This window comes from Mucilaginibacter sp. (assembly GCF_965277465.1).
Taxonomy (GTDB): Bacteria; Bacteroidota; Bacteroidia; order Sphingobacteriales; family Sphingobacteriaceae; genus Mucilaginibacter.
On record NZ_CBDICW010000001.1, the window covers coordinates 1,669,159 to 1,899,844 of the forward strand.

General features: G+C 41.0%; 213 protein-coding genes, 3 pseudogenes and 1 riboswitch. Of the genes and pseudogenes, 97 read left to right on the forward strand and 119 right to left on the reverse strand.

Annotation, left to right across the window (positions count from 1 at the left end; all coding sequences use genetic code 11):
• The first annotated feature begins 13 nt into the window (after nucleotides 1-13).
• Nucleotides 14-193, forward strand: coding sequence for a histone H1 (locus ACQY4U_RS07565; protein ID WP_428328785.1), 180 nt, complete (start codon nucleotides 14-16; stop codon nucleotides 191-193).
• A gap of 90 nt (nucleotides 194-283) precedes the next feature.
• Here the strand turns inward: ACQY4U_RS07565 and dapA are convergent, their stop codons facing one another.
• A complete protein-coding gene (gene dapA / locus ACQY4U_RS07570) occupies nucleotides 284-1,165 on the reverse strand; it encodes a 4-hydroxy-tetrahydrodipicolinate synthase (protein ID WP_428328786.1) in 882 nt (293 codons plus the stop codon).
• Nucleotides 1,166-1,316: 151 nt separating this feature from the next.
• Nucleotides 1,317-3,770 carry a DUF5686 and carboxypeptidase regulatory-like domain-containing protein gene (locus ACQY4U_RS07575; protein ID WP_428328787.1) on the reverse strand — a complete coding sequence of 818 codons (2,454 nt, stop codon included), beginning with the start codon at nucleotides 3,768-3,770 and terminating at the stop codon, nucleotides 1,317-1,319.
• A 201-nt stretch (nucleotides 3,771-3,971) separates the two neighbouring features.
• Between ACQY4U_RS07575 and ACQY4U_RS07580 the strand changes: the two genes are divergently transcribed.
• A complete protein-coding gene (locus tag ACQY4U_RS07580; protein WP_428328788.1) occupies nucleotides 3,972-4,202 on the forward strand; it encodes a hypothetical protein in 231 nt (76 codons plus the stop codon).
• A gap of 407 nt (nucleotides 4,203-4,609) precedes the next feature.
• Here ACQY4U_RS07580 and ACQY4U_RS07585 read toward each other — a convergent pair whose 3' ends face one another.
• Both ACQY4U_RS07585 and ligA read right to left on the reverse strand, forming a co-directional pair.
• Nucleotides 4,610-4,816, reverse strand: coding sequence for a hypothetical protein (locus ACQY4U_RS07585; protein WP_428328789.1), 207 nt, complete (start codon nucleotides 4,814-4,816; stop codon nucleotides 4,610-4,612).
• A 255-nt stretch (nucleotides 4,817-5,071) separates the two neighbouring features.
• A complete protein-coding gene (gene ligA, locus ACQY4U_RS07590; RefSeq protein WP_428328790.1) occupies nucleotides 5,072-7,087 on the reverse strand; it encodes an NAD-dependent DNA ligase LigA in 2,016 nt (671 codons plus the stop codon).
• A gap of 162 nt (nucleotides 7,088-7,249) precedes the next feature.
• Between ligA and ACQY4U_RS07595 the strand changes: the two genes are divergently transcribed.
• Nucleotides 7,250-7,555 (forward strand): hypothetical protein, encoded by a 306-nt coding sequence (locus tag ACQY4U_RS07595; RefSeq protein WP_428328791.1) that lies wholly within the window; start codon nucleotides 7,250-7,252, stop codon nucleotides 7,553-7,555.
• Between the two features lie 61 nt (nucleotides 7,556-7,616).
• Here ACQY4U_RS07595 and ACQY4U_RS07600 read toward each other — a convergent pair whose 3' ends face one another.
• From ACQY4U_RS07600 to ACQY4U_RS07610, 3 genes are all read right to left on the reverse strand, one after another.
• Nucleotides 7,617-8,537 carry a DUF6263 family protein gene (locus ACQY4U_RS07600; RefSeq protein ID WP_428328792.1) on the reverse strand — a complete coding sequence of 307 codons (921 nt, stop codon included), beginning with the start codon at nucleotides 8,535-8,537 and terminating at the stop codon, nucleotides 7,617-7,619.
• A 751-nt stretch (nucleotides 8,538-9,288) separates the two neighbouring features.
• Complete coding sequence (locus ACQY4U_RS07605) at nucleotides 9,289-10,218, reverse strand: DUF6263 family protein (RefSeq protein WP_428328793.1); 930 nt, start codon at nucleotides 10,216-10,218, stop codon at nucleotides 9,289-9,291.
• Nucleotides 10,219-10,235: 17 nt separating this feature from the next.
• Complete coding sequence (locus tag ACQY4U_RS07610) at nucleotides 10,236-12,005, reverse strand: DUF885 domain-containing protein (protein ID WP_428328794.1); 1,770 nt, start codon at nucleotides 12,003-12,005, stop codon at nucleotides 10,236-10,238.
• A 180-nt stretch (nucleotides 12,006-12,185) separates the two neighbouring features.
• Between ACQY4U_RS07610 and ACQY4U_RS07615 the strand changes: the two genes are divergently transcribed.
• Complete coding sequence (locus ACQY4U_RS07615) at nucleotides 12,186-12,659, forward strand: DinB family protein (protein ID WP_428328795.1); 474 nt, start codon at nucleotides 12,186-12,188, stop codon at nucleotides 12,657-12,659.
• Between the two features lie 49 nt (nucleotides 12,660-12,708).
• Here the strand turns inward: ACQY4U_RS07615 and ACQY4U_RS07620 are convergent, their stop codons facing one another.
• Nucleotides 12,709-13,998, reverse strand: a complete 1,290-nt coding sequence (locus ACQY4U_RS07620; RefSeq protein WP_428328796.1) for a serine aminopeptidase domain-containing protein — start codon at nucleotides 13,996-13,998, stop codon at nucleotides 12,709-12,711.
• 279 nt (nucleotides 13,999-14,277) lie between these two features.
• Between ACQY4U_RS07620 and ACQY4U_RS07625 the strand changes: the two genes are divergently transcribed.
• The 4 genes from ACQY4U_RS07625 (at nucleotide 14,278) to ACQY4U_RS07640 (ending at nucleotide 17,997) form a co-directional block, all read left to right on the forward strand.
• Nucleotides 14,278-15,303, forward strand: coding sequence for a hypothetical protein (locus ACQY4U_RS07625; RefSeq protein ID WP_428328797.1), 1,026 nt, complete (start codon nucleotides 14,278-14,280; stop codon nucleotides 15,301-15,303).
• 39 nt (nucleotides 15,304-15,342) lie between these two features.
• Nucleotides 15,343-15,720 (forward strand): hypothetical protein, encoded by a 378-nt coding sequence (locus tag ACQY4U_RS07630; RefSeq protein WP_428328798.1) that lies wholly within the window; start codon nucleotides 15,343-15,345, stop codon nucleotides 15,718-15,720.
• A 120-nt stretch (nucleotides 15,721-15,840) separates the two neighbouring features.
• Nucleotides 15,841-16,653, forward strand: coding sequence for an oxidoreductase (locus ACQY4U_RS07635; protein WP_428328799.1), 813 nt, complete (start codon nucleotides 15,841-15,843; stop codon nucleotides 16,651-16,653).
• Between the two features lie 156 nt (nucleotides 16,654-16,809).
• Nucleotides 16,810-17,997, forward strand: coding sequence for a GAF domain-containing sensor histidine kinase (locus tag ACQY4U_RS07640; RefSeq protein WP_428328800.1), 1,188 nt, complete (start codon nucleotides 16,810-16,812; stop codon nucleotides 17,995-17,997).
• Between the two features lie 12 nt (nucleotides 17,998-18,009).
• On the opposite strand, the gene ACQY4U_RS07645 is transcribed toward ACQY4U_RS07640, so the two are convergent.
• Both ACQY4U_RS07645 and ACQY4U_RS07650 read right to left on the reverse strand, forming a co-directional pair.
• Nucleotides 18,010-18,396 carry a DUF3037 domain-containing protein gene (locus tag ACQY4U_RS07645; protein WP_428328801.1) on the reverse strand — a complete coding sequence of 129 codons (387 nt, stop codon included), beginning with the start codon at nucleotides 18,394-18,396 and terminating at the stop codon, nucleotides 18,010-18,012.
• Complete coding sequence (locus ACQY4U_RS07650; RefSeq protein WP_428328802.1) at nucleotides 18,374-19,171, reverse strand: HipA family kinase; 798 nt, start codon at nucleotides 19,169-19,171, stop codon at nucleotides 18,374-18,376. Before ACQY4U_RS07650 ends, ACQY4U_RS07645 begins: the two co-directional genes overlap by 23 nt.
• A gap of 345 nt (nucleotides 19,172-19,516) precedes the next feature.
• Here ACQY4U_RS07650 and ACQY4U_RS07655 point away from each other — a divergent pair, with 345 nt between their 5' ends.
• Nucleotides 19,517-21,946, forward strand: coding sequence for a TonB-dependent receptor domain-containing protein (locus tag ACQY4U_RS07655; RefSeq protein WP_428328803.1), 2,430 nt, complete (start codon nucleotides 19,517-19,519; stop codon nucleotides 21,944-21,946).
• An 89-nt stretch (nucleotides 21,947-22,035) separates the two neighbouring features.
• Here the strand turns inward: ACQY4U_RS07655 and ACQY4U_RS07660 are convergent, their stop codons facing one another.
• Nucleotides 22,036-22,416, reverse strand: a complete 381-nt coding sequence (locus ACQY4U_RS07660) for a DUF1634 domain-containing protein (protein ID WP_428328804.1) — start codon at nucleotides 22,414-22,416, stop codon at nucleotides 22,036-22,038.
• A gap of 10 nt (nucleotides 22,417-22,426) precedes the next feature.
• The gene (locus ACQY4U_RS07665; protein ID WP_428328805.1) at nucleotides 22,427-23,263 is read right to left on the reverse strand and encodes a sulfite exporter TauE/SafE family protein; all 837 of its coding nucleotides are present in this window, start codon (nucleotides 23,261-23,263) and stop codon (nucleotides 22,427-22,429) included.
• A 168-nt stretch (nucleotides 23,264-23,431) separates the two neighbouring features.
• Here ACQY4U_RS07665 and ACQY4U_RS07670 point away from each other — a divergent pair, with 168 nt between their 5' ends.
• Both ACQY4U_RS07670 and ACQY4U_RS07675 read left to right on the forward strand, forming a co-directional pair.
• On the forward strand, nucleotides 23,432-25,273 hold the full coding sequence (locus ACQY4U_RS07670) for a UbiD family decarboxylase (protein ID WP_428328806.1): 1,842 nt from the start codon (nucleotides 23,432-23,434) through the stop codon (nucleotides 25,271-25,273).
• A 53-nt stretch (nucleotides 25,274-25,326) separates the two neighbouring features.
• Nucleotides 25,327-26,037 carry a hypothetical protein gene (locus ACQY4U_RS07675; protein WP_428328807.1) on the forward strand — a complete coding sequence of 237 codons (711 nt, stop codon included), beginning with the start codon at nucleotides 25,327-25,329 and terminating at the stop codon, nucleotides 26,035-26,037.
• Between the two features lie 130 nt (nucleotides 26,038-26,167).
• On the opposite strand, the gene dacB is transcribed toward ACQY4U_RS07675, so the two are convergent.
• On the reverse strand, nucleotides 26,168-27,580 hold the full coding sequence (gene dacB, locus ACQY4U_RS07680; protein ID WP_428328808.1) for a D-alanyl-D-alanine carboxypeptidase/D-alanyl-D-alanine endopeptidase: 1,413 nt from the start codon (nucleotides 27,578-27,580) through the stop codon (nucleotides 26,168-26,170).
• The gene (locus ACQY4U_RS07685; RefSeq protein ID WP_428328809.1) at nucleotides 27,552-29,000 is read right to left on the reverse strand and encodes an APC family permease; all 1,449 of its coding nucleotides are present in this window, start codon (nucleotides 28,998-29,000) and stop codon (nucleotides 27,552-27,554) included. Before ACQY4U_RS07685 ends, dacB begins: the two co-directional genes overlap by 29 nt.
• 153 nt (nucleotides 29,001-29,153) lie before the next feature.
• Between ACQY4U_RS07685 and ACQY4U_RS07690 the strand changes: the two genes are divergently transcribed.
• From ACQY4U_RS07690 to ACQY4U_RS07710, 5 genes are all read left to right on the forward strand, one after another.
• Nucleotides 29,154-31,403: a sodium-translocating pyrophosphatase gene (locus ACQY4U_RS07690; protein WP_428328810.1), complete on the forward strand. Its 2,250-nt coding sequence runs from the start codon at nucleotides 29,154-29,156 to the stop codon at nucleotides 31,401-31,403.
• Between the two features lie 175 nt (nucleotides 31,404-31,578).
• Nucleotides 31,579-32,466 carry a hypothetical protein gene (locus ACQY4U_RS07695; protein ID WP_428328811.1) on the forward strand — a complete coding sequence of 296 codons (888 nt, stop codon included), beginning with the start codon at nucleotides 31,579-31,581 and terminating at the stop codon, nucleotides 32,464-32,466.
• A 296-nt stretch (nucleotides 32,467-32,762) separates the two neighbouring features.
• On the forward strand, nucleotides 32,763-34,319 hold the full coding sequence (locus ACQY4U_RS07700) for an amino acid permease (protein ID WP_428328812.1): 1,557 nt from the start codon (nucleotides 32,763-32,765) through the stop codon (nucleotides 34,317-34,319).
• Between the two features lie 93 nt (nucleotides 34,320-34,412).
• Nucleotides 34,413-35,576 carry an MFS transporter gene (locus ACQY4U_RS07705; protein ID WP_428328813.1) on the forward strand — a complete coding sequence of 388 codons (1,164 nt, stop codon included), beginning with the start codon at nucleotides 34,413-34,415 and terminating at the stop codon, nucleotides 35,574-35,576.
• A gap of 14 nt (nucleotides 35,577-35,590) precedes the next feature.
• On the forward strand, nucleotides 35,591-36,160 hold the full coding sequence (locus ACQY4U_RS07710; protein WP_428328814.1) for a MarC family protein: 570 nt from the start codon (nucleotides 35,591-35,593) through the stop codon (nucleotides 36,158-36,160).
• A 42-nt stretch (nucleotides 36,161-36,202) separates the two neighbouring features.
• Here the strand turns inward: ACQY4U_RS07710 and ACQY4U_RS07715 are convergent, their stop codons facing one another.
• Genes ACQY4U_RS07715 through guaA form a run of 3 tightly spaced genes read right to left on the reverse strand, consistent with a single transcriptional unit; the run spans nucleotide 36,203 to nucleotide 40,099 of the window.
• On the reverse strand, nucleotides 36,203-37,366 hold the full coding sequence (locus ACQY4U_RS07715) for an RsmB/NOP family class I SAM-dependent RNA methyltransferase (protein WP_428328815.1): 1,164 nt from the start codon (nucleotides 37,364-37,366) through the stop codon (nucleotides 36,203-36,205).
• Nucleotides 37,363-38,613: an ABC transporter substrate-binding protein gene (locus ACQY4U_RS07720; RefSeq protein WP_428328816.1), complete on the reverse strand. Its 1,251-nt coding sequence runs from the start codon at nucleotides 38,611-38,613 to the stop codon at nucleotides 37,363-37,365. Before ACQY4U_RS07720 ends, ACQY4U_RS07715 begins: the two co-directional genes overlap by 4 nt.
• A complete protein-coding gene (gene guaA, locus ACQY4U_RS07725) occupies nucleotides 38,570-40,099 on the reverse strand; it encodes a glutamine-hydrolyzing GMP synthase (protein WP_428328817.1) in 1,530 nt (509 codons plus the stop codon). The genes ACQY4U_RS07720 and guaA overlap by 44 nt, the downstream gene beginning before the upstream one ends.
• A 226-nt stretch (nucleotides 40,100-40,325) precedes the next feature.
• Between guaA and ACQY4U_RS07730 the strand changes: the two genes are divergently transcribed.
• From ACQY4U_RS07730 to ACQY4U_RS07760, 7 genes are all read left to right on the forward strand, one after another.
• Entirely contained in the window at nucleotides 40,326-40,718 is a 393-nt protein-coding gene (locus ACQY4U_RS07730; RefSeq protein ID WP_428328818.1) for a toxin-antitoxin system YwqK family antitoxin, read from the forward strand.
• Nucleotides 40,715-41,098 (forward strand): VOC family protein, encoded by a 384-nt coding sequence (locus ACQY4U_RS07735; RefSeq protein ID WP_428328819.1) that lies wholly within the window; start codon nucleotides 40,715-40,717, stop codon nucleotides 41,096-41,098. The genes ACQY4U_RS07730 and ACQY4U_RS07735 overlap by 4 nt, the downstream gene beginning before the upstream one ends.
• A 7-nt stretch (nucleotides 41,099-41,105) precedes the next feature.
• Nucleotides 41,106-41,639 (forward strand): GNAT family N-acetyltransferase, encoded by a 534-nt coding sequence (locus ACQY4U_RS07740; protein WP_428328820.1) that lies wholly within the window; start codon nucleotides 41,106-41,108, stop codon nucleotides 41,637-41,639.
• Nucleotides 41,640-41,744: 105 nt separating this feature from the next.
• Nucleotides 41,745-42,587, forward strand: a complete 843-nt coding sequence (locus ACQY4U_RS07745) for a bifunctional helix-turn-helix domain-containing protein/methylated-DNA--[protein]-cysteine S-methyltransferase (protein WP_428328821.1) — start codon at nucleotides 41,745-41,747, stop codon at nucleotides 42,585-42,587.
• A gap of 41 nt (nucleotides 42,588-42,628) precedes the next feature.
• Nucleotides 42,629-43,339 (forward strand): 2OG-Fe(II) oxygenase, encoded by a 711-nt coding sequence (locus ACQY4U_RS07750; RefSeq protein WP_428328822.1) that lies wholly within the window; start codon nucleotides 42,629-42,631, stop codon nucleotides 43,337-43,339.
• On the forward strand, nucleotides 43,336-43,599 hold the full coding sequence (locus ACQY4U_RS07755) for an Ada metal-binding domain-containing protein (protein ID WP_428328823.1): 264 nt from the start codon (nucleotides 43,336-43,338) through the stop codon (nucleotides 43,597-43,599). Before ACQY4U_RS07750 ends, ACQY4U_RS07755 begins: the two co-directional genes overlap by 4 nt.
• 44 nt (nucleotides 43,600-43,643) lie before the next feature.
• On the forward strand, nucleotides 43,644-44,243 hold the full coding sequence (locus ACQY4U_RS07760) for a tetratricopeptide repeat protein (RefSeq protein WP_428328824.1): 600 nt from the start codon (nucleotides 43,644-43,646) through the stop codon (nucleotides 44,241-44,243).
• Nucleotides 44,244-44,262: 19 nt separating this feature from the next.
• On the opposite strand, the gene ACQY4U_RS07765 is transcribed toward ACQY4U_RS07760, so the two are convergent.
• Nucleotides 44,263-45,372 (reverse strand): AI-2E family transporter, encoded by a 1,110-nt coding sequence (locus tag ACQY4U_RS07765; RefSeq protein WP_428328825.1) that lies wholly within the window; start codon nucleotides 45,370-45,372, stop codon nucleotides 44,263-44,265.
• 183 nt (nucleotides 45,373-45,555) lie between these two features.
• Between ACQY4U_RS07765 and ACQY4U_RS07770 the strand changes: the two genes are divergently transcribed.
• The gene (locus tag ACQY4U_RS07770) at nucleotides 45,556-45,729 is read left to right on the forward strand and encodes a DUF6496 domain-containing protein (RefSeq protein WP_428328826.1); all 174 of its coding nucleotides are present in this window, start codon (nucleotides 45,556-45,558) and stop codon (nucleotides 45,727-45,729) included.
• A gap of 10 nt (nucleotides 45,730-45,739) precedes the next feature.
• Here ACQY4U_RS07770 and ACQY4U_RS07775 read toward each other — a convergent pair whose 3' ends face one another.
• From ACQY4U_RS07775 to ACQY4U_RS07880, 22 genes are all read right to left on the reverse strand, one after another.
• Complete coding sequence (locus ACQY4U_RS07775) at nucleotides 45,740-46,723, reverse strand: Gfo/Idh/MocA family protein (RefSeq protein WP_428328827.1); 984 nt, start codon at nucleotides 46,721-46,723, stop codon at nucleotides 45,740-45,742.
• A 97-nt stretch (nucleotides 46,724-46,820) separates the two neighbouring features.
• Nucleotides 46,821-47,810 carry an L-glyceraldehyde 3-phosphate reductase gene (mgrA, locus tag ACQY4U_RS07780; RefSeq protein WP_428328828.1) on the reverse strand — a complete coding sequence of 330 codons (990 nt, stop codon included), beginning with the start codon at nucleotides 47,808-47,810 and terminating at the stop codon, nucleotides 46,821-46,823.
• A 161-nt stretch (nucleotides 47,811-47,971) separates the two neighbouring features.
• Entirely contained in the window at nucleotides 47,972-49,279 is a 1,308-nt protein-coding gene (locus tag ACQY4U_RS07785; RefSeq protein WP_428328829.1) for a bifunctional folylpolyglutamate synthase/dihydrofolate synthase, read from the reverse strand.
• 98 nt (nucleotides 49,280-49,377) lie between these two features.
• Nucleotides 49,378-51,408 (reverse strand): putative porin, encoded by a 2,031-nt coding sequence (locus ACQY4U_RS07790; RefSeq protein WP_428328830.1) that lies wholly within the window; start codon nucleotides 51,406-51,408, stop codon nucleotides 49,378-49,380.
• A 53-nt stretch (nucleotides 51,409-51,461) separates the two neighbouring features.
• Nucleotides 51,462-52,277 (reverse strand): purine-nucleoside phosphorylase, encoded by an 816-nt coding sequence (locus ACQY4U_RS07795; RefSeq protein WP_428328831.1) that lies wholly within the window; start codon nucleotides 52,275-52,277, stop codon nucleotides 51,462-51,464.
• Nucleotides 52,240-53,322 carry a tetraacyldisaccharide 4'-kinase gene (lpxK, locus tag ACQY4U_RS07800; RefSeq protein WP_428328832.1) on the reverse strand — a complete coding sequence of 361 codons (1,083 nt, stop codon included), beginning with the start codon at nucleotides 53,320-53,322 and terminating at the stop codon, nucleotides 52,240-52,242. Before lpxK ends, ACQY4U_RS07795 begins: the two co-directional genes overlap by 38 nt.
• A 78-nt stretch (nucleotides 53,323-53,400) precedes the next feature.
• Nucleotides 53,401-54,171, reverse strand: coding sequence for a Type 1 glutamine amidotransferase-like domain-containing protein (locus ACQY4U_RS07805; RefSeq protein WP_428328833.1), 771 nt, complete (start codon nucleotides 54,169-54,171; stop codon nucleotides 53,401-53,403).
• A gap of 138 nt (nucleotides 54,172-54,309) precedes the next feature.
• A complete protein-coding gene (locus ACQY4U_RS07810) occupies nucleotides 54,310-56,739 on the reverse strand; it encodes an ABC transporter permease (RefSeq protein ID WP_428328834.1) in 2,430 nt (809 codons plus the stop codon).
• Between the two features lie 322 nt (nucleotides 56,740-57,061).
• On the reverse strand, nucleotides 57,062-57,868 hold the full coding sequence (locus ACQY4U_RS07815) for an energy transducer TonB (protein ID WP_428328835.1): 807 nt from the start codon (nucleotides 57,866-57,868) through the stop codon (nucleotides 57,062-57,064).
• Nucleotides 57,869-57,921: 53 nt separating this feature from the next.
• Nucleotides 57,922-58,320, reverse strand: coding sequence for an ExbD/TolR family protein (locus ACQY4U_RS07820; RefSeq protein ID WP_428328836.1), 399 nt, complete (start codon nucleotides 58,318-58,320; stop codon nucleotides 57,922-57,924).
• Nucleotides 58,317-59,030 carry a MotA/TolQ/ExbB proton channel family protein gene (locus ACQY4U_RS07825; protein ID WP_428328837.1) on the reverse strand — a complete coding sequence of 238 codons (714 nt, stop codon included), beginning with the start codon at nucleotides 59,028-59,030 and terminating at the stop codon, nucleotides 58,317-58,319. Before ACQY4U_RS07825 ends, ACQY4U_RS07820 begins: the two co-directional genes overlap by 4 nt.
• Nucleotides 59,027-60,052 (reverse strand): hypothetical protein, encoded by a 1,026-nt coding sequence (locus ACQY4U_RS07830; RefSeq protein ID WP_428328838.1) that lies wholly within the window; start codon nucleotides 60,050-60,052, stop codon nucleotides 59,027-59,029. The genes ACQY4U_RS07825 and ACQY4U_RS07830 overlap by 4 nt, the downstream gene beginning before the upstream one ends.
• A gap of 39 nt (nucleotides 60,053-60,091) precedes the next feature.
• Nucleotides 60,092-61,921 carry a hypothetical protein gene (locus tag ACQY4U_RS07835; RefSeq protein ID WP_428328839.1) on the reverse strand — a complete coding sequence of 610 codons (1,830 nt, stop codon included), beginning with the start codon at nucleotides 61,919-61,921 and terminating at the stop codon, nucleotides 60,092-60,094.
• 14 nt (nucleotides 61,922-61,935) lie between these two features.
• Nucleotides 61,936-65,028 (reverse strand): tetratricopeptide repeat protein, encoded by a 3,093-nt coding sequence (locus ACQY4U_RS07840; protein ID WP_428328840.1) that lies wholly within the window; start codon nucleotides 65,026-65,028, stop codon nucleotides 61,936-61,938.
• A 241-nt stretch (nucleotides 65,029-65,269) separates the two neighbouring features.
• Complete coding sequence (locus tag ACQY4U_RS07845; RefSeq protein WP_428328841.1) at nucleotides 65,270-65,635, reverse strand: response regulator; 366 nt, start codon at nucleotides 65,633-65,635, stop codon at nucleotides 65,270-65,272.
• Between the two features lie 1,085 nt (nucleotides 65,636-66,720).
• On the reverse strand, nucleotides 66,721-67,077 hold the full coding sequence (locus tag ACQY4U_RS07850) for a response regulator transcription factor (protein WP_428328842.1): 357 nt from the start codon (nucleotides 67,075-67,077) through the stop codon (nucleotides 66,721-66,723).
• 170 nt (nucleotides 67,078-67,247) lie between these two features.
• Nucleotides 67,248-68,474, reverse strand: coding sequence for a BamA/TamA family outer membrane protein (locus ACQY4U_RS07855; protein ID WP_428328843.1), 1,227 nt, complete (start codon nucleotides 68,472-68,474; stop codon nucleotides 67,248-67,250).
• A gap of 105 nt (nucleotides 68,475-68,579) precedes the next feature.
• A complete protein-coding gene (locus ACQY4U_RS07860; protein ID WP_428328844.1) occupies nucleotides 68,580-69,791 on the reverse strand; it encodes a hypothetical protein in 1,212 nt (403 codons plus the stop codon).
• A 235-nt stretch (nucleotides 69,792-70,026) separates the two neighbouring features.
• Nucleotides 70,027-70,338, reverse strand: coding sequence for a YMGG-like glycine zipper-containing protein (locus tag ACQY4U_RS07865; RefSeq protein ID WP_428328845.1), 312 nt, complete (start codon nucleotides 70,336-70,338; stop codon nucleotides 70,027-70,029).
• An 83-nt stretch (nucleotides 70,339-70,421) separates the two neighbouring features.
• Nucleotides 70,422-71,225, reverse strand: coding sequence for an alpha/beta fold hydrolase (locus ACQY4U_RS07870; protein WP_428328846.1), 804 nt, complete (start codon nucleotides 71,223-71,225; stop codon nucleotides 70,422-70,424).
• Between the two features lie 51 nt (nucleotides 71,226-71,276).
• A complete protein-coding gene (locus ACQY4U_RS07875) occupies nucleotides 71,277-72,185 on the reverse strand; it encodes a serine hydrolase (protein WP_428328847.1) in 909 nt (302 codons plus the stop codon).
• A gap of 205 nt (nucleotides 72,186-72,390) precedes the next feature.
• Nucleotides 72,391-73,572, reverse strand: coding sequence for an asparagine synthetase B (locus ACQY4U_RS07880; RefSeq protein WP_428329735.1), 1,182 nt, complete (start codon nucleotides 73,570-73,572; stop codon nucleotides 72,391-72,393).
• A 243-nt stretch (nucleotides 73,573-73,815) separates the two neighbouring features.
• On the opposite strand from ACQY4U_RS07880, the gene ACQY4U_RS07885 reads away from it, so the two are divergent.
• Entirely contained in the window at nucleotides 73,816-74,253 is a 438-nt protein-coding gene (locus ACQY4U_RS07885) for a peptidylprolyl isomerase (protein WP_428328848.1), read from the forward strand.
• A gap of 82 nt (nucleotides 74,254-74,335) precedes the next feature.
• On the forward strand, nucleotides 74,336-74,848 hold the full coding sequence (locus tag ACQY4U_RS07890; RefSeq protein WP_428328849.1) for a DUF5606 domain-containing protein: 513 nt from the start codon (nucleotides 74,336-74,338) through the stop codon (nucleotides 74,846-74,848).
• A 131-nt stretch (nucleotides 74,849-74,979) separates the two neighbouring features.
• Here ACQY4U_RS07890 and ACQY4U_RS07895 read toward each other — a convergent pair whose 3' ends face one another.
• The 3 genes from ACQY4U_RS07895 to rlmH all read right to left on the reverse strand — a co-directional run bounded on the left by ACQY4U_RS07895 (nucleotide 74,980) and on the right by rlmH (nucleotide 77,511).
• Nucleotides 74,980-75,903 (reverse strand): cation diffusion facilitator family transporter, encoded by a 924-nt coding sequence (locus tag ACQY4U_RS07895; RefSeq protein WP_428328850.1) that lies wholly within the window; start codon nucleotides 75,901-75,903, stop codon nucleotides 74,980-74,982.
• A gap of 45 nt (nucleotides 75,904-75,948) precedes the next feature.
• The gene (locus ACQY4U_RS07900; RefSeq protein ID WP_428328851.1) at nucleotides 75,949-76,875 is read right to left on the reverse strand and encodes an aspartyl/asparaginyl beta-hydroxylase domain-containing protein; all 927 of its coding nucleotides are present in this window, start codon (nucleotides 76,873-76,875) and stop codon (nucleotides 75,949-75,951) included.
• 162 nt (nucleotides 76,876-77,037) lie between these two features.
• Nucleotides 77,038-77,511 carry a 23S rRNA (pseudouridine(1915)-N(3))-methyltransferase RlmH gene (gene rlmH, locus ACQY4U_RS07905; protein WP_428328852.1) on the reverse strand — a complete coding sequence of 158 codons (474 nt, stop codon included), beginning with the start codon at nucleotides 77,509-77,511 and terminating at the stop codon, nucleotides 77,038-77,040.
• An 82-nt stretch (nucleotides 77,512-77,593) separates the two neighbouring features.
• Here rlmH and ACQY4U_RS07910 point away from each other — a divergent pair, with 82 nt between their 5' ends.
• Nucleotides 77,594-79,411: a MutS-related protein gene (locus ACQY4U_RS07910; RefSeq protein WP_428328853.1), complete on the forward strand. Its 1,818-nt coding sequence runs from the start codon at nucleotides 77,594-77,596 to the stop codon at nucleotides 79,409-79,411.
• A gap of 375 nt (nucleotides 79,412-79,786) precedes the next feature.
• Here ACQY4U_RS07910 and ACQY4U_RS07915 read toward each other — a convergent pair whose 3' ends face one another.
• Nucleotides 79,787-82,282: a TonB-dependent receptor domain-containing protein gene (locus ACQY4U_RS07915; protein WP_428328854.1), complete on the reverse strand. Its 2,496-nt coding sequence runs from the start codon at nucleotides 82,280-82,282 to the stop codon at nucleotides 79,787-79,789.
• Nucleotides 82,283-82,392: 110 nt separating this feature from the next.
• Nucleotides 82,393-85,287 (reverse strand): leucine--tRNA ligase, encoded by a 2,895-nt coding sequence (gene leuS / locus ACQY4U_RS07920; RefSeq protein WP_428328855.1) that lies wholly within the window; start codon nucleotides 85,285-85,287, stop codon nucleotides 82,393-82,395.
• Between the two features lie 244 nt (nucleotides 85,288-85,531).
• Here leuS and ACQY4U_RS07925 point away from each other — a divergent pair, with 244 nt between their 5' ends.
• The 7 genes from ACQY4U_RS07925 to ACQY4U_RS07955 all read left to right on the forward strand — a co-directional run bounded on the left by ACQY4U_RS07925 (nucleotide 85,532) and on the right by ACQY4U_RS07955 (nucleotide 93,251).
• Nucleotides 85,532-85,681, forward strand: coding sequence for a hypothetical protein (locus ACQY4U_RS07925; protein ID WP_428328856.1), 150 nt, complete (start codon nucleotides 85,532-85,534; stop codon nucleotides 85,679-85,681).
• Nucleotides 85,682-86,162: 481 nt separating this feature from the next.
• Nucleotides 86,163-87,395: a C4-dicarboxylate transporter DctA gene (dctA, locus tag ACQY4U_RS07930; RefSeq protein WP_428328857.1), complete on the forward strand. Its 1,233-nt coding sequence runs from the start codon at nucleotides 86,163-86,165 to the stop codon at nucleotides 87,393-87,395.
• Between the two features lie 99 nt (nucleotides 87,396-87,494).
• Complete coding sequence (gene sucD / locus ACQY4U_RS07935) at nucleotides 87,495-88,373, forward strand: succinate--CoA ligase subunit alpha (protein ID WP_428328858.1); 879 nt, start codon at nucleotides 87,495-87,497, stop codon at nucleotides 88,371-88,373.
• 271 nt (nucleotides 88,374-88,644) lie between these two features.
• Nucleotides 88,645-89,010, forward strand: a complete 366-nt coding sequence (locus ACQY4U_RS07940) for a methionine-R-sulfoxide reductase (protein ID WP_428328859.1) — start codon at nucleotides 88,645-88,647, stop codon at nucleotides 89,008-89,010.
• Between the two features lie 458 nt (nucleotides 89,011-89,468).
• On the forward strand, nucleotides 89,469-90,440 hold the full coding sequence (locus ACQY4U_RS07945) for a ribonucleoside-diphosphate reductase small subunit (protein ID WP_428328860.1): 972 nt from the start codon (nucleotides 89,469-89,471) through the stop codon (nucleotides 90,438-90,440).
• 119 nt (nucleotides 90,441-90,559) lie between these two features.
• A complete protein-coding gene (locus ACQY4U_RS07950) occupies nucleotides 90,560-92,932 on the forward strand; it encodes a ribonucleoside-diphosphate reductase subunit alpha (protein ID WP_428328861.1) in 2,373 nt (790 codons plus the stop codon).
• 106 nt (nucleotides 92,933-93,038) lie between these two features.
• Nucleotides 93,039-93,251 (forward strand): cysteine-rich CWC family protein, encoded by a 213-nt coding sequence (locus tag ACQY4U_RS07955; protein ID WP_428328862.1) that lies wholly within the window; start codon nucleotides 93,039-93,041, stop codon nucleotides 93,249-93,251.
• A 34-nt stretch (nucleotides 93,252-93,285) separates the two neighbouring features.
• On the opposite strand, the gene ACQY4U_RS07960 is transcribed toward ACQY4U_RS07955, so the two are convergent.
• Entirely contained in the window at nucleotides 93,286-93,672 is a 387-nt protein-coding gene (locus ACQY4U_RS07960; protein WP_428328863.1) for an acyl-CoA thioesterase, read from the reverse strand.
• A gap of 46 nt (nucleotides 93,673-93,718) precedes the next feature.
• A complete protein-coding gene (gene metE / locus ACQY4U_RS07965; RefSeq protein ID WP_428329736.1) occupies nucleotides 93,719-96,025 on the reverse strand; it encodes a 5-methyltetrahydropteroyltriglutamate--homocysteine S-methyltransferase in 2,307 nt (768 codons plus the stop codon).
• A 164-nt stretch (nucleotides 96,026-96,189) separates the two neighbouring features.
• Nucleotides 96,190-96,390, reverse strand: a riboswitch (cobalamin riboswitch).
• Between the two features lie 208 nt (nucleotides 96,391-96,598).
• Here metE and ACQY4U_RS07970 point away from each other — a divergent pair.
• Nucleotides 96,599-97,006 carry a hypothetical protein gene (locus ACQY4U_RS07970; protein WP_428328864.1) on the forward strand — a complete coding sequence of 136 codons (408 nt, stop codon included), beginning with the start codon at nucleotides 96,599-96,601 and terminating at the stop codon, nucleotides 97,004-97,006.
• A 91-nt stretch (nucleotides 97,007-97,097) separates the two neighbouring features.
• On the opposite strand, the gene ACQY4U_RS07975 is transcribed toward ACQY4U_RS07970, so the two are convergent.
• On the reverse strand, nucleotides 97,098-97,466 hold the full coding sequence (locus tag ACQY4U_RS07975) for a hypothetical protein (protein ID WP_428328865.1): 369 nt from the start codon (nucleotides 97,464-97,466) through the stop codon (nucleotides 97,098-97,100).
• Between the two features lie 174 nt (nucleotides 97,467-97,640).
• Between ACQY4U_RS07975 and fabG the strand changes: the two genes are divergently transcribed.
• The gene (gene fabG / locus ACQY4U_RS07980) at nucleotides 97,641-98,384 is read left to right on the forward strand and encodes a 3-oxoacyl-[acyl-carrier-protein] reductase (protein ID WP_428328866.1); all 744 of its coding nucleotides are present in this window, start codon (nucleotides 97,641-97,643) and stop codon (nucleotides 98,382-98,384) included.
• An 81-nt stretch (nucleotides 98,385-98,465) separates the two neighbouring features.
• A complete protein-coding gene (locus ACQY4U_RS07985) occupies nucleotides 98,466-100,553 on the forward strand; it encodes a hypothetical protein (RefSeq protein ID WP_428328867.1) in 2,088 nt (695 codons plus the stop codon).
• A gap of 65 nt (nucleotides 100,554-100,618) precedes the next feature.
• Here the strand turns inward: ACQY4U_RS07985 and ACQY4U_RS07990 are convergent, their stop codons facing one another.
• The 7 genes from ACQY4U_RS07990 to ACQY4U_RS08020 all read right to left on the reverse strand — a co-directional run bounded on the left by ACQY4U_RS07990 (nucleotide 100,619) and on the right by ACQY4U_RS08020 (nucleotide 106,933).
• Nucleotides 100,619-100,918, reverse strand: coding sequence for an FtsB family cell division protein (locus tag ACQY4U_RS07990; RefSeq protein ID WP_428328868.1), 300 nt, complete (start codon nucleotides 100,916-100,918; stop codon nucleotides 100,619-100,621).
• 146 nt (nucleotides 100,919-101,064) lie between these two features.
• Complete coding sequence (locus ACQY4U_RS07995) at nucleotides 101,065-102,387, reverse strand: DEAD/DEAH box helicase (RefSeq protein ID WP_428328869.1); 1,323 nt, start codon at nucleotides 102,385-102,387, stop codon at nucleotides 101,065-101,067.
• Nucleotides 102,388-102,547: 160 nt separating this feature from the next.
• Nucleotides 102,548-103,069: a signal peptidase II gene (gene lspA, locus ACQY4U_RS08000; protein ID WP_428328870.1), complete on the reverse strand. Its 522-nt coding sequence runs from the start codon at nucleotides 103,067-103,069 to the stop codon at nucleotides 102,548-102,550.
• A 107-nt stretch (nucleotides 103,070-103,176) separates the two neighbouring features.
• The gene (gene eno, locus ACQY4U_RS08005) at nucleotides 103,177-104,472 is read right to left on the reverse strand and encodes a phosphopyruvate hydratase (RefSeq protein ID WP_428328871.1); all 1,296 of its coding nucleotides are present in this window, start codon (nucleotides 104,470-104,472) and stop codon (nucleotides 103,177-103,179) included.
• A 226-nt stretch (nucleotides 104,473-104,698) separates the two neighbouring features.
• Nucleotides 104,699-105,793 (reverse strand): ABC transporter permease, encoded by a 1,095-nt coding sequence (locus ACQY4U_RS08010; RefSeq protein ID WP_428328872.1) that lies wholly within the window; start codon nucleotides 105,791-105,793, stop codon nucleotides 104,699-104,701.
• A gap of 66 nt (nucleotides 105,794-105,859) precedes the next feature.
• Nucleotides 105,860-106,624, reverse strand: a complete 765-nt coding sequence (locus ACQY4U_RS08015; RefSeq protein WP_428328873.1) for an ABC transporter ATP-binding protein — start codon at nucleotides 106,622-106,624, stop codon at nucleotides 105,860-105,862.
• Nucleotides 106,625-106,717: 93 nt separating this feature from the next.
• The gene (locus ACQY4U_RS08020) at nucleotides 106,718-106,933 is read right to left on the reverse strand and encodes a DUF2945 domain-containing protein (protein WP_428328874.1); all 216 of its coding nucleotides are present in this window, start codon (nucleotides 106,931-106,933) and stop codon (nucleotides 106,718-106,720) included.
• A gap of 374 nt (nucleotides 106,934-107,307) precedes the next feature.
• On the opposite strand from ACQY4U_RS08020, the gene ACQY4U_RS08025 reads away from it, so the two are divergent.
• Entirely contained in the window at nucleotides 107,308-107,853 is a 546-nt protein-coding gene (locus ACQY4U_RS08025) for a hypothetical protein (protein WP_428328875.1), read from the forward strand.
• A gap of 127 nt (nucleotides 107,854-107,980) precedes the next feature.
• Here the strand turns inward: ACQY4U_RS08025 and ACQY4U_RS08030 are convergent, their stop codons facing one another.
• Together ACQY4U_RS08030 and carA are read right to left on the reverse strand one after the other, a co-directional pair.
• On the reverse strand, nucleotides 107,981-108,637 hold the full coding sequence (locus ACQY4U_RS08030) for a tetratricopeptide repeat protein (protein WP_428328876.1): 657 nt from the start codon (nucleotides 108,635-108,637) through the stop codon (nucleotides 107,981-107,983).
• Between the two features lie 109 nt (nucleotides 108,638-108,746).
• Entirely contained in the window at nucleotides 108,747-109,850 is a 1,104-nt protein-coding gene (carA, locus tag ACQY4U_RS08035) for a glutamine-hydrolyzing carbamoyl-phosphate synthase small subunit (protein WP_428328877.1), read from the reverse strand.
• 244 nt (nucleotides 109,851-110,094) lie between these two features.
• On the opposite strand from carA, the gene panB reads away from it, so the two are divergent.
• The gene (gene panB, locus ACQY4U_RS08040; RefSeq protein WP_428328878.1) at nucleotides 110,095-110,910 is read left to right on the forward strand and encodes a 3-methyl-2-oxobutanoate hydroxymethyltransferase; all 816 of its coding nucleotides are present in this window, start codon (nucleotides 110,095-110,097) and stop codon (nucleotides 110,908-110,910) included.
• 47 nt (nucleotides 110,911-110,957) lie between these two features.
• Nucleotides 110,958-111,680: an RluA family pseudouridine synthase gene (locus ACQY4U_RS08045; RefSeq protein ID WP_428328879.1), complete on the forward strand. Its 723-nt coding sequence runs from the start codon at nucleotides 110,958-110,960 to the stop codon at nucleotides 111,678-111,680.
• A gap of 45 nt (nucleotides 111,681-111,725) precedes the next feature.
• Here the strand turns inward: ACQY4U_RS08045 and yiaK are convergent, their stop codons facing one another.
• Nucleotides 111,726-112,715 (reverse strand): 3-dehydro-L-gulonate 2-dehydrogenase, encoded by a 990-nt coding sequence (gene yiaK / locus ACQY4U_RS08050; protein ID WP_428328880.1) that lies wholly within the window; start codon nucleotides 112,713-112,715, stop codon nucleotides 111,726-111,728.
• A 172-nt stretch (nucleotides 112,716-112,887) separates the two neighbouring features.
• Between yiaK and ACQY4U_RS08055 the strand changes: the two genes are divergently transcribed.
• A complete protein-coding gene (locus ACQY4U_RS08055) occupies nucleotides 112,888-113,385 on the forward strand; it encodes a DUF5004 domain-containing protein (protein ID WP_428328881.1) in 498 nt (165 codons plus the stop codon).
• 178 nt (nucleotides 113,386-113,563) lie between these two features.
• Nucleotides 113,564-114,142 (forward strand): phosphoribosylglycinamide formyltransferase, encoded by a 579-nt coding sequence (gene purN, locus ACQY4U_RS08060; protein WP_428328882.1) that lies wholly within the window; start codon nucleotides 113,564-113,566, stop codon nucleotides 114,140-114,142.
• A 15-nt stretch (nucleotides 114,143-114,157) separates the two neighbouring features.
• Here purN and ACQY4U_RS08065 read toward each other — a convergent pair whose 3' ends face one another.
• Complete coding sequence (locus ACQY4U_RS08065; RefSeq protein ID WP_428328883.1) at nucleotides 114,158-115,378, reverse strand: TlpA family protein disulfide reductase; 1,221 nt, start codon at nucleotides 115,376-115,378, stop codon at nucleotides 114,158-114,160.
• Between the two features lie 181 nt (nucleotides 115,379-115,559).
• Between ACQY4U_RS08065 and purH the strand changes: the two genes are divergently transcribed.
• From purH to rodA, 6 genes are all read left to right on the forward strand, one after another.
• Nucleotides 115,560-117,086 carry a bifunctional phosphoribosylaminoimidazolecarboxamide formyltransferase/IMP cyclohydrolase gene (gene purH, locus ACQY4U_RS08070; RefSeq protein ID WP_428328884.1) on the forward strand — a complete coding sequence of 509 codons (1,527 nt, stop codon included), beginning with the start codon at nucleotides 115,560-115,562 and terminating at the stop codon, nucleotides 117,084-117,086.
• Nucleotides 117,087-117,246: 160 nt separating this feature from the next.
• A complete protein-coding gene (locus tag ACQY4U_RS08075) occupies nucleotides 117,247-118,269 on the forward strand; it encodes a rod shape-determining protein (RefSeq protein ID WP_073405201.1) in 1,023 nt (340 codons plus the stop codon).
• An 87-nt stretch (nucleotides 118,270-118,356) separates the two neighbouring features.
• A complete protein-coding gene (mreC, locus tag ACQY4U_RS08080; RefSeq protein ID WP_428328885.1) occupies nucleotides 118,357-119,190 on the forward strand; it encodes a rod shape-determining protein MreC in 834 nt (277 codons plus the stop codon).
• Nucleotides 119,183-119,701 (forward strand): rod shape-determining protein MreD, encoded by a 519-nt coding sequence (locus ACQY4U_RS08085; RefSeq protein ID WP_428328886.1) that lies wholly within the window; start codon nucleotides 119,183-119,185, stop codon nucleotides 119,699-119,701. The genes mreC and ACQY4U_RS08085 overlap by 8 nt, the downstream gene beginning before the upstream one ends.
• The gene (mrdA, locus tag ACQY4U_RS08090; RefSeq protein ID WP_428328887.1) at nucleotides 119,698-121,707 is read left to right on the forward strand and encodes a penicillin-binding protein 2; all 2,010 of its coding nucleotides are present in this window, start codon (nucleotides 119,698-119,700) and stop codon (nucleotides 121,705-121,707) included. Before ACQY4U_RS08085 ends, mrdA begins: the two co-directional genes overlap by 4 nt.
• Nucleotides 121,700-122,962, forward strand: a complete 1,263-nt coding sequence (gene rodA, locus ACQY4U_RS08095) for a rod shape-determining protein RodA (protein WP_428329737.1) — start codon at nucleotides 121,700-121,702, stop codon at nucleotides 122,960-122,962. Before mrdA ends, rodA begins: the two co-directional genes overlap by 8 nt.
• 39 nt (nucleotides 122,963-123,001) lie before the next feature.
• On the opposite strand, the gene ACQY4U_RS08100 is transcribed toward rodA, so the two are convergent.
• On the reverse strand, nucleotides 123,002-123,994 hold the full coding sequence (locus tag ACQY4U_RS08100; protein WP_428328888.1) for a hypothetical protein: 993 nt from the start codon (nucleotides 123,992-123,994) through the stop codon (nucleotides 123,002-123,004).
• 193 nt (nucleotides 123,995-124,187) lie between these two features.
• Here ACQY4U_RS08100 and ACQY4U_RS08105 point away from each other — a divergent pair, with 193 nt between their 5' ends.
• The 4 genes from ACQY4U_RS08105 to ACQY4U_RS08120 all read left to right on the forward strand — a co-directional run bounded on the left by ACQY4U_RS08105 (nucleotide 124,188) and on the right by ACQY4U_RS08120 (nucleotide 130,199).
• A complete protein-coding gene (locus ACQY4U_RS08105; RefSeq protein WP_428328889.1) occupies nucleotides 124,188-124,775 on the forward strand; it encodes a thymidine kinase in 588 nt (195 codons plus the stop codon).
• 174 nt (nucleotides 124,776-124,949) lie between these two features.
• Nucleotides 124,950-125,318, forward strand: coding sequence for a response regulator transcription factor (locus ACQY4U_RS08110; protein ID WP_428328890.1), 369 nt, complete (start codon nucleotides 124,950-124,952; stop codon nucleotides 125,316-125,318).
• Nucleotides 125,319-125,540: 222 nt separating this feature from the next.
• Nucleotides 125,541-127,466 carry an alpha-amylase family glycosyl hydrolase gene (locus tag ACQY4U_RS08115; RefSeq protein ID WP_428328891.1) on the forward strand — a complete coding sequence of 642 codons (1,926 nt, stop codon included), beginning with the start codon at nucleotides 125,541-125,543 and terminating at the stop codon, nucleotides 127,464-127,466.
• A gap of 315 nt (nucleotides 127,467-127,781) precedes the next feature.
• Nucleotides 127,782-130,199 carry a glycoside hydrolase family 127 protein gene (locus ACQY4U_RS08120; protein ID WP_428328892.1) on the forward strand — a complete coding sequence of 806 codons (2,418 nt, stop codon included), beginning with the start codon at nucleotides 127,782-127,784 and terminating at the stop codon, nucleotides 130,197-130,199.
• Nucleotides 130,200-130,477: 278 nt separating this feature from the next.
• Here the strand turns inward: ACQY4U_RS08120 and ACQY4U_RS08125 are convergent, their stop codons facing one another.
• Nucleotides 130,478-132,268 (reverse strand): DUF885 family protein, encoded by a 1,791-nt coding sequence (locus ACQY4U_RS08125; RefSeq protein WP_428328893.1) that lies wholly within the window; start codon nucleotides 132,266-132,268, stop codon nucleotides 130,478-130,480.
• Between the two features lie 210 nt (nucleotides 132,269-132,478).
• On the opposite strand from ACQY4U_RS08125, the gene ACQY4U_RS08130 reads away from it, so the two are divergent.
• Nucleotides 132,479-133,345: a glycoside hydrolase family 16 protein gene (locus tag ACQY4U_RS08130; RefSeq protein ID WP_428328894.1), complete on the forward strand. Its 867-nt coding sequence runs from the start codon at nucleotides 132,479-132,481 to the stop codon at nucleotides 133,343-133,345.
• 66 nt (nucleotides 133,346-133,411) lie between these two features.
• Here ACQY4U_RS08130 and ACQY4U_RS08135 read toward each other — a convergent pair whose 3' ends face one another.
• On the reverse strand, nucleotides 133,412-133,561 hold the full coding sequence (locus ACQY4U_RS08135) for a hypothetical protein (protein WP_428328895.1): 150 nt from the start codon (nucleotides 133,559-133,561) through the stop codon (nucleotides 133,412-133,414).
• A gap of 124 nt (nucleotides 133,562-133,685) precedes the next feature.
• Nucleotides 133,686-134,351, reverse strand: coding sequence for a Pr6Pr family membrane protein (locus tag ACQY4U_RS08140; RefSeq protein ID WP_428328896.1), 666 nt, complete (start codon nucleotides 134,349-134,351; stop codon nucleotides 133,686-133,688).
• A 142-nt stretch (nucleotides 134,352-134,493) separates the two neighbouring features.
• Here ACQY4U_RS08140 and ACQY4U_RS08145 point away from each other — a divergent pair.
• From ACQY4U_RS08145 to ACQY4U_RS08175, 7 genes and pseudogenes are all read left to right on the forward strand, one after another.
• Nucleotides 134,494-134,586: pseudogene (locus ACQY4U_RS08145) on the forward strand (hypothetical protein); the annotation flags it as partial.
• Between the two features lie 106 nt (nucleotides 134,587-134,692).
• Nucleotides 134,693-134,926, forward strand: coding sequence for a hypothetical protein (locus tag ACQY4U_RS08150; protein ID WP_428328897.1), 234 nt, complete (start codon nucleotides 134,693-134,695; stop codon nucleotides 134,924-134,926).
• Between the two features lie 111 nt (nucleotides 134,927-135,037).
• On the forward strand, nucleotides 135,038-135,526 hold the full coding sequence (locus tag ACQY4U_RS08155) for a VOC family protein (RefSeq protein WP_428328898.1): 489 nt from the start codon (nucleotides 135,038-135,040) through the stop codon (nucleotides 135,524-135,526).
• Nucleotides 135,527-135,553: 27 nt separating this feature from the next.
• Nucleotides 135,554-137,353, forward strand: a complete 1,800-nt coding sequence (locus tag ACQY4U_RS08160) for an ATP-binding protein (RefSeq protein ID WP_428328899.1) — start codon at nucleotides 135,554-135,556, stop codon at nucleotides 137,351-137,353.
• Nucleotides 137,354-137,421: 68 nt separating this feature from the next.
• Nucleotides 137,422-138,309 carry an AraC family transcriptional regulator gene (locus tag ACQY4U_RS08165; RefSeq protein ID WP_428328900.1) on the forward strand — a complete coding sequence of 296 codons (888 nt, stop codon included), beginning with the start codon at nucleotides 137,422-137,424 and terminating at the stop codon, nucleotides 138,307-138,309.
• The gene (locus tag ACQY4U_RS08170; protein ID WP_428328901.1) at nucleotides 138,302-138,727 is read left to right on the forward strand and encodes a DUF983 domain-containing protein; all 426 of its coding nucleotides are present in this window, start codon (nucleotides 138,302-138,304) and stop codon (nucleotides 138,725-138,727) included. Before ACQY4U_RS08165 ends, ACQY4U_RS08170 begins: the two co-directional genes overlap by 8 nt.
• A 288-nt stretch (nucleotides 138,728-139,015) precedes the next feature.
• Nucleotides 139,016-139,171: a hypothetical protein gene (locus ACQY4U_RS08175; RefSeq protein WP_428328902.1), complete on the forward strand. Its 156-nt coding sequence runs from the start codon at nucleotides 139,016-139,018 to the stop codon at nucleotides 139,169-139,171.
• Nucleotides 139,172-139,523: 352 nt separating this feature from the next.
• Here ACQY4U_RS08175 and ACQY4U_RS08180 read toward each other — a convergent pair whose 3' ends face one another.
• Together ACQY4U_RS08180 and ACQY4U_RS08185 are read right to left on the reverse strand one after the other, a co-directional pair.
• Nucleotides 139,524-139,877: a hypothetical protein gene (locus tag ACQY4U_RS08180; RefSeq protein WP_428328903.1), complete on the reverse strand. Its 354-nt coding sequence runs from the start codon at nucleotides 139,875-139,877 to the stop codon at nucleotides 139,524-139,526.
• 214 nt (nucleotides 139,878-140,091) lie between these two features.
• Nucleotides 140,092-141,930: an ABC transporter ATP-binding protein gene (locus ACQY4U_RS08185; protein WP_428328904.1), complete on the reverse strand. Its 1,839-nt coding sequence runs from the start codon at nucleotides 141,928-141,930 to the stop codon at nucleotides 140,092-140,094.
• Nucleotides 141,931-142,090: 160 nt separating this feature from the next.
• Here ACQY4U_RS08185 and ACQY4U_RS08190 point away from each other — a divergent pair, with 160 nt between their 5' ends.
• Entirely contained in the window at nucleotides 142,091-142,399 is a 309-nt protein-coding gene (locus ACQY4U_RS08190; protein ID WP_428328905.1) for a DUF3784 domain-containing protein, read from the forward strand.
• 23 nt (nucleotides 142,400-142,422) lie between these two features.
• Here the strand turns inward: ACQY4U_RS08190 and ACQY4U_RS08195 are convergent, their stop codons facing one another.
• Nucleotides 142,423-142,719 carry a type II toxin-antitoxin system RelE/ParE family toxin gene (locus tag ACQY4U_RS08195; RefSeq protein WP_428328906.1) on the reverse strand — a complete coding sequence of 99 codons (297 nt, stop codon included), beginning with the start codon at nucleotides 142,717-142,719 and terminating at the stop codon, nucleotides 142,423-142,425.
• A complete protein-coding gene (locus tag ACQY4U_RS08200) occupies nucleotides 142,719-142,955 on the reverse strand; it encodes a hypothetical protein (RefSeq protein WP_428328907.1) in 237 nt (78 codons plus the stop codon). The genes ACQY4U_RS08195 and ACQY4U_RS08200 overlap by 1 nt, the downstream gene beginning before the upstream one ends.
• A 147-nt stretch (nucleotides 142,956-143,102) precedes the next feature.
• On the opposite strand from ACQY4U_RS08200, the gene ACQY4U_RS08205 reads away from it, so the two are divergent.
• The 4 genes from ACQY4U_RS08205 (at nucleotide 143,103) to ACQY4U_RS08220 (ending at nucleotide 146,691) form a co-directional block, all read left to right on the forward strand.
• Entirely contained in the window at nucleotides 143,103-143,747 is a 645-nt protein-coding gene (locus tag ACQY4U_RS08205; protein WP_428328908.1) for an HAD family hydrolase, read from the forward strand.
• A gap of 121 nt (nucleotides 143,748-143,868) precedes the next feature.
• Nucleotides 143,869-144,975, forward strand: coding sequence for a Gfo/Idh/MocA family protein (locus tag ACQY4U_RS08210; protein ID WP_428328909.1), 1,107 nt, complete (start codon nucleotides 143,869-143,871; stop codon nucleotides 144,973-144,975).
• Nucleotides 144,976-145,181: 206 nt separating this feature from the next.
• Nucleotides 145,182-146,468, forward strand: a complete 1,287-nt coding sequence (locus tag ACQY4U_RS08215; RefSeq protein ID WP_428328910.1) for a DUF2851 family protein — start codon at nucleotides 145,182-145,184, stop codon at nucleotides 146,466-146,468.
• Nucleotide 146,469: 1 nt separating this feature from the next.
• Entirely contained in the window at nucleotides 146,470-146,691 is a 222-nt protein-coding gene (locus ACQY4U_RS08220; RefSeq protein WP_428328911.1) for a PspC domain-containing protein, read from the forward strand.
• Between the two features lie 81 nt (nucleotides 146,692-146,772).
• On the opposite strand, the gene ACQY4U_RS08225 is transcribed toward ACQY4U_RS08220, so the two are convergent.
• The 3 genes from ACQY4U_RS08225 to ACQY4U_RS08235 form a co-directional block, all read right to left on the reverse strand.
• On the reverse strand, nucleotides 146,773-148,758 hold the full coding sequence (locus ACQY4U_RS08225) for a glycoside hydrolase family 97 protein (protein WP_428328912.1): 1,986 nt from the start codon (nucleotides 148,756-148,758) through the stop codon (nucleotides 146,773-146,775).
• 219 nt (nucleotides 148,759-148,977) lie between these two features.
• A complete protein-coding gene (locus ACQY4U_RS08230) occupies nucleotides 148,978-149,361 on the reverse strand; it encodes a DUF1493 family protein (RefSeq protein ID WP_428328913.1) in 384 nt (127 codons plus the stop codon).
• Between the two features lie 74 nt (nucleotides 149,362-149,435).
• Nucleotides 149,436-149,945: a GNAT family N-acetyltransferase gene (locus tag ACQY4U_RS08235; protein ID WP_428328914.1), complete on the reverse strand. Its 510-nt coding sequence runs from the start codon at nucleotides 149,943-149,945 to the stop codon at nucleotides 149,436-149,438.
• 156 nt (nucleotides 149,946-150,101) lie between these two features.
• Here ACQY4U_RS08235 and ACQY4U_RS08240 point away from each other — a divergent pair, with 156 nt between their 5' ends.
• Nucleotides 150,102-150,290, forward strand: coding sequence for a hypothetical protein (locus ACQY4U_RS08240; RefSeq protein WP_428328915.1), 189 nt, complete (start codon nucleotides 150,102-150,104; stop codon nucleotides 150,288-150,290).
• Between the two features lie 55 nt (nucleotides 150,291-150,345).
• Here the strand turns inward: ACQY4U_RS08240 and ACQY4U_RS08245 are convergent, their stop codons facing one another.
• Nucleotides 150,346-150,684 carry a cupin domain-containing protein gene (locus tag ACQY4U_RS08245; RefSeq protein ID WP_428328916.1) on the reverse strand — a complete coding sequence of 113 codons (339 nt, stop codon included), beginning with the start codon at nucleotides 150,682-150,684 and terminating at the stop codon, nucleotides 150,346-150,348.
• Entirely contained in the window at nucleotides 150,684-151,859 is a 1,176-nt protein-coding gene (locus ACQY4U_RS08250; RefSeq protein WP_428328917.1) for a GAF domain-containing sensor histidine kinase, read from the reverse strand. The genes ACQY4U_RS08245 and ACQY4U_RS08250 overlap by 1 nt, the downstream gene beginning before the upstream one ends.
• Nucleotides 151,860-152,052: 193 nt before the next feature.
• Between ACQY4U_RS08250 and ACQY4U_RS08255 the strand changes: the two genes are divergently transcribed.
• The 3 genes from ACQY4U_RS08255 (at nucleotide 152,053) to ACQY4U_RS08265 (ending at nucleotide 153,983) form a co-directional block, all read left to right on the forward strand.
• Nucleotides 152,053-152,595: a hypothetical protein gene (locus ACQY4U_RS08255; RefSeq protein ID WP_428328918.1), complete on the forward strand. Its 543-nt coding sequence runs from the start codon at nucleotides 152,053-152,055 to the stop codon at nucleotides 152,593-152,595.
• A 109-nt stretch (nucleotides 152,596-152,704) separates the two neighbouring features.
• Nucleotides 152,705-153,619 carry a DnaJ C-terminal domain-containing protein gene (locus ACQY4U_RS08260; protein ID WP_428328919.1) on the forward strand — a complete coding sequence of 305 codons (915 nt, stop codon included), beginning with the start codon at nucleotides 152,705-152,707 and terminating at the stop codon, nucleotides 153,617-153,619.
• A 79-nt stretch (nucleotides 153,620-153,698) separates the two neighbouring features.
• Nucleotides 153,699-153,983 (forward strand): chaperone modulator CbpM, encoded by a 285-nt coding sequence (locus ACQY4U_RS08265; protein ID WP_428328920.1) that lies wholly within the window; start codon nucleotides 153,699-153,701, stop codon nucleotides 153,981-153,983.
• A gap of 19 nt (nucleotides 153,984-154,002) precedes the next feature.
• Here ACQY4U_RS08265 and ACQY4U_RS08270 read toward each other — a convergent pair whose 3' ends face one another.
• Both ACQY4U_RS08270 and ACQY4U_RS08275 read right to left on the reverse strand, forming a co-directional pair.
• A complete protein-coding gene (locus ACQY4U_RS08270) occupies nucleotides 154,003-155,685 on the reverse strand; it encodes a MutS-related protein (RefSeq protein ID WP_428328921.1) in 1,683 nt (560 codons plus the stop codon).
• Between the two features lie 284 nt (nucleotides 155,686-155,969).
• Entirely contained in the window at nucleotides 155,970-156,740 is a 771-nt protein-coding gene (locus ACQY4U_RS08275; protein ID WP_428328922.1) for an enoyl-CoA hydratase/isomerase family protein, read from the reverse strand.
• A gap of 256 nt (nucleotides 156,741-156,996) precedes the next feature.
• Here ACQY4U_RS08275 and ACQY4U_RS08280 point away from each other — a divergent pair, with 256 nt between their 5' ends.
• Nucleotides 156,997-159,351, forward strand: a complete 2,355-nt coding sequence (locus ACQY4U_RS08280; RefSeq protein ID WP_428328923.1) for an ABC transporter permease — start codon at nucleotides 156,997-156,999, stop codon at nucleotides 159,349-159,351.
• Between the two features lie 53 nt (nucleotides 159,352-159,404).
• Here ACQY4U_RS08280 and mgtE read toward each other — a convergent pair whose 3' ends face one another.
• The 8 genes from mgtE to ACQY4U_RS08320 all read right to left on the reverse strand — a co-directional run bounded on the left by mgtE (nucleotide 159,405) and on the right by ACQY4U_RS08320 (nucleotide 168,876).
• The gene (gene mgtE / locus ACQY4U_RS08285; protein WP_428328924.1) at nucleotides 159,405-160,793 is read right to left on the reverse strand and encodes a magnesium transporter; all 1,389 of its coding nucleotides are present in this window, start codon (nucleotides 160,791-160,793) and stop codon (nucleotides 159,405-159,407) included.
• A gap of 87 nt (nucleotides 160,794-160,880) precedes the next feature.
• Nucleotides 160,881-162,542: a PAS domain-containing sensor histidine kinase gene (locus tag ACQY4U_RS08290; RefSeq protein ID WP_428328925.1), complete on the reverse strand. Its 1,662-nt coding sequence runs from the start codon at nucleotides 162,540-162,542 to the stop codon at nucleotides 160,881-160,883.
• A gap of 3 nt (nucleotides 162,543-162,545) precedes the next feature.
• Nucleotides 162,546-162,869, reverse strand: coding sequence for a circadian clock KaiB family protein (locus ACQY4U_RS08295; protein ID WP_428328926.1), 324 nt, complete (start codon nucleotides 162,867-162,869; stop codon nucleotides 162,546-162,548).
• Nucleotides 162,869-163,168, reverse strand: coding sequence for a circadian clock KaiB family protein (locus ACQY4U_RS08300; protein ID WP_428328927.1), 300 nt, complete (start codon nucleotides 163,166-163,168; stop codon nucleotides 162,869-162,871). Before ACQY4U_RS08300 ends, ACQY4U_RS08295 begins: the two co-directional genes overlap by 1 nt.
• Nucleotides 163,168-164,910, reverse strand: coding sequence for a circadian clock protein KaiC (gene kaiC, locus ACQY4U_RS08305; protein WP_428328928.1), 1,743 nt, complete (start codon nucleotides 164,908-164,910; stop codon nucleotides 163,168-163,170). Before kaiC ends, ACQY4U_RS08300 begins: the two co-directional genes overlap by 1 nt.
• Nucleotides 164,911-165,252: 342 nt before the next feature.
• Nucleotides 165,253-166,143: a DUF3078 domain-containing protein gene (locus ACQY4U_RS08310; protein ID WP_428328929.1), complete on the reverse strand. Its 891-nt coding sequence runs from the start codon at nucleotides 166,141-166,143 to the stop codon at nucleotides 165,253-165,255.
• 112 nt (nucleotides 166,144-166,255) lie between these two features.
• Nucleotides 166,256-167,554 carry an NRAMP family divalent metal transporter gene (locus tag ACQY4U_RS08315; protein ID WP_428328930.1) on the reverse strand — a complete coding sequence of 433 codons (1,299 nt, stop codon included), beginning with the start codon at nucleotides 167,552-167,554 and terminating at the stop codon, nucleotides 166,256-166,258.
• 50 nt (nucleotides 167,555-167,604) lie between these two features.
• Nucleotides 167,605-168,876 carry a TolC family protein gene (locus ACQY4U_RS08320; protein WP_428328931.1) on the reverse strand — a complete coding sequence of 424 codons (1,272 nt, stop codon included), beginning with the start codon at nucleotides 168,874-168,876 and terminating at the stop codon, nucleotides 167,605-167,607.
• Nucleotides 168,877-169,060: 184 nt separating this feature from the next.
• Between ACQY4U_RS08320 and ACQY4U_RS08325 the strand changes: the two genes are divergently transcribed.
• Complete coding sequence (locus ACQY4U_RS08325; protein ID WP_428328932.1) at nucleotides 169,061-170,557, forward strand: ATP-binding protein; 1,497 nt, start codon at nucleotides 169,061-169,063, stop codon at nucleotides 170,555-170,557.
• A 205-nt stretch (nucleotides 170,558-170,762) separates the two neighbouring features.
• Here ACQY4U_RS08325 and ACQY4U_RS08330 read toward each other — a convergent pair whose 3' ends face one another.
• The 7 genes from ACQY4U_RS08330 to ACQY4U_RS08360 all read right to left on the reverse strand — a co-directional run bounded on the left by ACQY4U_RS08330 (nucleotide 170,763) and on the right by ACQY4U_RS08360 (nucleotide 175,144).
• Nucleotides 170,763-171,263: a DinB family protein gene (locus tag ACQY4U_RS08330; protein WP_428328933.1), complete on the reverse strand. Its 501-nt coding sequence runs from the start codon at nucleotides 171,261-171,263 to the stop codon at nucleotides 170,763-170,765.
• Between the two features lie 148 nt (nucleotides 171,264-171,411).
• Entirely contained in the window at nucleotides 171,412-172,044 is a 633-nt protein-coding gene (locus ACQY4U_RS08335) for an HAD family hydrolase (RefSeq protein WP_428328934.1), read from the reverse strand.
• A 26-nt stretch (nucleotides 172,045-172,070) separates the two neighbouring features.
• Nucleotides 172,071-172,538, reverse strand: coding sequence for a GNAT family N-acetyltransferase (locus tag ACQY4U_RS08340; RefSeq protein WP_428328935.1), 468 nt, complete (start codon nucleotides 172,536-172,538; stop codon nucleotides 172,071-172,073).
• A 12-nt stretch (nucleotides 172,539-172,550) separates the two neighbouring features.
• Nucleotides 172,551-172,907: a DUF1801 domain-containing protein gene (locus ACQY4U_RS08345; RefSeq protein WP_428328936.1), complete on the reverse strand. Its 357-nt coding sequence runs from the start codon at nucleotides 172,905-172,907 to the stop codon at nucleotides 172,551-172,553.
• A gap of 17 nt (nucleotides 172,908-172,924) precedes the next feature.
• The gene (locus tag ACQY4U_RS08350; protein ID WP_428328937.1) at nucleotides 172,925-174,139 is read right to left on the reverse strand and encodes an ROK family protein; all 1,215 of its coding nucleotides are present in this window, start codon (nucleotides 174,137-174,139) and stop codon (nucleotides 172,925-172,927) included.
• Nucleotides 174,140-174,355: 216 nt separating this feature from the next.
• Nucleotides 174,356-174,883 (reverse strand): hypothetical protein, encoded by a 528-nt coding sequence (locus ACQY4U_RS08355; RefSeq protein ID WP_428328938.1) that lies wholly within the window; start codon nucleotides 174,881-174,883, stop codon nucleotides 174,356-174,358.
• A 57-nt stretch (nucleotides 174,884-174,940) separates the two neighbouring features.
• A complete protein-coding gene (locus ACQY4U_RS08360; RefSeq protein WP_428328939.1) occupies nucleotides 174,941-175,144 on the reverse strand; it encodes a fibronectin type III-like domain-contianing protein in 204 nt (67 codons plus the stop codon).
• On the opposite strand from ACQY4U_RS08360, the gene ACQY4U_RS08365 reads away from it, so the two are divergent.
• Nucleotides 175,050-175,310 (forward strand): hypothetical protein, encoded by a 261-nt coding sequence (locus ACQY4U_RS08365; RefSeq protein WP_428329745.1) that lies wholly within the window; start codon nucleotides 175,050-175,052, stop codon nucleotides 175,308-175,310. The genes ACQY4U_RS08360 and ACQY4U_RS08365 overlap by 95 nt on opposite strands.
• Before the next feature lie 51 nt (nucleotides 175,311-175,361).
• Here the strand turns inward: ACQY4U_RS08365 and ACQY4U_RS08370 are convergent.
• The 4 genes and pseudogenes from ACQY4U_RS08370 to ACQY4U_RS08385 all read right to left on the reverse strand — a co-directional run.
• Nucleotides 175,362-175,654: pseudogene (locus ACQY4U_RS08370) on the reverse strand (glycoside hydrolase family 3 C-terminal domain-containing protein); the annotation flags it as partial.
• Between the two features lie 313 nt (nucleotides 175,655-175,967).
• On the reverse strand, nucleotides 175,968-176,186 hold the full coding sequence (locus tag ACQY4U_RS08375; RefSeq protein ID WP_428328940.1) for a hypothetical protein: 219 nt from the start codon (nucleotides 176,184-176,186) through the stop codon (nucleotides 175,968-175,970).
• A pseudogene (locus tag ACQY4U_RS08380) lies at nucleotides 176,183-176,806 on the reverse strand (glycoside hydrolase family 3 N-terminal domain-containing protein). The gene ACQY4U_RS08375 and the pseudogene ACQY4U_RS08380 overlap by 4 nt, the downstream one beginning before the upstream one ends.
• A 7-nt stretch (nucleotides 176,807-176,813) precedes the next feature.
• Nucleotides 176,814-177,341, reverse strand: a complete 528-nt coding sequence (locus tag ACQY4U_RS08385) for a hypothetical protein (RefSeq protein WP_428328941.1) — start codon at nucleotides 177,339-177,341, stop codon at nucleotides 176,814-176,816.
• 154 nt (nucleotides 177,342-177,495) lie between these two features.
• Here ACQY4U_RS08385 and ACQY4U_RS08390 point away from each other — a divergent pair, with 154 nt between their 5' ends.
• The gene (locus ACQY4U_RS08390; RefSeq protein ID WP_428328942.1) at nucleotides 177,496-177,978 is read left to right on the forward strand and encodes a DUF2147 domain-containing protein; all 483 of its coding nucleotides are present in this window, start codon (nucleotides 177,496-177,498) and stop codon (nucleotides 177,976-177,978) included.
• Nucleotides 177,979-178,087: 109 nt separating this feature from the next.
• Here ACQY4U_RS08390 and ACQY4U_RS08395 read toward each other — a convergent pair whose 3' ends face one another.
• On the reverse strand, nucleotides 178,088-178,663 hold the full coding sequence (locus ACQY4U_RS08395) for a YceI family protein (RefSeq protein ID WP_428328943.1): 576 nt from the start codon (nucleotides 178,661-178,663) through the stop codon (nucleotides 178,088-178,090).
• Between the two features lie 319 nt (nucleotides 178,664-178,982).
• On the opposite strand from ACQY4U_RS08395, the gene ACQY4U_RS08400 reads away from it, so the two are divergent.
• Nucleotides 178,983-179,984 (forward strand): aldo/keto reductase, encoded by a 1,002-nt coding sequence (locus tag ACQY4U_RS08400; RefSeq protein WP_428328944.1) that lies wholly within the window; start codon nucleotides 178,983-178,985, stop codon nucleotides 179,982-179,984.
• Between the two features lie 162 nt (nucleotides 179,985-180,146).
• Nucleotides 180,147-180,380 carry a hypothetical protein gene (locus ACQY4U_RS08405; RefSeq protein ID WP_428328945.1) on the forward strand — a complete coding sequence of 78 codons (234 nt, stop codon included), beginning with the start codon at nucleotides 180,147-180,149 and terminating at the stop codon, nucleotides 180,378-180,380.
• A gap of 29 nt (nucleotides 180,381-180,409) precedes the next feature.
• Here ACQY4U_RS08405 and ACQY4U_RS08410 read toward each other — a convergent pair whose 3' ends face one another.
• Nucleotides 180,410-181,222, reverse strand: coding sequence for an alpha/beta fold hydrolase (locus ACQY4U_RS08410; protein ID WP_428328946.1), 813 nt, complete (start codon nucleotides 181,220-181,222; stop codon nucleotides 180,410-180,412).
• An 18-nt stretch (nucleotides 181,223-181,240) separates the two neighbouring features.
• A complete protein-coding gene (locus ACQY4U_RS08415) occupies nucleotides 181,241-181,873 on the reverse strand; it encodes a hypothetical protein (RefSeq protein ID WP_428328947.1) in 633 nt (210 codons plus the stop codon).
• Between the two features lie 157 nt (nucleotides 181,874-182,030).
• Between ACQY4U_RS08415 and ACQY4U_RS08420 the strand changes: the two genes are divergently transcribed.
• On the forward strand, nucleotides 182,031-183,329 hold the full coding sequence (locus ACQY4U_RS08420; protein ID WP_428328948.1) for an MFS transporter: 1,299 nt from the start codon (nucleotides 182,031-182,033) through the stop codon (nucleotides 183,327-183,329).
• Here the strand turns inward: ACQY4U_RS08420 and ACQY4U_RS08425 are convergent.
• Nucleotides 183,326-184,012 (reverse strand): basic secretory protein-like protein, encoded by a 687-nt coding sequence (locus ACQY4U_RS08425; protein WP_428328949.1) that lies wholly within the window; start codon nucleotides 184,010-184,012, stop codon nucleotides 183,326-183,328. The genes ACQY4U_RS08420 and ACQY4U_RS08425 overlap by 4 nt on opposite strands.
• A 347-nt stretch (nucleotides 184,013-184,359) precedes the next feature.
• Between ACQY4U_RS08425 and ACQY4U_RS08430 the strand changes: the two genes are divergently transcribed.
• The 4 genes from ACQY4U_RS08430 (at nucleotide 184,360) to ACQY4U_RS08445 (ending at nucleotide 187,885) form a co-directional block, all read left to right on the forward strand.
• Complete coding sequence (locus tag ACQY4U_RS08430) at nucleotides 184,360-185,424, forward strand: M20 family metallo-hydrolase (protein ID WP_428329738.1); 1,065 nt, start codon at nucleotides 184,360-184,362, stop codon at nucleotides 185,422-185,424.
• Between the two features lie 143 nt (nucleotides 185,425-185,567).
• Entirely contained in the window at nucleotides 185,568-186,941 is a 1,374-nt protein-coding gene (argH, locus tag ACQY4U_RS08435; protein ID WP_428328950.1) for an argininosuccinate lyase, read from the forward strand.
• A 5-nt stretch (nucleotides 186,942-186,946) separates the two neighbouring features.
• Nucleotides 186,947-187,144, forward strand: a complete 198-nt coding sequence (locus tag ACQY4U_RS08440) for a YwbE family protein (RefSeq protein WP_428328951.1) — start codon at nucleotides 186,947-186,949, stop codon at nucleotides 187,142-187,144.
• A 48-nt stretch (nucleotides 187,145-187,192) separates the two neighbouring features.
• Nucleotides 187,193-187,885, forward strand: a complete 693-nt coding sequence (locus tag ACQY4U_RS08445; protein WP_428328952.1) for a DUF1345 domain-containing protein — start codon at nucleotides 187,193-187,195, stop codon at nucleotides 187,883-187,885.
• Between the two features lie 9 nt (nucleotides 187,886-187,894).
• On the opposite strand, the gene ACQY4U_RS08450 is transcribed toward ACQY4U_RS08445, so the two are convergent.
• Both ACQY4U_RS08450 and ACQY4U_RS08455 read right to left on the reverse strand, forming a co-directional pair.
• Complete coding sequence (locus ACQY4U_RS08450; protein ID WP_428328953.1) at nucleotides 187,895-188,812, reverse strand: DUF72 domain-containing protein; 918 nt, start codon at nucleotides 188,810-188,812, stop codon at nucleotides 187,895-187,897.
• Between the two features lie 63 nt (nucleotides 188,813-188,875).
• Nucleotides 188,876-190,501: an amidase gene (locus ACQY4U_RS08455; RefSeq protein ID WP_428328954.1), complete on the reverse strand. Its 1,626-nt coding sequence runs from the start codon at nucleotides 190,499-190,501 to the stop codon at nucleotides 188,876-188,878.
• Nucleotides 190,502-190,678: 177 nt separating this feature from the next.
• Between ACQY4U_RS08455 and ACQY4U_RS08460 the strand changes: the two genes are divergently transcribed.
• From ACQY4U_RS08460 to ACQY4U_RS08505, 10 genes are all read left to right on the forward strand, one after another.
• Nucleotides 190,679-190,942, forward strand: a complete 264-nt coding sequence (locus tag ACQY4U_RS08460) for an autorepressor SdpR family transcription factor (protein ID WP_428328955.1) — start codon at nucleotides 190,679-190,681, stop codon at nucleotides 190,940-190,942.
• Nucleotides 190,943-190,952: 10 nt separating this feature from the next.
• Nucleotides 190,953-191,615 carry an SdpI family protein gene (locus tag ACQY4U_RS08465; RefSeq protein ID WP_428328956.1) on the forward strand — a complete coding sequence of 221 codons (663 nt, stop codon included), beginning with the start codon at nucleotides 190,953-190,955 and terminating at the stop codon, nucleotides 191,613-191,615.
• A complete protein-coding gene (locus tag ACQY4U_RS08470; RefSeq protein ID WP_428328957.1) occupies nucleotides 191,616-193,052 on the forward strand; it encodes an alpha/beta hydrolase family protein in 1,437 nt (478 codons plus the stop codon).
• Nucleotides 193,053-193,069: 17 nt separating this feature from the next.
• Nucleotides 193,070-193,960, forward strand: coding sequence for a class A beta-lactamase, subclass A2 (bla, locus tag ACQY4U_RS08475; protein WP_428328958.1), 891 nt, complete (start codon nucleotides 193,070-193,072; stop codon nucleotides 193,958-193,960).
• A 182-nt stretch (nucleotides 193,961-194,142) separates the two neighbouring features.
• Nucleotides 194,143-194,904, forward strand: coding sequence for a glycoside hydrolase family 5 protein (locus ACQY4U_RS08480; protein ID WP_428328959.1), 762 nt, complete (start codon nucleotides 194,143-194,145; stop codon nucleotides 194,902-194,904).
• A 33-nt stretch (nucleotides 194,905-194,937) separates the two neighbouring features.
• Complete coding sequence (locus tag ACQY4U_RS08485; RefSeq protein ID WP_428328960.1) at nucleotides 194,938-195,123, forward strand: hypothetical protein; 186 nt, start codon at nucleotides 194,938-194,940, stop codon at nucleotides 195,121-195,123.
• 195 nt (nucleotides 195,124-195,318) lie between these two features.
• Nucleotides 195,319-197,169 carry a CocE/NonD family hydrolase gene (locus ACQY4U_RS08490; protein WP_428328961.1) on the forward strand — a complete coding sequence of 617 codons (1,851 nt, stop codon included), beginning with the start codon at nucleotides 195,319-195,321 and terminating at the stop codon, nucleotides 197,167-197,169.
• Nucleotides 197,170-197,213: 44 nt separating this feature from the next.
• Nucleotides 197,214-199,094 carry a CocE/NonD family hydrolase gene (locus tag ACQY4U_RS08495; protein WP_428328962.1) on the forward strand — a complete coding sequence of 627 codons (1,881 nt, stop codon included), beginning with the start codon at nucleotides 197,214-197,216 and terminating at the stop codon, nucleotides 199,092-199,094.
• A gap of 567 nt (nucleotides 199,095-199,661) precedes the next feature.
• A complete protein-coding gene (locus ACQY4U_RS08500) occupies nucleotides 199,662-202,151 on the forward strand; it encodes a TonB-dependent siderophore receptor (RefSeq protein WP_428328963.1) in 2,490 nt (829 codons plus the stop codon).
• A gap of 5 nt (nucleotides 202,152-202,156) precedes the next feature.
• A complete protein-coding gene (locus tag ACQY4U_RS08505; protein ID WP_428328964.1) occupies nucleotides 202,157-203,341 on the forward strand; it encodes a PepSY-associated TM helix domain-containing protein in 1,185 nt (394 codons plus the stop codon).
• A gap of 33 nt (nucleotides 203,342-203,374) precedes the next feature.
• Here ACQY4U_RS08505 and ACQY4U_RS08510 read toward each other — a convergent pair whose 3' ends face one another.
• Nucleotides 203,375-204,064 (reverse strand): SGNH/GDSL hydrolase family protein, encoded by a 690-nt coding sequence (locus tag ACQY4U_RS08510; RefSeq protein ID WP_428328965.1) that lies wholly within the window; start codon nucleotides 204,062-204,064, stop codon nucleotides 203,375-203,377.
• 200 nt (nucleotides 204,065-204,264) lie between these two features.
• Here ACQY4U_RS08510 and ACQY4U_RS08515 point away from each other — a divergent pair, with 200 nt between their 5' ends.
• Entirely contained in the window at nucleotides 204,265-204,750 is a 486-nt protein-coding gene (locus tag ACQY4U_RS08515) for a hypothetical protein (protein WP_428328966.1), read from the forward strand.
• Here the strand turns inward: ACQY4U_RS08515 and ACQY4U_RS08520 are convergent, their stop codons facing one another.
• The 3 genes from ACQY4U_RS08520 to ACQY4U_RS08530 form a co-directional block, all read right to left on the reverse strand.
• Complete coding sequence (locus ACQY4U_RS08520) at nucleotides 204,751-205,173, reverse strand: BLUF domain-containing protein (RefSeq protein ID WP_428328967.1); 423 nt, start codon at nucleotides 205,171-205,173, stop codon at nucleotides 204,751-204,753.
• 87 nt (nucleotides 205,174-205,260) lie between these two features.
• Nucleotides 205,261-206,028 carry an MBL fold metallo-hydrolase gene (locus ACQY4U_RS08525; protein ID WP_428328968.1) on the reverse strand — a complete coding sequence of 256 codons (768 nt, stop codon included), beginning with the start codon at nucleotides 206,026-206,028 and terminating at the stop codon, nucleotides 205,261-205,263.
• Nucleotides 206,025-206,297, reverse strand: a complete 273-nt coding sequence (locus ACQY4U_RS08530; RefSeq protein WP_428328969.1) for a hypothetical protein — start codon at nucleotides 206,295-206,297, stop codon at nucleotides 206,025-206,027. Before ACQY4U_RS08530 ends, ACQY4U_RS08525 begins: the two co-directional genes overlap by 4 nt.
• Nucleotides 206,298-206,509: 212 nt before the next feature.
• Between ACQY4U_RS08530 and ACQY4U_RS08535 the strand changes: the two genes are divergently transcribed.
• Together ACQY4U_RS08535 and ACQY4U_RS08540 are read left to right on the forward strand one after the other, a co-directional pair.
• The gene (locus tag ACQY4U_RS08535; protein ID WP_428328970.1) at nucleotides 206,510-207,646 is read left to right on the forward strand and encodes an acyltransferase family protein; all 1,137 of its coding nucleotides are present in this window, start codon (nucleotides 206,510-206,512) and stop codon (nucleotides 207,644-207,646) included.
• A gap of 98 nt (nucleotides 207,647-207,744) precedes the next feature.
• Nucleotides 207,745-208,809: a polysaccharide deacetylase family protein gene (locus ACQY4U_RS08540; protein ID WP_428328971.1), complete on the forward strand. Its 1,065-nt coding sequence runs from the start codon at nucleotides 207,745-207,747 to the stop codon at nucleotides 208,807-208,809.
• A 106-nt stretch (nucleotides 208,810-208,915) separates the two neighbouring features.
• Here the strand turns inward: ACQY4U_RS08540 and ACQY4U_RS08545 are convergent, their stop codons facing one another.
• The gene (locus ACQY4U_RS08545; RefSeq protein WP_428328972.1) at nucleotides 208,916-209,590 is read right to left on the reverse strand and encodes a LolA family protein; all 675 of its coding nucleotides are present in this window, start codon (nucleotides 209,588-209,590) and stop codon (nucleotides 208,916-208,918) included.
• Between the two features lie 73 nt (nucleotides 209,591-209,663).
• Nucleotides 209,664-212,237 (reverse strand): DNA translocase FtsK 4TM domain-containing protein, encoded by a 2,574-nt coding sequence (locus tag ACQY4U_RS08550; RefSeq protein WP_428328973.1) that lies wholly within the window; start codon nucleotides 212,235-212,237, stop codon nucleotides 209,664-209,666.
• Between the two features lie 178 nt (nucleotides 212,238-212,415).
• Here ACQY4U_RS08550 and ACQY4U_RS08555 point away from each other — a divergent pair, with 178 nt between their 5' ends.
• Complete coding sequence (locus ACQY4U_RS08555) at nucleotides 212,416-213,063, forward strand: ankyrin repeat domain-containing protein (RefSeq protein ID WP_428328974.1); 648 nt, start codon at nucleotides 212,416-212,418, stop codon at nucleotides 213,061-213,063.
• Between the two features lie 540 nt (nucleotides 213,064-213,603).
• On the opposite strand, the gene ACQY4U_RS08560 is transcribed toward ACQY4U_RS08555, so the two are convergent.
• Together ACQY4U_RS08560 and ACQY4U_RS08565 are read right to left on the reverse strand one after the other, a co-directional pair.
• Nucleotides 213,604-214,359, reverse strand: coding sequence for a DNA-formamidopyrimidine glycosylase family protein (locus tag ACQY4U_RS08560; RefSeq protein ID WP_428328975.1), 756 nt, complete (start codon nucleotides 214,357-214,359; stop codon nucleotides 213,604-213,606).
• 59 nt (nucleotides 214,360-214,418) lie between these two features.
• Nucleotides 214,419-214,604, reverse strand: a complete 186-nt coding sequence (locus ACQY4U_RS08565; RefSeq protein WP_428328976.1) for a hypothetical protein — start codon at nucleotides 214,602-214,604, stop codon at nucleotides 214,419-214,421.
• Nucleotides 214,605-215,101: 497 nt separating this feature from the next.
• On the opposite strand from ACQY4U_RS08565, the gene ACQY4U_RS08570 reads away from it, so the two are divergent.
• Complete coding sequence (locus ACQY4U_RS08570; protein WP_428328977.1) at nucleotides 215,102-215,572, forward strand: hypothetical protein; 471 nt, start codon at nucleotides 215,102-215,104, stop codon at nucleotides 215,570-215,572.
• Nucleotides 215,573-215,623: 51 nt separating this feature from the next.
• Here ACQY4U_RS08570 and ACQY4U_RS08575 read toward each other — a convergent pair whose 3' ends face one another.
• The 7 genes from ACQY4U_RS08575 to ACQY4U_RS08605 all read right to left on the reverse strand — a co-directional run bounded on the left by ACQY4U_RS08575 (nucleotide 215,624) and on the right by ACQY4U_RS08605 (nucleotide 223,310).
• Nucleotides 215,624-216,448: an aminotransferase class IV gene (locus tag ACQY4U_RS08575; RefSeq protein ID WP_428328978.1), complete on the reverse strand. Its 825-nt coding sequence runs from the start codon at nucleotides 216,446-216,448 to the stop codon at nucleotides 215,624-215,626.
• An 11-nt stretch (nucleotides 216,449-216,459) separates the two neighbouring features.
• On the reverse strand, nucleotides 216,460-217,632 hold the full coding sequence (locus ACQY4U_RS08580; RefSeq protein WP_428328979.1) for a D-alanine--D-alanine ligase family protein: 1,173 nt from the start codon (nucleotides 217,630-217,632) through the stop codon (nucleotides 216,460-216,462).
• 21 nt (nucleotides 217,633-217,653) lie between these two features.
• Nucleotides 217,654-219,228, reverse strand: coding sequence for a Mur ligase family protein (locus ACQY4U_RS08585; protein WP_428328980.1), 1,575 nt, complete (start codon nucleotides 219,226-219,228; stop codon nucleotides 217,654-217,656).
• Nucleotides 219,228-220,004 (reverse strand): alpha/beta fold hydrolase, encoded by a 777-nt coding sequence (locus ACQY4U_RS08590; protein ID WP_428328981.1) that lies wholly within the window; start codon nucleotides 220,002-220,004, stop codon nucleotides 219,228-219,230. The genes ACQY4U_RS08585 and ACQY4U_RS08590 overlap by 1 nt, the downstream gene beginning before the upstream one ends.
• A 146-nt stretch (nucleotides 220,005-220,150) precedes the next feature.
• Entirely contained in the window at nucleotides 220,151-221,071 is a 921-nt protein-coding gene (locus ACQY4U_RS08595; RefSeq protein WP_428328982.1) for a helix-turn-helix domain-containing protein, read from the reverse strand.
• 69 nt (nucleotides 221,072-221,140) lie between these two features.
• On the reverse strand, nucleotides 221,141-222,151 hold the full coding sequence (locus ACQY4U_RS08600) for an aldo/keto reductase (protein WP_428328983.1): 1,011 nt from the start codon (nucleotides 222,149-222,151) through the stop codon (nucleotides 221,141-221,143).
• A 151-nt stretch (nucleotides 222,152-222,302) separates the two neighbouring features.
• Nucleotides 222,303-223,310, reverse strand: coding sequence for an SDR family oxidoreductase (locus ACQY4U_RS08605; protein WP_428328984.1), 1,008 nt, complete (start codon nucleotides 223,308-223,310; stop codon nucleotides 222,303-222,305).
• A 236-nt stretch (nucleotides 223,311-223,546) separates the two neighbouring features.
• Between ACQY4U_RS08605 and ACQY4U_RS08610 the strand changes: the two genes are divergently transcribed.
• Nucleotides 223,547-224,083 (forward strand): lipocalin family protein, encoded by a 537-nt coding sequence (locus tag ACQY4U_RS08610; protein WP_428328985.1) that lies wholly within the window; start codon nucleotides 223,547-223,549, stop codon nucleotides 224,081-224,083.
• An 87-nt stretch (nucleotides 224,084-224,170) separates the two neighbouring features.
• Here ACQY4U_RS08610 and ACQY4U_RS08615 read toward each other — a convergent pair whose 3' ends face one another.
• Both ACQY4U_RS08615 and ACQY4U_RS08620 read right to left on the reverse strand, forming a co-directional pair.
• Nucleotides 224,171-224,911: an SDR family oxidoreductase gene (locus ACQY4U_RS08615; RefSeq protein ID WP_428328986.1), complete on the reverse strand. Its 741-nt coding sequence runs from the start codon at nucleotides 224,909-224,911 to the stop codon at nucleotides 224,171-224,173.
• A 121-nt stretch (nucleotides 224,912-225,032) separates the two neighbouring features.
• Nucleotides 225,033-225,992 (reverse strand): alpha/beta fold hydrolase, encoded by a 960-nt coding sequence (locus ACQY4U_RS08620; RefSeq protein ID WP_428328987.1) that lies wholly within the window; start codon nucleotides 225,990-225,992, stop codon nucleotides 225,033-225,035.
• 221 nt (nucleotides 225,993-226,213) lie between these two features.
• On the opposite strand from ACQY4U_RS08620, the gene ACQY4U_RS08625 reads away from it, so the two are divergent.
• Nucleotides 226,214-227,578, forward strand: coding sequence for a BamA/TamA family outer membrane protein (locus ACQY4U_RS08625; RefSeq protein ID WP_428328988.1), 1,365 nt, complete (start codon nucleotides 226,214-226,216; stop codon nucleotides 227,576-227,578).
• Between the two features lie 48 nt (nucleotides 227,579-227,626).
• Here the strand turns inward: ACQY4U_RS08625 and ACQY4U_RS08630 are convergent, their stop codons facing one another.
• The 3 genes from ACQY4U_RS08630 to ACQY4U_RS08640 all read right to left on the reverse strand — a co-directional run bounded on the left by ACQY4U_RS08630 (nucleotide 227,627) and on the right by ACQY4U_RS08640 (nucleotide 230,288).
• Complete coding sequence (locus ACQY4U_RS08630; protein ID WP_428328989.1) at nucleotides 227,627-228,307, reverse strand: hypothetical protein; 681 nt, start codon at nucleotides 228,305-228,307, stop codon at nucleotides 227,627-227,629.
• A 78-nt stretch (nucleotides 228,308-228,385) separates the two neighbouring features.
• Complete coding sequence (locus ACQY4U_RS08635; RefSeq protein ID WP_428328990.1) at nucleotides 228,386-228,967, reverse strand: Crp/Fnr family transcriptional regulator; 582 nt, start codon at nucleotides 228,965-228,967, stop codon at nucleotides 228,386-228,388.
• Nucleotides 228,968-229,154: 187 nt separating this feature from the next.
• Nucleotides 229,155-230,288 (reverse strand): acyltransferase family protein, encoded by a 1,134-nt coding sequence (locus ACQY4U_RS08640; protein ID WP_428328991.1) that lies wholly within the window; start codon nucleotides 230,286-230,288, stop codon nucleotides 229,155-229,157.
• Between the last annotated feature and the right edge of the window lie 398 nt (nucleotides 230,289-230,686).

A 230,686-nucleotide genomic window follows, 5' to 3' on the forward strand; every position in this document is an offset into this window, starting at 1 on the left:
AGGAGTAACTGAAATGAAAAAATTTACTGAAGTAAAAGAATTAGTAGCGTCGTTGGAAGCGGATGCTGACAAATTTTACAACAAGGGAAACAGCGCTGCTGGTACCCGTGTTCGTAAAGGTATGCAGGACCTTAAAAATTTAGCCCAGGCTATCCGTTTGGAAGTTCAGGAATCTAAAAACAAAGAAGCATAAGTAAACCCTCAAAAAGGAACCTTGCTTTATTTCAATAAAAAACCCGCTGGTAAATCCGGCGGGTTTTTTATTGCTTGTTATTGAAGTTTTTTATTGGGTGATCTTATCTGTTTCCTTTATGATCTTATCAGCAATAGCATGGCTTACCTGTACCAATGGCAGGCGCAGGGTGTCCTCACAAATACCTATATGTTTTAAGGCTGTTTTTACGCCGGCAGGGCTGCCTTCAACAAACATCAGCCTGGTAAAATCAACTAACTGTGCATTTGCTTTCTGTGCCGATTTAAAATCACCTGCAAGGCAGCTGCGCACCATATCAGCTGTTTGGCGCGGTAATGCATTTCCAATAACTGATATTACCCCTACAGCGCCCAATGCTATCATTGGTAAAGTAACCGGATCATCGCCCGATATAAGCATAAACTCTTCCGGCTTATCGCGCATGATCTGGTTAAACTGATCAAAAACTCCCGATGCCTCCTTAATGGCTATGATGTTTTTAAAATCATGGGCTAACCTTACCACGGTATCAGCAGCTATGTTGCTGCCGGTACGGCTGGGTACGTTATATAAAATAACAGGCAGGGGGGCAGCCTCGGCAATTGCTTTGTAATGCTGGTAAATACCCTCCTGGGTTGGTTTATTATAATGCGGGCTTGCCGATAATATGGCATCGTAACCGGTAGTATCAAATTGCTTTATCTGCTCAACAACTTCAAGTGTGTTGTTACCACCAATGCCTGCTACCAAATGTACACGGCCATTAACAGCCTTTGCAGTAAACTCCCAAACTTGCTTTCGTTCTTCATGGCTTAAGGTAGCACTTTCACCGGTTGTACCTAATGATACAAGGTATTCAAGGCTCCCATCTATTAAATAATCAATGAGCTTTTGTAAAGCATCATAATCAACCTGCCCGTTTGTTTGAAAAGGTGTTATGATAGCAACACCCGTTCCGTGGAATTTATTCATCTTAATTATTAAAGGGTGCTAATATAGCAATTTGTGATTAGTTAGTGGGCGATGCCCGGCTGTTCAGCATGTTTTTTACATAGCTCCATAAAAAAGCGCCATCGCCTCAATACAGGCAATGGCGCGAAGTTTCCTTATAGCTTAAATCCAATTAAAAATTAACCCCAAACCTGATGGCCGATTTAATATTGCTGCTGGTATTGTACGATGTGCCATACATCAGCCTGAAGTTGAGATATTGCACGCCAACACCCAACTCGGTATAGTTTTTAAGTGATGGGGTAGAAAGGTAATTAACATCCAGTATCTCCTGCAACTTCAGCTTCCTGATCAGCGGGATCTTGTTGAGGAAAAAGCCCGAAAAATTCTGCTCAAAATGGCCTTCAATATATTTGGTATAGGTACTAAACTGGTAATAATCTAACAGTAAAAAACTATTGATAGTGCCTTTATAAGCCAATACCTCGTTACCTATAAATTGTTTATAGTCCGGGTAAAACAATGATTTGTTATTTAAAAATTTGCCAGCCCCGATATAAAAAGATGACTGCCCGAAAACGCCCGCATTGATGTTTGATTTGGTAACATCGGCACTTAAAAGATCATAATCCACATCCGAACCAAAAATATTCTTTACGCCTTTAATATAGCTTAAGCCAATTGTAGGGTATGGCGATGGCAGGTATCTTTTACCTGTCGGGAAGGTTTCGTACTTGTCGCTAAAATCATACGTGGTACGAAGGGCAATTTTAAACGCTTGGTTTTGCTGAAAAAGTAAACCATCCTGGTTGGGTGTAAAAGGATTGTTGGAGGTATACTCCCTGTCGCCCGGTTTAAAAAAGCTGTAGGTTGATGAGTTGTTAAGCGCACGTCTATCCGCATATTCAACCATAGCGCTCGCCAGCCAGCCGCCTGTTATGCGTTTGCTGATGTTGGCCGACAGGTATTGCTTTTGGTAAAGCTTCTCTAAGTTTTTCCGCCTGAATAAGCTGTAGATGGTGTTGATACCTGGCGAAAGGGTACTACGATTATTCAGGTCGATAATATCGGAGCCTGCGTTAAGGCCTAAATTGTAGGTGCCTAAGGGGATATTGGCAAAAGCGCTTCCGGTAAAGGTTCTATCGGCAAAGCCATAGCCAGCCTTTCCGCCTAATAAAAAGTAACGGTTATTAACCGTGTCAATCATTTTAGTGTAGGTAGCACCATAGTTAAGTGAAAAGCCCTGCACCGTATTAAACCTGATAGAGGGGATTAGCGCATCAAGGGTATAATATTCATGCTCGTACCGGTTGCGGTGATTGTAGCTGTTAAAAAGCAGGTGCTGGAGGCTGAATTTATTGTTCACCTTATCCAACGAATCAAGATAAGGCCTGGACTCGCGCTTTTTGGCCAGTACGGCTTTGTTCTTATAATCTGTTTTTTCTTCTTCTGTAAGCGGGATAGGGCGCTCATTCTCCCAAAATAACGAATCCTTTTTATTTACACCCTTGGTGATCTTTAATACCTCGCTAAATTCATTTTTGGTGAATACCGGGGCAAGGTCATAATCTTTATAAATAGAAATAAAATAACCGCCTACCTTAAACCCAAACAGGCCGGCAGTAAATTCAAACTTAATTGACGATGGCATCCAGGCCTGCTGGCTAACAGGTAAAAACTGCTGGTTTACCCGAAGGGTATCCACAAAATTGATATTTTGTTTTTTGGTGATGAAAAGATCGAGCCCGTAAATGCGCCAGCTATCGTCCATTATATAAATGTATCCCTGGAAACAGGCATCATAACCGCGTTTAGGGATCACCTGGATCTTGTTAATGGTTTCGCCGTTCTCGGTAGAAAAACCTATGTATTTGTAGTTATAATAAAATAAGGCATTATCAGCAATGGGAGATATAAGCGGGCGCAGGCTCAGGCCTTCCCAGCGTTGTGTGTTTTGATAAAAGTTTACATTCACATCCGATGCCCTGTTATAGCTGAATGCCTTGTTGCTGCCCGATACTTTGGACGAGATCAGCTCCTCATGTACTTTATTAGGCCGCATAAAGCTATATTTTGATTCGGATTCTGACAGGTAAATTATTCCGCGGCGGTTAGAGTCGAGGCCCATTTCGCGGGTGGCTTTCTGCACATCGTAACCCATGAATTTTTTAGGGGCGGCAAGCAGCTTTTGCAGGCCCTTTATATAAACCTCGCAGGTGTAGGCATTCACCTCGTTAAGGTGTGCCTTGCGTTTCTTTATAGCCTTGCGGATCATGGCATATGCCGCATCTTCGCCGCCCGATTTAACTACTACCTCATTGAGCTGGAAGGTTTCGGGGCTTAATGTCATATCAACCGTTTGGTTGCTGCTGAGCTCGAGCTTGCGGCTTTCCTGCTTATAGCCCACGGCTTTGTATTGAACATTGTAGGTTCCTGGTTTTAGTTGCAGGGTATATTGTCCCTCGCTATTGGCTGATGTGCCCTTAGTTGTGTTTTTTATGTAAACCGATGCAAACGGGATGGCTTTTTTTTGCTCATCGGTAATTTTGCCGCTAAGGGTAACCTGTTGCGAAAACGCATTAATGGTCAGTAGTAAAAATAAGGTGACAGGTAAGGTAATTTTCATTAAAAATAATGTTTATGCTAAGATGAAGGTTATTAATTAAACGTGCCGTTATATTTTGTTAATTATTGTTAAAGGGATGCTTTAAATACAAAAACTGCGTTGTTACAGCAGGTTAAATTAACCATGTTAAAAACTATTGTATGATAAATAAAACCACGGTAGGGATAAGAAAACCTATCTTTACCCGCGAGGACTGAGATTATGGGCTTGCCATTGAGGATAACATTTAAGGATAAGGATTACGTTTACCAGATTGTAAACAGCAAGCTAATAGATCAATACACTACTGAGCTTGATATATTATTGAACGAAGAGGAGGTGGCATTAATTAAGGACGCAAGGAACGCCTGGGTACAAAAAGGCGGACAAATAATTGACCCGGAGCTTGCACAGGCGCTTGGCCGGTCTGTTAGTTTGCGTTTAAGGATGTGATATTAGCCCTGGCTAACGGTTTATAATATAAAAGCCTCCTCACACTCGCTGTTTGGAGGCTTTAACCTAAACCTTATCACAATGGGCAGGTAAGGATACCTGCCATATGAAGCCACAAATATAAGTCGAACTTATTATATATTGCAATTTTTGTTTGTGAAAGCATATTGTAGTAAAATATTGTATACTAACAGTATAGAATATTAACTTAGGGCTAAACCACGAAATTTTAAAAGCCTGTTAAACCTGATTTTAAGGATTTTGTCAATGTAGCAGGCTGCGGGAATTGCAGCATTTTGGGCCAGCCGCGAGATTTTATAACAGCCACCATTAAATATTAAAAACTTAATGTAGTTGAAAGGATAGTTTGACAATTAACCGATTGCCAAACTATCCTGATCAGCTGATTAGCAGTTAACGCAAGGGCAAACGCTTGCAGGATCGGTACTCGGGTTCCAGCAGTTGCCTGTTGATGAACAGATGTACAACCCGGTGCAGCATGAGTTAGTGTAAGCAACTGCTTTTTGGCCTTCACCGGCGCATCCTGGTAGTTTTCCACCCTGAATTGATTTCATTTCCTGCTTGGTTAGCGGAGATCCTAAATTGGCTTTCATAAAATAGTTTTGAATTTTTTTGCGGTTTTACTGTCGGTACGCAAAAGTTTAACCTTTATTTAAGTTTTAATTTTATACTAAAAAACAATTAATCGGCAAGTAAATCAACCCGTGTTTTAACGGTATCTTTTTGCTGAAAACACGGGGTGCTGGCGTGGAATACCTACATAACCAGTAAATTATGCTGCCTGTAAATTAAAAAAGGCAAGCCTTATGGCCTGCCTTTCTGTAATTCAGTTTCAAAATATTTATTAATTAGCCAATCATCGCTAATAGTTCATCATCACTAATAATGGGGATGTTTAGTTTTTGCGCTTTTTCTAATTTTGCAGGGCCCATGTTATCGCCTGCTACCAGGTAATTTAATTTGGCCGAGATGCTGCTTACTATTTTACCGCCGTTTTGCTCAATAATATCCTTCAACTCATCGCGCGAGAATTTTTCGAACACACCTGATATAATGAATGTTTTACCAACCAGTGTTTCGCTGGCAAGGTTTACTTCTTTTTCAACAATTACAAATTGCAGGCCCCGGGCTTTTAGTTTTTCAATCTCGGCCTTATGCTCTTCATCGCTAAAGTAGGCGGTAATACTTTGGGCAATACGCTCGCCAATTTCTTCGGCAACAACTAATTCCTCAAGGCTAGCGGCAGCAAGCTTATCAATGTTTTTAAAGTGGATAGCCAGCTTTTTGGCAACGGTTTCGCCCACGTAGCGGATACCCAGGCCAAACAGCACTTTTTCAAAAGGCATTTGCTTTGATTGCTCGATACCATCCAGCATGTTGTTGATTGATTTTTCGCCAAAGCGACCCAATTGTTTCAACTGATCGCTATGGCTATGCAACTCATAAATATCACTTATATGGGTAATAAATCCTTTTTGATAAAGGGTTTCAATGGTTTCATTGCCCAGTCCATCAATATTCATGGCTTTGCGGCCTATAAAATGCTGCATTTTGCCAACTATCTGAGGCGGGCAACCATCTTCATTAGGGCAATAAAAGGCGGCTTCGCCCTCTTTGCGCTCTAATATAGTGCCGCAGGCAGGGCAGGTGCTGCGGTATAAAATGGGTTGTGCACCCGGCTTACGCTTATCTAAATTTACACTGATGATCTTCGGGATAATCTCGCCGCCTTTTTCAACATACACCCAGTCGCCCTCGTGCAGTTTAAGGCGTTTTTCAATTTCGTCGGCATTGTGCAGGGTAGCGCGCTTTACGGTTGTACCGGCAAGCTGTGCGGGCCTTAAATTAGCTACCGGGGTTACGGCACCTGTGCGCCCCACCTGGTAGGTTACTTCAAGCAGTTCGGTTTCGGCTTGTTCGGCCTGGTATTTATAGGCAATGGCCCAGCGTGGCGATTTTGCTGTAAAGCCCAGTTCCTGCTGCTGTGCATAGCTATTAACTTTTATTACTATACCATCAATATCGTAACCTAAGTCAAACCGTTTTTTGTCCCAGTGCTTAATAAATTCAAATACCTGTTCAATACCGCTGCAAAGGCGGCTATGTTCGTTGGTATGAAAACCCCAGCTTTTAACAGCCTGTAAACTTTCCCAATGGGTTTTAAAAAGTGTTTTTTCGGTATAAAGAAAATACAGAAAACAATCCAGCGGGCGGCGGGCCACCTCGCTTGAATCCTGCATTTTTATAGTACCCGATGCAAAGTTGCGTGGATTGGCATAAGGTACTTCGCCATTTTCCACACGTTCGTTATTTAAGCGCTCAAAAGCTTTCAGGTGCATAAAAACCTCGCCCCTTATCTCAAATTCGTCAGGGTAATCACCGGCGTGCAGCTTTTTAGGAATAGTATTTATAGTGCGTACGTTGGTGGTAACATCATCGCCCTGTATGCCATCGCCACGGGTAACGGCACGTACCAAATGGCCGTTTTGGTAAGTAAGGCTCATGGATAAACCATCAAACTTAAGCTCACATACATATTCAAAATTATCGCCGATAGCTTTGCGGATACGCTGATCAAAATCAACCAATTCCTGCTCATTATAAGTGTTGCCTAAAGATAGCATGGGCCAGCGGTGCCTTACGGTAATAAACTCCTTGGTAATATCACCACCTACTTTTTGTGTAGGCGAATTCGGGTCTGCAAACTCAGGGAACTGTTTTTCAAGCGCGCCTAATTCTTCTAATTTTTTGTCGAAATCAAAGTCGGCAATGGTAGGCATTGCCAGCACATAATAGTTATAATTATGCTGTTTTAATTCTGACGAAAGGGATTCAATTTGGGTTTTTGCTTCTGCCGGTGACATAGAAGCGAAGATAATAAATTTATCAGGCCTCACCTAAATCCCCTCAAAGGAAAGGCCTTTTGATTTGCCGTTTGGTAACAACTTTTTTATAATATACTTCAATTATATTTTAAACTCTTTCGGGCTTGTATTGTCATAAAGTAAAAACAAATAAAATTTACCATGAAAAAGTACACCAGATTTTTAATGTTATTTACAGTGATGTCGTTGTTTGCTGTTGCAAGCAGCCATGCACAAATTGTTGTAAGGGCTCGTTTAGTACGCCCCGGTACTGTGGTTGTAGCACGCCCTATGCGCCCTTCGCCGCGCCATGTTTGGGTGGCTGAAGAGTGGACACCCGGAGGCGGTACTTATGCTTACCGTGCAGGTTACTGGGCAGTGCCACCACGCCCGCATGCTATTTGGATAGCTGGCCGCTGGAGGCATACACACAGGGGTTATATCTGGATACCAGGCCGCTGGAGATAATAGTATAACAAAAAAGCTACCTGCTAATCAGCAGGGAGCTTTTTTGTTTAGATAAACAATTTTATTTATCGGTTATGGTTTGATCGTTATTAACCGTCATGGGGATGCTCATGCCGCCCGGAACTGAGGGGTTGTCTAATATGTCAACAGTGCCTTGCATTGCCTGTTTTAGTTTAAAGTTAGTTATCCAGCCGGTTTTTTTATCAAGCACTATGTCTGTAATAACAGTTCCGTTTATATTGTATTTAACCGGCATGCCGTTTATGGTAGCTGGTGGAGCGGTTAAGTCGGTATTAACTTTACCATCGCCCATTATGCGATAGGAGTTATCCACAATGGTAATAAGCTGAAAAGTAGTTTGCACGTTGGCAACAATTACGGCATCAAGCTTGGTATTTACTATCCATTTATCATCAACGGCTACTGCCTTTGATGGGAAAACTGCTGTTCCCATCTCAATGCTCCCTTTAAAAGCCTTTGCGCCAAATGATGATAAAAATTGCTGCTTGATCTGTTCTTTTTTAGCAGTATTTACACCTTTAAATTTGCTGAACACGCCGTTTATCATGTTCTCAATGTTTTCAACCGAATAAACCTTCCCGCTTTTAGACATGGAGATATTAAAGGGTTGGTTCATCATACCGCCAATAATTGATGAGGGAATATCGCTGGTGTCCTTCTTTTTCGAATCCATATCAATAGTAGCCGTGCCCGCCTGTATTTTCATACTCAGGGTTTGGTAGTTTACTTCCATTTTGTAAATGGTATCAACTACATCAGTAACTTTAAAGGCCATTTTAAAAGCCATTGTTACATTGATGGTATTTTGCTGGCCATTTATGGTTTGTAAAACTGATGATGTTGCTGTGCTTACCATGTAATAAGTATTGCCTTTGGTAAGGTTAAGTGCGGGTTTTACTTTTTGCGCCTGGCAAAAACTACATATGGAAGATAAGAGTATAAGGTTTAAGAGGTATTTCATGCTTTATATTTAATGCTTTAAAGATAAATAAAGAAAGGAACTAAGCAGGGTAGTTTAAAAAACATTTGAAAATGCAGGAAGCATTGGTTGAAAAGCAGAAAGCTTAAAAAGAAAATAGCCAGGCTCTCATCCCCGGCTATTTTTCAAATTTGTATTATCATTAATTTTCACTCGCTGTTTATACGCCGGATGGAGCATATAGGTTACAAATAAAAATCTCCTGTCTTGTTTAGGCAGGAGATTAACCGTGGCATTTTACCACTACATATAAAACAATATAGCTCAACATTTACTATTAAAAGCTATGGCGTTTTATCATGTAAATACTTGTTTTAACCATAAAAAATACGGGGATTGCCTGAATAGCAATGCCTAAAATTGCAAGTGTGCTCATGATAATACAAATTTGAGAGTGAATAGATATTATGTAATAAATGAGGCAAAAACCGTACCTAATCAAGCAATATAGCCCCTGTAATGTTGGTTAGCATTATTGTTTTTTTAAGATAATATATTGCTAAAATCAACCGGGATATTTGTAGAAATATTTCTACATTTTGGGGAAATTATTACCCGAATCGGGAATTGCTTTTGTTCCCTTTTTGATTGTTCGGATCTGCAAATTACGTATAGGTAATGCCGTAATTGGACTGCAATATAGTAAAAATTAATTATTTAGTATTAATTACTGCAAAGTTAATTTTTAGTTGATGAAGTTGATTTTTCAATTTTGATGCCAGTTGCACTTTGTTTATTTTCCGTTAACAGTTAGCTCGCTGGTAATTGTCATGGGGTAGGTCATCCCGCCGGGTATTTTGGGGCTATCTTTAATTACTGCATCGGCTTTTATAGTTCTGCTGCTTTTTGATTCAATTACCCAGCCTGTAGCCTTATCAATCTTAATATTACTTGCGCCGGTTCCCGATACATTTTTAAGTCTTATCTGAAAGCCATTTGCTTCTTTATACTCACCATTGCCGCTATCATCTGAACCGAATATTGAATTTCCATGTATAATTAGTGCATTGTCGGTTATGTCTGTAAGGGTAAAAGTGGTACTCATTTTTGCAGATATTGCCGCCGACATGGTAATAGTTTTGAGCCAGGTATCATTTTTTTCTATATTATGATCCGGGAAAATAGCAAAGGCTTCTTCAAAGTTTGTTTTAAAAGATCGGGCGCCAAATGATTTTTGCATTTGTGCTTTCAATTGGTTTTTTTTCTCTTCTGTAAGATTAGGTAAGCCATCAAACATGTGGATATATAGATTTTCTATATGATCAACAGATAATATTTTACCGGTTTTAGTAAGTACAATATTAAAAGGTTGATCAAGCATTCCCGACATGATAATAGATGAAACGTCCTTTGCATCTTTTTTGTCGGAGTCAAAATCAATATTCCGGTCTGCAACGGTCATCTGCATCTTCATCCGGTCGTACTTTACTTCCATCACATAAGCACTATCCTTAACCTCAATAACCTTGTGCGATACAGTGCAGGTTATAGTAGTTATGAGGTTTACATCCTGCCCGCTGATGTTTTGATAAAGCGCCAAATTTGCCGCTGATGTAAGGTAATACGTACTGCCTTTTGTTAAATTTAAGGCAATATTTATTTTTTGTGCCTTACAGGCAATACTTAGAGCAATTAAGGTGATAAAGGTTAGGCTTATTTTCATTTAATTAAGATGGATGATTATTGGCTGCTGCTGCCTTTAGCCAGCATTGCATCCTTTATAGATTTAACCGGTGCACTGCCGTAGCTTAAAAATTTCTCGTTGAACTCTTTTAGTTTATACTTATCACCCATTTTCTTTTTGTAGGCGTCGCGCAGGTCCATTATTTCTTTATAGCCAGTAAAATAGCTGTCTAACTGCACACTGCTTACGGTAACCCTTTTCCATTTGCCTTCGGCTTCGGCTTGTTGTTGAAAAGCTTCGCGGGTAAGCAGGTTAAGGGCTGTTTGTCTTGGCATGTTTTCGGCGTGTACGCCATAATCCAGTATGGTATTACAAACCGAACGCAGGTGCCATTTATACCACATCAGGCGCATTTCGGGCTCATCGCCGCCAAAGCCTGCATCCAGCATCATTTCTTCGCTGTAAACAGCCCAGCCTTCAACCATAGCGCCGTTTCCAAAAACTGATTTTATTAAACTTGGCGATTTATTGGCATATACCAACTGTACATAATGACCGGGGATAGCTTCGTGGATACACAAGATCTGCAAGGTATAATTGTTGTATTCGCGCAAATAGCTTTCGGCTTTTGCTGCCGACCAGCCTGCCATGCTGCCCACATTGAAGTAGGAGTTACCATCCTTATCATACGGCCCCGGCGAACTCATGGATGCTCCTGCAACCCCGGCCATATAAGCAGGCTCGCGGCGTACTTTTAAGGGTTTCGACGGATCAAGTGTTACCAGATCCTTTGAGCGTACGAAGGCTGTAAGTATAGGAATCTGTTTTTCAATAGTTGCCTGGAACTCATCGGGCTGGGTATGTTTGGCCGAAATGGTATCAATCAGCTTTGCAATCAACTCTAACGAATCTGAAGGCATCGCTTTAGATCCAAAGTATTTAGGCCACAGCTTTTTGCTGATCTTAGCCATTTCGCGGTGGATGTATTTTTTGCGCTCAACAGCCGCATTATAAATTTGCTGTGCGGTAGATGCTGATTGTATGTCAAACTTAAATTTAGACTCGTAAAGCTCTTTACCCAGGCGGAAGCTTCTTGGCTTGTCGTTTTTTAAAGCTTTTAACCATGCTGCATAGCCCTTTATCGCATCGGCCGATATTTTGGCGCGGTCAAGCATTTGTTTCTGCTCGGCTGCCGGTATGTTTGTTTTCTTTAGTGAATCTGCAAAGTCTTTTTCTATTACGTCGACCCCGCCGGTATGTTGGTCAATGGCAAGGTTTGTTAATTCGGTAACCGGGTTTTTGATCTGTTTTTCGGCCTCTTTATAATAAGCCGGAATGTTGGCCATTTTTTGGTAAAAGTTACGCAGCCTTTTGGTGAGCGGAGCGTAATGCTCGTTCAAAATATAAGCAAATGTGCCTATTACATTGTAGGATGATGGATCCCACTGGTAGGCCTTTTGCTGCTGGATGTTCCATTGGATGGATTCCATTTGATTTTGCATCAAATGGTAATCAATTTTATTGGCTTCGTTTAATGTGTTTACATCAAAACGGCTTAACGAATCAATATTGATTTTTGTAAAGGTGATTAGTTTATCCCTGCTTTGATCATTAGGTACCACCAAAAGGCTGTCGTATTTATGGTAACCTACAGATGTTGCCCAATCGGGGTTCAGTTTCCAAAAAGCATCAAGAAAAGAGTTTTCATAAACGGAAAATGCGGCATCATCTTTACCCTGCAAAGGGCCTATGGATGAACCATCTTTTTTACAACCGATAAGTACGGTATACAAAACAACAAGGGTATATAATGATTTTTTGATCACGGGGTTATGACTTTGTCTTTGGATGGATAAACTTAAAACTTTTAACTGAAAATAATAAGCACAATAAAAAACACTTCTGTAAAAATTAAGGGATACAGCTTTACTGCAAAGGCTTAACAATTAGTTTACTGCTTTTGGAACCAAATTGAATGATATTTGTTGGTATATAAAAGTTTAACAATGGATAATCAGCATAAAATAATAGTAGCCGAAATTACCAAATTGCTGCTGGGCGGCAGTGCACATGCATCATTTCACGATGCTATAAAAGATCTTGACCCCAAATTGCGCGGCGTACAGCCGCAAAATATGCCTTACAGCATTTGGCAGTTGGTTGATCATATCAGGATAGCGCAATGGGACATGCTGCAGTTTAGCAAGGATGCTGACCATAAATCACCAAAATGGCCCGATGAATACTGGCCAAAAGAAAGCGCCCCTGCACATGAAAATGACTGGACCGGTGCTATCAAACAAATAGACAGCGATATGGATGAATTTATTGAGTTGTTAGAACACAGCGATATTTACCAGCCGCTTGAACATGGCGACGGGCAAACAATTTTACGCGAAGCCCTGCAAATAGCTGATCATAATTCATACCACATTGGCGAAATTATTGCTATCAGGCGGATCTTGAACGATTGGAAATAATGGCTTGAACCAATCCTCTCTGTTGGGGAGGGTTGGTTAACTACAGCTATTACCTAACCTTACTGATAAAATCAACAATGGCTGGTATCAGCTCTGCTTTCAGGGGTAGGTCGGGTTTGCTGTAAGTGGCAATGTTTTGTTCCTCATCTGCCGGGGCTTCCTTTAGTATGTGGTTCATATTGCTTACCATAAATAATTTAGCATCTGATTTTGCCTTTTTTAAACGTTCGGCATTTTCGGCAGCAACTACCTTATCGGTATTCCCCTGTATCAGCAGTATCGGCATTTTGACCCTCTTTATCCCGCGCAGCGGATCATACCTGCACCACGACATAATAAAGGGCTGTATGCTTGGGCGGGCTATATAATAAAGGGATGGATCAACATTATCGGTTATCTTTCCTTTTCTAAGGCTGTCTAATATGTTTTTAAACTTATCAATCAAAAACTGGGGCTTTGCCTTCATTTGGTTGGTCAGTATTTTCTCAGCCGGGTCAGCAGCCCATTCGGCGCTTATAAATGCTTTAACAGGTTGTTCCGGAATTGCTAATGTACCTACCAGCGCGCCCTCGCCATGCCCAAATACAATGATCTTTGAAAACCGCTGATCATCATTTAAAAGGCCTATCAATGCTACAGCATCATCGCTGTAATCCTCAATATGCAGCTCTTTTTCTTTAGTGCTGCTTACGCTTTCGCCAACCAGGCGTTTATCATAACGCAGGGTAGCAATGCCATTTTTACCCAGATCGTAAGCCAGCATTTTATAGGTGTTGGAGTTGATCCCTGTTTTAGGATTGTTGCCATCCCTGTCGGTAGCACCGGCATCGGCAATAATCAAAACTACCGGAATTTTACCCGTTAAGTTTTTAGGTGTTACTAATGAACCCGAGATACTGCCTGACAAGGTCTTTACTAATATGGGCGATTCCGTTAATGCCGGATCAAGCGTTACGCCGCCAGCTGCACTTTCCTTGTAAGGGCTTAATAGCAGGCCGGTTATCTTGTTTTGCGAATTAAGGGCAAGGTTCAATAAAAAAGTATTGTTTTGAAATGTTGCCTTATAAACCGCTAACGATTGTCCGTATTTAACAAAACCGGCATTTATCAGGTTACCGTATTGTGATTTTAGCTGCCCGGTTGTAGTTTTAAAATTATCGAGCGGCAGGGCAGCTTTCATTTCAGGGCTAAACATGCTAAAAATGCTGTCTATCTGGTCGTGGTTATAATACTGTTTAAATTTATTTATAGCAGTGGTATAAGTGGCTGGTTCGGCAGCCTGCGCAATAACTCTTACAGCAAGTAAAAGGGTTACGATAAAAAAAGCAACTTTCTTCATTTATGTATGATCAGAAGGGGGTAATTTTCAACTTCGAAATTAGTAAAAATCAAACAGCTTTTAATCATCGCAATTCAAATAGCGGTTAGGTGCTTGTTTTAAAGGTGTTTTGTTAATACTCGTTGTAAGGTAAAGGCATGGTAGATGAGCATAATGGGTAGCATACCTATGGTGCGTTTTTTTTAAACGATAAAGAGCGAGTAACACAACCTGATTTTTTAGAGAAATTATTTTGTATAAATTTCCTAAATTGTTCACGCTAAACTTAATACACTGCTAATGCCAAAACGATCAGGTGCTCCGCCGATAACTCCCGAAGACGAAAAGCCGCTTGTTACTACAACCAATGGGCCGCCTGTGGTAAAAAAGAAATCGCCCAGGTCGCGGAAACCAAAAGCTCATCCTGATGATGCCGCAGTTGCCGGCTCAGCCTCTTATACAGAAACAATACAAGTGCAAGCCCCAATAAATAATAATTCAACCACTCCTGATAATACACCCTCAATAAAGCCAATGGAAGTACACCACCATCCCGACGTTGAAGTAAAAGGCCTTAAAGAATATATACTGGAGGGCCTGATGATATTTGTTGCCGTTACTATGGGTTTTTTTGCCGAAAGCCTGCGGGAGCACCTAAATGAACGCACCAAAGAGCACGAATATGTGATCAACATAAAAAAAGACCTGAAAGCGGATGTTTCCCATTTAAATATATGGATCCCGGGGATGTATAAACGAATGGGTGATTTTGATACGCTGATCACTTTTCTTGAAAAACCGGGCTTTACCAAAAGGGGCAGCGAAATGTATTATTATGCCAAGGTTGCTACGCGTGCAGGCTCATTCGGCCCTAACGAAAATACCATTCAGGAGTTAAAAAGCTCGGGCAATTTCAGGCTGATCCAAAACAGGGCTTTGGTAAATGGGATCTTAGATCTGGAAAAGATCATCGGTAACTATACGGCACTGTACCTTATCGAGCAAAAAGAGAACGATGGCTTATACCCGCTGATAGGTAAACTGTTTGATGCTTCGGTATTTAATAAAATGCTGCGTACCCCCAATATTACAGCTTATGCGGATAGTGATTTTGCCACAGGCTCAAAAAGTTATTTGCTAAGGCCGCCCGGCAATCCGCAATTGCGAAGCAATGATAAGGATGCTATCAATATGCTCATCTATTACCTGCATCAGCGTAAATCAAGCATTTTTGGCGAGATGCGCCAGCTAAACGAACAGCGCAAGGAGGCCGAAACATTGATAAAACTGATTGATACGGCTTATAAGCTGCAAAATGACGAATAGCATTTAAAACTTTTTGGTGCAATTAAGTATTTGTAGGTTATGGAATTAAGCACGCAAATTACCTGGTTGTTCATTATGGCTATCCCGATAGCCTGTATAGCATGGACGGTTACGCACGAAGAGGTTTTTCGCGAGCCGCGCGAATACTGTTTAAACCGCTGCCACAATGGTAAAACCATTGCCGAACGCAAATTTTTTTATCTTTTTACCTGCGAATATTGCTTTAGCCATTACGTAACCGCCATAATGCTATTTATTACCCGTTACCAGCTGCTGTTTACCGACTGGCGCGGGTACCTCATAGCAGGCTTTGCGCTGGTATTTGTAGCCAATGTATACATGAGCCTCTTCGCCCTCATCCGCATCGACCTTAAAAAGGTGCGTTTAGAAGCCGAAAATGAGGAAAAGAAGAAGTAGGGAAGTTTATTATTCTCAAAACTTCATCAATTTATACCACCCTTATCTTTAATCAATAAATCAAACAAAAACAGAGCTCACTTACAGCCCACCTTTGCATTTGTAAAACAATCAGTAAAAATGAAAAAAGTAGCATTAATAACCGGGGCATCAGCCGGTATAGGTAAGGCAACCGCAAAACAGTTATTGCAGGATGGCTATATAGTTTACGGTGCCGCCCGTCGGCTTGATAAAATGGACGATATTGTATCTTTAGGCGCCAGGGCGCTTAAAATGGATGTAGCCGATGATGCCGACATGGTTAGCGGTATAGATAAAATAATAAAGGCCGAGGGCAGGATTGATGTGTTGGTAAACAATGCAGGTTTCGGCTCGTACGGGGCGGTGGAGGATGTAGCCATAGCCGATGCCAAATACCAGCTGGAGGTAAATGTATTTGGCCTTGCCCGTTTATCACAATTAGTATTGCCGCACATGCGGGCACAGCATTCCGGTAAAATAATTAATGTAACTTCTATTGGCGGTAAAATGGCTACCCCGATGGGCGGCTGGTACCATGCCAGTAAATTTGCTGTTGAAGGTTTGAGCGATAGCCTGCGTTTAGAAGTAAAACAGTTTGGTATTGATGTAATTTTGATTGAACCGGGCGGTATTAAAACAGAATGGGGCGATATTGCTTTCAACAGCATGAAAAAGGTGTCGGGCAAAACGGCTTATAAGCACCTTGTTGCCAAAACGTCGGCGATAGTTGGCAAAGCCGAAAAAAATGCATCAGACCCATCAGTTATTGCCGACCTTATAAAAAAAGCCATCAATGCTAAAAAGCCAAAAGCAAGGTATTCGGCGGGGTATATGTCTGGCCCGGTACTGTTTTTAAAAAAATGGTTAAGCGATGGTTTGTTCGATAAAATGTTAATGAGTCAGCTTAAGTAATCAAATCAGCAAAAAATAATTTTTGGGCATATTTAACGATGCGCATGAAAACTATCTGCCGGTAAATTGGTTAACAGGGTAGGTTTGATTTTGGTGAATTTATTTTTAGTTTTAAATAACTAAAATTGATTTAGCCATAGCGTAATTAATAATCAATTGACGAATTTAGAAGCAGGCATCCAGGCAGATATTGATGCCATAAGTAGTATTTCAATAATCCCCAAATTATTGGAGGTAATTTGCCGCTCTACCGGTATGGGGTTTGCAGCCATTGCACGCGTTACCGACGAAAAATGGGTGGTTTGCAGTGTGAGGGACGAGATCGAATTCGGGCTTAAACCCGGTGGCGAACTGAAGTTAGAAACTACCATCTGCCATGAGATCAGGCAGAGTGGTAACAGGGTTATTATTGATAACGTGGCAGAGGATGAAAACTTTTTCAATCATCATACGCCTGCCATGTATGGCTTCCAGAGCTATATTTCTATACCTATTATCCGTAAGGACGGCTCTTTTTTTGGTACCCTGTGTGCTATTGATCCCAAACCCGCGCACCTTAACCGGGTTGAGATTGTGGAGATGTTTAACCTGTTCACTGAACTGATCTCATTTCATCTCAATGCAGTTGAAGAGCTGGCTAAAACAGCCTCAATACTTAAAGAAGAACGCAAAACCGCCGAGCTGCGCGAACAGTTTATAGCCATATTGGGCCATGATCTGCTTAACCCGGTTGCTGCCGTTATGAATGTAGCGCAGTTAATGCTACGAATGCCGCTTGATGACAGGATGACCCGCCTGGCCAACATAGTTCAGGATTCATCCTACCGTATGCGGGCGCTGATTGAAAATATTCTTGATTTTGCACGTGGTCGTTTAGGCGAGGGGATAACCCTTAACTGTAATGATGATGAACCGATAGAAAAGATACTGAACCAGGTTATCACCGAGTTGCGCGTTGTATGGCCCGACTGTATTATTGAAACTGCGTTTGATTTGGACGCTCCTGTTTATGGCGATGGTAAGCGGATAGCGCAGTTATTCTCAAACTTATTGGGCAATGCCATTACTCATGGTGAAAAAAATACGCCGATAATAGTTAATGCATCAAGCAGTGATGATGCTTTTAAATTATCGGTAACTAATTTTGGCAGCCAGATTCCTGCCGAGGCAATGTCGCGGCTTTTTCAACCATTCTCACGGGGCGAGGTTAAACCAGGCCAGCAGGGTTTAGGCCTGGGCTTGTTTATCGCTTCAGAAATTGCAACAGCGCATGGCGGATCTTTAGAAGTAGTATCTACCGCTAAAGAAACCTGCTTTACCTTCACAATGCCAGTAAGGAAATAGCAATATTTTATATCAAAGTACCAGCTGATCAAACAACCTGTTTAAAGTTTCTACCGCATCGGCCCCGCACATGCCCGGGTGTACTTTTGATGTTTGCAATATAGTGCTGCGGGTTGCTGTAAGCCACCTGAAGCGCGATGCCATATCTAATTTACCTATTGGCCCAGCATCTTTGTCTCCATTACATATGCGCTCAAAAGAGTTGAGGTGTATTTTTAGCTCATCAATATCCAGACCTGTATAAAAGGCACTAAGTCGTGCTTTATCAAGTGCATACCTGGTTTGCAGAAACTTTTGTTTTGAACAAAAAAGGATCACCCCGATATTCAGAAATTCCTCGCGCTCAACCCTGGGCACCACGCGGATAACGGCATACTCAAATAAGTGTTTCTGCTGCATTTTGTGCTTCTTTTACAAAAATATGTGAGTGTGCTATCCTTGTTGTTAAAAAATGTATGTAGGCTTTCCGGTATTCGGCAGGCGTTTCAAAGTACGATATATCCGTGAGCCATTCGTCGGGTATCAGCCCGACAATCGAGCTGATCACTTCATCAGTAAGTATCGGTTTAAATAAAGCATCCGCTTCATCAAGTTCGGTAGCGCGGGGCAGCAGTACATGGTCCTTTATCTGTAAAAAGGGCCGTTTGGCCTGCTCTTCCCAGTTGGTCCACGAGTGGTGAAAATATAGCGCCGCTCCATGATCTATCAGCCATAATTCCTTATGCCATATCAGCATATTGGTGTTACGGGGGGTACGGTCAACATTAGTGAGCAGGCAATCGAGCCAAACAATTTGTGAGGCTAATTTGGGGTCGATGTTTAAAGTGGTAGGGTCAAAAGTAATAGCACCCGAAAGATAATGCAAGGCTAAATTTAGGCCTACACTTGCCTTTAAAAGATCTTGAATTTCTTCATCGGGTTCTGTACGGCCAAAGGCTTCATCTAAGTTGGCAAAAACCAGTTCAGGTATTTTTAAGCCCAGGGCACGGGCTATTTCGCCGCCAATCAATTCGGCAATGAGGGCTTTTGAACCCTGGCCAGCCCCCCTGAATTTCAGTACATACAAAAATCCGTCATCAGCCTCGGCAATGGCGGGCAGGGAGCCACCTTCGCGCAGGGGCGTTACATAACGTGTTACATTTACGGTGCGTAACTGGGGTGTATTAAAATTCATAAGCGTTAAGCCCTTTTTTGATGGTTGTAAATTTACCTGAATAAAGAAAGCAATCAAATGATATATAATAATAATGGCTGCTAAAGTATTGTCTAAATTATAAAGCAATATCCTTATAAATTAATATACTGGTTGCCAGTTAATTTTAAACTATTTTTTTAATATACATTATTAACTTATTGTGAATATTATAGTGTATGATTGCAATATATTATTTGCTTTAACAATAATTATTATTAATAAATCGTATAATGATTATTATGTGTCAAGTAAATTTTTGTTACTATATTGTGGCGAATTTAATTAAAAGGTAAGTTTATAGTAAAAATTCTACAATATCTATTAATGAGGGTTATAACTGGGTGCTTATTAACAGCGTTATTTGCTGTTGTATTTACGAATCTGTATGCGCAGGAAATACCTTCATCCATCCAGGGTAAAGTGCTGACAGATAAGTATTCAGCTGCCGAATCATCAACAATTGTTTTACTCAGATCAAACGACTCATCAGTAGTAAGCTCTGCCATTGCAGGTAAAACCGGTGCATTCCTTTTTAATAATTTAAAACCTGGCAGCTACCTGTTAAGGGTAACATTGGTGGGCTATAATAAATCATATACAGGTCCTTACACTGTTTTAGCCGGCAAAGTCTTACAGGTTGCAGAAATTACCTTATCGCCATCAGCTAAACAGTTAGGTGAGGTAACGGTGGTGAGTAATAAGCCCGATATTGAGGTAAAGCCCGGCAGGGTAATTCTGAATGTTCAAAACAGCTTAACGGCGGCGGGTAATTCGGCATTTGATATTTTAAGGCAATCTCCGGGGGTACGTATTGATAATGCAAACAACATCAGTATAGTGGGTAAACAAAATGCACTGATCACTATTGATGGTAAACCCACTAACTTAACTGGCGATGACCTGGTAGGTGTACTGCGCGGTATGCAATCAAACGTAATTGAGCGTATAGAGCTGATCACCAGCGGATCAGCTAAGTACGATGCTTCGGCAGGCGGGATCATCAATATCATATTAAAAAAAGGATCAAATATTGGTACAAATATTACGGTAACCGGTACTGCCGGATATGGTAAATATTATAAAAGTAATGCCGGGGTGGTATTTAACAGCCGCACAGCAAAGTTCAATGTTTTTGGTAATTATAACTTTACTGATGATAAAACCTTTCATGATTTTGTAACAGACCGGGGCGTTACCTATAACGATGTAACCAGCGATTATCATGTGGATTACAATAGCATCCAAAAATCATATAATCACTCATTTAGTATAGGTGCTGATTATTCGCTGTCGCCAACGCAAACTATTGGTTTTTTGGTTAACGGCTTTGTCAGGCAAGAAAATTATTTGAAGGATAACAGCCTTAAAATATCCAACCAGGGTGTTATGGACTCGGTTATTACGGCAAATTCTATGCTTAACAGGCATGTAAGCCGCATAAACTATAACCTGAATTATAATGCTAAGCTGGGTAAATCAGGCAAAACACTATCTGCCGATGCTAACTACACTACTTACGACCGTAACTCGGCCGAGTATATTACCAATGAGTTTTATAACTCAACGTACCTGGTGTACCGTTATCCCGAATGGCTGCAAAATCTTTCGCCCTCAACAATTCATATCTGGTTGTCGAAAGTTGATTTTTATGATCCTATTTCAAAAACATCAAAGCTGGAAGCAGGTATTAAATATAATAATACCTGGAGCAATAACGATTTAATATTCGGTCCGTTTGAGAACGGACAATATCAGGTAAACTCTGCATTGAGCAGCCATTTTGTTTATACCGAAAACGTTACCAGTGGTTATGTGAACTATGAGAACAAGTTTAACAAGTTTGATTTAACAGCCGGTTTACGGGCTGAGCAAACTTCGGCCAAAGGATCAGGTAATACGGTTAACAATAATTATTTTGAGCTTTTTCCGCAGGTGCAATTATCCTATAAGCAGGATGATAAAAATGATTTTACGCTGAGCTATAACCGTGGTATACACAGGCCGGCGTACGAGGACCTGAACCCATTTTTATATTATGTTGACCTTTACGATTACGGAGCCGGAAACCCAAACCTGAAACCAGAGTTTTCAAATCTGGTGCAGTTTACCTATAGCTATAATAAAACCTTCCAGGCTACTTTATACACTAATATTATAAACGATGCTTATGAGTTTCCGTTTTATGAGCAAAATGATACCTCAAAAGTTAATATCACCACGCATAAAAATTTAGGTAAGGTTTATAATTATGGTTTAAGGATCAATGTACCGGTAATATTCACCAACTGGTGGAACGCTACCTTTAATGCCGATGTTGCTTACCAGCGTTATGTGGCCTATCCTTTTAATGGTAACCTAAATAAGGGAACGCAGGATGTTATTTTATCGAGTGCGCAACACTTTATTTTAAGCAAAACACTGAATGCTGAAGTTTCAGGATCCTATGAATCACCTACTTTTTATGGCATAAACCATATTAAGGCTTATTACTTTGTTAATGCAGGCATTGGAAAGCAATTGTTTAATAAGCGGGGCAGCATTAAGCTAAGTGTAAACGACGTATTCAATACCCTGCGCGACAGGATCTACACCAATTATCAAAATCTTAATTTATCATTAACTGATAAAAAGGAAAGCCAGATTGGGCGTTTAACTTTCACTTACCGTTTTGGAAAAGCATCGGTAAAATCAAATGTTACCCATAATACGGGTAATGAGGAAGAGCAAAAAAGAACCAGATCAACGGTTAACTAATATTATATTACGGGGGTACCTTAGTTTCGTTTTGAACGCATTTCGGGGATTGATCCGTATCTTATATATTTAATTTGGCACGGGTAATATTATCCGGCGTGGCCGCTTAGCATGCTGGCGAAAATTATCAGCAAAACCAGTGCGCTGATGCCTACATACATATAATCTTTTTCCATCACAAAGCCTATCCCCGAAAATATGACCCTCATAATCGGGGTTGCAATTAACAGGATTATACCTATCTGGATAATGGCCTGCCCCCTAAATGTAAGGGCTCCGTGTATAAGGCTGCCGGCATGCTGCACAAAAGGCGGGATGCCTTTAAATACCTTATAATCCGGGGCCGATTGCCCATGCCTGTACAGGTAAATGATCCCTCCAAAAAAAACAATGCTGATAGATATAATAACACCGGCCCTTAGCACATGGCCAATTAATGCCTGTATATCTGTGTCTTTAAATTTTGCCATTGTATAAGCTTTATATTTTTCCTGTAATTCCGTTATATACCATCTGACTTGCCAAAAAGGTAACTACTATTGCAAATACCCAGCGCAACCACCTTGATGATGTGGTATGTACCAATATTTTTGATCCCGTCATGGCGCCAAATAATACACCGATCACTACCGGCATTACCAGTCCCGGGCTAATATAACCCCGCTGCAAATAAACCACCGCACTTGCCGACGCTGTAACCCCGATCATGAAGTTACTCGTGGTGGTTGATACCTTGAAGGGTATCTTCATAATAGTATCCATCGCTATCACTTTTAACGCGCCCGATCCGATACCCAGTAAACCCGATATTACCCCGGCAAATAGCATCATAAAAAAGCCACCCCCAATATTGCTGATGCTGTAGGCAACAGTACCATTACCTGTTGGATAGCTGCTGTTCAGCTTTAGTTTTTCGGCCCATTCGCTTTTTGTTGTATTAATATTCTCTGCTTTTTTGCGCAGCGATAGTAGAGCCGAAAATATAAGGATCACGCCAAATAATATGGCTATATAGTGTGTAGGAATATAAACGGCAAGTATGGCGCCGCACATGGCACCGGCTGTGGTGGCAATCTCTAAAAACATACCCAGGCGCATATTGGTAATACCCTCTTTAACATAAGCTGCGGCCGAACCCGATGACGTTGCAATTACCGATACCAGCGATGCTCCAATGGCATAATGAATATCAACATTAAGCAGTAAAGTAAGCAGTGGGATAATTACCACGCCGCCGCCCAGGCCTGTCAATGAGCCTAATAGCCCGGCAAAGTAGGAGCCAACCAGTATAATAACAGTGAATATAAGTACCGACATGCGCGCAAAAACTTAAGAGCCGCTAAAGTAATAATAACTTTTTTTAAGCACTTACTTTAATGTTTGTCTATAGATTTAGTTGATTAACAGGCTTGGTTATACCAATGTAATTATTGGTATGCAACTGCTTTAACACCTGCACATTTTGTACATTTGCTGGTGTAAAATATGAGCTATCCAAGTTTACAAGCCTGCATTGCCGACCTTGAAAAAAATGGTCACCTGATCCGCATTAAAGAGGAGGTTGATCCTCACCTGCAAATGGCGGCTATTCATTTACGTGTGTTTGAAAACAATGGCCCGGCTATTCTTTTCGAAAACGTAAAGGGCAGCAAATTCCCGGCAGTTTCAAACCTTTTCGGAACGCTTGATCGTTCCCGCTTTATCTTCCGCGATACGCTGGATAAGATCAAGACTTTGGTAGACCTGAAATCAGACCCCTTAAAGGCAATAAAAAATCCTTTTAAGTATGCCAATGTTGCCTTAACCGCTTTATCGGCATTGCCCATGAAGGTATCTGCCCGCAGGGCTCCCGTTGGGTTTGCAAAATGTAATATCAGTGATATTCCGCAGGTAGTTAACTGGCCCAATGATGGCGGCCCGTTCGTTACCATGCCGCAGGTATATACCGAAGATGCCGACAAGCCCGGCATTATGAATGCCAATTTAGGCATGTACCGCATACAACTGGGCGGTAATGATTATATCATGAACCAGGAGATTGGTTTACACTATCAGCTGCACAGGGGGATAGGGGTGCATCAAACCAAAGCAAATGCAAAGGGACTGCCCTTACAGGTAAGCATATTTGTAGGTGGCCCGCCATCGCACCCGGTTGCTGCGGTAATGCCGCTGCCCGAAGGCTTGTCTGAAATGACTTTTGCAGGCGCATTGGGTAACCGCCGTTTTCGTTATTTTTATGATGAAGAAGGTTTTTGTATTTCGGCTGATGCTGATTTTGTGATAACAGGTACAGTAATGCCGCATGATAATAAACTTGAAGGCCCTTTCGGCGATCATTTGGGATATTATAGCTTAAAGCATCCGTTTCCGCTTTTAAAGGTGAGTAATGTTTATCACCGTAAGGATGCAGTATGGTCGTTCACGGTAGTGGGCAGGCCGCCGCAGGAGGATACCAGCTTTGGTGCACTCATCCATGAAATTACAGGAGCAGCTATCCCGAAAGAAATTCCCGGGCTACATGCCGTAAATGCTGTTGATGCAGCGGGTGTACACCCATTATTGTTTGCCATTGGCAGCGAGCGTTATACGCCTTATGTAAAAGAGCGCAAGCCACAGGAGATCCTTACTATTGCCAATCACATATTAGGAAAAGGCCAGCTCAGCTTAGCTAAATATCTTTTTATTGCTGCACAGGAGGATGACTCCAAATTAAATGTGAATGATGTTGAGGCGTTTCTGAAACACATGCTGCAAAGGATTGATCTGACAACCGACCTGCATTTTTATACCAATACCACCATTGATACACTTGATTATAGTGGCGATGGTTTAAACTCCGGCAGTAAAGTAGCCATAGCAGCAGCCGGAGATATTAAAAGGGAGCTTTGGACAGAACTACCCGCAGGCTTTAACCTCCCGCGGCCGTTTGAAATATATAAAATGGCTATGCCGGGTGTGTTAGCCGTACAACTGCCAAAAAATATCAGGAGCAGCGATATGCCCCTGATGCTGGAAATATTGGATGAGCATTTACGCGACGAAGAGTTAAACGGATTACCCTTAATAGTACTTTGTGACGATGCCGGATTTGTTGCTAAAAGTATAAATAACCTGGTATGGGTAACTTTTACCCGCAGTAATCCATCGCACGATATTTATGGGATAAACAGCTTTACCGAGCATAAACACTGGGGTTGTAAAGGCCCCATGATAATTGATGCCCGTATTAAACCGCACCATGCCCCGGTACTTGAAAAAGATCCGGAAGTTGAAAAGTTAGTAGATAAAATGGGCGAGAAAGGCGGCGCCTTATACGGCATTATTTAAAGAGCATTAAGCGCAGGGAATAAAACGATTTTGAATTTATAAAGATTAATTGCATGACCATATTATTAAAAAATATAAGTGTTTGTTTATTGGCCGTATGCCTGTATGCCTGTAAAAAGCCGGCTCAAAATGTACCGCATTACACGGTATCAAAGGTTATAAAAACAGATACGCTTACTACGCTTAACGTACACATCAGCAACCGGATGACTGGCCCGCAATTGGTTTTAATAGCCGGGAAACTGAAAAGTGACAGCACCGCTATCCAAAATTTAGAGATCCATTACCTGCTGCCCGGCAATGCCGATATTACCGCAGGCGATAACAGCTATTATGCATCATTAAGATATTTGAAGGATGCGGATGTAAAAGCTACTGATACTTTAAAGGACGAGAATGATAAGGTAGTGCGGTTAAAAATATTTGGCATCAGCCAAACTTCGGCCAGCCATTTATTGAGCTTGCAACCCAAAGAAACTGCCGGTAAAAATATTATGGGCCGATTTATTGATGATTATAACCACACAGTGATTATTCCTTTTAAAGATCCATTGGATAAAAAAGATGAATTGTATGTTATAGAGCTTGATTCGGCCGCCAAAGTTGTATCAGCAACTGTGCCATTAAAAGTTGTTGATGGTGCTACCACCAAATGGCAGGTTACCCAGCATGGCGATTACCTTACCCTAAAGGATAGTGTACTTGCTCAATATGCGGTTGATGGTTTAGGTATGCCATTTAACAGTATTAAATCTGGGATTTAAGGGCGATTGGCACCTCTGTATTTTGTGTTAAATTAAAATAGGCTTTTCACCCTGAAGCACTCGAAGGTTGATCGCAGAGGCCTCGCCCGCATGGTTCAAGTTCCTCACCATGACAACTAAATTCAATTCCTTATTTCAACTCATCCAGTACCCTGAATATCTTTTCTTTCATAGCCTTGCTTGAGCCGCTGAAGTTATTCACCATGATAGAGAAGCACAGATCGCGGCCCTTGTAAGTGTGGTAACCTGCGTAAGTAAGCACATTTAATATGGTACCGCTTTTCATTTTAATATCGTTATAAGTAGGCAGGCTCTCGTAAAAATCAGGGAACCAGGTTTCTTTTTTGGCTGATTGCAGTATGGTTGCCATGGTTAAAGTGGTCACCCTGTCGCCGGGAGCAAGGCCGCTGCCATCAACAATATTTAACGAATGCGGGTCGATGCCACGGTTTTTCCAAAAATCCTGTTCAACCGCCACGCCATTACTGGTTGAAGGTTGTTTCCCGGCTTTCCAGGCAATAGTTTTTAGTAACTGCTCAGCGTAAAGGTTAATACTTTTTTGGTTAAGCCAGTAAATGATCTGGCTTAGTCGGGGCGATAATATGGACGTTAGATTGGTGGTGATCAATGGCGAAGCCACGCCTTTTGCAGCCAGTGTAGTAGTTGATTCAGCATCGTTGCTTGCCAATATCCCCAAACGTTTAAGCGTATCCATCAGGCGAAAGGCTGCCTCGTAAGCAGGGTCGGGAAGGGCGGCGGCTATTCTTTTTTTATCCTGATCAATGGCATAAGTGCCCCGCAGGTACATGGTTTTGCCCCCGATTGGTAAAAAGGCGTAAGCATTATCCCCGGTATTTGCCGGGGCGTTCAGCAATTCGCTTTTAAAGCTAAGGTAGGGCATGGCAGGTACCGTGTGCAAAACTGTTACTGCGCTCCCAATGCTGCCTGTTTTTAATTTAATATCAAACTGGTTTTCGCGCCAGCAAAGGCCTGATGTACCCGCACCATAGTAATTGCCCACATCCATCCAAATCCATCCCTCGGGGATAGATTGCGAGCCGAAAATAGCATCATCACCAATAATACGGCCGTTAATTTTTTTGATGCCTGCCTTTTGCAGCGCATCAACCATCAGGCCAAGTATATGGTTTTCGTGCATACTCTCGTAGCGCCAGCTGCCCAGTGTTGGGTCGCCGGCACCTTTTATAATCACATCACCGTTAAGCGTGCCATCGGCACTAATGGCACCACTGTAGCCAAATTGGGTTTGGTATTGAAAATCCTTCCCCAGCAAATTAAAGGCGGTAATGGTGGTAATAGTTTTTAAGGTTGATGCCGTTGCCAGGCCCATATTGGGATTGGCGGTAAAAACCGGTTCGCCTGTTTTAGCATCAAGCACGGTTAATGATACCGAAGCATAACTGCACTGGCTATCAGCCTGCAACCTGCTGAATGCTGATTGCAGGTTTTGTGACAATGCCTGTCCAAACGTATTGCCGGCAATAAGAACCAGGCTAACTAACCAGATCTGTTTGATCTTCATTCTTTGAATTTCTGTTTGCGATATAATAGATCGGGATACCTATCAGTACAATAATTAAGCCCGGCCAGGTAAAGTTAGGTTTGTAAATGATAAGCAGGATACAAAAGGCGATACCCATTATCATATAAATAGCAGGCAGTACCGGGTATCCAAAAGCTTTGTAGGGTCTTTCAGCATCGGGGCGTTTTACACGTAAAATGTAAATGCCAAAAATGGTGAGCACATAAAATATAACCACCACAAATGAGATCATATCCAGCAGATCGCCATATTTACCGCTCATACAAAGTATAGCTGCTACCACGGCCTGTATCCATAAACCAAATTCAGGTACGGCATTTTTATTTAAAGTACCTGTTTTTTTGAAAAACAAACCATCTTTTGCCATGGTGTAATAAACCCTTGCCCCAGCCATAATCAACCCGTTGTTACAGCCAAATGTCGAGATCATGATCATTACGGCAATTACATAAGTACCGATGTTTCCAAAAATTACGTGCGAGGCAGCAACCGCAACCCGGTCTTTATCCGCAGTGGCAATATCATGCAATGATAAAACACCGGTGTACATTACATTGGCTGATACATAAATAACGGTTACTATCAGTGTACCTAAAAACAAGCTCAGGCCTATGTTACGCTTAGGGTTGTTCATTTCGCCTGCAATAAATGTTACGTTGTTCCAGCTGTCGCTACTGAAAATAGAACCCACCATTGATGCTGCTATTGCACCCATTGCGGTTGCAATGGTTAAACTGCCTATGCTTCCATCTGCATTTAGCTTGTGCATATCCCAGGCATGGCTCCAGTTGGCATGCCATATATCGCTCTTAAAGGCCCAAAAGCCAAACACGATGAGCCCGAATAAACTCAATAGTTTGGTTATGGTAAATATGTTTTGAATGATCTTACCGCTTTGTACACCTTTCGTATTGATAAAGGTAAGCAGCACAATAACTACGATTGATACGCACTGCGCCGCACTGATGGTAAAGTGAAGTATACCAATCATGGTGCTGAACAAAATATTGTCTTCGCTTACCGCGGGGATCAAATAAGCGGTAAACTTGGAGAAAGCCACGCCAACGGCTGCAATAGTGCCGGTTTGTATCACTGCAAAAAAGCTCCATCCGTATAAAAATGCAACTAATTTATTGTAGGCTTCTTTAAGGTAAACGTACTGTCCGCCGGCTTTTGGAAACATGGCGCTTAGTTCGCCGTAGCTTACAGCTGCGGTAAGTGTCATGAAGCCTGTTATCAGCCAAACGGCTATTAACCAGCCTGCTGAGCCTACGTTCCTGGTAATATCTGCACTTACAATAAATATTCCTGAGCCTATCATTGAGCCTGCTACCAGCATTGTGCCGTCGAGCAAGCCCAGCTCATGTTTCATTTTTGGTTGTCCGGGGGTCTTCGCCATTGATCAGTTATAGTTTAAGGTTCTAAACTATTCAAAAAACTTTATAATTGACATTCTATTGTAAAGAAATTAATTTACTATTTTGCAGAACCAATTATAGCGACCGCGCTAAGTTTTTATTGAATTAGAATAACTTATAAACCAATTATAAATATGGACTTGTTAAACACTTACTTGATTTATTTAATTCCTGTTTTTGGCCTTATCGGTATCATTGCCATGGCTATTAAAGCAGCATGGGTAACCAAACAGGATGCCGGCGATGGCGACATGGTACAACTGGCCGGCTACATTGCCGACGGGGCAATGGCATTTTTACGTGCCGAGTGGAAAGTGCTCAGCTATTTTGTAGTAATTGCAGGCCTTTTATTAGCTTATTCGGGTACTACGGTGGCAACATCAAGCCCGGTTATTGCTATATCGTTTGTGGTTGGTGCATTCCTTTCGGCATTTGCCGGTTTTTTAGGGATGCGTATTGCCACTAAAGCCAACGTGCGTACCACGCAGGCCGCACGTACCAGTTTGGCCCAGGCATTAAAAGTATCGTTTACAGGCGGCACAGTAATGGGTTTGGGGGTTGCTGGTTTAGCGGTAATAGGTTTAGGCTCGCTGTTTATAGTTTTCTACACCATTTATGTTAAAAATACGGGCGGCGATGTTAATGGAGATGCCATGGCAAAAGCGCTGGATGTTTTAGCCGGATTTTCTTTAGGTGCAGAATCAATTGCCTTGTTTGCACGTGTTGGCGGAGGTATTTACACCAAAGCTGCCGATGTGGGCGCTGATTTAGTGGGCAAGGTTGAGGCTGGTATTCCCGAGGATGATGTACGTAACCCAGCAACCATTGCCGATAACGTAGGTGATAACGTGGGCGACGTAGCAGGTATGGGCGCCGATCTTTTCGGATCGTACGTAGCAACTATGCTGGCAACAATGGTATTGGGCCGCGAAATAGTATCGCACGATAAATTTGGTGGTATAGCCCCGGTATTGTTACCAATGGTTATTGCGGGATTGGGTATTGTGTTTTCACTTATCGGCGCAGCCTTTGTCAAAATAAAAAATGAAACCGACAGCGTACAAAAAGCATTGAACTTTGGTAACTGGGCATCAATAGTTTTAACAGCTATAGCTACTTATTTTGTGATACAATGGATGCTGCCTGAAGATAGCTTCCACATGGTACGTGACGAAGATGTAAATCATGTGGTAAAAGCAGGTGCCTTAGTGTTTACCAAAAATGGAGTTTACATGGCCATTATTGTGGGCCTGGTTGTTGGTACGTTAATGTCCGTTATTACCGAGTATTATACGGCAATGGGTAAACGCCCGGTGCTCAGCATCATCAGGCAATCGTCAACAGGGCATGCAACCAATATTATTGGCGGTTTGGCTGTGGGTATGGAATCAACCGTTGCACCTATCCTGGTGCTGGCGGCAGGTATTTACTGGTCGTACCACTTTGCAGGTTTATATGGGGTAGCTATTGCAGCCGCAGGTATGATGGCAACCACCGCCATGCAATTGGCTATTGATGCCTTTGGTCCGATTGCAGATAACGCAGGTGGTATTGCCGAAATGAGCCGCCTGCCCGAAGAAGTACGTCACCGTACAGATAACCTGGATGCCGTAGGTAACACTACAGCAGCAACAGGCAAGGGTTTTGCCATTGCATCGGCAGCGTTAACCTCACTGGCCTTATTTGCCGCTTTTGTGGGTGTTGCAGGTATTGAGCATATTGATATTTATAAAGCCGATGTTTTAGCCGGACTGTTTGTTGGAGGTATGATCCCTTTCATCTTCTCGGCATTGTGTATCTCGGCAGTGGGCCGTGCAGCAATGGCGATGGTAGAAGAGGTTAGGCGCCAGTTCCGCGAGATCCCGGGCATTATGGAGTACACCGGTAAACCGGAGTATGAAAAATGCGTGGCTATCTCAACCAAAGCATCAATCCGCGAAATGGTTGCACCCGGCTTAATAGCCCTGATAACCCCGCTTATTATTGGTTTTGCCTTTGGTGCCGAAGTTTTAGGTGGCTTACTGGCAGGTGTAACCGTATCTGGCGTATTGATGGGTATCTTCCAGAGCAATGCTGGCGGTGCATGGGACAATGCTAAAAAATCATTCGAAAAAGGCTGTATGATCAATGGCGAAATGCATTATAAAAAATCAGAACCGCATAAAGCATCGGTAACTGGTGATACCGTAGGCGATCCGTTTAAGGATACCTCTGGCCCGTCAATGAATATATTGATCAAGCTGATGTCAATCGTGTCGCTGGTAATTGCACCGCACTTAAACATGCATGTTCAAAAAATAGCTGCAGTTAATCATTCTGTACAAAAAGAGATCAGGGTGCAGGCCGCTATCAGCCCCATAATTAAGGTGGTTAAAAAAGGATAATACTTACCATAAGGTTATAATAATTAAATGCCCCTTACAGGGGCATTTTTAGTTTTATAGCTTGTGCAGCTTATTGTATCTGCATGTTATTATCTGTAAGTTTGTTCATGGTGTTAAGGCAGTGTGGTAATTTAGGGTTCTGATCTTCCATAAAATAGTGTAATTTTTCTTTAGCATGTCCCTTCCTGTTTTTTTTTATCACACCAGTAATTCGAGTTATCTTAAATACAGCCTTAAACAAGCAAAGTATTATAACCCTGATTCAACCATATACCTTTTGGGCGATGATTCCAACAACTGCTATCCTTTTGTAAATCATGTTAATGTTGCGGATTTTAAAGCCGGATCACAGGCATTTGCATCAGTTTATAAACACCTGTCGCATAGTGGTTATAAATATGAACTGATGTGTTTTGCAAGATGGTTTTGTATCCGTGATTTTTGCAGGCAAAAGCAGATAGAATCATTTATCTACCTGGATTCTGATGTACTTGCCTTTGCTCATCTTTCAACCATAGTCCCGTTTTTTGGCGATGCCGCAATTGCAAACCCGGGTGAGTATGGTGATTCGCCGGCATTTACCTATTTCAGGGATTTTAAGGCGCTTGATGATTTTTGTAATTACTTAACCCATTCTTATACCGATAGTATCAGCCGGCATAAGTTAGATGATTCCTATACAGACTACTGCACTCATAATAATGAAGGTGGTATTTGCGATATGACCTTGTTTAACTTTTACTTTCGCGAAAACCCCGGTCTGTTTAAAATCATTAGTTTAATTAATGATCAGTTGGCCATTGATAACAACATTAACAATGCAGAAGGATATGAGTTAAAGGGTGGCGGTAAAAAAATATACTGGAAAAATCACCTGCCTTATTGTAAGCAGTTAAGTACTGGCAGGTATATACAGTTTGTATGTCTTCATTACCAGGCAGGCGCTAAAAAATTAATGTACCGGCATTTTAATGGCGGCGGCTATTTGATAAAACGGGCAAAAGAATTCCTGCTTGAGAAGCTACGGCCGGTACTGAAATTAATAAACTCATTCAGATCATAAGTAGGTGAGTAACCTTATTATTCCTTTAGTTTAAATGTTGCACTACTAAGTGTATCCATCTTATAAATAAAACTCTTTTTGAAGATAGCCCATTTATGTGCTAAAATAGTACTGGTTTCAAATTTAAGTAGTGTTACACAGGTGTGTTTGTTTAATTATAACTGCCTGTTTACCAAACTTTAATTTGCAAAATGGGCTTGTCTCCATTGTTACATTCTGCTCTTTATGTTTTCAATAAATTTAAGTACGTTTGGGGATACGTGAATTAACATTAAAACTGATCTTATTATTTAAAAATGAAGTTATTTATTAAGAAACCGATAGAGCAGTTAATGGCTGCTTCGAAGGCGACGGAGAAAACATTAAAAAGAACTTTGGGAGTTGGTTCGCTGATAGCTTTAGGTATTGGTGCAATCATAGGTGCGGGTATTTTCGTTCGTACGGCCTCTGCCGCAGGTGAGCATGCCGGGCCTGCTGTAACCATTTCATTTTTGATAGCTGCCGCAGGTTGCGCGCTTGCAGGTTTATGCTATGCAGAGTTTGCCAGTATGATCCCTATTGCCGGATCAGCCTATACTTACTCTTATGCTACAATGGGCGAATTTATTGCCTGGATCATAGGATGGGATCTGGTACTTGAATATGCATTGGGAGCTGCAACAGTATCAATAGGATGGGCACAATATTTTAACGAGTTTTTGTACACATTTTTTAATGTGCATATTCCATTTGCGCTTTCCCACTCACCCTGGGAAGTATCAAACATGGCAACAGGTATGTACGCTGGCGAAGTAGGTTCGCACGGTATCATTAATTTACCGGCTATATTGATCCTGTTCCTGCTATCTATGTTACTGATCAGAGGTACAGCCGAATCTGCAGCGGTAAATAACGTTATTGTTATTGTTAAAGTAGCTATTGTGTTAATGATCATTGCTTTAGGCTGGCAGTTCATCAATCCTGCTAACCATACACCATATATGATCCCTGCCAACAAGGGTATCATTCAAACAAGTACTGGGCCTGTAAATTATGCCGATACCTTTAACCACGGCTGGCTGGGTGTATTAAGAGGTGCAAGTGTGGTATTCTTTGCCTTTATTGGTTTTGATGCCGTATCAACCGCTGCACAGGAAGCTAAAAACCCACAGCGTGATATGCCAAAAGGTATTTTAATATCATTGGTGTTTTGTACTATCCTTTATATCCTTTTCTCGCACGTATTAACAGGTTTGGCACCTTACACCGATTTCCTTATCAAAGGTAAAGAGGCATCTGTAACTTATGCAGTTAAAACTTTTATGCCGGGTTATGGCTGGTTAGCCAATTTGGTTACCGTAGCTATCCTTGCAGGTTTTTCATCGGTAATATTGGTGATGCTTTTAGGTCAAACCCGTGTGTTCTACACCATGAGTACTGACGGATTGATCCCTAAAGTATTTTCAAAATTACACCCTAAATACAGCACACCATACAAATCACAATGGTTATTCTTTGGTTTCGTATCATTATTTGCCGGTTTTATTCCTGACAGAATTGTAGGTGATATGGTGAGCATCGGTACCTTGTTTGCCTTCGTACTGGTATGTTTAGGTATCTTTATTTTACGTCGTACCGATCCGCATTTGGTTCGTCCGTTTAAAACGCCATTGTATAAAATAGTTTGTCCGCTTGGCGCGCTTATCTGTTTAGCCATGATAGCCAGCGAAGGTTTAGAGAACTGGGCAAGGCTTATCGGTTGGTTACTGATAGGTTTTGTGATCTATTTTGGTTACAGTATTAAACGTTCGCATGTAAGACATGGAATTGTTGAAGGCGCTAACGACCCTATTAATCCTAAATTTGTTGAATAACATTATTATTATATAAAATTTGAAAAGGTTCTGATAATTCAGAACCTTTTTTTGTTACCTTAAATTTTTAACGAGCCCAATATATCCCTGTTAATGAAAGCCGATAAAAATCTCTGGATCTTAGTATTTGTTTGCATCATTAACTCGCTGGGCTTCGGTATCATTGTGCCGGTGTTGTATACTTATGGCAAAACCTTCGGACTAACGGGCACCACTTTAGGCGTATTAACGGCATCATTTTCTATAGCGCAATTTTTTGCCACACCCATATTGGGTTCACTATCTGACAAATGGGGCCGTAAGCCTTTACTGGTGATCAGTTTGGCAGGTACCTGCATCTCCTTTTTCCTGTTTGCCGAAGCTACCAGCCTGTTCGTTTTGTTTGCAGCCCGTATACTTGATGGCTTAACGGGTGGAAACGTATCGGTAGCGCAAGCTATGGTATCTGATACGGCTACACCGCAAAACCGGGCTAAAAAGTTTGGCATATTAGGCTCGGCATTTGCATTTGGTTTTGTGATAGGGCCTGTAATAGGCGGATCATTTACGGCGCTTAGTCCGCAGGCGCCATTTTTTTTTGCGGCGGGTATTTCCCTTATCGGTACACTATGTGCCATATTCCTGTTAAAAGAAACCAACCAAACTGATAAAAAGACACGTTTAAACTACCACGGTAACTTTAAGTTTATAACGCTTATAACCACCTTAAAACGTCCTGCTGTAGGTACTGCAGTATTTATAGGGTTTTTACTCACCATGGCGCAGTTTACCATGATCATTGGTTTTCAAACTTTTAGTGTTGATATTTTAAAAATCACCCCCACACAGATCGGTTTATTTTTAGCCGGATTTGGGGTGTGCGGTATTATTATGCAATTGTGTGTGCCACTGTTCACAAAGCTCATTGCATCCAAAGCTGTTATATTAATGCTCTCAACTTTGTTGTGCTTGGCGGCTATGTTTTGCTCAGGTTTTACATCTCTGTTTATACCTTATGCCATTTGTATGTGTGTGTATGGCCTGTTCAATGGGTTGCGTAACCCCATGCTTAACGCCCTGATAGCCGACCATGTAAACCAGTCCGAACAAGGGAAAATACTGGGGATCAATCAATCGTATGCCTCAATAGGGCAAACATTAGGGCCCTTAACAGCTGGGCTTGTTATGGTAATATCAATACATAGTGTATTCTTTTTATCGTCTTTCTATATTTTAGTTGCATTTTTGTTAAGTTTCCGGTTAAAGTCAAAAGAATAATAAAACCTAAAGCCATGCATCCATTAATTTTCAGAGAGGTATTATCAGTAACCATGATCCTTTTTGCGATCATAGATATACTTGGAGCCATCCCCGTTATTATACAGCTTCGCCAAAAGGCCGGGCATATCCAGTCGGAAAAAGCGAGTATAGCCGTGTTGGTATTAATGATCGGCTTTTTATTTGTGGGCGAAGAAATGCTGGCCATTATCGGTTTGGATGTATCCTCTTTCGCTATAGCCGGTTCGCTGGTTATTTTTATTATAGCGATGGAAATGATATTGGGTGTTAATTTTTTTAAAGAGGATATGCCCGAGAGTGTTTCTATTGTGCCATTGGCCTTCCCGCTGATAGCAGGTGCAGGAACCATGACAACCCTGTTATCACTTAAAACCCAATATCAAACGCAAAATATTATTGTAGGTATTGTACTTAATACCCTGTTTGTTTACCTGGTACTAAAAAATGTACAATGGATTGAAAAACTTTTAGGTAAAACCGGACTGGCCATACTGCGTAAAGCCTTTGGTATTATACTATTAGCTATCGCGATAAAGCTTTTCAGAAGCAACACACATTTGTAGATGATTTTTTTGTAGCGGCACAATACTTTGTGTCGCTTTCACTTAGGCGCCTATCAACCTTGCCACAAACATGGTATCTGCTTTGTTTTCATAGCCCTTTAAAATCAGCTGTTGCTCTAATTTAAGGCCAAATTCTTTGGTGATAAACTTAACCATATCCTCGTTTTCGCCTTTAAAAGCTGAGCAGGTAATGTAAATAAGCGGCTTGCCGGGTTTAAGGTGTTTTACTACGTTGCGTACTATGCTTTGCTGCAAACGCTGAAAGAACTCAATTTTATGTGCATCAAACTGGCTGATCATCTCGGGGGTACGGCCCCAGGTGCCTGACCCGCTGCAAGGTGCATCCAGTAGGATTCCATCAAACTCATAATCATGAAGGATCAGGTCATTATTTTGGGTAAGATCGAGTAGTTTTTTTTGGTATTTGGTTAACCCGGTCTGCTGAAAACGTTCATCAAGGTTAGCCAATATAGATTCGCGGATGTCTGATACCACAAACTTAATGGTCGGCTCCAGGTCGTGCAGTAAAAGCGATTTACCGCCTGATGCTGCACAGGCGTCCCACCAGGCATCCCATTTATTAGGTTTATAAAGCTGCGCCGTTTGCTGCGATGAATGGTCCTGCACCTCAAACCAATGCTGGTTAGGGAACAGGGCCTCCAGGCGGGTACCGTTAGGTAACGAAAAGCAGTTATTGCCTTCGTCCTTAAAAACAACTTCGGCGTTAGCCAGGGCAACTTTTACCTGTGTTTCGCAACCCTTATGTACACGGATAAAAAGATCGGGCTGGATAAAAAATGAGCGTAGAAAAGCTTCTTTATCTATCCCTGCCGAAAGCTGGCTTGTCCACGGGAAAACATCCTCCAGCTTAAAATCCGGGTGAGTAGTTTTTACCATGCTCAACTTTTCGGTAATGCTAAAATGGATGCAGGCTGCCCATTCGGGTTTAAAATGCTGTAAAAAAGAGTTGAGCTGGGTATTGCACAAAAATTCGGCAACAAAAAGGCGCTCATCGGCAGGTACATCAGGCAATGCCCTACCCAAACGGAAATAGTTATAAACCAACCTGCTGGCAATTCGCCTGTCGGTTGATCCCATTTGTTTATTCTGACGGTAAAAGCCGGGTAAAAACTTACTTAGGGGCGTTTCTGCCGGATACTCATCCAAAATACGCTGAAACGTTTTAAGCTGGTTTATTGCCTTCATTCTACCTTTTTCAATTCAAAATTAATGTATTTATACAGGTTTACATGTGTGTTTATAAAACCAAGCCCAGTTTTTTTCTGAAACTGGAAATCATTGTGTAAACCTGTAAAGTTATTGTCGGGTATGTTTTTTAGTTTATCGGTAGCTGCTAACTGCCCGAAATACATCCCTTCGTCAAAGCCTTTAATGGCGTAAGCACTTGGTTCTATGTGGTATTCGTCGCGGTAATTGCGTGCGAAAGTTACCATATTGGCTGCCTTATAATCAATATGATCGGAGGTTGAGATAATGGTATTTAAGCGTTGCAGCAGGTCGGCCTTTAAAAAAGAAAAATTGATCCAGCTTGGATGCCCGAATACTGTAACCGGGTAACTGCTGCTCAAGCTATCCAAAGCACGCAAGGTAATGGTTAAAAAATGCTGATTAGTTGCCGGAACAATAAACACATTTTGATCTGATACAGAAAGTTGCGGAATTAGCGAGCTTAGTTGCCCGTGTATTACCGTTAAGGCAACAACCTGGATGTGTTTTTTACCTAAGCTGTCGATGGCTTTTTTAAAGGGGGTGATATAATCGTTTTCATCACTGTAACCCGATTTAAGGATAAACACCTTTTTAGGTTTTATTTTACTGCTGATATAGCGTGCAGCCGTCCATGCATGATATTCCAACGGGGGCATTACAGTAATCAGGTTAGCATTTTTAAAAGTAGCTGGTGCCGCGGGCGAAAGGGGTGATACAATGGGCTGTTTGGCATTGGCGTAAGCCCCTGTAAAAGCTTTCATATCATCAGGAAACACGGGGCCAATGATCAGATCGCTGCTGCGTACAGCAGGATTACTGCCAAGGCTATGTGCCTGTGCAACTTCGCCTTTTGAATCAAATACTTTTAGCTTAAAGTTATAACCCAGCCCGGTAAGTGAATCAAGTGCAAGCTTAAACCCACGGTAATAATCAAGCGCTATATCGGCTTCACGCAGGCTTACCGCAGTATAAGCGGCACCTTGCCTTAAATGGTCAAGGCCAAAGGGCAACAGCAGCGCTATGGCAGATACCTTTGGCGCTTCGGGTTTAACCTCTTTTAAAGGCGGAGTTTTGACAACTGATTTTTCAGTTTCTTTTTTTACAGGCTGTGTAGCTACCGGCTGCAGTTTTGGCGAACAGGCGGCAGCTACAAGCGCAATAATTAAATAGATGAACCGCCTATTCCCACTCAATGGTGGCTGGTGGTTTCGAGCTAATATCATATACTACCCGGTTAATTCCTTTTACATTGTTAATGATCTCGTTTGAGATTTTGGCAAGCAGATCATAAGGTAAATGGCACCAATCGGCTGTCATACCGTCTACCGATTCAACAGCGCGAAGGCAGATCACGTTCTCGTAAGTACGCTCATCACCCATAACACCTACCGACTGTACCGGCAAAAATATTGCACCGGCCTGCCAAACATTATCATAAACACCGGCAGTACGTAAATTGTTGATATAAATTGCATCTGCCTCTTGTAAAATAGCAACTTTTTCGGGTGTTACATCACCTAATATCCTGATAGCCAAGCCCGGACCCGGGAAAGGGTGGCGGCCTAAAATATTTGGATCAATGCCTAAAGCTTTACCAACGCGCCTAACTTCGTCCTTAAATAGGGTATTAAGCGGCTCAACAACTTTAAGTTTCATAAAATCGGGCAGTCCGCCAACGTTATGGTGTGATTTGATGGTGGCTGACGGTCCTTTTACCGATACCGACTCAATAACATCGGGGTAAATTGTTCCCTGGCCTAACCATTTAACGTCCTGTACCTCGTGTGCGGCATCGTCAAAAACTTCAATAAACACACGGCCAATTGCCTTGCGTTTTTTCTCCGGATCAGATAAGCCCTGCAATGCATCATAAAAACGTTGTTTGGCATCAATGCCCTTGATATTTAAACCCATGTGCTGGTACGAATCCAATACCGACTGGTACTCATCCTTGCGCAGTAAGCCGTTGTCAACAAATATGCAATGCAGGTTTTTGCCGATAGCATGGTGCAGCAATACCGCCGCAACCGATGAATCAACACCGCCCGACAGGCCAAGCACTACTTTATCATCGCCTAATTTTTCTTTTAGGGCGGCTATGGTAGTTTCTATAAATGAATCGGGTGTCCAGTCTTGCTGGCAACCGCAAATATCAACCAAAAAGTTTTGAAGCAATTGTTTGCCATCGGTACTGTGGGTAACCTCCGGGTGAAACTGTATGCCGTAGGTTTGCGTACCGGTAACCTGGTATGCCGCAACCTTTACCGAATCGGTACTGGCTATGATCTCAAAATTAGCGCCTATGGTGGCAATCGTATCTGCATGCGACATCCAAACCTGTGAGCCCGGGGCTATTTGCTTAAACAGAGGGTTGGTAGCATTAATGTATTGCAGGTTGGCACGTCCGTATTCGCGGGTGCTTGATGGCAATACTTCACCGCCATGAAAATGTGCCATATACTGAGCACCATAGCACACGCCTAAAATAGGCATAGTACCATGAAATTTTTCGAAATTGAAGGTTGGCGGGTTTTTCTGGCGAACAGAATAAGGACTGCCTGAAAGGATAATGCCTTTTACAGTGCTGTCAACTTCAGGAAAATTATTAAAGGGGTGGATCTCGCAGTAAATATTGAGCTCCCTGACACGGCGCGCGATAAGCTGGGTGAACTGCGAACCGAAGTCAAGAATGAGGATTTTTTCTTGCATGGGCAAAGATAGGATTTTGATACGAGATGTGGGAAAGAGATTTAAGTTTTTCTGTTGTTGAATTTACCTGCGTTTAACAAGGTCTTTTTTATTCATAAGGTTTAGGAATATTTTTATAAAAATAATATTTTAGATGTATTTATTTAAAATAAGGATCACCCTTATAACGGTACCATTAACTAAATTATCGGTATAAAATAAGTAGTAAACAATTTTGTAAAAGGAAATGGATACTAATAAACGTGATGCAAACGGCCAGCTAAAACATGGCCTGATTAAGGAATATTATAAAGATGGCTGCCTGAGTGCAATAGGCGAATATTTGCATGGCGATAAAACCGGCGAGTGGAATTATTACTTTGTTAACGGGCAGATAAAAGCAACCGGATATTATGATAAGGATCAGCTTACCGGCCTTTGGAAATGGTACCGTGAAAACGGAGATCTGATGCAAACCGGAAGCTTTGAGAATGGCGAGCGTACAGGTATTTGGGAAAGATACCATGTTGAAGGCGGTTTATTTGATTGCGGCGAGTATGTTGGAGAAAAGAAGTATGGAGAATGGAAAACTTTTGATAAAAATGGTAATTTAACCAAGACTAAAAACTACAGTTTATGAAAATAAAATTAGCAAGTGTAAGTGTTGGCAACCAGGAGAAAGCACTTCAATTTTACACCGGGGTTTTAGGTTTTGTTAAAAAGGCCGATATAACCATGGGCGAATACCGCTGGCTTACTGTAACATCGAGCGAAGAACCGGATGAGACTGAGTTAGTGCTTGAGCCTATGGCATTTCCGCCTTCGGTAGTTTATCAGCAAGCTTTATTTGCCGCCGGCATCCCGGCCACTGCATTTAAAGTGGAGGATGTTGAAAAAGAATTTGAGCGTTTACAAAAATTAGGGGTGGAGTTTAGTACTAAGCCAACCAATATGGGAATGGTTACGATTGCAAAATTCAGTGATACCTGTGGGAATCATTTACAAATTTTCCAGGTATAATTAAGCTATGCCCATCACCACAAGGCTTGCTACATTTAATGATATACCTGCGCTAAATGAACTGATTGCAAGATCAGTGCGTAGGTTAAGCACCGATTATTACACCCCTGCGCAGATTGAAAGCGCCATTAAATATATTTTTGGCATAGATACCCAGTTAGTTACCGATGGTACTTATTACATTGCCGAATTAAACGACACCATAGCCGGCTGTGGCGGTTGGAGCAAACGCAATACCCTTTACGGCGGCGATCAGCATAAAGACACAGAAGATCCGCTGCTTGATCCCGTCCATGATGCCGCAAGGATAAGGGCATTTTTTGTTAACCCCGATTTTGCAAGGCAAGGGGTAGGTAGGCATATTATAAATGTTTGCGAGGCGGCTGCAAGGGCCAATGGCTTTACAAGTTTTGAGTTAGGAGCCACCTTGCCTGGCGTTCCGCTTTATAAAGCAATGGGCTATACAGCGGTTGAAAGGATTGATGCCCCATTACCTGATGGTGAAACGCTGGGGATTGTTAAAATGAAAAAGCTATCTTAACAGTTGAGTTTTTATATATTTTAATGGCGAGGGAATTTTAGCAAGTTCCGGGTTTTACAGGGGCTTAATGCAGGGTACATTTGTTCTGTAAATTATGCAAACATCATGAACACACAACAAAACATCAACTACCAGCGCATTGCCGAAGCCATAAATTATATAAAACTTAATTTTAAAGATCAGCCTAACCTTGATGAGGTGGCCGAAAAGGTAAACCTAAGCCCCTTCCACTTTCAGCGTTTATTTACTGATTGGGCGGGTATCAGTCCTAAAAAGTTTTTGCAATACCTGAGCCTTGATTACGCAAAAGGTATTTTGAAGGATAAGCAGGCCACACTGTTTGATACCGCCTTTAAAACAGGCCTTTCCGGAACCGGACGCCTGCACGATCTGTTTATGAATATTGAAGGGATGACCCCGGCCGAATATAAAAACGGTGGCAGGGAACTGGCCATTAATTATAGTTTTGCCGAAAGTCCCTTTGGGGATATAATAGTGGCATCAACGCCTAAAGGTATTTGTTATATGGCCTTTGCCGATGCCCGGGAAGAAGCATTCAATAACTTACAGGCACAATTCCCTAATGCAAGCTACACCCAAATGGTTGATGTGCAGCAGCAGAATGCGCTTTTTATTTTTACAAAGGATTGGTCGCAATTATCAAACATCAAGCTGCATTTAAAAGGGACTGATTTCCAGTTAAAGGTATGGGAAGCTTTGTTAAATATCCCAATGGGCGGTTTGTATACTTATTCGTCATTAGCGGCTGCCATCAGCAGGCCAACAGCCAGCAGGGCGGTGGGCAGTGCCGTTGGCGATAACCCTGTCGCTTTTTTGATTCCCTGCCACCGGGTTATTAAAGCCACCGGTGAGTTTGGGCAATATCACTGGGGCGCAACCCGTAAATCGGCCATTATTGGCTGGGAAGCTGCTAAAGTAAACCTATAATAATTCTGAAACCTCTTTATCAGGAGGGAAACACACAAATAATGATGAATATAGATCAAAGGATCGGCCAGTTAAACTGGGATGATATTACCGAAGGTATGCACCAAAATGGCTTTGCCTGCGTCCCTGATATTTTGCCCGGGATAGAATGTGACAGACTGATAGCTAATTATAATAACCCGGCGCTGTACCGCAAAACAATTATGATGGAACGCTACCGGTTTGGTATGGGCGAATACAAGTATTTTCAATACCCATTGCCTGATGTGATACAGCAGCTAAGGGAAACCATGTACCCAAAACTGGCTGCTATTGCCAACAGCTGGATGAGGGTTTTAAATATAGAAAAGCAGTTTCCGGATAGCCTTGCCGGCTTAATAGAACTTTGTAAAGCAAATAATCAGTATAAACCAACACCATTGCTATTAAATTATGGCATTGGCGGCTATAATACCCTGCACCAGGATCTGTATGGCGATATTTATTTCCCTATGCAATTGGTGCTGTTTTTAAATGCGCCGGAGGTTGATTACCAGGGTGGCGAATTTGTTTTGGTTGAGCAGCGGCCAAGGGCTCAGTCTAAAGCTGTGGTATTAAAACCGAGCAAAGGCGATATGTTGATATTTACTACCAATTTCAGGCCTGTAAAGGGTAGCAAAGGTTATTACAGGGTAAATATGAAGCATGGGGTTAGTGAAGTTAAAGCAGGCAACAGGCATACAGCAGGTGTCATTTTTCATGATGCTTTATGATAGGCCATACTTCATTAGGCAATAATCCGTTTAAGCGCAGCAGGCAATTAAAAATACGGATTAATAACGGCGAAATAGTTTTAGGCGGTAATAGTAAGCTTAAGATCTATGGTACATTGGATTGCCGGTCGGGGAAAAGGATGAAGGTGGAGAACCGGGTTTTCTTTAGTTCTGAAACCGTGGCTATACAGGCAGGATACCGGCCTTGTGCACATTGCATGCGGGCAAAATATATAGAATGGAAATTTGTAAGCCAATGAGCTATATTAGCTTCAGGTTTTTATATTTGAACAACTCATCAGTTATGCTAAAAAAAACATTATTATTAAGTATTATCATTTTTACAGGTATGCTTGCCAATGCGCAAACTGCCGATCCGGTTTATGACCAATACCTTGATTTTAACCTGGCACGTTTTCAGAACGAGGGGCCAGACAAAATCTTGGAACTTGGTGAAAAGCTGCTGCCGGTTGCGGATAAGCTGCCTGAAAAAGCGCGTGCTAACTTTTATTTTTCTATCGGTAAGACCTATGAGGATACTGGCAAACCCGATAAAGCGATAATCTATTACGAAAAAGTTGCTGCAGCCATCCCTAATTATTATGTGGTACACCGGGCGCTGGGTTATTTATACCTGGATAAAGCCCGGCAGATAGAAACCAAACTCAATGCAGCGGCTACTAACGCGGCTTTAAACAAACAGTTAACGGTAGCCTATACCGATGAGGTTAAAAAAGCGTTGCCCCATTTAGAAAAGGCCCAGGCCTGCGATCCAAGCGACGAAACACTTGCCATTATAAAAATACTCCACAAAAATATAAAAGATACCGATGGGCTAAATTCACTTGACGATAGGTTGAAAATGCTTGGAAAAAATTGTATTGATATATTAGGCGATAATTAGGATCACCCTAAATCTGTGATCAGGTTTTATCCGCCACAGATGGTTTCATCTTTTTCATGGTCGATTTTTTCTCTTCGGTACCGCTGCCTAATAAAAAGCCCCATGGTTTAAGTGTTTCAACCCTGTCAAAAATTATTTTTAATATGGCTAATATCGGGATAGATAAGAACATACCCGATAACCCCCAGATCATTTCGCCCATAACAATTCCTAAAAAAGTAATCAGCGCATTCAGTTTTACTTTGGAGCCAACTATGGTAGGCAGCAAAAAGTTTGAATCAATTGCATGTAGTGCCAAAACACTTACCGCTACTTTTATAGCATCGGCTATATTGCCCGTTGCAAATGTTATCAGTGTGCTTAATAGCAGTGCCGTAAAAATACCCAAGTAGGGGATCAGGTTAAAAAGGGCAACAATTATACCCAGCAGTACTGCATACTTAATGCCGATAAACAAAAATGCCATGCATGCAAGGCAGGCAACTACAAACATTTCTAATAGTAAACCAAGTATATACTGCCTTAATATGGTTTGAATATTTTCAACAATATCATACACAATGGCCGAATATTCATCACTAAAAACCCATACGATAAAGCGTATTAGCAAGCTCCTGTATAATAAAATGAAAAACGTAAATATCAGGATAAAGGAATAAAACAGCATCAGCGATGAGATAGCCCCGAAGGTTGTGCCCAATACATTACTGCCCTGTGCTAATATTTTTTGCTGGGTACTGTGTATATAACTCATTTGTTTGGTGGCATTGATATGGAAAGCCTGCTGCACCCATTGTGACAGGTTATCGAGCGATTGGCCTACCTGGCTCTTTAACATGGGCCAGTCATTTGCCAGGTTTGATATTTGGGAACCTACTAGGTAAAGAATACCCCCGATAAAGGCTATCAATAAAAGTATGGAAGTAAGCGACGATAAGGAGCGCGGTAATCTTAATTTTTTCTCTAAAAAATTAGCAATTGGCAGTAATAGTATGGCAAATAAAAGTCCGAAAATTAAAGGATCAAGAAATTCTTTACCAAGTATAACAAGGTAGCCAAGGGCTATTAGGCCAACAAGTACTAATGAAAGTTTTTCGTAAAATGGATGGGAAGTATTTTTTACCGGCATATAGAGTGTAATATCATAGTTTGAGATATGAACACAGTTTTTATTTATTAGTTTGAAGATAACAATAATCGGGCGATATTTTTTTTAAATATAAATAGTAATACCTGAACGGTTCTCTTTTTGGGATTTATGTTTGGCAACAATTTTGCTTTACCTGGTTATCATTTATCTAAATAAAATATCATGGCAAAGTATTCAGAAAAAGCGCAGGAAAAGGTACACGAAACCCTGCACGAAATGAAAGAAGATGAACTAAAAAGCGGCAGCGGTAAAAAAGTAACCAGCAAAAAGCAGGCTATTGCCATTGGTTTATCAGAGGCGCGCAAAGCAGGTGCAAAGGTGCCGAAGGAAAAATAGCGCTCAACCGTTAAGCCTGTTTCGCTGTAAAAGCATCCATTATATCCATTAAAACAATGGCTTCCGCTATGGAGCATGGATTAGGGCCTTCATTATTAAAATAGGCAACTATCTTTTCTATCATAGGTTGCTGGATATGTTCAGGGTGTACAAAATTAATGGTCTGTTCATCCTCATCAGTTTTCCAATGAATATAATTGCCAAAAAATGGAAAGGTGATCTTCCCTTTTGTGCCGATGATCTCGCAGGTATCAGTGGTTTGGTTTTCGGCAACGTTGAAACACCAGGAGCCGTTTACCACAATATTATTTTTAAATAATATCTGCCCGCTCACATGGTCGTCGGCCGGTGTAGCGCCTGATTGATTCAGTGAGAAGCCATTGTATTTTACAGGCTCGCCAAAGTAATACAGCATCAGGTCGAGCTGGTGGGGGGCAAGGTCGTGGAAGTAGCCACCGCCTGAAAGCTCTGGTTGTACACGCCAATTGTCAGCAACATTGGCAACAAGTACAGGCTTGCGGCTTTGCCACATACGGATCTGTACGGTGCGCACATCGCCAATTATAGTATCGGCCAGTAATTGTTTAACCTTTAAAAACATAGGTACTGCCCTGCGGTAATGGGCCACCGTAAGTTTTTGACCGGGATGTTGCTTAAGCGCTTCGGCAATCTGCCGGGCCTCGGCAGCATTACGGGTAACCGGTTTTTCTATATAAACATTAAAACCCTTATTAAGGGCTGCAAGGGCATAATCCTTATGCGATGAAGGTGGGGTGGCAATATAAATGGCGTTAACAGCCGGGTTATTCATCAACTCATCAGCATCGTTATACCATTGGCTTACATGGTGCCGTTGTGCATAATCGGCAGCCTTGGCGGCATCACGGCGCATTACTGCAATAAGGGCGCTATTAGCAACTTTTGCAAATGCTGGTCCGCTCTTTTTTTCAGTTACATCACCACAGCCAATAATTCCCCAGTTTATAACGCCCATATTATATTTGAAAAAGGGTGTCCTATTGAAAATTAAAAAAGTAGGCAGACCTCAGCCCTTATTCCAATATTCAAAATGACACCCTGTATTTAATTTATTACTTTAATATCACCTCTATCTGAGCCAATTCATCGGCCGAGAATACTATATTATCCAGGCATTTTAATGAGTCGGCTAATTGCTCGGCACGGCTTGCACCAATCAATACAGAGGTAACGCGGCTGTCTTTCAGCAACCAGGCTAATGCCATTTGTGCTAAGGTTTGCCCTCGTTGTATAGCAATATCGTTTAATTTTTTTATCTGGCTGATCCTTGCTTCGGTAACCTGGCTTTCCTGTAAAAAACCGGTTGATTTAGCTGCCCTTGAATCGGCAGGGATACCGTGCAGGTATTTATTGGTCAATAAACCTTGTGCTAATGGCGAAAAGGGAATACAACCCACACCATCTTTTTCAAGTACATCTAACAAACCACCTTCGGCCCAACGCTCAAACATTGAATATTTTGGCTGGTGGATAAGGCATGGCGTACCCAGTTTTTTTAATATAGCAATTGCTTTATCAGCTTCTTCGGCAGGATAATTAGAGATCCCGGCGTATAAGGCCTTTCCCTGGCGAACGATCAGGTCCAGCGCACCCATTGTTTCTTCTAAGGGAGTTTCAGGATCTGGCCTGTGGTGATAAAATATATCTACATAATCCAGTCCCATCCTAATCAAACTCTGGTCAAGGCTCGATACCAGGTATTTTTTTGATCCCCAGTCGCCATAAGGGCCAGCCCACATGGTATAACCAGCCTTGCTCGATATGATCATTTCATCGCGGTAACCACGAAAATCCTCCTTCAAAATTCGGCCAAAATTCTCTTCCGCTGATCCCGGAGGCGGCCCGTAGTTATTGGCCAGATCAAAATGGGTAATACCGCTGTCAAAAGCCAGATGTAAAATTTTGCGGTAGTTTTCGGTTACATCTACATGGCCAAAGTTATGCCACAGGCCCAGCGAAACAGCCGGGAGCTTAATACCGCTTTTTCCGCAGCGGCGGTATTGCATTTTTTCGTATCGGTTTTCTGCTGGTACGTAAGTCATAAAAATTGAGAGAGGTGATTGATTTTGCCTCAATCAAAATTAAACGAATTAATGAATTAACAGAATTTTTATTGAACCGCGATGCAAAAACATTGCGCATGCTTTTACCAGCTATATATTGGCAAAATGCTTTTGTATTGTGAAAATAAGATTCGATAAGATTAAACCACCTCTGCCACTACAAAGGTACTGCCACCAGCAAAAACCAGGTCGTTTTCTGCCGCGGCATTTTGGGCCGCCTGCAGGGCTAATTTAACGGAGCTGTATGTGTTTCCCTTTAATCCGAAGCTTGCGGCATTTTCCTGTAATGTTTCTGCTGCTAAGCCACGCGGAATATCGGGCCGGCAAAAATAGTAAGTAGCATCAGTAGGCAGCATTTTAAGAATTTTGCTGATGTCCTTATCATTCACCACACCTAATACAAAGTGTAAATGAGCATAAGCTACACCTGCAATGTTTTGCAATACCTCCTGTATCCCTTCGGGGTTATGCCCGGTATCGCAAATAGTTAAGGGGTGCTGGCTCAAAACTTCCCAGCGGCCATGTAAACCGGTTAATGTTTTAACCTGACTAAGGGCTGTTTTTAAATGCTCATCGGTAATTATAAATCCCTGTAAACGCAATTCGTCAACAGCGCATAGCACTGTTTTTATATTTTTAAGTTGATAAGTTCCGGTAAGGTCCAGTTTAAAATACCGGGTTTGGTCGTCATCTTGGCAACTGATCTTTATATCAATAAATTCATTAACGCCCGATTGCTGGCTGATCACTTCGGCCTTTAACTCAGATGCAAAAGTTATAGGGGCGTTTTCTTTGGTTGCTTTATCTATAAATACAGCGGCTACCTCATCCTGGTACTCACCAATAATAACCGGGATATTTGGTTTGATGATGCCTGCTTTTTCGGCAGCTATCAGTTGCAGGGTATCGCCCAGAATATTCATGTGATCCCAACCGATGTTGGTGATAAGTGAAAGGAGCGGGGTAATGATATTGGTTGAATCAAGCCTGCCGCCTAACCCTACTTCAATAATGGCAATATCTACCTTTTCCTTAGCAAATAAATCAAATGCCAAACCAACGGTCATTTCAAAAAAAGATGGTTGGATGTCGTCAAAATCGCTGCGGTGTTGGGCTACAAAATCAATTACCTTTTGCTCGCTCATCATTTGCCCGTTGATGCGGATACGTTCGCGAAAATCTTTTAAATGCGGGGAGGTATATAGCCCTGTTTTGTAACCCGCTGTTTGTAAAACTGCTGCCAGCATGTGCGATGTTGAACCTTTACCATTGGTGCCCCCAACATGCACGCTTTTAAATTTATGCTGCGGATTATCCAAGCGGGCACACAGCTCTATCGTGTTATTCAGATCAGCTTTATAGGCTGATTGCCCAACCCGTGTAAATAATGGAAGCTGTGTATATAGGTATTGGATGGTTTCCTGGTAGTTCATTTCGCGGAGCAGCATATAGTCAATGATCTATAAGCCGGGCCAAAGTTAATTCAATCTTTTTTATGATTAAATAAAATGGATGTAATTTTAGTTAAGAGGGTATTCGCCAAATATTAATTATAGAATGACCATGATACCCCGAATTTTAACAAATGATCCATCTGCGGGTAACGATTAACGGTATAATATCCTTTGCTAAACAAGCCCTGGTTGGCATAATCATACATCACAAAAATATTAGTGCGCTGCAGGGTGGCCTTTAAAAATACCGTAGCAATCGGGTATGATGAAAAGGTAACATTTTGCCCGTTATAAAACTGCCCTAAACCGGTAGCATACGATGGCGCCACGTATTGCGAATTGTATCGCACATCAACCCCGATGTTTGAATATAGTACCCTGAATAAAAGGGCTTTGTAGTAAAGGCTGCTATAATTATATAATTCCGGGGTGCGTAAGGTAGCCTGGTAATCTGTTTTTTGGTATACGATATAGTTATCAAAGTGCCACCTGCGCCAGGCCAGGCTTTTGCCAAAGCTTATCTTCAATAAATTAATATCCGATCCTAATTGTGCCGGGTGAGCATCCGTGCCATTAGTTTGTGCTGTAAAGTACAGGTAGTCGCTTATTAAAAAGTATTCGGCCTTCAGGTCGAGTTTTAAAAGCGGGTTCACATAATAAAACGACAGGCTGTTTGTTTTTTGATTGCTGAACTTATTGTGAAAAATATAATGGTTGGATATCCAGTCAGTATAAGCTAAAGGTGCCGAACTGCTTTGTGTATAGCCCTCCAAAACTACCCGGCCTACCTTGTTACCGCCCGATAGGGTAAGCTTGGCGTCGTACAAAAAGTCGCCAAAATCACGGCCTTGTACAATTTGATTCACATTGGCATCAAGCAACAACTTATCGCTAAAGCGGTAGCTTAATTTCCCCTTAAGGGTTATATCCTGAAACGAATTAGTCTGAACTTTTTGGGGCTGAACAAGCTTGTTACCGTATTGGTTAAGTACCGTATCGCTCACGTATTGATTGTACTGGTAATAATCCTGTGTTAGGCCAACATCCAGCTTTAATTCGTTTTTTATTGATTTGCTGCGCAGATAAAAACTGTAGGAAAAATCATTTTGCAGGTGATGTACGGTAAGCGAATCACGCGACCGGTTTGAGCTGTAATAATAATCAGGGAATACGTTGTAAGGGTCGGTGGTGTTTTGCAGGTACTCGTATTTACGGGTATCGTAATTAAAGGTATAGGCTACCCTTTGCGTAGGCAAAACCTTGCCTGCTCCCTTTAGCAGGCTATCAATATGCCCTATATAATAAAACTGTTTAATGTAAAAGCTGTTACCTTTCCATACCTCGTATGATGCAGGTAAACGTACCGCTTCGCTGGTTTTATCCAACGACCCGGTAACATAAATAGAGTCGTTACGGATAGAGCCTGTTTCGGGTGCTTTTATATTATTATAAATCAGGTTGGTTAATAAATTATACCGCTTGCTTTTTGATTCGTACCAGGCAAAGCCACCAACATTTACATCGCTCACATTTTGCTGCAGGATGGAGTTGGTACTATAAAAACCTCTGGAACCCATGAAATTTAAGTTGAAGCCTATATTTAACCGCGGGTTTACATTTTGGGTATGCAGCACCTTTAAAATTTGTTCCTTTATACCACCCGTAACAAACGAAAGCTGTGTGAGTGCTACCCTTGCCCTGTAATATTTTATATCCTGCGGGGTTAGCATGTAGGCATCAAGGGTGTGCAGGCCTGCATCAAAACCAATGGTTTTTGAAGGTTCAAACAACAGGCTTCTCTCGGCAGTACCTGTATAGCCTAAACTGATCTTGGGGCTGCGCGGCTGCAAAAGGGGGCTATAGTTTTCAAAGTTATATAAGCCGGTATCTAAAGGGAATAATTGGGTACTGTCCCTTAACCAGCTTTCCTTGGTGTACTTTATGAATTTTGAGCTGAATACTACTGTATCTTTCTTTTTCTCAAGCTTTTTACGCAGCGAATCCAGTTCCTGATCTCCGGTCAGCACCTTTTGTGATCCCCTGCCGGTGGTATCGCGCAGGTTTAAGCGCTGCCCTTGTTGCCCCGGGTAGCCTGTGGTAGTTGAAATTTGCGCAAAAGCCATCTGCGTACACACACAGATTAGCAGGATGAATATATATTTTAAATTATCAGGCATTAAAAACCAGCTATCAATTCTTTAAGTATCAGTGTCATTTTTGGTTCTGCTTCGTAGGCTACTGCCAATATCTCTTCAACCGATACCGGGCTTAACACTTCGGGGAAGCCCTCATCTGTTAATACTGATATGGCAAAAACGGTCAGGTCCATATGCCTTGCTACAATAACTTCGGGCACGGTGCTCATCCCAACAGCATCGCCACCTATTATCCGCAGGTAATTATACTCTGCTTTGGTTTCTAAATTCGGGCCTGTAACAGCAACATAAACTCCCTTATGGCAGGTAATATTGTTTGCCTTTGCAATATCTAATGCTTTATTAATCAGGGTACGTTTGTAAGGCTCGCTCATATCCGGAAAACGCGGGCCAAGCTCCGTATCATTCCTGCCAACGAGCGGGTTTGCCGGTTGTAAATTGATATGATCTGCGATCACCATCAGATCGCCTTTTTTAAAGGCCGGATTTAAGGAACCACTTGCATTTGATACCAGCAGCGTTTTAATACCCAGCATTTTCATCACCCTAACCGGGAAGGTGATCTGTTGCATGTTATAACCTTCGTAATAATGCAAACGGCCCTGCATGGCAACAACCTTTACACCAGCCAGTGTACCAAATATCAGTTTACCAGAGTGAAACTCCAGAGTAGAGATCGGAAAATCAGGGATGTTAGCATACATCAGTTGTTTTTCAACCTCAATTTCATTAACCAGGCCGCCTAATCCGGTGCCTAATATAATACCTACTTCGGGTTCAAAATCGCCAATGCGGCTTTTAATGTATGCTGTTGTTCTTTGTATGCTCTCTAACATAATCAGTAATTAGTTGGTTAAACTGCTGCCCGCTATTATTTAAAAACTCCACGCTTATGGGTATCACAAATACGGGGAGCTGCTCATGAGCCGGCAAGGCTGATTTAAACCAGGATTCTTCTAAACGCTGCGCATCCTTTTCTGTTGTAATAATTATTTTTTTTTGTGATGGGTGGGCGGCATATTCAGCAGCAAGTTTAGTGATATTTTTTAAGGTAAAGGAGTGATGATCTGGATAATTATGATGAATTATATGCGGCGTTTGTTTGCCCAAATGCAATAATAATGGTTTTGGGTTTGCAATACCCGTTAATAAAAATACGGTTGTTTGCTGGTCAATATGTATTTCAACAGGCCTGTCTTTTAAATCCTGCAAAGGCTGGTAAGCTATCGCCGTAAAAAATAATTGCTGATAGGGCAGGGGTTTTATTTTTTGGGCCAGCACATTTTTTTCAGCATCAGTAAGTGTTAGCGGGCATTTTGATATGATGATGATCTGCGCACGCCAGCGGCCGCTAAAAGGCTCACGATAATTACCAGCGGGTAATACAATATGCGGCTTATTTATACTGGTATAATCAAACAACAAAATGCTGAGGCCGGGTTCAACAGCGCGGTGCTGATAGGCATCATCCATCAGGATCAGGTTATGATTTTGCATCAGCTGCCTTATCCCAACAACCCTTTGCTCACATACAGCAATGGCAACATCCGGAAATTTATGTTTGAATTGCGAAGGCTCATCACCAATTTGTGATGACAAGCTGCCCCCCGTTTCCAAATCAGCAAGAACGAAGCCTTTTGTTTGGCGGCCATAACCACGACTTAACGTAGCCAGTTTATAATCATTTTTTAGCAGGCGGATAAGATACTCCGTCATGGGGCTTTTGCCTGCACCGCCAACCTCCAAATTACCTACAGAAATAATGGGGATACTAAACAGGCTGCTTTTAAATAACCCGGCATCATAAAACCAGTTGCGGATAATTACAATTAGTGCATAGATAAGTGAAAAAGGAAATAATAGCCAGCGCAGGTACTTCATAGTTTGCTGCAAAGATATGAAAACGCGGTTAGTCAATTGAGTATCGACGTAAAAGAAGCTGTTGCCTTTAGCCTGGTACTATTTCAATATCTCTGTTACCGGTAATAGCTTTTCATCAACCTTGCCATCAATTACTGATACATAGTAAGTATTGCTTTTATCATCTATAGCTACTGATTTGATGTACTTTTCGTTTTCAAATACTATCCCGGCCAGGTCATCAATGGCATAGCCCGGTGATAGTTTACCCTTTAAAATATTTTCGAAATATAGGGGTTTGCGCAAGGGCTCGCTGTGGTAGTGCGGACAATGGCTGGTTGGGATAAAAGCCAACCCCTGTACTATTGATAAATCCTTGGGTCTTGAGTCTGTTGTGCCACCCTGAAACCAGCATAGTGAACCTGCACTGCCGCCTGTTAATACAATCCCTTTGTTGTAGGCTTTTCTTAATACGGTGTCAATGCCCTGGGCTTTCCAAATTGCCATCATATTTAAGGTATTGCCACCGCCCACAACTATGGCATCCATGCCTAACAGGTTTTCTTCAAATGTTTTTTTATCGGTGTACGATGCCACGTATACCCTTTGTACATAAGGGCGCATTGGCAAACCTTCGCAGGCTGCATACCATGCTGCTATATAGTTGGCATTATCGCCGGTTGCTGTCGGCATAAAACAGATCTTCGGGTTCTCTTTTTTGGTGAGTGCAATCACATAACGCATAAACTGATTGGTATAATTACCCCCATAAGCAAAAATTGTACGGGTTGGTGCCGTGTTTTTACTGGTTTGTGCAAATCCCGAAAAACAAATAATAGCCAACAGGGCTACAAAGCAGGTTCTTTTCAAAATGAGTGATTTAGTGATTATAAAATGCGGATATATAAAAGCCCGGTAACAAGGATAATAAAAATCGACCTAAAAATAAAATGTCCCGCCCAATCATTTTTAAAAGTGATTAGCCGGGACAATGTAATTTTAAAATACTTAATCTGCTTTTAAACTCTTTACAGGGTTCATCAGCGCTGCTTTAACAGCCTGAAAACTCACAGTGAACAGGGCAATTACCATAGATAATAAGCCTGCAAGTGCAAACATCCACCAGCTAAGCGGTATTCGGTATGCAAAAGCCTGCAGCCATTTACTCATGCCGTACCAGGCAATTGGCGTTGCAATTACAAAGGAGATTACAACAAGGATGATGAAATCCTTAGATAGCAGCTGCACTATGCCCGATACACTTGAACCCAGTACCTTACGGATCCCGATCTCTTTGCTGCGCTGCTCGGCGCTGAAGGCTGCCAAACCAAATAAGCCAAGGCACGAAATGATGATAGCCACCAGCGTAAATGAGTTGATGATCTGCGAGAGAACAATTTCGGTATCGTATTGCTTTTGCACTTCTGAATCAAGGAACGAATATTCGAACGGCACAGCAGGCAGGTCTTTTTGCCAGATATTCTGGATCTGACTTAAAAGTGTTTTATAGTTTTTACTGTTAACCGAAACAATCATGTTCGACAGATCGGTTGGATCAGTGGTGTAAACCAGCATAAACGGCCTCACATCATCGTGCAGGGAGTTATAATTAAAATCTTTCATAACGCCAGCAACAGTAACAAATGTTTCCGGATTTGGCTGGTAATGGGTATATAACCTGGTACCCGGTGCTGTTTGCGGGTTAAGGTTTAAGCGCTTGGCCATCGTCTGATTGATCAGTACCTTGTTAGAGTCGCCAGGCATAAAATCACGGCCGCTTATTATTTTAATGCCCGATGCCTTTACAAAATATTGATCGGTGGCTATGTTTTGCGCATCTACGGCGGTTTCCATATTACCTCCCGGCGCATAAACGCCGTGGTCGTGCAGGATCATCTGGCTGATGTAATTATCGGCACTGCTTACCGCTTTAATATCTGCCAACTGCCTTAGGTCGGTTGCAAAGGCGGCCATTTTGTTTTGGGTGTCGCTGGTATAAAAACTGAAGATCAATTTCTGGTCTTTCTCAAAACCAAGATCCTTGTTCTTGATATAATTAAGCTGACTATAGATGATAATGATACCGGTTATCATCACAATTGATAGCACGAACTGAAATACCACTAATGATTTACGGATGCCAGCTGCTGAAATATGGCTGTTAAAGTTGCCCTTTATTACTTTTATAGCCTCAAAGCCCGAAAGGTAAAAGGCAGGATAACTCCCTGCAACTACGCCGGTAACTAATATTAAACTTGCCAGCATCAGCCAAAGCCTGTAATCGCTAAAAAATGAAAGCTGAATGTTGGTACTGGTAATTTGATTGAGCAGCGGCATTAGTGCCCATAATAATGGCAGCGCTATTATTACCCCTATAAATGCCAGTAAGAAAGATTCACCTAAAAACTGTTTGATAAGGTCGTACTTCCCGGCGCCTATAACTTTTCTTACGCCCACCTCTTTAGCGCGTTTTGATGCACGGGCGGTTGAAAGATTCATAAAGTTGATGCAGGCAATCACCTGTATCATTACGGCTATCAGTATCAGGATATATAAAAAAGAGGGGCTAAGTGTTTTGGTAAATTCATTATCATAACCTGGTGAAATATGGATACTGGTTATTGGTTGCAGGTGGATCTGTTTACTCATCCCGATCTCTTTCATCTGCGCTGCGCCGTACTTGTTTAAAAATCCCGGGAACTTTTTATCCATTTGAGCCACATTGGCATCGGGTCTTAGTTTTACATAGCTGTAAGTAAAGTTATTGCCTGCCCATGAATTATTTTTGCGGACAAACTCGCCAATGCCACCGCTATTCATGGTAATAAACATATTGGCGTGGATATGTGATTTACCAAGACTTTCATCAACTACACCCGTTACCTTAAAATCGTGCTTTCCGTAGGCATCATTAATGGAGATCACTTTATTCACCGGGTCATCATTACCAAAAAGCTTATCAGCTGTAGCTTTGATCAACACAACAGAATATGGTTCGGTTAAGGCATTGGTAGCCGTACCTTTTACAAAGTGGTAGGTAAATACATTAAAAAAGGTAGAATCGGTGTAAACAGCATTCTTCTCGTAAAATGATTGTTCTTTATAACGTAACAGGTGTTGTTTGGCACCTAATTTTTCGGTGGGTAAAACCCTTACAAATTGTAGTACCTCGGCAAAGTCACTTTTCATTGCCGGGGCAATAGGTGGCGATGTTGAAGCCATATCATGCTTATCGCCGGTTAAATTTAGCTGGGTGTTTACCCGGTAAATATTGGCAACATCCTTATGCTGTTTATCATAACTATATTGATCCTGTACATATAGTAAAATATAAATACAGCACAACGTACCGGTAGCTAAGCCAAAAATATTGATAAAGCTGAACGTTTTATTCTTCAGCAAAAAGCGGAAGGCGGTTTTGATGTAGCTTTTTAACATAATCGTTTATAAATTAACGTGATAAAGGGTTCTATTTTTAATTAGCTGCAATAACTCATTAAAATAGAAGCATATGTTAATTGTATCGGCTAAGAAAATGCCAAACCATTAAATAGTTGATTAACAAATAATTACATTAAAAACAAGCAGGTTGATTTGTCCGGTTTTGATACAGTAAATGTTCGGTTATGGTAGGAGTTGGGCCCGTTTTTACAGGACTTTAATAAAGATAACATAACGCCGTAGGTATGCCACTTATTGAATATATATAAACGCTAATACACAGAGAACCTATGCTACTATGAAATTGGGATACGAAAAATCAATCTACCTTAAATACAAACGACATCTCACCTTTCTGATTACCAGTTGCAGATGACGACGATTTAAACCTCGAAGCTTTAATAGCATCCAGGCAGTTTTGTACAAGGTTAAGTTCGGCTTTAGTTTTTTGCCTGTTGGAGTGTACTTCAATCACATTGCCATTTTGGTCGATAGTAAAATCAACCACAACAATGCCGGGTACACGGTTCACATTCTTAACATCCGGTGGATCAACAAAGCTCCAGTTAGGCATATTTAAACCACCGCCAGATCCGCCTTGCCCGTAATTATTACTCAGGGTTGATCCGTTTTTGCTGCCTTGGTTACCGGGCGTATTAGTTGTGCCATCGCCGGCACCGGTGCCTTTGTTGGCTGTACTGCCTTTGTATAACGCGTTTTGGTTTACCACAGGTTTGCTCACCGGTTTAGCAGGCTGCGTAGCTACCGACTGGCTTTTCTTTTTCGAGTTGGTGGCAACTGCTGCCGCATCCTCATTTTCCTGGGTTACTACTTTTTTGTCGCTGTTATCGTCTTGCGGTTTTTCATCAGTAGGTTTTGTTTCGGTAACTTTAGTTGGCTGGGCATGGTTTGCCTTTGGAGCAACCGAAGGTTCTTCGGTGCTCATTATATCTTTGCCCATACCCTCGTCAGTCGTGCCGTAGTTTACAAGAATACCGCCAGTGCCATCTTCCTGTACAGGTGGGTTATGAAACACAATAAAATAGCACAAAGCAATCACTACCGCTAATATAAGGCCGGTTGCTGCAAATGCTTTGGGATAATTATTTTCTTCCTGGTAGTTCATTATTTATATTGGGGTATAGCATTTATCGGTATAAATACCTTTCAGCTTTTACCTTATTTAGGTTCTGTTGCCAAAACCAGTTTAATATTAAGTTTTTGCGATATATCCATTACCGATACCACATCCTGTATAGCTACAGTTTTGTCAACGTATAAAACTATGGTTAGTTCTGAGGTTAACTTTTTATAACCTGCCAAAATATTTGGCAGATCAGCTAAGGCTACCACTTTTTTGTCTACTGTATATTGCAGATCCTTACTGATAGATACATTGACCGTTTTTTTTGATACCGATTTGCCTGATGATGATTTGGGCAGCAATAACTTTACCACGTTGGGGTTGGTTACTGTTGATGCGATCAGGAAAAACAAAAGCAAGAAAAACATGATGTCGTTCATGGCCGATGTATGCACTTCGGCCGAAACACCCCGTTGTTTTTTTCTTAAATTCATTTGCTTGGCTCCTCTAACAGGTCAATAAATTCAATGGCATCCGTTTCAAGCTTCAATATCACTTTATCCACCATCATATTTAAAATATGGTAGCATACATAGGCAACAATACCAACAAATAAACCAGCTGCCGATGTTACCATTTTTACATACAAACCACCAGATATAACACCCATGCTGATGTTATCGGTTTTTGATATATCATAAAATATTTTGATAACCCCGGCAATGGTTCCTAAAAATCCAAACATGGGGGCAATACCGGCAACTATACCCAAAATACCAATGTTTTTTTCAAGTTTGGATACTTCCAGTTTGCCAATATTTTCAATAGCGCCTTCAATATCCTTAATTGGGCGGCCAATGCGCAGCAATCCTTTTTGCAGCATACGGCCAAGTGGAGTATTGCTGTTACGGCAAATAGCTATAGCCGATTCAAGGTTACCGGTAATGATGCTTGAACGCACCTGAACCATCAGGTTTGATTCATTTCTGGATGCCTTGCGGATGGTGAAAAAGCGTTCAAAAAATATCACTAAACCTAATACGGCCAAAATACCAATAGGTACCATTACCCAGCCACCTTTTACCAACAGATCGCCAAAGCGTAGTTCCTGTTCAGGGATGGGTGCTCCCGGCTGGCCTGCATGGCTGGCGGTATCAATAAGTTTGTGTGCGGTATCAGTTATCTGTAAGAATAATAATGTCATTTCTGGGTATTTATGGATAGTATTAAAAGATCTTTATTGATTTTGCCCTCGTTCACTAAATCAAGCATAGCTTGTTCAGCCTCGGCGCGGGTAGTGCAGGTTTTAAAGGATATTTTATAAAGCGGGCCAGGGGCTTCAGTCAAGGGTAAAACTCTTGCTTCAACTCCCTTTGATTTTAAAAATCTTACTTCGGCGTTGGCGCTTACCAGCTGCTTAAATTCATCGTGCAATATTACATCATATTGCCAGTGATTGTTAGCAGTATCAACAGGCTTTGCAGCAACTATAGCGGCAGGCCTTATGGTTTTTGATGCAGCATCATTAGTGGTATCGTGTTTTATCACTGTAGCAGTATCTTTTTTACCAATAATACTGTGATAGGTTGCATTCAGCTTATCAAAAGCAGCAGGGTAAAATTTGTAGATACCAAATATAGTCAGTGCAATAAACACAATTATACCTATTAATACCAGCCAGATGTTTACTGATTTTTTCCGGTCAATTTCTTCTTCAAAGTATTGCTGCTGCTCAATGGTTTGTACAGGCGGAGCCAGTGTTACCGGCCCTGGTCCGGTTTCTGTAAATACAGGTTTTGATTCGCCATTGAAGGATTGCACAACTTTATAAGCATTTAAAGGCGGATAACCATAAAATGAAGGATCGTCGGCTACTTTATCATTGGGTTTAAAAACAAGCTGACCTTGTTCTGTATAAAACAGGCCCAGATCGGCAAAAAGGTATTTGCCGGTTAATGCCTGGTCTTTTAACTGACTAACAAATTTTTCGGCAAAGTATTTTGATGATGCAATTGATATGTTCTTCTTTTCAGCAACATACTCGGCAAAAGTATCATCATCCTTAAGCTGGTTAACAAACTTAACCTGGTGATAGGGCGGATAAAACTTAGCTTCCTGGTCGTTATAATAACCTTTTACGCGTTCGCGCACAAAATAGCCAAGGCCAGGTACGCTTACTTCGTCGTACTGACCTAATAATTCACTTAAGTAATCAGCTAAATTCATTCCGCTAAAAGTACGGTTAATTATAAAATATCAAAAAGCTTAAAAACTATAACCTACGCCGCCAAATATGTTAAACCCGTAATCCGGGTAAAATAACCACGTTTGGGCGCCACTGTTTAAAATATTATTTACGTGTACAAAAACAATCAATTGTTTGGTAGCCTTATACTCAACATTACCGCTCAAATCAGCAAATGAGTTGATGGACGTTGGTGCCGTAACTGTACCTATGGTTGATAAGCGCGGATCTAAAGCCGAACCACGGATCATCAATGTACCTGATACATTTACCTTATCACTGATGTGGATGTTTGTACCAGCCGTCATGGTAAATTTAGGTAAGTTCCAGGGCTGTGCTACGGTAGCCATCTGGTAATCTTTAAATTCAGCACGGCCAAAAATATCCAGATCGTCTGATACCTTATAGTCCAGCTCGCCATTAAACCCGGTTACCCGCGCTCTGCCATCATCATAAATAACCTTAAACCTGTTATAGCCTGTTGCAAGGTTAAAATCGCTCACAAACAATGGCATATCTTTAATACTGTTACGGAATATTGTAGCTTTAAAGCCTAAGCCCGGTGCAATTACTCCTTTTAAACCTGCAGTCAGATCCAGCTGATCAACCGAGTTCTTTATATTTAAGTTTTGGCCAAGGAAAGGGTTTACTACCGAAAAATCACGTAACGATGTTTTGTTTACATCGCCTTTTGCTTCAACAAACAGGCGTACATATTTTGGTATAACCTGAAACTCCAGCTTGGCAGCAGGGAAGATATAAAATTTTGACGTAAAGCCAAACTCATCAACCACATTGATCCCGGCATCAATTTTATAATTATCGCCCTGGAATTTGATATAAGGGTTTAACCTTAATATGCTGTTGTTGTAATTATATAAACTATCTTTCTGCGTACTCAGATCTAACGAACCGCTTAAGCCGGCATAAAACTGTTTAACAGTTTGGTTAATAAAGCCCGATAGTACAAGGTTACTTTCTTTAGCCTGATATGCATCGCTAAAAACATAACCCTTTAACTTTAAGGCGTAAGTAAAGTCGTTTTCAACATCCTTGTAATTTTTGGCAAGCTCCGCCTCGGCACCAATGGTGCTGAAATGTTGTTTATCAACCTGTAATACAGTTGGCGGATTAAGCTGATCGTATCCATAAAAATAATTGCTGCGGTAATCGTAATCAATGCGTCCGCTAATGGAGTTTTCGGCACCTATACTTTTACCAAATACGCCAACTTGTTCTTTGGCTGATTTTTGATCGTAAAGATTACCGTTTTGTGCAAAGTGCTTCAAATAGCCGCCTACCTGTAAAGCATTATCGCGGCCATTGGCAAAGTAAGCCTCGCCATAAGTGGTTTTTAAACTACCGAAACCAATTTTTGCATAGTTATTGGTTAAAGCCGAATCCTTTTCGGCCGGGCGCTTCATGGCATCCAGCGGTTTGATCTCGTTATTAAGCTCCAGCCTTTTATCTATCGGGAAATAGGTTAGCGGTGCTTTAAATGGTGTTTTATCTTCCAGGTCAGGGTTGCGGCGAATCTTTACCGCATCGGCTAATACCGGTTTGTAAGCGGTAGTTACAATAATTTGTTCAGATAAGCTGCCGTTGGTTGCATCGCCACCTTTTTTAGTAGTATCAACGGTTACTTTAGCGGCAGATGTTCCTAAACTTTTAGCAATGTTTTGCTGTATAGTTTTGGGCTTTGCTTTTGCGGGTGCCGGTTTTTTGGCCACTACCTTAGCCTTAGCTGCAGGCTTTTTTGTTTTAGCTTTATTCTTTGTTTGTGCAGCAGCAGGAACAGAGTATAAAGCTATTATTAAGGTAAGCAGCGTGTATATATATTTAAATTTCATTGCTTGTCTCATTTTTATTCTTTGTTATCCTGTTTCTTTTCGCCGGTTATGGCTGGTTTGGTATCCTGCTTGTCTTTATCCTGCGGTGATAGCTGGTCCAGCTTTTGTTTGGCAGTTGGTAAAATATCGTCGTCGCCTTTATAATTATCAATAATACTTTGCAGCGTTGCCTTAGCCTGGAAATTATCTTTCATCGCCACATAGTTATCGGCTAACAGGATAAATGTTTTGGTGACCCAGTAATCATAATTAGGCAGATCCTTCACCAAATCAAAACAGGTTTTTTGAGATGCCTTGTATTTACCTTTCAGATATTCGATACGGGCAATATTGTACTTGGCTTCGGCAGCGGCAACCGTTTTTGTGTTGGTAACGGTGTATTCAAACTCCTTAACCGCACTGGTGGTATCTCTTTTTTGCAGATAAGCCTGCCCGGCGTATAAACCGGTTCTGAATTTGTCTTCCTGTGCCGATTTTTCATTGTCGCGCACCAGAGTAACGTAATTAAGGGCATCATCGGGCATTTCCATTTGCGAGTAGCAAAGCAGCAGGTTGTTAAGGGCATAAGTATAATCGGCCTTATACTCTGAATTGGTTTCTATCTTTTTAAGGAAAGGAACGGCCTCATTATACTTTTTCTGATTAATATACAGCTTAGCCATGCTGATCAATGATTGCTCGGTGTAAGGGCTTGTCCAGTCGTTTAGTATCACATTGTAATCGGTAACGGCTTCATCGGTCCTGTTCAGGTTCACTAAACTTTGAGCGCGGATAAATCTTGCCTGCTTTTCATAGATCGGCTTGGTAGGAAACTTATCATAGTAAGCATTTACCGCACCAACGGTACCTTGCCAGTCGCCTTTTACATAAAGGTTATTGGCAGCAGTTATCATAATATTTTCCTGGTCTGCCGAACTATAATTGGCAATAGGCGTAGTTGATGCATAATTAATAAACGTTTGCGCATCCCCCTTATCGGTGTAGATCTTTTCAACCTGTTTTAATGATTGCTTGGCCTCATCTGTTGATGAATAGTCTTTTATAACCTGTTTAAATGATTCAACAGCCAGGTCATCATTGCCAGCATTGTAATCAATTAGGCCTATAGTTACTAAAGCGCGTGGCACATAGCTGCTGGTTGGATATTTTTTGATCATATCCTGCAGGCCACTTTTAGCCTTATCGCCATCGCTCTTAATAAAGTAAGTGTAAGCAATCTCAAACGAGGCATCATCAGCATAATCAGAGTTAGGGAATTTTGCCAGCAGATTGCTCAAGGTGCTGATCTTGGTATCAGGCGAGCCCTGCAAGCCTTGTATCATTCCCCGCTGAAATAAAGCATAATCCTGCCCTGGGCTTTGTTTATCAATAATGCGGTTATAATATTCAAGGGCCTTGCCGTAGTTCTTCATTACAAAGTAGCTGTCGCCAAGGCGGGTAACCGCATCATTAACAGTGCTTGGATCATTTTCGCCGCCCTGTAAAAACTTCTGGAAATAAACAGCGGCCTTTTTGTACTGCTCATCGCCAAAGGCGGCATAAGCTAAAGCGTAATTGGCGTAGTTATAAACGCTGGTTTCGCTGGCCTCCGGAAAATCAAGGAACCTTTCAAAATTATCAACAGACTCGCTGTATTTACGTACCTCGTACATTGACTCGGCCATCCAGTAAGTAGTTAGTACCTGTATTTTAACATCAACCGGGTTTTTTAACGAGCGCAGAAAAATACCTATAGCATTTTCAAAAGCCCGTTCATTGTAAAACTCTAATCCGCGGTAGTAAGTAACCTTTTGATAGGCTGCCTGCGCGCTTGCATTTTTATTGGGGATAGGCTCTAATATATCAACAGCCTCTTTATAGTTGTGTGAGTTAAGCAATTCCTCCCCCAGTAAAACCTTCACATCATCTGTACGGCCCGAACGCGGGTAGTTTTTAAGGTATAACCTTGTAGCATCAAGCGCCTGGGTATTAAAATCAAGTTCGTAAGATAGTTTGGCATATTGGAACAAGGCATCTTCTTGTATCTGCTTATCAAAGCTAAGTTTTGAAGCTACAAAATAAGCGCTGCGGGCACTTTGCTTGTTGTTCATCTTCAAAAAAACATCGCCTAAAGTATAGTTGCCCAATTGGCTAAATACATCATTATGCTGTTGCAGTTGCTCTAATTCGCTTGCTGCTTTAGCGTAATTGCCTACCTTATAATAGGTATAACCCATTTGGTAACTGTCCTGCGTATTTTGGGTGCGGCCCTGGTCTTCATCCTCAAAGCGGGCGTAATACTTGGCTGCATTGTCGTAATTAGCTTTGGCAAAGTACGATGCCGCAATTATGCGCAGCATTTCGCGCTCATTTTGCTGGTGCGTGGTATTAATGATGGGGATGGCATAATTTAGTACATCATCATAGCGGTTATCTAAAAAGTAAACCGCGGTGATATAATAAGGATAGCTGTTTTCGTATTTCTTTGATTTTTTAAGCTTTTCAAAGTTGATGAGCGCAAGGTGATAGTCTTTATTTAGATAGGCTATATATGCAAAATAATAAGTAGCATCATCGGTAAATGGCGAACGGGTAGTTTTTACTTCGCTAAAAAGCAGCTGGGCATTCTTATAATCATTAATTGAAAAGTAGGCATAGCCTTTACGAAACTTGTATTCAATGTTTTCGCGGCCGCTAAGTTCATCGGCCTGTACCTTATCAAACCAGCGGAGTGCATCGGTGTATTTTTCCTGGCGGGAATAAAAGCGCCCGATCTGGAAATAAGCCAATTTGGTTAAAGGATTTTCAGGATGTTCTTTTATAAAACGCTGAAACATGCTTTCCGCATCGTCGTTCCCTAATTCAAGGGCACATAATGCTTCGTAATACTGGCAGTTTTCTTTTAATAACGATACCTCAGATTCAAACCTGGGTTGCGTGCTTGTTTTAAGCCTTGAGTGTTCAACTAACCTAAACTGCTCAGCAGCGGCTACATATTTACCCTTATCAAGCAAATCTGCTGCTGCATGATAGGTGCGGTAAATATCAAATGCCGGGTTTTGTTGAGCGCGTGAGGTTAATACAAAAAATATAGGTACAAATAGGGCGATGTATTTCAGTTTTATCATAAGGAGCGAACTAACGATCTGCGAAAATAACGAAATGCAAAAATGTATTCCACAATAGTAATTCACATAATGTGGAGAACATTATAAGTAACGGGCCTAAAATAAGGGATGGTATAGTTGTGGAAAACTTTAACTGTTGTTTAAAAAGCATACTTAGCTAATTAAAGCCAACATTTTAAGTCTGGGTGAAAAAAAGGTATTTAACCTGATGGGGATATAAAAAGGTATTCCTGTTTTATTATTAAGCTGCCGTAAGCTGTGTTTTTATGGCATCTAAAAGGGTATTAATATCAAAAGGCTTGGCTATAAAGGCATTTGGTGCACCTTGCTGGTTTAATGAATCAGATACTGTATGGCTGGCAGATATCAGTATAACAGGGATATTATTAGTTTCTTTAGATGTTTTCACTGCGCGGCAAAGTTCGCGGCCGTCAAGATTACCCAACATAATGTCCAATAAGATCAAATCGGGGGTGCTTTCATTTATTTTTTCGAACAAGTATTGGCCATCCGAAAGCGTTTCTACCTCATAACCCGAATCTTCAAGTATAAACTGTAAAACTTCTAAAATGTCACTGTCATCATCCACCGCTAATATCCTTCTCATATTAATTTCATTGTTATTATTTGTAATCAGGCTTAGTTGCCGCCTATTTATATTGACTTTACTTACTGTGTATCAGCTACACAATTACCATACCACCTTTATATAGCGTATTGCTTAAGTTTTAAGACAATTAAATTAACTTATGTAAAATGTTAACTATAAAGCTAAACAAAGCGGTGTTAGGTGTTGAAAACGTGTAAATTAAATTATTATAGCACAGCAGGTGCAGTAAAATTTAACTGTAGTGTTTTTGGGTATATGTTCAGTATTCTAAACGAAAATCAAATATAGGAGCTTTATAATTGACAGGTATGGTTAGCCTTTTTTAGAGTTAAGGAAAACATAGGATGCAGTTTTACACTTTGCGCAAAAATACTTCCTCATCGGGAAAAAGAAGGAAACGCGCTTCATCAACCAGCTTCTGTGCATTTGAAAATGAAAAAGGGCGCCACATTTAGGGCACTTTCCTTTGGAGGTTTTAGAGTTAGCCAAAATTTATTAAATCAAAAAATATTTATGAAATTAATATATTTTATTGAATAATATTTAAAATATATTAACACGTTTCAATCAAATAAAAAATTAACTCTGGGTTTGTTTTTTATTGTTTAGGTTAAGTATTGTTTAGCGCCAAACGTAAGGTTTTGTTTTACACGTATAGCAAGAGTATCTTTTGAGTGGAAGCCAAAATAAGAAGTTTTTCACAAAAAAGCTCCTGCGAACCCTATCTTCAAGTTTGCTTTTGCACTTTGGGCACACGTATACCTTTTTATCTCTACTAATAGTGTCGCCACCATTATTTACAGACAGAACCATATTTATTTTAATTAGGGGTGTAGTATTAACTATTAAGACAAAGATATGATAATTTCCAAAAAATGAAGTGGTTTTTAAGTTATTTTATTGTGAATAAATGTATTATGCTAAAGGTGGCAGTTGTATTTTTCCGTTTATTAATTATTATAACCTTTAATTAATATTTAGTTCTTATTTTCGTTATTCGTGAGTTTTTTGAAGTGATATTTACTTAACAGCGCTCAGGAATTTATTGATAAACAGGGATTTTTGGATTCCTTGTTGGTGTTTTAAAGTAAATTATTAACTTTTTCTACCAATTCAGATAAATCAAAAGGCTTGTTGATTATTTCGTCGCAGCCGTAGGAGAGGAGCTCGTCGTTATGATTGATATAAGCAGAGTAAATGATAACCGGTGTATTTTTAAAACGAGGGTGTGATTTTATCTGCATGCAAATTTCGCCGCCATTTAAACCCGCTACGCGATAATCCAAAATAACCAGATCGGGTGAAAAGCTTTCTGCCATTGCAATAACAGTATCGCTTGTAGATGTGCTTTTTACCTCAAACTCCTCGTAAGTGAGGGTTTCATGTACTATGTCCAGAATATCCTGGTTATCATCCAATACTAAAATGCGCTTTGCCATAAATATATTTAAAATTAAAGGCCGAAAAAGCTACGTATAATGCTATTAGTAAATGAATAATGTATGGGCTTAAATCTTTTCGGGGTTCAAAGTTGTAAAGGTACCATATTTATATGTTATAAATATATTATTAAGTAACTCCTGTTGCAAAAATGTAAAGACATTATTACTTAAAATGCTTCGCCTAAGCCAATTACCAAATCATTATAACCTTTACTGAAACCATAATCCAGGCAAATATTGGTATCTGATTTTTTGTTGAATTTTATACGTAAGCCGGCCCCTGCAGCAGGGTTTATATAAGCAAAGCGGTGCGTGTTTACTTCGCTGGCGGTGTTTGCATTTGCAAAAACAACAAAACCCAATAAACCATTGTGGGTTATATCTTTCCTGTACTCTGTTTCAAAATAAATAAGGTTTTCGCCGCGGTACCTGTTTTGTTCTATACCGCGTCCTGAGCGTTGATATGGGTCATTGCCTATGCCCGGTAAGCCCAGGTATGGTGTGCCTTGGGTAAGGGTTGTCCAGTAATAGGTCCAAAAGGCGATCAGGTTTTTACCTCCGTCATCACTTTTGTTAAGCGATACATATTTACGGAAATCAACGTATAACGATTGAGCGTTATTATCGCTGCCAACCACGTGCGAGTTTATACGGTAAATAAGGTTGGCATATATACCTGGTATTGGATTGATAGAGTTTTGGCGGGTATCGTACAGGAAATTTAAGGTAAGGCCCGATGAAAAGGAATTGTTACCATCGGTTGTGCCGTATTTGTACCCTGTAAACTGCGCCAATGTTATCGGTGTAGGGTTGTTATTGGTGTTGATGCTGAAATAATAATCAAGATTATAACCTAAACCTACGTAAAACGAAGGATCTATGCGTTTATAAACACTTTGGTAAAAGCGTACATAGTTAAAATTAACCAAAATCCTATCCTGCTCGCTCTGGCCGCCCCCAAGCCCCCAGGTATATTGAGGGTAAACTAAAAAGCGGGTATCTCCCTGTATGTTATAGCCATTGTCTTTTAACCATATACTGGAGTGTATAGGCAAACCATAACGGCCTTTTAAATTAAAATAAGGTGCAAAAGTAACGCTTGATAAATAAGTGGTTTTACGCGGGCCTAAATAAAAACCAGCCGTAGTTGAAGTAACCAGCGCCTTACTCCCCCCCGGAACAGATGAGGAAATAGGAAGTATAGAGAAATAAAATTGCTTTTTCTCCTTAGTTTTTGGTCTTGGTTTAAGCTTAAAAAGTCTTGTGCCAATATCCAGTAAATCAGTTTTTCCTGTTGTATCTATATCTACTACATTAAGTGTATCGGTAGGTGTTTGTGCTTTTAATAATAAAGGTGCAAAGCAGCATAGCGCTATAAGTAAAAATTTATTCATTTTCTAAAAAGCAAAAAGTAAAAAAATTGTTTGAATATACTAAAACAAAATATTGTTAACCGGTGGCTTTTAAATTTGGCAAGCAGTATTTATTATATAACTGCTTTAAAAGGCCTCGCCTAAACTTAATATAGCGTTTGAGTAATTTTTGCTAAAACCATAATCTATACAAATATTGGTGTCTGATTTTTTATTGAATTTGATACGCAAGCCGCTGCCCGCTGCGGGGTTCCAATACAAAAACTTATTGTTTTGATATTGGCTGGCAGAGTTCACATTGGCAAATACAACAAAGCCCAGCAAGCCGTTGCTGGTAATATCGCGGCGGTACTCACTTTCAAAATAAATTAACCGCCGCCCCCGGTATCTGTTCTGTTCTATACCCCGTCCTGATCGCTGGTAGGGATCCATGCCAATTGCGGGCAGGTTTAAAAAGGGTGCGCCTGTGGTTAACGATGTCCAGTAAAACGACCAAAATGCCAGTATATTTTTAGGGCCCTTATCCGTTAGGGAAACATATTTACGGAAATCGGCATATAAGGATTGCCAGTTATTATCACTTCCCAAAGCGGTTGAATTATACCTGTAAACTACATTGGCATAAATACCGGGGAAGGGGTTAAGCGAATTTTTACGGGTATCATAAAGTAAATTGAGCGTAGGGCCCGATGAAAAATAGCTTTTTTCGTTTAGCGTACCAAACCTGTATTTGGTAAAGGTACTTAATGAGTTGGTGGTGCTGCTGCCTTCCACATCAATATAATAATCAATATCATAGCCAATACCCAAATAAAAGTAAGAGGTTAAACGTTTAAGCGCACTTTGGTAAAAGCGCAGGTATTTATAATTTACTAAAAACTTGTTGTTTTCGCGCTGTTTGCCACCAAGCCCCCAGGTATATTGCGGGTAAACCAAAAAACGGGTGTCGCCCTGTATGTTCCAGCTATTGTCTTTTAGCCAGATGCTTGATCGTATGGGTAAGCCATACCGGCCTTTTAAATTAAAATAAGGCGTAAAGCTAACGCTTGACAGGTAGGTTGTTTTAGGATCGCCTAAATAAATGCCTGCGGTTGTTGAAGTTACTAAAGCCGTACCACCACCAGGTATTGAAGTTGATATCGGCAGGATGGAAAAATAGATCCTCTTTTTTTCCTGAAACTGATCTTCTCTTGGTTTATCTTTTAAAATAGACCGGCCAATATCAATCAGGTCTTTTTGCCCGGTGGTATCAATATTGGTGTTTTTATCAATTGGGTTTTGTGCAACCAATGCAATTGGTAATAAGTTTATTAAGCAGATTAAAAAAACTTTTACCATTTTATTCAGCACAGAAATTTGTCTTTAGTTTAAAAATAACTTGAATAATATAATTAGATAAACAGGGTAATTGGTATAAGTGAAACCACTGTAATTAAAGTTGTAACCTTTATGCCCTAAAATAGTAATTTTTAGTAAGTAAATTTTAGCTGAAAAATAAAAACGGTAACAAAGTGTATAATTGAATATACACTTTGTTACCGTTTTTAACATTCTTTTAATACGGTAGTTGCTATTATCTGTGCGTAGTAGTAACTGTGTGGTGATAATGATGACGGTGGGCCCTGCGGTAAGCTGCGCGGCGTTTTTCATCACGACGGCGTTTTTCGTTACCAATTATATAACCACCGCCGGCACCTAAAGCACCGCCAATTACTGCTCCCTTAACGCCGTGGCCTATTATTCCACCTGCTACGGCACCACCGGCACCACCTATTATTGCTCCTTTACCCTGCGGGCTTATTTTATGATCCTGTGCATGTGCTTTGGTAGCTGCTGTTATAGTAAGCGCTAACATTAATGATGCTGATATGATTAACTTTTTCATGATTTGTGTTTTTGTACAGCAGCTAATACAAATAACAAGCCATTATTAAATTAATCAGTTACTTAGCAGGCCAATTATTGCTGTTACTTTAAAAAACCGGTTACCGCTGCAGAAAATTCAGCATTACGGATAGCTGTATTGTGATTACCCGGAACATAACTTAGCGCTGAGTTTGGGATAAGTTTGTTTAAGCCGGTTTCTGATCCATTTTCCTTATCCTCGGTACCCCTTATAATTAAAACAGGTTTGCGAACTTTTGCCAGCTCCTTTACACTGGTTGATGGCTGGTATTTTTGCTGATAGGCCAGAGAAAGCTCATCAAAGTGTTGCGAGCGGATATATTTAACCATATCATCAACATCGTGCAGGGTAGTATCGCCCATCAGGGCTTTATAGGCATGTATCCGTCTTGGCCAATCGGGGTTGGTGTAAGCATCGCCCATGCCGCCCATAACTGCTTTGTTTACCCGCTTATCTAAAACCAATAACCGCGAAGTAATGATAGAGCCGCGCGAATATCCCACCGCATCATAGTTTTTTACATGCAGGCTGCTCATCAGTCCCATAATATCTTTTGCCTCTGCATCATTGGCATAAGCAGCTTCGTTATGTGGTTTATCTGAATGCCCGTTACCACGCTGATCTATCAGTATAACCTTGTATCCCGCTTGTAGCAGATCGGCATAAACAGCACAACTTTTCCATCCCTGCCCGGTACCCGAAAATCCGTGGATCAATATAACCGGGTAACCCTCACCTTTAACTTCGTAATAGATACGGGTACCATCGAATGAAGTATAATAACTGCCCTCATTTACCGGCTGGGCAAAAAGGTGGCTTACAAATAACAACAGGATGCAGGTAAAAAGGAGAGCAGTTTTTTTCATATACAGCAATTATGGTTAAATTTAAAAGAACGGCAATATAGGTTGATGGCACTATTCATTCTTCATGTATTTATCAATCCCTTCAGCAGGTTTCCAATTGCTTTCCGGCTCAAAATAATGCCATAAAAGGGCCGATACATTACGGATAAGCACATCAGCCTCATTGTCGCTAACCCAACGCTGATCTTTATTATTATTGGTGATGATGGAGAATACATAATCGCCATGCGGCGCATTTACTAATACGGTTTCTGATTTTGATTCATTCAGCGCGCCCTGCTTTGATATTGTATGGATATAAGGCGGAATCTGTGATAACGCTGTGTTATCCCAAAATATACGGCCCATATTGCGGTACATCCGTTCGCTTGCTGCCGGGCTAACGGCCTTGCCATTGCGGATGAGTGTAAACAAACGGCACATTTCATAAGGTGTAGTTACACCCCAGCCATATTTACTGCGGATGGCCTCGCGCCCTGCTACGCGGGAGTTTACCCGCATTACTTTAAAGCCATTGTCAGCAAGCCAGTTATTAATATAATCGCCGCCTACTAACTTTTGCAGCCATACGCTTGCCGTATTATCGCTCATGGTGATCATCAGCAGCGCTATCTTGCTCACTTCAATCGTATCTTTATCTTTAAACGACCCTAAAATATCTTCACCCTTGTATAATAACGAATCGCGGTAAACTAACTTTTGGTTATACTGCATTTCGCCCTTTTCAATTTTATCCATCAGGCCGCATTGTATGCTCACCTTTATCATGCTGGCAGTGGGAAATAAGGTATCGGCGTTAATAGCAGCCGTTTTACCTGTTTTTAAATTATGCACATAAATACCGGCCTGGCCGTTAAATCCTTTAAAAAGATCCTGTAATTTGGCGGTGAGTTTAACATCGGTTTGCCCAAAAGTTACGGATGCCGTAAACAGCAGGATGGTTAAAAGCTTGTACTTCATAATTCAGGTTTGAGTTACCTAAGTTATAAAAAGCGCTTGGGAAATGGAAGAAGGGTTTTACAATAGCCCTCGTATAGGCATATTCAATAGGTAGCATACCTACGCATGCAGCAACGTTATACAAATATATTTATACCGGTATTTATCACCTACTGCGCTTCCTTTTAAAGCCGACCAAAATAATTCGCTATTAATTTTTCTGCTATCAGGTTTTCTGTTTCTTCTTTCGGGCTGCCGGGAACAATACATTATTTAGAATAAGCCTGTACCCGGGCGAATTGGGGTGCAGTTTAAGATCTGTTGGCGGATCGCCAACTATGTGCTGGTAATCTTCGGGATCGTGGCCGCCATAAAATGTCCACTGGCCTTTACCATATTCACCATGAATGTAACGCGCTTCGTTATTGCTTTTCATTTCGCCCATAATAATTACACCAGGCTTCAGCATATCTTTATTAAAGGCAGTGGTAAGGCCCATAAAACCTTTAATCACCTTGTCGTGGTTTTGGGTAAGCATACTGGGCACAACATCCCACTTTGCCGAAAAATCAAACAGCGTAAAAAAATCACGGCTCCGTTCAATCTGCCTGGTTGTGGTTACATCAATATTGCTAAACTGGTGCGACATCGGGTTCATATCCAACGTAAAATTGCGAAAGGCAAAGGTTTGGCTAAAATCAAGTTTTGATTGTGCATCCGGCTCGGCAGCGTCACCGTCAAACATTGATTCGCAAATGTCTGTATTGGCGGCAGCAAGCGCAATGTCAAAAGTATCGGTACCCGAACACATGGCGAAAAGGAAACCGCCGCCCGCACAAAAATCACGGATATGCTCAGCCACGGCCAGCTTCATTTGCGACACTTTTTTAAAGCCTAATTTATGCGCTGTAGCTTCCTGTATCCGCACATCATCATTATACCATTGCGCATAACGGAAGCTGCCATAAAACTTGCTGTATTGCCCCGTAAAATCCTCATGGTGCAGGTGCAGCCAATCATATTTAGGCAGATCGCCTTTTATCACTTCCTCATCGTATAAAACATCGTAGGGGATCTCGGCATATTTTAAAACCATTGTCACCGCATCATCCCAGGGCAGTTTGTTTTTTGGGGAATACACCGCCATTTTAGGCGCTTTCTCCAACTTTACAATATCCATATTAACCGATGGATCGCTTACTTCGGCCAGTATCTCGTTAACCTTGGCATCTGCCAAAACCTCGTAGCTTACCCCGCGGATCTTGCATTCATCCTCAATCTTTTGGTTGTATTTCATCATAAAGCTGCCGCCCCGGTAATTGAGCAGCCAGTCAACCTCTTCGCCGCTCTTCAACGTCCAGAAAGCAATCCCATACGATTTTAGGTGATCCTTTTGCTCTTCGTCCATAGGCAGCAGGATAGAGGCCGCCCTGGTGAAAAAAGGTAAAAGGTAAAGGGCAAAAACTAAAAAGTATTTAATGTGCATGTACTTTATGATCACTATTTAATGGTTATGATGACTTATTCAAATGTAACGAATAATTGATTAGGGTATTATAATAAGGCTAATTCAACTATGTATATAATCACATAATCAACACTGTGATTTAATCTCCAAATTATTACCTTTGCCTACTATTTTAGAAAAAAAATGAGCAAAGCAATCATCAAAACCGAAAAAGGCGACATGACCGTTGAATTTTATGATAAAGATGCACCTAACACAGTTGCAAACTTTCAAAAATTAGCTAAGTCTGGCTTTTATAATAACGTAATATTCCACAGAGTTATCCCTAATTTCATGATACAGGGTGGCGATCCAACCGGTACTGGTGCTGGTGGTCCGGGTTACAAAATCGACTGTGAGTTAACAGGCGAGAACCAATACCATGATCGTGGTGTATTATCAATGGCTCACGCTGGCCGTAACACCGGCGGTTCACAGTTCTTTATCTGCCATAGCCGTGCTAATACTGCACATTTAGACAGGCACCACACTGCTTTTGGTAAAGTGGTTGAGAACGTTGAAGTGGTTGATGCAATCCGCCAGGGCGATAAGATTTTAGGTATAGAAGTTATTGAAGATTAATTTTTTGAACCGATGAGTTTAACCGGTAGTTAGCTGCCGGGCGATTCGTCGTTCATTAATTAACGATACAAAAAAAACAGAAATGAATTTACAGGGAGTAGTAGCCGTATCTGGCAAACCGGGATTATGGAAAGCGTTAACGCAAAATAAAACAGGTTATGTTTTAGAAAGCCTTGATGCACAAAAAACAAAACTGATAGCAAATTTATCAACTGCCAAATTAGCGGCGCTGAACGAGATAACTATTTTTGGTTTAGAAGAAGATATTAAGCTGACAGATGTTTTTGAGCGTATGAAAAGCGAATCAAATATCCCGGATGCAAAATCGGAAAGTAAAAAATTAAGAGAGTTTTTCAGGATAGTATCTCCGGATCATGACGAAGAGAAAGTTTATGCTTCTGATATGAAAAAGGTGATCAGCTGGTTCCAGATCCTTAAAGACGAACCATTTTTTAACGAAGCTGAGCCGGTTGCCGAAGAGGCACCGGTTGCTGTTGCTGTTGAAGAAGCTGCAGAACCTGTTGAGGCACCAGTTGCCGAAGCAGCAGAGCCAGCCAAACCAAAAGCAAAAAAAGCAGCTGCTAAAAAAGCCTGATAAATCCGTTTTCCTGGCATCCGCCAAAAGGAATAGAAATAAAAATCCCCAACTGTGCAATTGCATGGCTGGGGATTTTTTATTTATAACGACACTCACTTTGTGTCGTTGATTTAATTCTCTCTGGTTATTTAATCGCAATTTACCTGCTTGCAGTCCTCTTCAGAAAACTCCGGTTCAAAGGTGCTGTGGCTAATATCCAAATGCTCCAAACGATGGCGCAAATCTTTCTTAATGTTATCAAAAGCTGATAAAAACTCAGGATCAATAACAATATGAGCAGTTAAAGCATTTTCGGTAGTGCTTAAGGCCCAAACGTGCATGTGGTGTACATCAACCACGCCTTTACCTTTTAACAGTTCAGCTTTGATTTTTCCAAGGTCCATTTCTTTTGGTACACCATCCATCTCCAGCCTTAAGCTGTCCTTTAACAGGCTCCAGGTGCCTTTTAAAATAACAATGGCTATCACTAAGGAAACAACACTATCAATCCAGTAAAGATTAGTGAAATAAATAATAAGCCCCGATATAACAACACCGAATGATACAATGGCATCAACCGCCATGTGTAAATAAGCGCCCTTTACGTTTAAATCGGTATCTTTATCCTTAACAAAAAGCCAAGCGGTAAAGGCATTAATACCTATACCAATAAAGGCTACCCATGCCATTGTGCCGCCCGCAATTTTTTCGGGATGCATAAAACGCATAATAGCTTCGTAACCAATAAAGCCTACCGCTACAAATAATATAAGCGCATTAAAAAAGGATACAATAATAGTTGAGCGTTTGTAACCGTAAGTGTATTTGCTGTTTGATGTTACCTTGGTAAGCTTAAATGCCAATAGGGCGAGGGCTAAGCCGGCAACATCGCTCAGGTTATGGCCTGCATCGGTTAACAGGGATAAAGAGTGGGTTGATAAACCCGCTATTACCTCAATAATTACAAAGGCTGAATTTAAAATAATGCCGATAATAAAAGCGGCGTTTAAATGATCAAGCTTGGGGGCATGATCATGGTGGTGATGATGTGAATGATCGTGACCTGCTGACATGCAGCAAATTTAATTATTATAAGCTAATTACACATTAAAGTTCCATTAAAAGAAGATGAGGTACAATATGATCAGCATCAGTGCATATTTAACTGCATAATACAGGTTACGATTGTATGCTTTGATGCGCTTACCCAACAAACGGATAGAGTATACATACCTGAAAGCTTTATTGATGTTTCCTGTTTTATCCTCGCCCATATTGGGTGATACCGCAGCAGCCATAATAAACCAGCCGAAAAATTTATTCCAGCCACGGGCAAACATGGTTTTTACCGGGCGCTGTATATCGCAAAACAGGATGATACGGTCAATATCCGTCTTATTCTCCGCGTAATGGATATAGGTTTCATCAAAAATAACATCCTCACCATCTTTCCAGGCATAGCTTTGGCCATCAACCACAATATGGCACTGCTCGGAATTTGGAGTAATCAAACCTAAGTGATAACGTAAGGAACCCGCATAAGGGTCGCGGTGCATCAATAATTCGCTGCCTGCTGGCAATACGGCAAACATGGCGGCTTTAACCTCAGGTATGCCTTGTATCAGTTCAATAGTTTTAGGGCAGTATTTTTTTGCTGAGGGATGAAAATCATCATACCATTTTAAATAAAAACGTTTCCACCCGCGGCGAAAAAATGAGTTAAACCCCATGTCGTTATACTTGTCCGATCCTTTGATTAATTCTTCGCGCTCTAACTGCAGTGCTTCATCTCTAATTGTTTCCCAGTTGTTTTTTAACAATTCAAGCTGCGGGAAATTAGATGATTTAATATAAGGTCTGTTCTCAACACCCGAAAAGGCATACATGGGCATATTTATGGGCGCCATAAAGGTTGAGTGGTCTGTAAGCTGCCTGAAAAACTTAAACCTAACCTTTCCCCTGTAATGAACTATGATAGTTGAAACTATCAGGATATAAAAAAGAATGAATTTAACAGATATAAGTTCAGTAATTATATGATGCATAGCAGGGTATTTTAATCAAAAATAGGGCACTTTAAAACAATAAGGGCACTTTTATATCACAGCAATACATTTTTACAGTTTACTGACCATTAAGGGCTATTGGTCAGCAATGTTGCTGCTTATTATGTCACCAGGCTGTAAAACGAATAATAATCAATTAAATTATTGATGATGATAGGGCTCGCCTTTAATTATGGTGTAGGCACGGTAAAGCTGTTCCACAAAAAATAAGCGAACCATTTGATGTGAGAAAGTCATGGGCGAGAGGGACAGCTTATCATTAGCCCGGTTATAAACAGATTGATCAAACCCGTAAGGGCCGCCAACTATAAAAACAAGGTTACTGACAGATGCGATGGCCTTTTTATCAATATAGCCTGCAAATTGCTGTGATGATAGCTCCATGCCTTTTTCATCAAGTAGTATTACATGATCAAGCGGGGTTATTTTTTTCAGGATCAGTTCGGCCTCTTTTGTTTTTTGCTGTTCCTGTGTTAGTGCTTTGGTATTTTTAAGCTCGTCAATATCAATGATCACTAATTTGGTGTAATGCTTTAAACGCTTAACATACTTTTCAATACCCTCTTTTAAATAGGCATCCTCGGTTTTGCCTACGGTCAGAAATGTAATCTTCATAAAAGAGGTTGTAAAGTTGTTTAAATGTTGTAAAGTTGCAAAGTTAAAAACTCCGATTGATTTAAATCCCGCAAAAAACACAGTGGAACAGGATATAATAAACCATTACCAGCAAAAAGTGGCATTTGCCCGGCAAGAGGCCGATAAATATAAAAAGCTCGCCAATAATTATTCGCTCTACAGGTTAGTGATCTTTGGCTTGTTCATACTTGCCGTATGTGTAGCTGTAAGCCTTGATCAAATAATTATTATAGCCTTTGCACTGATAGTTTTAATATTTTGCTTTAGCTGGCTTATTAAAAAGCAAAACCAGTACGATACCCTAAAAAACTATTTTTTAGATATTGAAAAGGTTACCCAAAATGAAGTTGGCAGTATGCAAAGCCAAACCAACATTTATAATAATGGTACTGTTTTTAGTAACGACAAGCATTTTTATACCGCAGATCTCGACATATTTGGCGACAACTCGCTGTTTCAGCTTATTAACCGGGGGGCAACATTTCCGGGTATTGTTAAACTGGCTAAATGGTTAAATTCTGCTGCTGATAAACAAACCATCCTGCTGCGCCAGCAAGCGGTTGAAGAAATTGCTGCTAAAAGCGACTGGAAGCTTGATATACAGGCCCACCTGCTTTTTTCCCTGAAACAACAGCGCGAGCAAATAAAAAACTTAGTTAGCTATCTTAAAATTCCCATTGAACTGGATAATGAAAAAGTGCTGGGCCTTTATAGCAAAGCGGCTCCTTTTATTTTGTTAGCGGTAAGCATGGCTGCCTTTTATTACGCCCCGGCACGGTATTTTTTACCGCTGCTTATGTTATTTAACTACCGCTTATCATCATCAAGGGCAAAAGAAGTTGAAAAAACCGACCTGATAGCAGGCAAAATAGGCACTACCTTACAGCATTTTGTGCTTGCCTTTAATAGTATAGAAAAAGAGGAGTGGCAGTCGGCTTATTTGAAGGAGGTATCATCGAAAATTAAAAACATTGCGGGAGAGCCTGTTTCGGATAAAATAGGGCAGCTTTCAAAGCTCATCAATAAGCTTAACTATCGTTTAAACCTTATTGTTAACATTATTATGAACGTGCTTTTTATCTGGAATATCCGCCAGATCATCAGCATAGAAAAATGGAAGCGTGATAACCAGGAAAGCCTGGAAACGGCATTTGATGTGCTGGCCGAATTTGAAGCAATTATGAGCCTTGCCAGTCTGCGGATCAATTACCCCAACTGGAGCATTCCATTAATTGCCGGCGGCGATGGGTATACTGTTTCTGCAAAAGGCCTGGCGCATCCGCTGATTAGCAGTGCCAAAAGAATTGAGAACGATTATGAGCTGAAGGATGCTTTTAAAATAGATATTATAACCGGATCAAACATGGCCGGGAAAAGTACTTTTTTACGCACAATAGGCATTAACAGTGTATTGGCCCTAAGCGGTGCGCCTGTTTGTGCCGATGAAATGGAAGTTTCGGTAATTACCATTATCACCTACATGCGTATCAAGGATTCGCTGAACGAAAGCACCTCAACCTTTAAGGCAGAGCTTGACCGCCTTCAAATGTTATTAAAGGCTGTTGAAACTGAACCAAAGGTTTTCTTTTTGATAGATGAGATGCTGCGCGGTACCAATTCGGTTGATAAATACCTGGGTTCAAAAGCGGTGATTGAGCAACTGATCCGTAAAAAAGGGGTAGGGATGGTTGCCACCCACGATTTACAGATTGCCGAGTTAGAAAAAGGCTACCCCGGTTATGTGCGTAATTTTTACTTCGATATAAAAGTAAAAGACGGCGAAATGCTGTTTGATTATAAAATTAAGCATGGCGAATGTAAAACCTTTAACGCCTCGCTTTTATTGAAACAGATAGGTATTGAAGTTGGAGCGGAGTAGGGAGCAAGCCTCTTAAGCAGCGTTGACTTGCATAGGTCGCGATTGCTTCTTCGTACCTCATCGCAATGACGTAGGACGTACAAGGCCCCACCCCCGCGTCATTACGAGCGATAGCGAAGCAATCCCCGATTTTACAGAGCGGCTAAGCAGGGTTGACTTGCATAGTTCGCGATTGCTTCTTCGTACCTCATCGCAATGACGTATGAATTAAAGGTACTCTCCAAGCGTCATTGCGAGCGATAGCGCAGCAATCCCCTAATTACAGAGCCGTTAAGCAAGATTGATTTGCATAACACGGTGAAATCCTTTTAAACAAAACAGGCGTAAAGATCAATCTTTCCGCCTGTTTAAGTATTTACTAAAGTACTGGCTTAATTAATTACCGGCTGGTGCACCACCACCTTGTCCGGAATCACCTTGTTTTAAGTCGTCGTTATTAACACCCTTCTTTTGTTGTTGCGGGTTGCTAAAACTTAGTTTACCAAAGTTGTAGCTAAACGTTAAACCGAATGAACGGAACGGTAACTGGAACTTGCTGCTTTGGGTTAAGCCAGGACTTGAAATGCTGGAATCAAAGCTCTTATAAGTGCTAAACGGCTGTATCGCATTTAAACCCAAAGAGAACTTTTTCTTATCGAATTGTTTTTTAACACCTACCCCAAAAATGCTGAACGATGGGTTGCTTCCCTGAATAGTACGGCGGGCCGAGCTACCAAAGGCAAATGATTCTGCAATAATATCATGCGGTAATGTCAGCGTAGCCCTTAAAAAACCACCATACTGTATGTATGTACCATTTTGGCTTTGCGCTAAATGGAACACGCCAGATGGATCAGGTTTATAGGTATAAGCATTAATGTTACCAATAAGGGTTAATATTTTAAACGGTGTTACCGATCCAAAAAAGCTGCCACCAAATGAGTTATTGTTACCAATGTTTTGATAAGTGGTAATTGTACCACCCTCGGCCACGCCATTAACTATAACAGATATTGGAGTTGCAATACCCTCAATTAAACCGGTTGTATGCTTGTAATAAGCAGATAGGTTTACTATTGATGTTTTGATGAAGGTGTTATAATCAAGCTCAAGCGTTTGTGAAACTTCAGGATTTAACCTTGGGTTACCAACTTTTTGGCTCTGTATGCTGGTACTGTCAGTAAACGGATTTAAGAACTGCAGGCTTGGGCGGGTAATACGTTTGCTATAGGCCAGTTTAATAGTTTGCGTAGCACTCAGCTTTTTTTGGAAGGTTAAGCTGGGCACTAAAGTATTATAATGCTGGCTAAATGGCGAAAGCATTTCAGAAAGGCTCTGCGGATCTCCGCTTATGGTAGTATACTCATCCCTTATACCGGCAAGTATGCTGTATGTTTTTGATAAGTTTATGGTTAATACCGAGTATGCTGCGGTTACATTTTGATTATAACCGTATGAACTTGAATTTAGTGGATTATAGGTAAAATCAGTACTGCCATTAGGATCAAAAATACTGTTAACTGAATTTATCCTTCTGATAATGTACTTACCGCCTGATTCTAATTTAAAAGTAGTGTTTATAGGCAGGGTATAATCAGCCTGTAAAGTGTACTCGTTATTGGTACCGTCAATATTGTTTTTTATGTTTTTAAATACACTGGTATAATAGGTGGTAAAATCGGTATTACCAATGCTGTGGCTCCACTGTGTAGACAGGTCAAGCTCTTCGCCTTCCTTTTTAAACTTGTGGGTATAATCAACATTCCAGTCAAATCCGCTTGCCGGTACAGCATGGCCAATGGTATTGCTGCTGTATGGAGTGGCGGCAATAGTTTGCGAATTGGAGTTGGTATTAAACTCAATTTGATTAAGGCGTACGCTGGTGGTAATGCTGTTGTAGGCATTAAACTCATAGCCTGCAGATACAGTACCTATCACTGCGTGGCGTGTTACCTTGCTGGTGCCTTTTGTTTCGGTTGAGGTATTAATAGTTCCGTTATCAATGGTTTGTTTAAAATCTGTTAATGAAGTTTGAGGCCATGATGCATTACCACCAACATTCACGGTTAAGTTGAACCTGTTTTTATTGTAGTTAAAGTTCATGTTACCGTTATTTTGACGGGTACCTACACCACCGCTAACACTGCCGCTGATACCAGAAATATTTTTTTGCTTGGTAATGATGTTAATGATACCTGCTGAGCCTTCTGCGTCATATTTTGCTGATGGCGAAGTGATCACTTCAATACTTTTGATCTGATCGGCCGGGATACCTTTTAAAACATCTGATAAGCTGGCTGATGTGGCACCGGATGGCTTGCCGTTTATAAGTACGCGCACGTTTGCATCACCACGTAAAGATACGTTACCATTTATATCAACCGATACCAAGGGTACTTTTTGCAGTATATCCGTTGCGCTACCACCGGCAGCGGTTATGTCCTTTTCTGCATTGTAAACTATTTTGTCGATGCGGTTTTCAACCAGGGGAGTTGCCCCTGTAATAACCACTTCTTTTAGTGCCCTTGCTGTAGGCGAAAAGATAATGTTACCCAATCCTTTATCGGGTTTTCCATCGGTTGTGGTGATAGGATCAATTACTTTTGACCGGTAACCCATAAAATCAACCGATATTTTGTAGCTGCCGGGGTGGATGTTATCCAACTCGAAATTTCCTTTCGAATCGGTAACAACACCATTCATCGGGCTTTTGCCGCCGCTGTGGTATAAGCTAACCGGTACATAATCCATCGGTTTTTTAGTAACCGAATCTATGATTGTTCCGGTAATTTTTCCTACAATTTTTGATCCGCCACTACCCACAGCACCAAACTGTGCCTTGGCCGAAATAACGGAGCATATAATTATAATAAGTATGTAAAAACGTTTCATTCTTTATTGGTTTTGTAATTTGAGGCGAAAATAGGCGAATTGTTACAACGGGATAGTTATTATTTTGCAATAACCATCCCCTGTAATGAATTAGTTACAGTACTTAGTGTTTAAAGTACAATATTTACTATGCGGCCCTTAACAACTATTACCTTTTTAGGGGTTTTACCATCAAGGTATTTTTGTACATCGGCATTGGCTAAAACACTGGCTTCAATATCTTTAAGTTCCAGGCTCAATGACAAACTAAGGTTCATTTTTGTTTTACCATTAAAAGAAACAGGGTAGGCAAATTCATCTTCAACAAGGTAAGCCCAATTAAATTTTGGGTAGTTTGCATAGCTTAAAGTACCTGCCTGGTTACCTAATAATACCCATAATTCCTCGCAGATATGAGGGGCATAAGGCGAAAGTATAATTACCATATCCTGCAGGATAGCTTTCTTGTTGCTTTTAAGATCTGTCAGCTCATTTACGGCAATCATAAAGCTGGAAACCGATGTATTGAACGAAAAACGTTCTACATCTTCCTCAACCTTACGGATGATCTTGTGCAATGATTTTAATTCGGCTTTGGTAGGTTCATCGCCCGATACACTAAACTCCCAGGCATCGTTATGGAACAAGCGCCAAAATTTACGCAGAAATTTAAACACGCCTTCAATGCCATTGGTGTTCCATGGTTTGCTTTGTTCCAGCGGACCTAAAAACATCTCGTACATACGCAGGGTATCGGCCCCATAACGCTCGATCAAATCATCGGGGTTAACCACGTTGAACTTTGATTTCGACATTTTTTCGACTTCAACGCCGCAGATGTATTTGCCGTTTTCCAATATAAATTCAGCATCGGCATATTCGGGCCTCCACTTTTTGAATTTATCTATATTCAATATATCGTTCTCTACAATGTTTACGTCAACATGCAGATCAGAGGTTTTATATTCTTTTCTTAACCCGGCAGAAACAAAGGTGTTTGTACCGCGGCCATCCTCATCAACCAAACGATAAACGAAGTTTGATCTTCCCTGTATCATCCCCTGGTTTATCAGCTTTTTAAAAGGCTCTTCCTCAACAACAAGGCCCATGTCCTTTAAAAACTTGTTCCAGAAACGGCTGTACAGCAAGTGCCCGGTAGCATGTTCTGATCCGCCTATGTACAGGTCAACATCTTTCCAGTATTCAATAGCTTGTTTTGATGCAAACTCCTGGTCGTTTTGTGCATCCATGTATCGGTACCAGTACCAGCTGCTGCCTGCCCAACCCGGCATGGTGCTTAATTCATATTCAAAAGCCTCATCCTGTCCCTCTCCAGGGGAGAGGGAATTAGCTTCGCCTGCTTGTAAAGTCCTCTCCATTGGAGAGGATTTAGGTGAGGCCTTATAATTCCAGTCTGTGGCGCGGGCTAAAGGCGGTTCGCCGCTTTCGGTTGGTAAGTATTTATCAACCTCGGGCAGTATCAATGGCAGCTCGCTTTCGCTGATCAGATAAGGTAATTGATCCTTAAAATAAACAGGAACAGGCTCGCCCCAGTAACGCTGGCGGCCAAATATGGCATCGCGCATCCTGAAGTTTACTTTTGCTTTACCGGCGCCAATTTCTTCCAGCTTGGCAATAATGGCAGCGGTAGCTTCTTTGTAAGTTAAACCGTTAATAAAGCCTGAGTTTATATACCGGCCTTCTTTGGTAGGGTCGGCTTCGGTATCAATTTTTTGTTGGTCGATGATCTGGATTATCGGCAGGTTATAATGTTTGGCAAACAAATAATCGCGCTGATCGCCGGATGGTACGGCCATTACGGCACCGGTTCCGTAGCCTGCCAAAACATAATCAGCAATCCATACCTGTATCTTTTCGCCATTAACCGGGTTTATTGCATAGCTGCCGGTAAATGCACCTGATACGGTTTTGGCATCAGCCATACGCTCTAACTCCGATTTCTTTTTAGCCTGCGCGATGTAGGCTTCAATATCGCCTTTTTGCGCATTGCTAGTTAATGATGCCACCAGCTCATGCTCGGGTGCTATAACCAAAAAAGTAGTACCAAAAATAGTATCGGCACGGGTGGTAAATACTTCTATGTAAGCCTCACCCCGGCCCTCTCCAGGGGAGAGGGTGGTAACAGCTTCAAGCTTAAATCTAACCAATGCACCTACGCTTTTGCCTATCCAGTTCCTTTGCATTTCTTTTAAAGGTTCGGGCCAGTCAATTGTATCTAATCCTTTCAATAATCTATCAGCATAGGCGGTAATGCGCATGCTCCATTGCATCATTTTCTTTTGTTCAACAGGGTAGCCGCCACGCTCGCTAAATCCATCCTTAACTTCGTCGTTAGCCAATACCGTACCTAAGGCAGCGCACCAGTTAACGGTGCTTTCGCGCAGGTAGGTAAGGCGGTATTTTAATAGTTCGGCTTGTTGGTCCTGGTTGCTTTTAGCTTTCCATTCATCAGCAGTAAAGGTTGCAACCTCGTCGTCACAAACTGCATTGATACCTGCCGAGCCGTTATTTTCAAAATGCTCAACTAATTTGGCAATACTTTGTGCCTTATCAGCATCCTTATTATACCAGCTGTTAAAAAGCTGCATAAAAATCCACTGCGTCCATTTATAATAATCTGGCGAGCTGGTGCGCACTTCGCGGCTCCAGTCAAAAGAAAAACCGATCTGGTCAAGCTGGCGGCGGTAGGTTGCAATATTTGCTTCGGTGGTTATTGCAGGGTGCTGCCCGGTTTGTATGGCATATTGCTCGGCCGGCAGGCCAAAGCTGTCGTAACCCATTGGGTGCAGTACATTAAAGCCTTTAAGCCTTTTATAGCGCGAAAAAATATCAGAAGCAATATAGCCCAGCGGATGGCCCACATGTAGCCCCGCACCTGATGGGTACGGGAACATATCCAGCACATAATACTTGGGTTTGGTGGTTTTATCTTCGGCTTTGAAAGTCTGATTATCAGCCCAAAACTTTTGCCACTTTTTCTCTATATCCTTAAATTGATAGTCCATTTTTTTATTTACGCGTATGAGGCTGCGAAATTAAGAAAATCCCTATGAGTTTGGTAGTGATTTAGTTGAATAAGTTTAGCACCTGGTTTTGTACCTTGGGAAGCACAGGTAGATTGACTAAAGCAACATTGCAGGTCGCCTTTAAATCAAAAAGCCGGGTTGACCCCGGCTCTTTGATGGTTACTTACATGTTTTAGCGCATTCGCCATGATTCTTGCAGGTTTTACTGCAATAATCCATACAGGTGGTACGGTCGCAACTTTTTGCACACCTGGTACAATGGTTCATTTTACTGTTGCAGCATGGTGTATTGGCGAAAGAAATTGTACTTATAGCAGATAGCATCACCATAGTGATGAAAAAAAAACTTTTTCATGATTTTGATTTTAAATAATGTTTAATAATAATTTGACTTATGGATAAGGCAAGGTAGAACGGACTTATTATTAAACTTTTGGAGGGTGCCAGGAAGAAAGCGAAAAGCCTGAAATATTACCCGCTGCATAATAGGCTGCCGCATTTTTTGTAATAATGGGCATTGCAGGGGTAATATTAATGCTGCTGATTACTAAAAAACCACAACCGCTGCATGATAAAAAAGTGCATGCACCTTGCCCGTTGCAAGTGTTTTTACTTTGTTTGCAAGGCCTTTGTTTGGCGGTTTTAAAGCAGCATTCTTTTTTTAACCCGGTATGTAAAGCCACAGCCCTTACCGGCACCGCCGAGAGGGTTAGCATACATAGAATTAAAAACAGCGCAATAGCTTTCATTGCTGCTAATAACGGGAATGTTTGATCAAAATTATATAGCCCGGCATATTTCGTTAGGGGTAATTGTATTATAATATTACCGCTAAACCGTATACTTGTTATTAAATGAAGAAACTGCTAACCAATCTCAATTTTCAGGTTATTACCGGTATACTGTTAGGGGTGGTGATAGGCTTTTGCTTTAAATCCTTCGGGCCAACGGCAAAGCTTATCAGCCAAACCTTTATCAGTTTAATAACCATGCTTATAGCGCCCATTATATTTTTCACTATTGTGCTGGGTATTGCCGGCATGAGCGATATGAAAAAAGTGGGCAGGGTAGGTGGTAAGGCTTTATTGTACTTTGAGATAGTAAGCACCTTTGCTTTAATAATAGGTGTTTTGGTAGCCAATATTTTAAAACCCGGCGATGGCTTTGTAAATCATGGGGCTACTGATGCCTCTAAGCTGGCCGTTTACCAAAAAGCTGCAGCCGACATGCACTGGGGAGATTTTATAGCCCATATTGTACCCGGTAATGTATTTGATGCTTTTGCCAAGGGCGATATTTTACAGATCCTTTTCTTTGCGATATTGTTTGGGTTTGGATTGAGCCACATGGGCGAAACGGGACAATCCGTTATTAGTTTGTTTGATAAGCTTGCCAAAGTGTTTTTTAACATTATGCGCATGGTAATGCGGGTGGCACCCATAGGTGCCTTTGGGGGTATGGCGTATACCATCAGTACTTATGGCATTAAAACGCTTCAACCGCTGGCCTTGCTGATGGGATCGGTTTATATCACCATGATCCTGTTCATTTTTATTGTGCTCAACGTTATCTGCCGCTTGTATAAGTTCAGCCTTTGGGGATACCTCAAATTTATAAAGGAAGAGATATTGATCGTATTGGGAACCTCATCTTCCGAATCGGTATTGCCGGCCATGATGGATAAGATGGAGAAATTCGGCTGTTCACGATCTGTGGTTGGCCTGGTTATCCCGGCAGGTTATTCTTTTAATTTAGATGGTACTACTATATACCTGTCCATGTCGGTGATATTTTTGGCGCAGGTATTTCATATCCCGCTAACTTGGGAGCAGCAGGTAACCATTATCGGTATCCTGATGATCACCTCAAAAGGGGCGGCAGGGGTAACGGGCAGTGGTTTTATTATCCTGACTTCAACACTGGCAGCCATTAAACTGATCCCGGCCGAAGGCGTTGCTATATTGTTGGGGGTAGACAGGTTTATGTCAGAAGCACGGGCCATTACCAACATGATAGGGAACGGGATTGCCACTATTGTGATAGCTAAGAGCGAGGGTGAGTTTAACCCACCGGCTTCATTAAACTGATGTTATTTACCTATTGTAAAATTATTAGCTCAATAGTAGCACAATGGGTTTGACATTCAATCAAAAACTTTAGCTTTGCCCTACAAATAAAAAAATCCAATGAGTGTACTCGTAAATAAAGATTCCAAAGTTATAGTTCAGGGTTTTACAGGTAAAGAAGGTAGTTTCCATGCTTCGCAGATGATTGAGTACGGAACGCAGGTTGTTGGTGGTGTTACGCCCGGTAAAGGCGGCCAAACGCACCTTGACAGACCAGTTTTTAATACCGTGTATGATGCTGTACAGGAAACAGGTGCTAATGTATCTATCATATTTGTACCTCCTGCTTTTGCAGCCGATTCAATTATGGAAGCAGCCGAGGCTGGTATAAAGGTTATTGTTTGTATTACCGAAGGTATCCCTACAAAGGATATGATTATGGTAAAGGAATACCTGGTAGGCAAGGATTCGCGCCTGATTGGGCCAAACTGCCCGGGTATTATCACTGCTGATGAGGCAAAGATCGGTATCATGCCGGGCTTTATCTTCAAAAAAGGCCATGTTGGAGTAGTTTCAAAATCAGGTACTTTAACTTACGAGGCGGTTGACCAGGTAGTTAAAGCAGGTTTAGGCATCACTACCGCTATTGGTATTGGTGGCGACCCTATTATTGGTACAACTACTAAAGAAGCGGTTGAATTATTAATGAACGATCCGGAAACGCACGGTATCATCATGATTGGTGAAATTGGTGGTGGTATGGAAGCCGAAGCGGCAAAATGGATAAAAGAAAACGGTACTAAACCTGTAGTGGGCTTTATTGCTGGCCAAACAGCGCCTCCGGGCCGCCGTATGGGCCATGCTGGTGCAATTGTTGGCGGTGCCGATGATACAGCAGCTGCAAAAATGAAGATCATGCGTGAGTGTGGTATCCGCGTTGTTGAATCGCCAGCCGAAATTGGTGCTGCATTGGCAGAAGAGCTGGCTAAATTAGCGTAATGCTTAACGGCGAAAGCTGAAAATATAAAAACAAAAAATCCCGGTCAGTTTGGCCGGGATTTTTTGTTTGGGTTTAATGTTGACATAGCATGTATTGCAATACTAATACCCACAACCAAGCGTCAACCCTGTGTCAATTCCATCTGCAAAAACAAAATTAGCGGGCTAATTGTCGTATATTTATATAAGTGGGGGTAGGGATAAAGTAACAGGATTTCATTCCGCCCACCTAATTAATCTGTCAATTAAAATCAAAATTCAATTATATAAAATGGAATATAATAAATTAACTCCCGAAGAAGAACAGGTGATATTATACAAAGGCACAGAGCGCCCTTTTACGGGTTCTTTATTGGATAATCATGCACAGGGTTTGTATGTATGTAAAAGATGCGATACGCCGCTTTATACGTCTGAGTCGAAATTCGAATCGCATTGCGGATGGCCGAGCTTTGATGATGAGATACCCGGTGCTGTAAAACGCGTGCCTGATGCTGATGGCAGGCGTGTTGAAATTATTTGTGCCAATTGCGGCGCGCACTTAGGCCATGTTTTTGAAGGTGAATATTTAACTCCAAAAAATACCCGCCATTGCGTAAACTCCGTGTCTATGAAATTTGTTCCGGTTGCTGATTAAGCAATCATTTAGCCGGGCTGGTAATGTTGATGATTTGTCATTTGATACATTACCAACCCGATGCTTAAAATAGGTTCCTCATCACCTAATTATCTCTGCCCTAACCTTTCCACTTTTAATTTGTTTATAACTTATAGGTGATGTTAAAAACTTAAACTAACATCCTAAAAATTCAAGCCCTATATTTGAATTATAAGTTCTTTCAACGCTATCTAATATTGCTGGCAACCAAGCCAGTAAAAGGGGGTTAACCATGGTAACATCATGGTTTGATTTGTAAAGTTAAAGTAGTTTGACAGTGAGGATAGAGGGGGTGATAATTAAATAGTTAAAGCAGAATTAAATGCTTTTTTACTATAAGGTACACCCGGCTCCATGCCATTGCTATCTGCCGACCACAAGGATGTAAGAACCTTGAAAAATAGGTATTGAAAGGGGTTTTTAAATAAAAAGAGTGCATGGAACAGGAGACTGAATTATTACTTAGAGAGAACAAAGATCGCTTTGTTATACTACCTATTAAGTATCCCGAAATTTGGGAAATGTATAAGAAATGTGAGGCAAGTTTCTGGACCGCCGAAGAGATTGATCTGAGCGATGACATGAAGCATTGGGAGAACATGAACCCGGGCGAAAAGCACTTTGTATCTCATGTATTGGCATTCTTTGCGGCAAGCGACGGGATAGTTAACGAGAACCTTGCTGTAAACTTTATGAGCGAAGTGCAGCTGCCTGAGGCACGTTGCTTTTACGGTTTCCAGATCATGATGGAAAACATCCACTCTGAAACCTATGCGCTGCTGATAGATACTTATATAAAAGATCCCGCCGAAAAAGACCGTTTGTTCCATGCTATTGATACCGTACCATGTGTGGGTAAAAAAGCAGAGTGGGCTTTAAAATGGATCAATAACGGAACCTTTGCCGAACGCCTAATTGCTTTTGCAGCTGTTGAGGGGATATTTTTCTCAGGTAGTTTCTGCTCTATCTTTTGGTTAAAGAAACGTGGTTTAATGCCGGGCTTAACCTTTAGCAATGAGCTGATATCACGAGATGAAGGTATGCACTGCGAATTTGCTTGTTTGTTGTACAGAATGCTGAGCAATAAACTATCAAAAGAAGCAGCAACCGCTATTATAACTGATGCAGTTGAAATAGAAAAAGAATTTATAAGTGATGCTTTGCCGGTTAGCCTGATAGGTATGAACGCGAAGCTGATGAGCCAGTACATTGAATTTGTGGCCGACAGATGGTTGGGTGAATTAGGATATGATAAGGTGTACGGAGCATCAAATCCATTTGATTTTATGGAGATGATCTCGTTACAGGGTAAAACCAATTTCTTTGAAAAAAGGGTAGGCGATTATCAAAAAAGTGGGGTATTAAACTCACAGGAGAGCAAGTCGTTCTCCTTAGATGAAGATTTTTAAGGAAGAAAAGGTTTAAAGGAAGTTGAAGTTCAGCTAAATCCTATAATCAAATAGTCAGCGGTCAATAATTAATTAACAATTACTTCTGCCAGCAGGGCAGAGAATCAAGGGGGTCCAAGATGTTCGTAGTAAAAAGAGACGGAAAAAAAGAAACGGTAAAATTTGACAAAATCACAGCACGTATTGAAAAGTTGTGTTATGGGTTTCAGTTAGTTGACCCTATTGATGTGGCTAAAAAAGTAATTGAAGGTTTATTTGATGGCGTAACCACATCTGAGCTTGATAACTTAGCTGCTGAAACGGCTGCGTCATTAACTACCAAGCACCCTGATTATGCATTGCTGGCATCACGTATTGCAGTATCAAACCTGCACAAAAACACCATCAAGTCGTTTTCTGAAACCATGCGTTTACTGCATGATTACATTGACCCTAAAACAGGCAAAGATGCTTCGTTGCTTGCTGATGATGTTTGGGCGGTAATTGAAAACAATGCTGAATTGTTAGACAGCACCATTATTTACGACCGCGACTTTGGCTTTGATTATTTCGGTTTTAAAACCCTTGAAAAATCATACCTGCTAAAAGTGAATGGTAAGATAGCTGAGCGTCCGCAGCACTTATTTATGCGTGTATCAATCGGTATCCATAAAGAGGATGTTGAGAGCGCTATCAAAACTTACCACTTAATGAGCGAGCGCTGGTTTACCCACGCTACACCAACATTATTTAATGCCGGTACACCAAAACCTCAAATGTCATCATGCTTTTTATTAACCATGCAGGATGATAGTATTGAAGGTATATACGATACATTAAAACAAACTGCTAAAATATCACAAAGTGCAGGTGGTATTGGCTTAAGCATTCATAACGTAAGGGCTACAGGATCATACATCAGCGGTACCAATGGTACAAGCAACGGTATTATCCCGATGCTGCGTGTATTTAACGATACTGCACGTTATGTTGACCAGGGTGGTGGCAAGCGTAAAGGTGCCTTCGCTATTTATTTAGAGCCTTGGCATGCAGATGTATTTGAATTTTTAGATCTGCGTAAAAATCATGGTAAAGAAGAAATGCGTGCCCGCGATTTGTTCTATGCCCTTTGGGTATCAGATCTTTTCATGCAGCGTGTTGAAGCTAATGAAGACTGGAGCTTATTTTGCCCGCACGAAGCACCAGGCTTAGCCGAATGCTGGGGTAAGGAGTTTGAAGACCTTTATACCAAATATGAAAAAGAAGGCCGCGCACGCCGCGTAGTAAAAGCACAGGAACTGTGGTTTGCTATATTAGATGCCCAGGTAGAAACCGGTACTCCATACCTGTTATACAAGGATGCTGCTAACGGAAAATCAAATCAGCAAAATTTAGGTACTATAAAAAGCTCAAACCTTTGTACCGAAATTATAGAGTACACTGCAAAAGATGAAGTTGCTGTTTGTAACCTTGCCTCACTTGCTTTACCCCGTTATGTTAGAGATGGGATATTTGATCATGTTAAGTTATACGAAGTAACCTACCAGGCTACTATCAACCTTAACAAGATCATTGATCATAACTATTACCCTATTAAGGAAGCCGAATACTCTAACTTGCGTCACCGCCCTATTGGTTTAGGTGTACAAGGTTTGGCTGATGCTTTTATCCTGTTACGTTTACCGTTTGAAAGCGAAGGCGCTAAGAAGCTGAATAAAGAGATCTTTGAAACCATCTACTTTGCAGCTATGACAGCATCTAAGGATCTGGCTATTAAGGATGGTCCATACTCAACCTTTGAGGGCTCACCTCTATCAAAAGGACAGTTCCAGTTTGATTTATGGAACGTAGCACCTGATAGCGGCCGTTGGGACTGGGAAAACCTGCGTTTAGATGTAATGAACCACGGTGTACGTAACTCATTATTAGTTGCGCCGATGCCTACAGCTTCAACATCGCAAATATTAGGTAACAACGAGTGCTTTGAGCCATATACCTCAAACATTTACACCCGCCGTGTATTAAGCGGTGAGTTTGTTATCGTAAATAAACACCTGCTGCGCGACTTAGTTAACCTTGGTTTGTGGGATGGTGCAATGAAAGATAAGATCATCACTGCCAACGGTTCAATCCAGGATATTGCTGAAATACCTGTTGATGTAAAAGAACTTTACAAAACCGTTTGGGAAATAAAGATGCGAACCATTATTGATATGGCTGCCGATAGGGGTGCTTATATCTGCCAGTCGCAATCATTAAACTTGTTCATTAACTCGCCAAATGCATCAAAACTTACTTCAATGCACTTTTACGCATGGAAGAAAGGTCTTAAAACAGGTATGTACTACCTGCGTACACAGGCAGCATCGCAAGCGGTTAAATTTACAGTTGAAAACCAGGGCGGTAAAAATATGGATGCTGTAATACCTGATGTAGTGGCATCATTAAGCAATGATGTACCTGAAGGCCCGTCATGCTCAATGGAAGAAGGTTGTGTGACCTGTTCTGCATAAGTATAATAGCAGGCCGCAGTAAATGGTGGACTTGCTAAATGATAATTTTTACAATTCAGAGGCGCAAAGTATTGCGCCTCTGCTTATTTTTGGGCGTTTTTAATTGATGAACACAAAACACGAGATCATCCCATGCGACCGTTGCGGTACCGGCATTGAGTGTAAGGCAAACTCCTACACCAAGTGCCAGTGCAGTGTTGTGCAGCTTAATTTAAACGAAGTACAATACATCAGTGAAAACTATGAGGGCTGCATGTGTGCATCCTGTTTGCTCGATCTGCAGCAGGAATACAGGGCGATGATTGGAGTTGCTGAATAGAATAAGATGTTGTTTTTACACCCTGATTGCTAACTTAATCCAAAACCTTAACCGGTTTTTTATCTTTATCTATCGCCACAAAAGTAAAAGTGCCGGTGATGGCTTTCTCCCTTTCAAACGAATACATTTCTTCTACATAAATTTCAACCAATACCTTCAGGCTGGTATTTCCAACGTGCTGAATTTTACCTATCAGTTCAATAATAGTTCCGGCGGGAATGGGTTGTTTAAAATCTATCCTGTCTGATGATACCGTAACCATTGTTTTACGCGTAAAGCGGGTAGCTGTTATAAAGGCCACTTCGTCCATCATGTGCATGGCCGTACCGCCAAAAAGCGTATCGTAATGGTTAGTTGTATTGGGGAAAACCGCTTTAAAAATCCTGGTTTCGGCTAATTGTATTCTTTCTTCAATATTCATGATGCAATAGTACAAAGCCGTTCAGCATAACTGAACGGCTTTTGGTTTAATTTACAGTTTGTTTACTAAATATTTCGCGGGCAGCTTGTGCTGCTTTCACCATATTTTCAAGTGCGGCCTGTGTTTCGGGCCATTTCCTTGTTTTTAGTCCGCAGTCAGGGTTTACCCAAATATTGCCTACAGGGAGCAGGGCAGCGGCCTTTTCAAGCAGGTTCACCATTTCTTCTGTTGATGGGATCCTTGGCGAATGTATATCATAAACACCGGGGCCTATCTCCGCAGGATATTTAAAATCGGCAAATGCCTCCAGCAGTTCCATTTGTGAGCGCGAGGTTTCAATCGTGATCACATCGGCATCCATATCGGCTATGTGTTTGATAATATCGTTGAACTCGCTGTAGCACATGTGGGTGTGGATCTGCGTTTCGTCCTGCACGCCACTGGCCGAAATACGGAATGCTTTTACGGCCCAGTCCAGGTAAGCAGCGCGGTCGGCTTTGCGCAGGGGTAAACCTTCGCGTATGGCCGGCTCGTCAATTTGTATCACCTTTATGCCTGCCTTCTCTAATGCAACAACTTCATCCCTTATGGCAAGGGCAATCTGATTAGTAGTCTCAGATCGTGGCTGATCATCCCGCACAAAAGACCATTGCAAAATAGTTACCGGGCCGGTTAACATGCCTTTCATCAGTTTATGCGTATTGGCTTGTGCAAAGCTGCTCCAGCGCACGGTCATGTCCTTTGGCCTACTTACGTCACCATAAATAACAGGCGGCTTAACACAGCGGCTACCATAGCTTTGTACCCAACCGTTTTTGGTGAATAAAAAGCCATCCAACTGCTCGCCAAAATATTCAACCATATCATTGCGCTCAAATTCGCCATGCACCAAAACATCAATACCAATTTCTTCCTGCCAGCGTATGGCATCAATGGTTGCCTGTTCTATCCGGGCATCATATTGCTCAAGGGTGAGTTCGCCTTTTTTTAAGCGCGCCCTTAACTGGCGAATGTCATCCGTTTGCGGAAACGAGCCAATAGTAGTGGTAGGGAACAACGGTAACCTGAAATTACCCTGCTGTATTTTTTGGCGCGATGTAAATTTGCTGATCCTGTTGGCATCGGCATCCGTGATGGCTTCAACTCTGTTCTTGATCTCCTGCTTGTGGATCAGTTTAGATAGGTTACGGGTTGAAATAGCTTCGATATTGACTTTAAGCAGTTCATTGTTACCCCCAATAATTTGGCTCAGCTCGTTAACCTCATTCAGCTTTTGTTTGGCAAAGGCCATCCAGTTCTTTATCTCATGGTGGATGGTAGTTTCCAGGTCAAGGTCAAAAGGCGTATGCAGCAGGGAGCAGCTTGGGGCTATCATTAAACGCTCCGATCCAATAACTGCTATGGCTTTTTTAATATGCGCTAAGGAGCGGATATAATCATTCTTCCAGATGTTGCGGCCATCAACCACTCCTAAGGACAGATTCAGGCTTTCGGGCATTATGGTTAATACTTCATCTAACTGTTTTGCGCCGCGCACCAAATCAATATGCAGAGCATGCACAGGAAGGTTAACAGCTAAAGCAGTGTTTTCATTTAAACTTTCAAAATAGGTAGTAAGCAGGGTCTTAATTTCGGGGCAGTGGTTTTTAATCTCTTTGTAGGCGTAAACAAAGGCATCTTTTTCTTTCTGGGATAGATCGAGCGCTAAAAAGGGTTCATCAATCTGCACCCATACAGCACCATGCGGCTTCAGCCTATTCAATATCTCGATATAAACGGGTACTATCTTTTTAATCAGGTCTATCTTATCAAAACCTGCCTCTTTTTCTTTACCCAATAAAAGGTACGAAACGGGGCCTATCAGTACCGGTTTAGTAATGGTGCCGGTAACCTGTTTGGCCAGGTTAAATTCATCAAAGATCTTTTCGGAAAATAGCCTGAAAGATTGATTGGCTGTAAATTCGGGCACAATATAATGGTAGTTGGTATCAAACCACTTGGTCATTTCCATTGCGGTAATGTCAAGCCCGTCCTTTTGATAGCCCCTTGCCATAGCAAAATAAAGATCGATCTCTTTATTCTGATCGTTCCCTGTTAAAACGGCATTGTACCGCTGCGGTATAACGCCTAACATCAGGGAGGTGTCCAATACCAGGTCGTAAAAACTAAAATCGTTACAGGGTATCAGGTCAATCCCTGCCTCCTGTTGTAGTTTCCAGTTTTGCTGGCGGATAGTACGGGCAACTGCCATTAATTCTTCGCGGCTTGTTTTGCCGGCCCAGTATTGTTCACTGGCCTTTTTGAGTTCACGATGGGCGCCCACACGCGGGTACCCGAGATTGTTTTTGAGCATACGCATAAAACTTTTTTGGTTAAACATTAATTTTAATTAATGCTCCTTACGGTTTTCGGTATGCTTTCGGAGAAAATGGTAATAAAAGATATAGGCAATACACGGGCATATCAAATACCTGTAATAGTGCTTTATTCTCTGACTACTGCTTCAATACGCGAAAGCATTGTCTTAAACATGGGGCAAGTATCCTGGCTTGTAACATTGTTGCCGTCCTTCTCATATCGTTTTGGTGATACAATGGACATTGGTAATGGCAACAACTCTTTTGCGTTACTTACAGTTGCGCGACAGCCCGTGATTTTCACACGGTTCCTTTTTCATTCCGGATCAAAGACCCGGAAACCTCAAGTTGAAATAAAGTAAAGAACTTGGGTCAAATATAGAGAATAGCCTTGTAAACTTTTATAAGGGCAATGATTTTAGTTGATAGTAAGCTTTATTATTAATAATTGTTAAGAAATAAAACGCTCTTAATTTGCTTATTAGTAAATATTGTGATAGATTTAATTATTATCAAAGCGGAATCCTATCCATTATTTGTTAATTATTAACCTTTTAAACCTTAGAGATATGAAAAGAAATCTTATCATCACCATTTTAGTTGGGCTAATTTTGGTGACCGTTTACTCGTTTACATCCATCAAACCAAATCACAAAATTCACAAGGTAAAAGCCAAAGCTAAGCAGGAGTTTAGCTGTAATGCGGTTGTTACCGGCGTAACAGGTGTTTACAATGGTCCTTACTCCATTACCATCACCTGGACCTACACAGGTACCCCCGATCATTTTACCTATGGCGGTAATTTTTATTGTGCCACAGGTTCATCTTTTGGTACAACATCAACCAATTCCACTTCAGCAACCATAACAATTCCTTCTGGTACCGGCTGCGCATATAGCGGCATTAACGGAAGGATCATTCCTATCTGTGCGGATGGCACCGAAGGAACCGCTAAAGTGTTTAGCGTTACGCACTAATTTATTAGCCGCTTTGATAATTTATTTTGAAAGAGTAATCCTGGAACAAGGTTACTCTTTCCATTTTAGTTTATTTTATAATAAGTTGTCGTTACATAGCAAGTGCTTTTTTTTTATCAACACTAACCGTCACCTGGATTGTCTTTTTATTATCTATCCAGGTATTATCATTTATTTTTTTGTAAGAATCAGTTGTCATCTTTTCGATAATATCATTCTTGTATTTTAGCGGTAAAACACTGGTGGAGCTATAACATATATTATTTTTATATAGAAAAATAGCTTGCATGCCTTGTGCAAAATTTAATGTATCACAATTATCACCTGGCAATAACTTAAAGTTTGGATTAGATTGAATTAACTTCCTTATTTCTTCTTTTGACTCTCCAATAGTAGTTTGAGCGAGTAAATTCGAGTGATTGAAAAATCCAAATAGAAGTATTACTAAAATTTTATTCATTTGACTGTTGTTATATCGATATAAAAAACCACGTGTTAGGTAGCTTTAAATGTATAAATAAGTTATTTAAAATTAATCTGTCAACCCTACAATCTCTTCAATAGTCATTGTTTCCCATTTTTCAAACTTTCACTCTAAATAACTAACTTCGCCAGCCAAAATCATGTTATAGATATGAAATTATTAGAAGGAAAAACCGCGCTTATCACCGGCGCATCAAAAGGAATAGGCCGCAAAATAGCCGAAAAGTTTGCCGAGCATGGCGCCAATGTGGCTTTTACTTATTTATCATCTGTGGAAAAAGGGGAGGCCCTGGAGCAGGAACTGCAAAGTTTCGGTACAAAAATAAAAGGTTACCGCTCTGATGCTTCAAAATTTGAAGAAGCTGATAAACTGATCACTGATATTGTTGCCGACTTTGGCACTTTACACATTGTGGTTAACAATGCAGGTATCACTAAAGATGGCTTGCTAATGCGCATGACAGAGCAGCAATGGGACGAGGTTTTGGACGTAAACCTGAAATCTATCTTCAACGTAACCAAAGCAGCATCAAAAATAATGATGAAGAACCGTAACGGTGTTTTCATTAACATAAGTTCGGTAGTGGGTGTGCAGGGTAATGCCGGGCAATCAAACTATGCGGCTTCAAAAGCGGGTATCATCGGCTTTTCAAAATCTATAGCTAAAGAATTAGGCTCGCGTAATATCCGTACCAACGTAGTTGCACCGGGATTTATAAAAACCGAAATGACCGAGGTACTTGACCCTAAAGTGGTTGAAGGCTGGGCACAGGCCATCCCGCTTAAACGCGGCGGCGAAACCGAAGATGTTGCCAATGCCTGCGTGTTTTTGGCATCAGATATGGCATCCTACATTACCGGGCAGGTTATCCCGGTTGATGGCGGAATGTTATAGTAATTATTGCATTACAGAAACTTCTTAGTTTTAAATTAAGAAATAAATCATAAATAAAAACAGCATATTTGGGATACAGATATGCTGTTTTTATTTTCAATTACCTGGGGAACGGTTTCCGGATGGTGGGTACCTGCCTGCCTTGCGCTGGGTGTATTATATGCCTGGCTGTTGTACAGGCAACCCGTTAACCTGGGGCAGCAATACAGCTATGGCCTTTTTGCCGCAAGGGCAGTGGTTATAACTGTTATCTCGCTCACACTCTTATCCCCCCTAATAAAATCCATCAGCTATAATCCGCAAAAACCGCTGATTTTAATTTTGCAGGATAACTCGGAGTCTGTAAAGATGTTCAAAGCTCCGGGTGAAACGCCCGAAAAGGTGGCCGATGATCTGTCGGCATTAAAAAAAGAATTAGGTGCTGAATATAATGTGCAGGCTTTCCATTTTAACAGGGATATTAACGATGGGCTAAGCAAAACCTTTAACGGTAAGCAAACCGATATAGCAAAGGCCCTGTACCAGCTTAACGAGCGCTTTGTAAACCAAAACACAGGTGCTTTGATATTGGCAACTGACGGACTTTACAACGAAGGGGCAGACCCGCAATACGAAGCCAAAAATTTCAAAACCAGTATTTATACCATTGCCCTGGGCGATACAGTTGCCAAACGCGATTTGCTGATCGGTAATATCAATTACAATAAAACCGCTTTTTTGGGGAATGATTTTGAGATAGAAGTTTTGGCCGAAGCCTATCAAAGCAAAGGCGAAAATATGAGGTTAAGTGTCACCGAAGATGGCAGGCAGGTAGCATCGCAAACTATCCCGGTAAACTCCAATAGCTTTCAAAAGGCGGTAACTTTAAAGCTGAATGCTGATAAAAAAGGACTGCGCAGGTTTAACATCAGCATAGCCGCGGTTAGTAATGAAATATCAACCCAAAATAACTCTGAAATTATTTATGTAGATGTGCTGGATGCTAAACAAAAGGTATTGCTTTTGTACGAGGCCCCGCACCCGGATATTACGGTAATAAAGCAAGCCATTGAAAGCAATAAAAACTACGAGGTTAAAACAGCGCTGGTAACAGATATAGCTGGCATTAAACCGGCAGATTATAACCTGATAATGCTTTACCAGCTAACGGCGGTAAGCAACAGCGCTGTGCAAGGCTTTGTAAAAAGTAAAATACCTTTATGGTATTTAGTAGGGGCACAAACAGATTTACAAAATTTCAATAATGCGCAAAAAATGGTCAGGATAAGTGCAGGCAGGTTAGAGATGCAGGAAGTATTTGCACAGCCCGTAGCCGATTTTACCGGCTTTACGCTCTCTGATTCATCCCGTAAAAAGATCAGCGGTTTCCCGCCTTTGCTGGCGCCTTATGGCAGTTATAGTTCGGCTATGGCAGGTGGGGTATTGCTCAAACAGCGCATAGGCAGTGTTGAAACTACTTATCCTTTACTCTCCTTTACCGATGATGCCGGGCAACGTGTAGCTGTGCTGAGTGGCGAGGGTTTATGGCGCTGGCAGCTGTCGGAGTTTCAAACCTATGGCAATCACCATGCGGTAGAAGAACTGTTTAGCCAGGGTGTTCAATACCTAACGGCCAACGCAAATCACCAGCGCTTCATTGTATACACTGCCAAACATGTTTTTGATGAAGGCGAAAACGTAATTATCAATGCGGAATTATACAACGATGCCTTAGAGCTGATCAATACGCCTGATGTACGCGTTGAGCTGAAAAGCGAAAAAGGAAAAAATTACAGCTTTTTGTTTAGAAGGAATGGTCAAAGTTACCAGTTAGATGCCGGCGCCTTACCTGTTGGCGAATACAATTATACAGCTACCACCAAAAACGGAACCAAAGCATTTACTGCCACCGGCCAGCTAACGGTTAAACCATTAAACCTTGAATCGCGCCAGAGTGCGGCAAACCATCAGCTGCTGAATGCTATAGCCAGACAAAGCGGCGGCCAAATGCTGCTGCCATCGCAAATTAATCAACTCGCCAGTCTGATCCGCAAAAACGAGAATATCAAGACAGTAGTTTATGAGGATAAACACTACAGCGATATTATTGATGTAAAATGGGTGTTTGTGCTGATCCTGCTACTGTTAAGTGCAGAATGGTTTTTGCGTAAAAGAGAGGGTGAGGTTTAAGTAATTAGCATGAGTGAAAGGGGGAATCGCACTTAGCTTTACTTTTTAGGGTAAATAACTATTTGCTATTCCTCTTTTTTTTCCTGTACTATTACAAAAACATCCTCATTATCTTTTTTCATGAGGTACTTTTCGCGGGCAAACTTTTCGAGTTTTTGTGGATTTGAGGTAAGCTCATCAAGGTCGTTAGATACCTTGGCGGTTTCTTTTTGGTAGAAATCGCGTTCTTGTTTTAGCTTGCTTACCTGCTGGTGGTATTGGTATTGGGAGAAAAGATCGTTTTTATCAAAAAATATCATCCACACCAAAAATGCTATGGTGATTAAAAAATACTTGTTTCTGAAAAGGTTAATTAGCCGTTTCATGCTGATAAAACTTAATTTCATTTAAAACTATCTAAAAAGCGTGGTTAATGCAAATATCATTTTAAACATATCAACATGCAAGCTTAAATATTGAATTGTTGGTTAGGTTTATCGTGTCAAAACCTAACCAACTCAATTCAAACTAATTAATCTCTACGGCCACCGCGGTTGCCGCCACGGCTTGCACCGCTCATGCCGCTGCCGCCACCTGCGTTACCGCCGGTACGGGGTTTACTTGCACCGCCGAAACCACGGCCTCTTTTGGGAGAACCACCACGCTGAGCAGGGCCTTTCTTTTTGCCTTCTTCGTGCTTAGCGGCAATTGTTTTAGGGCTCATCACATAAGGGTGTTCTGCATCAACCGGGATCTCTTTAGCTATCAGCTTATGTATATCCTTTAAAAATTCAATTTCTTCATCGTCACAAAAAGACAAGGCTATACCGCTTGCACCCGCGCGGCCTGTACGGCCAATACGGTGTACGTATGTTTCAGGTACGTTTGGCAGTTCGTAGTTTACAACGTGCGTAAGCTCATCAATATCAATACCACGGGCAGCAATATCAGTTGCTATTAAAACGCGTGTTGTACGGTTTTTGAAGTTTGTTAATGCACGCTGACGCGCATTTTGTGATTTATTACCGTGGATAGCCTCGGCAGTGATACCTATCTTGATCAAATCTTTTACCACCTTATCGGCACCATGCTTGGTGCGGGTAAATACCAATGCTGTTTTAATGCCTTTATCTTTTAATATGTGGGCAAGCAATGCTTTTTTATCATTCTTTTCTACATAGTAAAGCAACTGCTGTATGGTATCGGCGGTTGATGATACCGGGGTAACCTCAACCTTTTCGGGGCGGGTTAATATGGTATCGGCCAAAGTCTGAATCTCTTTTGGCATAGTTGCCGAAAAGAACAGTGTTTGCCTTTTAGCCGGAACTTTAGCTATAACTTTTTTAACATCGTTAACAAAGCCCATATCTAACATACGGTCGGCTTCGTCCAATACCAGCATTTTAATGTGCTCAAGGTTTACAAAACGCTGATTCATCAAATCTAATAAACGGCCGGGGGTTGCTACCAAAATATCAACACCACGCCTTAAAGCTTCTGTTTGCGGGTTTTGTGAAACACCACCAAATATAACCAGGTGCTTTAAGCCGGTATGCTTGCCATAAGCGGCAAAGCTTTCGTTTATCTGGATAGCTAACTCGCGGGTTGGGGTTAATATAAGGGCCTTTATTGTTTTTTGCTCTTTGTGCTGTAACCTATCCTGGTATAATAACTGTAAAATAGGGATAGCAAATGCTGCAGTTTTACCGGTACCGGTTTGTGCGCAGCCCAAAAGATCCTTTTGTTGTAATATAATGGGGATGGATTGTTCCTGTATGGGGGTGGGGGTTGTATAACCCTCAGTTTTTAAAGCCCGTAAAATAGGCTCAATTAATTTTAAATCTTGAAATGACATTTAATGTTTTTAATATAATATGCTAACGCGGTTGCATAAGCGGATCTGAAGAGTCGTCTGATAAATCAAAACCGTAAGCTAACGGGTAATAAGCTGCAAAGATACGCTTTTTATTGGTAAGTAAGTTTTTGACTAAATTCTTTACAAAAAGCAGTGATAGCTATTGCTCAACAGCCCTGCCTGGTTCAGGCTCTGCCTTCTGTTTAAGCCATGCCTGTATCAAAAGCAGAAACATCCCTATCATTATTGATACGTCGGCGACGTTAAAAACCCCTGTTTGAAAGATCACGAAGTTGATGTGCATAAAATCGGTAACAGAACCGTGTACAATCCTGTCGTAAAGGTTACCGATGCCGCCGCCTACTATCAGTATCACGCTAAAAAGCGTAAGGCGGTTAAGATCTGTTTTGGCGAGGATATAATAAAGCCCGAAAAGAACGGCTATTAAAGGAAAAAGATTTAGCAGGATGATCCGCATGGGGCCTTTAAGTGAATCGCCCAGGCTTAAAAATGCACCAGCGTTTTCAACCTTGCTTAAGGTGATATGGTTGTGCAGAAAGCCAATCTGATCATAATAATCCATTTTACGGCGAACGATGGATTTTGAAACCTGGTCGCAGCCAATATTAATGCTGAGCACCAGCAATATCAGGATCACTCTAAAAAAGCCTTTTGCTTTCATGCTGCTAATATAAAACAGATTTTTATGATCGGGCAGATTTTAATTCTGAAAACATAAAAGCCGGCTTGTGGCCGGCTTTTATAAAATTCGCGAGTTTCACAAATCGCTTACTTTTTGAAGTACTTAAAGTTTTTACCGATGAATTTTGCGTTGTCGCCTAATTCTTCTTCAATACGTAATAACTGGTTGTATTTAGCTATCCTGTCTGAACGTGAAGCCGAACCTGTTTTGATCTGTCCGCAGTTTAATGCAACCGCCAGATCAGCAATGGTTGAATCTTCAGTTTCGCCCGAACGGTGGCTCATTACCGAAGTATAACCGTTGGTTTGTGCTAAAGTTACCGCGTTAATAGTTTCGGTTAAAGTACCTATTTGGTTAACTTTTACCAGGATAGAGTTAGCAGTATCTTCGTTGATGCCTCTTTGTAAACGGGTTACGTTGGTTACAAACAAATCATCACCTACTAACTGAACTTTATGGCCAATTCTTTCGGTTAATATTTTCCAGCCTTCCCAATCATCCTCAGCCATACCGTCTTCGATAGAAATAACCGGGTATTTTTCTGCTAATTGAGCAAGGTATTCAGCTTGTTCAGCACTGCTGCGGATAGCACCTTTTTCGCCTTCAAATTTTGTATAGTCGTATTTACCGTCTTTGTAAAATTCAGATGCAGCACAGTCAAACGCAAGGCAAATCTGCTCGCCGGCTACGTAACCTGCTTTTGCAATAGCCTTTAAAATGGTTTCAACGCCATCTTCAGTGCTATCAAAGGTTGGTGCAAAACCACCCTCGTCACCAACAGCGGTTGAAAGGCCTCTGTCATGTAATATCTTTTTTAAGTTATGGAATACTTCAGTTCCCCATCTTAATGCTTCTGAAAAAGAAGAAGCACCAACCGGCATGATCATAAACTCCTGGAATGCAATAGGTGCATCAGAGTGCGAACCACCGTTAACAATGTTCATCATTGGGATAGGCAGGGTATTGGCATTAACACCACCAATGTAGCGGTATAAAGGCTGGCGGCTTTCCTGTGCAGCAGCTTTAGCAACCGCTAAAGAAACACCAAGGATAGCGTTAGCACCTAATTTACCTTTGTTTTCGGTGCCATCAAGCTCAATCATTAATTTATCAATGGCATTTTGCTCAAAAACATCAATGCCTTGTAATTCCTTGGCAATAATATCGTTCACATTTGCAACGGCTTTAAGTACGCCTTTGCCCATATATACAGATTTATCGTCGTCGCGAAGTTCAACAGCTTCGTGCACACCGGTTGACGCTCCTGATGGTACAGCAGCACGGCCAAGGGCGCCATTTTCAGTTAAAACATCTACTTCAATAGTAGGATTACCGCGCGAATCAAGGATCTGGCGGGCATGGATATCAATTATTAAGCTCATTTGATATAGGAATTTATAATTTAAAAAAGCCACTTAGTGTTAAATGTACACTACTGTGGTACAGTTTTCAAATATACAATTTCCAACAAATTATGTATGAAATTACTTGAAGATTAACATAAAATTCATATTGAACCCCTGATTTAACCTGTTTGGGTGATTTTTAGGCTAAATTATTGCAGGATTCATAATACTGCACATGCCCTTAAACCTCAAATTAAAAATACTATTCCCATTTAAAGGTTTTTACGGCAACTGCATATATCACAATAAACCAAATGCCTAATATCAGCAACTGGTGGGTTACTTCGGTTAGCCCGGCACCTTCAAAGGCTACCTTACGCATGGCATCGTTTAAATAAGTTAAAGGTAATATTTTACTGATAGATTGTAACCAGCTTGGAAAAGCCGTTGTAGCAAAAAAAGTACCCGACAGTAAAAACTGCGGCATGGTAATAATATTTGAAAGCGGTGGTACCGTACTTTCGTTTTTAGCAATGCCCGATATGGTAAACCCAAAGCCCATAAATATAATAAGCCCTATGGATGCCAGTACCAGCATGTTTAACACGGTAACTATACCATGTATCAGCGTAAAGCCAAATGCATAATGCCCAATGGTAATAATAAACAAAGCGCCTAATAACGAAAATACCAGGCGTGCCAAAGCCTCACCTAAAACAATGCTATAGCGTTTTACCGGGGTGGCAAAAAAACGTTTGATAACTAAGGTTAAGCGCAGGCTGATAAACACAAATGCGGTACCAAATACACCACTGCTCAGTAACGAGAAGCCCAGCATGCCGGGTAATATAAAGTCGATGTATTTATACTCGCGGCCCTGTACTGTTGTTTCTTTTACTTCGGCAACGGGTTGTGGTATGGTGCTACCCCGGCTGTTCAGCTGGTAAAAAACGTTGTTTATTAACGACCGAAGTATGCCATCTTTTTGTGCCGATGCTTTGGTGTACTGTATATTAAGGGTATAGGGCGGCTGTCCGTTAGCATTTTTTTGTACGTTTATAATTGCATCAATACTGCCTTTAGCCAGGTTTTTACTCATCTGCTCGGGCGATTGATCATTAATAAAATTGATCACACCCGTTTTGCCTAATACTTTATAAACAGGGTTCAGCGTATCGCAGGTTTTTGCAACACCAACATCAACCTTAACACCGCTGCCGCCTATGTTGGCAAAAACAACAATAAATATTAAAGGGAAGGCAAGGCTAAAAACCACTGCCGAGGGGCTGCGGATAATTGAACGGAAACTGGCTTTGGCAATTGCCAGGGTTGCTTTTGTATTGCTATATTTTTTCATTTTTGGGGATAGTCATTTGGTCATTGTTCACTAAGTTATAAGTTGTTTTGGGAGGATTTAATAGGCTTATCCTTCGCGCCATTCCTTGCCGGTCATGCTTATAAACACATCCTCCAGGTTGGCCAGCTTAACTTCTTTTTTACGCTCAAAGCCCGATGCTATCAGCTCATCAATAAAATGGTTGGGGGTATCAATACCTATAATATGGCCACCATCAACAAAGGCTACGCGGTCGCAAAGCTCTTCGGCCTCGTCCATGTAGTGGGTAGTGATCACAACGGTTGTCCCGCTGTCGCGAATCTCGCGGATCAGATCCCAAAGGTTACGGCGCGCCTGCGGATCGAGCCCGGTAGTAGGTTCATCCAAAAAAATGATCTTAGGGTTATTGATCAGCGTGGTGGCTATTGAAAAACGCTGTTTTTGACCGCCGGATAAATCTTTATATTTTGCTTTGGCTTTATCAGTCAATGCTACTTTCTCCAGCATTTCCTTCGCCGATTTTTCTATCCCGTACAAACCGCAAAACAAAGTGATCAGTTCAGAAAGATTCAAGTTGGGGTAATATCCTGCCGACTGCAGTTGAACGCCGATGCGCTGCTTGATGTTATCGGCATCGGTTTCTACATTAAAACCATCCACAATAACTTCTCCTGATGTTTTTTCGCGAAGGGTTTCAATAATTTCGAGGGTAGTGGTTTTGCCGGCGCCGTTAGGGCCCAACAGACCAAATATCTCGCCATCATAAACTTCAAAACTGATACCCTTCACTGCGGCAAAATCGCCGTAGTTTTTCGTCAGGTTCTTTACTGTAATAATTGGTTGTTTTGCCATGTTGTAAAAATGCAACGGATTAATCAAATATCAATGCTTTTTTAGGCGAATGGCAAAAATATTAAGGTAAGTGGTACATAAGTAATTTAAAGGCTACTGTTTGCCGCCTTTCTTTAGCTCACTTTCTGATTTTAATACCTTATTGCCATTTGCTTGCTCAATATCAAACGCCGGATTGCTTTTACTTGCATTGCGTTTAACATGTGCACCTTTTATAGTTTTGGAAACGGGTTCATCATGCGCTTTAACAATTTTGCCTTCAGCTTCTGATTTTCCCCATTTCCAATGTACGGTATCTCCCTTTTTCATGTTGTTATGTATTGGTTAAAAAACAATAACAACTTTAGCGGTGGATTGATTTAGATACCTTTTAATTAGTATTATTTAATTAAATGACCGATTGAATGCATGATCACCTGGATATGCTCGGCGGCTTTTATGGCCAGGTGGATAATTTGAATTGCGAGTAGAGTTTTCATTGTATTTTGTGATTGTATGCTCAAATTTGCGTACAGCCGCACTTTTTAGCTAATAGTATTAGGCGAAGAAAGCCAAATGTTCGGTGAATGGCGTAAAAATACCTCCGAAATAAGTCGTTTTTTATTGACCGACATTTAACTGATAGCTATATTTATAGAACAATATTATTTCAACCATTCCTTAAAACTAAACTTAACCCGATCATGAAAAATTTGCTTATTTGTTTAGCCTGCGTGTGGGTACTGGCATCGTGCAAGATGTCTGTCAAACAATCGCCCGATGATTCATTAAGTACCGATGCCTATAAGGTACCCGACGATAGTGCTATAACCAAAGCCGTACATGATGCTTATGCGGCCATCAGTTTTAAAACAGGTGAGCAGCCCCGGTACAGCGAGATTAAAAATTATTTTACCCCAAAGGCACAGCTCATCAATTTCCGGACGGATAGTGCACAGGTAGTAAGCATAACCGAATTTGTTGATCCTTTATATAAAGGCTTTATTGAAAGTAACCATGTTAAATCTTTTTACGAAGAAGAGATATTTGGTAAAACAGAACAGTTTGGCCGCATAGCCGAACGGATTAGCACCTATAAAACTTACCTTAATACGCGTGATACCGCTGTTGAACGCGGTGTTAACAGCTTTCAGCTTATTAAAACCAAATCGGGCTGGAAGGTATCAAGCATTATTTGGGACGTTGAAAAGCCAGGTTTAAAAATACCGGGCTATTATTTGAAGAAGTGATTAACCATGTGTGCTTGTGACAAAGAATGTAATCTCCAGCTATACAGAGCCGCCAAGCAAGGTTGGTCTGCAGAGTTCGCGATTGCTTCTTTGTACCTCATCGCAATGACGATATGAGAATAAGGAGTTAATTATTTGTCAATAGTTTTTTAACCTCAGGGTTAATTGCGGTGGGGTCTAACGTTTCCGTGATCTTTAAATATTTGCGTGCGCTATCCTTTTGCATAAAATAGCTATAAGAAGCCGTTAGCTGTCCGTATAGCTGGGCATTTTTTGGATCAAGATGTATTGCCTTTTTAATGGCATCTATTGCTGCGTTTAAATATTTTTTATCCTGTGTTTGTACAAATAAATTGCCGTAGCTGGTTGATACATCCTGCCAAACCTTTGCATTATCTGGGTTCAATTTCAATGATCTTTGAAAAAATGGGATTGATTCTTTAAATTTTCTTTGTGTTCCTAACAAGTTACCAAATCCCCAATAAATTTCAGAATTTAAACTATCCAGTAACCAGGCCTGGTTAAAGCGCATCATTGACGTGTCCAGTTTTTGAGCATAAAAATATTGCCATCCACGAGCAACCATGTGGGCTGCCGCTTCTTTTCTGCTCGTAGATTTGTCGCAAGCGTCCAAAAAACGTTTATCATCTTCAAGTTGTTCCTTGCATTTTTTAATACCACCATACATCGGCAGTTTATTAATGCCATCAACACAATCCTGCGAGTAAACGCAGCCTGTAGCTAAAAAAAATATAACTATAAAAGATGATAAAATTATTCTCATTGTGACCATTGGTTTAGGCAATAAATATAGACGTTTATTCAATATAAAATTGATAAAACAAAAAGGCAAGCTTTAAGCTTGCCTTTAAATATTATGGTACTTGTTAATCTTAATTCTTCATCAGGTCGATAAAATCATCAAACAAGTACCTGCTATCGTGCGGGCCCGGAGATGATTCAGGGTGATATTGTACCGAGAAGGCCTTTTTGCCTTTTACTCGAATACCTTCAATTGATTGATCGTTTAGGTTAACGTGGGTAATCTCCACTTTATCTGATGCCTTTACCGCTTCAGGCACTACACCAAAACCGTGGTTTTGTGAGGTAACCTCGCAATGGTTAATAATTATATTTTTAACCGGGTGATTTAAGCCTCGGTGGCCGTTAAACATTTTTATGGTAGGGATGTCATTAGCCAAAGCTAATAACTGGTGACCAAGACAGATACCGAACATCGGTTTATCAGATGCTAACACCTTTTTTACAGTTTCAATAGCATAAGGCATGGCAGAAGGATCGCCGGGGCCGTTTGAGATAAAGTAACCGGTAGGGGCAAAGTCTTTCTCCATTTCTTCGAAAGATGTTTTTGCCGGGAATACCTTAGCATAAACATCCCTGTCGTCAAAATTACGCAGGATGTTTTTCTTCACACCCAAATCAAGCACAGCAACACGGTAAGCCGCATTCTCATCGCCGAAGGTATAGGTTTCGGTAGTTGATACTTTTGATGACAGCTCAAGGCCATCCATTGAAGGTACTTCGGCAAGCCTTATTTTCAGTTCTTCAATATCAAGGATCTCTGAAGAAATGATGGCATTCATAGCGCCTTTATCGCGGATATGCCTAACTAACTGGCGGGTATCAATGTCAGAGATGCCAACAATGTTCTCATCCTGAAAGTAATCCTGGATTGATTCGTCGGCTTGTTTGCGGCTGTAGGCAATATTGTAATTTTTACAAACCAAACCTGCAATCTGGATCTGGTTTGATTCAGTTTCCTTATTGCTTATACCATAATTACCGATGTGTGCATTGGTGGTAACCATTATCTGTCCGAAGTAGGAAGGGTCAGTAAAAATTTCCTGATAGCCGGTCATTCCTGTATTAAAACAGATCTCTCCGGTGGTGGTACCCATCTTTCCGGCAGATTTACCATAAAAAACGGTTCCGTCAGCCAGTAATAAAACCGCAGGTAATTTGGTGAAGTATGTCATTGATCAAAAAAATTGAATGGTTAAAAAGCCGGTTTGCCTGGTGCGGCGCTCCGTGAAAACAGCCCGAAAAACTGAAGTAAGTAACTTCCTGATTCACGCCGCAAAGGTAAAATTAAATAGCGTATTTTACGAATTAAAAAAGCATCAATTTTACAAAAAAGATCAAATTATAGTAAACACGTTTCAATCAATTCGTGTAATTCGAAATAATTGGTGAAATTCGTGCCATTCAAAATTATAGCCCATGTCTGTACATAAAGAGGTTAAAAGAGTTACCACGCATATATTGCAGGAAATGAAGAACCGTGGCGAAAAAATTGCCATGCTTACTGCCTATGATTATTCAATGGCTGCCATTGTTGATGAGGCCGGTGTAGATATAATATTAGTTGGCGATTCGGCATCGAACGTTATGGCCGGGCATGAAACCACGCTGCCCATTACTTTAGATCAGATGATCTACCATGCATCATCAGTAGTGCGTGCCGTAAAACGCGGTTTGGTAGTGGTCGACCTGCCTTTTGGCTCGTACCAGGGTAACTCAAAAGAAGCATTAAACTCGGCTATCCGCATTATGAAAGAATCGGGTGCGCATAGTATTAAAATAGAAGGCGGCGTTGAAATTGCCGAATCGGTGAGCCGTATATTAACTGCAGGCATCCCGGTTATGGGGCATTTGGGTTTAACCCCACAGTCTATTTATAAATTTGGAACCTATACCGTAAGGGCCAAGCACGAAACCGAAGCTCAAAAACTAAGGGAAGATGCGTTGAAATTGCAGGAATTAGGTTGCTTTGCCGTAGTGCTGGAAAAAATTCCGGCTGCATTGGCAAAGGAAGTAAGCGAAAGTCTGAGTATCCCGGTGATAGGTATTGGTGCTGGCAGCCATTGCGACGGACAGGTTTTGGTGATACACGATATGCTGGGTATAAACAAAGGATTTAAACCACGCTTTTTACGCCAGTATGCCAACCTGAACGAAATAATGCACGGCGCAATAAAAAGCTATGTAAGCGACATCAGGGCAAAAAGCTTCCCGAACGAGAAAGAGGAATATTAAGCTTTATACTTCCTGAAAATTAAAATAATACCGTACTAAATACAGCAATGGCAAAAACCGAGATAAAATACATCAACCATGAGGTTACCGACAGCGATATTCTTTATGAGGATAACCACCTGATTGCGGTAAACAAGCGTGCGGGTGATATTGTGCAGGTTGATGATACCGGTGATGAATCGCTGGATGAAAAGGTGAAAAAATACATTGCCAAAAAATACAATAAGCCAAACGGCGCTTTTTTAGGAGTGGTGCACCGGTTAGACAGGCCCGTTAGCGGTGTGATCCTGTTTGCTAAAACAAGCAAGGCTTTGGAGCGTATAAACAATATGTTTAAAAGCCGCGAAATGCATAAAACCTATTATGCCGTTGTGCGTATCCGCCCGCAGCCCGAAGCCGGTACTTTGATACACTGGCTGGTAAAAAATCCGCAGAAAAACGTTACCAAAGCACATGATAAAGAAGTAGTGGGCAGCCAGCGTGCCGAACTAAATTACAAACTGGTAGGAGAGCTTAACGGCTATTACCTGATAGAGGTTGATCCGATTACTGGCCGCCCGCACCAGATAAGGGTGCAGCTGTCAACGCTGGGCAGCCCCATTGTTGGCGATAATAAATATGGGTACCCGCGGGGTAGTTTGCGTAAGAGCATCAGCCTGCACGCCCGTAAGCTGCAATTTATTCATCCCATAAAAAAAGAGCCGGTTTTAATTATGGCTCCTGTACCCAAAGATGGTTTTTGGGAAAAGTTTGAGGGAATGATGGAATAATGTTTACCCGGTAGGGCTTTGTCTTTTCATACTATATAATAGGTGTTACAGTTCTGATACTGTTTTCCAAATCCGCTCATCCACTAATACGCCTTTTCTTAAACTTTTTTCCCTTGTTCTTAAAGTGTTTTCGCCAGGGTAGGAGATGGAGCCGCCCTCGTGTTCAGGCCTGCTGGTTTTGGTGAAGCTGATGATATCTTCAATTGCCTGCTGTGTAAAGCTATTGTTTTGAGGCTTGATACAAATAAATACCTGCGATACGCCCGATTCCTTTCCACTCTGTGTGATCTTCGCAGTTGAGTTACCCTGGCTCAGGATGGTAGACAACAGATCGAGCACTAAGGATAAGCCCGACCCTTTCCAAAACCCAACAGGCAATAACCTTTGCGATTGCAATATATCGGCAGCATTGGTACTTAATTCGCCTTCATTATTGTAGCCGCCGGGTAAGGGGAGTTCTTCATTATTTGATTTGTACTGATTTAGCTTCCCTACCGAATATTGGGAAATAGCCATATCCAGCACTATGTGCCCGCCCGCCCGTGGTACAGCAATAACCAAGGGGTTATTACCCAGGCGCGGATCAATACCACCCCAGGGTGGCAGGTTGGCAATGGTATTGGTAAAACAAATACCTATCAGCCCGGCTTCTGCAGCCTGCCAGCCATAAGTGCCTGCCCGCATCCAGTGGTTGGTGTTTTTAACAGCAACGCAGCCTATACCATGTTCATTGGCCAGCGCTATGGCCCTGTCCATGCAAAAGCCTGCATTTAATATGCCCGGCCCTAAGTTACCGTTCCATTGTTCTATAGCGCCAAATTCGCCTTCTTTTGTTGGCTCGGCATCCGGCTTAATGAGGCCATCCTTTACCATTGATACAAAGGTAGGAAAGCGGTTTAATCCATGTGTATATACGCCATCCCTGCTGTTTTGGGCAAAAATGGTTGCACAATGTGCCGCCTTTTCATTACTGAAGTTGAGGCTCAGTAAAACGCTTTCAAATGCAGACCTCAGGTTTTCAAATGGTATACGCATGTGGTAAAATTAAAACATTAAAGTTTGTAAAGTGAAGGTTTGGGTACAAAGCTGCATTTTGTGTGTAAGCGCAAATAAGCTGTATAGTAAAATATTTACCGTTAAAAACAGTTATAATTACTCCCCGGCAAATATGTAGCCGGGAATTTTTATTTTTGCGGATATATACCTGATGAAAAAGAAATATTTTTTGCTGCTCCTTTTAATAATAACAGCAGGGTTGATCATTAACTCCTGCAAAAAAGATACGAGCAATCCTATCCAAACGCTATTTACAGGTGGCAAATGGCAGCTGGCTTCTGTAATGGTTTTTCATTTTGTAGGTAACACCAAAATAAGCACCGATACCTTAAATGATAGCTGTAAGTATGATCAGTTTTTTACTTTTCAGAAAGATAATACCTGTACTTATGTAAATTTTGATTGCTTACCCCAGCCTACTGCAAGCGGTACATGGTCATTAACCGATAATAAACTTTTTCTACAATCAAACATGGTTTGTAAGGATACAACAGCTGTTGGCAGTTCGCAGCCATTTTCATATTCGTCAATAATAAACCTTGGCCAGTTTTCAATGGTGCTGCAAACGGGTGATATTCAGCCCAATTACTCCTTAACCAAAAAACGAACGGTTATACAATACGGATTTATTCGCCAAAAAAGCCAATAGGTAAAGTCTTTTATCAAGCGGAAGGATTTTAAATTAACATATTGGTTAATTAGTAAAAACCGCTCTATTTGTATCAAAATCAATAATTATTGCTGTTAAAACATTATATTTGGGTCGTTGTAGTGGCTGTATCCCCATTAAGGATAGCATTATTGCCATTAAAAAGTATCCTGTTTTAATGAAAAAACGAATAGCCATTTTTGCTTCAGGTTCCGGGTCAAATGCTCAAAAAATAATGGAGCACTTTAAACGCAATGCTGATGCAGAAGTTGTATTGGTGCTTACCAATAATCCGCAGGCATACGTATTACAGCGGTCTGATAATTTTGAGATCCCCTCGCACATTTTTACCCGTCATGAATTTTATGAAACTGATGATGTGATCAGGTTGTTAAAAAACTTACAGGTAGATCTTATTGTACTTGCCGGATTTTTATGGCTGGTGCCCGAATCATTATTAAAAGCATTCCCTAATAAAATAATAAACCTGCATCCCGCATTATTACCTAAACATGGCGGTAAAGGTATGTATGGCGATCATGTGCATAAGGCTGTGCTTGCAGCCGGCGACGAAGAATCAGGTATAACCATTCACTTTGTGAGCGAAAAGTTTGACGAGGGCGAGATCATTCACCAATCTAAATTTAAAATAGAGGGCGATGATAACCTTGAAGTAGTGAAATTTAAAGGCCAGCAGTTAGAGCACCAGCACTTTCCAAAAGTGATTGAGGGATTGCTGAAGAAGATGAAAAGTTGATAGAAAAGTTGTCTTCTAATTAAAGGTAATATTTAACAGGTTAACTTCTCCGATAACTTCTTTTAATTCCAATCCATGAAACTTAAGTGTTTGCTGTAGTGTCTTCATATTGCTAATATCTAAAGAAATATCATATCTGTTATCATCCACACTATTACTTGTGATAATTAGTTTAGCACTACTCTCTAATAACGGAGCGATAGCTTTTAGGCTAAAGCCAACAATTTCAAATTTCGGGAAGTAATCATCAGAAAAACTACTATGTTCTTTTTGCATTGATACAAATGTTTTCAATTTGGCAGTATCCTTTACCATCAACTCGTAATGTTTTTTGGTAACCTTGATAACTGTTGCATCAAATTTAAAAGCGTCTGCTAATAACGAAACGATAAGATTTTTTCTTGGCTTACCCGGCAATAGTGTATTAGCATATCTTTTAAATAGGGTAGTATCAAACTTGCTGTCGAAATTTAAATTTATCAACTTATTCAGTTTAGTTGTGTCGTTTGATATTATCCGTACTTTTTTTGAATAACCGGTAACTTCTTCTAAGGTATATCCTAATGTTGCATTTTTAATCGAGTAGCTGATAAAATCATTGTCGTGTGAAGAAGCCCCGCCACCTTGTTCTCCCTTTGAAGTAGTATCAGCTAATGTTACATTAAAGGAAAATAATGGTTTTGTTACAAATGCCTTTTTTAAAGGAGGGGTCGCTTGCTTTGTTTCAGTCATTAAAGGGTTTGCTGATGGAGCATTGTTAATAATTTTCGATAATACATCATCCGTTAACAACTCACCTGATCCAATCCACCTGATTATATTATTTTTATCAATAACTATGCTGTAGGGTATAAACTCGATATTAAAAGCCTGCATAGTACTTTTTGTGGTATCAATTAGTTTCAGGGCATTAACTTGCTTTTTAGTCCTGTCGAAAAAATGCTGAACCATTTTTATAGGTTCATCGCTCATAATTGCAAAAACAACATCTTTACCTTGATAGGTATCTGCAAGTTTATTAAAATGTGGAAAGTTAGCAATGCAGGGAGCGCACCACGTAGCCCAAAAATCAAGTACTAAAATTTTCCCCTTGTAAAAATCTTTAGGGATTTGTTTGCCTATGTTTTGCTGAAAAATTACTGGTTTAGCTTGTTGATTAATCAGTGGATTAGTAGGTTGAGCTTTTGTGAAACTTATTATTGCAATAAGGCAAAGCGTAAAAAAAGATGTTTTCATATATGTAGTGAAGGATAGGATTTAATCAAATGTATTAAACACTATCTGTTTTACAAAAACATATATACCGCTTATTTTAACTATTTATTGTGTTAAAATCCGCAGTAAAAAAAAACTAACGCCCAACCTGCAATCTCTAATCACAATTCCCTACCTTTGCGGCTCAAAAAACTCCCTGTAAATGAGCCAGTCTGTTCAAATAAAAAATGCTTTAATATCTGTTTATTATAAAGACAATTTAGAGCCTATAATTCATGAGTTAAACCGCTTAGGCGTTAAAATATATTCAACCGGTGGAACGGAAACTTTCATCCGCGATTTAGGTGTTGATGTGATTGCTGTTGAAGATCTTACCTCGTATCCGTCAATATTGGGCGGCCGTGTTAAAACACTGCACCCAAAGGTATTTGGCGGTATATTGGCCCGTAGAAATTTCTCAGGCGATGAGCAGCAACTTGCCCAGTACGAGATCCCTGAAATTGACCTGGTTATTGTGGATCTGTACCCGTTTGAAGAAACTGTAAAATCAAATGCTGAAGAGGATGAGATCATTGAAAAGATCGATATCGGCGGTATCTCCCTGATCCGCGCAGCAGCAAAAAACTTTCAGGATGTGGTTATCGTGGCTTCAAAAGCCGACTACCCGGTTCTTGAAGATCTGTTGAAAACACAAAACGGTGAAACTACAATTGATCAGCGCCGTTCATTTGCTCACAAGGCATTTAACATCTCATCAAATTACGATACGGCCATTTTTAAATATTTTAACCAGGAGCAACCGTTGCCTGTGTTTAAAGAAAGCATTCAAACCAGCCAGGTATTGCGTTATGGCGAAAACCCGCATCAAAAAGGCACTTTTTATGGCGATTTAGATGCTATGTTCACCAAGCTGCATGGTAAAGAATTATCATACAATAACTTAGTAGATGTTGACGCTGCCGTAGCTTTGATTGATGAGTTTACCGAGCCTACCGTTGCTATTTTAAAACATACCAATGCCTGCGGTATTGCATCGCGCTCATCCATACTTACTGCCTGGGAAGATGCTTTGGCCTGCGATCCGGTTTCGGCTTTTGGCGGTGTTATTATTGCCAATGACGAGATTGATGCTGATACTGCTACCGAGATCAGTAAGTTATTTTACGAAGTATTGATAGCCCCGGCTTATACTGATGCGGCTATTGAAATACTAAAAAGCAAAAAGAACCGTATTATATTAATCCGTCAGGTTGTTGAATTACCCACTAAACTATTTAAAACATTGTTGAACGGCGTAATTGAGCAAGACAAGGATGCAGTTATTGAAGGGCCGGCGCAAATGACAACCGTTACAAAAAGACAGGCAACGGAGCAGGAATTAAAAGACCTGTACTTTGCCAATAAAGTAGTTAAGCATACCAAATCAAATACCATAGTATTTGCTAAAAATAACCAGTTAATGGCAAGCGGCGTTGGGCAAACCTCAAGGGTTGATTCATTAAGGCAAGCGGTTATTAAGGCAGAAAGTTTTGGCTTTGATTTGAAAGGGGCTGTTATGGCTTCGGATGCTTTTTTCCCTTTTCCTGATTGTGTTGAGTTGGCTGCCGAGGCTGGAATATTAGCTGTTTTACAACCGGGAGGCTCAATAAATGACAAGCTTTCTGTTGAGATGTGTGACCAGAAAAATATTTCGATGGTTACCACCGGCGTGCGTCATTTTAAACATTAATATTTATACAAATCAGCCTTACAAAATACAAACCGGGCTAATTGTATAATATTGATAACTAACTTAAAAGGTATATATTAATTCGTTTTAATTAGCTTACATTCGTAAAATTAGTGTCCTTAATCCTTAATTTTGCAGCTTATTTTTGAAATAAAACCAAATGGGTCTATTTAATTTTTTTACACAAGAGATTGCTATCGATTTAGGTACCGCAAATACCCTCATTATACATAATGACAAAGTTGTAGTTGATGAACCATCAATTGTAGCTTTTGACAGAACAACCAATAAAGTTATCGCCATCGGCCGTCAGGCTATGCAGATGGAGGGTAAAACTCACGATAATATTCGTACAGTTCGTCCGCTTAAGGATGGTGTAATAGCCGACTTTAACGCTGCTGAGCACATGATACGCGGCATGATCAAAATGATCAACCAGGGTAAAGGGTGGTTCTTCCCGTCACTGCGTATGGTTATCTGTATTCCCTCAGGTATTACCGAGGTTGAAAAACGTGCCGTACGTGACTCTGCCGAGATTGCCGGAGCAAAAGAGGTTTACCTTATCCATGAGCCAATGGCTGCTGCTGTAGGTATCGGTATTGATGTGGAAGAGCCTATGGGCAACATGATCATTGATATTGGCGGTGGTACTACCGAGATTGCGGTTATCGCTTTATCAGGTATCGTTTGTGATCAGTCTATCCGTGTTGCGGGTGATAATTTTGACTCTGATATTGTACAATATATCCGCCGTCAGCATAACATTATGATTGGCGACCGTACTGCCGAGAAGATAAAGATTGAAGTAGGTGCCGCTTTGCCAGAACTGGCCGATCCGCCAACGGATTTTGCCGTACAAGGCCGCGACCTGATGACAGGTGTGCCGAAACAGATAATGGTTTCTTATTCAGAAATTGCTCATTGTTTGGATAAATCAATATCAAAAATTGAGGAAGCTATCCTCAAAGCATTAGAGATCACGCCTCCCGAGCTTTCGGCTGATATTTATCAGACAGGTATTTACTTAACAGGTGGTGGTGCATTACTGCGTGGCTTGGATAAACGTATTGCCGCAAAAACTAAATTGCCGGTTCACGTTGCCGAGGATCCTTTGCGCGCTGTTGTACGCGGTACAGGCACAGCCCTTAAAAACATAGGTAATTTTAAATTTTTAATGCAATAATTTATTTGTGAACTACGGTTTAGTTAATTTACGATTCACGTAAAATGGCTAAACCGTAATTTATAAATATAAAACCGTAACTGTACTATGCGTAACCTCTTGATATTTATCACTAAGTATAACGCATTCTTTTTGTTCCTGATTTTTGAGGTTGCAGCCCTGCTTATCTACGTTAAATACAACTCTTTTCAAAAAGCTACTTTCATTACCTCTTCAAACGAGGTTACAGGGAGCCTGTATGCCCGTATGAGCGAGTTTAACAGCTACTTGTCGCTTAGAGATGTAAACGATAGCCTTGCCCGCGAAAACGGCCGTTTGCGCAATCAGCTTAAATCTTCTTTTTATGTTGACAGTGTAAGCAAACGCAAGGTAACAGATACCATTTACAAGCAGCAATACGAGTACATTGTATGCCGGGTTATCAATAATTCAGTAAACCGCAGCAATAACTATTTAACCATTAATAAAGGCGCCAAACAGGGCATTGTAAAAGGTTTTGGGGTTATCTGTAATTTGGGCTTAGTTGGTAAAGTTGTTTTTGTATCGGATCATTTTTCGGTGATACAATCGCTGCTGCACAAGGATTCGCAGTTTAGCGCTATGCTGGCTACTAATAAGGAAATAGGCTCGATAGAGTGGGGAGATGAACTCGATCCGCATAAAGGGGTGTTAAAGGATGTTTCAAATAATGCCCAACCAAAAATAGGCGATTTAGTGGTAACATCCGGCTACTCGCTTTTCCCCGAGGGGATACCGATTGGCAAAATAAGTAACCTGCATACCAAGGCAGGGGGCGCATCGCTCAACATGGAAGTAACGCTATCCGTTGATTTTAGCAAACTGCAATATGTTGATGTGGTAGATAACAGATTCGGAAAAGAACAAGAGGGATTGGAGGCTCAGCAAAAAAAGAATGAGTAAAAGTATAATAGTAAACCTTATAAGGTTTATAGTATTGGTTTTTATACAGGTTTTTTTGTTGAAGAATATCAATGTGTATGATCTTTCAACCCCGTACCTGTATATCCTGTTCCTGCTGCTGCTGCCATTTGAGGTACCCAACCTGTTGCTTTTTGTACTTGCCTTTATATTAGGGATCACAATAGATGCTTTTTATGATACGCCCGGCCTGCATGCAGCATCGTGCGTATTGCTGGCTTTTGTGCGTATTGTATTCATAAACATTACCGTGCAAAAGGATGGTTTTGATAACGAACCCGAGCCTACGTTGAGCATTATGGGTTTCCGCTGGTTTTTTACCTATGCGGTAGTGCTTACGCTTGTTCATCACTTTTTCCTGTTAAACCTGGAAGCCTTTAGCTTGTCGCAATTAGAATTTACAATAGGGCGCATTTTATTGAGTTCACTTTTTACCGTGATTTTAATGTTAATTTCGGGTCTATTATTTTTCAGAAGGAAAGAGCGTAAATGAACAGTTTTTTTGAACGGCGCTACGTTATAGCAGGTATTTTCATCACTATAGTTTTCATACTGTTAGCCCGGTTGTTCTACATCCAGATAATTGACGATAAATACGCTATTTATGCCAATAAGAACGTACTGCGTCAAATTGTACAGTACCCCGCCCGCGGCCCTATATTGGATCGTAACGGGAAGATACTGGTACAAAACGAGCCCTTTTATGATATTACCGTAAACCCGCGCGAGGTTAAGCCCTTTGATACCATTGAACTTTGCAAGCTGTTAGGTATTGATAAACCAGGCTTTGATAAACGCTGGGCAAAGGCCATGAAGGTATCGCCTAACAGGCCATCAATTTTCGAAAAACAGATCTCGGTAACAACCTTTGCTTCCCTACAGGAGCGGCTTTCGGAGTTTCCGGGTTTTGCGCCGGTTACACGCTACCTGCGTTCGTACCCCGATTCGGTAGCTGCACAGTTTTTAGGTTATATTGGCGAGGTAACGGATAAAGATATTAAACGATCAAACGGGTATTATCACCAGGGCGATTATATCGGGGTAACCGGGGTCGAAAGATCGTACGAGCAGGTATTACGCGGGCAACGTGGTGTTAAAAACCTGATGTACGATTCGCGTAACCGCCCGCAGGGGCATTATGCAAACGGTATGTTTGATACTGCCGCAGTAGCAGGCGAGCGCTTAACCTCATCATTAGATATAAATATCCAGAAGCTTGGCGAAAAGCTGATGCACAATAAGGTAGGGAGTATTGTAGCTATTGAGCCATCAACGGGCGAGATATTAGCCTATGTAAGCAGCCCCACTTATGACCCCAACCTTATGGTTGGCCGCGAGCGTGGTAACAATGCGGCAGCATTGTATAAAGACCCATACACCCCATTTTTTATAAGGCCGATACAGGCGCAATATCCACCGGGGTCGTCATTCAAGCCGCTTAGTGCGCTTATTGCCCTGCAGGAAGGTATCATCAGCCCGCAAACTACTTACTATTGCCCGGGATATTATCGTGCAGGTAACCGTGTAGTAACCTGTAATAACAGGGAAGCACACGGTTTGGTAAACCTGAGCAGTGCGGTTGCAAAATCATGCAATGGCTATTTCTCAATGGTTTTTCAAAAGATCATTGACCGCGACGGTGCAAAACAAACCGAAGCTACTTTTACCAACTGGCGCACCAACGTAAATAAATTTGGCCTGGGCTCAAAGCTTGGGCTTGATATGCCCGGCGAATCGCGCGGTAACTTACCTACGCCTTTGCATTATGATAATGTTTACAAACATGGCGGCTGGCGCTCAAGCACCATACTTTCATTAGCAATTGGGCAGGGTGAGCTGGAAACAACCCCTTTGCAAATGGCCAATATTGAATGTACCATAGCTAACCACGGTTACTTTTATAAGCCTCACCTCATTAAGGCTATCGGAACCGAGAACATTATTAAAAAGGAATATACCGAAAAAAATTATGTGGGTATCGACTCCCTATACTTTGAACCGGTAATAAACGGAATGCAGGCAGTGGTTGAAAACGGTACCGCTATCCGCTCGAAAATTCCGGGTATAATTATGTGTGGTAAAACCGGAACGGCCCAAAATAATCATGGCGAAGCGCATTCGGTATTTGTTGCCTTCGCCCCGCGCGATCATCCTAAAATTGCCATTGCCGTAGTGGTTGAAAACTCAGGCGAGGGTGCTCACTGGGCAGCACCAATAGCCAGTTTTATAGTTGAGCAATATTTAAAAGGCAGCATCAGTGCCCGCGAATCTGGGATTACTGTTGATTATTTTGCCAACGCTAACCGCTTGCCCGATACCGCTACTTTTTTACATCACTATAAGAAAAAGTTACTCCCTGCCGATAGTATTAAAAAAGCAAAGCAGGATTCGGTGAACAAACAGCTTAAAGGATCAAAAAGTGCATCGCATGGGAATAAAAAGGATGCGGCAACAAAGTATTTAGCCGTAATGCCAAAAAAGAAAGAAGATGATAAATAACCAGCGCAGTTTCTTTTTTAATGTTGATTGGGTAACCGTATTTATTTACCTGGCTCTTTGTACCATTGGCTGGTTCAATATCCATGCAGCTGTTTTTGATGCAAGGCACCCAAGCATCATTGATTTTGAAACCAATTATGGTAAACAGTTCCTGTTCATAATTATATCAATTGTATTGGGCGTGGTTATCCTGTTGCTCGAGAGCCGTTTTATAACGGCGCTGTCACCGGGTTTTTACGGGGTAACCGTGTTGTTGCTGCTGTTAGTATTGGTTATTGGCCGAAACGTTGGCGGTAACCGCGCATGGATCTCTATGGGCGGCGGTTTCAGGCTGCAGCCGGCAGAGTTTGCAAAACTCACCGCCTGTTTGTTGCTGGCGCGATACCTTAGCGGCCCTAACGTAAAAGTATCTGAACCAAAATCATTAGCCATAGCGGCAGCAATTATTGGCGTACCCATGTTCCTGATCATGCTGCAGCCCGATATGGGGTCAACACTGGTATTCCTTTCGCTGGTATTTGTTTTGTACCGCGAGGGGCTTTCGCCTTATTTTTTGGTAATAGGTTTTCTGTTTATAGCGCTGTTTGTAACGGCAATTCTGTATAACCCTTTGTTTGTTATTCTGGTAATAGTGGCTATAGGCACGCTCATTATTTTTATGTTTAAAAGAAGCAAGAAGGTACTGGTCACCATATTAACGGGCCTGGCTATTTGTATTGTGTTTGTTTTAAGCGTAAAGTTTATTTACAATAACGTTTTGCAGCCGCATCAAAAGGTGCGTATTGATATTGTATTAGGTATAAAGAGCGATCTGAAGGGAAAAGGATATAACGTAAACCAATCAAAAATCGCCATCGGATCGGGCAAAATGTGGGGTAAGGGTTACCTGCATGGTACCCAAACCAAATACGCATTTGTACCTGAGCAAAGTACCGACTTTATTTTTTGCACCGTAGGCGAGGAGTGGGGCTTTGCCGGATCGTTAGTGGTAATAGGTTTATACCTGTTCCTGGTGCTGCGGCTGATAATGATAGCCGAGCGGCAGCGATCGCCATTCTCGCGGGTTTATGGCTATGGGGCCGCCTCCATTATATTTTTCCACGTGATGATCAATGTGGGGATGACAATAGGGCTGGTACCGGTAATAGGTATCCCTTTGCCGTTCATCAGTTACGGAGGCTCGTCATTACTCAGCTTCACAATCCTGCTGTTTATCCTGCTAAAGCTCGATTCAAACCGGATGGGGATCGTTTAGCCGGCGGGTTAATAGATCTCTTTTTAAAGACTTTTTTCCTTACGCATAACGTCTTCTCAGCAAAGCATAAAACTTTTCGGTAGTTGCTGGCTTGCCTTCCCAGTTGTTTTTGGTAACGTAATTGGTTTTCAAAAAGCGCGAAGCTTCTTCAAAAGTATTAAAGCGGTTTAATATTTCTATAGCCTCACTGTAAGCAAGGTTATAGCCATTAAAAAGGTCTTTTACGTACAGCAGCTTATCGTTAAGGGTAATAGCTAATTTTATATCGCTTATAGGTTTTATGTTGGCTAAGTCCGTTTTGGATGCCGCCATTTGCGATGACATGCGCTGGTTACGGGTAAGTACTTCTTCTTCTGCTTTTTCCTCTTTCGGGGCTTGTGCTACGGGTTCTTCTTCCGCTTCTTCTATTTGGGCAATAGGTTCGGCCTCAATAGTTTCAATTTCAGTTACAGGCTCTTCAATTATAAAAGGTATTTCATCCTGGATAATTTCAGGCTCCTTTTGTAATTCAATTTCCGGCGAAGGCTCATCATCATCCCAGTTCTCGCTTTCGTCCAAAACAAGTTCGTGCCTTATAGTTTCAGGTTCTTCTTCTCTAATAAACGAATAGCTGTCTGCCGGGCTTTCAGCGCTCAGGTTAATTTCCGGTACAGGTTGTTCTTCCGGTTGTGGTGTAATGATTTTTTTTGCTTCAGGTTCAGGCTCAGCAACCGGCTTAGGGGTTGGCTTGGTGAATTTTAAATTTTTTAATCCGTTACCGGGTTTCATTTGCTGCACTACCGGTTCAAAAAACTTCTGCTGCTCATAGGTTGATTCCGTCCTGTCAGCTGGCAGTTGGCGTTTTAACCTGGTGTTTTGTAAGTTAAGCTTGCAAAGTATCTCAATATGGTCTGTTAAAAAATGAGCGTTTGAAACAAAAAGTTCAAGCTCCAGATCGTTCAGATCGTCTGTAACAGTTTGCAGGTATTCATATTGGTCACTCAGCTCTTGTATAATACCACCTATCTTTTTAAATACTTCCTTTTGCTTCATGTTTCAATATTGGAAAATGCTATCAAAAATAAGATTAAATTCTGATATTTGAGGCCCTTTGGGCGCTTATTAGCGCTTAGTAGTACGGCATTAGTGTTAAGTTGGTTGCATGTTTTATCAATAAAACAGCAATCATTTACAAAAAATCAACAAAAATATAATTCAGAAAAAGCAGCAGTTCAGACAAGTAAATATGGTATTTAGCGAGGAGATTTTCAGGCGGAGAAGTGAGCTGGGCGGTAGCATTGAAGTAGTATGCGGTTCTATGTTCTCGGGCAAAACCGAGGAGCTGATCCGCAGGCTTAACCGTGCTAAAATTGCAAGGTTAAAAGTAGAGATATTTAGCCCTAAAGCCGATACCCGTTTCTCTGAAACCGAACTGGTATCGCACAACTCAACCTCCATACCATCAACCCCGGTTGAGAATGCATCGTCGATATTACTGCTGGGCAGCGATGTGCACGTGATAGGTATTGATGAGGCCCAGTTTTTTGACGATGAGCTGCCCGATGTTTGTAATATATTAGCTAACAAGGGGATCCGCGTAATCGTAGCGGGTCTTGATATGGATTTTAAGGGCCGCCCCTTTGGCCCCATGCCAACCATAATGGCTATGGCCGAATCTGTTACCAAACTGCACGCTGTTTGTGTGAGGTGCGGAAACCCTGCCATGTACAGTTACCGCCTGGTGCCTGATGAAAGTGAGGTATTATTGGGCGAAAAGGAAAGCTATGAGCCACGCTGCCGTATCTGCTATAATTTGATGGATGAGCTTGCTTAAACCATCCTTGCAGAGCGCTGAAATTATATTCCTTATTCTGCTTTAAACACTAATGGTAATGAGTTTTCTTATGTCTTTGGGCGGTAAATTTTTAAAAATCCTGCAAAAATAAGCTTCAGGCTAAAACAAAAGGCATACCATTAGTTGTTATAGGAATAAAGCAGCTTAAAGGTTATGGCCAAAAAAATATTGGTTATTGAGGACGATAAGGACATCAGGGATACGATTGTTTACATTTTAGAGGAAGAAGAGTATGAGGTTATATCCTCGGGCGATTCAAAGATCCTTAAGCATGTACTGGATCATAACCCCGACCTGATACTAATGGACAATTGGCTTACCGAATGGAAAAGCGATGCCAATGGCCAGCAATTAAGCAAGCAGCTAAAAACTACGCCCCAAACAAGCCACATCCCGGTAATTATTATATCGGCAGTGAGTAACATTAAAGATATTGCCGAGGAAGGCCTTGCCGACTCCTATCTGCAAAAACCATTTGATATGAACGAACTGGTTGAGCTGGTTAAAAAGCATATCAGGTAAGCTTTCATTATTGATCAAACTATTTAATGTGCAGCTCTTAGCTACAATACTTAATTAGATTTTCTTGTTTTTTGTAAATACTGCTAATTGTTAGCAGCAAACCTGCTTTTTCTCCAAAATTTATAAACTTTTGCGTGTACTGTGCTTTTATTTTATGCTAACGTATTGGAAATAAAAAAAATCAGATTACTTTTATACACCAATTTATAAAGAGAAAAAGATATGAAATGCAGGAATTTGTACTTATTGCTTGTCGGCATACTGCTGATAGGAGTTACTTCATGTAAAAAAAGTCCTTCTGTCGACAAAGGTTCCGGGAACGTTACCGGAACTACCAACCCGACAGGAAAAGATGTTCCCTCCGGGGCAGGCGATGGGGTAACGTTTATCAACAACGGTACATCGGCTATATTTAATTTATATGCGCCTAACAAAAAATCGGTTGTGCTAACAGGTGATTTTAATGGCTGGTCTACCGATACCAAGTATTCCATGACCAACTCAACCGATGGCACCCGCTGGTGGATCCAGATCGATAACCTTGATCCAAATACTGAGTATGCCTATCAGTATTATATTGACGGCTCCATAAAGGTAGCCGATCCTTACAGCCACAAAATACTTGATCCGGATAATGATAAATATATACCTACTTCGGTGTATCCAAATTTAAAGGCTTATCCCACAGGTAAAACAACAGGTATTGTAGGTGTTACTGAGGCTACACCAGCCGCTTATACCTGGAAAACATCGTCATTTACCCGCCCCGATCCTAAAAACCTGGTAGTATATGAGCTTTTAGTGCGCGATTTTGTAGCTACCCACAGCTATAAAACACTAACCGATACCTTAAACTATATTGCTAACCTTGGCGTAAATGCTATTGAGCTATTGCCTGTAAATGAGTTTGAGGGTAATGATTCATGGGGGTATAACTCCAACTATATGTTTGCCCTTGACAAATACTATGGTACACCTAATGATTACAAAGCCTTTATTGATGCCTGCCACGCCAAGGGTATTGCTGTGATACAGGATATAGTGTTAGAGGATCAGTTTGGATCATCGCCAATGGTACAGATGTATTATGATGCTGTAAATAAAGCCCCGGCAGCAAACAGCCCCTGGTTTGACCAGACCGTTATGCACCCCGACGGTGTAGGTTTTCAGCTTAACCACGAGAGTGCGGCAACCAAGTACTTTACCAAAAATGTGATTAAGTACTGGATGCAGGAGTATAAGATTGATGGTTTGCGCTTTGATGAGGCCAAAGGATTTACCCAAACCAATTCGGGCACTACTGACGAGGCTGCATGGGCCGCTTACGATGCCAGCAGGGTTGCAATATGGAGCGATTATAATACCTATATGACAAGCCTTGACCCTAAGTTTTATCAGATATTGGAATACTTTGCGGTTAACTCCGAAGAAGCAGTATTAGCCAGCCGCGGCATGATGCTATGGACAAACCTGAGCACACCGGGCGAGCAGGCTACAATGGGTTATGCCACAAACCCGTCATGGGATATTTCGGGCTTGTTTTATGATGGCTATGGCTTTACCAACCCTTATGCGCTGATTGCTTATTTTGAGAGCCATGACCAGGAAAGGCTGCAGTTTAAAAACACAGCTTACGGCAATGCAGCAGGCAGCTATAACGTTAAAGACCTGCCAACAGGCTTAAAACGCGACGAAATGGGCGCTATATTTATGTTCTCATCTCCAGGCCCTAAAATGGTATGGCAGTTTGGTGAGCGTGGTTATGATATTACTATTGATTATAATGGCCGTACCGGTGATAAAGATCCGCATTGGGAGTATATGAGCGATGCAAACCGCCATCACCTGTACCAAACATATTCGAGAATGATTAAATGGAAGATCAATAACCCGGTTTTTGCTTCAACCAACTTTAAATATAGTCTTGACGGATCAGTTAAAACCATCCAGATGCTGGATAATACCAATAATATTGAGGTGATAGGTAACTTTGATGTGGTTTCAAAAACGCAGAACATCGTGTTCCCTTCAACAGGTACCTGGTATGATAACATTACCGGAACTACCCTGAGCGTACCATCCACAACAGTAAGCATGACACTTGCCCCCGGCGAGTATCATTTATACAGCAGCACTGCATTAAAATAGGCTGCGCATGCAATATTATATTAAGCCGGATGTTTAAAAAGCATCCGGCTTTTTTTTGGCTTACTGTGAAGCGAAAAGCGGGAAGTAGTTATACAGACCATAGTCCTTTTACTAACTGCCTGCCTTTTAAGTTTATTTATTATTTATTAATTGTTAAATGAACACTAAAAGCGGGTAGGATTTCGTTATATTCAGCCAATTTATGGTTAGGAGATACTGGCCTGCTTGTTTATTTTTAACATGCACTAAACGGTCATTTATTTTTTTATCTGATCATAAATTAATAGCATTAACCTGCTTTATAAAACTATGTATATGTCATTAAAATTAAGCTGCAGCAAAATTCAAAAAGCTTCCTTTTTGTTTTTGTGCACTGTATTGTTAATTAGCCAGGCATCGGCCCAGCAAAAAGATTATCCTATACAGCCTGTCCCTTTTACGCAGGTACACGTAAACGATAACTTTTGGGAACCTAAAATGGAGGTTAATGCTAATGTAACCATCCCTTATGTGCTGGCACAATGCAAGGCCAATGGCCGGGTTGATAATTTTCTTCGCGCAGCAAAAATGCTTGATGGCGATAAGCTAAGCGAGTTTCCTTTTGATGATACTGATATTTATAAAGTAATTGAGGGTGCATCATACGCTATGCAGGTAAAAAGCAACCCTAAATTAGACAGGTATATTGATACCCTGATCGGCATTATCGGCGCAGCCCAGGAAAAGGATGGTTACCTGTATACCTTCCGTACGGTAAACGCTAAAAAACCGCATGAATGGATAGGTGCTAAACGCTGGCAGAACGAAGAAATATTAAGCCATGAGCTTTACGATGCCGGCCACCTTTATGAGGCTGCCGTTGCGCATTACCAGGCTACAGGTAAACGCACCATGCTTAATATCGCCATAAAAAATGCCGATCTGCTTACCCGCACTTTTGGCTATGGTAAAATAGAAGAGTACCCCGGCCACCAGATTGTGGAGATTGGCTTAGCCAAGCTTTACAGGGTTACCGGCAATAAAAAATACCTTGATCTGGCTAAGTTCTTTTTAGATGTTCGCGGCCCTAAGGGCGATGCCTATAACCAGGCCGACAGGCGCGTGGTTGATCAGCACGAGGCCGAAGGCCATGCCGTACGCGCAGCCTACATGTATACCGGGATGGCCGATGTTGCCGCCCTTACTGGCAACCAGCAATACCTGCACGCTATTGACGATATATGGAACGATGTGGTTGATAAAAAGCTTTATATAACCGGTGGCATTGGCGCAACCAATGCGGGTGAGGCTTTTGGCGATGCTTACCAGTTGCCCAACATGTCGGCTTACGCTGAAACCTGCGCGGCAATTGCCAATATTTACTGGAACAGCCGCATGTTTCAATTGCATGGCGACTCAAAATATATCGACATATTAGAACGTACCTTATATAACGGTTTGTTATCGGGCGTATCCCTGAGTGGCGATCGTTTCTTTTATCCAAACCCGCTGGCATCCATGAGCCAGCACCAGCGTAGTGCCTGGTTTAGCTGTGCCTGCTGCATCAGCAACATGACGCGCTTTTTACCATCGGTACCGGGCTATGTTTATGCACATGATAAAAACGACCTGTACGTTAACCTGTTTATGAGCAACAGCAGCGATATTACGCTTACTGCCGGTAAGGTTAACATTGTACAAACCACTAATTACCCATGGAATGGGAAGGTTGATATTGCCGTTAACCCTGTTAAAAGCAGCAGTTTTACTGTAAGGGTGCGCATACCGGGCTGGGCATTGGCCAAACCTGTACCGGGTGGTTTATATACTTTTATGGATCAGCATCCTGATCCGGTTGTCATCAGCATAAACGGCAAAGCACTTGCTTACACAACCGAAAAGGGTTATGCAGTTATTGCCCGCAAATGGAAAAAAGGTGATGTTATTACCATGAACCTGCCAATGGAAACCCAAAAGGTATTGGCCAACAAATTAGTTAAGGCCGATGTTGACCGTTTTGCATTTGAACGCGGCCCCATTGTTTATTGCCTTGAAGGCCCGGATAATCGCGACAGCGTGGTGCAAAACATCACCATAAATAAAATGGCTGCGAGCAATGCCAGCTATAAAGCCAATATGCTAAATGGTATTGAAGTAATTACTGCCGAAGGTAAAAGCACCAAACGCCAGTTAAACAGCGATGCCCTTTTGCAAACAGAACAAAGCGTTACCGCTATACCTTATTATGCCTGGGCTAACCGCGGCCCAAGCGAAATGACAGTTTGGATCCCTTACGAGGCATCGGCATCAATGCCTAAGCCTGCGCCAACTATTGCCAGCATGAGCACCGTATCAGGTTCCATAAAAAATAAAAGGATGCTGAAGGCCCTGAACGATCAGTATGATCCGCAGGATTCAAAAGACAGCGCCCTGCCTTACCTGCACTGGTGGCCTAAGCAAAACACTACCGAATATGTTCAGTATGATTTTGACGCGGTACATAAAGTATCAGAATCAAAAGTTTATTGGTTTGATGATGGTCCCTGGGGCGGTTGCCGTATCCCGCTATCATACAAGGTGTACTATAAAAAAGATGGTGAATGGGTACCTGTAAAACCTATAGCACCATACGCCATAGCAAAAGATAAATACAACGTACTAAACTTTGAGCCGGTAGAAACCACGGCCCTTAAAATGGAAGTACAGCTTCCGGTTGATAATTCTGCCGGGATCCATGAGTGGGCGGTGAAATAAGTTTTCCGTAATGCCAGCCTTTTTCCGGCCCCTCACATTAAAGGCCTGTCGAACTGAACTTGTTTCAGTTTGACAGGCCTTTTTAAATAAAATGGGGCTGTCATCCTGAGGTACTCGAAGGATGAGCGCAGAGACCTTTGCCCACTCGTGCTTCGAGTGCAGTATGACACCCCTTCGTTTATGCTGTGTTTAGATAGACGGTCACCCTGAGGTACTCGAAGGGTGAGGGCAAAGGCCTGACCGCATGCATAGATCCCCAGCATCAAATCTTTATAATACTATTTCCCAAAATCATAAAACTTCCACTTGGTAGTAAAGTCACGGTCTAAGGCCTGGTTGGTTAGGGTGGCGCGCACCATTTCAATCGGCATGTTGTTTTCTTTCATTACCGCATCATGAAACTGCTTGTAGGTCATTTTACCGCCATCAACTAATTCATGTTTAAGGCTCATCAGCTGCAAGCCGCCTGTCAGGTAAGCCACTTGGTAAAGCGGGCTATAGCCACCCATAAACGACCTCCTTACTTCGCCTGCGGCGTTGGCACGTTCGTGGCCTACACGTTCAACCAAAAAGTCGATACATTGCTGTGGGGTCCAGTTGCCAAGGTGATAGTTGAGCGAAAAAATGATACGGGCGCAACGGTGCATGCGCCAAAACAACATACCTATACGCTGCTCCGGCGTTTGCGCAAAGCCCTGGTCGTATAATAACAATTCCCAATATAACGACCAGCCTTCGGTCCAGAAAGGGGTACTGAAATTACCGCGGTATGATTTATAGCGGCTATTCATAAAATATTGAAGGTTATGGCCCGGCAGCAACTCATGCTGAACCGTTCCGCGCGAAAAATAGGGGTTGTTACCGCGCATGCTCATCAATTTGTCATCCTCGTTCATGGTATTGGTGGGGTAACTGATCATGATCTGGCTTCCCCCTAAAAAGAAAGGATTTACCAGCTGCTGTTCGGGTGTAAGCATGGTCATTCCCCATGTTTCTTCGGCAAGCGGGGGTATGGTTATCAGGTCGTGCCCCTTAATAAAGGTAAGGGCATCATTATAAAGTTTTAATATCTCTTCGGGTTGTTTACCTGCCGGTACATAGCTGTTCTTCACCTTCTCCAAAGCTTTGTGCCAATCGTTTCCAAAACCCATTTCGTTGCTGGCTTTTAACATTTCCTTATCGCAAAAGGCAAACTCCTTGTTGGCAAGTTCAATCATTTGCTCAGGTGTGTAAGGAATCATTTCGGCCTTAAGCTGTCTAACTATCTCATCATGCCCAATGGGTACGCCTTTTATGCCGCTGCTGTCAGGTTTTTGGGTGGTGTTTATCTTGCCCTTGCTCATAATCAGGTTAGCATAAACATTTAAGGCCGAATCCAGGTTTTTGTAAGGCTTTGGCATCCACCAGGTAAAGTTTGGATCATAGCCAATGTAAAAATCGTAAAAGCTTTTTAAGCGGCTGCGTAAGCCCAATACAGCAGCCTTGCCTTTACGCGCCAGCGGCATATCAATAGTTTGCACATTGGCAAATGAAGCTTTCGATGAATTTAAAGCTTTCAGGATATTGTTAAGCTGCAAGGCAACTTCCTGCCCATCGACAGAGATGCCACGGCGGCGTTTTTTTTCTAACTGGTAAATCTCCTCAGCAAAGGGAATATAGGCCGTTATTTTATTGTACTCGTCCTCATCAAGCTTTAAAGCGCCCAAATCAAAATTGATCTCTTTTTTTAGCAGGATATAATCAACCTTGCCATAAATGCTCATGCTGTCAAAGTCAGCTTGTTTAAGCTTTTCAAGATAGCTGTTAGCAATTTCAACTAAACGTTTTCTTTCCTCGGGTGATGTCTGTACCGATTGATTAGGATAACCATCTATAGCCGTATAAGGCGAGTAAAAGCTGCTGATTGCATTTACATCCTGCCCGTACCCGGTTACCAGGGTGCCCATTTCGCTGGTTTGCTCATATAGTGCAGCTTTAGCTACGGGGGCTTGCGCCATCAGCATACCTGTTTGACAAAAAATAAAGAATGCAACAAATTTTAAACGCAGGGAGAGTTTTTTATAAGTCATGGGTGACAGGGTTGATCAGTTAAATTAACGGAAATATAACACTATTTACATGAGATAAAAATAGTGGATAAGCAGGTATTTATCAGCTGTAAATTGACAGGTTATAGCAGTTTTTTAGCCGGGCAGTTATACACTAAGTTTATTCCTCACCAACAAGTACGATGGATCTAATAAATAATCATAAATTTAACCAACCAATTAATACACTTAATGAAATTTGTACACTTTACGGCAATTGCCCTCATCGCTATTTTATCATCAGTAAAAGCACAACAAACGCGGCCCAAAGCTGATACTGTTTTTTTTGAAGATTTTAATGAAAACACCCTCGACCGTACCAAATGGAATGTTGAAATAACTGGTAATACCGTTAATGACGAGCAGGAGGCTTATGTAGACTCGGCTTCTACCATTTACTTATTAAAAGATGCCCGGGCCGAAGGCGCTAAGAACGGCGCTTTGGTATTGAAAGCAATTTATCATCCTGGTTTTATCAGTACAAAAGATAACAAGTATGATTTTATATCAGGAAGGATCAATACGCAGAAAAAAATGGAGTTTTTATATGGCTCCGCATCTGCACGCATGAAAATGAGCAGTGGTGCCGGTTTATGGCCTGCCTTTTGGGCTTTAGGCAATGGTAATTGGCCAGATTGCGGGGAAATTGATATAATGGAAACCGTTGGCGATTCGAGCTGGGTGAGCAATGCCATGCACGGACCCGGTTATTTTGGTAACACGCCAATTGCTTACAGGGCATTTTTTCCGGCTGGTATGGATGTTACCCAATGGCATGTTTACTCGGTTGACTGGACACCCAGCAGCATGATATTTAAGGTTGATGGAAAAGTTACCTATGCTGTAACCCGCGCAATGGTTGAGCATTATGGCAAATGGGCTTATGACAATCCGAAATTCATTATCCTCAACTTTGCTTTGGGTGGTGGGTACCCGGGCGGCGTAAACAAAATTAAAGCACCGTATTTTGGTATATCAGATGCTACCCTGGGTAAGATAAAAGCCGGGCAGGCAAAAGTATTTGTTGATTGGGTATTAGTAACCAAAGGCGTTAAATAATAATCAGTAAAAAAATAAAAATCCCCCGGATCATTTCGTTTCCGGGGGATTTTTTATTTCTATTGATTAGTTGTGGTAATGATTATCGTGATCATTGCCATCATGGTCGTGATCATGGTAATGCCCATGACGTTGACGATATTCAACCGAACAGCTTGACAAGGTAGCAGAAGCTAATATCAGCACTGCAATAACCCTTAATGCGTATCTTTTCATAATAATTTGATTTTTAGATAGGTATGCAAGCTTTAAATCAATTAATATGCCAAAGGGACATTTTTGCTTTTAATAGCACTTTTGTTACAAGGGCAGTTGCTTGATTTTTAATTGGCGGATTTGATTATGAGGCAGTTATTCGCTTTTTATGCAGATATTGGGCTAATATTATAAACAAGGCCCCTAAAATCCAAAACAGGGGTAATAGTATAACGGCGTTTATCATAACGCGTGTAAATCCAAATTTAGCTACATTTAAAAAAGGGTAGGGGTAATCGCCCGAGATTGCCCCTCTGATAACTGAATAAACAAAGTAAATAAACGGATACCATAACCAGGTTAAAATAGCTTTTAGTTTAAGTCCATCCTTAGGCACAAAAAACAACCAGTAAATAATAAGCAGTAAAGGGTTTACCACATGCAGCAATTCATTAGCCAATTTAAATAAGCCTTCCAATTGTACTATATTTCGCAGTAGGATATTGTATATAAGGCCAACCACTACCATGTAAAATGTAATACTGGTTATTACCGTGTTTTTTGAAAAGAAACGTCCCCATGCAGACTTAGGCGCTGTTAAAATTATAGTGAGGCACACCACCATTAGTATGTTGCTTAAAATAGTAAAGTAGCTAAACAGCATTACTAATGCACCAGCTAAGGTACGCCCCGCGGCAAGGTATGCAGGTATGGATACTGCGAATTGCAACACCAGCGAGAACCACACAATCAACACAACCAATGCATTATAAGCCCATTTTATTTTATTGATTTGATACAGGTTTGTCATAAAATAATTGATTGTTAAGGCTGATAATTTAAAGTTACTTAAAACATTATATTTATTATAAGGTGTGATGATTTTTACCCGGTACGGAACCTTAGTTTATCAATCAACCGGCTATGCAAAACCTTGAGATGGGAACCGCAATGGCAGCAAACTGCCTGTAGGTACCTATTATTATCTTATCGACCTGAAAAATGCTAAAAAGCCGCTCTCGGGCTATATAACAATTTTACGATAGTGCTTTAAGTCAGCTATTTTAGGGTGGTTATGAATTATTGTAGTTATTACATTAAAATTGTTGAAAAGTTAGCAACTTCTTTCGAAATGTATCGTAATAAGTATATATGAAGGGATATGTGAACATACCGGGATCAATTTATTGTAAGCTGTGTAAGGAGTGTGGCTCGCGTCCGGTTATAGCACAGGTAGAGGACATAGGTTATATTGTAAAATGCTCAAAGGACGATAATCACTATCAAACCATGCCTGGTTTAATAGATATTGATGATTGGAACCGTCATAATACGATAACATCGTCGTCTATTGATCTTAATCTGGTGCCCATGATAGCCTGGTAACAGTTCTATTTCAATTGCATTATTTAAAATTTAAAAAGTACTTGATAAATAATGGCTTAATGCTATTAATTATTGCTTATTTGTTAAGTTTAGGCTTTAAAGCAAGTTAAAATGATTAAAGTTTTTACGTTCCCTTTTTACAAGATTTTTTGTGCCGGTTTTTTGGCTGTTATTATTGGTATTAGCTTTCCAATAGCATGCCATGCTCAAAATAATGATAACCAGCCAACATTTAATCATGCTGCTTTATGTGCGCGTGATTTGAAAAAAACAGCAGCTTTTTACAGTAAAGCATTACAGTTAAAGGAAATTAAAAACCCTTTTAATGATACCACCCATGTGTGGTTTAAAATAGGCGAAGGCCTTGCCTTGCATATTATACATGGAGATTGTCCCGAAACCGTTCATAATATAGGTATTCATATTTGCTTCAGCGTGCCATCGCTTGATAAGTTTATAGCTCATTTGGCTGCATTGAAAGTTACCTATAGTAACTGGGCAGGTGTACCTGATAAAATACAGGTTCGCACCGATGGTGTAAAACAAATATATATACAAGATCCCGATGGCTTTTGGGTGGAAGTAAACGATGCAAAGTGAGTTTGTGAAAAACTGAGAGGAGCATGAATGAAGTTAATAAATAAGTTAAAGGTATTTGTTGGGTTTGATGATCCCTCTATGTCGTTAGAGAATAAGCTATTCAACGCGATATGCCTTATTCTTTGCTTTAGTACGTTTATTGGCCTGGTAAATAATTTCCTGCTGCATTTTCCTGTTTATTTAATGCTGATAGAGGTATTTGTGATAGCTATGTCGGCCTGGGCATTTTACAGAAGCAGATATGTAGCCTATAATGAAAGTGTTGCTATAATTTATATTACCGCGGGGGTTATCATGTATATACCCGGCTGGTTTTTAAACGGCGGAGTAACAGGTTCAACCATGCTTAGCGGAACATTTCTCATCGTGCTTATCATGATGCTGCTGAACCGCAAATACCACTTTTTTTATATCGGCCTGCTGATGGCGGTTTTTTATTGCTGTTACCTGGTTGAACAACGTTATCCGCAATGGGTTACCATCAGTAATGATGAAGCACATAAAAAAACAGATCTTATCTCTGCAGCGCTGCGAAGTATCTTAATGGGTGGCTTGCTGATCAGTTTTTTAAAACGCAGCCATGAAAAGGATAAGAAAAGATTATTATCACAAACTGAGCAGTTACAGCACTCAAAGATGGAGCTGTCAAAGGCGAAGGACCTGGCAGAGAGTGCAACCATAGCAAAATCCAACTTCCTGGCAAATATGAGTCACGAGATCAGGACACCCTTAAATGGCATTATAGGGGCCTCACAGCTGCTCTCCTTATCAAATTTAACAGCAGAGCAGCAAGAACTGCTGCAGACTCTGCAATCAAGCAGTAACCTGCTTATCAATATCATTAGCGATATTTTAGATATTTCAAAGATAGAGGCCGATAAACTCATCCTTCATCCAAAGGCAGTAAATATCCGCAACAGTATAAAAACGGTACTTGAAATAAGTTACCCGGCAGTAAACGTTCCGGGAAAGAATATTATATTAAACTATAATATTGATGGCCGCTTAGCCGAGTATTTAAAGGTAGATGAAAGCCGGCTGCAACAGATCCTGGTGAACCTGATTGGTAATGCAATTAAATTTACTGATGAAGGCTATGTTACCCTTGATGTAAGCATTGTTAATAAGAGCGACATTATACAGGAGGTAGTATTTAGTATAAGGGATAGTGGTATTGGTATAAGTGAAGAAGCCCTATCACAGCTGTTTAAACCTTTTACACAGGTAAACACAACCAGTTTACGTAAATATGGCGGTACAGGGCTTGGCCTGTCTATCTGTAAGAAATTGGTTGAAATGATGGATGGGAAAATATGGGCCGAAAGCAGGGAATCACAAGGTTCGGCTTTTAGTTTTAGCCTACCGATGCCCATTGTTTCGGCTGATGTTATAGAAACAGAGGTGATTGGCCGTATTTTAGAAGATGTAGAAAAGCCGCTTAGCATACTGCTGGCCGAGGATAATAAAATGAACCAGCTGATAGCCGGTAAGACCTTTAAAAAATTAGGCTATGATATTGATATTGCCGATAATGGCCGCATAGCCCTTGAAATGATGCGCCAAAAAACCTATGATTTAGTTTTTATGGACATCCAGATGCCCGAAATGGATGGCCTGCAAGCTGCACGTCATATTATTGAAACTTACAAGGCAGCTGCACCCCCGATTATTGCCATGACTGCCAACGTGCTTAGCGAAGACGAAGATCAATGCAAACAGGCTGGTATGAGTGATTTTATTAGTAAACCCTTCACTATTGACAGGTTGGAGAATGTGATTCATAAATGGTCGGGCCAAAGCAAAAAAGTTGCATACAGTTTACAATAGTTGATTAGTACCATTAAATCGTAAATTAATACCATTACTAATGGTAGCGTTCTGTGTAAATTTGTACCATGATACAAGGCACACCGGTTTACGACATCTGCACCATATCAGATTTTAGCCATGATGATATTCTCATCAGCAGATTTGCACCGTATTTAGAACAGCACAAAAATTTATATGCAGCCCACAGGCATAACTTTTATCACGTGGTGCTTTTTACCGCAGGTGCCGGAAAACACACCATTGATTTTGAAAGTTTTGATGTAAAACCATACCAGGTATATTTTATGATACCCGGGCAGGTACATTCATGGGCCTTTGAAAGCTTTACCGATGGTTATATTATTAATTTTTCAAATGCTTTCTTTCAATCGTTTTTGCTTGATCCTAATTATCCCGAAAAGTTCTCGTTTTTTAGCGGGGATGTTAAGGATGCAGTGATTGATCTGCCGGTAGAAATTCATCAACCCATTCATGCCATTTTTGAAGCCATTATAAAAGAGTGGGAAAACAATGCCAGTCAAAATGCAGATATGCTGCGGATTTTAATGTTGCAGGTATTTATTACCATTAACCGCCTAAGCACCGGCAGTGGTAACAAGGGGCCGGCTTCATATAACCAAACCTTGCTTAAAAGTTTTCAAAAGCTAATTGAAATTCATTACACAAAGCTAAAACTGCCAAAAGATTACGCCGAACTGTTATATATAACTCCCAACCACCTTAATGCAATTTGTAAAGATCTTTTGGGGATGCAGGCAGGTGAGCTGATCCGCAACCGTACCATTTTAGAAGCTAAACGGTTGCTTACCAACCAGCAACTTAACATTTTACAAATTGCTATGGAACTCAACTTTAATGATAACTCCTACTTTACCAAGTTTTTTAAAAAAGCAGAGGGGATAACCCCCGAAGAATTCAGAAAGAATATACTAAACCCTAACCATTATGAATAGCCAGGAAAAAAAATACGCAGTTTGGCCAGCCTTTGTTGATGCTAAATGCCCGCGCTGCCGTCGTGGCGATATGTTTATTGCGCCTTTATTAAGTATTAAATCGCAGGCGATGCATAAAACCTGTTCGCATTGCGGACTAACTTATGAGCGTGAACCAGGTTACTTTTATGTAGCCATGTTTGTAAGTTACGCCATGTTTGTTGCCGAAATGATTACTATGGCTGTAGCCATAAGTGTATTAACAGGGAGTAAAGATCCGTGGGTATATACCATCATTATTATAACGGTAGGCATCATATTATCCCCGTTTAACTTCAGGTATTCGCGGGTAATGCTGTTATATTGGCTTACTCCCGGCTTACATTATCACCCCGAAATGAGTGCAGATAAGCCAGAAGAAGCAGCTATTGATAGTTAAAATGATATTTTCTTATAATTAATTAAAAAAATATTTTAATAATAAGTAATCAATATTAGTTCATAAATTTTATATGTTAAACTATTGATTATCAAATACTTATACAATAAACAACAAAGGCCTGATGATGTTAAAATCACAGGCCTTTCTTATTATTTTACGTTTGTTATTAATCCTTTATTAAGTTTTTCTGTCATAAATGTAACCTTGCAAATTTAAACGCCGTAGAAGACTACATAATTTGATAAATTATATTACTGATAAATTAAAAACTTAATCCCACAAGTCATGGAACACAAATTGAACACATTCAAAGCTGATCTTTACAATGTATTTGTTGAAGGTAATGCAAACAACATTCAAATGGCACGCGTATTTATTATCCTTGCTATCCCGGTTTTAGTAGCCTGTTTTTTAGGTGTACACTCTCTGAAATTAAGATAATCATCACCCTAATAAATAATAAAATTCAGCACGGTTAATGATTAAGCCGATTGCAAAATTTAAAGGAGTATTTCTCTTTTACTTAAGCAGCAATAATCACCTAATCAATGCCGTTTATTCAGCATTAATTAAGCGTAGTTTTTTAGTCAGGTTAATCATTATCTGAAATACCAAGCAGTTTATAACTGAGGTGTTTAAATAAAAGATACTTTAACCTGGGTATTGTATAAGGCAGTAGAAATCTTTTAAAGCATTCACCTATACTTTAAGGATACAACGTTATTTAAAAAGCAAAACAGCTATTACCTTAGTAACAACTGTATGCTAAACTAAATTAACTAACTGATCTGTACTATTTAATTGTTTGTAAACGCTCTCTGTAATTACTTGCCAGGTTGTAGTTTTTTAAACCTGTAATTGAATGATGAAGCCGGTGAACATTTGCTTTCAACATAAACAAGTAAGGCAGAGCCGGATTAGTGAAAATTGGTGCAAAAGCATTTAGCTTGAAACCCTCAGCACGGTTTTGGGTATTGAAAACGTTGGTTGCAGGGCTTTTGGTTTTATCCATTCCAGCAATTGTATTTTTTTTAATTATTGCTTTGTGTTTCAACGTTTTTTCAGGTGTTGGGAATAATCTGGCACACTGCAAAAAGATTAGCGCAGCCCCAACAAAAAACAGGAAGTTGAGTAGCAATTTTTTCATTTTTATATGTTTTAGCAGGTATTTATATAAATAATGCATCAAATGCATCATTTACTTCAAAATTAAGTAAAAAAAACCAATAAACAAGCGGTTTACACCCTAAATGCATACGTAGTTTTACGCAATTTTTATATAATACCCTATTATCTAATAATATACACGTTTATGTACTTTAGCCAAACAACTGATAATGATTTTTGTTTCTAAAACTATTTTAGCGGTACCCCATTGCTTGCAGGTTAAATAGTTCAGCATACCTGCCACTTTTTTGGATGAGTTCCTGGTGGCTTCCAATTTCAATCAGCTCTCCTTTTTCAAGTACTAATATCCTGTCGGCCATACGTACAGTACTAAACCTGTGTGATATTAACACGGCCGATCTGCCTTTAGTAAGCTCGGCAAAACGTTCAAATACCGAATATTCCGCCCGTGCATCCAATGCCGATGTGGGTTCATCCAATATCAGTAGCTGTGCGTTGCGCATATAAGCGCGTGCAAGGGCTACTTTTTGCCACTCACCGCCCGATAGTTCAACCCCATCGGCAAAGCGTTTACCCAATTGCTGGTCATAAGCACCGGGCAGTTTGGCAGCCAGTAAATCGGCAAGGCTCTGTTTGGCGGCGGCTTCAATCAGGGGGCGGTTGTGCTGCTCATTAATATTACCTACTGCTATGTTTTGTGCAAATGTCATCTGGTAGCGTAAATAATCCTGAAAAATAATACCTACGTTAAGGCGCAGGTCGGTTAGGTCATACTCGCGCAAGTCTTTCCCATCTAATAAAATGCGCCCTTCGGTAGGGTCGTAAAGGCGGGCAAGCAGTTTTACAAGGGTTGTTTTACCGGCCCCGTTTTCGCCCACTAAGGCTAACTTTTCGCCAGGATAAAGGGTGAAGCTTAAGTGGCGGTTAGCCCAGCGTTCGGAGTTGATGTATTTAAATCCCACATCCTCAAAAGTAAAACCCTGTTGAATGATTTTGGGGAACGGCAGCGGATTAGTGGCCAGTTTAATTTTTGGTTGGATCTCAAAAAACTCAAAAAAATCCTGGAGGTAAATAGCTCCCTGCGATACGGCAGTGAACCTGCTCAAAATGCCTTCCAATAAACTGCGCAACTGCCTGAATGATGCTGCCAAAAAAACAAGCGCACCAATAGTAACACTACCATCAACCGTTTTTATAATAATTATAACGTATGCTGCATAGTAGCCAATGCTACCCAGCATGGCAAAAAAAGTTCCCCAAAGCGATCTTTTAACAGAAAGCTTTTTATTGTCGAGATAAAACTTATCAGATAATTGTTTAAAGCGATTAATAATAAAGCCCGACAGGTCAAAGATCTTTACCTCTTTGGCGGTTTCATCGCTGGCGCCTAAGTAGCGCACATAATCAAGTTCGCGGCGTTCAGGGGTTTGGCCACGGGTAAGCGCGTAACTTTTATCATTAAAGTACGATTCGCCTAAAAAAGCGGGAATTATGGCAATAAGCAGCAAAATAATAAGCCAGGGATTAAATGCCATCAATCCTGCCGCTAAAAATCCCATCGTAATGAGGTCCTGTACTTGGCTCATAACTTGCGATAGCAGCAAAGTGCGCCCAATGGTTTGCTGGCGGGCACGTTCCAGCTTATCATAAAAAACAGAATCTTCAAACTGGTCAAGGTCTAACGTGGCGGCATGGGCCATAATTCTTACCGAAGTATGGTTGCTGAACAGATCGCCCAGCAGGGCATCTACCAGCGTAATAGCCCGGCTTAATGCATCGGTCAAGATGGCGAGCGCGAACTCGAAACCAACCAATTGCCACAGGTGCCGGGTATCTGCCCCATGATGGTGGCTTAGCATAATTATTTGATCAATAATCAGCTTGCCCACATAAAGCAATGCAACCGGCATGGCTGAGCGTGCTATGCGCAGCAAGGCATTAATAATGGTAAACAGGTGGCTGGTTTGCCAAACTAACTTAAAAAATGAGGGCAGGTTACCAAGCGCGGCTAACCGTTCTTTTAGCGTAACAGGCTTGTTTATTGTGTTTTTTAGAGGGCGGGCAGTATTCAAAAGATTGTCTTTCTCGGTTAAGTATCAGTAAAAATAAACATTTAAAACAGTGCTTTTAACAGGGAGCTAATTTGTGAGGGATGAATGACAAAATATTAAAAATACAGGCTAAATTAATTGTTGCAGATTTATTAAATTGCCTTATATCACTATAAAAATTATGGGTGTACTGATACAGTTTGGATTAACAGGTTTGCTGATTATATTTTTAAGTTACCTGATCAAATATAAAAAGCAGGCCAACCTTATATCAGGTTACGACGAAGACATGGTTATTGATAAGGATGGCTATTGCAACTGGTTTGGCGGTACGTTAGTATGGGCGGGAGTATATGCAATAGTGACTGGTGTATTACTATGGCTTTGGCCGGCATGGTTTACCTGGATTGTTCTTTCTTTTGGGGTTTGCGTAATAGCATTGGTAATAGTAGCTATTGTGGGGGGGCGCAAATTTAAAAAACAGAGGTGATGTTTACTGTTAAAAAGATTATGTTATCTGTATTTATTTTCAGGCTTTCTTTTTTGATGATTGATAGCTAAAATCACAATCAGTTCTTGTTTTTCTTCTATAACATAAACTATAGTAAAGGGATATTTTTGAAGGGTATATTCATGGTAGTTTTTATACTTATTAATATAAACATCAGGTACTTTACAAAGGTGCAATAATCCTTTATCAACAGCTTTTACAAAATTTGATGCCGCTTTAAAACTTCTTTTAAGGTACCATTGAACAGATTCCTCATATTCTATTTGGGCATCAGGATGTAGGGTATACTGATAAGCCATTATTTCTCAGATGCAAGGATCTGTTGGATTTTATGCTGACTTTCTTGCTGGTTAACCATATTTATTTCACCGCTTTTAAAATCAGTATATCGTTTATCCAATAAGGCCTTCACATCGCTACCATATAATAAGTCATTATTTTCATTAATTTGATATTTTAATCCTAATTTCCCCATTAGCTGTTTTAAGGCAAGCAAATCATTATCCTTATCAATTTCAACGGTTATTGTTGTCATATAACAAATTTAAAAATAATTTGAATGAATATGTAATCATAATGGTTTTACTAAATCAATAATATAATAATAGCTATAAGGCTAATATCTATTTATCCATCCAAATACAAACTAAAATCTTCTATTTTTGCCGCATAATATTTACGCATGGCAGCTGCATTAAAAAATAAATTCGACAGTATAATTTTCGACCTTGATGGTACACTTTGGGATAGTACCGGTAATGTTGCCCTTGCCTGGCAAGCTGCAATTGACGAGGTTGATTATGTAGATGAAATGATGACGCAGGAAAAAGTGCGCTCCATAACCGGGATGGCGTACAATGTTATATTTGACAGCCTGTTTCCGTATTTGGATACCGAAAAGCGAAATGCACTAATGGCTATATGTGCCCGCCACGAGTTAGAGATACTGCATACCAAAGGCGGCGAACTTTACCCCGCATTAGACGAAACCTTGGCTTACCTGTCCAAAAACTATAAACTGTTTATTGTAAGCAACTGCCAAAGCGGTTATATTGAAGTGTTTTTTAAGATAAGCCAGATGGAGCACTATTTTATGGGCCACCAATGTTATGGCACAAAGGGTAACCCTAAGGCTGATAACATTATGGATATTGTGAAAGATCATCATCTTAAAGCCCCTGTTTATGTTGGCGATACAATGGGCGATTATACATCAGCTACAAAAGCGGGTGTTCCTTTTATTTTTGCCAATTATGGTTTCGGTAAGGTTGATGAGGGTCAAATAGCTACCATTAGTAACTTTAGCGAGCTAACAGAATTGTTATAGCAATTCTTCTGACAGCAGCAACACCACACATTGTGTCTTTTTTCATGTATTTGGTAATGCCTTTTTCCAATACAATCAATTTAAAAAATCACTAATTTTATGGGTGTTAATTTAAATTGATATGGCTTTATCTAATAAGTTTTCGCGCCGGAGTTTTATACGTACAAGTTCAATAGGGGTAGGGACATTGGTTTTGGGGCCTGCCTTAATATCACTGGCGGCATCGTCGGCCAAAAAGAAATTGGGTATTGCCCTGGTGGGCTTAGGTTCCTATAGCAGTGGGCAGCTTGCCCCGGCCTTGCAGCATACAAAAAACTGTTACCTGGCAGGAATAGTTACCGGAACACCTGCAAAAGCCGCCGACTGGGCAAAACGCTATAATATCCCACAAAAAAATATTTATAACTATCAAAACTTTGATGAAATAGCCAGCAACCCGGCAATTGATATTGTATATGTGGTATTACCTGTGTTTATGCATAAGGAGTTTACCATAAGGGCGGCAAAGGCCGGCAAACACGTAATTTGCGAAAAACCGATGGCGCTTAATGCTAAGGATTGTGAAGAAATGATAACCGCCTGTAAAAGAGCCGGCAGGCTACTTTCCATAGGTTACCGCCTGCATTTTGAACCGCACAACATGGAGGTTATGCGACTTGGGCAGCAAAAAGTTTTAGGAAAAATAACCCATATAGATACCGGCAATGGTTTTATCTATAATGGCGACCCTAATGCCTGGCGCTTAAAAAAAGCATTAGCAGGAGGCGGCGCCTTAATGGATATGGGGATCTACAGCATACAAGGTTCCCGGTACACATTAGGGCAAGAGCCTGTTGCCGTTAAGGCCATGCAGGAAAAAAATCGCCCTGATTTTTTTAAAGAAGTAGATGAAACCGTTTTTTGGCAGATGGAGTTTCCTGGTGGATTTAAAACTACGGGTAAATCGAGTTATAATAACGATTGGAGCTATCTGAAGGTTGAAGCCGAATTGGGTAATTTTCAATTAGGCCCTGCCTACGGCTATGGATCAATAGAGGGTAGTGTTAACGGCGATGCCATGAAATTTCCGCAAATTATACAGCAAGCCGCACAGATGGATGATTTTGCCGATTGTGTTATTGCTAACAAACCATCCCGTGTGCCGGGTGAAGAGGGTTTAAAGGATATGAAAGTGGTAGATGCTATTTACAGAAGCCTGGATTCGGGCAAGTGGGAAAATATTGTATAAACTGGTTAGGTGATATTTATCAAATCACCGCAGGTGCTCAATATCGGTAGAAAAATAAATTGAGAATATTGCATGCCGTAGGGATGCTAATCCACTATGCTGGTCTTCACGATCCTATACACCCGGATATTTAAATTGATTTCTCTGATTTCTTTTTTACCTTTATTTCAATTGAAATAATACCTAACCCTTGATTGCTTCGCCACATGCTTTTTAACGAGGATTTTTTGCACTACGTTTGGAAATTCCGCCTTTTTGAAAGGGCCGGTTTGCAAACCAATGATGGTGAAGAACTAGAAATTTTTTCGGCCGGATTACCTAACTCAGATTCGGGGCCCGATTTTCAGAATGCAAGGGTGAGGATTGGTCAAACCGTTTGGGCCGGAAATGTAGAGGTTCATCTTTCGTCGTCAGACTGGAAAAAGCACAACCACCATACAGACGATGCTTACAACAATGTGATTTTACATGTGGTTTACCGCGACGATGAGCCTTTAATATTGACCAATGGCAGGCATGTACCAACACTTGAACTGCAAAACCGTATTTCGGATAATCTGTATCAACGCTATCATCATCTTATATATGGTAATCAAAGCATTATTCCCTGCGAGGCAAATATTGGTTCGGTAGATGGCCTTACCCTACATAACTGGCTTACAAGGGTGTTGGTTGAACGGTTAGAGAAAAAATCGGCAGCGGTAATTGATGCGCTCAATATAAACCGGGGCGACTGGGAGGAAACCTTTTACCAGTTTTTGGCAGCAAATTTTGGTTTTAAGATCAATGCCCTGCCATTTGAACTGCTGGCTAAATCATTGCCACAAATTATATTGGCAAAGCATAAAAACAGCGCTATGCAAATAGAAGCGCTAATATTTGGACAGGCGGGTTTTTTAAAGGCTGATATTAAAGATGAGTATCCGCAGAAACTAAAAAATGAATATGAATTTTTGCAAAAAAAGTATAAGCTAACACCTATTGAAAACCACTTGTGGAAGTTTATGCGCCTGCGACCGCCAAATTTTCCAACTATAAGGCTGGCACAATTTGCAGCGCTGATTGTAAACTCCAATCACTTGTTCTCGAAAATACTGGATATAAAGGATGTGAAGGATTTAAGGGAACTATTTGCCGGTATTACGGTTAATCCCTATTGGGAAACGCATTACCGCTTTGATGTAGAATCGGCAGCGCTATCAAAAAACATGGGCGATGCATCGGTGGATATTATATTATTGAATACGCTGGCTTTGTTTTTATTTAGCTACGGCAAACACACCCAGCAGCAACATTATGTAAGCCGCAGCCTGAAGCTGCTTGAACTTTTGCCGAATGAAAAAAACAATATTATTGCAGATTTTGTTAACTTAGGAGTGAAAATAAATACGGCCTTTGAATCGCAGGCCTTATTAGAGCTAAAAAATAATTACTGCGATTATAAGAAATGCCTGCATTGCGGCGTTGGTAATAAGATCTTAAAGCTGGGTTGATATGTTACAGAGGATAATAACTTTTTTTGAACGGCACTCTTTCGGTGTGTGCACTTACCTTGGCGAAAAGTTCAATGTTTCGATAGGTAAGATCAGGCTGTTTTTTATTTACTCTTCTTTTTTAGCAGTAGGTTTCCCTTTAATATTTTACATATTTGCCGGCATTGTGCTCGACATCAGGAATTATGTAAAGCGTGTACACACACGGGTTACTGACCTTTAGCTCTTCCTTATTTTCAATTAAAACTTATCGCTACTGTTTTTACCTTAATCTATTTGGGTGCTTTGCGCTGCGTTGTTTACCTTATTTCTTCTCTAAATATAAATGAATTACCTGGCCGCCGCCTGCTGCCAGCAGTATATTTAGCACGGTTTGTTTGCTTACCTGTTTTACTTGCTTTACCAAATGATTAAGATTGGGATCTGTTGCAGGTGCATCACTGTAAATTTCGGCGGTATAGTTCCCGACAGGTAAAAAATCAAGCGCTTTGCTTATCGTGCGCGATGAATGGTTGGTAATAGCCCCAATATACCAGTCGGCACCTTTACGGCGGGCTATCGCTACATATTCGCCGGGCTTTGCATCAATTACATGGGTTTCATCCCAGGTGGTGGGTACCTGCTGTAAAAACTCAAATCCCGGCTGACCTATATAAGCCTCCGGGTTATCACATACCATACCCAGGTTGTTTTCAAGTACTACATACATTGCCAGCATGTGGCAACGCGTGCCCTGCACAAACGGACGGGTATAATGTACCTTAAACTGATCGGCAGATGCAGCCCTGAAACCGCCTAAATGATAATCGGTTGAACCGGCCAGCATCCTTGTGAACGGAATATTTATATCGGCATCGGGAGTAACCCTATTGTTCCATTTATCATTCTCATAGTTTAAAGTGCCTTCGCGGGTAAACTCATTTGGATAAGTGCGGCTTGTTCCGGTTGGTTTGTAGGCGCCATGAAACTGGATGTGCAATTTATGTTGCGCTGCTTTTTGAAGTATCTCTGTTTGAATGTTTACCATTTCCTGGTCATCACGATCCATAAAATCTACCATTAGGCCTTTGATGCCCCATTTTTCATATTGGATAAAGGTTTCATCCAGTTTTGGGTAAAGGGCGGCCCAATGTACCCAAACCCTTATCCCTACACCTTTTTTAGCAGCCGAATCACAAACCATCTGCATATCTAAGCCCGGAACAGCTTTTGAAGGATCTGCGTGCGGGCCCGGTTGAAAGCCTGCACCATCATTTACATACCATTCGTGCAGGCCATACTCCACAACAGAGTGATATTCGATACCGTATTTCGCGCAGAAATTAACATAGTACATATTAGTTTCAAAGTTATTGCCCGGGGCAAAGCTGGTATCGGGTATGGCATTGCCGTTCCACCACGGAAAAGTTGTTTTCCCCGGTTTTATCCATGATAAATCTTTTATTTTACAAGGTTCATTTAAATTGGTAAGGATGTTTGACTCAATAAATGCGCCGGCTTTGTCGCTTATCATCATTACCCGCCATGGGCTATTGTGCGGTAGTGTAGCCTTTACTTTAATATCTGGCTGTTGGGGCAGGGGCGAAAGGCGGCTCTCCAAAACACCATTATGCTTTATTAAATACATCCCTGCATAATCAAGCAGTGCTGCCTCGGTAATTGCCATATAGGTCCCATTAGAGAACTCGAATAAGGCAGGCATATCCATCAGCGTATCTGCCTTTAGCTGGCTAAGGCTGGTTTTGGTATAAATACCTTCGTGCGATGTGGTGAAGCTTTCGCGGAGCAGGGAAGTTACCGTAGGATTTTGCGTAAGGTTAAAGGTGTTTATCTCGTTGGTAACATTAATTGTTGCTTCCCATTGATCTTGTTTGGGTATCACATACCTGAAAGCTACCCCATCGTTAAATACCCTGACTTCGATATTTAGCTGGCGTTTTAATCCTGATTGTTCGGTAACCGGAATAATAACGCGGTTATATTCGCTGTGGATCTTGCTTGCTTTACCGGTGATCAATTCATAATCTTCGGTTAATCTTTCGGCATTGGCCGATGCCATAACCAGGTTATGATTAAAAGTTCCGCCTTCTTTAAAGCTGATGCTGAGCCTTGACCTATCGGCCATTACAACACCCTTGTAAGCTACTTTATAAAACAGGCCGTCATGGTCAGTGCTTAACCAAAATTTTATCCTACTATCCGGCGAAGTAACCGCAATGATTTTACTGGCGAATGAGTTTGTTGCATAAAACAAAACTGTAAATAACAGCAGGCGCTTAACTATCAGCATAAATTGAGGTTTACCGGGAGTGGATAGGTAAATGTAAGCTGTTAAAGGGATAATTTGAAATAAAAAAGACTTAAAGTACTGTTCTTCTTTGAATTAAATGAGGTGCAAAAATTACGAGGCACCGGGCAAACTCCTAAAATAAAGATCGTTGCAAGCTGACCTCAAATTTTAGCCTGTAAGCGCGGCGATTGCCCGGTGCCTCGTAATGGATTAAAACTTTTATAATAATTTACCCGTCATCACGGCATCCTGCAAATTACTTACCCTGAATTTTGGTTTATAAAGGCGATGGGATAAACGTTTTACCCAGGTTGATTTATAGCCAAAAACTGCTTTTATTACTTTAACACTTGCCGAGCCGGTTGGATAACCATATTTATACCAGCTGAATTTAGATTGGTCGATCCTGAACTTTTCGGCAAACTCAGCCAAAAAAAGATCTATCTCAATATCAGCAATATCCAGGTCAAGGTCAATACTGGTATCAAGGGACAGGCTATGCGGATCAACTTTCTGGATCTTGTACCTTGTGCAGTAATCAACTATAAATTCTTTTAATTGCGGGTGAATCTCTTCCATCTGAATAAATAGCTTCCGGCTCATTTAATCTATCAGACGACATTTTTTCAGGAAGGTTGCACAATTCTTTTACATTTTTGGAAGAATGTTTTTTATGCCTAAATATTCTTTTCCATCACAATCAACTCAATATGCTGCCGTGGCACACCAAACTTTTTATCTACATGGAAAGGTAAGATCTCGCCTGTGTTTTTATAGCCACGTCGCTCATACCAGCTGATCAACTCGGCCCTGGTGCTGATAACCGTCATAGTAAGGGTATGGCAGTTAAGTTGCCTGGCAAAATCTTCTGCAGCTAATAGCAAATCCCGGCCTATACCTTTGTTTTGCAGGTAGGGCGATACGCTGAACATCCCTACATATAATTTAGGCGTACGCACTTCTAAATAAACAGAGCCAGTTATTACACCATTTTCGTCGGTGTTTTTTAGCATGATAATGTTTGGGTCTTCAAAATAACCTTTAAGGGTATCTTCATCAATCCGCAGGCCATCCAGCAGGTTAGCTTCAGTGGTCCATCCTTTTTTTGAGTGGTCACCGCGATAGGCATTATTTACTAATACATTAAGTTCAGAAACATCATTTAGGGTGGCTTTTGTTATTGGCATGGCTTAATATAAGCCTACAAACCTAAACTTTTTGAAATTATACACAAAAAATATTAGCACCACCACTATATGTAACAATTACAACGATGCTTTTAATAAACTAAACCTTTTGGCAGTTATGTAGTTAAATAATAAACACCAACTTAAAATAAAGCTATGAAATTTTTAAAAGTGCTATTAATAGCCATAATCACCATTGTGAGTTTTGGCGGAGCTAAGGCAGCCGCTGTATCAATGAAAGCTGATAATGCTACTACGCTGCAGCCGCATCGTGTAATGCGTCATCATCACAGACCGATAGTGCGCAGGCATCACCGCCGTGTTATACACCGCCGCAGATACTAATCTGGGGTTGGTCTAAAAATAAAAAGCCTTTCTGTTAGCAGAAAGGCTTTTTATTTTATTTCAGGTTTTTGTAATCTTCGCGCACCGGGCTAAAAATATCTATCAGCTTACAATTAGTAATAGCTGTGCCGCTATGCCATATTTCAGAAGGAATTACAGCAAACATATCGGGTTTTAATATTTGAGGTATACCATCAACTGTTAACTCAAATTCGCCCTCAATAACAAAGGAGCATTGCTCATGTATGTGCCTGTGCCGGGGTAAGGAAATACCAGCTTTAACTTCAATAAAATTTATAGTATTATTTGCCGTGTGGATAAGTTTTGAAAAAAAGCCAGGGGCAATCTCTTTAGTTTCAATATCACTGAATTTGTTAAAAACAGGTGCTGCCATTATATTTCTATTTTAAATATAGTGCCTTTATTAATGGTGCTTTCAACGCTTATAACGCCTTTTAACCTTTCAATAAACTCCTTTACTAATATCAGGCCAAGGCCGCTGCCCTTTTCCATGTTGGTACCTAAGGTAGATTGAGCACCATCATTACCAAATAGCTCATCAGCTTTTTGTTGTGGCATACCAACGCCATTATCAATAACAAATAAGGTGGTTTTTAAGCCAGTTTGCTGTGCATCAACAGTAATGCTGCCATTTTGAGTATATTTATTGGCATTGCTTATCAGGTTGCGCAAAACAAACTCTAAAGCCTGCTCATCCGAAAGAATGATAGTGCCGGTAGCAACCTGATTAATCAGCTTATTGTTTTTAGCCGTACTGTTTAAAAGCTCCGAACCAAAAATACGCTCTACAAGTTGGTGCAGGTCAATCTCCATTAATTGCATGCGGCCAAACTTTAAATGTGTTTGCCCCCATTTAACAATGTTTTCAACCATTGTAATGGTATTGTTTAACTGGCCCGCAACCATTTCCATCATTTCGGCAGCATCAGCAGCATCCAATATGGCTGATTGCTTAAGCTCAATTATATTTTTGATAGAAGCCAGTGGATTACGCACATCATGCGCTAATATAGCTATTATTCTTTTTTGAGTTTCGGTTAAATAATAAAGCTCCTGGTTTTTTAACCGCAGCTCTGCAATTTTAATAACGTTGTTTGCTAATACTTTTAAACCGAATTTTTGCCTGTCGGTAAGTTGGCCGGGGCTGCGGTCAATTACGCATAAAGTGCCTAACCTGTCCCCTGTGCTGGTAACCAATGGCATCCCGGCATAAAAACGAATATCGGGGCTGTTCAGCACCAGTGGATTATCGCTGAAGCGAATGTCTTTGGTCGTATCCCTTATTTCAAAAAGCTGGTCTTGTAGTATAGCGTGGCTACAAAATGATATTTCCCTGTCTGTTTCTCCAATATCCAATCCAATCCTGGCCTTAAACCATTGGCGGTCTGCATCAACCAAACTGATTAAAGAAATAGGCATATTGCAAAGCAATGATGCAAAGGTTACTATTTCATCAAACTCGGCTTCCCCTGGGGTGTCTAATAATCCACTTTCATAAAGGGCCTTAAGTCGGATATTTTCATTTTCTGGGATCTGTGCTGAAATCATTTTGGAACTATCTTACCGGCTAAAATGCTTAATCAATATACGAATATAGGAATAAAAATTATTGCTAAAAAAGCTGCAGAGGTAATTATGAGTTGTAACAACCTTTAGGAATGTTGTTTTTTCTGATCAATAACTAATGGTTAATTGTTTAATAATGAATCTATTTTATAATTTTATTAGAAAAATCGAACGTATGAGAAAGGCTATTATTTTTATTGTTTTATGGATTGCCTGCTTAACTGTTTTTGCACAGGATACCACATACAGGAAACTGCCTGATGCCCGGGTTGATTATCCGCTTTGGATAATTAATAATGCTATAATAACGAGTTCTACCTCTAATTCTAATTCAAAATGGCTTGATGTCAATAAGATACAGAATCTTATGGTTTACAAGGACAAGGACACACCTGCACGCATTAAAAACTTAGGCATAAATGGTGTTATAAGCATAACAACAAAACAGGTTATTGTAACTAAAACATTTGCTGAAATAAAAGACTGGCTAAATATTAAAGGTAAAGTACAGTATGCGGTTGATGGTTTTTTTGTGGATGATACATCATTGCTGATAGCCACCTGCGCTATAAAAGAGATCAATGTAATTCCTGTAACCGATAAGCCCGATGAAACCATTATCAACATTTGGACCTTACTGCCTAAAGAGAGGAAGGGTTTTCCTGCCTATTTTAAATCGGAGCACCTTATACTACCGGGCACTGTTTATATCAGGTAATTGACATTTATAATTTAAACACCGTTGTATTAAAACAATATATTTAACTTAGTTAAAACCTGTAGGCATAATTTAAGTTTTACAAATAGGGTTTTACAACCTGTTCATTATGGCATTTATTGATTATTACCAGATTTTAGGCGTCGACAAAAAGGCATCAGATAAAGATATTAAAAATGCTTACCGTAAGCTGGCGCGCAAATACCATCCGGATCTTAACCCCAATGATGCGGAGGCGAACAAAAAATTTCAGCAGCTTAATGAGGCCAACGAAGTACTAAGCGATCCCGAAAAGCGTAAAAAGTACGATCAGTATGGCGAAAACTGGCAGCATGGCGAACAATATGCCCAACAGCAGCAGCAAAGCAGGCAGCAAAATACCTATGCCGGTGGCCAGGGTTATGGATCGGATAACTTTGGGGGCGATGATTTCTCCGACTTTTTTCAATCTATGTTTGGCGGACAGCCGGGCGCAAGATCAGGCGGTGGGGGCAGGCAGGCTAAATACCGAGGTCAGGATCTGAATGCCGAATTAAAATTAAGTTTAAAGGAATCTGCCGAAACCCATAAGCAAACACTTACGGTTAATGGTAAAAATATCCGCATAACTATCCCTGCGGGGATGGAGAACGGGCAAACTATAAAAATTGGCGGTCATGGTGGCCGGGGTGTTAATGGCGGCCCGGCAGGTGATCTGTTCATTACCTTTCAGATAGCGGACGACCTCAGGTTTAAACGTAATGGGAGCGACCTTAACTGCACCATAAAGCTCGATCTTTACACAGCCATACTTGGTGGCGAAGTAACTGTTCATACGCTGAATAGCAAAGTAAAAATAAAAGTTAAACCCGAAACCCAGAATGGCACCAAAGTAAAGCTGAAAGGCAAAGGTTTACCCATATATAAAAAGGAAAACGAATTTGGTGATCTGTATGTTACTTACGATATACAGATACCGGTAAACCTGAGCGATAAGCAGAAAGCGTTATTTGAAGAATTAGCAAAGGAATCTGTTAGCAAATAGGGCCATAAATAGGCAAGTGGGAGTAATGACCTCGTAGAATACCAATGAACAATTGAACCAATAAACTAATAAACCGATAATGGGAAAGACACATTTAATAGCAGCAACTGATATTTGTACATTTCATGAGGTTGAATATGCCTTTATCAGCTCGTTACAGGAAGCGGGTTTAGTGGCGTTTAAAGTGGTTAAGCAGCATACCTATGTCCCCGAAGAGGAACTGCAAAAGCTGGAAAAAATGATCAGGCTGCATAATGAACTCGAAATAAATGTTGCCGGCATTGAAGCCATTGTGCATTTATTAGATAGGGTTGAGCAAATGCAGGAAGAAATGCGGGTGTTAAAAAACAGGGTTAGTAATTAGATACTAACCCTTTGATATTTTACAACACATATTTACGTTTCAATTCCTCGCTTACAATGTAAGCATCTTCAACCACGGTTTCAGGGTAGCCAATAGTTTCTAATATAGCTATACCGTTTTTGTTTTTGAGTACGCCTGTTTTCATTTTATAATCAAATACCAGGCGGGTATCATTAACAGATTCTTCGAACGAATAAACTGCGTAATCATTATCCAGCAATTCGGCCAGTTCTAAATCATGTGTCGATACAAAAACAAAATTCTTATTATCGGTTAAGTAGGTAAGTACTGATTTTGCGGCCGCTATACGCTCAATAGTATTTGTTCCGCGGAAGATCTCATCAATAATAATAAGGCTCTTAACCGGCTCGGCCTCGCTACTTTGGTTAATAATATCCAGTATGGATAAAGCTTCGGCCTGGAAATAGCTCTTGTTTTCGCCCAGGTCATCAGTGGTTCGGATGCTGGTTTGAATTTTTAATAACGGCGCTTTATATTCACGTGTGCAGGTGGTATAAAGTGTTTGTGCCAAAAGGGTATTGATAGCTATCGATCGTATAAAGGTAGTTTTACCCGACATATTTGACCCTGTGATCAAAACGCCTTCTTCCGTGCGGGTATGGATAGAGTTTGGTACGCAATTGTAAATTAAAGGGTGAAACATATCGGTAATGTCCATCTGCATATTCTCGGTATAAAATACAGGCTTACTATAAAAAGGTAAGCCGGCCCTAACCGATTGTATGGAGATCAGCATATCAATTTCGGCAACATAGTTATAAATCGTTTCAATATCTGAGCGGTACTTATTGATGCGTTTAACTGATGAGATAAACATCAGGGGCTCTAACAGGAAAAGCAGCTTAGCAAACTTATAAACCGCGTAGCTAAAATTATCCGGATTGGCGGCCATTTTACTTTCAAAACTCACCATGTTTAGCGTACGGTTAAGCCCGGTTAGCCTGGTCAGGCTGTCCCTTACTTGTTCGTTTTGCTCAAGATTTAACTTTTTAAGTAAACGCTTGGCTACATTATGCAGAATAATTAATTGCGGTAGGGAGCGTGTATAGGCCGATATTTTATTCCTGACACCATAATGCAGGGCAATATTACCTATCAGCAAAGCAATAAGCACCATGAAACAGGCAAGGTAAGGCTCAATAAACAATGATATGATCAACCCGATAATGGCAATACCCGAAAACCTGATGTAAAGGCTCATTAACGGAACAATGGTGAGTTCATGTTCCTTTAAAAACAGATCTGCCAGGAAATAGGCATCCGCACTGTTAAGCTTGGCAAGCTCCAGCTCAATCCTTTCCTGATCGGGCCTTGGCATGTTCAGTGCATCAATTTTTTTATCGAATTTTAATAACGATTCAAAATTGGTATCGGGAGTAAATAGCCTTTTGTAAAGGTATTGTTTACCCGGTTTAGAGTTAGTACGATCAATAAAATTGAAAATGTTGTTCAGGTCAAGGTCGTTTGCTATAGCATTCGACATTTTACCGGTACTGTCATCAGCGTTTAAATAGGTGGCAATTAATTTAAAATTGCGCCTCGCATTTACCGGGCGGCCCCACTTATTTTGTATCCGCTCTAAATTTCTTTTGGTGGTGCTTATCCCATCAAAATAATTATAAATATAGAAGCCAATAAGAATAACCCCTAATACTGCAATAGTAAATAACCAATAAAACATACGATAAAAAATAACAGAGATGCTACAATAAAATAATCAAATTTTCAACGTAAAGCTATTTAAACCTTCAACAATAACCAATAGTTAAACCTCTAATTAAATGACAATTAAATATTATATAATTATGTTCCTAAACTAAGGGTTATACGTTGCTTTTTATTAAAGGTTGTTTTAAGCTTATCAATTTTAGGAATATACAGGTTGTATTAGCGGGTTTTAAGCATCAAAAGATTAATCTATAAACTATAAAAAAGCTCGATTATAATACCGTAAGTGGTAAAAGGTTATTTTTTCAGAAACCCGTTTAGTGCCTGCTGTGTAAATGCGGATAATACCAATTCGCCGCTGATGGCTGCTCTTTGATTCAGCAATTCGTCCCAGTTTTCAGTGCCTTCCCACAATATTTCTTTAAGGCCTTTTAATGCTTCGGGGTGATAGGAGGCTAATTTTTGGGCAAGGGTATCTAGGGCTTCGTCTAAGGTAGCAATGTCAGCATAAACCTCGTTGTATAAACCTTTTTGCATTGCCCATTGTGCCGATTGAAAATCAACCGCGCGTATGGTAAGTTGCGAAAAAGCAGGCAAGCCTATTTTGCGGGTAACAGCAGGCGATATTACAAATGGACCGATGCCAATGGCAAGTTCGCTGAGTTTTATAGCTGCGGCTTCGGTAGCTAAACAATAATCGGCAGCTGCCGCAAGCCCAACCCCGCCACCAACGGCTTTACCCTGTATACGGGCAATAATTATTTTTGGCGATTTGCGGCAGGCATTGATCACCTTTGCAAAGCCTGCAAAAAATACGGCACCTGCCTCTTTATCTTTTATCTGCAATAATTCGTCAAAGCTGGCCCCGGCACAAAAGGTGCGGTCGCCCTCGCTTTTTAAAATAATTACCTTGGTTTGGCTGTTAGTACCTGCTTGTTCTATCTTTTGGGCAAGGTTACTAAGCAATGCTGCAGGTAATGAATTTTGAGCCGGGTGATAAAAGCTGATAGTGGCAATACCGATATCGCTAATAGTAAGGTCAACATTTCCGTTATTGCTTGTAGGCATGTGGTTTATTGGGTTGGATGATCAAAATTAAACTAAAACTCCAATATCCTGTTTTTTATTGATTGCTTTTAACATGCTACCTATAACACACCTTGTTTTGCGGCTAATGCTTATCTTTAAGGTGTAATGCAACCGTTCGGGCATTGTTCATTTTCGTACATTTTTAATAATTAATCGATATTCTATTTATTTGATTATTAGATAGTTGTAAAATTGGCATGCAATTGCATAGGTGATCATCAAATCAGGGGAAATTATGCTTAAAAGTTACATCAACATTGCCTTCCGTAATCTTAAAAACAGACTAACCTTTTCGGTTATTAATATTGCAGGGCTGGCTGTGGGTATGGCCGGGGCTATACTTATTGGTTTATGGACGCAAAACGAGTTCAGTTTCGAAAACTTTCAAACCAATAAAACCACCCTTTATAAGGTTTGGAACCGCACTGTTGCCCCGGGCCAGGTATCGTGCTGGGATATAACCAGTTCGCCAATCGCCAAAACCTTAAAAGATAATTACCCCGAAATAAAAAGTACCGCCAGGATTTACTGGAGCATAAACAGGTTGTTTAATTACAGCGATAAAACCATCAAGGCCCAGGGTAATGATGTTGATAAATCCTTTTTAACCATGTTCAGTTTCCCGCTGCTAAAAGGAAACGCTGCACACGCACTTGATGATATTCACAGTGTGGTAATTACCCAAAAGCTGGCAAAAAAGATTTTTGGGGACGCCGACCCGATCAATAAAATTGTAAAGCTTGATAATAAGGATGTTTATAAAGTTAGCGGTGTTTTAAAAGATCTGCCCGACAATACACAGTTTGATTTTGAATACCTTGTTTCATTAGCCGCCAACGAGGGTTTTTATACCGATGGATCATGGAATAATAATAGCTATTATACCTATGTGCAGCTGCAGCCTAATGCATCATTGGAGCAGGTTAATGCTAAGATCAGGAATTTGGCGCTAAGCCATTCAAAGGATGCTAATGCCTTGTTTTTATATCCGTTCAGTAAAATGCGCCTGTATTCGCGTTTTGAAAACGGACATGCAGTGGGCGGCCGTATTGAGATTGTTAATCTGCTGCTGGCTATTGCCGCCATTATATTATTAATTGCCTGTATAAATTTTATGAATTTGAGCACCGCGCAAAGCCAGAAACGTGCCCGCGAGGTGGGTGTACGTAAAGTGATGGGGGCAAGCAGGCTAAGACTTATCGGTCAGTTTTTAAGTGAATCAATAATGATAGCTGTGCTGGCCGGGTTTTTAGCACTTATTTTGGTGCAGCTGTCTTTACCCTCATTTAACCAGCTTACAGAAAAAAGTCTTTTTATTCCATTTACCGATTCTTCCTTCTGGTTAGCATTGGTTGGCTTTATTTTAATTACAGGCCTGCTGGCAGGCAGTTACCCGGCATTTTTGCTTTCAAGCTTTAAACCGGTTAAGGTGCTTAAGGGTATGTTTATTAAGGCTCAAAGTGTTTTTAACCCGCGTAAGGTGCTTGTTGTTGTACAGTTTTCAATCGCCATTGTGTTTGTGGTATCAACCATTGTGGTTTACAGGCAAATTAAGTTTGCGCAAAACCGTAACGCAGGCTACAACATTAATAATTTAATTGAAGTGCCTGTTGAGGGCGACATCAGTAAAAACTATCCGCTGATAAAAAATGAATTGATCAGCAGCGGGGCAGCCACTGCCATGTGCCGCACCAGCCTGGGTATAACGGTTGATGGCAGTACCGGCGGCGGCGTAACCTGGGATGGCATGGGGTCAGGAAAGGATCAGCTTAATTATTCGTTTTTTGGTACCTCCGGCGATTTTGTTAAAACTATGGGCCTGACATTAGTAAATGGAAGGGATATAAACTTTGCCGAATACCCTTCAGATACAGCCTCCTGCATGATCAATGAGATGGCCGTAACCCAGATGGGACTTAAAAATCCGGTAGGCACATTAATTAATAAAGGCACACGTAAACTGACTATAGTTGGTGTGTTTAAAGATTTTATTATCCAGTCGCCATACATTAATGTAAACCCAATGATAGTAAGGGGATCTGAGCATTGGTCATATAACACTGTGATCAGATTGAATGCCAGGAACGAAACTTCAAAAAACCTACGGATTGCCGAAAGCATTTTTAAAAAGTATAACCCTGCATATCCATTTACTTACCAGTTTACCGATAAAGAGTACCAACAGAAATTTAGCGATCAGGAACAAACCGGCACATTAGCCTTTGTATTTGCAGGGCTAGCCATTTTTATATCCTGCCTCGGTTTATTCGGACTGGCATCCTACATGGCCGAGAACCGCTCGAAAGAGATCGGGATCCGAAAGGTTTTGGGTGCAAGTGTAGCCGGTATAGCTCAAATGCTTACCAAAGAGTTTGTAGCGTTGGTTTTAGTGGCCATTGTTATTGCAACGCCAATAGGCTGGTGGTTAATGAACAGCTGGTTGCAGGGCTTTACCTACAGGGTTAATATTGGCTGGTTAACTTTTGTATTTGCCGGGTTGATAGCTATTATTATAGCAGTACTAACAGTAAGTGTACAATCTGTTAAAGCGGCATTATCAAATCCGGTTAATAGTATTAAGGCGGAGTAACAAGCCTCTCCTAAATCCTCTCCAAAGGAGAGGACTTTTGAATTATAGTTTTATTAATGATGGTGCTTTAAAAGGGTGTCCTGTAATATTACGGCAGCTATGCTAAAGTAAATAACAAGCCCGGTAACATCCACTAAGGTAGCTACGAATGGTGCCGACGAAGTTGCCGGGTCGAGCTTGAATTTTTTAAGAATCATGGGGATCATGGAGCCGCTTAGCGTGCCCCACATAATGATGCCTATGAGTGAGAAAAATATTACTATGCCCATTAGTTGCCAGTTATTTCCATAATCGTACCAGCCTAATTTTTGCCATGCGGCAATCCTCAAAAAGCCAATGGTACCTAATATTACGCCTAAGCAAAAGCCCGAAAATAATTCGCGCTTCATTACGTACCACCAGTCTTTAAGCCCTAACTCTTTTACAGCCATTGCCCTGATGATAAGCGTTGCCGCTTGTGATCCGCTGTTACCCCCGCTCGATATTACCAGCGGTACAAACAGCGCCAAAACCACGGCCGTTGCAATTTCGTCCTGGAAGTAACCCATTGCTGTAGCCGTAAGCATCTCACTTAAAAACAGTACAATAAGCCAGCCGCCACGCTTTTTTATGAGCGAAAATATCGGCGTTTTTACATACGGATATTCCAGTGATTCCAAACCCCCGAAACGTTGCAGCTCACGTGTATTGCGCTGCTCGGTAACGTCCATTATATCATCAATGGTTACTACACCTATCAGTAAATTATCATCGTTGGTAACAGGAAGTACGTTGCGGTCATATTGCTTAAACATACTGATGGCTTCGTCTGTCTTATCTTTTATATTTAGTTTGATAACCACACCGTCCATAATATCTTTAATATGTTTAGTGGGCTCATTCAGTACCAAACGGCGTACAGGGATGTCATCTATTAGTTTACCCTTATCATCAACCACATAAATCACATTTGCCGTATCAGAGTCCTTGTGGTGTTTGCGCAGGTGCTCATTAGCCTGTGCAATGGTCATATCGGCCTTTATGGTAGCAAAATCGGTGTTACACAAACGGGCAATACTTTGGCGTGGCAGACCAAGGGTATCCTGGGTGGCTTTTTTATGATCGTCATCTAAATATTCCAGGTACTTGGAGCGGTCAAGCGGACTTAGTGAGATAAAAAAAGAATACCTGTCGGTTGAGCTTAAGTGATTTAAAATATAAGCAGCCTGTTCTTTATCAACACCCTTAATTATTTTATGCTGAAGAAAATGATCAACATAAGGAAAAAGCAATACTTTCTTTTTATCCGGAAAGGCTATGAATGATGAAAGGGCAGTATCTGCCGGCAGTTTATCCAATATCTCGGCCACTTCGGATGGGTGAATATCCTTATTAGCTTCGGGGTTGATGAACGACCATAGATCGCCATTTACTAATTTATCCTTAATCTCTTTTAGTGTCATGTGTCGGGGTAATAGATGATTTAATCATCAGCAATAAATAAAAGCCAATATAGGATATTTAGCAGTTAAGCAACAGCAGGATCATCTTTATTCCAATGGTAAATCAAAATAAAAGGTAGCACCTTCTCCCAGTTTACTTTCTACCCCAATTTTACCCTTATGATTTTTGATGATCTCGGCCGAGATGTAAAGTCCCATCCCTAAACCACTGGTCATATATTTTTTATCCTCAACCCTATAAAAGCGTTCAAAAATACGGTCCATCTGTTCTTCAGATAAACCAATCCCAAAATCTTTAACAGAAACTCTAACCATATCATCATGTGCCGCTATCTGAATGATCACCTTTTTATTATCGGGCGAATATTTTACCGCATTGTTTACCAGGTTCATAATAACCTGCTCAATGCGTTCGGCATTACCGTTTACAAAAAGCTCGTGGCCATCCTGATATTCAAATTTATGAGTAGGATAGATGTGCTGCGCATTTTCTGTCCATACTTTTACCAGCTGCGATAAATTAATTACCGTTAATGCATAGTTAAACATGCCCGCCTGTATCTTGCTTACATCCAGCAAATCATTGATAAGCCTTTGCAGCTTGTTTAATGCATTATTAGCCTTGGTAATGTATTGTTTAACAGTTGGGGGCAGTTCTTCTTTTTTGTAGGATGTAATGAGCTGCAAATAACCTTTTAAACTGGTTAAAGGGGTTTTTAACTCATGGCTGGCTATACCTATAAACTCGTCCTTCCTGTCCATCTCTTTTTTCTGATCTTCAATATCAGTGGCTGTTCCAACCCAAAAAACAATTTCGCCTTCCTCATTACGCAGTGGTACAGCCCTGTTTAAATGCCAGCGATAGGTATTATCTGCTTTTTTATACCTGTTCTCAACCTCCAGTGTTTCACCGGAGCTTAAAGAGGCTGCATACTTTTCGGCGGTAATTTTACGGTCATCAGGATGCACCACATTTTGCCATCCCCATTGTTTGGTATCCTCGGGACTAAGGCCTGTATAAGTATACCACTGCTGGTTAAAATAATTGATCTCACCGTTAGGTAAATTGGTCCAGGTCATTTGTGGTATGTTGTTGGCCAGGTATTTAAAATGCTCGCGACTAAGAGAAAGTTCGCTGGTACGTTCTTTTACGGTATCCTCCAGCTCATTATTCAATTTTTCGGTAGCAAGGTGTGCCGCAGCCAACTGCAGGTTTTTTATTTTGAGCAGCCTTTCTGTTTCTTTAAGTAAAGACAGATCGGTAAGGATAAGGCTCAGTGCTATCCCCTCATCCAGCTCAAGCGTATTGCAGGAGAGTAAGCAGGGAATAAGTTTTTTATGCTGATCAATAAGTTCTATCTCATCTTTACGGTCTTCTTCCCAGGCATCACCAATCAGCAGCTCAAATTTTTCGCGCGATTCTTCGGGGATAAAGCTTTCAAACTGCAGGCCGATAACTTTTTCTAATGGAATGCCAATCATCCCTGCAAAGCGGGAGTTACTGTATAAAATAAGCCCCTCGCGATTAATAGTAACCGCTCCTTCATTCATTTTTTCAATAAATACGCGGTAGGTTTGATCGGCAGTTTTAAGGGTATAAAGCTGGTGCCCGTCGCTATTACTAACAATTAATGCGTCAACCTGCCCGGTGCGGATAGCATCAATGGTATCATTGGCTTCCTCCAGTTGTATACGCAGCTCATTATTATCGCTTAGTAACTGTTCATATGTTGTTTTAGCATCTTCCATTACTTACATAGCTATTAAATTTAGCCCGCGCAAAACCTTTTCGGTGTTTGACATGTCGCCAATCATTCTTCTTTCCGGTAAAGGGAATTTCCTGATCAGTAGCGGCAGCGCAATGATCTGTTCACTTTCGGCCATAAGTGGCTGCTGGTAAATATCAATTACCTCTAATTCATATCTGCCCTTTAAATGTTTTTCACAAAGCTCCTTTAAGTTTGTTACGGCCCTGGTTGAGTTTGGTGTTGCACCGGTTACAAATAAGCGAAGGCGAAAAATTTCATTGTTATCAGGTTCGTTATTGTGCCCGGTTTCCTGTGTTTGTTCACTCATTATATATCCATATTTACCGGCCGTATATTTAAACCCACCAATACTTTTTCTTCGTTTGATAAGTCCCCAATAATTTTTCGGATTGGTTCAGGTACCTTACGTACCAAAGTTGGGATAGCAAAAATCTGGTCGCCTTCGGCCAGTTGGGGCTGTACCAAAAGGTCAATAACCTCAATCTTATATTCGCCCTGTAAATGTTCTTCACAATACTTTTTCAGGTTGGTTAAGGCTGTTACTGATTTAGCAGTTTTACCTGCTATATACAGTCTTAACTCGTACTTATATGCTTTTGTTTCCATTAATTATTCCCTTTCTGGGTAGCAGCATTATCTCCGCGTCGCATTTTTAATACCTCTTCACGGTTTTCCTGTGTTACCTTTTTAACTAATTCTTCTTCAATATATATTTTATTCAACTCTTCCTCGGCCGATTCAAACTCGGTTTGCAGGCCGGCAATTTTTGCTTCAAGCACTTTCTTTTTGCGCAGTATTTCCCTGTCTTTCATGCCCATTGCATTGGTGCGCAATACCTGGCCTGTTTGCTCCTGCAGCTTTTGTGCTTCGCGGGCTGATCCGGTCAATATACCTTCGGGGCCTAAATACACATCTACAAGATCAATACCATTATCATTTATAATAAATTCTCTAACCTGATTTGAGTGTTTCATCCCGCGCGATTTCATGATGTACATCCCACGGTTGCGTTCGCCGTTAAATTCAATATCACGCACCATAAGCCAGGTATCAACTAACGAGGAAACACCTTCGTCGGTTTGCTCAGTAACTATGTTGTTTAAGGTAAGCGCGGTAAACATAACGGTTATCTGTTCATCCTGTAAAAAATCAATCAGCCTTATGAGCATGGCCTTTACCTCACTTACGGAGCCTACGGTTATCAGGTTGGTAATAGGATCAAGCACAACTGCATCGGGCTTAAATTTTTTGATCATTTTATGCATGGCAACCAGGTGCTGCTCCAAACCATGAATTGTTGGGCGCGATGCAAAAAACTGTAATAACCCTTTATTTAAATGCTTTTGCAGGTCAATATTTATTGAATGCATGTTACGGATGATCTGCTGTGGCGATTCTTCAAACGCGAAGAAAAGGCATTTCTTTTCCTGGTTACAGATCTCGTGGGCAAAGCTGGCCGCAATACTTGTTTTACCCGTACCAGCTGTACCCGAAACAAGGATGCTGCTGCCCTTAAAAAATCCTTTACCGCCCATCATTTTATCAAGCGCCGGGATGCCCGACGGTATTCTTTCGGATGATACTGCTTTTTCGAGATTAAGCGATGTTACCGGTAATACCGAAATACCATCTTCATCAATTAAAAAAGGATATTCGTTGGTACCATGTAATGAGCCGCGGTATTTTACAATACGCAGGCGGCGTGTAGATATTTGGTTAATCACCCTGTGATCAAGCAGTATAACACAATCAGATACATATTCTTCCAACCCCTGGCGTGTTAATGCTGGGCCATCGCCGCGTTCACCGGTTATAATGGCGGTAACACCTTTTTCTTTTAACCACTGAAAAAGCCTTCGCAATTCGGCACGCAATATGCCCTGGTTGGTTAAGCTGCCAAATAAATTCTCAATGGTATCTAATACCACTCTTTTAGCACCTATACTATCAATTGCGTAACCTAAGCGGATAAACAGGCCATCCAAATCATATTCGCCGGTTTCCTCAATTTCACTGCGGTCAATATGTATATAATCTACTTTTAGTTTTTTATCTTTTTGCAACTTTTCCAGGTCAAACCCAAGGGAGCCAACATTCATGGCAAGTTCCTGGGCTTTTTCCTCAAAAGCCATAAATACGCCGGGCTCATTAAACTCCGTTGCACCGCGCACAATAAACTCCAGCGAGATCAGCGTTTTACCTGATCCGGCTTCGCCGCAAATTAATGTTGGCCGCCCTTTTGGCAAACCACCACCTGTTATTTCATCAAGCCCGGAAATACCTGTTGGTGTTTTAGGTAATTGCGGGTGAAAGGATATTTTTTTATCCTTTTTGTTTTCTTTGGTCATGTATGATAAATTATAGATCGCTTAAATTAACATTTAATATTAATTTATAATATATTAAATGTGTTACAACGAAATAATATAAAACTCTTTTCCAGTAATAAGTTCTAATAATAAAATCTTTTGAAAATTGTTTTTGGTGGTAATTGATTTATTACAATACTTAAACTAATCAATAAAATTTTAACCAAAAGAAGAATGTAAACCTGGGAAATTAGATTTTTAGGTGGGTAGAGAGGCTGAATTATATTTAGGTATTAGCAGAATAATCGTTGCAATTTTTAATCACAAACAAAAAAAGCAATGCTATAGGCATTGCTTTTAAGAGCTTTATAAAGCTAAATATTAAAATTTATAGATTAAACCGGCACCAAATATCTGTTTAACCTGTAAAAGGGAATGATACTCCGTTACGCCATTACTTTGAACCGGGATCTTGGCTTTTGGATCTGATATTAATTCGATGCCGCCGTTTACCGTTACAAATTTATTAACCTTCATAAACAGGTTGGCGGTATAATCCATATAAACATCCTGTGGTTTTTTAAGGTAGTTTGAGTATAGTTTTAATATGTTTTCAAAAGCAATGTTTTCAAACAGGTTTACCTTGTAGTAAGCATCAAGAGAGGCGCCAAACTCAAAAAGGCTCTTTTTACCCGGATCAACCCCAAATGAGCCGATTGATGAAAGTGAATCATTTTGTACAAATGTAAAACGGGCTGCCAAAGGGGATAGATTCACCCTGAAATTGTCTGATCTTTTATAAGCGAAACCCGGGCCCAGGGTTAAATAGGCCGGAGCGAAGGGAGCTGATATTAAAGTACGCTGATCGCCATTGTATGCATATCCTTTTGTAAATTGCGATTGGAAGTTGGCGTAAAAAGTATATAACCAGTATTTAGCCGCCTGGTAACCTAATAGGCTGTTTAATATAATACGGTCGTCGTTTTTGCGCCAGCCTGTACCATTTTGTTTGCTGATACCATAGCCCGCAATGGCTTTGTTATCCCAGCTCCATTTGTCTTTTTTATAATTAAAATCATAATCTAAAACCAGGTTGGCCGCAACCGAATTTACACCACCTGCAGACCAGTTTGAAAACGAACTCTGGCTGATTAGCAAAGTGTTTTGGCCATGTATGGTCCAATGTTTAGTGGTATCTTTTGGGGGCGTAACCTGCGAAAATGCAGCAAGGTAAAAACAAATAAAGCTTAATGTGAATAAGGTTTGTTTCATAAGTTCGGGCTTTAATTTATCAGCCCAAAGTTACAGATCATTTTTAAAAAGGCAATGTGGTAATTATATCGCTACAACATTATATGGCGTTTTCAGCATGCAGGGGCAGTATTTACTGTTTTATAATAGTATAAAACATGGCAATAGCAGCAGCGGCCATAGCTACAAATGTTACCCAAAGTATAGTTTTTGAGAGCCAGCCACTTTTAAATTCGCCCATTATTTTTTCGTCGGTTGATATTTTTATGATTAAAAACAATAGCGGAACAGCAGCTACGCCATTAAGCACTGCGGCATATACCAGGGCCTTTACCGGGTCTATTCCAATAAAATTAAGGATCAGGCCAACAATAGTTGCAGCAATAATGATGGTGTAAAAGCCTTTGGCTTTATTAAATTTTAAATTAAGACTGGCATTCCAGTTAAAGGCTTCGGCAACTGAATATGCTGCTGAACCAGAGAGCACCGGTATAGCTAACATACCCAAACCTATAATACCGATCGAAAAGATCAGTTTTGATAAAAAACCAGCATGCGGGAAGCTGTGTACCAAGGGCTCAATAGCCTTGGCTGCATCGGCGGCGGTTTTAACATCGTGTACGCCGCTATTGTGTAAAACGGTAGCACCTACCACAATAATGCTCCAGGTAGCAAACTCCGAAAATACCATCCCGAAATTATTATCAAGCCGCATCCGGCTGATGCTGATACGGGTTATATGTGGTTTGCCGCCGGGGGTTAAAAGGTGCCTTTCCTTATCCTCCTCAACTTCCTGAGATGCTTCCCAGAAAAACATATAAGGCGAAATGGTTGTACCCAATACCCCTGTTATAATAAAAAAGAACGCAAACGAAAATTCAAAATGTGGTACTACCGATTCTTTAAAAATAGTGGCCCAGGGTTGGTGCACTATAAATAATGTAATGGGATAAGCCAGCAGTGTTATAGCCAGCCACTTTAAAATTTTTGAATAAACCTTATAGTTGGTAAAAACTTCGAGCAGTAATATAGTTGTGGTAAACAGCAGTGTTAGTAATAAAAAAGGAACATTTACCAATAATTGCGCTGCTGCGGCCATTGCGCCCAAATCGGCTCCTATATTTATTACATTGGCAACTACCACCAGTATAACAACGGCGTATAGTATGGTGCGGCTGTATTTTTCTTTTACTAAGGTGGTAATACCCTTACCGGTAACAAGGCCTATGCGGGCACACGCTTCCTGAACGGCAGTCATTAAGGGCAGCATGTAAAGGGCGGTCCATAATTGTCCGTAACCAAACTGGGCACCTGTTTGCGAGTAAGTGGCTATACCTGATGGATCATCATCGGCAGCACCGGTAATTAACCCGGGGCCAAGTATGCGCCAAAAACCTTTAACTTTTGCAGCGGTTTCAGTTCTTCTCTTCATATATCTGTTTGGTGAAGTTAAACAGATTATATGATTAATTGATAAAGATATTAGGGATGCACAACCGTTGAGCCTACATTGAAATTTAAATCGGCAATGGCTTTTTGCAGGTTAAACTGCTGCTCCAATATTTTTGATTTGGTGTCTTTATAGGAGTCAAAAAAGTCAACAAAATCAACCAGTCCTATTTTTTTTGATTGATAATCGCTCAGCAAACTCTCAAACAGCTTGTCGTACTGGTCGTTAAATTCTTCGTGCTTGCCTGCAAGCAAAGCCACACTTACATGGTATTGCTGTACCGAAGCAACGATAGCATTCTCAAGCCTTAATTCATTTTCTTTTAATGCGCTTTCCTTGCTTTTTACATCATACGTAGCTGATTTGATGTTACCCTGGTTCCGGTTAAATAGGGGTAGTGCAAAACCAACCTGCAAACCATAGTAATTAGGGGAGTAGCTATTGGCACGATCATAATCAACACCTACGGTTACATCTGGTACGGCTAATGATTTTTGGTAGCTCAGGTTATGCTGCGAATTATCAAGCAAGTATTGCGCTGTTAAATAATCAGACCGGTTTGCCTGAGCCTCGCTTATCAACCGGCTAACATTTAATTCGGTGTCCTTATATTCAACTGGTTTAACTACCGGTAATATAAACGCGTTTGATTTAGTTTGCAGTAAAACCTTTAACTCAGTTTCCAGGGCATTTACCTGCCGCCCATTATCCACCATATCGTTTTCAACGCTAAATAAAAGGGCTTTTAAGCGTACGTAATCCTTGTATTTGGTTTTATCTGTTTGATAAGCTTTTTCAATGTTTTTAACCAAGGTAGTGCCTTCGGCAATTTCATACTTATAAAGCTTTGCCTGGTCGTTTAAAGCGGCTAACTGTGCAAAATCTAACTGCAGATTGTAGCGCAGGTTACGCATCAGCTCATTAAATTGTGCCTGTTGCAGTAATGTATTATCTTTTGCAAGCTGTATCAGCAATCCCCGCTTTCCGGCAGTTCTAAAAATCTGGCTCAGTACGGCATAAACCTCGCCGTTGCCATTTGCATGGTTAAAAAACTTGTGGGTGTTATCATATAAATTCTGCTCGGTAGCTAAATTGGGGTTGTCCCAAAGGCGGGCCTGCTTTATCAATGCCATTGATGCCTGTACGTTATACTTTTGGGCTATAAGGCTCAGGTTGTTTTCTAAAAAGGTTTTTTCGGCCTGTGTGAAATCTATTTTTATGGTATCAGCTTGCGCAAAGCAATTGTTTAATGATAATACTAAGCCAGCAATAGCTATCAATAGAAAGGTTTTTTTTTTTAACATAAGTGGCCTATAATAGCTTTTAATATACGGGCATACTATAATTGAACACTATAATAACAATAAGCAGATATTGTTTGACCTATATATAGATACTGTATTATTTATCATCACGTTTAATAATAATTGTAAATATAATTTTAGGTTTCGTTGCAAACATTTAACTTCAAAGTAATTTACCAAACCTATGAGTGCCGATAAGCTGCCTGTTTTACCAGAATGCATCTTTCAAACCATATTTGAAAGTTCGCCGGGTTCACTATTGGTTAAGGCAGATATACCTTGCTTTACCATACTGGCAGCCAGCGACACCTATCTTGAAATTACATCATCCACCCGCGAATTGGTTTTGGGACGAAGTTTTTTTGAAGTATTCCCGGATGATAAGGATTTTGAAGATGAAACAAATGCCCGTAAAGTTTTTACCCGGGTGGTTAAAACAGGCCATAAAATTGATGTGCCTACCTACAGGTTTGATGTATTTAACCGCGCTACTCAAAAGTACGAAGTGCGTTATTGGTCGTGCTGTAATACCCCGATATTTGATGCAGACCATAAAGTTGCTTATGTATTAAATACCGTTGTTGATATAACGGGCGAGGTGCAGGCCAAACAGGCTGCTATTGAAAGCGAGAAACGGTTGCGCCTGGCTACCGAAGCTGCCGCACTTGCCACCTGGGATCTCAATCTTAAAGATCAGCAATTCATTTATTCGCCCCGCCTGGCCGAAATATTTGGGCATGCGCCCGAAACCAAAATGGACCTTGCCCAGATACGTTGCCAGGTTAATACAGACGATATGCGGGATATTGTTTTAAAAGCATTTAAAGAGGCACTAACCACCGGTAATTATTTGTACGAGGTTAGGATTTACTGGGCCGATGGTTCTATACATTGGATAAAAACGCAGGGTATAGTTTTACATAATGATAGGCACGAACCTGTCAGAATGATAGGCACTATATTAGATATTACCGAAAGCAAACGCGATGCCATCAGGAAAAATGATTTTATAGCAATGGCCAGTCATGAGCTTAAAACCCCGTTAACATCTATCAAAGCATATCTTCAGTTATTAGCGAAGAAACTGCTCCCTACTGATGATAGTTTTGTGGCCAACGCACTTTCAAAGGCGGGTAACCAGGTTAATAAAATGACAGAGCTGGTGCATGGTTTCCTTGATCTTTCAAAGCTCGAGTCGGGTAAGTTAAACTTGCGGATAAAGGCCTTTGATATTAATAAATTGATTGATGACGCAATTGCCGAAATCAATATGATTAGTACCAGCCATATTATTGCGTTTAATTCAACAGGGGTTATTATTATAAATGCCGACAAGGAAAAGATATTACAAGTGATAGGCAATTTTTTAAGCAATGCTATCAAATACGCTGACAAAGGAACCCGTATCACTATAAAAAGCGAGGTGATAAACGGTGATGTGAAAGTTTCGGTAACTGACGAGGGGATAGGCATCAGTATAAAAGACCAGGCAAACCTTTTTCAGCGTTTTTACCGTGTTGAAAGTGATAAAATGAAAAATATATCAGGCTTTGGTATAGGGCTTTACCTCGCCAGCGAAATAATACAATGCCATAAAGGACAGATTGGTGTGGAAAGCGAGGAGGATAAAGGTGCTACCTTTTACTTTAGCCTGCCGCTGGCTGATCAAGTGACGTTGTGAACAAGATTATTCAAGCAAGGCTGTCAGCCTGAGGCACTCGAAGGGTAAGTGCTGGGGCCTTCGCCCGCATGCTTCGGGTGCCTCATTCATGACAATCTAATTAATTTTTATTTTCTATGGGGGCTGTCATCCTTCGGGTACGCGAAGCATGACAACCAAACCCTTATATAATAGTCAGTACAAGCTTTAAACGATAGCAGCAATATTAAACAAATAATGCTTCATCGGCGCTTGGCCCGTAGCTACCTGGGATAGGTACATCAAGCAAACGAAGAAAAACGCCTAACTGCGCCCTGTGATGAACTATCTGGCTATAAGTCATGCGGATCACTTCTTCTTTTGTTCTCACGATTAAAATTTGTTCGCCGTTGCGCAAGGTCCAACTTTTAAGCAGTTCATTTTCATTTGTTTTTTCCAGCTGGGTTTTGCCATCAGTTAATGATTGCTCTAACAAATTAAGCAGGCCTTCGGTATCATTAATTATGCGGGGTGCATAAGGGTTGGCGGCAAAATCCAGTTCATCGGTATTAATAGCCAGGCTTACCCATTCTGGTAGTTCGGCAATGTGGGTAGCCAGCGCTCTGATGGTCATGCTTTTTGGGTGCGGCTGCCAGTCAAACTTATCATTAGGAATCTGCGCAAACATTTTACGGGTGGTTTGGGCTTCCAATTCCATTTCTTTTAATAACATCGGGATAATTTCCATAGCGTTGTGTTTTTGTATTTTTAAATTGTTGTACAAATAAAACACACGCTAATGACAGCCCTATGTCAGCAGGATTTTTTAAATTTTTATTTTTTTAGATTGTAGTCCGTATGCCTCGGATGTTTCAGTGATTTTTCTTAGGTCTGTTTTATAAACCCATAAAACAAGAAGTAAGCGATTTAAAATCGTCAAACTTCACATCGTAATCATCGGTTGTGCCAAAGCCATAGCTTACAAATACAAAGGGGATCCCGGCTTTGCGACTTTCTTCACCGTCGCCCGCGGTATCGCCAATATAAACAGGGTTTTTAAGCTGGTGCTTTTCCATTAATAGCTTAATGTTATGCTGCTTGGGCATGAAGTTAATGCCATAGGCCAGTTCGTCGGTAATATGCTCATCAATATCTGCCCAGTCAATAAACAGGCGGATAATGCCTTTTGCACAATTGCTTAATATAAAAAGCGGATATTTTTCGGCCAGTTGTTTCAAGCCATCCTTAACACCCTCGTATAAAATACCGCCGCTTTGGGGCAGCAATTCACGGCGCTTTTCATTCACCGCCATATAGATCGACTGCCTTTTCTCGTCATCAAAATCGGGCATAATAACAGCTATCACTTTTTTGCCTTCCCAACCAACCATTTTTGCCAGGTCTTCGCGTTTTACTGTTTTATCAATCCCCAGGTCTTTAAATACCAGGTTCCACGATTCGGCGTAAGTATCAACGGCATCCCAAAGGGTTCCATCCATGTCAAATATCAGGCTGTCGGGTTTTTGCATTTTAGTTTTTTTTATTTGTGGATGATCTATTGATCTAAAGTTATTTTGTACGAAAGATAGGCAGTATCTGCCACTTGTTTTTCAAAGCCGATATTTTCATAAAGGCTTTGGGCTGTATAATTATCAACGGCTGTTTCTAATTTAACAAAGGCTGCACCTTCACTTTTGGCAAAATCCATAGATGCTTTTATCAGCGCCTCGCCTATACCCTGTTTGCGAAATGCCGGATCAACATACAGGTCATTCAGCAGCCAGTTTTTTTTTGCCCTTACGGATGATAGGAGCGGGTATAACTGCGTGAATCCGGCAGGGATCTGTTTGCCGCCAACATCGGCCAGGGCAATAAATATTACCGATTCATTATTTTCAAGCCGCTCCTTAATAAAGTTTTCTGCAACACTAATGTCTGGTGCTTGTTTATAAAACACACGGTATTGGTTAAATAAGCCGGTTACCAATTGGTATTCAGTTAGTGTAAGTCGTTTTATCAGCATAAATAATAAAAATTAAAAGGCAAGGGAATCGCAAATGTCAATTGCCATTTGCAAAATGGTGTCCAATGCTTTTACCGGTACATCGGTATTGGAATCGAGCTGCATAATTTTCATGCGGGAGCGATTGCCGGCAATTAGCAGCGGGTGTTCCATTTTACGCCCCTCCACAAAGCCAATATACGGCTGCTTTATTTTAGGATCTACCCATAAATAACAAAACATTTTGCCTTTGTAGCAAAAGAAAGGCATGTTATACTTCCAGGCCTCTGTTATATGCTTGTTGTAAGCTGGGATATGCGTTCTTAAAAAAAGCAGGCAGCTTTTTACAGGTTCTTGTTTTCGCAAATAGAAAAGGTCTATCTCCCGCATTATTTAGCATATTTAGGTTAGCTTGCTACTAACTGGCTTTGCACTTCTTTATCAAAGTTTTCCATCACTAATACTGCCGCACCTATCAGCTCTGCATCAAAACCCAGTTCAGATATTAAAAGTTCGGTACCACCCGAAAGCCGGGGAATACAATATTTATGTAATGCTTGCTGAATGGGCGCCATCAAAATTTTACCCACTTTGGCCCCGCGCCCGCTTAATACAATAGTTTGCGGGTTCATGATATGGATCAGGATGGCTAATGCCTTGCCAATTTTATAACCGGCATCAGAGAACAGCTCCACCGCAAACTGATCACCGTTAATGGCAGCTTCCATAATGGCGTCGCCCATTTGTTTGGAGTGTGCTTCATCAATCTGTTTCAGGCTGGTAACCCGGCCTTGTTCTATACCTGCAATAGCCCTTTTTGATACTACTAACATGGAGGCTTCGGCTTCCAGGCAGCCACGTTTACCGCAGGTACAAAGTGCTCCATCTTCTGATAAAGGGATGTGGCTAAATTCTCCCGCAAAACCGTTACGGCCTCTAAATATCTCGCCATTTACAATCATCCCCAGGCCAATACCCCAGCCCAGGTTAATTACCATAACCTCCTTTTGCATTTTAGCTATCCCGAATTTTTGTTCGGCCAAAGCTATCAGGCTGGAGTCATTATCAATATAGGCAGCTAAACCAATTTCGTCGGTTATATATTGGGTTAAGGTTTTATCACCGGCATCAAGGTACGTATAGTTTATGCCTTTTATCGGGTTAATAAAGCCCGGCATACCAATGCCTATACCTGCAATTTTATCTTTTGCTATGCCTGAGTTGTTGATATATAAGTTTATGTTTTCAATCAGTTTGTTAAGGGCCTGGTTGTTGTTTAGCAGCTTAAGATCAAACATTACCATTTCGGCAACCGGTTGGTTCAGCAAGTCGACAAGCTGAATACGGGTAGACAACTGATCCATCGCTATGGCCAAAATATACATGGCATTTGCATTAATGGCATACATCAGCGGGCGGCGGCCACCGCTGGACGGAGCGTAGCCTTGCTCTATAACAAAGCCCTCGTCAATCAGTTCATTAACCGCCTTGGCTATTGATGGAATACTTTTGTCAAACAGCTCGCTTAGCTCGGCACATGACATAGCCTTATCAAAATAAAGGCATTTGGTGATCATGTTTTTTAGCTGCGTACTCTTAACACTCTTGTTTTTAAATTCCATTAAGTAATTAGTTATAATTGCTCAGTACTGCTGATATGGGTTTACTTTAATCTTTCTAAAATAGGAATAAAGCAGCAAAGTGCAAATGTGATGTTTGGTTAATGTTAACCGGTAAAATAATAAATCCGGGTAAAGGTAATAAAAGATCGTTTTTGTATGATGTTTGATGTGGTTTTAGGCTGCTGTTAAAAATTTCCCCTGTTTGTAAAATTCAGTTTATTCACCTTGATGTATCCAGGTATATTCTTTACCATTCCAAGTTATAAGTTCTCCGGCAAGCGGCTCACCATCCTCTACAGACCATATATTGATGGCTTTATTGGTTAGCTTCCTTTTAGTGCTTCCAATTATGTCGCCATTGTCAAACTTTGTTTCGTAGGCAATAGGTTTATTATAAATCTCCCAACCTTGTACCCACTTCAAGTCGTCCGTTGCATCAAAACCTGCTTTACCCAGTTTGTTGCCTGCGCCAAAAACCTCATACCGCTTGTTATTGCCCAGCATAAGCAGGATACCTAACTTACCGCTCTTTTTGTCTTTAACCATTACGGCTATGTCATTAACCCCATCTCCATTAAAGTCAGCTTTCAGATAAGCAGGTTTTAGATTTTCTTTCAATTCAAACTTGCTGTCGAGTTTGTTACTCCTGAAAGCCGTAGTAATCCAAGCTGGTAACGGCTTTAACTGTGCTTTTAAACAGTAGGGTATAAATAGTATAGTGGTGATAAGGCAAAGGCGATTCATGATACTAAGATAATAACTCCTTAAACCGTATCCCAACAAAGAAATTTACCTTTCACCTTACTTCTCCACTTCAAATTCTTTCTTCAGCTTAATATCTTCGGATGAGTTGCCAATCATCACCTGGAATTTTCCCGGCTCAACGGTCCAGTTCATGTTTTTATCTAATATGGCAAGGTCATCCGGGTGCAGGGTAAACTGCACAGTCTTTTTTTCGCCGGGATTCAAGGCTGATACGCTCAAAACCGCGCAGGTCATAGTCATACACCGTAACACTGCTGCTTTCCTGTTTAAGGTAAAGCTCAACTACATCATCGCCTTTGCGCTGGCCGGTATTGGTAACATCAACGGTTACGGTAATATCGCCCTGCTGGTGTTCCTTTTGGGCGATACCTGCAGGTTGCTCATAGGCAAAAGTGGTATAGCTTAAGCCATAGCCAAAAGGATATAAGGCACCGTTAACGCTGGTTTTACCCCAGCTGTTTGCACCGCCCTGCCCGGCCTGCGAGCCCGGTTTAAACGGAAAGTTGTATTCAATTTGCCCAACTGTTTTAGGGAAGGTGATAGATAGCTTACCGCCGGGATTATTATCGCCAACAAGGTTTCGGCAATTACCTTACCGCTTTCGGGGCCGGGGAACCAGGCTTCAAGTATGGCCGGTACATATTTGTTTTCCCAGTTAATGGTAAGCGGCTGCCCGTTTATCATTACCATAACCACCGGTTTGCCGGTAGCCTGCAGGGCCTGTATCAGCTTTAACTGGCGGCCCGGCAGGTTAAGCCCGGTACGCGAAAGGCTTTCGCCAACGCTGGTCTACACCTTCGCCAACTACTGCTATCACTACATCAACTTTTTAGCCTGCACTAACTGCGTTATCAATTGAAGCCTGTTCTTTGCGGTAAGCGGGGTTTCAATAATCTCGCTTTCGGGCCAGGTGGCATCAATAATATCGCAGCCTTTGGCACTTAGTTACCACGCCGTTACTTGCCCATATAATCCTTAATACCCTCTAAAACTGTAGTAACCGGGTTGTGCGACGGGCCGTAACGGCTGGTAGCATAATTTTTTTCGGCAGCAAGCGGGCCGGTTACCAGTATGTTTTTAATTTATTCAGCGGTAATAAGTTATCGCATTTTTTAAAAGTACCATTGCTTCGCGGTTCATTCTTAAAGCCATTGCGCTTGGCTTCGGCGTTGTGCACAATTTTATCGGCAGCTTTTGGATCCGCTACATAAGGATGATCAAACAAACCTAGTTTAAACTTTACCCGCAAAACATCGCCCACGCGCGAATCCAATGTTTTCATAGAGATCTTGCCCTCTTTGTACCAATTCGCGCAGCGGCATAATATAGGTTTGCGGCATAGTAAAATTGGTGCGCACATTTAAGCCCTGCTTCAAAAGCCTGCCTAACAGCTTCCTTAATATCCCCGGCTACATGGTGCTTGCTGTACAGGTATTCAACCGCTTCGCTGTCAGATACCACATACCCGTTAAAACCAAATTTTTGCCGAAGCAGTTCAGTCAAAAAATAATAGCTGCCGGTAATGGGCTCGCCATTCCAGTCGTTATAACTGCTCATTACCCCAAGGCATGGCCTTCCTGTATCACCCGGCGAAAGGGGTACAGGTATAGCTGGTACATTTCGCGCGGTGCCACATGCGGGTCGGTACGTGCCGCACCATCACGGCCGCCTTTTGGCACGCTGTAAACCGCAAAGTGTTTTAAGGTTGATGCAACACCCTCTTCCTGTACGCCCAAGGGTCATTTGCTTGCCCAGTTCAGCAATTAAAAAAGGGTCTTCGCCATAGCATTCAACTACGCGGCCCCAACGCTGGTCGCGGGCTGGATCGAGTATAGGCGCATAAACATTGGTATAACCAAGGGCCTTTGCCTCGCGGCCAACCGTTTGCCCGGCCTGGCGCACCAGCTCTTTATCCCAGGTGCTGCCAATAGCCTATGGGCGCAGGTAAGGAAGTTGCCCTATCGTGGTTAAGCCCGTGGATACCTTCGTTGGTAAAATCAACCGGGATGCCCATGCGTGTTTCTTCAACAAACCATTTTTGTATGGTATTTATGGCCGATGCATGTTTGCTGTATGGGTAGGAGTATTGGGTTGGCGCATCATCAGTTTTTGAGGTAAGGTTATTCAGTTCTTCATCAATATTGGCAATCCCATCTTTCCAAACTTCGTTTTTCCATGATGGGGTTGGCATTTCTTCTTTCAAAACCCTTTTATAACCATAAAGAGTAGCTAACTGGCAGGTTTTTTCTTCAACGGTCATCTGGCTCAGTAAATCGGCAACCCGTTTATCAATCGGTTGTGACGGATCTTCAAAAACATCCATCCTTCCATTTTTATTAAAATCAACCCAGCCTTTATGGTAAATATTTTTATCCTGGGCCGGGGATCTTAAAGCGCACACCAATAGCAGGGGAAGGAGCAATGGAAGTTTTTTCATAGGGAATGAAATAATAGCTTTGTTCAAATATATAAACTGTGTAGCAAATACACTACCTTAAGGGGTGTAAAATATTTGATGGTTAATACCTTATGAATACCGCATCCCGTTTTATGGCATATAGATTGTTTTAATAGTATAATACCCCCAAATTATGACAATGAAATACCTGTTTTGCTTTTTTGTACTGATTTTAATAACAACTGTTAACTCAAACGGACAGGTTAAGCAACCCAGCGAATTGATTTGTGGAAGATGGGAATCAACCGAAAAGAACCTGATTGTGCAGGTTTATATGGAGGACGGCAAGTTTAGGGCAAAAATACTCTGGTATAATGATACAGAAGGTAAACCTATGGATTACTGGACCGACGAGCGTAACCCAAACCCTGCTTTGCGCAGCCGCAAAATTTTAGGCTTAAGTGTTTTAACCAACCTTACCTACCATCCTGAAACAAACTCCTGGGAAGATGGAGTGATCTATGATTCTAAACATGGCCGCGAGTGGAACTCGTCTGCCTATCTGGATAAAAAAGGCGAATTAAAAGTTAAGGGCTATTGGCACTTTAAATTCATTGGTAAAACTATGACGTTTACCCGGATTACGGCGGGCGAGTCATTAGTCAAAAGTCATTAGGTATTAGTGTAGTCATTTGCTGCTTTTAAAGCTTGACTCTTACATATAAAAAAAGCGCTCCGGACAACCCGGAGCGCTTTTTTTATATTTTTTACTAATTAAAGTATAATTAGTTAGCTTTTGAAAATTCGCCGTTAGCTTTAACAACAACTTCGTCGCTTAACATTGGTGAGCCGTATTTGCTGCCAAAACCAAAGTCAGAACGTTTGATGGTACCAGTAACCTGGAAGCCAGCATCATCAGCTTTGCTCATTGGGTTAGTGATAGTACCGCGGTACCATAATTCAAAAACAACTGCTTTAGCTGTACCGTGTAAAGTAAGGATACCGTTTAATTTATAGTGATTAGCTGATGTTTTAGTGATGCCAGTGCTTACAAAAGTAAGTGTTGGGAAAGCAGCAGCGTCAAAAAAGTCTGGTGATTTAAGGTGACCATCGCGTTGATCGTTATCAGTACTTACAGAAGCAGTATTAGCGGTCATGCTAACTTTAGCATCACTGAAATCTGGTTTTGAAGATACTATAGTAGCTGTAAAATCTTTGAAAATACCGTCAACATCAGACACTGCTAAGTGAGTAATAGTGAACTGTAATTTTGAATGTGCTTTATCAACATTCCAGGTAGTTTGTGCAAATGATGCCGTGCTGAATAAAGCAATTGCAGCTAAAGTGATTAATTTTTTCATGATTGTTTTTATCTGATTAGTTTAAGATTTTGAATTTCTTTGTCACAAAGGTAATACATAAAATGAACCTTTTTAAAAAAAAGATGTTTAAACATCTTTTTTGACAATTTTGTGATTTTGGTAAATGATTGCGCTAAAAGTAGGAATAAAAATCATTAAAATCGGGGCTAATTATATCGCTATAATACTGTCATTTTAAACCAAAGCACCAAACCAGATAAAATTTGTAATGTTAAAAATCCTATAATTACATTTATTCTCAGCTATTATTTAGCATCGTTTTAATGAAATTAGCAGGCATCAACATAAAAACCATATTATGAAATACAGGGAACTTGGAAACACAGGCGAAAAACTATCTGCAACGGGCTTAGGCTGCATGGGCATGAACCACGGCTACGGCACGGCTAATGATACGGAATCAATAGCTACTTTAAACCTGGCACTTGATCTGGGTATTAACTTTTGGGATACGGCCGATGTTTATGCCAACGGAAAAAATGAAGAACTGGTTGCCAAGGTACTGGCCCCAAACCGCGATAAGGTTTTTATAGCTACCAAGTTTGGTTTCAGGCAGCGGGAAGATAATGGTGCATTTCCGGGTGGCGCAGGTTCTTATTTTGACGGTTCACCGGCTTATCTTAAAACCGCAGTTGAAAAAAGCCTTAAAAGACTAAATATTGATACCATTGACCTTTATTATGCACACCGTATTGACCCTGAAGTACCTGTTGAGGATATGGTTGGCGCAATGGCCGAATTAGTAAAAGAGGGAAAGGTGCGTTACTTAGGGCTTTCAGAAGCGTCTGCAGCGTCTATACGTAAGGCTCATGCTGTTCATCCGATAGCTGCTTTACAGAGTGAATATTCCCTGCTAACAAGGGATGTGGAGGCTGAAATATTACCCACATGCCGTGAGTTAGGTATTTCCTTGGTCCCTTTCAGCCCGCTTTCGCGCGGCTTAATAACCAATACTTTAAATATTGATGACCTGGCCGGTAACGATTTCCGTAAAACACTACCACGCTTTAGCGATGATTATAAGGATAATAACAAGCAATTAGCTGCTGCTTTTGCCCAGTTGGCTATACAAAAAAATTGTACTCCCGCACAATTGGCGCTGGCATGGGTACTGGCACAGGGTAATGATATTATACCCATACCGGGTACCAAAAAAACAAAGTACCTGCGCGAGAATGCAGCTTCAGTTGATGTGGAGCTTTCGGCAACTGATTTAAAAGACATACAGGATACCATGGATAAATACCCAAATACAGGCATGCGTTATGGCGAAGGTGCCTTTAAACTGGTAAATAATTAATAGCCTTAAATTTCAGCTAAATAACAAGTGTTGCGTATAATAAGCTTCTATTGAATTAATAGTTAAAATTCGCGGAAAACACGGGGTCAAATACCGTTAAAATACCCCCTGTAAGGAGTTGCAGGCGCATGATTTACCACCTAATTTTGGGCTATCAAGCCTATGAAAACCATCGAAATAAAAATTAAAAACGAAACATTTAAAGTTATCCCTACAGAGGGCGACGGTTTTATTTTTAGTGTATTTAATCATACAACGTTCCATATCATTAAAAAAAATGATTTTGGGATATGGACAACTGTTGAACATCGGTTTGGAGCGGAAACCCTCCCGATTGATGAAATTGGCGAGGCTATTGATAACTATTACACAAGCCGCCCGCAGATGTATCAGTAATGTTTAGCAGGTTTTGCAATCATTACTGATCATTTTTTACGCGTAAAAAATTCATTTACGTTCCTGTCAAAATCATCGGTATGCTCAATTAGCGTACCGTGCCCGGAGTTAGGCACTACCCATAAATTAGCCTTTGCAATATGCTGGTATATCAACACGGTATGTTCAATAGGGATTAGATCATGATCGCCGCAAATAATCAGCGACGGGCATTTAATAGCTTTTAAGGCCGATAAGGGGATGTTGGGCTGCAGATAATCAAGCAAAAATATTTTCCAGGCATTTTTTTCTTTGGCTGTTTCCCAAACCTTGTTTTTTGATGCGGCGTACTGTTTCTGCATATCTTTCCATAGCGATGGGATCAGCGCGGTAGAATCAGGCCATAAATTAGCCCCGGTAGATGCCAGTTTAATCACTTTTTGAGGATGACGCATAGCTATGAGCAGGGCATTGATCCCGCCATCGCTCCATCCAATAATATAAGCTTTGCTGATGTGCATGGTATCGAGCAGAACAGCGTAATCATCGGCCATCATTTCAAAGCTCAGGGGATCCTTACTGTCGGCTGACCGGCCTTGCGCCCGGCTATCGGCAACAATTACTTTATATTTTTTTGCAAAGTAGGGGATGATTTTTGCAAAATTATTGATGCTGCCACCGTTGCCGTGTATCATTAGCAGGGGTTTGCCTTGCCCATAAACCTCGCAATACATTTTAAACCCGCGGATATTATAATACTTACCCACTGCGGCGTTACTACCATAATTAATGGCCTTTTGCTGGCTAAAGCCAAATTGGACAGCTAACAGTAAAATGGTTAAAAGAGTAAGTGCTTTTTTCATTTTTTTAAGATATTGCGGTTATTTTCCGAGTGATAAAACTATCATATAAACGAACATGCCAGCTGAGCAAAGCCCGATGGCAAGCGGAGTCCAGATGGGCCTTAAGCGGTATAGTGCATTATTGCCAATGTAGTTTTTCCAAAAAATGGCATTCATAGCATAAGCACCTATTATACTGATAAAAATTCCCGAACTGGTGGGTAAATTAAATTCTTCGCCCAAAATAATGGTTGCAGCAGTAACCCCCAGGCCAAACAGTACAACCAGCAAAGCCTTTGCTGTACTTTGCCTTTTAGCCACATTCATGGCAAGCATTATAGATCCGAAGAAAACACTGAACAGGATAGAGAATATATAAATAGCCCTTTTTGAATAATAAGAAGGTGCCTCGGGGTCTTCTATCTGGTTATTTTTTTGGTCGTATCTAAAAAAGTTAAGATCATTGGATGGCGTTTCGGCAAGCTGCCTGCGGGCCTGCATATCCTCATCAATTACCTTAAGCTCCTCGTCGGTAAATTCTATGCCGCGTGCCTGTAATTCAGCAACTGAAAGCTCAATCGTTTCGGGCAAATACTTTTCCCTGTTATTTATATAATCCTGAAGTTCTTCGTCTGATTTTAATGAGATTTTATATTTTAAACGGTCGTCCATTATAAACCCTGATTTTTAATATTGCGGGCAAGCTAAAATAGTCAAATTTATGAGGCATTATTATCTGCGTCTAAGTATTTAAATTAGGAATTTAATAATGCTGCTAAAAAATTATAGATTTATGCTGAACAGTTACAAACCGTGTTGAATAAATTAGATGCAAGCTAAAAATCCTGCGCAGCAAACAACAACAACAAGAATACGCTCTATAATAGGCGGCTCATTAGGTAATTTAGTGGAGTGGTATGATTGGTATGTTTATACAGCCTTTTCCTTATACTTTGCGGGTACATTCTTTCCGTCGGGCAACCAGGTGGTGCAGCTGTTAAATACCGCCGGGGTTTTTGCCATCGGCTTTTTAATGCGCCCAATAGGCGGCTGGGTAATGGGTACTTATGCCGATAGAAAAGGCCGTAAAGCGGCACTCACCTTATCTGTTTTATTAATGAGTGTAGGCTCGCTGATAATTGCAGTAGTGCCCGGTTATAAGCAGATAGGAGTGGCTGCACCTGTTATATTAGTGCTTGCCCGTATTATCCAGGGTTTAAGCGTTGGCGGTGAATATGGTACCAGCGCCACTTACCTTAGCGAGGTAGCTACCAAAAAGCATCGTGGCTTTTATTCAAGCTTTCAGTATGTAACGCTTATAATGGGGCAGTTGCTGGCATTGGGTGTGCTGATATTATTACAGCAGGCTTTTTTAACCGATAAACAATTGCACCAATGGGGCTGGCGCATTCCATTTGGGGTGGGCGCTGTACTTGCCGTAACAGTGATGTACTTAAGGCGAAGCATGACAGAATCTGTCGACCTAAATAAAGATGATAAAAAGGTAAGGGACACACGGGGAACCATTAAAGCATTGGCGCAACACCCCAAAGCTGTGTTTACGGTTATTGGTTTAACTATAGGGGGCACACTGGCTTTTTATACGTTTACCACCTATATGCAAAAGTTTTTAGTTACCTCATCGGGCTTCACAAAAAATGCGGCTACGCTTATTTCAACCTTAACGTTGGTTGGTTTTATGTTGCTGCAGCCTGTATTTGGTTTACTGTCTGACAAGATTGGCCGCAAGCCACTGTTAATAGGCTTTGGGATATTGGGTACACTTACCACAGTGCCCATCCTTACAGCCCTGAGCCATACTAAAGATGTTTGGATAGCTTTTGCTCTAATAATGTGCGCGCTGATAATTGTTAGTGGCTATACTTCTATAAATGCAGTAGTAAAGGCCGAGCTTTTCCCCGCAAATATCAGGGCTCTGGGGGTTGGTTTTCCGTATGCAATAGCAGTTTCGCTTTTTGGAGGAACAGCAGAGCCATTGGCCCTGCTGTTTAAAGTTAAAAACCACCAGGAGTGGTTTTATTGGTATGTTACCATTTTTATAGCCCTGTCATTACTGATCTATAGCACCATGAACGATACCCGTAAGCACTCAAAAATTGAGGACTAAATATCTTTTACTGTTATAGCCGGGTTTTCGGTATAGCTTTTCCAAAGCTCATCAACTGTTTTACCTGTAAGTTGTTTCCAGCTGTTATCTGTGTAGGTATGTTTTCTCATCTGGCTGTCAAGCTCTTTAACAATGCCGGGTTTAACGGTTTGCTCAACCCAAACTAAAAAACGGGCGGTAATACGGTAAGCATTATCATAGTTTTGCGTGGCTTTGTAAGCAGGCAGCGTCCATTTTGCGGCAGCGTTGTTTACACCAAACTTGTTACGGGCATAGTCAGCAATGCCTTCGGTTAACCAGCCTGGTCCGCTGCTGTCGCCGTAATCCTGTACAATGTGCATTACTTCGTGGGTAACTACATCAATATCTTCGGGGCGCTGGTGCAGCCAGTGGGCAGCAATGGTAACCTTGCCGTCAGCCGTAGCAGCTACACCTTTATAGGTAGTATCAATAACCATAATAACCGCTTTAAGCGTAGCCGGGTTGTACTCTTTAGCAAGTTTAGGGTAAACGGTAAAAAAAGTAGTTACCAATCTTTCCTGTTCGGCTTTATCAAAAGTGGCATCGTAATTAATAAAAGTAAGCTTATAGCCGTTTTTGTTATAAACCTGGGTGGTTTGGGCATTGGCTGTTGTTATAATAAAACAAGCCAGCAGTGTAATAATAGCTAAGGTATTTTTCATTCGGGCAATTATCATGTTTTTTTAGTTTAAATCAATGGGTAAGAACTGTTTTTCGGGAGTTTTAACAGTATCGTTACATTGAAGTTTCAGGCTAAAAAAGGCGGTTATTTATGCTGATAACATAATACCCGTTTCCGGGGCATCTTTTTCCGGATTTTTAAACCCGAATGCAACAATTATGCTGATGAATGCAACTGTTAATAATAATATTCGTTTGTTCATTTAGCTAAGCAGATAATTACAATTATTTACAAGGCTTATTAGCTTAGCCAACGGAGATATAATTCCGTTTATCTAAAAAAAACTTATTTTTGCACACTAATTATTTAGGGCCCGGCCCTGTATTTATGACCGATATAAAAATACTATTTGCACAGGCGGTTGACCTGCTGCAGCAATTAATAGCCATACCATCTTTCAGTAAAGAAGAGAACCTTACTGCCGATCTGATTGAAAAGTTTTTGCAGGATCGCGGTGTTAAAACTCACCGTAAGCTTAACAATATCTGGGCCTGGAACAAACATTTTGATGCCTCAAAACCTACCATACTGCTCAACTCGCATCATGATACGGTAAAACCCAATTCAGGCTATACGCGTGATCCTTATGATGCTAAAATTGAGGCTGGCAAGCTTTACGGGCTTGGCAGCAATGATGCCGGGGGATGCCTGGTATCGCTTATAAACGTGTTCCTTTATTTCCATGATCAGGAAAACCTAAAATATAATTTTTGCCTGGCCACTACTGCCGAAGAAGAAATTTCAGGAGTTAATGGTTTGGAACTGATCATCCCTGAGCTTGGTGAGCTTGATTTTGGGATAGTTGGCGAGCCAACCCTGATGCAGTTAGCCATTGCCGAGCGCGGTTTAATGGTATTGGATTGCGTTGCCCACGGCAAAGCCGGCCATGCCGCCCGCGAAGAAGGTGATAATGCCATTTATAAAGCACTTACCGATATTGAGTGGTTCCGCACATTCCGTTTCCCGGAGGAGTCAGATGTTTTTGGACCGATAAAAATGTCGGTAACCATTATCAACGCAGGTTCACAGCATAATGTGGTACCTGCAAGCTGTACCTTTACGGTTGATGTGCGGGTTACAGATGCATACCGAAATGAGGAAGTATTAGAGATTATTCGCCAGCATGTAAGCTGCGATGTTACCCCTCGTTCCATCAGGTTAAAGCCATCAAAAATTGATAAAGCGCATGCTATAGTGCAGGCTGGCGTGGCTTTAGGCAGAACAACTTATGGGTCGCCAACCACGTCTGATCAATCCTTACTTGATATACCGTCGCTTAAAGTTGGGCCCGGTGATTCGGCCCGTTCACACACTGCCGATGAGTTTGTTTATGTAGATGAGATAAAAGAGGGGATAGAATTGTATATTAAGATGCTTGAAAGCATAAATTGATTAATATTTATAGCAAAAGCAGTAAGTTTGAAGTCTTTGTGCGTCATTGCGAGGTACGAAGCAATTCCTGGCAGGCAGGTCTGATCTGTAGTAGGTGATTGCTTCGTACCCTGCAATGACAAGCAGGTAAATCTGAAATTAAAATGAAGATCTGGCAAAAGTCTATAACCGTTAACGATTTAGTTGAAAACTTTACCGTGGGGCGCGATCGTGAGTTCGACTTACAAATGGCCGCTTTTGATGTACTGGGCTCACTGGCGCATACGCAAATGCTTGAAAGCATTGGTTTAATGAGTGCCGAAGACCTGCAATTGGTGCAGCAGGAACTTAAAAAGATCTATAAAGATATTGAGAACGGCGATTTCGTGATTCAGCCGGAGGTTGAGGACGTACACTCGCAGGTCGAGCTTTTGCTGACACAGCGTATTGGCGATGCCGGTAAAAAAATCCACAGCGGCCGGTCACGTAACGACCAGGTGCTGGTTGATCTGAAATTATTTTTCAGACACGAACTGCAACAAGTTGTTGAAGAAACCGAGTTGCTTTTTCGGCAGTTGATCACCTTGAGCGAAAAGCATAAAGATGTACTGCTGCCAGGCTATACCCATTTGCAGGTGGCAATGCCATCTTCATTCGGCCTTTGGTTCGGCGCTTATGCCGAAAGTTTGGCAGATGACCTTGAAATGGTTTTGGCAGCGTATAAGATCACCAATAAAAACCCGTTAGGTTCGGCAGCAGGTTATGGGTCTTCATTCCCTTTAAACCGGAGTTTAACAACTCAGTTACTGGGCTTTGAAAGCCTTAATTATAATGTGGTGTATGCACAAATGGGGCGTGGTAAAACTGAGCGTGTTATAGCACAAGCCCTATCATCAATAGCGGCAACGCTTGCAAAAATGGCTATGGACCAGGCCCTTTACCTGAGCCAGAACTTTGCCTTTGTAAGCTACCCCGATACACTTACTACCGGCAGCAGTATTATGCCGCATAAAAAGAACCCCGATGTTTGGGAAATTATGCGCGGTAAATGCAACAGGTTACAAGCCCTGCCAAATGATGTGGCTATCATGACCACCAACCTGCCGTCTGGCTATCATCGCGAACTGCAACTATTAAAAGAGCTGTTGTTCCCGGCATTTGCCGATTTAAAGAACTGCCTGCACATGGCAACTTTTATGCTGCAAAACATTACAGTTAACACCGATATTTTGAAAGATCCAAAATATGCTTACCTGTTTAGTGTGGAAGCAGTTAACCGCATGGTACTAAACGGTACACCGTTCCGCGATGCTTATAAGGAAGTTGGTTTGGCTATTGAGAAAGGTGAGTTTAATCCTAACAAAGAGGTTAACCATACCCACGAGGGTAGCATAGGTAATTTGATGAACGAGGAGATAACTGCAGCAATGGACAAAATATTGGGCAGCTTTGATTTTAAAACAGTTAACGAGGCAGTTAAAGAATTAGTTGCCGAACCATTACAATCAAAGGGTAATAAGCGCGATTATATATTTTAAACCAAATGAACGGACAAAACAGAAGCGATATATATCCCGGTTTAGAGGTTGATATTATCCTTAAAAAGGATCAGCGGTCGGGTAAGCTTACCCGTGGGATAGTTAAAGATCTGCTTACCAGTTCGGCCTATCATTCCCGTGGCATAAAGGTGAGGCTGGAGGATGGACAGGTTGGCCGTGTTGCAGAAATTGTTGAAGATTAAAATATAAGCAGTAAATTTATCAGCATACACCAAATAATATAACCCCACATGGCAAAAACAATACAGGCCGATAAACGCATATTTTTCAGGTTAGATGCCCATTACCGTTTATTAGCTTCGTTAATAGTAAGCGCGATTGTTTTTTTCTGTTTAAACGGAAAAGTGGGTACACCAGCATTGGTATTACTAACCTGGATAGGATGTGCCCTTACTATTATCCTGTTAGATTGGGTAATTATATTTTCTTCCCATCCGCGCGAAGTAAAGAAAATTGCCAAGCTCCAGGATTCAAGTCGTACTTTTTTATTCTTGTTTGTAGCTGCTGCTGCTGTAGCCAGCTTAGGTGCAATTGTATACCTGTTAAAATCAGTAAAGGGCCTGACGGAAGCCAGTAAGAACGAACATATTTTATTAGCAATAGGCGCAGTTATTATATCGTGGTGGCTGCTGCATACTATTTTTACGCTCAGGTACGCACACTTATATTATGATAAGGATACTGATGATGGCGGTGTAAAAGAAGGTGGCGGTTTGATCTTCCCCGGAAAGGATGAGCCAGATTATCTTGATTTTGTATACTTCTCCTTTATAGTAGGCATGACCTTCCAGGTATCAGATGTAAGCATTTCATCCAGAACAATCCGTAGGGCCTGTTTAATGCATGCGCTGATGTCTTTTGCCTTTAACACAGCTATTTTAGCCTTAAGCATCAATGTAATATCAGGACTGGTATCTCAATAAGACAAATTGTTAATCAAACAATCCTTTGTCCCTGTCAATAAATTGGGGCCTTTGCAAGCTTAGTCCTAACTTTTTATTGAGTTGTTCAACCACATAATCAGCTAATTCGGGCGAGTAGCGTTCATCATGCTGGTGCATAAAAAACCAAACAGATTGCAGGCCCATTTGCTGCCATTGTTTAATGCGCTCAATCCATTCGTCGCAGCGGGCATAATCGGTAGTATGCAGGCTGTTACCTACAAAACGGATAAAGGCATGCGGCGTTGGCAGTTCCATGTGCACCACATCCCTGCGGCCCGATGCATCAGTTATTACAGCACCTATGTTTAGCTCATGCAGCAGGTTGAATATCTGGTTTCGGTTTTCGGGTACTGCAAACCAATCCTTATGCCTTAACTCTAAAAATACAGGTACGTCTTTAGGCAGCTGTTCTAAATAGGCCTTCAGATCGGGGAAGCTTTTTGGAGTAAAGTTATCGCCCACCTGTAAAAACAGCGGACCTAACTTATCGCCGAAGGCTAAAATACCTTCGTAGTATTTGGTGGTTATTTCGTCGGCATTTTTTAGCCGGCGGATATGCGTTATACTTTGCGAAAATTTAGGGCAAAATTTAAAATCAGGATTGCTATCTGCCTTTTCTTTCCATTTGGCAATCATGTCGGGTCCATAAACATTGTAAAACGTGGCATTCAGCTCAATACAATCAAAATGTTTTACGTACTCATCCAAAAAGTTGGCGTCTTTTGTTTTAGGGGGATATATTTTGCCAACCCATTCCTTACGGCCCCATTTGGCACAGCCAACATGTACCTGTAGTGGCTTATCATTTTTGGCAGATTGCAGCGTTTTAATAGTTAACTCCGGATCTGGCGGAAGCGTAAAATCAACTCCAATTAATTCCTCAGGGCTTACACGACCAAATTCCATAGCGTTTTGTTTTTTGCGTTAGATGCGTTGCCAAATTAACAAAAAGTGCAGCAAGTTGTGTTATCAACCTAATAATACCGGGCTAAACTTTGGTGCAACCCTTAATATTGATGCCTGCTCATAGGCGTAGCCTAATTTAATAATGTCTCCTTCTTTGTAAGCTGTGCTTATAAAGGAGAGGCCAACAGGTAAGCCATGCGCATAACCCATAGGCACCGTAATATGCGGATAGCCAGCCATTGCCGCCGGGCCCGAAAAGGAGAAGCCATTATCATAATCACCGTTAATAAGGTCAATACAAACGGCAAAACCATTTGTAGGGGCTGATATTGCATCCAGGTTATTCTCTTTTAAAATAGCATCAATAGCCTTGCGGGTGATGCCGTTGGTTTTTTGTAAAGAATCCAGGTATTCTTTTTCGTTTAGGCCACCTTTTTTATCCGCAAGTTCTAAGGTTTCCTGTTTAAAAAATGGCATAGCTTTATCCTCGTTCTGTTTATTAAAAGCAATCACATCCGTGATGGATTTCATTTTTGAATTTGCATTTTTTAAGTAGGCATTCAATCCATCTTTAAATTCATAAAGCAATACCGTAAACTCGGCGCCACCAATAACTTTTAATTGTTTATAAAGCTCAATTTCAACAATAATAGCACCTTTACTTTTTAGTACCTCAATAGCCTGCTGAAAAATTTTATCCATTGCCGGGCTAACTTTCATGCCATCTTTTTCAATGCCAATCCGTTTGCCTTTTAAACCATCGGCATCTAAAAATTTGGTATAGTCTGGTTCAATTTTGCCTTTGCTGGTTAGGGTATAGCTATCCTTTGGGTCTTCGCCGGCAATTGCCCCTAATAAAATGGCAGCATCCCTAACCGTTCGCGCCATTGGCCCGGCAGTATCCTGTGTTTTTGATATGGGTATAATGCCTGTACGGCTCCATAAACCTACGGTTGGCTTAATGCCCACCAATCCATTTACTGATGACGGCGATACTATAGAGCCATCAGTTTCGGTACCGATAGCAATGGCACATAAATTTGCAGATGTGGCCGAGCCTGATCCCGCGCTTGATCCGCTGGGGTTCCTGTCTAAAATATAAGGGCACTTGGTTTGCCCGCCACGGCTGCTCCATGCGCTGGTTGAGTGGGTAGACCTGAAGTTTGCCCATTCGCTCAAATTGGTTTTGCCTAATAAAACAGCGCCTGCTTCCCTCAGTTTATGAACGATAAAGGCATCTTCTTTGGCTATATTATCGGCAATGGCAAGCGCGCCTGCAGTGGTATGCATTTTATCGCCGGTGTTTATATTGTCTTTTATTAAAACCGGGATGCCATGCAAAGGCCCCCTGATCTTTCCATTAGCGCGTTCCTTATCCATCTCATCGGCAATGGTTAAGGCGTCATTATTCAGTTCTATTACAGCATTTAGCTTTGGTCCGTTTTTATCAATCGCATCTATGCGTTTCAAATACATTTCGGTAATGGAACGTGAGGTATATTCCTTGCTTTGCATCTTTTGCTGCAACACATCAATGGTAACTTCGCTAAGTACAAAATCATCCGGCTTTACATCTGGTGAAGCCGGATCATCCTTTTTAACCGGAGCTAAACTACATGAGGTTGCTGCTAAAGTGCTTAAAGTTAAACCAGCCAGTGAAGTGGTTTTAAGGAAATTTCTTCTTTGCATAATACGGGTTTGAAAATAAGCTACAAGTAACGAATTTTTACAGAGAAATATAAACCATTTGTAAACAATTGAGGAATTATTAATGGTAGATAAATAACCTATCACCCTAAAAATAAAAGCTTTGATATATGAAAAAGTATTTAGACATTTGTCTAAATATATAATTACCAATCCATTTTGAACGCGCTGTTTAAAGCACTTAACGACCCTACCCGGAGAGAGATATTGGAACTGCTAAAGGAGAAAGACCTTACAGCCGGAGAAATTGCGGATCAGTTCAATATCTCCAAGCCAAGTATTTCGCATCATCTTGATCTGCTGCGGCAGGCAGGACTGGTGGTATCTGTTAAGGACGGGCAATTTATCAGCTACTCGTTAAACACCACCGTAATGGACGAAATACTTAAATGGATCATCAGCCTTCAATCCCCTAAACAATAATATCATCAGCATGAAAAAGTTTACCCTCGTTGATCTGTTGGCCCTTTTAATTGGTTTAATACCAATTGGCTACCTGTTGTATGTATATGCTTCGTTACCCGCCATAGTGCCCATGCATTATGGTGCCGATGGTACGCCCAATGCATTTGGCCCCAAAAGCGAGTTATTTATAGTTCAGTCTATTTTAACAGGTACTTCCTTTTTATTATACCTGCTCATGAAGTTTTTGCCATCCATTGATCCTAAAAAGCAGGTAAAGAATGGCGAAAAAACCTTTCAGAAATTGGGCTTGGGCCTTATTATATTTTTAGCAGCATTAAGCATCTGCATCACATTTGCTACTATAAACAAAAGCTTTAAAATTGATAAACTGATATTGCCACTGATTGGCTTTCTGTTTGTTTTTTTAGGTAATTTAATGTACAATATTAAACCCAATTATTTTGCAGGCGTACGCACCCCCTGGACGCTTGAAGACGAAGGGAACTGGCGCGCCACGCACCGTTTGGCAGGTAAGGTATGGGTTACCGGCGGTATTATTATTACGGTTGCTATGCTGTTGCTGCCTTCGCCGGCGGCTACATTTGTATTTTTGCCATGTATATTGGTTATGTCATTTATCCCCATTGTTTACTCATATATCTACTTCAAAAAACATCAAATAAAAATCTAAATGAAAAAATTACTGATCTGTGTTTTTATACTTTGTACCCTCAATACACTAAAGGCGCAGGATATTGCCGGGAGCTGGCTGGGTACTGTAAATGTTGGTGTTGATCTGCACTTGGGCTTTAATATTAAAAAAACCGATACCGGTTATACAGCTACTTTTGATAGCCCCGATCAAAAAGCATTTGGCTATACCTGTAACAAAACTTACCGCGTAAAGGATAGTTTGTTTATTGAAATAGCTACCATTGGCGCAAAGTTCAAGGGCCTATGGGATGGTAAGGATGCCATTAACGGTATATTTAAACAAGGCTTGCAGGCATTACCCTTAAGCATTAAGCGCATTACCGCTGCCGAGAAAGAAGCATTAACCAAAGATCCAATCAGGCCGCAAACCCCTAAAGCGCCCTACGGTTACTACAGCGAAGATGTTGAATATAACAATGACGATAAAAGCCTGCATTATGGCGCAACTTTTACCCGTCCCAATGGCAGCGGTAAGTATCCTGCTGTAATAATTATCAGCGGCAGCGGCACGCAGGATAGGAACGGCAGCATGCTTGGCCATAAATTATATTGGGTACTTGCAGATTATTTAACCAAACAGGGCATAGCCGTTTTAAGGGTTGATGACAGGGGAGCCGGTAAAAGTACCTTAGGCAGCAATTTTAAAAATGCAACCAGCGAAAGCTTCTCGCACGATGTAGAAGCCAGCCTCAACTACCTGGAAACAAGAACAGATGTAGATAAAAAGCATTTAGGGCTTATTGGCCATAGTGAAGGTGGCATAATAGCCCCTATGGTTGCCGCCCGACGCAAGGATGTTAGCTTTATAGTATTATGGGGAGCCCCGGCTGTTGGTGGCATACCAACTATAATTGATCAAAATAATTATGGCTTAAGAAAGGCGGGGTTGGATAGCACTGCCGTAAATGCATTTTTGAGCCTGCACAAACAGGTGCTCGATCTTTTTTCGACTGTAAACAGTGCTGATGCTTTAGATCAAAAGATAGCCCCCATTTTTAGCAGCTGGAAAATGCAGCAAAGCCAGGCAACCCTTGCCGCATTGCAGGTACACGATAGTTCAATTATCAAGAGCAATATTTTAGTGCTTTACAATAACTTATACAACATGTCCTGGATGCGATTTTATATCACCTATAAACCGGAAACAGACCTGAGCAAAGTTAAATGCAGCGTACTTGCCGTTAATGGTGAAAAGGATACACAGGTTAATGCTTTTAATAATTTAAGCCTGATAAAGCAGCTGTTGATAAAAAATGGGAATAAGGATTTTAGCATAATGGCTTTGCCCGGGTTGAATCACTTTTTGCAGACTGCTGTAACAGGCGATATGTCTGAATATGAAAAGATCCAGGAAACCATGTCGCCGGTGGCGCTGAATATAATTTCTACGTGGATTAAAATTCATACAAAATAATTGCGTTAATATTGTGTATGAAAAAGTTTATCAGTTCGGTAGGTTTATTGTTAATGTTTTTAGTGCCGTTTTGTGCAATGGCACAGCAGGGGAGCCTGCGCGATCAGATAGCTGCTATTGCCAAAACATCAAAAGGTATTGTAGGTGTATCTGTTTTAGGATTAGAGAGTCGCGATTCATTAACCTATAATGGTAATACCCGTTTGGTACTGCAAAGTGTTATGAAATTCCCGATTGCGCTTACCGTTTTACATCTGGTTGATTCAGGTAAACTTTCATTAGATCAGCTGGTACATATCAGCAAGCGCGATCTGCCAAAAACATATAGTCCGCTGCGCGATAAATATCCCAAAGGCGGGGTTGATGTGTCCATTCGCGATCTGTTGAGCTACATGGTATCATTAAGTGATAATGATGCTTGTGATATATTACTGAAACAAATTAATGGCCCTAAAGCCGTGCAGGACTATATGCTGCATTTAGGCATAAGAGGCATAGCCATCAGGGCATCAGAAGCTGATATGGCTTCATCATGGGAGCTGCAATATACCAACTGGTGCAAGCCATTAGAAATGAATATCCTGTTAGATATTTTTTATAAAGGTGATGTGCTTTCAAAAGCTAATACTGCTTTTTTAAACAAGCTACTAACCGAAACCACAACCGGGCCTAAACGTTTAAAAGGCCTTTTACCTGCAGGCACCGTTGTGGCACATAAAACAGGCTCGTCAGGAACAAATGCCGAAGGCTTATCGCCAGCCACTAATGATGTAGGGATAATAACCTTGCCTAATGGCAAACACATGGCTATCTCAGTTTTTGTTTGTAACTCAACAGATGACGAAGCTACGCGCGAGGCCGTTATAGCCAAAATAGCCAAAGCCGCCTTTGATTATTACAGCAATTAATTGTAAATAAAAAATATCTGCACTGTAGTCGCTCGCCTCCTGGCGAGTGACGAATATGTGCCGGCCTCCGGCCGACTATACCCATCACTCTACAGAGAATTTAACATTTTATAGTTGATTCTTTACATAATGATCAACCTGTAAAAATATCCCCCTAAATTGTTTTCAGTAAAAACAGGAACATGAAAACAGTGTACGCGATATTTTTATTAGCCCTCAGTTTTAATACAGCAGCATTTGCCCAGCAAACCCCAACCCCTGTGTTAGTTAATGGCGCTTTGAGGGTTGATGGCAGCAGGATAGTTAATAAAAACGGTACTGCCCCACAACTGCGTGGCATCAGTTTTTCGTGGAGCCTATGGCAGGGGCGCAAGTATTATAACCCTGCGGTAGTAAACTGGCTGGCAAGCGATTTTAAAGCATCAATTATCCGCGCATCAATGGGTGTACAGCCTGATCATGGTTATTTGCAGGAACCTGCCTTGCAAAAACAGCTGATAGTAAATGTAGTTGACCAAGCCATAAAGGATGGCATTTATGTGCTGATAGATTGGCACGATCATCATGGGAATATTCATACAGAGCAATCAAAAGCATTTTTCGCGGAGATGGCCCATAGATACACCGGCGTACCTAATGTGATCTACGAGATCTGGAACGAACCCGAAGCTATTGGCTGGGATACCATTAAAAATTATGCGGTACAGGTAATTACCGAGATCCGTAAGTATGACCCTGATAACCTGATTGTAGTAGGCAGCCCAAAATGGGATCAGGATGTTGACGTAGCCGCCGCCGATCCAATAACTGGGTTTAAAAATATAGCATATTCATTCCACTTTTATGCTTCAGACCCCTATCACCAGGAAAAGCTGCGCGTCAAAGCCGACATCGCCATAAAAAAAGGATTACCACTAATAGTTACCGAATGGGGTGTAGGCTAAGCCAGCGGCAACGGTAAGTTCGACAGGAAAGAAGTGAAAACATGGATGCAATGGATGGAAACCAACCAGCTAAGCTGGGCCAACTGGAATGTTACCGATAAAGATGAAACCACCGCTCTTTTGCTCCCCGGCGCTCCCTATAATGGCGGTTGGACTGACGATCAGTTAAGCTCCGCTGGGTTGTATATCAGGGAAAAATTAAGGGAGCTTAATAAATAAAAAATATTACAAAAAAGCGCTGGCCGAGTGCGATTCCTTCCTTTGGGAAGCTGAAGTAGGGGTTATCTTCGTTTTGAAGATATTTTATGGCAAACAACAATGAGGGTACGATTCTCTTATAATCCCTAAACCTTCCATTTTAATTTTTCCACAAAAATCAGCATATTTACTTGCTGTCCTCCTTAAAACGTTATCATGAAAAAATTATACTTTTTAATTGTTCTCTTTTGCCCAATATTCTCTTTCGCACAAAATGCAGATTCAGCCTGGTTTGTAAATAACTATATCAAAAAGGAGGTCACCATTCCTATGCGCGATGGAGTTAAGCTGTTTACTTCTATCTATATGCCTAAAGATGAAAGCGAAAAGCATCCAATCCTTATCACGCGTACACCCTATTCCTGTGCTCCTTATGGAACAGGGTATAAGTCATATTACCGGAATTTTCAGCTGAAATATCTACGGGAAGGCTATATAATGGTTACGCAGGATATTCGTGGCCGTTGGATGAGCGAAGGCAAGTTTGAAGTGGTACGCCCCTTTAACCCAAACAAAAAAACAAACAAAGATATTGACGAGGCCAGTGATACTTACGATACCATCGACTGGCTGGTAAAAAATATTGCCAATAACAATGGCAAAGTAGGAGTGAGCGGCATCTCGTTCCCGGGTTTTTATGCAACAATGGCAGCATTGAGCGGGCACCCTGCATTAAAGGCTGTTAGTCCGCAGGCACCGGTGACCGATCGTTTTTTCGGGGATGATGATCATCATAATGGTGTGCTTTTTTTGATGGATGCCTTTGATTTTCATGTAGGCTATGGCTTTAGTCAGCCGCACCCTAAGCCAAGTACCTTGCCTGCAAAAACGTTTAATATTCCCGGGCACGATAATTATGCCTATTATTTGAGCATGGGGGCTTTGCCCAACTTTACCAAAATTACCGGCGACAGTCTTGAGTTTTGGGATAATATGATGGTGCACCCTAACCTGGATGCATGGTGGCGCGCACGCGATGCCCGTGCCGGTATTAAAAATGTAAAACCTGCTATGTTGGTAGTGGGCGGGCTTTTTGATGCGGAGGACTGTTATGGAGCATGGCATACCTACCAGGCTTTGGTTGATCAAAGCCCGGGAACCAATAGTAAACTGGTAATAGGCCCTTGGTACCACGGACAGTGGGCCAGTAAAGATGGTACCCATTTAGGTAACATTCAGTTTGGTAGTAATACCAGCGAATGGTATCAAAGTAATATTGAAGTGCCGTTTTTTAATTATTATTTAAAGGGCGAAGGTAATTTAGATAGCCTGAGCAAGGCAACCATCTTTTTTTCGGGTGAGAATAAGTGGCGGAAGTTTGCACAATGGCCATCTTCGGATATAAAACCAACTCCTGTTTACCTCGAGAAGGATAGCAAGCTGTCTTTTGATGCTCCAAAACCCGGAACGAATACTTTTGATACGTACATAAGCGACCCGGCAAAACCTGTTCCTTATGCCGAAAATGTACATTTTAGCCGAACACGTGAATACATGACCGACGATCAGCGTTTTGCTGCCCGCCGCACAGATGTGCTGGTTTTTGAAACAGACGCATTAGAAAATGATATTACTTTAGGCGGCCCCGTAGTGGCAGACCTGATGGTTAGCCTTTCAAACACCGATGCCGATTTTATTGTTAAGGTAATAGATGTATTACCGGCTGATGAAAAGGCCAATCCGGCTACCAAATACCCGATGGGCGGTTACCAAATGCTGGTACGTGCCGAAACTATGCGCGGCAGGTACCGCAACAGTTTTTCAAAACCTGAAGCATTTGTACCCGGCAAGCCAACACAGGTAAAATTCAATATGCCTGATGTAGCCCATACCTTTAAAAAAGGGCATAGGCTAATGGTGCAGATCCAAAGTAGCTGGTTCCCATTAACAGATCGTAATCCGCAGCAATTTGTTGATATTTATCATGCAAAGGACAGCGATTTTGTGAAAGAAACCATCAATATCTATCACGACCAGTCAAAAATAATTTTGCCTGTTTTAAAGTAATAAAAGAGTTAAATTTAAGCGGATAACACCTAATTAATTGTGCTATGAAAAAACTGTACGTTCTTGTTTTCTTTCTTTTTCCGTTTGTGGTAATGGCACAAAATGCTGATTCAGTTTGGCTGGTAAATAACTATATCAAGAAAGAGGTAAGTATCCCCATGCGCGATGGGGTAAAGCTTTTTATATCGGCTTACCTGCCAAAAGATAACACTGAAAAACACCCTATCCTGATGGAGCGTACACCCTATTCGTGTGCACCTTATGGTAAAGATAGCTTCCGTCCGTTTTGGATAAATCACCTGATGGCTTATTGCCGTAAAGGTTATATAATGGTAATAGCCGATGTGCGTGGCCGCTGGATGAGTGAAGGCACATTTATGGATGTACGCCCTTTTAATCCGAACAAAATAACAAATAAAGATATTGACGAAGCCAGCGATACCTATGATACCATTGACTGGATGGTTAAAAACTTAGCGAATAATAATGGTAATGTAGGTGTATTTGGTATTTCGTACCCCGGCTTTTATTCAACTATGGCCTCTTTGAGCGGGCATCCGGCTTTAAAAGCAGTTAGTCCCGAAGCGCCGGTTACTGATTGGTTTGTAGGTGATGATTTTCATCATAACGGTGCCTTTTTTCAGTTAGATGCTTTTAGTTTTTACAAAGAGTTTGGTTTTGGCCAGCCTCATCCTAAACCAACGCCTTTGGCAGCACCAACTTATGATCCTCCTATCCATGATAACTATCAATTTTATTTAAAAACTGGAGCTTTGCCAAACTTTACCAAATTAGCCGGCGATAGCCTTATATTTTGGAACCAGATGATGAACCACCCTAACCGCGATGCCTGGTGGATGGCCCGTAACGCAAGAGTGGGGATAAAAAATGTTAAACCCGCTATGTTGGTAGTAGGAGGAATATTTGATGCCGAAGATTGCTTTGGAGCATGGAATACTTATAAAGCAATTGATAAACAAAGCCCGGCAACCAATAACCGTTTAGTAATGGGCCCCTGGTACCATGAGCAATGGCGCAATAATGATGGTACACATTTAGGCAACATACAGTGGGGCAGCAATACCAGCGCGTACTATGCCAATAATATCGAGATTCCGTTTTTTGATTATTACCTTCGCGGTAAGGGGACGGTTGACAGCATAAGCAAAGCAACGGTATTTTTTACAGGCGAAAACAAATGGCATAAATTGCCGCAATGGCCGCCAGCAGATATACAGCCTACTGATCTTTATTTATCAGCTAATGGCGCTTTATCATTTACTGCGGGTAACTCCACAAAACCATCGTTTGATAGTTATGTGAGTGATCCAACAAAGCCGGTTCCGTATACGGCTGATGTGCACTTTAACCGCACCCGTACTTATATGACCGACGATCAGCGGTTTGCAGCACGCAGGCCGGATGTATTAGTTTTTGAAACCGATACCCTAACCAAAGATATTACTTTGGGTGGCCCCGTGGTAGCCGACCTGATGATTAGCCTATCAAACACCGATGCAGATTTTGTAGTGAAACTGATAGATGTTTACCCTGACAATGCCGGTTATAATAGTGTTGATATATATGCTGAAACAGACCCGGTTGCTAAATATCCTATGGGAGGTTACCAGATGCTGGTACGTGCCGAAATTATGCGCGGCCGGTATCGTAACAGCTACTCAAATCCTGAAGCATTTGTACCCGGTAAGCCAACACAGGTAAAATATACCCTGCCCGATGTTGCCCACACCTTTAAAAAGGGCCATCGGTTAATGGTACAGGTTCAAAGCAGCTGGTTCCCGCTGGTTGACCGTAACCCGCAACAGTTTATTGATATTTATCATGCTAAAGACAGCGATTTTGTGAAAGAAACAATCAATGTTTACCATGATCAGTCGAAGATTATTTTGCCCGTTTTAAAATAAGCTTTAAAGTCCTCTCTTTTGGAGAGGACTTTAAAAGCATGATTTATATAACCCCTACCTCCTCCTTCCCCAGGGAAGGAATCGCACTTGACCAATGCTTTTAAAAGCCTCACCTAAATCCTCTTCAAAGGAGAGGACTTGAAAACTAATTCAATAAACTCTATAACATGCGCATGCAAATCAAAAGCGGGTAAAGGCCAGTCAGAAAAGCGGGCCTGGGAGTATGGCCTGCAGCGGGGAAGCTTTTTTCTGACTTGATTTTTTGGTTACTTTTTCATCTAAGGAAAAAGTAACTAAGCCCCCGCGGCTATGAGCGGGACGATTATGTCATTTACAACAACGTACCTTAACCCCTACATCCCCTTCCCCAGGAAGGAACCTCACTGGGCGGGTACTTTTAATAGACTTACCTAATCCATTTCTTTGGTTATTTTTTATGGAAATATTAAAGCCTGAAACTGTGTGCTCCGAAGTTATTTGTCTGTACTACAGTAATTCAATGCTTAAAAATACTTTTTAGTTAGAATCATTCTAAATAATTCCTAAAAATGCTTTGTTTTTAAAGATATGGAAAGTACATTTGCGCCATTATTTATAATTAGTCTAAATAAAAATATGTGCAACCTTCACTTCAACTACAAAAACTTACTTCCAGCTTTATTACTATTTCTTTCCCTTATCAGTGCTGCTGCATTTGGCCAGCAAAAGGGAACAGTTAACGGTAAAATAATATCCTCAAAAAATGATCCTGCCGAAAATGTTTCAGTAAACCTGAAAGGCACCACCATTGGTACAGTTACCGACGAAGACGGCAAGTTTGAACTCAGAACCTTACCCGGAAAATATACACTGGTGGTATCGCACGTTGGTTTACAAAACCAGGAGATCAGCATAACGGTAACTGCCGGGCAGGTAACTACAGTGCCTGCAATAACGGTGAATGTTAATGTTAACGCCCTGCACGAAGTAAACGTGAGCACTAATAAAACCAATAAATTTAATCGTAAAAAGAGCAATTATGTAGCTAAAATGCCTTTAGATAATCTGGAGAATCCTCAATCGTACTCATCAGTAAGTAAAGAACTTTTGCAGGAACAAGCTGTATTCTCGTCAGACGATGCTATAAAAAATACACCGGGGATAACCAAATTATGGTCGGCCACGGGCCGTGTTGGTGATGGTGGTTCCTATTTTACTTTAAGAGGCTTTCCGGTACAATCCCTATTAAGAAACGGACTTGCAGGTAATGTAACCAATACTATTGATGCCGCAAACCTTGAAAAACTGGAAGTTATCAAAGGCCCGTCAGGGACTTTATACGGCAATACCTTAACATCGTATGGTGGTTTAATCAACCGCGTTACTAAAAAGCCTTTTGAAACTACCGCGGGAGAAATTACTTACTCATTTGGCAGCAATAACCTAAAGCGTGTAAGTGCCGATTATAATACCCCGCTCGATTCGGACAAAAGAGCTTTGTTGCGTATCAACACTGCATACAGTAACAGCAACACTTTTCAGGATAATGGCTTTAGCAAAAACTTTGTGTTTGATCCGAGCTTTAGCTATAAAGTAAATGATAGGTTAACCTTATCATTTGATGCCGAGATTGGCCACGCAACAGGTACTACACCTGTTATTTATTATTTTGGTTCAACCATTGCTGATTTAGGCGTTACCCGTGCTAACCAATTAAATGTAGCTTACAAAAATGCTTATCAAAGTAATGACCTGGTAACAACCTCAGATAATGCGAACTTTTTTGGCCAGGCAGATTACAAGATCTCCGACAGCTGGAAATCACAAACCAGCATTAGCTCCACCAACAGTACATCAAATGGTTATGAGCCATACTTCTACCTGTTAGCCGGTAATAACTCCATAGCACGCGATGTTTGGGCTATAAATGGTAACAGCAACTCCTTGCAAATACAGCAAAACTTTATTGGCGATTTTAAGATAGGTAAATTAAGAAACAGGCTGGTTGCCGGGCTCGACTTTATCAATCAGCGGGCCAACATCAGGTACCAGGATCCAAATTCGGGGTCCGATTCATTTGATGTGATAGGGGTTAAAGGCGCTTTGCCAACGTACAATAATTTTAATAAAACCAAGGTTGATTCTTTATTTGAGAATAAGCCGGTATCAAACAGCTATAGCAGGTACAATACCTATAATTACAGTGCCTATGCATCAGATGTGCTGAATATTACTGATAATTTGTTAGCTATGGCAAGCTTAAGGGTTAATTATTTTGATACCCGCCCAATTAATGATGCGGCGAGCGGCACTACCTCACAGGCATTTAACCAAACTACTTTGTCACCAAAATTAGGCTTGGTTTACCAGGTGATAAAAGACAAGATCTCGTTATTTGGTAACTATATGAATGGATTTTCGAACCCGGGTTATTACCTGGCTTATGATGCCGCCACCAATTCAAATGTAAATAAGCTGTTTAAAGCCGAACAAGCCAACCAATGGGAAGGCGGCGTTAAGCTTGACCTGTTTGATGGTAAACTAAGTAGTACCATTAGCTATTATGACATCAGTGTAAAAAATAAAATACGTACCGATGCATTCCATGCCAATGCAAGCGTGCAGGATGGTACCCAATACAGCAAAGGTATTGAGGCCGAAATTATTGCCAACCCATTACGTGGTTTCAATATAATAGCCGGCTATTCGCATAACAACAGCCTGATGGAAAAATCATCAGCTTATGATAATGGCCGCAGACCGCAAACTGCAGGCCCGGCAAATTCTGCTAACTTTTGGGCAAGCTATGTATTAACCAACGGCAATGCCAAAGGCCTGGGTATTGGTTTAGGTGCTAATTATGCAAGCGATAACCAGGTTATCAATAACTCATACAATGGTGTGTTTACGCTGCCATCGTACACTATATTTAATACAGGCGTATTTTACAACAGAGAGAAATATCGCCTGGCTTTAAATGTAAACAACCTTACCAACAAGGAATATTGGGTTGGTTATACCACGGTAAACCCGCAAATGTTAAGGCAGCTTATAGCAAGTGTAGCGTACAGGTTTTAGTATTTATGAACTTTAAAAAAGTTATATTATTTATACATCGCTGGCTCGGATTAATATCCGGGCTAGTGGTGCTTATAGTGAGTATTACCGGTTGTATCTACTGCTTTCAGGATGAGATACAGGATGTGCTGCACAGCTACCGCAAGGTCGAAATTCAAAACAAGCCATATATAGGTCCATCGGTTATAAGGCATATTGCGCTCGATAGATATCCCGGTGCAAATGCTACCTACATGTATTATTTTGGTAAGGACAGGCCGGTTGGTGTATTGGTTAATGTAGCTAAACAAGGGCTTACCTACGTTTATATTAACCCTTACAACGGTAAAGTATTACATACTGAAATACTGACAGAAAACTTTTTTACTGTGGTGGAGTATATTCACCTGTACTTGTTGCTGCCGCCTAAAATAGGGCAGTTAGTGGTTGGTATATCGGTAATAATTTTTGTGGTGCTGATGATAACCGGGATAGTATTGTGGTGGCCCAAACGCAAAACCGACCGTAAACGCAGCTTTACCATAAAATGGGGCGCCCGCTGGAAGCGAATTAATTACGACTTACATAACGTTTTGGGGTTCTATGCTACTTTTATAGCGCTCATTATTGCCATATCCGGACTTGCTATAGCTTTTGAATGGGTAAGTGATGGCATTTACAGCACGGCTAACTTAGGCAAAAGCTATCCTGACGAAAAGGTGTTCCCTAAATCTGATTCTTTATATAAGCCTTCATCTTTACAACCCGTAGTTGATCATGCTTTTGAGGTAGTTCAACAGCAATCAAAAAAGGCGCAAATGTTTTTAATTGCTGATAATACCGGCAAAGGCGAAACGGTAAACATTACTGCATACGCAAACAGTATGCGGTTTGGTAATAGTGATATGTTCTTTTTCGACAGGTATAGCGGTAAACTGCTGCGTTACCTGCCCAACATAAAAAAAAGCATCGGCATGAAGTTGAACAACCTGAACTATGATATTCATGTAGGGCAGGTACTTGGGCTTACCGGTAAAATCATTGCCTTTTTAGCCAGCCTTATATGTGCTACCTTACCTGTTACTGGTTTTATCATCTGGTTAGGTAAAAAGAAAAAAGCAAAGAAAAGTCCTAAAGAAAAACTACCACTATCGCCTGAACCTGATAAACGCCGTCCTTACAGGGCTGTTAGGCATAGGCAATCTCTATAGTATTGCTTTCCATCATTTACAGTAAAGTTAAGCCTATTTCTTCTTAAGTGCAGCCGCGATAGCTTTTTCGGCAAGGGGTTCCATTATTTTATAGCCTGCAAGATTAGGATGTACACCATCGTTTGATAATGATTTAGGCATGCCCCGCCTGTCATCAACCAGTGCATTAAAATAATCAAGGTAAATCAAGCCGTTCTTATCTGCATAATCCTTAATCATTTTATTAAGTACTTTGATGCTTGGTACAGGATCAATGGCTGGTTTCCAGGGGAAATCATGAGCAGGTGTAAGGGATGATAGCACTACCTTTATATGATGTGCCTTTGCCAATTCGGCCATTGAGGCAATATTACCCATCACATCTTCAATTTTTGATGGGCCATTGTTTTGGGCAACGTCATTTATACCACAAAGTATCACTACAACAGCAGGTTGCAGTTTAATCACATCCTCGCGAAAGCGAACCAGCATTTGCCCTGTTGTTTGCCCGCTTATGCCACGGTCAATATAGCCCTTACTTTTAAAAAAGGTAGAGTCGTTACTGATCCAGAAATCGGTAATGGAATCGCCCATATAAATTATACGTTTTTCTCCGGCAGCCGGAGGCTGTATATTACTGTTTGCAGCTTCGTATCGTTTAATGTTTGCCCAATCGGTATTGTTCTGTGCGTGGGCGCCAATAGCCGCAAACATGATGATTGCAGTTAATATTTTTTTGTTCATATACAGATATTTTAATTTAAATGTAAAGTTTATCCCCTAAAAAAGAAATTTTTAGCTTTTACAAAACAGGAATTGTTAATTGTGAGGGCATTAATATTTATTTTAATAAAAATTAAACCATTAGTGCCGGCAGCGGTCAAAAGTGCTCGCTTCTGTTGGGTATGATGTTTTAGGATAAGTGAAACTTTAATAATTTAATTATGGCATATATCCATTTAACCCCTATTGCCGCAAGGCAGAAGGATCTTGCCTTTTTATTTGTGCTCGTGGTGATCATTTTGCAATCCTGTACTGGTAGCAAAAAGATTTACAAAAGCGAGTGTGATATAAATATCCCCTTTAAGCGTATTGGCTTTACGCAACTGATAGATAGTATAAAGAATTACGATAATCAATACATAGAAGTATCTGGCACTTACAAAGAGGCCCGGGAACAATCTGCTTTATTTAACGATAGTTTGTTTGTTGATCATTCTGATGCACATGCCCTGTGGATAAATTTCAGCCCGGATTGCCCGCTTTACTTAACAGGTACACGCACCGGTTTATTTGAAGTTACCGACAATGGTTTTACGCCTATAAACAATAAAAAGATAATTATCCGCGGTAAAATAAACCTGCACAATAGGGGCCACCAGGGCTTATATAAAGGCACCATTGAGCGGGTGAGCTTTATTGAGCTGTAGTTAATGATTAATAACTAAATTGTTTGAGTTAATAAAGGTTTTTAATATAGTGAGTGATGATCCACTGTTTTTATTACCTAATATATCACTTGTTGATCTGATTAGCCCGGTAATCTCTTCTACTTTTGTACGGCTGATAGGAGAAAACCCCATCGACCAATCCGGGAAATTTCTTTGTTCAATATTCCTGTCCAGCAATTTGATAATACCTTTATGCCTTTTGTCTTTTTCAATATGGTTAAACAGTTTATCAACATCGGCCCGGGAGCCTTCAAGTACCTGTATAAATGTACCTTCGGCATAAAGCAAAATGCCTGTTACATTATTTATGGTATTATTTTTCCGTGCAATGCCAAGTATGGCTTTTAACTCATCATCAGTCATTAAGTTAAGGGCAGTGCTTAAATAAACAAGTTCTTTCATTACTAATAGTTGTGCTTATAAAAATATAGTAACAGTATAGCTGCTAAAAAGTTATGCCCCGGATTGTAATATGTTACGGTTAGTGTTTTAATCCTGAATATGGAGTTTCAGACCATCATAAGCCAGCTCAATACCGTGAGGCAGTTCTTTAGCAATATCCTGGTGCTTTCCCAGGCGGTGGCTGATGTGGGTAAAATATGTTTTTTCGGCACCAATTTCCTGCGCAAAACTAATGGCCTCATCAAAGGTGAAATGCGATATATGGCTTTGCTTTTGCAGTGCATTGATCACCAATATTTTGGTGCCTTTTATTTTTTCCTTTTCGCTGTCCGAAACTGTTTTGGCATCGGTTATATATGTAAAATTATTTACCCTGAAACCTAATACAGGTAGCTTATAATGCAAAACCTCAATAGGGATAAAGTTTATATTGCCAATATTAAAAGGCTCGCTACCTATGTTATGCAGGTTTAGCTGCGGAATGCCCGGGTATTTATGTTCCTCAAAAATATAATAGAACTCGCGTTTTAAGGCAGCTTCAACACGTATATCGGCGTAAACATCAATAGGGCCTTGCTGCCTGTAGTTAAATGCCCTGATATCATCAAGGCCGGCAATATGATCCTTATGCTCGTGCGTAAACACAATAGCATCCAGCCGCTGAACTTTGGCCCGTAGCATCTGGTACCTGAAATCGGGGCCCGAATCGATTGCAATCACCTTTCCTTTATCCTCTAACAATATAGAGGTACGCAGGCGGTTATCGCGTTCATCGGCAGATGTGCAAACTTCGCAGTTACAGGCAATAACAGGTACACCCTGTGAGGTTCCGGTTCCTAAAAAAGTTATAATCACAGTTCCAGTTTGGTTTGTTTAAGCTGTTGTATAAAAGCAGTTTGCTTTTCATCCAGCAAATTATAATCTATATCCAATTCACGTGCAAGTTCACTTATGGCAAGTATCCTGCTCTCCAACCCCGAAAACTTGTTCACCATTATTACCTTGCTGTTTTGCAGTAAGCAGGCGCCGGTTTTAAAATTGCCTTTTTCATAACGCACTTTGTAACCGGTAGTTTTTAAAAGCATTTCAAGCTTTTCAAGCGTATGGTTGGTAATGGTGAGCATCGGTTCTCAAAAATAGCAAGAATTGGTGTGAGATGGGTAATAAAAAACAGATTAGGTGTGTAAATTAGAAGGAGCTTAAGAAAGGTGTGTTTGATGTGATAATTTAATCGTTGCGCAACTTCTTAAAATATTTTAAAAAGACATATATGCTACTTATAAATAGCTATATTGTACATTATTTCCTGATCAAAATTAAACCTCTTTTTTAAATTATGGACAAAAATGCTAACCGCTTTCTTTCGCTGGATGTATTTCGCGGAATGACTATCTGTTTTATGATCATTGTTAACACCCCGGGTAGTGGTGCGGCACCATTTGCACCGCTGGAGCATGCTGCATGGTTCGGTTTTACACCTACTGATCTTGTTTTTCCATCATTCCTGTTTGCGGTTGGTAATGCCATGAGTTTCTCCATGAAAAAGTTCATCGGGCAAAGTAATTCGTCGGTTATATTAAAAATGTTAAAACGTGCCGCCCTTATATTTTTGTTCGGTTACCTGATGTCGTGGTTCCCGTTTGTACAGCACGATGCCAGCGGATGGTCACTATCGCCGCTTAGCCATACCCGCATATTGGGAGTTTTACAACGGATAGCACTTTGCTATTTATTTGCATCGCTTATTATTCACTTTATACGCTCAACCAATAAAATCATTGTGATCAGTGTGGTACTGTTATTGGGTTACTGGATATTATTGCTTGTTTTTGGCGATCATGCGCAGCCCTACGGTATGCTTACCAACGCCGGAACTTATTTGGATAAATGGGCAATGGGCGATAACCACCTGTATCATGGCGAAGGTGTAGCCTTTGATCCCGAAGGTATTTTAAGCACACTGCCGGCAATTGTAAATGTTATCTGCGGGTATTTTGCGGGCAAGTATATCCAGGAAAAAGGAAAGGGCTACGAAACCATTTCAAAACTGATGTTGTTTGGCTTCCTGTTTATATTTATAGCCCTGTGCTGGAATATGTCTTTCCCTATCAGTAAAAAACTATGGTCGAGCCCGTTCAGTTTGCTAACCGTTGGTATTGACTTGGTTATAATTTCGGCGCTTATTTATATTATCGAGATCAGATCATGGAACAAAGGTAACTGGACGGCATTTTTTACTACAGTGGGTAAAAATCCGCTGCCTGTTTACCTGTTTTCTGAGCTTTTTGTGGTGATCCTTTTTATGATCAACATCACCCCTAAAGATAATTTTTATGGCTGGATCAATAATGTACTGTTCCAGGTAATAGCCCCGGGTGCAATAGGCTCCTTATTATTTGCCATTTGCTATATGCTTGTTTGCTGGACGTTTGGAAAAATCCTTGATAAAAACAAAATATATCTGCGGGTATAAATATCTTTTAATACTGCCTGGGTTGATAAATTGGATGCGCTGAAAAATAAATAATATATGTTAACTTCATTACATCCAATTTATTAACCATTGCAGGTATGAAAAAAACTTTCCTTTTTAGCTTAGTGATCAGCTGTGCCCTTACTGTTGCTGCGCAACAAACCAAAACCTTTGCCGAAAAATTAGGCTGGCCTAAAGGGGCAAGGGTTTTGATACTGCATGTAGATGATGCAGGCATGTCGCACGACTCAAACGAGGGTGTTGAAAGGGCCATTGGCGATGGTGTTGCTACCTCAACCAGCGTGATGATGCCTTGCGCATGGGTATCTGATTTTAAAAAATATTTGGATAAACACCTGGAAACCGATGCCGGCTTACATTTAACGCTAACGTCAGAATGGGATAACTACCGATGGGGGCCGCTGGCTGGAAAAACTGCCGTACCCGGACTAACAGATAAGCAAGGTTGCTTTTATCCATCTGTTGAGGCGGTTTACTTTAGCGCCAGAGCCGAAGAAATTGATTTAGAGATTCGCGCCCAGCTTGACCGTGCCTTGAGCATGGGTTTTAAACCTACACATCTTGATTCGCATATGGGTACGCTGTTTGCCAAAGATGCTTTTATGGAAAAATATCTGAAGCTGGGTATTGAAAAGCAGATCCCGGTAATGTTTCCGGGTGGTGCCGACCTGTTTTACCGCTCCGAAGCTAAAGCGGCAACAATTGCAGATCTGAAAAAACAGGGAAAATATACCGAGGGTATGGTAATACCTGAGCCGGCAGCTTTAAGCAAAGCCCGGTCAATAGGGGATATGCTTTGGAAAAACGGCCTCCCTGTGCTGGATGATCTGCATAATTCAAGCTATGACTGGAATATGCCTGATGTTGACAACAAGACGGATGCTGAGATCCAAAAATGGTATACAGATCATTATATAGAGAGCATTGGCCGCTTAAGCCCGGGTTTAACCATGGTAATTATGCATTGTACCTATCCCTCCGATGCATTCAAATATATTACCGGCGAGGGCAAAAAGCGTAAAGGCGACCTGCTTGCCATGACCGATCCGCGATTAAAGGAGTTTTTAAAAAAGAACGGTTTTATCCTAACCACCTGGCGCGAGGTGATGCAAAGGCGAATTAAAGCTGGTAACGCTGAATAGTATTGATAAACTATAACAAATAAACAGTCACTCGCCTGCAGGCGAGTGACAAATATATGCAGGCCTCCGGACTATAATATACGTATTGAAAGACAGGGGCAATGATTTACCTTAAATCAACAACCTCAACACCTTTATGGGCCTTAGGATCAAACGAGAAGGTATTATCAGCAATTGGTGGATTAGGCACCAAGCTTTTTAACGTGTAGGTATACCTGTTACCATTTTTATCAAATATCAATGCGCTGTAAATTTGTTTCTTAACCTTATCAATCATCAAGCGGACTTTAAAAAATGATTTTTTAATATCCTCGGGGGTCAGGTCAATCTCCTGGTAAACCTTGCCACCAATTTTTTTATCGCCGTTATAAATGTATTTATAACCATGCTCATAAATGGTGAAAACCTGGGCAGGGTTAAGGCCTTCGCCGCTGATGTCAACATTGTTTACCTGTACCTCGTTGTCTTTTTTAAGGTAGGTCCACTGGGTTTTACCATCGCTGATGATCTCCTGTGCAACGGCTGCCTTACCGGCTGCATCATAAATAGTAACCCTGAATTTGTTGGCCTTTGAACGGGCTATAAGCGTACCGCTTTGAGTTTCCTTTACGCCGGCCTGCTGGTTATCGAGTGTGAAATCAAAATCAGTTTTTACAGCATCGTAGGTTTTATATTTTTCGCTTACCTTATTTAAAATAACTTTTGCTTCGGCGTCTTTTTGAGCAAATGTATAGCTGGCAGTTAATAATGTTAATATAGAAAGTATAAAAAGCTTTTTCATCAGTAGTTTTTGTTAGAGCAGATCATGATAAACAGTGACCTCCACATTTAGAACCCCATTAAGGGTAAAAGGTTTAATTGTTACTTGGTTTTTGAAGCGACTCCAGGTGGCGCTCCAGGCTGTATTCATCTGGGTAAAGCACATCACGGGCTTTGCTGCCCTCAAAGGGGCCTACAATACCTGCGGCTTCTAACTGGTCAATAATACGGCCTGCGCGGTTATAGCCTAACTTCATTTTACGCTGTATAAGTGAGGTTGAGCCTTGCTGGTGCAATACAATAAGGCGGGCAGCATCTTCAAACATAGGGTCGCGGTTATCGGCATCAAAATCTTTAGGGCTGCTGGTTTCGCCTTCTCCCACATACTCAGGCAATAGCATGGCTGATGCATAGCCGCGCTGGTTTCCAATAAATTCAGAGATCCTTTCCACCTCATGTGTATCTACAAACGCACATTGCAGGCGGATCAGGTCACTACCGGTCGACATCAGCATATCTCCGCGACCAATCAGCTGATCGGCACCGCCGCTGTCTAATATCGTCCGTGAATCTATCTTTGATAATACCCTGAATGCCAAACGCGAAGGGAAGTTGGCCTTAATTGTGCCCGTAATAATATTAACCGATGGCCTTTGCGTAGCAATAACCAAGTGGATGCCCACGGCACGGGCAAGTTGTGCAATACGGGCAATAGGCACTTCAACTTCTTTACCGGCTGTCATCATCAAATCGGCAAACTCATCAATCACCAATACAATAAACGGCAGGTAGCGGTGCTTTTCAGGGTCGCTTATTTTACGGTTTACAAACTTGGCATTGTATTCTTTAAGGTTACGTACCTGTGCATCTTTTAAAAGATCATAACGCTGATCCATCTCGATACACAGTGAGTTAAGCGTATTTACAACCTTTTTGGTATCGGTAATAATGGCATCTGCTTCATCAGGAAGCTTGGCCAAAAAGTGTCTTTCTATTTTACGGAAAAGCGTAAGCTCAACCTTTTTTGGATCAACCAAAACAAACTTAAGTTCGGCAGGGTGTTTTTTATACAACAGCGAAACCAAAATAGCATTGATACCAACTGATTTACCCTGCCCTGTAGCACCAGCAACCAATAAGTGGGGCATCTTGGCAAGGTCGGCAATAAATACTTCATTGCTGATGGTTTTACCAAGCGCTATCGGCAGGTCCATTGTAGTGTTCTGAAACTTCTCGGTAGATAATACCGAGCGCATCGAAACCATTTCGGGATTTTGATTGGGCACCTCAATACCTATGGTACCCTTGCCCGGCATAGGTGCAATAATACGGATACCCAATGCGGCTAAACTTAAGGCAATATCATCCTCCAGATTTTTGATCTTGGAGATCCTGACACCCGGCGCCGGTATGATTTCATACAGTGTAACCGTTGGCCCTATGGTTGCCTTGATCTTATCGATCTCAATATTATAGTGATTCAGCGTTTCAACAATCTTGTTCTTGTTGGCCTCTAACTCATCCGAGTTAACGCTTATTTTGTTAGAGCCATAATTCTCTAACAGATCAAGCGGCGGATATTTGTACGAAGCCAGTTCAAGCGTATGGTCATACATACCAAACTGCTCAACAAGGCTTTTAGCTTTATCATAATCAGTTTTTTCGATGTTTAATTCGGGTGTTGGGCGGTTAACGCTAACGGTTAAAGGGATCTCGTTCTCAAACTCTGGCTCGCTGCCGACAGGCTCAGGGCTTGGTGTTAATACCACCGGTTCATGAAATACCGGATTTTGTACCAATGGCTGCTGCTTTAATGGCTCAGCTTTGACTACATTTTGGGCAGTATCTCTTGCTTTGTTAGCACGGCCGGGCCATTCAACAGGCAATGAAATATCTTCTTCAACCAAATCAACAGGCTCGGGTATAATATCGTCAACGGCAACTGCTGCAACAACCGGTTTTTCGCTGCGTTTAGGTATCTTAAAATCAATGTTATAGGCAATAATGAGGATAGTTAAGCCTAAAAATATCAATACGCCTCCTGTGCCTGTTTGCCCTATCTGCGCATCAAGCAGGCGGTTGCTCCAATAACCAAACTCGCCCTCTAAAAAGTTAGGAGTATCAGCAATAAAGGCATGAAAAAATCCTATAGCTATAGAAAAAAACAATAAAGAAAAAAAGGAGTAAGCTAATGTTTTACCTATTGATAGCAGGTTAACCTTAAATAAAAGGCGGTAACCCAGCACAAAAAACACAAATACAAACACAAATGATGCTACCCCAAACCACTCATAAATAAACTGGTTTGATAATAAAGCACCTAATTTGCCTGTCCAGTTTTCTACAACGGGGTTTTTAACGCCGTTCTCCATCAGTTCCTGCGTGGTGCGGAACAGGTTATGCCAGCCGCCGTTGGTGGGCGAAACATAGCTTTGATCTTCCTGCCAGGTAAATAAATAGGAGGTAAAAGCAACAAAGAAAAATATGGATAGCAGTAACAGGAATAAACCGATTATTTTGATCAACTTGCTGTTCATCAGCACCGAAGAGCGAAGTGTATCCTCCCGTTGCCTGGTAGGGCGTTCCTTTTCAACCTTGGCCGAAGGCTGTTTAGGCTGATTTTCTTGCTTGAAATTATTTGATTTAAACTGATTTCCTTTTACCGGCATCCTTATATAACCCCTATATTGTACAAATATAAAGTTAATAGATTAAACTTATTTAGCTTGATTTTTTAATTTTTTAGTAATATTGGGTAGGCTATATTAATTAAACTTAAACAATAAGTGTTAAATTAGACCTGTAGCTTAAAGCCCGCATAATACCTGTTTAGTAAAACCGCTATAAATGAGTGTTGAAAAACTGGAACAATACATCACCTCGGCCGATCTGGTAAACCTGGATGCCTTACTTACGCAAAACCCATCGCTTGCCAAAAGCCGAACCAGTCACCAGGTTTCGCCGCTCATGCTGTCGTGCTATTGCAAAAAGCCGGAGGTTACGGGTATTCTTTTAAAACATCTCGATGAAATTAGCCTGTTTGAAGCTTCGGCTGCCGGGAAATTTGATGTAGTGGCCCATTTGGTTTACAGCCACCCCGAGGCTATTAATTTTTATGCCGAAGATGGCTTTACCTCATTAGGGCTTGCCTGTTATTTTGGGCAGTATGAAATTGCGCGGTATTTGGTTTTAAAGGGAGCAGATGTTAATATGCCATCAAACAATGGCTTTAAAGTATATCCACTGCACTCTGCCGCTGCGGGTAATTTTACCCCGATAGCGCGGATGCTGATTGAAAACAACGCACTAATTAATGTAAAACAACAGGCTGGGGCAACCGCCCTGCATTCTGCCGCTCAAAATGGTAATATAGACCTGCTGATCCTGTTGCTTGAACATGGTGCTGATGTAACTGTACGTATGGAAGGCGGCAAACTCGCCGCTGATTTGGCAAGAGAAAAAGGGTTTACCGAAATTGCCGAAGCGCTGGGATAATCACTGTCCGGGCATTACGTTAAGTTGATTTTTTTGAGTAAAGATTTGTTGCTTTGGGGAAGAAATTCGCGGTCAAAAAAAAATAGCTGGTCATTTCTGTTCCAGCTATCCTAAACTCCATCCATATAATTAACTATCAAAAACTAAAAACTAAAACCCTGTATTTATCAAATTGCCCATATAAAAGTTATTCATTATATTCGTTCAATAAAAGGTCCCCAGCCTCGCGCCGGGGATCTTTTTGATTTGATAAATTATTGATGAGCAGGGCGCTCAATGAGTGTTCTTATACGTCAGCTGAATTTTTAAGGTTACGATTTTTTTCATCTTTTTTTGAATAAGCTCTTTTCCCCATAAAACCAGCTGAGAATTGTGTAAGACAAAATTGAATTTGGAATGACCATCCCGTCGACGATTTAGTCCGGGGTCCCATATGGCAATCACCTGCTGTCAGGTATTCAGGCGGAGCAATTCGCCTGAATATTTTTAAGTACTTTAACTACAGAAATTATTTATTGCAGCCATTTTAATAGGCAATGGTTATTTACCAATCTGTTCCTCACGCTTGTATAGTTTTTGGCAAACATTACAATAAAAACTGCTTCTGTGGCTTTTGCCCGTATCGGTTTTGTGAAAAGCTACATCATCTCTTGAACATATTTTTTGCTCATAAGCCAGCCAGTGTTTTTTTAGTGTATTGGCCTTTTTCCATTCTAAAAAATCAAAACTATAATTAACAGCTTCGTTTAGCAATTCTTTTAGTTTTTTGGGTTGAAGTTCATTTATATAGCTTAAGGGATGGACACGCGTACGGAAAAGTACCTCATTTTTAATGATATTACCAACACCCGAAAATATATGCTGATCCATCAATGCATCACATGCTAATAATTCAGGCTGCTCTTTTATTTTTTTGATCGCCTTTTTGGCATCCCATTTAGGGCTCATCACATCAGCCGACCAATCATAAACCTTATCAAGCGGTTCATTAATAAGATGCAGTACGCAGGCGTAAAAGTTAAGCTCGCCATTTTGGAATTGCAGGTGCAGACGGGGCGGCTTATTGCTGTGTGAGTTGATTTTGTAGGAGCCAAACATCATCAGTTGAATCTGTACGGTAAAGTCTGGAAAACAGATCAAAAAATGTTTCCCCCAGCTTTTAAAATCAATAATGGGTAAGCCGGTAAGCTTGCTGGCATCCAGTGCATTGTTGTTACAACTGGCTGCAATTACCTTTTGCCCTTTAAATTGCTGTACAGCTTCTTTTAAAATAACGATGATCGGTCCCTCGGGCATAATAATGCTTTAGTAAGGAACAGACAAATATTGAGCCAGTGGAAGCAGGTGGGTGTAATTTAGCTTTCTGATCGTTTAAGATACCATTGCCTGATCAGCACAAGCATTATAATTCCGATGCCAGTGCCTTTTAAAAAGCCGTCGGCAAAATCGGGGAGGGCAAAATAATGTTTAAGAATAAAGCTTGCGGATAATAGCAACAAGCCTAATGCTAAAAGGTATTTAACAGGGATTATCGGTTTCATGATATTATAAAATGATAAAGTAAAGCACGGCCCAAACACCAATGAAAAAGAAACCGCCGAAAACTTCGTTCTTGTATTTTTTAATGTCCTTAGCAATAAAGGCTCTGTAAAGTAGCCATCCTAAAAACAGAGGGGTTAATATATAAGGTCCTAAAACGCCCATATTTAAAAATTCGATAATCAAATATAATAAAATTAAATAGTATAATAAATAATACAGCGTGGCGAAAGCAAGTGCAAATACCAGGCGTTCCTACGGAACGTAATTGTGTGGCACGCTCTTTTCTAACTACGACCTGTCCCATTTGGTTTTACTGTTGCACGGGTTCGAAGTTTCTTAAATAATTATCTTTACAACAAAAAGTATTTACAGAATAAATTAACGCAAAAACACCTTACACAAGTTTTATTATTCTTTATAGAATTCCAAGCCAGGAAAAAAACCAACAGAATACGATTATACTCATGAATATAAACGGGTGAAAAAAAACAATAAAATGCAGAAATTATTGATTGTTTTCTTAATTCTAAGTATTTTGACAAGTAGTCTCTATGCTCAGAATAAAACTATTAAAGGAAGGATAATTGATGATAATTTGGAAACTTTGCCATCGGTGTCAATTGTGATTAATGACAAAATTGAAGTTGGCAAAACAGATACAAACGGTTTTTTCCAAATAGAGATACCTGTTTCAACGAAAAAAATATTATTTGGATCTGTTGGATTAGATCCAGCCGCAATATATCTTGTAGATGAATGTGATGAAATTGAGGTTGTAATGATGTTAAGAGGTACTTATGATTTTATAGCGCTTAGGAAAGTAGATAATCTTCGAATGAAAAGATTTAAGCAACTACCAGAATTACATAAAGAAGCATTTGAGAAAGGTATTTTTAAAACAGAAAAGGCTTGTTATACACAAGAGTTTGTACCACACTATACTAAAAAACAGAGACAGAAGAAATAAAATTAATTTATTGCGTTCTATAGTAACGCCTGGTAATTATGCTAAATAAAGCTATGCGTATGTCAGCTTAAATAATTGCTCCCTTATTTGTTTGGTAACGGGGCCAATTTTCCCGTCGCCTATCATTTTACCGTCAATAATCGAAACGGGGTAAGCGTATTTGGTTGTACTGCTTATAAATGCTTCTTTAATACCGGTCAGATCGGCAATGCTGAAATCCTTTTCAATAACTGTATAGCCTTCTATTTTAAAATCAAGGATCTTGCTGCGGGTAATGCCTTTTAAAATGTTTTCTTTTTGGGTGATCACCTCATTACCGGTAACCATAAAAAAGTTTGCCCTTGGGCATTCGGTCACTGCACCGTTATTGTGGTATAGCACATCATCGGCATTGTTTTCCTGCATAAAATTGCGCAACCTTACAGCTTGCAGGTAATCAATGGTTTTGATGTAAGGGAGTTGCCGCTGGTGGTTATAGGTTACCAGTTTCAGGCCCATTTCAAATTCATTTTCTTCCTCCATATTAAGCGGGTATTGTGATATGATCAGGTTGGGTGTCCCCATCGCATAACCATCTTCCGAATATCCGCCTGTAAGTAATAACTTAATGCCGCAGGTTGGGGTTTTATTAATATGCACCAATTCCCTCACGGCTGTTTTTAGCTGCTCGCGGGTAAGCATTACCTCCAGGTACATATCTTTAGCCGAGTTGAAGAACCTGTTTAAATGATCCTCAATAAATATGGGGCGGTTATCAATTACTTTTAAGTAATCAAATATACCATAGCCACGCTGTATAGCCAGATCAGAAAAACCAATCTTGGCATCCTGCTCTAAAAACAGCTGGTTATTGATAAATACATATTTTGCGGCCATAGCTGTAGGTTTTATGATTTGCCCGACTTTGATAAGCCTGCACCCATGCTGAATATGTTTTCGCCATAGCTCATTACTAAATTCTCTCTTTCGCGCTGGCGTTTTAAGGCAATGTCAATCATTTCTTTTAAAAGCTGACCAAAGTTTTTGCCCGTTGCTTCCCAAAGGTAAAAAGATAGTGAACCGGGTATGGTATTGATCTCGTTCACATAAACGCTGTCGTTATCCTTATCAACCAAAAAGTCGATACGTGATACCCCTGAGCATGATAATACCCTGAATGTTTCTTTAGCCAGGTCCTGAATTTTTTCAGATAGTTCAGCAGATATATTGGCTGGGATCTGGCGCTTAAGCGTGCTCATTCCTTTTGATGAACCACCCTTGGTAATGTATTTATCTTTGTAGCTTAAAATATCGCCGCCGCCCAATGGCTCCTCACAAACAGACGCATTTTGTATAGCTGCATCGCCCAATACGGAGCAGTTGATCTCTTTAAGGTTAACCACCATGTGCTCAACCAATATGCGGTTTGAAAAACGACCGGCAAGTTCAACCGCGTCAATCAGATCAGCTTCATTGGCTGCTTTTGACACGCCTACGCTTGAACCTAAATTTGATGGCTTAACAATAACCGGGAAACCAATTTTGTTGATAGTGGCAAGAATGTTTTTTTGATCGGTGTGCCAGCTTCTGTCGGTAAACCAGGTATAGTCAACCACGGGCAGTTTGCTTTCCTTCAAAACCATCTTCATCATTATTTTATCCATGCCTACGGCTGATGATAAAACATCGCAGCCCACATAAGGAATACCCTTTAGCTCAAGTAAGCCCTGTAAAGAACCGTCTTCGCCGTTTGAGCCGTGAATGATAGGGAAAGCAACATCAATTTTACCGATCTCTTTATTTTTGAAGATGGATGATTGTACCGAATTAATGGTAAAATCGCCATAAGTAGGCGATAGGTAGATTTCGGTGCTTTTGTCTAAAAGCGTTTCAATATTTTTATAGTTATCTACATTAAGCAATTCGGCACCGGTATACCATTTGCCATTTTTTGTAATGTAGATAGGGGTAATTTCGTAACTATTCTTATCAAAAGCGCTGATGGCCTGCAATGCAGAAATTACAGAAATTTCGTGCTCAACAGACCTTCCGCCAAATATAACTCCAACTTTTATTTTCATTATTTCTTTTAAAATTTGATCTTATTCGTAAGTATCCGGTAAATCGTTTTCGTATAGCAATACATCGCCTGCTTTGGTCATGCCGTTTAAATGGTTAACAGCATCCTTAAAGTTTTGGGCCACATATATTTGTGTATCCGGATAGTTTTTGTTTTTTAAACCCTTAAAGATGGGTAAAGTTATGTTTTTACCAACAAGTACCGCATAATCACAGGTGTCAGCAATCTGCTCACCCAATAATATGTTGTAGTATTCCTGTTTATCGCCTAATTCTATCATCCCCGGGGTGATAATTATTTTTCGGGTGCCATCAATGGCTTTCAAAACCTCCAAAGCCATTTTTGAACCTACCGGGTTCGAGTTAAAGGCATCGTCAATAACGGTAACGCCGTTGCCATGTACTTTAACCTCCAGGCGGTGCTGAACGGGTTCCAGTTTTTTCACCGCAAAAGCAATACTACTTTCAGGTACATCTAAATGTTTGGCAACTATATAACCTGCCAATATGTTAGATAAATTATAACTGCCCACTAACTTAGTTTGCAGTTCGCCCAGTCTTTCATTCTTAAAAAAGGCAGAAAATGCCGAGCCTTTTGCCGAGTAGGAAATATCTTTGATATGGTAATCAACATTCGAATCTTCAGACGAGTAATATGCCGTTTGTCTGTCGCTAACGGGCCTGTTGGCAACATACTCATAATCTGCATTAAGCACTGCAAGGCCGCCTGATGGCAGGGCATCTATCAGCTCGAACTTGGTTTTTTGCACGTTCAGGATAGTTTTAAAACTCTCCAGGTGCTGCTCACCAACAGCAGTCAATATTCCTATTTGCGGATGTACAAGGTCGCAAATATCCTTAATATCGCCAGTTTGCTTGGCGCCCATTTCAACAATAAAAACCTGGTGTGTGGCTTGTAATTGCTCCCTTATGGTTTTAATAACCCCCATAGTGGTATTGTAACTGCCGGGCGTCATTAAAACGTTGTATTTTTCGGATAGCATGCGGAACAGGAAATGCTTGGTACTGGTTTTACCATAGCTGCCTGTAATACCTATGATGATCAGATCGGGCCTGTCGGCCAATATCTTTTTGGCATCGTTATAATACCATTTATTGATGCTTGCTTCAACCGGTGCCACCAGTATGGTAGCTATTGCTATAAAAGCAAAGCTCAACAATAAAACAAAGCCAAATACCCAAAGGGTGGTAAACATTTTACCTGTTATAAAAAAGAAAGCCGAAGCTGCTATTACGGAAAGCAAAAAGGTGAGCCCGAATAAACGCTGAGCCCTTTGTGTAAATACAACAGGCTTTTTTTGTTTTTTGATGAAAAGTAAATATGCCAGAAATGCATAAAGAAGGGTAATTGCTATGCTGATAACCGTAACACTTGCTGTAAATAATAATATCCCGGTAATTACCAGTACAATAACTTCCAATACGCGGTTAGTAATTATCAGGTTGGTTTTAAGCCATTTGCCATAGCGGTCATTACGGTAGGAGTTTAGCTGCATCATGTGCAGCTCGAACCTTAATTTTGCAAAAGCATAAACCAGCAGCGTTACTAACGCAACCCCAAAAAGTATAGTCTCCATCAATTGTTTTTCTTATCGGCTTGAATAAAGTTATTCAATATTATTAAAAACTCGTTCAGTTTTTCAATAAAGCTAAAGTGCCCGGCATTTTTTAACACAACAAGGCCGGCGTTAGGGATTAGTTTTTCCATCGTCTGTCCGTCGCTTACGGGTGTAGCTGTATCGTTTTCGCCCCAGATCAATAGGGTAGGTGCCTTTATCAGCGGCATAATGTTTTTCAGGTCTTCGTTTACTGATTTTACCAAAACCTGGCGCATCATGGGTGTAGCACTGCTGTAATCGCTCGATCCTGCTTTTTTGCGATATTTATCTAATATGGTATTAGCCTGTGTGTTGCCAACAAACACAGGTAAGGTTTTACGTACTAATTTGTAGGAGTACACTTTAAGGTAATACTCTAATGATCGTGTGGGTTTGATGCCTGCGCTATCTAACAATACCAGCTTTAAAACAGGATTACGGGAGGCATATAGTAGCGCAATTCGGCCACCATAAGAGTGCCCGGATAGTATTGGGTTACTGATGCCTTTCAGCTTAAAAAACTCTTCAATAAATGCAGTGTATTCATAAACGCCCCAAACTCCATCAGGCTCGTCGCTTTTTCCAAAACCGGGCAGGTCTATAGCAAAAACATGGAAATCAGTTTCAAAATATTGCTGTATTTTTTCAAACACCTGTAAGCTTGAGCCCCAGCCATGCAAAAAAACAAGGGGGGTACCTTGTCCGGTTTCTTTATAATTTATGTTAAGGCCCTTAACCAGTTGGGTATACTCCATAAGTATGTTATGCTGTTTGCAAAGATAATAAATAAGTGATAGCAATAACAGTTTTGAGCCGCTTATGCACACGCAAATGTGATAACAAAAATGAAGGAGATAAGTGTTAAAAAAGATTTTTAATTAACCACCCTGTTAGCCCGCTATTAATTAAAATTATGCCTGTACCCGAGCGGGGATACGCTGGTTTTATTTTTGAATAACTTACTGAACGATTGCGGATACTCAAAGCCCAGCTGGTAGGCTATTTCGCTTACAGATAAGGATGTTGTAGTGATCAGGTCTTTAGCCTTTTCAATCAGCTTATCGTGGATATGCTGCTGGGTGCTTTGCCCTGTTAGCGAGCGCAGCATATCGCTTAAATAATTGGGTGATATATTTAACTCGCCCGATAGGTATTGAACGGTAGGCAGGCCCATTTGCTGCACCTTATCGCTGTTAAAATAGTCGGCCAGTATAGTCTCTAATTTAAATAACAGATCATTGCCTGCACTTTTTCGGGTGATGAACTGCCTGTTATAAAACCTGTTGCAATAGTTTAGCAGTAGCTCAAATTGTGATACCATAACATCCTGACTATAGGTATCAATAACCGACCGGTATTCCTGGTTTATGTTTTGTACAATTGCGGTTACCATCATTTCTTCTTTTTCAGACAGGTGCAGCGCCTCGTTTACGGCATACGAGAAATAGCCATAATCTTTTATGGTTTTTGCCAGTGGATAATTCCTGATCAGATCGGGATGCACCACCAGCCACCAGCCATTAAGTTGCATGCCATCAACAATATCTGTTGAGATCACTTGTCCCGGAGAGAAAAAGGTCATCAGGCCTTCGTCAAAATCATAATAGTTTTGCCCGTATTTTAACTTGCCTTCAAATCCCTTTTTTATACATACCGAATAAAAGTTATAAACCACACTTTTCATATTTTGATCGGTGTTGTGTTTTATTGTACCCAGGTCTATAACACTTATCAGTGGGTGCTCCGGTTTAGGGAGTGCCAGCAAGCGGTGCAATTCAGAAATTGAATTGATTATGTAAGGATGATTAGCTTCTTTTTTCATTTATATAATAGATATATCACCGGCAAAAACTATAAGGTAAATATAGCTTTTGCCGGTAACAATAAATACTTATTGATCTATTGCCTGCATATTGGCCTCGTCATAACGCGCCCCTGTTGATGTTCCTAAGGGTACAATAGCCTCTAACCTGTTAAGCTCTTCATTACTTAACGCAATATGGCTTGCTGCAATATTTTGTTCAACATATTTTACACGTTTGGTACCCGGTATCGGCAAAAAGCCTTTTGCAATTATCCAGGCAATTGCCAGTTGTGATGAGGTAATACCTTTTTCGGCAGCAAGCTTTTTAATCTCGTTTACCAGTTCAATGTTTTTGTAAAATGCATCGCCCTGAAAACGGGGGATCGCTTTCCTGAAATCGGTATCAGCAAAATCATCCGGACTGTTAATATCGCCCGATAAAAATCCACGGCCTAACGGCGAATAGGCAACGAAGCCAATACCAAGCTTATTCAGCGTGTTTAATATGCCCGATTCCTCAACACTACGCTCAAATAACGAATATTCTGTTTGTACCGCCGTTATAGGGTGAATATGATGTGCCCTTTTTATTGTTGCCGATGATACTTCCGACAGGCCAATATAACCCACCTTACCTTCTTTAATTAATTGCGCCATCGCCTCAACAGTTTCTTCAATTGCTGTGTTAGGATCCAGGCGGTGCAGGTAATAAAGGTCGATATGATCTGTGCCTAAATTTTTAAGGGAGCGCTCAACTGCTTTTTTTACATAATTGCGGCTGCCGTTAATTTTCCAGGTAAGCTGTTCGTTATCATCAATCTCGTAACCAAATTTGCTGGCAATTATATATTTATCCCGGTTGCCTTTTATGGCTTTGGCAATTAGCCTTTCATTTTTCAGGGGGCCGTAAAGGTCGGCAGTATCTAAAAAATTACCACCTAAATCTAACGACCGGTGAATGGTTGCTATAGCTTCCGTTTCATCGGCTTTGCCGTAAATATCGTAACCTGCAATTTGGGTCATGCCCATACATCCCAGGCCAATTGCGGGTACAACCAGCCCCTGCTTGCCTAATTCATTTTTTTTAATGCTACTCATAAGTTTTGTTTTAACACTGCAAAGGTGGGTAAGCAGGCAGCATGAAAAATAACCAAATCTCTTGTTGTTGTATCCAAATTAGGGGTAAAGTATCCATATACAAAAAAGCCCCTGATCTTTCAATCAGAGGCTTTAACAAATTCATCATTATTTATGGCTGGCCGCTTCCGCCTGCCGAGCCATATACCTGGCCTGTGGCAAAGCTGGCATCATTAGCAGCAAGCTGTACGTAAATTGAACCAAGTTCTGCCGGCTGACCGGGCCTGCCAAGCGGAGTTTGACCGCCGAAGTTTTTTAATTTTTCCTGGCTTGCGCCGCCGCTAACCTGCAGGGGTGTCCAGATCGGGCCGGGAGCTACACCGTTAACCCTGATGCCTTTTGGTCCTAACTGTTTGGCAAGTGATTTTACATAGTTCATGGTAGCCGCCTTGGTTTGGGCATAGTCATACAAATCGGGTGTTGGATCATAAGCTTGTTCAGATGTTGTTGCAATAATTACCGATCCGGGTTGTAAATGCGGTAAGGCGGCTTTAATTATCCAAAAGGGAGCATAAATATTTGTTTTCATGGTCCAGTCAAACTGCTCTGTTGATATATCAAGAATGGAAGCGTGGCTTTGCTGCCTGCCTGCATTGTTTACAACAATATCTAAACCACCAAGTGCGTCAATGGCTTTGGCTACCAATTGTTGGCAAAACGCTTCATCACGCAGATCACCTGGGATTGCTACCGCCTTGCGGCCTTCAGCTTTAATCAGTTCAATAACTTCGCGTGCATCTGGCTCTTCGGTTGGGAAATAGTTAATGGCAACATCAGCACCTTCGCGTGCGTAGGCAATGGCTGCTGCACGGCCCATTCCTGAGTCGCCCCCGGTTATCAGCGCTTTACGGCCTGCTAAACGGCCCGATCCTTTGTAGCTTTTTTCACCATGATCGGGGCGGGGATCCATTTTACTTGCTAAACCCGGCCAGGGCTGCGACTGGCCCGGAAAAGGAGGTTTAGGATACTTTGTGGTTGGATCCTGCAGGCCCTGCGGTACTGCTGGTTGTGATTTAGAGGTGCCCTCGGCTGCAAAAACCGGGGAAACTGCCACGGCAGCCAGCCCGGTACCAAGTCCGGCAACAACTGTACGCCTGCTTATTTTATTATCTTCATTCATAGTAGATTAATGTTTTTTGTGTTTTTTTAAATAACCAAATCACCAACAATTAGTTTTTGAGGATAATCATAAAAAGATAATTTATTTTCTTTTAAGATAATTTTAATAGGATTAATGATTGCTGTTGGTGGAATTACTTATTATTTGGCTAAAAGTTCCAGATAATTGTTTTAGTATTTAATTTTGATGATAATTAAATTCTTCAAACAAAAAGGCACAAAAAATATTTATCAGGTATGAAGAAAGAAAAATTGCTCATCGCCTTAGCAGCTGGTGCCGGTATTGCTGCTATTGCTTATACTTTATTATCATTAACAAATGACATTCCGGATGGTGCAGTACCCGTGCAGCCCTTTAACAAAAACCGTTACATGGGCACCTGGAATGAGATAGCAAGGTTACCCAACCGGATTGAAAAAAACATTAAACACCTTACAGAAAAGTATTCACTTAATAATGATGGTACCATTAAAGTGGTTACCAAAGGATATAACGTTAAAAATAATAGCTGGAAAGAACTATCAGGAAAGATAAAGTTTGTAGAATCTGAAAATGTGGGGATGCTGAAGGCCTCTTATTTCGGTCCCTTCTATTCGGCCTATAACATCCTGGCGCTTGATCCGGATTATAAATATGCATTAGTTTCGGGCAGCGGGCTTGATTATTTATGGATCTTATCCAGGGATACTTTTATCCCGGATGAGATCAAAGAAGAGTTTTTAAATACTGCAAAAAATATTGGCTTTGCTGTTGATCAGTTAGAGTGGGTGTAGTTTAAGAGCGGTACAATTCCAAAACAAACAAAGGCCCTGAAGTTTTTATCAGGGCTTTTGTTTTGGCAGATAATTTAAATCGCGTTGTTAAAACATGCTGTTTAAACGATCAAAAATAGACTCCCGTTTTTCGCGTAACCCGGCAGATTGTCCAACTGCGGTTTCGTATTCATCATTTTTAAGGGCAGCCATAGCACCTTCAATAAATTCGCCAACCGGGATACCGCCGTGTGTTTGTGTTTTATCCTCGCGCCTGTCGTGCCCAAGTTCTGTATCAACCGATGGAGGTGCAATTTCAAAAACTTTTACGCTTGTTTCTTTAAGCTGATAACGTAACGATAGCGTTAACGAATGCATAGCAGCTTTAGTGGCGCAATATATAGCCATAAAAGCTATAGGCACAAAGGCCAGCCCCGATGTAATGTTTATAATGGCCGGGTTTTGTTTGCTGCTTAAATGTGGTATAAACAGCGACGCTAAATGAACTGGTGCAATAAAATTGGTTTCAATTTCTGACTGTACTTTGCCAAGATCGATAGCCTTCCTGAAATCGGTTATGTACTGTACACCCGCGTTATTGATCAGGATATTGGTATCCGGATGATTTTCGCTGATCCAGGCGGCAAGTTCAATTCTTTGCGCTGCATCGGCAAGGTCAGATACTTTGGTGATAATTTGCGGTAAACGATCTTTAATGGCTTTCAGCCTGTCTTCCCGGCGGCCGGTAATGATCACTGTATTACCTTCTTTTATAAACTCTTCGGCAAAAGCAAGGCCAATGCCCGATGTTCCGCCTGTTATTAATATGGTGTTTCCACTTAAATTCATGTATTGGTTGTTTAATATTGTTTAACAAATATGGACAGAAGAGTTTGATGACTGTTTGCAAACTTCAATCGGATAGTTGCAAATTTCAAATATCAGCTTATAATTTTCTTGTAGCGTTTAATTAATAGTCGGATAAAAAATCGAGCGCTAAAGCTCCGCACTCCTCCGGGCTGTCCAGCCAGGGTAAATGGCCGACGCCCGCTATGGCACGAAATGCTGCCGAGGGGATATTTTTTGAAATCTGTAAGCCTGTTTCAGCACTGCCAAACGGATCATTGGTTCCCCACAAAAATAGCGTAGGTTGCCTTACGCTTTTTAGTTGCGTGGCGGTGATTTTTATTTCGGGAATAAACCCAAATAAACGATTGGTTTTTTCTATCAAACTCAGGCTTGATATGCGGTAATTCGGCAGCTTTTGAAAGCTGTAGTAGCAATCGGCCAATTCTTTTGGCTGCCCGGCGCAGGTTGCTGCAGAGTGCCCCATAAATGAGAGTGCTTTAAAAGAATAGTCGGGTTTTTTAGGCGTGATCAACTTAAATAAAAAGCCATTTAAAACGGGTAAGGATAATAAGCGCAGGGCAATGGGTGGCCTGGTACTGATCAGGTTGCCGGGAACTCCCAGCAGGGTAAGGGCAGTAACGCGTTCCGGCTTATCCATAGCCATCCATAAACTCATGTGCCCGCCAATTGAATGGGCAATAATAGGAGCGCTGTCAATTTTAAAGGCATCAAGTACGGCTGTAATGGTTTGTACGGCAAATTCCCGCAGGTTAAGTTTACGGTGATCAATGCCTTCGCTTAAGCCGCCCCCCGGGCGGTTAATGGCAATAATTCTGCGGCCTTTAAGCCGGGCCAAAAGAGAGGCAAGCGGAAAAACATCGCCGGTATTACCCGGCACTATCAGTACAGGTTTGCCTGAGCCTATTTCGCTAACCCGGATACGGATCCCTGAACCTGGGAGAGTAACATAATGTGTTTTTGCTTTTAATCCATAAAAATCAAACAATGCTTGTTCGGTATTACGGGCGGCAATAACAAGGGCATCATTATCATCCAGTGTTAATACTTCATTATCGGGCATTGTTTTCCTTCTTAATTATTTTGTAAGAGCTTTATTTAATTGGGGTATTAAATTAATGATTTGCTTCTGCATCAGCAAAACTAACTACTGCATCATTTTTTAATAATACCTGCCGATTGTTAAAGTAAGATCAATTCAAACGGTTGTTCTACGCAGCACCAAACATTTAACCTGTCTGTTGGTTAAACAGGTAATTAAGCTTTACAGCTCGTATAATTTATTTGAATTTGAACATTTATAACTTTACCGTGCAGTTTAATCCAGCCAATAAAAAGCAGTCATTATTGAAACTGCTATTCTTGTTTTTGTTTTTGAGCATAAATAGTTTTGCCTACAGCCAGGTAAATGCCCCGGCAGATTCGTTAAAAGCCGACTCATTAAGGGCTAAAGCTTTAAGAATTAAAAGAATAGCCGATAATATTAATAAGCAATATGATTTTGGCGATTTAACCCGCAATATTCTTCACCCTAAAAGAAAAGCTGATACCCTGCACAAAGGATCGGGCATTACCATAGTACCCAATATTGCGGCTAATCCTACCATTGGCGCCCAGCTGGGTATCAAGGCCGTAGCCGGGAGAAGGTTAGGCAATGATCCTAATACCTTACTATCAGTTGCAGCTACATCAGCATCAATTACCAGCAAGGGCATTATTTATTTTTACCTTAACCACAACATATTTACCCCGGGCAACAAATGGAACTTTCAGGGAAACTTAGTAGCTGCAAAAACAGTAACCCCCGATTATGGATTAGGCATAGGCCATACTATAGAAGGTGGAAGTAACCTGGATAAAATATTAGCAGACCCGGCACATAAGGTTTATGCGCTACATTCCTATTATTTTAACATCAGGGAAAAAGTGTACAAAGAAGTGGCAAAAAACCTTTTTGTGGGGGCAGGGCTCTCGTTTGATATAAGGCGAAACATTACCAGTAAGGATACCGTGAACAATGCAACACCATCAAGCATTTATAATAACCAGCATGGTTTTCCGCAGGATCATTATTCGGCAGACGGCTTTCTTTTCAACGTACAATATACCACACGCGATAACCCTAACAGGGCTTACAAGGGCCTTTATTTTGATGCTGGTTTCAGGGTAAACCAAACATGGATAGGGAGCACAAAAAATGCGGTACAATTTACTACCGATTTCAGGAAGTATTTTAGCCTGTCTGAAACCAGTCCTGAAACCGTACTGGCCTTTTGGAACTGGGGATCGTACCTGCTAAGCGGTAATATTCCTTACCTCGAACTACCTGGTACAGGCAGGGATGGCGGTTTCAGAAGTGGCAGGGGATACACCACCCAATATTTTAAAGGCACGCAATTTAATGATACCGAAGCCGAGTTCCGCTTCCCGATACTGGCCAATAAATTTATAAGCGGTGTTACCTTTGTAAGCATGCAAACCGGTAACGACGAGCAGGGTACCAAATTGTTCCAGGTGTTTCAGCCCGGTTACGGAGCCGGCTTACGGGTGTTGTTTAACAAAGCAACCCGAACCAACCTGGCCCTTGATTATGCTTTCGGTAAGTTTGGCAATAAAGGCTTCTTCCTGAACTTAAACGAGGCTTTTTAATCAATCGATCAGAGCTAATCGCTGAAAAAAGAATCGTGAATTTTAGCTTTAAAATATGTCGTTTTTAACCAACTGCCTTATGCTAACCAAATGCGCAAATAGTGCGGCAGGAACAATAAAGCAGGGCAACCATATAAAAGGAAAGTAAAATAAAGCAATGGCAGGCTGATTAAACGCAAACTGCTGAAACGAAAATGGGGCAGAAAGCACCGCTATAACCACAATATTAGCAAGCAGCATTAAACAAACAATATTCCAGGCCATTAATAGCTTTTTGCTTAATATATTTTTTATATAGCCAAAATAATAAACTACAGGTGCTGTTAATCCGCAGAGTATATCAAAATTTCGGCCCTCAAAGGTCATAATTTTGGGGATTACTTTATGCAGGTACAAACTGTATAAGGTAAGTTCTACAGGTATCCTTACAATATGTAATAACGTTAAGGTTTTTACATCAATACCGGCTATTAAACTTTTCCCTTTTTTAGTAAAAAACAGCACAGCTATAAATATAATTGGCGGCATTAACAGCAATGCAAAACGCGGTGGCAATCCTTTGGTTATCGTATAAAAACCGGTTAAACTAATAATTGCCTGTAAGCCCAGCCATATTAATAAAAGGATAATTGCAGGTTTGGAGTAGTTGGTTGCTTTGAACAGCAGCAATATGGTAATGATTGTGGTTAGTATAAATACTGCTTTAATGTAAATTGTTAAATGTTCCATTGTGTGTTGATTGATAGAACAAAGTAAGCGGTATAAATATGGCAGACACTTGCCAAATGGCAAGAAATGAAAAGGGCATTATTTCTTTAATAATTCTTTACGTATCCTGCTTAAGGATGTATCAGTAATGCCCAGGTAAGAAGCAATGTATTTTAACGGCGCATTCTGAAAAATTTCGGGATTGGTTTTTAACATTAGTTCGTATCGTTCCTCTGCTGTTTCGGTAATCATGGATAGCATTCTTGTTTTAAGTGCTGCAAACCCCTTTACCAGTACAGCGCGGCCAAATTCTCTGAACTCGGCCGATCCGTGGAACAGACTGTTCAGCTGGTCGTAAGTGATATACCAGCCTTCGCAATCACTCATTGCCTGGATGTTTTCTTTTGATTTTGTACGGTTAAAAAAAGAGGATACCTCAAATGTAAGCTGGCCCTGCGAGCAAAAGCCGGTGGTTACTTCGTTTCCATCCACATCATGTGCAAAGGTGCGCATGTATCCCTTTTCAATAAATAGGTACTCATCACATATTCTGCCTGCTTTAAGCTGAAACTGATTTTTTGGGATTATTTTATATTGAAAATGATCAATAATATCTTTTGTTGTAGATAAAGAAACCAGGTTGGTGTTTTGAAAAAATTGAGTAAGGTTTTCTTTATTCATCCTATAAATATAGCATGTTTAAAATTCAGAAATACTGCTAAATTGTGCGTATCGCTTTTACTCATTTAATTTATGGCAGCTGCAAACAATGGTTATTTTATCTATTTAACCACATCCTAAAAACAAAACACCCCCAATTTTTCAACCGGAGGTGCTTTGGATTATGTGATCAAAATTTTATCGCTTGTTAAGCTACCCTTTTCATAAGGAACCGTTTTTTTAGCCAGTTACGAACAGGCTCGTCATACAACTTCAACGATGCATAACCAATAGCGATGCTGACAATAAGCAGCAGCAGGCCAAAACGCAGGCTATATTCCATTGTAGGTTTATTTTTAGTTACCCAGGCCGTATAAACATAAATTAGCGGGTAGTGGGTAATGTAAATAGGGTACGATATGTTACCCAAAAACGTACAAACCTTAGCTGAGAATTTTCCGGTGATGCTTCCGCCTGCGCCAATAGCCACAATAAGCGGGAAGATAACAATAATGCTGAATGCCTCGTAAATTCCGTTCATCCACAAATGCTCGGGGCCGCCAAGCCTCGGGAAAAACAGCACGATAACGATCAGCACGCTGCATACGGCAAAAGCATTTTTAATATGGATCAGTTTACCCAAACGGCAAAGTAATACCCCTGCAAAAAATGGATATAACAAGCGTGCAAAGCCAATATAAAGCTGGGTTTTATCAATACTCCAGCCGCCAATAACATCCCCCTGCGGGCCGGTTACCAAATAGTTTATCAGCAATAAAGCTGATAGCACAACAAATATGCTAAGCACTAATTTTGAGAATTTACGGATAATAAGCGCATAAAGAATATTGGCAACATATTCAAAAAACAGCGACCATGCCGGGCCGTTGAGCGGGTGCATTTCCTGCCAGCCGCGTATATCCATTGATACCGGCAGCGGGATCATGGTAAAGCCAAGCAGCATTACAAGCAGCATTTTCCAAACCGGGGTGCCATCAATCAGTGGGAAGGCTGCGCCACCCTGAAAATAAAAAAGTGCCGCCCCAATCAGCGAACCCATAATAACCATTGGTTGCAGGCGGATAAGACGGCGTTTATAAAAATCCCATTGTGTCATTTTGCCCCATCGGTCGTCATAGGCGTAGGCTACTACAAAGCCCGATAAAAGGAAAAAGAAATCGACCGCCAGGTAACCATGATTAATAAACTGACCAAAACGGTTACCGCCCGAGTTGGTTTCAAAAATATGGAAGGTAACCACTATAATTGCAGCTACGCCACGTAGTCCGTCGAGAATTTCATAATGATTTTTTGATTCGAGATAGGTTGGGCTTTTACTCATGTATTATTAAAATAATAAAAATTGATTAAGGGTCTGGGTAAAAAAAATACTTTCATTCAGCAGCTTTCAAAAAATGAGATTTTATATCCCGGCAGTAACATTATGCTGCTGACTTCAAAAAAATCTTTAATTGATCAATCTTAGTATAACTGGTTTACGCTGAAATGATAAGGAACATTGCGTTTTATTGACACAATGATAAACAAAACTTTTAATTAAGCAAAGGATGGAACAGAATGAAATTGAGCCTTTAATTGCCGAAGCATTAATGAGTTAAATGCTTTGTTAGCGAAATTGATAATAATTAACGATGTTGTTTTGCAGGGTGGTTTTAGAAAATGTATATCAAAAACAGGATGAAAAAAAGCCTGTTAACTTTTGCAATAGCTCGTTACTGA

Bases quoted from the DNA above. Each gene is read 5' to 3' on its own strand.
- ACQY4U_RS07565 (WP_428328785.1), top strand. From the start codon at position 14: ATGAAAAAATTTACTGAAGTAAAAGAATTAGTAGCGTCGTTGGAAGCG.
- dapA (WP_428328786.1), bottom strand. From the start codon at position 1,165: ATGAATAAATTCCACGGAACGGGTGTTGCTATCATAACACCTTTTCAA.
- ACQY4U_RS07575 (WP_428328787.1), bottom strand. From the start codon at position 3,770: ATGAAAATTACCTTACCTGTCACCTTATTTTTACTACTGACCATTAAT.
- ACQY4U_RS07580 (WP_428328788.1), top strand. From the start codon at position 3,972: ATGGGCTTGCCATTGAGGATAACATTTAAGGATAAGGATTACGTTTAC.
- ACQY4U_RS07585 (WP_428328789.1), bottom strand. From the start codon at position 4,816: ATGAAAGCCAATTTAGGATCTCCGCTAACCAAGCAGGAAATGAAATCA.
- ligA (WP_428328790.1), bottom strand. From the start codon at position 7,087: ATGTCACCGGCAGAAGCAAAAACCCAAATTGAATCCCTTTCGTCAGAA.
- ACQY4U_RS07595 (WP_428328791.1), top strand. From the start codon at position 7,250: ATGAAAAAGTACACCAGATTTTTAATGTTATTTACAGTGATGTCGTTG.
- ACQY4U_RS07600 (WP_428328792.1), bottom strand. From the start codon at position 8,537: ATGAAATACCTCTTAAACCTTATACTCTTATCTTCCATATGTAGTTTT.
- ACQY4U_RS07605 (WP_428328793.1), bottom strand. From the start codon at position 10,218: ATGAAAATAAGCCTAACCTTTATCACCTTAATTGCTCTAAGTATTGCC.
- ACQY4U_RS07615 (WP_428328795.1), top strand. From the start codon at position 12,186: ATGGATAATCAGCATAAAATAATAGTAGCCGAAATTACCAAATTGCTG.
- ACQY4U_RS07620 (WP_428328796.1), bottom strand. From the start codon at position 13,998: ATGAAGAAAGTTGCTTTTTTTATCGTAACCCTTTTACTTGCTGTAAGA.
- ACQY4U_RS07625 (WP_428328797.1), top strand. From the start codon at position 14,278: ATGCCAAAACGATCAGGTGCTCCGCCGATAACTCCCGAAGACGAAAAG.
- ACQY4U_RS07630 (WP_428328798.1), top strand. From the start codon at position 15,343: ATGGAATTAAGCACGCAAATTACCTGGTTGTTCATTATGGCTATCCCG.
- ACQY4U_RS07635 (WP_428328799.1), top strand. From the start codon at position 15,841: ATGAAAAAAGTAGCATTAATAACCGGGGCATCAGCCGGTATAGGTAAG.
- ACQY4U_RS07645 (WP_428328801.1), bottom strand. From the start codon at position 18,396: ATGCAGCAGAAACACTTATTTGAGTATGCCGTTATCCGCGTGGTGCCC.
- ACQY4U_RS07650 (WP_428328802.1), bottom strand. From the start codon at position 19,171: ATGAATTTTAATACACCCCAGTTACGCACCGTAAATGTAACACGTTAT.
- ACQY4U_RS07655 (WP_428328803.1), top strand. From the start codon at position 19,517: ATGAGGGTTATAACTGGGTGCTTATTAACAGCGTTATTTGCTGTTGTA.
- ACQY4U_RS07660 (WP_428328804.1), bottom strand. From the start codon at position 22,416: ATGGCAAAATTTAAAGACACAGATATACAGGCATTAATTGGCCATGTG.
- ACQY4U_RS07665 (WP_428328805.1), bottom strand. From the start codon at position 23,263: ATGTCGGTACTTATATTCACTGTTATTATACTGGTTGGCTCCTACTTT.
- ACQY4U_RS07670 (WP_428328806.1), top strand. From the start codon at position 23,432: ATGAGCTATCCAAGTTTACAAGCCTGCATTGCCGACCTTGAAAAAAAT.
- ACQY4U_RS07675 (WP_428328807.1), top strand. From the start codon at position 25,327: ATGACCATATTATTAAAAAATATAAGTGTTTGTTTATTGGCCGTATGC.
- dacB (WP_428328808.1), bottom strand. From the start codon at position 27,580: ATGAAGATCAAACAGATCTGGTTAGTTAGCCTGGTTCTTATTGCCGGC.
- ACQY4U_RS07685 (WP_428328809.1), bottom strand. From the start codon at position 29,000: ATGGCGAAGACCCCCGGACAACCAAAAATGAAACATGAGCTGGGCTTG.
- ACQY4U_RS07690 (WP_428328810.1), top strand. From the start codon at position 29,154: ATGGACTTGTTAAACACTTACTTGATTTATTTAATTCCTGTTTTTGGC.
- ACQY4U_RS07695 (WP_428328811.1), top strand. From the start codon at position 31,579: ATGTCCCTTCCTGTTTTTTTTTATCACACCAGTAATTCGAGTTATCTT.
- ACQY4U_RS07700 (WP_428328812.1), top strand. From the start codon at position 32,763: ATGAAGTTATTTATTAAGAAACCGATAGAGCAGTTAATGGCTGCTTCG.
- ACQY4U_RS07705 (WP_428328813.1), top strand. From the start codon at position 34,413: ATGAAAGCCGATAAAAATCTCTGGATCTTAGTATTTGTTTGCATCATT.
- ACQY4U_RS07710 (WP_428328814.1), top strand. From the start codon at position 35,591: ATGCATCCATTAATTTTCAGAGAGGTATTATCAGTAACCATGATCCTT.
- ACQY4U_RS07715 (WP_428328815.1), bottom strand. From the start codon at position 37,366: ATGAAGGCAATAAACCAGCTTAAAACGTTTCAGCGTATTTTGGATGAG.
- ACQY4U_RS07720 (WP_428328816.1), bottom strand. From the start codon at position 38,613: ATGATATTAGCTCGAAACCACCAGCCACCATTGAGTGGGAATAGGCGG.
- guaA (WP_428328817.1), bottom strand. From the start codon at position 40,099: ATGCAAGAAAAAATCCTCATTCTTGACTTCGGTTCGCAGTTCACCCAG.
- ACQY4U_RS07730 (WP_428328818.1), top strand. From the start codon at position 40,326: ATGGATACTAATAAACGTGATGCAAACGGCCAGCTAAAACATGGCCTG.
- ACQY4U_RS07735 (WP_428328819.1), top strand. From the start codon at position 40,715: ATGAAAATAAAATTAGCAAGTGTAAGTGTTGGCAACCAGGAGAAAGCA.
- ACQY4U_RS07740 (WP_428328820.1), top strand. From the start codon at position 41,106: ATGCCCATCACCACAAGGCTTGCTACATTTAATGATATACCTGCGCTA.
- ACQY4U_RS07745 (WP_428328821.1), top strand. From the start codon at position 41,745: ATGAACACACAACAAAACATCAACTACCAGCGCATTGCCGAAGCCATA.
- ACQY4U_RS07750 (WP_428328822.1), top strand. From the start codon at position 42,629: ATGATGAATATAGATCAAAGGATCGGCCAGTTAAACTGGGATGATATT.
- ACQY4U_RS07755 (WP_428328823.1), top strand. From the start codon at position 43,336: ATGATAGGCCATACTTCATTAGGCAATAATCCGTTTAAGCGCAGCAGG.
- ACQY4U_RS07760 (WP_428328824.1), top strand. From the start codon at position 43,644: ATGCTAAAAAAAACATTATTATTAAGTATTATCATTTTTACAGGTATG.
- ACQY4U_RS07765 (WP_428328825.1), bottom strand. From the start codon at position 45,372: ATGCCGGTAAAAAATACTTCCCATCCATTTTACGAAAAACTTTCATTA.
- ACQY4U_RS07770 (WP_428328826.1), top strand. From the start codon at position 45,556: ATGGCAAAGTATTCAGAAAAAGCGCAGGAAAAGGTACACGAAACCCTG.
- ACQY4U_RS07775 (WP_428328827.1), bottom strand. From the start codon at position 46,723: ATGGGCGTTATAAACTGGGGAATTATTGGCTGTGGTGATGTAACTGAA.
- mgrA (WP_428328828.1), bottom strand. From the start codon at position 47,810: ATGACTTACGTACCAGCAGAAAACCGATACGAAAAAATGCAATACCGC.
- ACQY4U_RS07785 (WP_428328829.1), bottom strand. From the start codon at position 49,279: ATGCTGCTCCGCGAAATGAACTACCAGGAAACCATCCAATACCTATAT.
- ACQY4U_RS07790 (WP_428328830.1), bottom strand. From the start codon at position 51,408: ATGGCTTTTGCGCAAATTTCAACTACCACAGGCTACCCGGGGCAACAA.
- ACQY4U_RS07795 (WP_428328831.1), bottom strand. From the start codon at position 52,277: ATGTTAGAGAGCATACAAAGAACAACAGCATACATTAAAAGCCGCATT.
- lpxK (WP_428328832.1), bottom strand. From the start codon at position 53,322: ATGAAGTACCTGCGCTGGCTATTATTTCCTTTTTCACTTATCTATGCA.
- ACQY4U_RS07810 (WP_428328834.1), bottom strand. From the start codon at position 56,739: ATGTTAAAAAGCTACATCAAAACCGCCTTCCGCTTTTTGCTGAAGAAT.
- ACQY4U_RS07815 (WP_428328835.1), bottom strand. From the start codon at position 57,868: ATGAACTACCAGGAAGAAAATAATTATCCCAAAGCATTTGCAGCAACC.
- ACQY4U_RS07820 (WP_428328836.1), bottom strand. From the start codon at position 58,320: ATGAATTTAAGAAAAAAACAACGGGGTGTTTCGGCCGAAGTGCATACA.
- ACQY4U_RS07825 (WP_428328837.1), bottom strand. From the start codon at position 59,030: ATGACATTATTATTCTTACAGATAACTGATACCGCACACAAACTTATT.
- ACQY4U_RS07830 (WP_428328838.1), bottom strand. From the start codon at position 60,052: ATGAATTTAGCTGATTACTTAAGTGAATTATTAGGTCAGTACGACGAA.
- ACQY4U_RS07835 (WP_428328839.1), bottom strand. From the start codon at position 61,921: ATGAAATTTAAATATATATACACGCTGCTTACCTTAATAATAGCTTTA.
- ACQY4U_RS07840 (WP_428328840.1), bottom strand. From the start codon at position 65,028: ATGATAAAACTGAAATACATCGCCCTATTTGTACCTATATTTTTTGTA.
- ACQY4U_RS07845 (WP_428328841.1), bottom strand. From the start codon at position 65,635: ATGAGAAGGATATTAGCGGTGGATGATGACAGTGACATTTTAGAAGTT.
- ACQY4U_RS07850 (WP_428328842.1), bottom strand. From the start codon at position 67,077: ATGGCAAAGCGCATTTTAGTATTGGATGATAACCAGGATATTCTGGAC.
- ACQY4U_RS07855 (WP_428328843.1), bottom strand. From the start codon at position 68,474: ATGAATAAATTTTTACTTATAGCGCTATGCTGCTTTGCACCTTTATTA.
- ACQY4U_RS07860 (WP_428328844.1), bottom strand. From the start codon at position 69,791: ATGGTAAAAGTTTTTTTAATCTGCTTAATAAACTTATTACCAATTGCA.
- ACQY4U_RS07865 (WP_428328845.1), bottom strand. From the start codon at position 70,338: ATGAAAAAGTTAATCATATCAGCATCATTAATGTTAGCGCTTACTATA.
- ACQY4U_RS07870 (WP_428328846.1), bottom strand. From the start codon at position 71,225: ATGAAAAAAACTGCTCTCCTTTTTACCTGCATCCTGTTGTTATTTGTA.
- ACQY4U_RS07875 (WP_428328847.1), bottom strand. From the start codon at position 72,185: ATGAAGTACAAGCTTTTAACCATCCTGCTGTTTACGGCATCCGTAACT.
- ACQY4U_RS07880 (WP_428329735.1), bottom strand. From the start codon at position 73,572: ATGGACGAAGAGCAAAAGGATCACCTAAAATCGTATGGGATTGCTTTC.
- ACQY4U_RS07885 (WP_428328848.1), top strand. From the start codon at position 73,816: ATGAGCAAAGCAATCATCAAAACCGAAAAAGGCGACATGACCGTTGAA.
- ACQY4U_RS07890 (WP_428328849.1), top strand. From the start codon at position 74,336: ATGAATTTACAGGGAGTAGTAGCCGTATCTGGCAAACCGGGATTATGG.
- ACQY4U_RS07895 (WP_428328850.1), bottom strand. From the start codon at position 75,903: ATGTCAGCAGGTCACGATCATTCACATCATCACCACCATGATCATGCC.
- ACQY4U_RS07900 (WP_428328851.1), bottom strand. From the start codon at position 76,875: ATGCATCATATAATTACTGAACTTATATCTGTTAAATTCATTCTTTTT.
- rlmH (WP_428328852.1), bottom strand. From the start codon at position 77,511: ATGAAGATTACATTTCTGACCGTAGGCAAAACCGAGGATGCCTATTTA.
- ACQY4U_RS07915 (WP_428328854.1), bottom strand. From the start codon at position 82,282: ATGAAACGTTTTTACATACTTATTATAATTATATGCTCCGTTATTTCG.
- leuS (WP_428328855.1), bottom strand. From the start codon at position 85,287: ATGGACTATCAATTTAAGGATATAGAGAAAAAGTGGCAAAAGTTTTGG.
- dctA (WP_428328857.1), top strand. From the start codon at position 86,163: ATGAAGAAACTGCTAACCAATCTCAATTTTCAGGTTATTACCGGTATA.
- sucD (WP_428328858.1), top strand. From the start codon at position 87,495: ATGAGTGTACTCGTAAATAAAGATTCCAAAGTTATAGTTCAGGGTTTT.
- ACQY4U_RS07940 (WP_428328859.1), top strand. From the start codon at position 88,645: ATGGAATATAATAAATTAACTCCCGAAGAAGAACAGGTGATATTATAC.
- ACQY4U_RS07945 (WP_428328860.1), top strand. From the start codon at position 89,469: ATGGAACAGGAGACTGAATTATTACTTAGAGAGAACAAAGATCGCTTT.
- ACQY4U_RS07950 (WP_428328861.1), top strand. From the start codon at position 90,560: ATGTTCGTAGTAAAAAGAGACGGAAAAAAAGAAACGGTAAAATTTGAC.
- ACQY4U_RS07955 (WP_428328862.1), top strand. From the start codon at position 93,039: ATGAACACAAAACACGAGATCATCCCATGCGACCGTTGCGGTACCGGC.
- ACQY4U_RS07960 (WP_428328863.1), bottom strand. From the start codon at position 93,672: ATGAATATTGAAGAAAGAATACAATTAGCCGAAACCAGGATTTTTAAA.
- metE (WP_428329736.1), bottom strand. From the start codon at position 96,025: ATGCTCAAAAACAATCTCGGGTACCCGCGTGTGGGCGCCCATCGTGAA.
- ACQY4U_RS07970 (WP_428328864.1), top strand. From the start codon at position 96,599: ATGAAAAGAAATCTTATCATCACCATTTTAGTTGGGCTAATTTTGGTG.
- ACQY4U_RS07975 (WP_428328865.1), bottom strand. From the start codon at position 97,466: ATGAATAAAATTTTAGTAATACTTCTATTTGGATTTTTCAATCACTCG.
- fabG (WP_428328866.1), top strand. From the start codon at position 97,641: ATGAAATTATTAGAAGGAAAAACCGCGCTTATCACCGGCGCATCAAAA.
- ACQY4U_RS07985 (WP_428328867.1), top strand. From the start codon at position 98,466: ATGCTGTTTTTATTTTCAATTACCTGGGGAACGGTTTCCGGATGGTGG.
- ACQY4U_RS07990 (WP_428328868.1), bottom strand. From the start codon at position 100,918: ATGAAACGGCTAATTAACCTTTTCAGAAACAAGTATTTTTTAATCACC.
- ACQY4U_RS07995 (WP_428328869.1), bottom strand. From the start codon at position 102,387: ATGTCATTTCAAGATTTAAAATTAATTGAGCCTATTTTACGGGCTTTA.
- lspA (WP_428328870.1), bottom strand. From the start codon at position 103,069: ATGAAAGCAAAAGGCTTTTTTAGAGTGATCCTGATATTGCTGGTGCTC.
- eno (WP_428328871.1), bottom strand. From the start codon at position 104,472: ATGAGCTTAATAATTGATATCCATGCCCGCCAGATCCTTGATTCGCGC.
- ACQY4U_RS08010 (WP_428328872.1), bottom strand. From the start codon at position 105,793: ATGAAAAAATATAGCAATACAAAAGCAACCCTGGCAATTGCCAAAGCC.
- ACQY4U_RS08015 (WP_428328873.1), bottom strand. From the start codon at position 106,624: ATGGCAAAACAACCAATTATTACAGTAAAGAACCTGACGAAAAACTAC.
- ACQY4U_RS08020 (WP_428328874.1), bottom strand. From the start codon at position 106,933: ATGAAAAAGGGAGATACCGTACATTGGAAATGGGGAAAATCAGAAGCT.
- ACQY4U_RS08025 (WP_428328875.1), top strand. From the start codon at position 107,308: ATGAAAAATTTGCTTATTTGTTTAGCCTGCGTGTGGGTACTGGCATCG.
- ACQY4U_RS08030 (WP_428328876.1), bottom strand. From the start codon at position 108,637: ATGAGAATAATTTTATCATCTTTTATAGTTATATTTTTTTTAGCTACA.
- carA (WP_428328877.1), bottom strand. From the start codon at position 109,850: ATGACATACTTCACCAAATTACCTGCGGTTTTATTACTGGCTGACGGA.
- panB (WP_428328878.1), top strand. From the start codon at position 110,095: ATGTCTGTACATAAAGAGGTTAAAAGAGTTACCACGCATATATTGCAG.
- ACQY4U_RS08045 (WP_428328879.1), top strand. From the start codon at position 110,958: ATGGCAAAAACCGAGATAAAATACATCAACCATGAGGTTACCGACAGC.
- yiaK (WP_428328880.1), bottom strand. From the start codon at position 112,715: ATGCGTATACCATTTGAAAACCTGAGGTCTGCATTTGAAAGCGTTTTA.
- ACQY4U_RS08055 (WP_428328881.1), top strand. From the start codon at position 112,888: ATGAAAAAGAAATATTTTTTGCTGCTCCTTTTAATAATAACAGCAGGG.
- purN (WP_428328882.1), top strand. From the start codon at position 113,564: ATGAAAAAACGAATAGCCATTTTTGCTTCAGGTTCCGGGTCAAATGCT.
- ACQY4U_RS08065 (WP_428328883.1), bottom strand. From the start codon at position 115,378: ATGAAAACATCTTTTTTTACGCTTTGCCTTATTGCAATAATAAGTTTC.
- purH (WP_428328884.1), top strand. From the start codon at position 115,560: ATGAGCCAGTCTGTTCAAATAAAAAATGCTTTAATATCTGTTTATTAT.
- ACQY4U_RS08075 (WP_073405201.1), top strand. From the start codon at position 117,247: ATGGGTCTATTTAATTTTTTTACACAAGAGATTGCTATCGATTTAGGT.
- mreC (WP_428328885.1), top strand. From the start codon at position 118,357: ATGCGTAACCTCTTGATATTTATCACTAAGTATAACGCATTCTTTTTG.
- ACQY4U_RS08085 (WP_428328886.1), top strand. From the start codon at position 119,183: ATGAGTAAAAGTATAATAGTAAACCTTATAAGGTTTATAGTATTGGTT.
- mrdA (WP_428328887.1), top strand. From the start codon at position 119,698: ATGAACAGTTTTTTTGAACGGCGCTACGTTATAGCAGGTATTTTCATC.
- ACQY4U_RS08100 (WP_428328888.1), bottom strand. From the start codon at position 123,994: ATGAAGCAAAAGGAAGTATTTAAAAAGATAGGTGGTATTATACAAGAG.
- ACQY4U_RS08105 (WP_428328889.1), top strand. From the start codon at position 124,188: ATGGTATTTAGCGAGGAGATTTTCAGGCGGAGAAGTGAGCTGGGCGGT.
- ACQY4U_RS08110 (WP_428328890.1), top strand. From the start codon at position 124,950: ATGGCCAAAAAAATATTGGTTATTGAGGACGATAAGGACATCAGGGAT.
- ACQY4U_RS08115 (WP_428328891.1), top strand. From the start codon at position 125,541: ATGAAATGCAGGAATTTGTACTTATTGCTTGTCGGCATACTGCTGATA.
- ACQY4U_RS08120 (WP_428328892.1), top strand. From the start codon at position 127,782: ATGTCATTAAAATTAAGCTGCAGCAAAATTCAAAAAGCTTCCTTTTTG.
- ACQY4U_RS08125 (WP_428328893.1), bottom strand. From the start codon at position 132,268: ATGACTTATAAAAAACTCTCCCTGCGTTTAAAATTTGTTGCATTCTTT.
- ACQY4U_RS08130 (WP_428328894.1), top strand. From the start codon at position 132,479: ATGAAATTTGTACACTTTACGGCAATTGCCCTCATCGCTATTTTATCA.
- ACQY4U_RS08135 (WP_428328895.1), bottom strand. From the start codon at position 133,561: ATGAAAAGATACGCATTAAGGGTTATTGCAGTGCTGATATTAGCTTCT.
- ACQY4U_RS08140 (WP_428328896.1), bottom strand. From the start codon at position 134,351: ATGACAAACCTGTATCAAATCAATAAAATAAAATGGGCTTATAATGCA.
- ACQY4U_RS08150 (WP_428328897.1), top strand. From the start codon at position 134,693: ATGAAGGGATATGTGAACATACCGGGATCAATTTATTGTAAGCTGTGT.
- ACQY4U_RS08155 (WP_428328898.1), top strand. From the start codon at position 135,038: ATGATTAAAGTTTTTACGTTCCCTTTTTACAAGATTTTTTGTGCCGGT.
- ACQY4U_RS08160 (WP_428328899.1), top strand. From the start codon at position 135,554: ATGAAGTTAATAAATAAGTTAAAGGTATTTGTTGGGTTTGATGATCCC.
- ACQY4U_RS08165 (WP_428328900.1), top strand. From the start codon at position 137,422: ATGATACAAGGCACACCGGTTTACGACATCTGCACCATATCAGATTTT.
- ACQY4U_RS08170 (WP_428328901.1), top strand. From the start codon at position 138,302: ATGAATAGCCAGGAAAAAAAATACGCAGTTTGGCCAGCCTTTGTTGAT.
- ACQY4U_RS08175 (WP_428328902.1), top strand. From the start codon at position 139,016: ATGGAACACAAATTGAACACATTCAAAGCTGATCTTTACAATGTATTT.
- ACQY4U_RS08180 (WP_428328903.1), bottom strand. From the start codon at position 139,877: ATGAAAAAATTGCTACTCAACTTCCTGTTTTTTGTTGGGGCTGCGCTA.
- ACQY4U_RS08190 (WP_428328905.1), top strand. From the start codon at position 142,091: ATGGGTGTACTGATACAGTTTGGATTAACAGGTTTGCTGATTATATTT.
- ACQY4U_RS08195 (WP_428328906.1), bottom strand. From the start codon at position 142,719: ATGGCTTATCAGTATACCCTACATCCTGATGCCCAAATAGAATATGAG.
- ACQY4U_RS08200 (WP_428328907.1), bottom strand. From the start codon at position 142,955: ATGACAACAATAACCGTTGAAATTGATAAGGATAATGATTTGCTTGCC.
- ACQY4U_RS08205 (WP_428328908.1), top strand. From the start codon at position 143,103: ATGGCAGCTGCATTAAAAAATAAATTCGACAGTATAATTTTCGACCTT.
- ACQY4U_RS08210 (WP_428328909.1), top strand. From the start codon at position 143,869: ATGGCTTTATCTAATAAGTTTTCGCGCCGGAGTTTTATACGTACAAGT.
- ACQY4U_RS08215 (WP_428328910.1), top strand. From the start codon at position 145,182: ATGCTTTTTAACGAGGATTTTTTGCACTACGTTTGGAAATTCCGCCTT.
- ACQY4U_RS08220 (WP_428328911.1), top strand. From the start codon at position 146,470: ATGTTACAGAGGATAATAACTTTTTTTGAACGGCACTCTTTCGGTGTG.
- ACQY4U_RS08225 (WP_428328912.1), bottom strand. From the start codon at position 148,758: ATGCTGATAGTTAAGCGCCTGCTGTTATTTACAGTTTTGTTTTATGCA.
- ACQY4U_RS08230 (WP_428328913.1), bottom strand. From the start codon at position 149,361: ATGAGCCGGAAGCTATTTATTCAGATGGAAGAGATTCACCCGCAATTA.
- ACQY4U_RS08235 (WP_428328914.1), bottom strand. From the start codon at position 149,945: ATGCCAATAACAAAAGCCACCCTAAATGATGTTTCTGAACTTAATGTA.
- ACQY4U_RS08240 (WP_428328915.1), top strand. From the start codon at position 150,102: ATGAAATTTTTAAAAGTGCTATTAATAGCCATAATCACCATTGTGAGT.
- ACQY4U_RS08245 (WP_428328916.1), bottom strand. From the start codon at position 150,684: ATGGCAGCACCTGTTTTTAACAAATTCAGTGATATTGAAACTAAAGAG.
- ACQY4U_RS08250 (WP_428328917.1), bottom strand. From the start codon at position 151,859: ATGATTTCAGCACAGATCCCAGAAAATGAAAATATCCGACTTAAGGCC.
- ACQY4U_RS08255 (WP_428328918.1), top strand. From the start codon at position 152,053: ATGAGAAAGGCTATTATTTTTATTGTTTTATGGATTGCCTGCTTAACT.
- ACQY4U_RS08260 (WP_428328919.1), top strand. From the start codon at position 152,705: ATGGCATTTATTGATTATTACCAGATTTTAGGCGTCGACAAAAAGGCA.
- ACQY4U_RS08265 (WP_428328920.1), top strand. From the start codon at position 153,699: ATGGGAAAGACACATTTAATAGCAGCAACTGATATTTGTACATTTCAT.
- ACQY4U_RS08270 (WP_428328921.1), bottom strand. From the start codon at position 155,685: ATGTTTTATTGGTTATTTACTATTGCAGTATTAGGGGTTATTCTTATT.
- ACQY4U_RS08275 (WP_428328922.1), bottom strand. From the start codon at position 156,740: ATGCCTACAAGCAATAACGGAAATGTTGACCTTACTATTAGCGATATC.
- ACQY4U_RS08280 (WP_428328923.1), top strand. From the start codon at position 156,997: ATGCTTAAAAGTTACATCAACATTGCCTTCCGTAATCTTAAAAACAGA.
- mgtE (WP_428328924.1), bottom strand. From the start codon at position 160,793: ATGACACTAAAAGAGATTAAGGATAAATTAGTAAATGGCGATCTATGG.
- ACQY4U_RS08290 (WP_428328925.1), bottom strand. From the start codon at position 162,542: ATGGAAGATGCTAAAACAACATATGAACAGTTACTAAGCGATAATAAT.
- ACQY4U_RS08295 (WP_428328926.1), bottom strand. From the start codon at position 162,869: ATGAGTGAACAAACACAGGAAACCGGGCACAATAACGAACCTGATAAC.
- ACQY4U_RS08300 (WP_428328927.1), bottom strand. From the start codon at position 163,168: ATGGAAACAAAAGCATATAAGTACGAGTTAAGACTGTATATAGCAGGT.
- kaiC (WP_428328928.1), bottom strand. From the start codon at position 164,910: ATGACCAAAGAAAACAAAAAGGATAAAAAAATATCCTTTCACCCGCAA.
- ACQY4U_RS08310 (WP_428328929.1), bottom strand. From the start codon at position 166,143: ATGAAACAAACCTTATTCACATTAAGCTTTATTTGTTTTTACCTTGCT.
- ACQY4U_RS08315 (WP_428328930.1), bottom strand. From the start codon at position 167,554: ATGAAGAGAAGAACTGAAACCGCTGCAAAAGTTAAAGGTTTTTGGCGC.
- ACQY4U_RS08320 (WP_428328931.1), bottom strand. From the start codon at position 168,876: ATGTTAAAAAAAAAAACCTTTCTATTGATAGCTATTGCTGGCTTAGTA.
- ACQY4U_RS08325 (WP_428328932.1), top strand. From the start codon at position 169,061: ATGAGTGCCGATAAGCTGCCTGTTTTACCAGAATGCATCTTTCAAACC.
- ACQY4U_RS08330 (WP_428328933.1), bottom strand. From the start codon at position 171,263: ATGGAAATTATCCCGATGTTATTAAAAGAAATGGAATTGGAAGCCCAA.
- ACQY4U_RS08335 (WP_428328934.1), bottom strand. From the start codon at position 172,044: ATGCAAAAACCCGACAGCCTGATATTTGACATGGATGGAACCCTTTGG.
- ACQY4U_RS08340 (WP_428328935.1), bottom strand. From the start codon at position 172,538: ATGCTGATAAAACGACTTACACTAACTGAATACCAATTGGTAACCGGC.
- ACQY4U_RS08345 (WP_428328936.1), bottom strand. From the start codon at position 172,907: ATGCGGGAGATAGACCTTTTCTATTTGCGAAAACAAGAACCTGTAAAA.
- ACQY4U_RS08350 (WP_428328937.1), bottom strand. From the start codon at position 174,139: ATGGAATTTAAAAACAAGAGTGTTAAGAGTACGCAGCTAAAAAACATG.
- ACQY4U_RS08355 (WP_428328938.1), bottom strand. From the start codon at position 174,883: ATGAATCGCCTTTGCCTTATCACCACTATACTATTTATACCCTACTGT.
- ACQY4U_RS08365 (WP_428329745.1), top strand. From the start codon at position 175,050: ATGGCAAGGTCATCCGGGTGCAGGGTAAACTGCACAGTCTTTTTTTCG.
- ACQY4U_RS08360 (WP_428328939.1), bottom strand. From the start codon at position 175,144: ATGACTATGACCTGCGCGGTTTTGAGCGTATCAGCCTTGAATCCCGGC.
- ACQY4U_RS08375 (WP_428328940.1), bottom strand. From the start codon at position 176,186: ATGAAAACATTGGATTCGCGCGTGGGCGATGTTTTGCGGGTAAAGTTT.
- ACQY4U_RS08385 (WP_428328941.1), bottom strand. From the start codon at position 177,341: ATGAAAAAACTTCCATTGCTCCTTCCCCTGCTATTGGTGTGCGCTTTA.
- ACQY4U_RS08390 (WP_428328942.1), top strand. From the start codon at position 177,496: ATGACAATGAAATACCTGTTTTGCTTTTTTGTACTGATTTTAATAACA.
- ACQY4U_RS08395 (WP_428328943.1), bottom strand. From the start codon at position 178,663: ATGAAAAAATTAATCACTTTAGCTGCAATTGCTTTATTCAGCACGGCA.
- ACQY4U_RS08400 (WP_428328944.1), top strand. From the start codon at position 178,983: ATGAAATACAGGGAACTTGGAAACACAGGCGAAAAACTATCTGCAACG.
- ACQY4U_RS08405 (WP_428328945.1), top strand. From the start codon at position 180,147: ATGAAAACCATCGAAATAAAAATTAAAAACGAAACATTTAAAGTTATC.
- ACQY4U_RS08410 (WP_428328946.1), bottom strand. From the start codon at position 181,222: ATGAAAAAAGCACTTACTCTTTTAACCATTTTACTGTTAGCTGTCCAA.
- ACQY4U_RS08415 (WP_428328947.1), bottom strand. From the start codon at position 181,873: ATGGACGACCGTTTAAAATATAAAATCTCATTAAAATCAGACGAAGAA.
- ACQY4U_RS08420 (WP_428328948.1), top strand. From the start codon at position 182,031: ATGCAAGCTAAAAATCCTGCGCAGCAAACAACAACAACAAGAATACGC.
- ACQY4U_RS08425 (WP_428328949.1), bottom strand. From the start codon at position 184,012: ATGAAAAATACCTTAGCTATTATTACACTGCTGGCTTGTTTTATTATA.
- ACQY4U_RS08430 (WP_428329738.1), top strand. From the start codon at position 184,360: ATGACCGATATAAAAATACTATTTGCACAGGCGGTTGACCTGCTGCAG.
- argH (WP_428328950.1), top strand. From the start codon at position 185,568: ATGAAGATCTGGCAAAAGTCTATAACCGTTAACGATTTAGTTGAAAAC.
- ACQY4U_RS08440 (WP_428328951.1), top strand. From the start codon at position 186,947: ATGAACGGACAAAACAGAAGCGATATATATCCCGGTTTAGAGGTTGAT.
- ACQY4U_RS08445 (WP_428328952.1), top strand. From the start codon at position 187,193: ATGGCAAAAACAATACAGGCCGATAAACGCATATTTTTCAGGTTAGAT.
- ACQY4U_RS08450 (WP_428328953.1), bottom strand. From the start codon at position 188,812: ATGGAATTTGGTCGTGTAAGCCCTGAGGAATTAATTGGAGTTGATTTT.
- ACQY4U_RS08455 (WP_428328954.1), bottom strand. From the start codon at position 190,501: ATGCAAAGAAGAAATTTCCTTAAAACCACTTCACTGGCTGGTTTAACT.
- ACQY4U_RS08465 (WP_428328956.1), top strand. From the start codon at position 190,953: ATGAAAAAGTTTACCCTCGTTGATCTGTTGGCCCTTTTAATTGGTTTA.
- ACQY4U_RS08470 (WP_428328957.1), top strand. From the start codon at position 191,616: ATGAAAAAATTACTGATCTGTGTTTTTATACTTTGTACCCTCAATACA.
- bla (WP_428328958.1), top strand. From the start codon at position 193,070: ATGAAAAAGTTTATCAGTTCGGTAGGTTTATTGTTAATGTTTTTAGTG.
- ACQY4U_RS08480 (WP_428328959.1), top strand. From the start codon at position 194,143: ATGAAAACAGTGTACGCGATATTTTTATTAGCCCTCAGTTTTAATACA.
- ACQY4U_RS08490 (WP_428328961.1), top strand. From the start codon at position 195,319: ATGAAAAAATTATACTTTTTAATTGTTCTCTTTTGCCCAATATTCTCT.
- ACQY4U_RS08495 (WP_428328962.1), top strand. From the start codon at position 197,214: ATGAAAAAACTGTACGTTCTTGTTTTCTTTCTTTTTCCGTTTGTGGTA.
- ACQY4U_RS08500 (WP_428328963.1), top strand. From the start codon at position 199,662: ATGGAAAGTACATTTGCGCCATTATTTATAATTAGTCTAAATAAAAAT.
- ACQY4U_RS08505 (WP_428328964.1), top strand. From the start codon at position 202,157: ATGAACTTTAAAAAAGTTATATTATTTATACATCGCTGGCTCGGATTA.
- ACQY4U_RS08510 (WP_428328965.1), bottom strand. From the start codon at position 204,064: ATGAACAAAAAAATATTAACTGCAATCATCATGTTTGCGGCTATTGGC.
- ACQY4U_RS08515 (WP_428328966.1), top strand. From the start codon at position 204,265: ATGGCATATATCCATTTAACCCCTATTGCCGCAAGGCAGAAGGATCTT.
- ACQY4U_RS08520 (WP_428328967.1), bottom strand. From the start codon at position 205,173: ATGAAAGAACTTGTTTATTTAAGCACTGCCCTTAACTTAATGACTGAT.
- ACQY4U_RS08530 (WP_428328969.1), bottom strand. From the start codon at position 206,297: ATGCTCACCATTACCAACCATACGCTTGAAAAGCTTGAAATGCTTTTA.
- ACQY4U_RS08535 (WP_428328970.1), top strand. From the start codon at position 206,510: ATGGACAAAAATGCTAACCGCTTTCTTTCGCTGGATGTATTTCGCGGA.
- ACQY4U_RS08540 (WP_428328971.1), top strand. From the start codon at position 207,745: ATGAAAAAAACTTTCCTTTTTAGCTTAGTGATCAGCTGTGCCCTTACT.
- ACQY4U_RS08545 (WP_428328972.1), bottom strand. From the start codon at position 209,590: ATGAAAAAGCTTTTTATACTTTCTATATTAACATTATTAACTGCCAGC.
- ACQY4U_RS08550 (WP_428328973.1), bottom strand. From the start codon at position 212,237: ATGCCGGTAAAAGGAAATCAGTTTAAATCAAATAATTTCAAGCAAGAA.
- ACQY4U_RS08555 (WP_428328974.1), top strand. From the start codon at position 212,416: ATGAGTGTTGAAAAACTGGAACAATACATCACCTCGGCCGATCTGGTA.
- ACQY4U_RS08560 (WP_428328975.1), bottom strand. From the start codon at position 214,359: ATGCCCGAGGGACCGATCATCGTTATTTTAAAAGAAGCTGTACAGCAA.
- ACQY4U_RS08565 (WP_428328976.1), bottom strand. From the start codon at position 214,604: ATGAAACCGATAATCCCTGTTAAATACCTTTTAGCATTAGGCTTGTTG.
- ACQY4U_RS08570 (WP_428328977.1), top strand. From the start codon at position 215,102: ATGCAGAAATTATTGATTGTTTTCTTAATTCTAAGTATTTTGACAAGT.
- ACQY4U_RS08575 (WP_428328978.1), bottom strand. From the start codon at position 216,448: ATGGCCGCAAAATATGTATTTATCAATAACCAGCTGTTTTTAGAGCAG.
- ACQY4U_RS08580 (WP_428328979.1), bottom strand. From the start codon at position 217,632: ATGAAAATAAAAGTTGGAGTTATATTTGGCGGAAGGTCTGTTGAGCAC.
- ACQY4U_RS08585 (WP_428328980.1), bottom strand. From the start codon at position 219,228: ATGGAGACTATACTTTTTGGGGTTGCGTTAGTAACGCTGCTGGTTTAT.
- ACQY4U_RS08590 (WP_428328981.1), bottom strand. From the start codon at position 220,004: ATGGAGTATACCCAACTGGTTAAGGGCCTTAACATAAATTATAAAGAA.
- ACQY4U_RS08595 (WP_428328982.1), bottom strand. From the start codon at position 221,071: ATGAAAAAAGAAGCTAATCATCCTTACATAATCAATTCAATTTCTGAA.
- ACQY4U_RS08600 (WP_428328983.1), bottom strand. From the start codon at position 222,151: ATGAGTAGCATTAAAAAAAATGAATTAGGCAAGCAGGGGCTGGTTGTA.
- ACQY4U_RS08605 (WP_428328984.1), bottom strand. From the start codon at position 223,310: ATGAATGAAGATAATAAAATAAGCAGGCGTACAGTTGTTGCCGGACTT.
- ACQY4U_RS08610 (WP_428328985.1), top strand. From the start codon at position 223,547: ATGAAGAAAGAAAAATTGCTCATCGCCTTAGCAGCTGGTGCCGGTATT.
- ACQY4U_RS08615 (WP_428328986.1), bottom strand. From the start codon at position 224,911: ATGAATTTAAGTGGAAACACCATATTAATAACAGGCGGAACATCGGGC.
- ACQY4U_RS08620 (WP_428328987.1), bottom strand. From the start codon at position 225,992: ATGCCCGATAATGAAGTATTAACACTGGATGATAATGATGCCCTTGTT.
- ACQY4U_RS08630 (WP_428328989.1), bottom strand. From the start codon at position 228,307: ATGGAACATTTAACAATTTACATTAAAGCAGTATTTATACTAACCACA.
- ACQY4U_RS08635 (WP_428328990.1), bottom strand. From the start codon at position 228,967: ATGAATAAAGAAAACCTTACTCAATTTTTTCAAAACACCAACCTGGTT.
- ACQY4U_RS08640 (WP_428328991.1), bottom strand. From the start codon at position 230,288: ATGAGTAAAAGCCCAACCTATCTCGAATCAAAAAATCATTATGAAATT.